This is a genomic window from Micromonospora sp. HM5-17 (assembly GCF_003762835.1).
Lineage (GTDB): Bacteria > Actinomycetota > Actinomycetes > Mycobacteriales > Micromonosporaceae > Plantactinospora.
Map to the genome: position 1 here is coordinate 457,877 of NZ_RJWA01000003.1, position 229,707 is coordinate 687,583.

General features: G+C 73.1%; 196 protein-coding genes, 2 tRNA genes, 1 other RNA gene and 6 pseudogenes (2 of these 205 only partly in view). 116 read left to right on the top strand and 89 right to left on the bottom strand.

What is annotated here, in order from left to right; genetic code table 11:
* Together EF879_RS11480 and nudC are read left to right on the top strand one after the other, a co-directional pair.
* Nucleotides 1-900, top strand: partial view of a pitrilysin family protein gene (locus EF879_RS11480; protein WP_123557678.1) — the 3' portion only. Its footprint begins 426 nt before the window's first position; only the last 900 of its 1,326 coding nucleotides appear in the window; its start codon lies beyond the left edge, outside the window; the stop codon is at nt 898-900.
* Complete coding sequence (gene nudC / locus EF879_RS11485; RefSeq protein WP_123557680.1) at nt 897-1,868, top strand: NAD(+) diphosphatase; 972 nt, start codon at nt 897-899, stop codon at nt 1,866-1,868. Before EF879_RS11480 ends, nudC begins: the two co-directional genes overlap by 4 nt.
* 410 nt (nt 1,869-2,278) lie before the next feature.
* Here the strand turns inward: nudC and EF879_RS11490 are convergent.
* Nucleotides 2,279-2,512 (bottom strand): annotated as a pseudogene (locus tag EF879_RS11490) (hypothetical protein); the annotation flags it as partial.
* 385 nt (nt 2,513-2,897) lie between these two features.
* Nucleotides 2,898-3,878 (bottom strand): helix-turn-helix transcriptional regulator, encoded by a 981-nt coding sequence (locus EF879_RS11495; RefSeq protein ID WP_123557682.1) that lies wholly within the window; start codon nt 3,876-3,878, stop codon nt 2,898-2,900.
* Between the two features lie 288 nt (nt 3,879-4,166).
* Between EF879_RS11495 and EF879_RS11500 the strand changes: the two genes are divergently transcribed.
* Entirely contained in the window at nt 4,167-5,399 is a 1,233-nt protein-coding gene (locus EF879_RS11500) for an MFS transporter (RefSeq protein ID WP_123557685.1), read from the top strand.
* 130 nt (nt 5,400-5,529) lie between these two features.
* Here the strand turns inward: EF879_RS11500 and EF879_RS11505 are convergent, their stop codons facing one another.
* Entirely contained in the window at nt 5,530-5,775 is a 246-nt protein-coding gene (locus tag EF879_RS11505; RefSeq protein WP_123557688.1) for a mycoredoxin, read from the bottom strand.
* A gap of 132 nt (nt 5,776-5,907) precedes the next feature.
* On the opposite strand from EF879_RS11505, the gene EF879_RS11510 reads away from it, so the two are divergent.
* The 3 genes from EF879_RS11510 (at nt 5,908) to EF879_RS11520 (ending at nt 9,055) form a co-directional block, all read left to right on the top strand.
* Entirely contained in the window at nt 5,908-8,175 is a 2,268-nt protein-coding gene (locus tag EF879_RS11510; RefSeq protein WP_123557690.1) for an ATP-dependent DNA helicase UvrD2, read from the top strand.
* 128 nt (nt 8,176-8,303) lie between these two features.
* Complete coding sequence (locus EF879_RS11515; RefSeq protein WP_123558376.1) at nt 8,304-8,558, top strand: hypothetical protein; 255 nt, start codon at nt 8,304-8,306, stop codon at nt 8,556-8,558.
* A gap of 131 nt (nt 8,559-8,689) precedes the next feature.
* A complete protein-coding gene (locus EF879_RS11520) occupies nt 8,690-9,055 on the top strand; it encodes a WhiB family transcriptional regulator (RefSeq protein WP_123557692.1) in 366 nt (121 codons plus the stop codon).
* A 406-nt stretch (nt 9,056-9,461) separates the two neighbouring features.
* On the opposite strand, the gene EF879_RS11530 is transcribed toward EF879_RS11520, so the two are convergent.
* The 3 genes from EF879_RS11530 to EF879_RS27595 all read right to left on the bottom strand — a co-directional run bounded on the left by EF879_RS11530 (nt 9,462) and on the right by EF879_RS27595 (nt 12,452).
* On the bottom strand, nt 9,462-10,853 hold the full coding sequence (locus EF879_RS11530; RefSeq protein ID WP_123557694.1) for an AarF/ABC1/UbiB kinase family protein: 1,392 nt from the start codon (nt 10,851-10,853) through the stop codon (nt 9,462-9,464).
* A gap of 135 nt (nt 10,854-10,988) precedes the next feature.
* Complete coding sequence (locus EF879_RS11535; RefSeq protein ID WP_123557696.1) at nt 10,989-12,059, bottom strand: PqqD family protein; 1,071 nt, start codon at nt 12,057-12,059, stop codon at nt 10,989-10,991.
* A gap of 225 nt (nt 12,060-12,284) precedes the next feature.
* Nucleotides 12,285-12,452: a DUF5679 domain-containing protein gene (locus EF879_RS27595; RefSeq protein WP_199736319.1), complete on the bottom strand. Its 168-nt coding sequence runs from the start codon at nt 12,450-12,452 to the stop codon at nt 12,285-12,287.
* Between the two features lie 509 nt (nt 12,453-12,961).
* On the opposite strand from EF879_RS27595, the gene EF879_RS11540 reads away from it, so the two are divergent.
* Nucleotides 12,962-13,492 (top strand): M48 family metallopeptidase, encoded by a 531-nt coding sequence (locus EF879_RS11540; protein WP_123557698.1) that lies wholly within the window; start codon nt 12,962-12,964, stop codon nt 13,490-13,492.
* A gap of 33 nt (nt 13,493-13,525) precedes the next feature.
* Nucleotides 13,526-14,125 carry a hypothetical protein gene (locus EF879_RS11545; protein WP_123557700.1) on the top strand — a complete coding sequence of 200 codons (600 nt, stop codon included), beginning with the start codon at nt 13,526-13,528 and terminating at the stop codon, nt 14,123-14,125.
* 78 nt (nt 14,126-14,203) lie between these two features.
* On the opposite strand, the gene EF879_RS11550 is transcribed toward EF879_RS11545, so the two are convergent.
* Nucleotides 14,204-15,427 (bottom strand): zinc-dependent metalloprotease, encoded by a 1,224-nt coding sequence (locus EF879_RS11550; RefSeq protein WP_199736382.1) that lies wholly within the window; start codon nt 15,425-15,427, stop codon nt 14,204-14,206.
* 243 nt (nt 15,428-15,670) lie between these two features.
* On the opposite strand from EF879_RS11550, the gene EF879_RS11555 reads away from it, so the two are divergent.
* The 4 genes from EF879_RS11555 (at nt 15,671) to EF879_RS11570 (ending at nt 20,501) form a co-directional block, all read left to right on the top strand.
* Nucleotides 15,671-16,687 (top strand): PDZ domain-containing protein, encoded by a 1,017-nt coding sequence (locus tag EF879_RS11555; RefSeq protein WP_123557703.1) that lies wholly within the window; start codon nt 15,671-15,673, stop codon nt 16,685-16,687.
* Nucleotides 16,688-16,903: 216 nt separating this feature from the next.
* Nucleotides 16,904-19,924 carry a UPF0182 family protein gene (locus EF879_RS11560; RefSeq protein WP_199736321.1) on the top strand — a complete coding sequence of 1,007 codons (3,021 nt, stop codon included), beginning with the start codon at nt 16,904-16,906 and terminating at the stop codon, nt 19,922-19,924.
* 105 nt (nt 19,925-20,029) lie between these two features.
* Nucleotides 20,030-20,106: transfer RNA gene (locus EF879_RS11565), tRNA-Met, on the top strand.
* Between the two features lie 149 nt (nt 20,107-20,255).
* Entirely contained in the window at nt 20,256-20,501 is a 246-nt protein-coding gene (locus tag EF879_RS11570; protein ID WP_123557707.1) for a hypothetical protein, read from the top strand.
* A 47-nt stretch (nt 20,502-20,548) separates the two neighbouring features.
* Here the strand turns inward: EF879_RS11570 and EF879_RS11575 are convergent, their stop codons facing one another.
* Complete coding sequence (locus EF879_RS11575) at nt 20,549-21,853, bottom strand: ABC transporter substrate-binding protein (protein WP_123557709.1); 1,305 nt, start codon at nt 21,851-21,853, stop codon at nt 20,549-20,551.
* A gap of 191 nt (nt 21,854-22,044) precedes the next feature.
* Between EF879_RS11575 and EF879_RS11580 the strand changes: the two genes are divergently transcribed.
* Complete coding sequence (locus EF879_RS11580; protein WP_123557711.1) at nt 22,045-22,875, top strand: phosphoribosylaminoimidazolesuccinocarboxamide synthase; 831 nt, start codon at nt 22,045-22,047, stop codon at nt 22,873-22,875.
* An 83-nt stretch (nt 22,876-22,958) separates the two neighbouring features.
* Here EF879_RS11580 and EF879_RS11585 read toward each other — a convergent pair whose 3' ends face one another.
* Nucleotides 22,959-23,840: a sigma-70 family RNA polymerase sigma factor gene (locus EF879_RS11585; RefSeq protein WP_123557713.1), complete on the bottom strand. Its 882-nt coding sequence runs from the start codon at nt 23,838-23,840 to the stop codon at nt 22,959-22,961.
* Nucleotides 23,841-23,981: 141 nt separating this feature from the next.
* Between EF879_RS11585 and EF879_RS11590 the strand changes: the two genes are divergently transcribed.
* Nucleotides 23,982-24,440 carry a carboxymuconolactone decarboxylase family protein gene (locus tag EF879_RS11590; RefSeq protein ID WP_123557715.1) on the top strand — a complete coding sequence of 153 codons (459 nt, stop codon included), beginning with the start codon at nt 23,982-23,984 and terminating at the stop codon, nt 24,438-24,440.
* Between the two features lie 202 nt (nt 24,441-24,642).
* Here the strand turns inward: EF879_RS11590 and EF879_RS11595 are convergent, their stop codons facing one another.
* A complete protein-coding gene (locus EF879_RS11595) occupies nt 24,643-25,098 on the bottom strand; it encodes a hypothetical protein (protein WP_123557717.1) in 456 nt (151 codons plus the stop codon).
* Nucleotides 25,099-25,248: 150 nt separating this feature from the next.
* On the opposite strand from EF879_RS11595, the gene EF879_RS11600 reads away from it, so the two are divergent.
* Nucleotides 25,249-26,061: a hypothetical protein gene (locus EF879_RS11600; protein ID WP_233604383.1), complete on the top strand. Its 813-nt coding sequence runs from the start codon at nt 25,249-25,251 to the stop codon at nt 26,059-26,061.
* A gap of 56 nt (nt 26,062-26,117) precedes the next feature.
* On the opposite strand, the gene glpK is transcribed toward EF879_RS11600, so the two are convergent.
* Both glpK and EF879_RS11610 read right to left on the bottom strand, forming a co-directional pair.
* A complete protein-coding gene (gene glpK, locus EF879_RS11605) occupies nt 26,118-27,611 on the bottom strand; it encodes a glycerol kinase GlpK (protein WP_123557719.1) in 1,494 nt (497 codons plus the stop codon).
* Nucleotides 27,612-27,659: 48 nt separating this feature from the next.
* Complete coding sequence (locus EF879_RS11610) at nt 27,660-28,154, bottom strand: ATP-binding protein (protein WP_370375479.1); 495 nt, start codon at nt 28,152-28,154, stop codon at nt 27,660-27,662.
* A gap of 152 nt (nt 28,155-28,306) precedes the next feature.
* Between EF879_RS11610 and macS the strand changes: the two genes are divergently transcribed.
* The gene (gene macS, locus EF879_RS11615; RefSeq protein ID WP_233604384.1) at nt 28,307-29,458 is read left to right on the top strand and encodes a MacS family sensor histidine kinase; all 1,152 of its coding nucleotides are present in this window, start codon (nt 28,307-28,309) and stop codon (nt 29,456-29,458) included.
* 78 nt (nt 29,459-29,536) lie between these two features.
* The gene (locus EF879_RS11620; protein WP_123558380.1) at nt 29,537-30,172 is read left to right on the top strand and encodes a response regulator transcription factor; all 636 of its coding nucleotides are present in this window, start codon (nt 29,537-29,539) and stop codon (nt 30,170-30,172) included.
* 158 nt (nt 30,173-30,330) lie between these two features.
* Here the strand turns inward: EF879_RS11620 and EF879_RS11625 are convergent, their stop codons facing one another.
* Nucleotides 30,331-30,912 (bottom strand): DUF5709 domain-containing protein, encoded by a 582-nt coding sequence (locus EF879_RS11625; RefSeq protein WP_123557724.1) that lies wholly within the window; start codon nt 30,910-30,912, stop codon nt 30,331-30,333.
* A gap of 501 nt (nt 30,913-31,413) precedes the next feature.
* Here EF879_RS11625 and EF879_RS11630 point away from each other — a divergent pair.
* Nucleotides 31,414-32,616, top strand: a complete 1,203-nt coding sequence (locus EF879_RS11630) for a glycosyltransferase (protein ID WP_123558382.1) — start codon at nt 31,414-31,416, stop codon at nt 32,614-32,616.
* Nucleotides 32,617-32,693: 77 nt separating this feature from the next.
* Here EF879_RS11630 and EF879_RS11635 read toward each other — a convergent pair whose 3' ends face one another.
* The 4 genes from EF879_RS11635 to aroA all read right to left on the bottom strand — a co-directional run bounded on the left by EF879_RS11635 (nt 32,694) and on the right by aroA (nt 36,957).
* Complete coding sequence (locus EF879_RS11635; protein WP_123558384.1) at nt 32,694-33,563, bottom strand: hypothetical protein; 870 nt, start codon at nt 33,561-33,563, stop codon at nt 32,694-32,696.
* 117 nt (nt 33,564-33,680) lie between these two features.
* Nucleotides 33,681-34,472 (bottom strand): histidinol-phosphatase, encoded by a 792-nt coding sequence (hisN, locus tag EF879_RS11640; protein ID WP_123557726.1) that lies wholly within the window; start codon nt 34,470-34,472, stop codon nt 33,681-33,683.
* A gap of 60 nt (nt 34,473-34,532) precedes the next feature.
* A complete protein-coding gene (gene rsgA, locus EF879_RS11645; protein WP_233604385.1) occupies nt 34,533-35,462 on the bottom strand; it encodes a ribosome small subunit-dependent GTPase A in 930 nt (309 codons plus the stop codon).
* Nucleotides 35,463-35,646: 184 nt separating this feature from the next.
* Entirely contained in the window at nt 35,647-36,957 is a 1,311-nt protein-coding gene (gene aroA, locus EF879_RS11650; RefSeq protein WP_123557730.1) for a 3-phosphoshikimate 1-carboxyvinyltransferase, read from the bottom strand.
* Between the two features lie 155 nt (nt 36,958-37,112).
* Here aroA and EF879_RS11655 point away from each other — a divergent pair, with 155 nt between their 5' ends.
* From EF879_RS11655 to rsrA, 5 genes are all read left to right on the top strand, one after another.
* On the top strand, nt 37,113-37,835 hold the full coding sequence (locus EF879_RS11655) for an SOS response-associated peptidase (protein WP_123557731.1): 723 nt from the start codon (nt 37,113-37,115) through the stop codon (nt 37,833-37,835).
* 200 nt (nt 37,836-38,035) lie between these two features.
* Nucleotides 38,036-38,440 carry a WhiB family transcriptional regulator gene (locus EF879_RS11660; protein WP_123557733.1) on the top strand — a complete coding sequence of 135 codons (405 nt, stop codon included), beginning with the start codon at nt 38,036-38,038 and terminating at the stop codon, nt 38,438-38,440.
* A 216-nt stretch (nt 38,441-38,656) separates the two neighbouring features.
* Nucleotides 38,657-39,271 (top strand): alpha/beta family hydrolase, encoded by a 615-nt coding sequence (locus EF879_RS11665; RefSeq protein ID WP_123557735.1) that lies wholly within the window; start codon nt 38,657-38,659, stop codon nt 39,269-39,271.
* Nucleotides 39,272-39,520: 249 nt separating this feature from the next.
* Nucleotides 39,521-40,384: a sigma-70 family RNA polymerase sigma factor gene (locus EF879_RS11670; RefSeq protein WP_370375480.1), complete on the top strand. Its 864-nt coding sequence runs from the start codon at nt 39,521-39,523 to the stop codon at nt 40,382-40,384.
* Between the two features lie 6 nt (nt 40,385-40,390).
* On the top strand, nt 40,391-40,675 hold the full coding sequence (rsrA, locus tag EF879_RS11675) for a mycothiol system anti-sigma-R factor (protein WP_123557737.1): 285 nt from the start codon (nt 40,391-40,393) through the stop codon (nt 40,673-40,675).
* Between the two features lie 134 nt (nt 40,676-40,809).
* Here the strand turns inward: rsrA and EF879_RS28800 are convergent, their stop codons facing one another.
* On the bottom strand, nt 40,810-40,884 hold the full coding sequence (locus EF879_RS28800) for a 50S ribosomal protein bL37 (RefSeq protein WP_370375492.1): 75 nt from the start codon (nt 40,882-40,884) through the stop codon (nt 40,810-40,812).
* Between the two features lie 250 nt (nt 40,885-41,134).
* On the opposite strand from EF879_RS28800, the gene EF879_RS11685 reads away from it, so the two are divergent.
* Complete coding sequence (locus EF879_RS11685; RefSeq protein WP_123557741.1) at nt 41,135-41,350, top strand: biotin/lipoyl-binding carrier protein; 216 nt, start codon at nt 41,135-41,137, stop codon at nt 41,348-41,350.
* Complete coding sequence (locus EF879_RS11690) at nt 41,347-41,874, top strand: GNAT family N-acetyltransferase (RefSeq protein ID WP_123557743.1); 528 nt, start codon at nt 41,347-41,349, stop codon at nt 41,872-41,874. The genes EF879_RS11685 and EF879_RS11690 overlap by 4 nt, the downstream gene beginning before the upstream one ends.
* An 86-nt stretch (nt 41,875-41,960) precedes the next feature.
* On the opposite strand, the gene EF879_RS11695 is transcribed toward EF879_RS11690, so the two are convergent.
* Nucleotides 41,961-42,554 (bottom strand): TetR/AcrR family transcriptional regulator, encoded by a 594-nt coding sequence (locus EF879_RS11695; protein ID WP_123557745.1) that lies wholly within the window; start codon nt 42,552-42,554, stop codon nt 41,961-41,963.
* Nucleotides 42,555-42,673: 119 nt separating this feature from the next.
* Here EF879_RS11695 and EF879_RS11700 point away from each other — a divergent pair, with 119 nt between their 5' ends.
* Nucleotides 42,674-44,263, top strand: coding sequence for an MDR family MFS transporter (locus EF879_RS11700; RefSeq protein WP_123557746.1), 1,590 nt, complete (start codon nt 42,674-42,676; stop codon nt 44,261-44,263).
* A gap of 47 nt (nt 44,264-44,310) precedes the next feature.
* Here the strand turns inward: EF879_RS11700 and EF879_RS11705 are convergent, their stop codons facing one another.
* Nucleotides 44,311-46,155, bottom strand: coding sequence for a tetratricopeptide repeat protein (locus EF879_RS11705; RefSeq protein WP_233604386.1), 1,845 nt, complete (start codon nt 46,153-46,155; stop codon nt 44,311-44,313).
* Between the two features lie 330 nt (nt 46,156-46,485).
* Between EF879_RS11705 and EF879_RS11710 the strand changes: the two genes are divergently transcribed.
* Nucleotides 46,486-47,520: an SIS domain-containing protein gene (locus tag EF879_RS11710; RefSeq protein ID WP_123557748.1), complete on the top strand. Its 1,035-nt coding sequence runs from the start codon at nt 46,486-46,488 to the stop codon at nt 47,518-47,520.
* 115 nt (nt 47,521-47,635) lie between these two features.
* Complete coding sequence (locus EF879_RS11715; RefSeq protein ID WP_123557750.1) at nt 47,636-49,318, top strand: PAS domain-containing sensor histidine kinase; 1,683 nt, start codon at nt 47,636-47,638, stop codon at nt 49,316-49,318.
* Here EF879_RS11715 and EF879_RS11720 read toward each other — a convergent pair.
* A complete protein-coding gene (locus EF879_RS11720; RefSeq protein ID WP_123557752.1) occupies nt 49,315-50,784 on the bottom strand; it encodes a glycosyltransferase family 39 protein in 1,470 nt (489 codons plus the stop codon). The two genes, EF879_RS11715 and EF879_RS11720, sit on opposite strands and share 4 nt — an antisense overlap.
* Before the next feature lie 400 nt (nt 50,785-51,184).
* On the opposite strand from EF879_RS11720, the gene EF879_RS11725 reads away from it, so the two are divergent.
* The 4 genes from EF879_RS11725 to EF879_RS11740 are packed head-to-tail and all read left to right on the top strand — an operon-like array spanning nt 51,185 to nt 54,648.
* Entirely contained in the window at nt 51,185-52,915 is a 1,731-nt protein-coding gene (locus EF879_RS11725; protein WP_123557753.1) for a nitrite/sulfite reductase, read from the top strand.
* Nucleotides 52,912-53,091: a hypothetical protein gene (locus tag EF879_RS11730; protein WP_123557755.1), complete on the top strand. Its 180-nt coding sequence runs from the start codon at nt 52,912-52,914 to the stop codon at nt 53,089-53,091. The genes EF879_RS11725 and EF879_RS11730 overlap by 4 nt, the downstream gene beginning before the upstream one ends.
* Before the next feature lie 58 nt (nt 53,092-53,149).
* On the top strand, nt 53,150-53,899 hold the full coding sequence (locus EF879_RS11735; protein ID WP_123557757.1) for a phosphoadenylyl-sulfate reductase: 750 nt from the start codon (nt 53,150-53,152) through the stop codon (nt 53,897-53,899).
* On the top strand, nt 53,881-54,648 hold the full coding sequence (locus EF879_RS11740; RefSeq protein WP_199736323.1) for a sirohydrochlorin chelatase: 768 nt from the start codon (nt 53,881-53,883) through the stop codon (nt 54,646-54,648). The genes EF879_RS11735 and EF879_RS11740 overlap by 19 nt, the downstream gene beginning before the upstream one ends.
* A gap of 351 nt (nt 54,649-54,999) precedes the next feature.
* Here EF879_RS11740 and EF879_RS11745 read toward each other — a convergent pair whose 3' ends face one another.
* Nucleotides 55,000-55,257, bottom strand: a complete 258-nt coding sequence (locus tag EF879_RS11745) for a WhiB family transcriptional regulator (protein WP_123557759.1) — start codon at nt 55,255-55,257, stop codon at nt 55,000-55,002.
* Nucleotides 55,258-55,678: 421 nt separating this feature from the next.
* The gene (locus EF879_RS11750) at nt 55,679-56,626 is read right to left on the bottom strand and encodes a diacylglycerol kinase family protein (protein ID WP_123557760.1); all 948 of its coding nucleotides are present in this window, start codon (nt 56,624-56,626) and stop codon (nt 55,679-55,681) included.
* Between the two features lie 41 nt (nt 56,627-56,667).
* Here EF879_RS11750 and EF879_RS11755 point away from each other — a divergent pair, with 41 nt between their 5' ends.
* On the top strand, nt 56,668-57,069 hold the full coding sequence (locus EF879_RS11755) for a hypothetical protein (RefSeq protein ID WP_123558392.1): 402 nt from the start codon (nt 56,668-56,670) through the stop codon (nt 57,067-57,069).
* 24 nt (nt 57,070-57,093) lie between these two features.
* Here EF879_RS11755 and EF879_RS11760 read toward each other — a convergent pair whose 3' ends face one another.
* Nucleotides 57,094-57,501, bottom strand: coding sequence for an anti-sigma regulatory factor (locus EF879_RS11760; protein WP_123557762.1), 408 nt, complete (start codon nt 57,499-57,501; stop codon nt 57,094-57,096).
* A gap of 180 nt (nt 57,502-57,681) precedes the next feature.
* Nucleotides 57,682-58,089, bottom strand: a complete 408-nt coding sequence (gene sodN, locus EF879_RS11765; RefSeq protein WP_123558394.1) for a superoxide dismutase, Ni — start codon at nt 58,087-58,089, stop codon at nt 57,682-57,684.
* Nucleotides 58,090-58,171: 82 nt separating this feature from the next.
* Between sodN and EF879_RS11770 the strand changes: the two genes are divergently transcribed.
* The 4 genes from EF879_RS11770 to EF879_RS11785 all read left to right on the top strand — a co-directional run bounded on the left by EF879_RS11770 (nt 58,172) and on the right by EF879_RS11785 (nt 62,651).
* A complete protein-coding gene (locus EF879_RS11770; RefSeq protein WP_255420913.1) occupies nt 58,172-58,543 on the top strand; it encodes a S24/S26 family peptidase in 372 nt (123 codons plus the stop codon).
* 139 nt (nt 58,544-58,682) lie between these two features.
* Entirely contained in the window at nt 58,683-59,882 is a 1,200-nt protein-coding gene (locus EF879_RS11775; RefSeq protein WP_123557764.1) for an NADP-dependent malic enzyme, read from the top strand.
* A 69-nt stretch (nt 59,883-59,951) separates the two neighbouring features.
* On the top strand, nt 59,952-60,914 hold the full coding sequence (locus EF879_RS11780; RefSeq protein ID WP_199736384.1) for a zinc-binding dehydrogenase: 963 nt from the start codon (nt 59,952-59,954) through the stop codon (nt 60,912-60,914).
* A 465-nt stretch (nt 60,915-61,379) separates the two neighbouring features.
* On the top strand, nt 61,380-62,651 hold the full coding sequence (locus tag EF879_RS11785; protein ID WP_123557768.1) for a hypothetical protein: 1,272 nt from the start codon (nt 61,380-61,382) through the stop codon (nt 62,649-62,651).
* Nucleotides 62,652-62,820: 169 nt separating this feature from the next.
* Here the strand turns inward: EF879_RS11785 and EF879_RS11790 are convergent, their stop codons facing one another.
* Both EF879_RS11790 and EF879_RS11795 read right to left on the bottom strand, forming a co-directional pair.
* The gene (locus tag EF879_RS11790; RefSeq protein ID WP_123557770.1) at nt 62,821-63,837 is read right to left on the bottom strand and encodes a chlorophyllase; all 1,017 of its coding nucleotides are present in this window, start codon (nt 63,835-63,837) and stop codon (nt 62,821-62,823) included.
* A gap of 114 nt (nt 63,838-63,951) precedes the next feature.
* Entirely contained in the window at nt 63,952-64,893 is a 942-nt protein-coding gene (locus EF879_RS11795) for an alpha/beta hydrolase (RefSeq protein WP_233604388.1), read from the bottom strand.
* Nucleotides 64,894-65,053: 160 nt separating this feature from the next.
* On the opposite strand from EF879_RS11795, the gene EF879_RS27600 reads away from it, so the two are divergent.
* Entirely contained in the window at nt 65,054-65,221 is a 168-nt protein-coding gene (locus EF879_RS27600; protein ID WP_199736325.1) for a hypothetical protein, read from the top strand.
* Nucleotides 65,222-65,336: 115 nt separating this feature from the next.
* Here the strand turns inward: EF879_RS27600 and EF879_RS11805 are convergent, their stop codons facing one another.
* From EF879_RS11805 to EF879_RS11820, 4 genes are all read right to left on the bottom strand, one after another.
* Complete coding sequence (locus EF879_RS11805; RefSeq protein ID WP_107257951.1) at nt 65,337-65,516, bottom strand: DUF6104 family protein; 180 nt, start codon at nt 65,514-65,516, stop codon at nt 65,337-65,339.
* Between the two features lie 90 nt (nt 65,517-65,606).
* A complete protein-coding gene (locus EF879_RS11810; protein WP_123557774.1) occupies nt 65,607-69,362 on the bottom strand; it encodes a multifunctional oxoglutarate decarboxylase/oxoglutarate dehydrogenase thiamine pyrophosphate-binding subunit/dihydrolipoyllysine-residue succinyltransferase subunit in 3,756 nt (1,251 codons plus the stop codon).
* Nucleotides 69,363-69,688: 326 nt separating this feature from the next.
* Nucleotides 69,689-70,516: an ABC transporter permease subunit gene (locus EF879_RS11815; RefSeq protein WP_123557776.1), complete on the bottom strand. Its 828-nt coding sequence runs from the start codon at nt 70,514-70,516 to the stop codon at nt 69,689-69,691.
* Nucleotides 70,513-71,451 (bottom strand): ABC transporter ATP-binding protein, encoded by a 939-nt coding sequence (locus EF879_RS11820; protein WP_123557778.1) that lies wholly within the window; start codon nt 71,449-71,451, stop codon nt 70,513-70,515. Before EF879_RS11820 ends, EF879_RS11815 begins: the two co-directional genes overlap by 4 nt.
* Nucleotides 71,452-71,886: 435 nt before the next feature.
* Here EF879_RS11820 and EF879_RS11830 point away from each other — a divergent pair, with 435 nt between their 5' ends.
* The 8 genes and pseudogenes from EF879_RS11830 (at nt 71,887) to EF879_RS11865 (ending at nt 81,377) form a co-directional block, all read left to right on the top strand.
* Entirely contained in the window at nt 71,887-72,693 is an 807-nt protein-coding gene (locus tag EF879_RS11830) for a DUF4097 family beta strand repeat-containing protein (protein ID WP_123557782.1), read from the top strand.
* A gap of 7 nt (nt 72,694-72,700) precedes the next feature.
* Nucleotides 72,701-73,348: a PadR family transcriptional regulator gene (locus tag EF879_RS11835; RefSeq protein WP_123557784.1), complete on the top strand. Its 648-nt coding sequence runs from the start codon at nt 72,701-72,703 to the stop codon at nt 73,346-73,348.
* Between the two features lie 144 nt (nt 73,349-73,492).
* On the top strand, nt 73,493-74,197 hold the full coding sequence (locus EF879_RS11840; RefSeq protein WP_123557786.1) for a response regulator transcription factor: 705 nt from the start codon (nt 73,493-73,495) through the stop codon (nt 74,195-74,197).
* Nucleotides 74,194-75,771: pseudogene (locus tag EF879_RS11845) on the top strand (ATP-binding protein); the annotation flags it as partial. The gene EF879_RS11840 and the pseudogene EF879_RS11845, both read left to right, overlap by 4 nt.
* 194 nt (nt 75,772-75,965) lie before the next feature.
* Nucleotides 75,966-77,756 carry a S1C family serine protease gene (locus tag EF879_RS11850; protein ID WP_123557788.1) on the top strand — a complete coding sequence of 597 codons (1,791 nt, stop codon included), beginning with the start codon at nt 75,966-75,968 and terminating at the stop codon, nt 77,754-77,756.
* A gap of 320 nt (nt 77,757-78,076) precedes the next feature.
* Entirely contained in the window at nt 78,077-78,739 is a 663-nt protein-coding gene (locus EF879_RS11855) for a BON domain-containing protein (protein ID WP_233604389.1), read from the top strand.
* A 55-nt stretch (nt 78,740-78,794) separates the two neighbouring features.
* Nucleotides 78,795-79,910 (top strand): glycosyltransferase family 4 protein, encoded by a 1,116-nt coding sequence (locus EF879_RS11860; protein ID WP_370375481.1) that lies wholly within the window; start codon nt 78,795-78,797, stop codon nt 79,908-79,910.
* 135 nt (nt 79,911-80,045) lie between these two features.
* On the top strand, nt 80,046-81,377 hold the full coding sequence (locus EF879_RS11865) for an ABC transporter ATP-binding protein (protein ID WP_123558402.1): 1,332 nt from the start codon (nt 80,046-80,048) through the stop codon (nt 81,375-81,377).
* 111 nt (nt 81,378-81,488) lie between these two features.
* Here EF879_RS11865 and EF879_RS11870 read toward each other — a convergent pair whose 3' ends face one another.
* A complete protein-coding gene (locus EF879_RS11870) occupies nt 81,489-82,067 on the bottom strand; it encodes an NADAR family protein (RefSeq protein ID WP_123558404.1) in 579 nt (192 codons plus the stop codon).
* Between the two features lie 232 nt (nt 82,068-82,299).
* Nucleotides 82,300-83,925, bottom strand: coding sequence for a serine/threonine protein kinase (locus EF879_RS11875; protein WP_123557794.1), 1,626 nt, complete (start codon nt 83,923-83,925; stop codon nt 82,300-82,302).
* A gap of 377 nt (nt 83,926-84,302) precedes the next feature.
* Here EF879_RS11875 and EF879_RS11880 point away from each other — a divergent pair, with 377 nt between their 5' ends.
* From EF879_RS11880 to EF879_RS11905, 6 genes and pseudogenes are all read left to right on the top strand, one after another.
* The gene (locus EF879_RS11880; RefSeq protein ID WP_123558406.1) at nt 84,303-85,139 is read left to right on the top strand and encodes a patatin-like phospholipase family protein; all 837 of its coding nucleotides are present in this window, start codon (nt 84,303-84,305) and stop codon (nt 85,137-85,139) included.
* On the top strand, nt 85,139-86,197 hold the full coding sequence (locus EF879_RS11885) for a 1-acyl-sn-glycerol-3-phosphate acyltransferase (protein ID WP_123557796.1): 1,059 nt from the start codon (nt 85,139-85,141) through the stop codon (nt 86,195-86,197). The genes EF879_RS11880 and EF879_RS11885 overlap by 1 nt, the downstream gene beginning before the upstream one ends.
* Before the next feature lie 112 nt (nt 86,198-86,309).
* A complete protein-coding gene (locus tag EF879_RS11890) occupies nt 86,310-89,945 on the top strand; it encodes an SCO7613 C-terminal domain-containing membrane protein (protein WP_123557798.1) in 3,636 nt (1,211 codons plus the stop codon).
* A gap of 139 nt (nt 89,946-90,084) precedes the next feature.
* Nucleotides 90,085-91,109: pseudogene (locus tag EF879_RS11895) on the top strand (fatty acid desaturase).
* A 50-nt stretch (nt 91,110-91,159) separates the two neighbouring features.
* Nucleotides 91,160-91,453 (top strand): 4a-hydroxytetrahydrobiopterin dehydratase, encoded by a 294-nt coding sequence (locus EF879_RS11900; protein WP_123557800.1) that lies wholly within the window; start codon nt 91,160-91,162, stop codon nt 91,451-91,453.
* Nucleotides 91,450-92,598 carry an FHA domain-containing protein gene (locus EF879_RS11905; protein WP_123557802.1) on the top strand — a complete coding sequence of 383 codons (1,149 nt, stop codon included), beginning with the start codon at nt 91,450-91,452 and terminating at the stop codon, nt 92,596-92,598. The genes EF879_RS11900 and EF879_RS11905 overlap by 4 nt, the downstream gene beginning before the upstream one ends.
* A 215-nt stretch (nt 92,599-92,813) precedes the next feature.
* Here EF879_RS11905 and rocD read toward each other — a convergent pair whose 3' ends face one another.
* The gene (gene rocD, locus EF879_RS11910) at nt 92,814-94,025 is read right to left on the bottom strand and encodes an ornithine--oxo-acid transaminase (protein WP_123558407.1); all 1,212 of its coding nucleotides are present in this window, start codon (nt 94,023-94,025) and stop codon (nt 92,814-92,816) included.
* 62 nt (nt 94,026-94,087) lie between these two features.
* On the bottom strand, nt 94,088-95,011 hold the full coding sequence (ddaH, locus tag EF879_RS11915) for a dimethylargininase (protein WP_370375482.1): 924 nt from the start codon (nt 95,009-95,011) through the stop codon (nt 94,088-94,090).
* A gap of 451 nt (nt 95,012-95,462) precedes the next feature.
* On the opposite strand from ddaH, the gene EF879_RS11920 reads away from it, so the two are divergent.
* Nucleotides 95,463-96,125, top strand: coding sequence for a hypothetical protein (locus tag EF879_RS11920; RefSeq protein ID WP_123557804.1), 663 nt, complete (start codon nt 95,463-95,465; stop codon nt 96,123-96,125).
* 79 nt (nt 96,126-96,204) lie between these two features.
* Here EF879_RS11920 and EF879_RS11925 read toward each other — a convergent pair whose 3' ends face one another.
* Nucleotides 96,205-96,792, bottom strand: coding sequence for a hypothetical protein (locus EF879_RS11925; RefSeq protein ID WP_148086411.1), 588 nt, complete (start codon nt 96,790-96,792; stop codon nt 96,205-96,207).
* A 401-nt stretch (nt 96,793-97,193) separates the two neighbouring features.
* Here EF879_RS11925 and EF879_RS11930 point away from each other — a divergent pair, with 401 nt between their 5' ends.
* The 4 genes from EF879_RS11930 (at nt 97,194) to EF879_RS11945 (ending at nt 102,228) form a co-directional block, all read left to right on the top strand.
* Nucleotides 97,194-98,879, top strand: a complete 1,686-nt coding sequence (locus EF879_RS11930; RefSeq protein WP_199736385.1) for an ABC transporter ATP-binding protein — start codon at nt 97,194-97,196, stop codon at nt 98,877-98,879.
* Nucleotides 98,876-100,633: an ABC transporter ATP-binding protein gene (locus tag EF879_RS11935; protein WP_233604391.1), complete on the top strand. Its 1,758-nt coding sequence runs from the start codon at nt 98,876-98,878 to the stop codon at nt 100,631-100,633. The genes EF879_RS11930 and EF879_RS11935 overlap by 4 nt, the downstream gene beginning before the upstream one ends.
* Nucleotides 100,634-100,739: 106 nt before the next feature.
* Nucleotides 100,740-101,339, top strand: a complete 600-nt coding sequence (locus tag EF879_RS11940; protein WP_123558411.1) for a GNAT family N-acetyltransferase — start codon at nt 100,740-100,742, stop codon at nt 101,337-101,339.
* A gap of 82 nt (nt 101,340-101,421) precedes the next feature.
* Nucleotides 101,422-102,228: an Fpg/Nei family DNA glycosylase gene (locus EF879_RS11945; protein ID WP_123557809.1), complete on the top strand. Its 807-nt coding sequence runs from the start codon at nt 101,422-101,424 to the stop codon at nt 102,226-102,228.
* Between the two features lie 22 nt (nt 102,229-102,250).
* Here the strand turns inward: EF879_RS11945 and EF879_RS11950 are convergent, their stop codons facing one another.
* The 10 genes from EF879_RS11950 to EF879_RS11995 form a co-directional block, all read right to left on the bottom strand.
* The gene (locus EF879_RS11950; protein WP_123557811.1) at nt 102,251-102,973 is read right to left on the bottom strand and encodes a hypothetical protein; all 723 of its coding nucleotides are present in this window, start codon (nt 102,971-102,973) and stop codon (nt 102,251-102,253) included.
* The gene (locus EF879_RS11955; protein WP_123557813.1) at nt 102,970-103,902 is read right to left on the bottom strand and encodes an ABC transporter ATP-binding protein; all 933 of its coding nucleotides are present in this window, start codon (nt 103,900-103,902) and stop codon (nt 102,970-102,972) included. Before EF879_RS11955 ends, EF879_RS11950 begins: the two co-directional genes overlap by 4 nt.
* Nucleotides 103,899-104,258, bottom strand: coding sequence for a GntR family transcriptional regulator (locus EF879_RS11960; protein WP_123557815.1), 360 nt, complete (start codon nt 104,256-104,258; stop codon nt 103,899-103,901). The genes EF879_RS11955 and EF879_RS11960 overlap by 4 nt, the downstream gene beginning before the upstream one ends.
* A gap of 324 nt (nt 104,259-104,582) precedes the next feature.
* A complete protein-coding gene (locus tag EF879_RS11965) occupies nt 104,583-105,596 on the bottom strand; it encodes a helix-turn-helix transcriptional regulator (RefSeq protein WP_123557817.1) in 1,014 nt (337 codons plus the stop codon).
* Nucleotides 105,597-105,664: 68 nt separating this feature from the next.
* On the bottom strand, nt 105,665-106,735 hold the full coding sequence (locus EF879_RS11970; RefSeq protein ID WP_123557818.1) for a hypothetical protein: 1,071 nt from the start codon (nt 106,733-106,735) through the stop codon (nt 105,665-105,667).
* A complete protein-coding gene (locus EF879_RS11975) occupies nt 106,732-106,992 on the bottom strand; it encodes a hypothetical protein (protein WP_148086412.1) in 261 nt (86 codons plus the stop codon). The genes EF879_RS11970 and EF879_RS11975 overlap by 4 nt, the downstream gene beginning before the upstream one ends.
* On the bottom strand, nt 106,985-107,692 hold the full coding sequence (locus EF879_RS11980; RefSeq protein WP_123557822.1) for a hypothetical protein: 708 nt from the start codon (nt 107,690-107,692) through the stop codon (nt 106,985-106,987). Before EF879_RS11980 ends, EF879_RS11975 begins: the two co-directional genes overlap by 8 nt.
* Nucleotides 107,689-109,140 (bottom strand): PrsW family intramembrane metalloprotease, encoded by a 1,452-nt coding sequence (locus EF879_RS11985; protein ID WP_123557824.1) that lies wholly within the window; start codon nt 109,138-109,140, stop codon nt 107,689-107,691. The genes EF879_RS11980 and EF879_RS11985 overlap by 4 nt, the downstream gene beginning before the upstream one ends.
* Nucleotides 109,137-109,382 carry a hypothetical protein gene (locus EF879_RS11990; RefSeq protein WP_148086413.1) on the bottom strand — a complete coding sequence of 82 codons (246 nt, stop codon included), beginning with the start codon at nt 109,380-109,382 and terminating at the stop codon, nt 109,137-109,139. Before EF879_RS11990 ends, EF879_RS11985 begins: the two co-directional genes overlap by 4 nt.
* A 274-nt stretch (nt 109,383-109,656) precedes the next feature.
* On the bottom strand, nt 109,657-111,027 hold the full coding sequence (locus EF879_RS11995) for an FAD-dependent oxidoreductase (RefSeq protein WP_123557828.1): 1,371 nt from the start codon (nt 111,025-111,027) through the stop codon (nt 109,657-109,659).
* Between the two features lie 507 nt (nt 111,028-111,534).
* Between EF879_RS11995 and EF879_RS12000 the strand changes: the two genes are divergently transcribed.
* The 11 genes and pseudogenes from EF879_RS12000 (at nt 111,535) to EF879_RS12055 (ending at nt 123,389) form a co-directional block, all read left to right on the top strand.
* Nucleotides 111,535-112,593 carry a LacI family DNA-binding transcriptional regulator gene (locus EF879_RS12000; protein ID WP_233604392.1) on the top strand — a complete coding sequence of 353 codons (1,059 nt, stop codon included), beginning with the start codon at nt 111,535-111,537 and terminating at the stop codon, nt 112,591-112,593.
* A gap of 65 nt (nt 112,594-112,658) precedes the next feature.
* A complete protein-coding gene (locus tag EF879_RS12005; RefSeq protein ID WP_123557832.1) occupies nt 112,659-114,254 on the top strand; it encodes an FAD-dependent oxidoreductase in 1,596 nt (531 codons plus the stop codon).
* Nucleotides 114,255-114,270: 16 nt separating this feature from the next.
* Nucleotides 114,271-115,557: a sugar ABC transporter substrate-binding protein gene (locus EF879_RS12010; RefSeq protein WP_233604393.1), complete on the top strand. Its 1,287-nt coding sequence runs from the start codon at nt 114,271-114,273 to the stop codon at nt 115,555-115,557.
* Between the two features lie 12 nt (nt 115,558-115,569).
* Complete coding sequence (locus tag EF879_RS12020) at nt 115,570-116,562, top strand: carbohydrate ABC transporter permease (RefSeq protein ID WP_123557834.1); 993 nt, start codon at nt 115,570-115,572, stop codon at nt 116,560-116,562.
* Nucleotides 116,552-117,394 carry a carbohydrate ABC transporter permease gene (locus tag EF879_RS12025; RefSeq protein ID WP_123557836.1) on the top strand — a complete coding sequence of 281 codons (843 nt, stop codon included), beginning with the start codon at nt 116,552-116,554 and terminating at the stop codon, nt 117,392-117,394. Before EF879_RS12020 ends, EF879_RS12025 begins: the two co-directional genes overlap by 11 nt.
* Nucleotides 117,395-117,457: 63 nt before the next feature.
* Complete coding sequence (locus tag EF879_RS12030; protein ID WP_199736327.1) at nt 117,458-118,846, top strand: hypothetical protein; 1,389 nt, start codon at nt 117,458-117,460, stop codon at nt 118,844-118,846.
* A complete protein-coding gene (locus tag EF879_RS12035; RefSeq protein ID WP_123557838.1) occupies nt 118,843-119,733 on the top strand; it encodes an ROK family protein in 891 nt (296 codons plus the stop codon). The genes EF879_RS12030 and EF879_RS12035 overlap by 4 nt, the downstream gene beginning before the upstream one ends.
* A complete protein-coding gene (locus EF879_RS12040) occupies nt 119,733-120,428 on the top strand; it encodes an N-acetylmannosamine-6-phosphate 2-epimerase (protein ID WP_123557840.1) in 696 nt (231 codons plus the stop codon). Before EF879_RS12035 ends, EF879_RS12040 begins: the two co-directional genes overlap by 1 nt.
* Before the next feature lie 39 nt (nt 120,429-120,467).
* Complete coding sequence (locus tag EF879_RS12045) at nt 120,468-120,806, top strand: DUF6412 domain-containing protein (protein ID WP_123557842.1); 339 nt, start codon at nt 120,468-120,470, stop codon at nt 120,804-120,806.
* Nucleotides 120,807-121,144: 338 nt separating this feature from the next.
* A complete protein-coding gene (locus tag EF879_RS12050; protein ID WP_123557844.1) occupies nt 121,145-121,903 on the top strand; it encodes a membrane protein insertase YidC in 759 nt (252 codons plus the stop codon).
* Between the two features lie 97 nt (nt 121,904-122,000).
* Nucleotides 122,001-123,389: pseudogene (locus EF879_RS12055) on the top strand (chitinase).
* Nucleotides 123,390-123,529: 140 nt separating this feature from the next.
* On the opposite strand, the gene EF879_RS12060 reads toward EF879_RS12055, so the two are convergent.
* Both EF879_RS12060 and EF879_RS12065 read right to left on the bottom strand, forming a co-directional pair.
* Nucleotides 123,530-123,940, bottom strand: coding sequence for a hypothetical protein (locus EF879_RS12060; RefSeq protein ID WP_123558417.1), 411 nt, complete (start codon nt 123,938-123,940; stop codon nt 123,530-123,532).
* Nucleotides 123,941-124,121: 181 nt separating this feature from the next.
* The gene (locus EF879_RS12065; protein WP_123557846.1) at nt 124,122-124,487 is read right to left on the bottom strand and encodes a hypothetical protein; all 366 of its coding nucleotides are present in this window, start codon (nt 124,485-124,487) and stop codon (nt 124,122-124,124) included.
* Between the two features lie 251 nt (nt 124,488-124,738).
* On the opposite strand from EF879_RS12065, the gene EF879_RS12070 reads away from it, so the two are divergent.
* Nucleotides 124,739-125,647, top strand: a complete 909-nt coding sequence (locus EF879_RS12070) for a hypothetical protein (protein WP_123557847.1) — start codon at nt 124,739-124,741, stop codon at nt 125,645-125,647.
* Nucleotides 125,648-125,825: 178 nt separating this feature from the next.
* A complete protein-coding gene (locus EF879_RS12075; RefSeq protein WP_123557849.1) occupies nt 125,826-126,731 on the top strand; it encodes a Gfo/Idh/MocA family protein in 906 nt (301 codons plus the stop codon).
* Between the two features lie 72 nt (nt 126,732-126,803).
* On the opposite strand, the gene EF879_RS12080 is transcribed toward EF879_RS12075, so the two are convergent.
* The 3 genes from EF879_RS12080 to EF879_RS12090 form a co-directional block, all read right to left on the bottom strand.
* Nucleotides 126,804-128,120 carry a low temperature requirement protein A gene (locus tag EF879_RS12080; RefSeq protein ID WP_123557851.1) on the bottom strand — a complete coding sequence of 439 codons (1,317 nt, stop codon included), beginning with the start codon at nt 128,118-128,120 and terminating at the stop codon, nt 126,804-126,806.
* A gap of 144 nt (nt 128,121-128,264) precedes the next feature.
* A complete protein-coding gene (locus EF879_RS12085) occupies nt 128,265-129,818 on the bottom strand; it encodes a hypothetical protein (protein ID WP_123557853.1) in 1,554 nt (517 codons plus the stop codon).
* The gene (locus EF879_RS12090) at nt 129,803-130,576 is read right to left on the bottom strand and encodes an ABC transporter ATP-binding protein (protein WP_123557855.1); all 774 of its coding nucleotides are present in this window, start codon (nt 130,574-130,576) and stop codon (nt 129,803-129,805) included. Before EF879_RS12090 ends, EF879_RS12085 begins: the two co-directional genes overlap by 16 nt.
* Nucleotides 130,577-130,706: 130 nt before the next feature.
* On the opposite strand from EF879_RS12090, the gene EF879_RS12095 reads away from it, so the two are divergent.
* Both EF879_RS12095 and EF879_RS12100 read left to right on the top strand, forming a co-directional pair.
* Entirely contained in the window at nt 130,707-132,641 is a 1,935-nt protein-coding gene (locus EF879_RS12095; protein WP_158624156.1) for a sensor histidine kinase, read from the top strand.
* Nucleotides 132,605-133,261 (top strand): response regulator transcription factor, encoded by a 657-nt coding sequence (locus EF879_RS12100; RefSeq protein WP_123557859.1) that lies wholly within the window; start codon nt 132,605-132,607, stop codon nt 133,259-133,261. The genes EF879_RS12095 and EF879_RS12100 overlap by 37 nt, the downstream gene beginning before the upstream one ends.
* Before the next feature lie 62 nt (nt 133,262-133,323).
* Here EF879_RS12100 and EF879_RS12105 read toward each other — a convergent pair whose 3' ends face one another.
* Nucleotides 133,324-133,515, bottom strand: a complete 192-nt coding sequence (locus EF879_RS12105) for a DUF2795 domain-containing protein (RefSeq protein ID WP_123557861.1) — start codon at nt 133,513-133,515, stop codon at nt 133,324-133,326.
* A gap of 137 nt (nt 133,516-133,652) precedes the next feature.
* Between EF879_RS12105 and EF879_RS12110 the strand changes: the two genes are divergently transcribed.
* The 4 genes from EF879_RS12110 to EF879_RS27605 all read left to right on the top strand — a co-directional run bounded on the left by EF879_RS12110 (nt 133,653) and on the right by EF879_RS27605 (nt 136,309).
* Nucleotides 133,653-134,909: an erythromycin esterase family protein gene (locus EF879_RS12110; RefSeq protein WP_123557863.1), complete on the top strand. Its 1,257-nt coding sequence runs from the start codon at nt 133,653-133,655 to the stop codon at nt 134,907-134,909.
* Between the two features lie 90 nt (nt 134,910-134,999).
* Nucleotides 135,000-135,284 carry a hypothetical protein gene (locus EF879_RS12115; protein ID WP_148086414.1) on the top strand — a complete coding sequence of 95 codons (285 nt, stop codon included), beginning with the start codon at nt 135,000-135,002 and terminating at the stop codon, nt 135,282-135,284.
* A gap of 203 nt (nt 135,285-135,487) precedes the next feature.
* Nucleotides 135,488-135,745, top strand: coding sequence for a hypothetical protein (locus EF879_RS26975; RefSeq protein WP_148086415.1), 258 nt, complete (start codon nt 135,488-135,490; stop codon nt 135,743-135,745).
* Between the two features lie 186 nt (nt 135,746-135,931).
* Nucleotides 135,932-136,309 carry an NUDIX domain-containing protein gene (locus EF879_RS27605; RefSeq protein WP_233604394.1) on the top strand — a complete coding sequence of 126 codons (378 nt, stop codon included), beginning with the start codon at nt 135,932-135,934 and terminating at the stop codon, nt 136,307-136,309.
* Between the two features lie 117 nt (nt 136,310-136,426).
* Here the strand turns inward: EF879_RS27605 and EF879_RS12130 are convergent, their stop codons facing one another.
* The 9 genes from EF879_RS12130 to EF879_RS12170 all read right to left on the bottom strand — a co-directional run bounded on the left by EF879_RS12130 (nt 136,427) and on the right by EF879_RS12170 (nt 147,130).
* Complete coding sequence (locus EF879_RS12130; protein ID WP_123557868.1) at nt 136,427-136,900, bottom strand: TspO/MBR family protein; 474 nt, start codon at nt 136,898-136,900, stop codon at nt 136,427-136,429.
* Between the two features lie 123 nt (nt 136,901-137,023).
* On the bottom strand, nt 137,024-138,229 hold the full coding sequence (locus EF879_RS12135) for a type III PLP-dependent enzyme (RefSeq protein WP_123557870.1): 1,206 nt from the start codon (nt 138,227-138,229) through the stop codon (nt 137,024-137,026).
* Entirely contained in the window at nt 138,226-139,380 is a 1,155-nt protein-coding gene (locus tag EF879_RS12140; RefSeq protein WP_370375493.1) for an IucA/IucC family siderophore biosynthesis protein, read from the bottom strand. The genes EF879_RS12135 and EF879_RS12140 overlap by 4 nt, the downstream gene beginning before the upstream one ends.
* A 410-nt stretch (nt 139,381-139,790) precedes the next feature.
* Entirely contained in the window at nt 139,791-141,599 is a 1,809-nt protein-coding gene (locus tag EF879_RS12145; RefSeq protein ID WP_233604395.1) for an IucA/IucC family siderophore biosynthesis protein, read from the bottom strand.
* The gene (locus EF879_RS12150) at nt 141,596-142,783 is read right to left on the bottom strand and encodes an acetyl-CoA carboxylase biotin carboxylase subunit family protein (protein ID WP_123557874.1); all 1,188 of its coding nucleotides are present in this window, start codon (nt 142,781-142,783) and stop codon (nt 141,596-141,598) included. Before EF879_RS12150 ends, EF879_RS12145 begins: the two co-directional genes overlap by 4 nt.
* A 223-nt stretch (nt 142,784-143,006) precedes the next feature.
* Nucleotides 143,007-143,999 (bottom strand): ABC transporter substrate-binding protein, encoded by a 993-nt coding sequence (locus EF879_RS12155; RefSeq protein WP_123557876.1) that lies wholly within the window; start codon nt 143,997-143,999, stop codon nt 143,007-143,009.
* Between the two features lie 58 nt (nt 144,000-144,057).
* A complete protein-coding gene (locus EF879_RS12160; RefSeq protein WP_123557878.1) occupies nt 144,058-144,876 on the bottom strand; it encodes an ABC transporter ATP-binding protein in 819 nt (272 codons plus the stop codon).
* A 62-nt stretch (nt 144,877-144,938) separates the two neighbouring features.
* Nucleotides 144,939-146,057 (bottom strand): iron chelate uptake ABC transporter family permease subunit, encoded by a 1,119-nt coding sequence (locus EF879_RS12165; RefSeq protein ID WP_123557880.1) that lies wholly within the window; start codon nt 146,055-146,057, stop codon nt 144,939-144,941.
* Entirely contained in the window at nt 146,054-147,130 is a 1,077-nt protein-coding gene (locus tag EF879_RS12170; protein ID WP_123557882.1) for an iron ABC transporter permease, read from the bottom strand. The genes EF879_RS12165 and EF879_RS12170 overlap by 4 nt, the downstream gene beginning before the upstream one ends.
* Nucleotides 147,131-147,405: 275 nt before the next feature.
* On the opposite strand from EF879_RS12170, the gene EF879_RS12175 reads away from it, so the two are divergent.
* Genes EF879_RS12175 through EF879_RS12185 form a run of 3 tightly spaced genes read left to right on the top strand, consistent with a single transcriptional unit; the run spans nt 147,406 to nt 149,278 of the window.
* Nucleotides 147,406-148,077 (top strand): hypothetical protein, encoded by a 672-nt coding sequence (locus EF879_RS12175; protein WP_123557884.1) that lies wholly within the window; start codon nt 147,406-147,408, stop codon nt 148,075-148,077.
* Entirely contained in the window at nt 148,074-148,574 is a 501-nt protein-coding gene (locus tag EF879_RS12180; RefSeq protein ID WP_123557886.1) for a phage holin family protein, read from the top strand. Before EF879_RS12175 ends, EF879_RS12180 begins: the two co-directional genes overlap by 4 nt.
* Entirely contained in the window at nt 148,571-149,278 is a 708-nt protein-coding gene (locus EF879_RS12185; RefSeq protein WP_123557889.1) for a DUF3618 domain-containing protein, read from the top strand. Before EF879_RS12180 ends, EF879_RS12185 begins: the two co-directional genes overlap by 4 nt.
* A 102-nt stretch (nt 149,279-149,380) precedes the next feature.
* Here EF879_RS12185 and EF879_RS12190 read toward each other — a convergent pair whose 3' ends face one another.
* From EF879_RS12190 to EF879_RS12215, 6 genes are all read right to left on the bottom strand, one after another.
* Nucleotides 149,381-150,133, bottom strand: a complete 753-nt coding sequence (locus EF879_RS12190; protein WP_123557891.1) for a cellulose binding domain-containing protein — start codon at nt 150,131-150,133, stop codon at nt 149,381-149,383.
* A gap of 67 nt (nt 150,134-150,200) precedes the next feature.
* Nucleotides 150,201-150,584 carry a DUF742 domain-containing protein gene (locus EF879_RS12195; protein WP_233604396.1) on the bottom strand — a complete coding sequence of 128 codons (384 nt, stop codon included), beginning with the start codon at nt 150,582-150,584 and terminating at the stop codon, nt 150,201-150,203.
* Nucleotides 150,585-150,590: 6 nt separating this feature from the next.
* Complete coding sequence (locus EF879_RS28080) at nt 150,591-151,013, bottom strand: roadblock/LC7 domain-containing protein (RefSeq protein ID WP_233604397.1); 423 nt, start codon at nt 151,011-151,013, stop codon at nt 150,591-150,593.
* Nucleotides 150,976-153,450, bottom strand: coding sequence for a nitrate- and nitrite sensing domain-containing protein (locus EF879_RS28085; protein ID WP_123557895.1), 2,475 nt, complete (start codon nt 153,448-153,450; stop codon nt 150,976-150,978). The genes EF879_RS28080 and EF879_RS28085 overlap by 38 nt, the downstream gene beginning before the upstream one ends.
* A complete protein-coding gene (locus EF879_RS12210; protein ID WP_123558423.1) occupies nt 153,447-156,086 on the bottom strand; it encodes a helix-turn-helix transcriptional regulator in 2,640 nt (879 codons plus the stop codon). Before EF879_RS12210 ends, EF879_RS28085 begins: the two co-directional genes overlap by 4 nt.
* 11 nt (nt 156,087-156,097) lie before the next feature.
* On the bottom strand, nt 156,098-157,405 hold the full coding sequence (locus EF879_RS12215) for an Hsp70 family protein (protein WP_123557897.1): 1,308 nt from the start codon (nt 157,403-157,405) through the stop codon (nt 156,098-156,100).
* 352 nt (nt 157,406-157,757) lie between these two features.
* On the opposite strand from EF879_RS12215, the gene EF879_RS27215 reads away from it, so the two are divergent.
* The 3 genes from EF879_RS27215 to EF879_RS12230 all read left to right on the top strand — a co-directional run bounded on the left by EF879_RS27215 (nt 157,758) and on the right by EF879_RS12230 (nt 162,613).
* A complete protein-coding gene (locus EF879_RS27215) occupies nt 157,758-158,693 on the top strand; it encodes an IniB N-terminal domain-containing protein (RefSeq protein WP_158624157.1) in 936 nt (311 codons plus the stop codon).
* Between the two features lie 114 nt (nt 158,694-158,807).
* Nucleotides 158,808-161,117, top strand: a complete 2,310-nt coding sequence (locus EF879_RS27220; RefSeq protein WP_233604430.1) for a GTP-binding protein — start codon at nt 158,808-158,810, stop codon at nt 161,115-161,117.
* Nucleotides 161,114-162,613, top strand: coding sequence for a GTPase domain-containing protein (locus EF879_RS12230; protein WP_199736331.1), 1,500 nt, complete (start codon nt 161,114-161,116; stop codon nt 162,611-162,613). The genes EF879_RS27220 and EF879_RS12230 overlap by 4 nt, the downstream gene beginning before the upstream one ends.
* A gap of 14 nt (nt 162,614-162,627) precedes the next feature.
* Here the strand turns inward: EF879_RS12230 and EF879_RS12235 are convergent, their stop codons facing one another.
* Entirely contained in the window at nt 162,628-163,326 is a 699-nt protein-coding gene (locus tag EF879_RS12235; RefSeq protein ID WP_123557899.1) for a GAP family protein, read from the bottom strand.
* 366 nt (nt 163,327-163,692) lie between these two features.
* On the bottom strand, nt 163,693-164,550 hold the full coding sequence (locus tag EF879_RS12240) for an SPFH domain-containing protein (RefSeq protein WP_123557901.1): 858 nt from the start codon (nt 164,548-164,550) through the stop codon (nt 163,693-163,695).
* 578 nt (nt 164,551-165,128) lie between these two features.
* Between EF879_RS12240 and EF879_RS12245 the strand changes: the two genes are divergently transcribed.
* The 10 genes from EF879_RS12245 to ahcY all read left to right on the top strand — a co-directional run bounded on the left by EF879_RS12245 (nt 165,129) and on the right by ahcY (nt 176,976).
* A complete protein-coding gene (locus EF879_RS12245; protein ID WP_123557903.1) occupies nt 165,129-165,794 on the top strand; it encodes a nucleoside/nucleotide kinase family protein in 666 nt (221 codons plus the stop codon).
* A 162-nt stretch (nt 165,795-165,956) separates the two neighbouring features.
* Nucleotides 165,957-167,420, top strand: coding sequence for an aldehyde dehydrogenase family protein (locus EF879_RS12250; protein WP_123557905.1), 1,464 nt, complete (start codon nt 165,957-165,959; stop codon nt 167,418-167,420).
* Between the two features lie 64 nt (nt 167,421-167,484).
* Nucleotides 167,485-168,156: an endonuclease V gene (locus tag EF879_RS12255; protein WP_123557907.1), complete on the top strand. Its 672-nt coding sequence runs from the start codon at nt 167,485-167,487 to the stop codon at nt 168,154-168,156.
* 122 nt (nt 168,157-168,278) lie between these two features.
* Nucleotides 168,279-169,712 carry a hypothetical protein gene (locus EF879_RS12260; protein ID WP_148086416.1) on the top strand — a complete coding sequence of 478 codons (1,434 nt, stop codon included), beginning with the start codon at nt 168,279-168,281 and terminating at the stop codon, nt 169,710-169,712.
* 252 nt (nt 169,713-169,964) lie between these two features.
* Nucleotides 169,965-171,350, top strand: a complete 1,386-nt coding sequence (locus EF879_RS12265) for a phosphomannomutase/phosphoglucomutase (RefSeq protein WP_123557911.1) — start codon at nt 169,965-169,967, stop codon at nt 171,348-171,350.
* A gap of 57 nt (nt 171,351-171,407) precedes the next feature.
* A complete protein-coding gene (locus EF879_RS12270; protein ID WP_123557913.1) occupies nt 171,408-171,629 on the top strand; it encodes a Trm112 family protein in 222 nt (73 codons plus the stop codon).
* Entirely contained in the window at nt 171,629-172,822 is a 1,194-nt protein-coding gene (locus EF879_RS12275) for an SIS domain-containing protein (protein ID WP_123557915.1), read from the top strand. Before EF879_RS12270 ends, EF879_RS12275 begins: the two co-directional genes overlap by 1 nt.
* A gap of 55 nt (nt 172,823-172,877) precedes the next feature.
* The gene (locus tag EF879_RS12280; protein WP_123557917.1) at nt 172,878-173,846 is read left to right on the top strand and encodes a cation diffusion facilitator family transporter; all 969 of its coding nucleotides are present in this window, start codon (nt 172,878-172,880) and stop codon (nt 173,844-173,846) included.
* 3 nt (nt 173,847-173,849) lie between these two features.
* On the top strand, nt 173,850-175,025 hold the full coding sequence (manA, locus tag EF879_RS12285) for a mannose-6-phosphate isomerase, class I (RefSeq protein WP_123557919.1): 1,176 nt from the start codon (nt 173,850-173,852) through the stop codon (nt 175,023-175,025).
* Between the two features lie 451 nt (nt 175,026-175,476).
* Nucleotides 175,477-176,976, top strand: a complete 1,500-nt coding sequence (ahcY, locus tag EF879_RS12290; RefSeq protein WP_123557921.1) for an adenosylhomocysteinase — start codon at nt 175,477-175,479, stop codon at nt 176,974-176,976.
* Nucleotides 176,977-177,080: 104 nt separating this feature from the next.
* Here ahcY and EF879_RS27615 read toward each other — a convergent pair whose 3' ends face one another.
* Entirely contained in the window at nt 177,081-177,224 is a 144-nt protein-coding gene (locus tag EF879_RS27615) for a hypothetical protein (protein WP_199736333.1), read from the bottom strand.
* Entirely contained in the window at nt 177,221-178,318 is a 1,098-nt protein-coding gene (locus EF879_RS12295) for an RDD family protein (protein WP_233604398.1), read from the bottom strand. The genes EF879_RS27615 and EF879_RS12295 overlap by 4 nt, the downstream gene beginning before the upstream one ends.
* A gap of 41 nt (nt 178,319-178,359) precedes the next feature.
* On the opposite strand from EF879_RS12295, the gene EF879_RS12300 reads away from it, so the two are divergent.
* On the top strand, nt 178,360-179,418 hold the full coding sequence (locus tag EF879_RS12300) for a stage II sporulation protein M (protein WP_123557924.1): 1,059 nt from the start codon (nt 178,360-178,362) through the stop codon (nt 179,416-179,418).
* Here the strand turns inward: EF879_RS12300 and EF879_RS12305 are convergent.
* The 5 genes from EF879_RS12305 to EF879_RS12325 form a co-directional block, all read right to left on the bottom strand.
* Nucleotides 179,385-180,695: a DUF58 domain-containing protein gene (locus EF879_RS12305; RefSeq protein WP_123557926.1), complete on the bottom strand. Its 1,311-nt coding sequence runs from the start codon at nt 180,693-180,695 to the stop codon at nt 179,385-179,387. The genes EF879_RS12300 and EF879_RS12305 overlap by 34 nt on opposite strands.
* Entirely contained in the window at nt 180,692-181,621 is a 930-nt protein-coding gene (locus EF879_RS12310) for a MoxR family ATPase (RefSeq protein WP_233604432.1), read from the bottom strand. The genes EF879_RS12305 and EF879_RS12310 overlap by 4 nt, the downstream gene beginning before the upstream one ends.
* A 203-nt stretch (nt 181,622-181,824) precedes the next feature.
* A complete protein-coding gene (locus EF879_RS12315) occupies nt 181,825-183,270 on the bottom strand; it encodes a DUF4350 domain-containing protein (RefSeq protein ID WP_199736335.1) in 1,446 nt (481 codons plus the stop codon).
* Complete coding sequence (locus EF879_RS12320; protein WP_199736337.1) at nt 183,267-184,043, bottom strand: DUF4129 domain-containing protein; 777 nt, start codon at nt 184,041-184,043, stop codon at nt 183,267-183,269. Before EF879_RS12320 ends, EF879_RS12315 begins: the two co-directional genes overlap by 4 nt.
* Nucleotides 184,040-184,885 (bottom strand): hypothetical protein, encoded by an 846-nt coding sequence (locus EF879_RS12325; RefSeq protein WP_123557927.1) that lies wholly within the window; start codon nt 184,883-184,885, stop codon nt 184,040-184,042. The genes EF879_RS12320 and EF879_RS12325 overlap by 4 nt, the downstream gene beginning before the upstream one ends.
* Before the next feature lie 426 nt (nt 184,886-185,311).
* On the opposite strand from EF879_RS12325, the gene mtrA reads away from it, so the two are divergent.
* From mtrA to EF879_RS28810, 6 genes and pseudogenes are all read left to right on the top strand, one after another.
* Nucleotides 185,312-186,001, top strand: a complete 690-nt coding sequence (gene mtrA / locus EF879_RS12330) for an MtrAB system response regulator MtrA (protein WP_123557929.1) — start codon at nt 185,312-185,314, stop codon at nt 185,999-186,001.
* A 12-nt stretch (nt 186,002-186,013) separates the two neighbouring features.
* Entirely contained in the window at nt 186,014-187,900 is a 1,887-nt protein-coding gene (mtrB, locus tag EF879_RS12335; protein WP_199736338.1) for an MtrAB system histidine kinase MtrB, read from the top strand.
* Nucleotides 187,897-189,705, top strand: a complete 1,809-nt coding sequence (locus EF879_RS12340) for an LpqB family beta-propeller domain-containing protein (protein WP_123557931.1) — start codon at nt 187,897-187,899, stop codon at nt 189,703-189,705. The genes mtrB and EF879_RS12340 overlap by 4 nt, the downstream gene beginning before the upstream one ends.
* A gap of 14 nt (nt 189,706-189,719) precedes the next feature.
* Entirely contained in the window at nt 189,720-190,469 is a 750-nt protein-coding gene (locus EF879_RS12345; RefSeq protein WP_123557933.1) for a ComF family protein, read from the top strand.
* Nucleotides 190,470-190,841: 372 nt separating this feature from the next.
* A pseudogene (gene hpf / locus EF879_RS28805) lies at nt 190,842-191,201 on the top strand (ribosome hibernation-promoting factor, HPF/YfiA family); the annotation flags it as partial.
* Between the two features lie 108 nt (nt 191,202-191,309).
* A pseudogene (locus tag EF879_RS28810) lies at nt 191,310-191,495 on the top strand (sigma 54 modulation/S30EA ribosomal C-terminal domain-containing protein); the annotation flags it as partial.
* An 83-nt stretch (nt 191,496-191,578) separates the two neighbouring features.
* Here EF879_RS28810 and EF879_RS12355 read toward each other — a convergent pair.
* Complete coding sequence (locus tag EF879_RS12355; RefSeq protein WP_233604399.1) at nt 191,579-192,805, bottom strand: GNAT family N-acetyltransferase; 1,227 nt, start codon at nt 192,803-192,805, stop codon at nt 191,579-191,581.
* Between the two features lie 172 nt (nt 192,806-192,977).
* Between EF879_RS12355 and secA the strand changes: the two genes are divergently transcribed.
* Nucleotides 192,978-195,863, top strand: coding sequence for a preprotein translocase subunit SecA (gene secA, locus EF879_RS12360; protein ID WP_123557937.1), 2,886 nt, complete (start codon nt 192,978-192,980; stop codon nt 195,861-195,863).
* 162 nt (nt 195,864-196,025) lie between these two features.
* On the opposite strand, the gene EF879_RS12365 is transcribed toward secA, so the two are convergent.
* Complete coding sequence (locus EF879_RS12365) at nt 196,026-196,739, bottom strand: Rv3235 family protein (RefSeq protein WP_148086417.1); 714 nt, start codon at nt 196,737-196,739, stop codon at nt 196,026-196,028.
* A 501-nt stretch (nt 196,740-197,240) separates the two neighbouring features.
* The gene (locus tag EF879_RS12370) at nt 197,241-197,468 is read right to left on the bottom strand and encodes a helix-turn-helix domain-containing protein (protein WP_123557941.1); all 228 of its coding nucleotides are present in this window, start codon (nt 197,466-197,468) and stop codon (nt 197,241-197,243) included.
* 287 nt (nt 197,469-197,755) lie between these two features.
* Here EF879_RS12370 and EF879_RS12375 point away from each other — a divergent pair, with 287 nt between their 5' ends.
* A complete protein-coding gene (locus EF879_RS12375; RefSeq protein WP_370375494.1) occupies nt 197,756-198,223 on the top strand; it encodes a hypothetical protein in 468 nt (155 codons plus the stop codon).
* Between the two features lie 11 nt (nt 198,224-198,234).
* Here EF879_RS12375 and EF879_RS12380 read toward each other — a convergent pair whose 3' ends face one another.
* Entirely contained in the window at nt 198,235-199,500 is a 1,266-nt protein-coding gene (locus EF879_RS12380) for a hypothetical protein (protein ID WP_199736340.1), read from the bottom strand.
* A 377-nt stretch (nt 199,501-199,877) separates the two neighbouring features.
* On the opposite strand from EF879_RS12380, the gene pruA reads away from it, so the two are divergent.
* The 9 genes from pruA to EF879_RS12425 all read left to right on the top strand — a co-directional run bounded on the left by pruA (nt 199,878) and on the right by EF879_RS12425 (nt 208,281).
* Nucleotides 199,878-201,506 (top strand): L-glutamate gamma-semialdehyde dehydrogenase, encoded by a 1,629-nt coding sequence (gene pruA / locus EF879_RS12385; RefSeq protein ID WP_123558430.1) that lies wholly within the window; start codon nt 199,878-199,880, stop codon nt 201,504-201,506.
* A gap of 552 nt (nt 201,507-202,058) precedes the next feature.
* Entirely contained in the window at nt 202,059-202,574 is a 516-nt protein-coding gene (locus tag EF879_RS12390; protein WP_123558432.1) for a PadR family transcriptional regulator, read from the top strand.
* 412 nt (nt 202,575-202,986) lie between these two features.
* A complete protein-coding gene (prfB, locus tag EF879_RS12395; RefSeq protein ID WP_123557946.1) occupies nt 202,987-204,108 on the top strand; it encodes a peptide chain release factor 2 in 1,122 nt (373 codons plus the stop codon).
* 166 nt (nt 204,109-204,274) lie between these two features.
* A complete protein-coding gene (ftsE, locus tag EF879_RS12400) occupies nt 204,275-204,955 on the top strand; it encodes a cell division ATP-binding protein FtsE (RefSeq protein WP_123557948.1) in 681 nt (226 codons plus the stop codon).
* A 78-nt stretch (nt 204,956-205,033) separates the two neighbouring features.
* Entirely contained in the window at nt 205,034-205,909 is an 876-nt protein-coding gene (ftsX, locus tag EF879_RS12405; protein ID WP_123557951.1) for a permease-like cell division protein FtsX, read from the top strand.
* A gap of 212 nt (nt 205,910-206,121) precedes the next feature.
* The gene (smpB, locus tag EF879_RS12410; RefSeq protein WP_123557953.1) at nt 206,122-206,598 is read left to right on the top strand and encodes an SsrA-binding protein SmpB; all 477 of its coding nucleotides are present in this window, start codon (nt 206,122-206,124) and stop codon (nt 206,596-206,598) included.
* A gap of 211 nt (nt 206,599-206,809) precedes the next feature.
* Nucleotides 206,810-207,185: a transfer-messenger RNA gene (gene ssrA, locus EF879_RS12415) on the top strand.
* A 334-nt stretch (nt 207,186-207,519) separates the two neighbouring features.
* Nucleotides 207,520-208,074, top strand: coding sequence for a YqgE/AlgH family protein (locus EF879_RS12420; RefSeq protein ID WP_123558434.1), 555 nt, complete (start codon nt 207,520-207,522; stop codon nt 208,072-208,074).
* A 134-nt stretch (nt 208,075-208,208) separates the two neighbouring features.
* Nucleotides 208,209-208,281, top strand: a tRNA-Ala gene (locus tag EF879_RS12425).
* A gap of 124 nt (nt 208,282-208,405) precedes the next feature.
* On the opposite strand, the gene EF879_RS28815 is transcribed toward EF879_RS12425, so the two are convergent.
* Nucleotides 208,406-208,648: a hypothetical protein gene (locus tag EF879_RS28815; protein WP_199736391.1), complete on the bottom strand. Its 243-nt coding sequence runs from the start codon at nt 208,646-208,648 to the stop codon at nt 208,406-208,408.
* Nucleotides 208,649-209,227: 579 nt separating this feature from the next.
* Between EF879_RS28815 and EF879_RS12435 the strand changes: the two genes are divergently transcribed.
* The gene (locus tag EF879_RS12435) at nt 209,228-209,893 is read left to right on the top strand and encodes a TetR/AcrR family transcriptional regulator (protein WP_123557955.1); all 666 of its coding nucleotides are present in this window, start codon (nt 209,228-209,230) and stop codon (nt 209,891-209,893) included.
* A 204-nt stretch (nt 209,894-210,097) separates the two neighbouring features.
* On the top strand, nt 210,098-210,325 hold the full coding sequence (locus EF879_RS12440) for a TM2 domain-containing protein (protein ID WP_123557957.1): 228 nt from the start codon (nt 210,098-210,100) through the stop codon (nt 210,323-210,325).
* Between the two features lie 87 nt (nt 210,326-210,412).
* Here the strand turns inward: EF879_RS12440 and EF879_RS12445 are convergent, their stop codons facing one another.
* Nucleotides 210,413-212,383, bottom strand: coding sequence for a penicillin-binding transpeptidase domain-containing protein (locus tag EF879_RS12445; RefSeq protein WP_123557959.1), 1,971 nt, complete (start codon nt 212,381-212,383; stop codon nt 210,413-210,415).
* 306 nt (nt 212,384-212,689) lie between these two features.
* Between EF879_RS12445 and EF879_RS12450 the strand changes: the two genes are divergently transcribed.
* Nucleotides 212,690-217,759, top strand: coding sequence for an NAD-glutamate dehydrogenase (locus tag EF879_RS12450; protein WP_123557961.1), 5,070 nt, complete (start codon nt 212,690-212,692; stop codon nt 217,757-217,759).
* Between the two features lie 38 nt (nt 217,760-217,797).
* On the opposite strand, the gene EF879_RS12455 is transcribed toward EF879_RS12450, so the two are convergent.
* The 4 genes from EF879_RS12455 to EF879_RS27625 all read right to left on the bottom strand — a co-directional run bounded on the left by EF879_RS12455 (nt 217,798) and on the right by EF879_RS27625 (nt 221,303).
* The gene (locus EF879_RS12455) at nt 217,798-218,553 is read right to left on the bottom strand and encodes a class F sortase (RefSeq protein WP_123557963.1); all 756 of its coding nucleotides are present in this window, start codon (nt 218,551-218,553) and stop codon (nt 217,798-217,800) included.
* Complete coding sequence (locus tag EF879_RS12460; RefSeq protein ID WP_148086418.1) at nt 218,537-219,247, bottom strand: hypothetical protein; 711 nt, start codon at nt 219,245-219,247, stop codon at nt 218,537-218,539. Before EF879_RS12460 ends, EF879_RS12455 begins: the two co-directional genes overlap by 17 nt.
* A 294-nt stretch (nt 219,248-219,541) precedes the next feature.
* A complete protein-coding gene (locus EF879_RS12465) occupies nt 219,542-220,255 on the bottom strand; it encodes a class F sortase (RefSeq protein WP_123557966.1) in 714 nt (237 codons plus the stop codon).
* The gene (locus tag EF879_RS27625; RefSeq protein WP_199736342.1) at nt 220,239-221,303 is read right to left on the bottom strand and encodes a hypothetical protein; all 1,065 of its coding nucleotides are present in this window, start codon (nt 221,301-221,303) and stop codon (nt 220,239-220,241) included. The genes EF879_RS12465 and EF879_RS27625 overlap by 17 nt, the downstream gene beginning before the upstream one ends.
* Nucleotides 221,304-221,933: 630 nt before the next feature.
* Between EF879_RS27625 and EF879_RS12475 the strand changes: the two genes are divergently transcribed.
* A complete protein-coding gene (locus tag EF879_RS12475) occupies nt 221,934-223,715 on the top strand; it encodes a glycoside hydrolase family 6 protein (protein WP_123557968.1) in 1,782 nt (593 codons plus the stop codon).
* Between the two features lie 147 nt (nt 223,716-223,862).
* Here the strand turns inward: EF879_RS12475 and EF879_RS12480 are convergent, their stop codons facing one another.
* From EF879_RS12480 to EF879_RS12490, 3 genes are all read right to left on the bottom strand, one after another.
* Entirely contained in the window at nt 223,863-224,231 is a 369-nt protein-coding gene (locus EF879_RS12480) for a hypothetical protein (protein ID WP_123557970.1), read from the bottom strand.
* A gap of 294 nt (nt 224,232-224,525) precedes the next feature.
* Nucleotides 224,526-224,897: a hypothetical protein gene (locus EF879_RS12485; protein WP_123557972.1), complete on the bottom strand. Its 372-nt coding sequence runs from the start codon at nt 224,895-224,897 to the stop codon at nt 224,526-224,528.
* 11 nt (nt 224,898-224,908) lie between these two features.
* Nucleotides 224,909-225,196, bottom strand: a complete 288-nt coding sequence (locus EF879_RS12490) for a hypothetical protein (RefSeq protein ID WP_123557974.1) — start codon at nt 225,194-225,196, stop codon at nt 224,909-224,911.
* 350 nt (nt 225,197-225,546) lie between these two features.
* Between EF879_RS12490 and EF879_RS12495 the strand changes: the two genes are divergently transcribed.
* Together EF879_RS12495 and EF879_RS12500 are read left to right on the top strand one after the other, a co-directional pair.
* The gene (locus EF879_RS12495; protein ID WP_123557976.1) at nt 225,547-226,866 is read left to right on the top strand and encodes an MFS transporter; all 1,320 of its coding nucleotides are present in this window, start codon (nt 225,547-225,549) and stop codon (nt 226,864-226,866) included.
* A gap of 184 nt (nt 226,867-227,050) precedes the next feature.
* Nucleotides 227,051-229,707: the 5' portion of a nitrate- and nitrite sensing domain-containing protein gene (locus EF879_RS12500; protein ID WP_123557978.1), read on the top strand. 97 nt of this gene lie beyond the right edge of the window; only the first 2,657 of its 2,754 coding nucleotides appear in the window; the start codon lies at nt 227,051-227,053; its stop codon lies beyond the right edge, outside the window.

The following is a 229,707-nucleotide window of genomic DNA, read 5'->3' on the forward strand; positions in this document are numbered from 1 at the left end:
GCGCAGAGCCAGCCGACCCACCTGGTCCGGAAGGCGCTGCTGAAACGGATGTACGGCCGGCATCCGTACGCCGTGCAGACGCCGGAGCCGGAGCAGGTCGAGGCGGTTCGGCCGGCGGCGCTGCGCGCCCTGCACGCCGACCGGGTACGTCCCACCGGGGCGATCCTGCTGCTCGTCGGTGACGTGCAGCCGGACCGGGCGTTGGACGCCGCGGAGCGGGCGCTGAGCGGCTGGACCGGGGATGGCACGCCGGGCGCGTTGCCGCCGACGCCGCCGCTGGAGCCGGGACCGTTGCTCCTGGTCGACCGGCCTGGTTCGGTGCAGTCCTCGCTGCGGCTGGCGTTGCCGGCGGTGCCGCGTACCCACCCGGACCACGCCGCGCTGCAACTGGCGAACCTCGTCTTCGGCGGCTACTTCTCGTCGCGCTGGGTGGAGAACATTCGGGAGGACAAGGGGTACACGTACGGGCCGCACTCGGCGATCGAGCACTCCGTCGCCGGGTCGGCGCTGATCGTCTCCGCCGAGGTCGCGACCGAGGTGACCGGTCCGGCGATGCTGGAGACGCTCTACGAGCTGGGCCGGCTCGCCTCGCTGCCGCCCAAGGAGGACGAGCTGGAGCAGGCCCGGCAGTACGCCCTCGGGACGTTGCAGCTCGGGGTCTCGACCCAGTCCGGGCTCGCCGCGGTGGCCATCGCGTACGCCGGTGTCGGGCTGCGGCTGGAGTTCCTGGCCGAACACGCGGCCCGGCTGGCGAAGGTGACCCGGGATGAGGTGGCGGCCGCCGCGGCGACGTACCTGGCGCCGGCGCGGGCGGTCAGCGTGGTGCTGGGGGATGCGGGTCGGGTCGAGGCGCCACTGGCGGTGCTGGGGCCGGTGCGGACGGAGGCCGCCGGATCGTGACGTCTCCCGCCGCGCCCAGGCCGGAGGGGGTGGTCCATCCGCCGCTCGCCCGCTCCACCCTCGACCGGGCGGCGCACCGGCGGACCGACGAGCGGTGGCTGGCCGAGGCCTGGCAGCGGGCCCGGGTGCTGGTGGTCGACGTGACGGCCGGGGGCCGGACGCTGGTGGGAACGTCGACCGACAAGCCGGAGCTGGTGCTCTTCGGCCCGGCGGACGTGCCGGGGGGCGAGCCGGGCGACCGGCTCTTTCTCGGGGTCGAGCCGGACGGCGTACCGGTCTTCGCGGTCGACGCGCCGCTGCCGGTGGTCGAGGGCACCCGGCCGGCGACCCTGCGCGAGGTCGGGCACCTGCTCAGTGATCGGGACACCGGCCTGTTCACCACCGCGGTCGCGCTGGCCAACTGGCACGCCCGGCACCCGTACTCGTCGCTCACCGGACTGCCCACCACGGCCGGTGACGCTGGCTGGACCCGGCGGGACGCGACCGGCCACCAGATCTGGCCGCGGACCGACCCGGCGATGATCGTGCTCGTGCACGACGGTGTGGCGGGGCCGGAGGGCCGCTGCCTGCTCGGCAACAACGCGGCATGGCGGCCGGCCGAGGGGGTGCGCCGGTTCTCCTGCCTCGCCGGGTACGTCGAGCCGGGCGAGTCGGCCGAGGACGCGGTGCTCCGGGAGGTGGCCGAGGAGGTCGGCCTCGTGCCGCACCACGTCGGGTACGTCGCGAGCCAGGCCTGGCCGTTCCCGAGCTCGCTGATGCTCGGCTTCTTCGCCCTTGCCGATCCGGAGCAGCCGTTGCGGCTGGACCCGGCCGAGATCGCCCACGCCGCCTGGTTCACCCGGCGGGACATCGCCAGGGTCCTGGCCGGGCAGCGGGTCGAGCTGGGTGACGGGCTGCGGCTGGGTCTGCCCCCGCCGTCGTCGATCGCCCTGTTCCTGATCCAGCGGTGGCTGACTCTGCCCCAGTGACGTCGTCTTCTGCCCCGGTGACCCTGCCGGCGTCCGGCGTCGGCCGACCCCGGGCGTCCGGTGTGGGCTGACCAGGGGCGGGATGACCGGTGCGGCGATGAGCACGATCTTGGCCCGCGACCGCCGTTGCCGCGACGATCACAGGCCAAGATCTTGGACCGTCGTGGCCGGGTGTGGCAGGTGCGTGGCGGGGGAGCCGCCCGACCGACGACGGTTGTCTAGGTGGTCAACCCCAGCCGTGAGCCGGGGGTCCCGGGTTGCGGGCCGAGGTGGGACGGTTGCGGAGCCGGGGCCTCCGGCGGCGAGAACGGATTGCCGGAGGGCGTACCGACAACGGGGGGATGGGTGGTCGAACCGTTCGTGGGGGCGGCCGGCTCGGCGGCGTCACGCTGGTCGGCGCGCCGGCGCTCGGGCTCGCCGATGGGGAGCACCTTCACCCGTTGCCGGCCGGCCCGTACGGCACCGACGCTGGCGAGTGCGCGGGCCAGGTGCAACGCGGCCTCCCGGTCGTCGGCCCGGACGACCTGACGGCGGGGCTCGGGAGCGTTCTGCTCGTCGCGGAGGCACTCTCCCTGGGCCCAGGCGGCGGCCAGCTCGTCGTCACCGATGGCACGGATGTCCGTGCGAACGATGAGAAACCGCATGAGTGTCTCCGTGAGACGGTTACGGATTTATGAGTCTCTGATTACTGAGAGAAGTTGCTTCGTGGAACTTCCACGCGTTCTCTTGGCCTATGTTCACCTATGACGGATGGACGGGCAAGTGAAACGCGCCGATTGGCCTGCACGCTCGTCCGATCGGGCGACAAGCCGGTCTCCTGTTCACGCCCGCGACGCCCGCCCGACGGCAAAGTCGCCGGCCAACGGACACGGTTGTCGACGGGCGCCACCGTCGGTCGTCGCCGTCACCGTCCCGTCACCGGCTGGCACCGTCGCACGGCCGCCGTCGACATCCCGGGCGCCCGGCGGGTCCACAGCGGACGAGGCCGCCGGCTCCCGTGTCGGGAACCGGCGGCCTCGTCCGGACGCGTTACTGCTCGGTGAGCCGACCCGTACGCCGGCTGCGCTGGGTGGGTGGCACCGCCGGGGCGCGTACGGCGGCGGGGCTGCGGGCGGGTCGGGAGGATCGCTGGGCGGCGGTGTCGGCGAGCCAGGCGAGTGTCTCGTCGGGACTGAGCGCGGCGCCCTGGAGCCATTCGAAGATTGTGTTGTAGGTGCTGATCTCGTACGGGTCGGTGAGGATCAGGTTCTTGCACTGCCCCTCGATCGCGAGGGTCTCCGGATCCTGGGGCTCGGCGAAGCGGTACAGCGAGAAGCCGGTGTGCGGCAGGTACCAGTCGGCGATGGTGGTCTCCGAGAGCAGCACCTGGAGCGTGACGTTCGGCATCTGGGCGAGCCGGCGCAGCTGCACCAGCTGACCGCGTACCACGTTGCGGGGGCCGGCGCGGCTGCCGAGCGCGGCCTCCTCGATCACCGCCGAGTAGCGTGGCGGCTCGGTGCCCCGCGTGAGGAGCGCCTGCTGCCGGGACATCCGGGCGGCGACCTCGGTCTCCGCATCCTCGGTGTCGTCGTGCTCGGGATCGGTCACCAACTTCCGGGACGAGAGGATCCGCGTCTTCGCGTACTCCTTGGTCTGCAACAGGCCGGGCACGACCACGGGGCTGTACTCGCGGATCTCGACACAGCCCGCCTCCAGCTCGGCGAAGACCTGCTGCCGCGGCGTCATCACCTGGTACGACCGCAGCCAGCCTCGGATGTCGCCGGCCTCGCCGACGATGGTGGCCAGCTCGTCGCGGAGCGGACCGGTGACCCGGTAGAGGTCCAGCAGGTCGAGGACGTCCTTCAGGTCCGGCCGGCTGCGGCCGTTCTCCAGCCGGGACAGTTTGGAGGCGGAGGCCCAGCCCACCGCCTCGATGACCTGGTCGCCGGTGAGCCTGGCCTGCTCGCGGAGGCGGCGTAGCTCCGTGCCGAGCCGGCGGCGTCGCAAGATCGGACTGGGTTGAGGAGGCACTGGATTCTCGCTATCGATCGCGTCGGGCCCGTGGCCGGGCTGGGTGTGGACGGTCCGTTGCGCGCCCCAGCGCTCCAGTATGCCGCGGGGTCAGCACTGTCCGCTGCTGAATGGCCACGGCGTGTCGCGATCCGGCCACGGGTATCGCCCTGAGGCGGTGGCCGGGGCGGTCCACCCTCGACAGGCGGCGGACCCCGGAAGCCACGGCGGCACCCGACCATAGGGATTCGGGCCCGCCCCCGGGGGCCCCACGGTCGACGACCTCGCCCATCCGAAGGGACCCCTCCGATGCGAACCGTGCTGCGCCGTCCCGACTTCCGGCTCCTCTTCGCCGGACTCGTGTTCAGTATGACCGCCGAGTCAATCATGGCGTTGGCGCTGGCGGTCTGGGTCAAGGACCTGACCGGCTCGGACGGCATGGCCGGTGCCACCGTCTTCGCGATGATCGCGCCGATGGTCTTCGCCCCCGTCGTCGGCTGGGTGGCGGACCGGTTCCGCCGCCGCCCGTTCTTCGTCGCGGCCAACATCGGCACCGCGCTCGTGCTCACCCCGCTGTTCCTGGTCCGGGAACGGGACGACGTCTGGATCATCTACGTCGTCGGTTCCCTCTACGGGCTCGCGTACGTCGCGCTCAACGCGGCGCTGAACGGGCTGCTCAAGCAGATCATGCCCGAGGCGCTGATGGCCGAGGCGAACGGTGCGCTGCAGACCGTCAAGCAGGGCCTGCGCCTGGTCGGTCCGCTGCTCGGTGCCGCGCTCTACAGCGGGGCGGGCGGCTGGACCCTGGCGCTCGTCGGGATGGTCGGGTTCCTCACCGCCGCGACCGCGGTCTCCGGGCTGCCGGTCGAGGAGGCGCGACCGCAGCCGGCGCGGCTGCGCTGGATCGCCGAGGTCGGCGCGGGGCTGCGGCACATGACGCACGAACCGGCGCTGCGCCGCGCCGTACTCGGCGTCGCACTGGCCGTCCTGGTGATGGGGTTCAGCGAGTCACTGATCTTCGCGTACGTGGATCAGGGGCTGGGTCGGGAACCGGCGTTCGTCGGCGTCCTGGTGACCGTCCAGGGCGTCGGCGGGCTGCTCGGCGGACTGCTCTCCCCGGTGGTGGTACGCCGGTTCGGCGAGGTGGCCGCGCTCGCCGTCGGGGTGACGGTCTTCGCCTCCGGCGCGCTGCTGCTGGTGTACCCGACGCTGTGGCTGGCCTTCGTGGCCCTGGTCCTGCTCGGGTTCAACCTGCCGATCGCGCTGGTCGGCATGGCGACGCTCATCCAGCGTCGTACCCCCGGGTTCCTCCTCGGCCGGGTCGGCGCGGCGTCCGCGGCGCTGATCAGCGGGCCGTCCGCGGTCTCCATCGGCACCGGGGCGCTCCTGGTCGGTCTGGTGGACTACCGGCTGCTCTTCGTGGTGATGACGGTGGTGATGATGGCCGCGGCCGGCTACCTGTGGACCGGGCGCCGACTCTCGCCGCCGGCCGTCGACCGGCCCCGGGCGCTCACCGTCGCCGCCCGGGTGCGCGGGGACTAGGAGGGCCGCACGTCGGGTCCCGGACCGGAGCGCCGTACGGCGGCGACCGGCGAGGCCGGGCGGGCGCCGGGTCGGGGTGGCCCCGTCCCGCGCGAGAAGCGACAAGATGGGGCCCACCCCTGCAAGCCTGCTATTTCTCCGCGAGCGTGGCCAGCTGCTTCTTGACCTCCACGATGGAGGGGTTGGTCAGCGTGGTGCCGTCCGGGAACCGGACCGTCGGCACGGTCTGGTTGCCACCGTTGACGCTCATCACGAACTCCGCGGCGGCCGGGTCCTGCTCGATGTCCACCACCTCGTAGCCGATGCCCTCCCGATCGAGCTGGGACTTCAACCGGCGGCAGTAGCCGCACCAGGACGTGGAATACATCGTCAACATCGGAACCTCCGCGGTGTCGGTGTCGTCGGCCGGTCCGGCCGGCCGGGTGCCGGCCGGAGATCGGATCGGACGGGATGTCGATCACACAGGCTAAAAGTGCAACGTCGGCGAGGGCTGCCATGATTCCTACCTGTGGCGGCTGACGCAGACGTGGAACGGATCCTGGCCGGGCTCGACCCCGAGCAGCGCAGCGCGGTGACCGCGCCGGCCGGGCCGGTCTGCATCCTGGCCGGGGCCGGCACCGGCAAGACCCGGGCGATCACCCACCGGATCGCGTACCGGGTGCGCAGCGGCCAGATCGCGGCCGGGCACGTCCTCGCGGTCACCTTCACGGCGCGGGCGGCGGCGGAGATGCGGGCCCGACTCGGCGGTCTCGGCGTTCCCGGGGTGCAGGCCCGGACCTTCCACGGCGCCGCCCTCCGACAGGTCCGCTACTTCGCCCCCCGGCTGCTGGGTGGGCGGGAGATGCCGGAGCTGCTGGACAGCAAGGTGCGGCTGGTCACCCTGGCCGCCGCCCGGGCCGGGCTGCGCACCGACCGGGCCGCCGCCCGCGACCTGGCCGGCGAGATCGAGTGGGCCAAGTCCTCGCTGGTCGAGCCCGGGGAGTACGTCGTCGCGGCCGCCAAGGCGGCCCGGGAGACCCCGTTCGAGCCCGCGAAGGTGGCCGAGGTCTTCGCCGCGTACGAGCAGGCCAAGCGGGCCAACGGGGTGATCGACTTCGAGGACATGCTCCGGGCCGCGGTCTGGGGCATCGAGGAACACCCGGACGTGGCCGAACAGATCCGCGCCCAGTACCGGCACTTCGTCGTCGACGAGTACCAGGACGTCAACCCGCTCCAGCAGCGGCTGCTGGAGGCCTGGCTCGGCGGCCGGGACGACCTGACCGTGGTCGGGGACGCCAGCCAGACCATCTACTCCTTCACCGGCGCCACCTCCGGGTACCTGATCGACTTCCCTCGCCGGCACCGGAACGCGGTGGTGGTCCGGCTGGTCCGGGACTACCGCTCGACGCCGCAGGTGGTCGGGCTCGCCAACGCGGTGATCCGGCAGGCCGCCGGCGCCGAGGCTCGGCTGCGGCTGGAGCTGGTCGGACAGCGCCCGCCCGGCCCCGAACCGGACCTGCGGATCTTCCCGGACGAGCCGGCGGAGGCGGCCGCGGTCGCGGTCCGGTGCCGCGAGCTGATCGCCGCCGGTACGCCGGCACGGGAGATCGCCGTCCTGTTCCGTACCAACGCCCAGTCGGAGGCGTACGAGAAGGCGCTGGCCGAGGCGGAGGTGCCGTACCAGGTCCAGGGCGCGGAGCGCTTCTTCGAACGAGACGAGATCCGGCAGGCGATGGTGGCGCTGCGGGCGGCTACCCGGAGCACGCCCGGGCAGGCACCGCTGGTGCCGGCCGTGATCGAGGCACTCGCCGCGGTCGGCTGGGCGCCGGACCGACCCCCGCCCGGCGGCGCGGCGCGGGAGCGCTGGGAGGCACTCGCCGCACTGGTCCAACTCGCCGAGGAGTACGCCGCCACGCCGGCCATCGTGCCGGTCGGCGAGGCGGCGGGCGGGGGGAGGGCGCCGGGTCGCCCGGTGGTCGCCAGCGAGGGGGTCGCCGTCGTGGAACGAGCGATCTCGCTCGCCGACTTCTGCGCGGAACTCGCCCGGCGTGCCGCCGCCCAGCACGTCCCGACGGTCGAGGGTGTGACGCTCGCCTCGCTGCACTCGGCGAAGGGGCTGGAGTGGGACGCGGTGTTCCTGGTCGGGCTCTCCGACGGGACGCTGCCGACCAGCTACGCCAGGACGGCCGAGCAGGTGGAGGAGGAGCGGCGGCTGCTCTACGTCGGCCTCACCCGGGCTCGGGAGTTCCTCTGGCTGTCGTACGCCCAGGCCCGGTCGCCCGGGGGCCGGACCCGACGCCCGTGCCGCTTCCTGCCCCAGTTCGACCGTTCCGGCGGCGGGCGGGCGGCCGGCCGGGGGACGGACGGCGCGACGGGCCGGAAGGCCGACCGGGCGCGCAACCGGGTCGTCTCCTGCCGGGTCTGTGGTGCGACCCTGCTCTCCGGCGCGGATCGCAAGCTGGGCCGGTGTGCGGACTGTCCCTCGGACCTGGACGAGGGGCTGTTCGACCGGCTCCGGGAGTGGCGCAGCCGGGTCGCCGGGGCGCAGAAGGTCCCCGCGTACGTGGTCTTCACCGACGCCACCCTGGTCGCGCTCGCCGAGCGCCGGCCGACCCGGTCGGAGGAACTGCTCGCCATCGCCGGCATCGGCCCCCGCAAGCTCAACCTTTACGGCGACGCGGTGCTCGCGCTGATCGACGGCTCCGAGGTCGACGACGTGCTGATGTCGGCGGAGCCCGGGAGCGGGGCGACGGCCGACGGAGTGGTTCCGGAAGAGACTTCTGTCATCCGGCCGTAAATTCGTTTGCCCTCGCCCCGGGATGAGGAATAGCCTCATGACACACCTCGCGAGCGGCCTCGTTCGGGCTGCTCACGAGGGGTCTGAGTCCGATGTTGGCGACGAGTGAGAGTCAGGAGGTGGCACCGATGGTGACGACATATCTCGTCGAACGACCGTCGGCGCTGTCTGCTGCCCTCGCTCCGATGTCGGAGGCCCGGTGCATCCTGGCCGCCGGCACCCCACGGCTTCCGCAGGCGCACCAGGTACTGGCCCAGGCCGAGCTGGGTCAGGCCCGCGTGTCCGCTGAGCAGGGGACCACCGGATTCACGGGCAATGGCATCCGCGTCGATGTCAAGCGCATGGATGTCAGCGGTGTTCCACCTCGAGGGAGACCGGTCTAAACAGACCAGCCGGCTCACCTCGAGGCCGCGGAACCCGCACACCGGGATCCGCGGCCTTAGTCATTTCCGCACATCGAAGAACGTCGGAACAGCGATCTACGAGATCGAATCGAGAGAGAGGTGACCGGGCGATGAGTCTGGCGTTGGCCCCCGTCGGCGGCAACGTCGAGCTGGAGGCGAACCTGCCCTGCCGGAAGTTCGACCCCGACCTGTGGTTCGCCGACTCGCCCGCCGAGCTGGAGCTGGCGAAGTCGCTCTGCGGGGACTGCCCGCTGCGCGTCGAGTGCCTGGCCGGTGCGGTGGAGCGGGCCGAGCCCTGGGGTGTCTGGGGCGGCGAGATCTTTGAGCGTGGCGCGGTGGTCCCGCGCAAGCGGCCCCGGGGCCGCCCGCGCAAGGAGGACGCTGCCCGCGACGCCGCGCTGCGGGTCGAGGCCCAGGCGCGGCTGGCGGCCAGCGGGCTCGCCGAGTCGCGTACCGCGGTCCGGTTGGCGGCCTGACATGAACCCGATCCGTACCTTCGCCGGCCTCGTACCGGCGCCGCAATCCGCTGAGCTGTCGGTGGTCGCGCAGTCGAACACCGTCCTGCCCGTTCTGAACGGAGTGACCAGGTTGTATCTCATCCACGAAGCGTTGTCCCGGGCCCGAATGCGGGAGCCTCAGGCCGGTCATACCACGAGCACTGAGGCATCCCGTTCCGCCCGTAGCGTCGCCATCCGGGCCCGCCGCCGGGCCGCTCGCGAACTGGGCGTCCTGTAGGCACGTCGGCCCGGGCCGACCCGAGTGAACCGCCGCCGGTGCCGGCGGCGATGGGAGGCCCGGTGCGGTGACGATCCACCGCACCGGGCCTTTTGGGCTGTGGGGTGACCGCGGCCGGGCTGGCCGTCGCGCGGGATACCCGGCAGGCTAGGGCACCGGCGCGAAACCGGGCAGCCAGCGCTCCACGATGCTGCGGTAGGGGGCCTTCGCCTCCAGTTGGCAGAGCACCCCGATCGACCCCAGGGTCACCCGGTGGATCAACAGGTACGACGGCGGCAGGTTGAGCTGCCGGCCCAGCTGGTAGGCCGGTGACCGGGGGTTGGCGATCCGGGCCGCCTCGACCCGCAACCAGGCCCTGGTGAACCGGAACTCCTCCACCGAGAGGGGTTGCAGGATCGGCATCAGGAAGTCGAGCACCGCCTGGGCGTCGATCTTGTTGTCCGCCGGAATGAAACCCTCCTCGCGGAGGCCGGCGACCACCGCCTCGGCGTCGCCGGCGAGCGCGAGCCGGACCAGCCGGCCGATCGGCTCCGGGTGCCCGCCGGGGAGCCGAGCCACCCCGCCAAAGTCGATCACCCCGAGCCGGCCGTCGGGGAGCAGCCGGAAGTTGCCGGGGTGCGGGTCCGCGTGCAGCAGGCCGACCCGCATCGGCGCGGAGAAGTGCAGGGTGGCCATCAGCCGGCCGGCCCGGTCCCGCTCGGCCTGGGTGCCGGAGTCGATGATCTGGGAGAGTGGCGTGCCCTCGACCCAGTCCGTCACCAGCACCTGCGGCGCCGCCGCCACCACGTCGGGGACGAAGATCTCCGGGTCGTCCGCGTACGCCGCGGCGAAGGCCCGCTGGGACTCCGCCTCCAACTCGTAGTCGAGCTCCTCGCTGATCCGGGCGCGGAGTTCGGCGAGCAGCGGCTTGATGTCCAGGCCGGGTTGGATGGCCCGGAACATCGCGCTGAGCCGGGACAGCTGCTTCAGGTCGGAGAGCAGGGCCGGTCCGGCGCCCGGGTACTGCACCTTGACCGCCACCGGGCGCCCGCCGACGGCGTCCGGGCGGGTGGCGGCGGACCGCGCCGTCGCCCGGGCACCCCGGCGTCGTCCGGCCGAGGGCTCGGTCCGCCAGATCGCCCGGTGCACCTGGCCGATGCTCGCCGCCGCCGCCGGCCTGTCGTCGAACTCGACGAAGTACGACCGCCAGTCGGGGCCGAGCTGTTCGGCGAGCACCTGGTGCACGGTCGCCACGGGCAGTGGCGGCGCCGCCTCCTGGAGCTTGGTCAGCGCCTGCCGGTACGGTGCGGCGATCTCGTCGGGCAGCGCGGCCTCGAAGACCGACAGGGCCTGACCGAACTTCATCGCGCCGCCCTTGAGCTGCCCGAGGACGCTGAACAGCTGCTCGGCGGTGCGCTGTTGGATCTCGGTCGAGATGACCTCGGAGGCGAGCCCGGTCACCCGCTTGCCCACGCCGAGCACGGTCCGGCCCGCGAAGCCGAGCGGCAGAGCGGCGAGCTTGGCGGTCCGAGAGACGGCGCGGCGTGGGATGTCGGTCACCAGATCATTGTTACCGACTCAACGGTGTTGCGGCCGGTGTCGGCGGGTGGCCCGGGCCACGTCATCCCCGAGGTCGTGCCCGGTTTGGCGGCTGTTCCGCCCGAGGCGGTCGGTCCGTCCCCCACCGGTGGCGGCCTATGGCGGGTCCGCGCGCCGCCGTCCCCGGCGACCGCACCCGCAGGCGGGGTGGGGTGGCCAGGTGCGGCGCCGGACCTGGCCCGGTCCGGTGACCTCCACGGCTCCGCCCAGCGTCTCCCCGGCGGCGCCGTCCAGGAAGGCGAGGGCCTCGGCCACGGCGTACCCGGTGGCCGCGATCAGGGTGGCGACCAGGCAGGGCTCCGGCGTGGTGCCGGCGGTCAGCTGGGCGGCGAGGTGGGGCCAGCCCGGGTCGCGGTCCTGCCGGTGCAGGTCGATGCAGTTCAGGCAGGGCGAGCCGTTCGCGGGCACCAGTGGGCCGATCACCGGGGTGCCGTCGCGCAGGTCCAGCAGCAGGTGCGGTTGTCGGCGCTGCGCGTACGCGGCGGCGAGCAGCCCGGCGGGACGGTCCACCCCCACCTGGACCACCAGGTCGACCCGGCCGCGTCGGACGGGCCGGACGTCGGTACCGGGTGCGCAGCGGACGATCGCGTCCGCCACGGCGGCGGCCCGGGGCCGCCGGATGTCGGCGGCGAGCAGCCCGCCACCGGCGGTGTCGGTGGGGACGACCTGGCCGGCCAGGTCGGGGTGGACGTGCCCCACCCCCGACTGGGCCAGGGCGATCGCGACCGGGGCGGCGAGCCGGCCTCGCCCGGTCACCACGACCCGGGCGGCGGCGCGCCGGCGGAGCACCTGGGCCGGGGTACCGGAGAGGTCCGGCACCCGCCGGGCGAGCGCCGCGGCCTCGGCGGCGAGCCGCTGCCGGGCCGGCTCGGGCAGGTCGGTGGGGAGAAGCGTGTGCGCGGCGACGACCAGGCCCGCCGCGCGAAGCGTGTCGATCAGGGCGCGGGCGTCGTCCCGGGTGACGTTGACGGTGACGGCGTGGTCCAGGATGGCCCGCTCGCTCCGGGTGCCGTCGAGCAGGTCAAGCAGCCGGGCGGCCGCGGGATTGGCCACCTCGAGCAGGACCGCATGGCGCGGGTCGAGGCCGAGTTGGAGGGTGTGACGGTCACGCCAGAGCCGGGCGAGGCCGGGTAGCAGGGTGGGACGAGGCAGGACGCTTCGGGTCATGGCGAGACAGGCTGTCACCGCTCAGGGCGACGGTGCCGGCGTTCGTCCACAGCCCGGTGGCGCTGTGCACTGCCCTATCCACAGGATTCGGCTCGTTTTCCACAACCGGAAGGTAACTCGTGTCGCCGCGCTGACACGACGGCTGGTGTCCGTACCGCGACAGTCCGCGGAAAGCGGGGAGGGGTGGCCTGGCCACCCCTCCCCGCAGTGCACATGATTGCCGGGTCAGACCTTGGCCTTGCCGAGGATCCGGTTGACGGTCGTGCCACAGACCGGACACTTCCCCTTGGCCATGTTCATCCCCGTCTTGGAAACCTCGACGTTGCCCTCGAAGTCACGCTTCTCCTTGCACTTCACGCAGTATCCGTTGTAGGTCTGGGCCTTATCGGCCACGGTGCCCTCCTCGTCTCCTCCGCCGGCTCTCTCGAGCCTGACGTGCGCCCGGCAGCGGGCCACGTAGGCGCCAGCGCTGGGGTTTCTCCGCGGTCACCGCTGTGACCGCCGGTCCGCGGACCCTACCCAGATCTGGGCAGTTCCATGTCAGCAATCTGTCGACACTGTGAGGAAGCCGACGACCAGAGTGTGCATGCCGGAATAGGTCGGATAAGTCAGTTTCGCAGGGACACGCCGGATGAACCCTGGCGAACGGGGGGCCCGAGGTGCCCACGCGGGAGCCAGGCATGATCGTCTACCGTTGTCAACGATGCCCCGCCGTCTCGATCGGGGACGGCCGGTGCGGCCCGAGGGGCTAACCGGCGATCATCGCAATGAATTTTTTCTGGACTGTTCGGGCCTAACCAGTATTTTTCTGGCAGCAATCTCGGTGTTGACTCTTGCGGTCCCCGGGTCGGTAAGCATTAGTTTTCCATCGTGAACGGAACCCGGGGCTGCGTGGTCCGCTAATGGCGGGGGCGCGCAAGCCGGTCGTCGAGGTGCGGCGCAGTCAGCGCCGGCGTCGGACGGTGTCCGCGTATCGGGACGGCGAGCGCGTCGTGGTCCTCATCCCTGACCAGTTCTCCCGGGCCGAGGAGAGCGAGTGGGTGGACCGGATGCTCGCCCGGCTCGCCGCCCGCGAGGAGCGGGCCGGACGGTCCGACGAGGAACTGCTGCTTCGGTCCCGACGCCTCGTCGACCGCTATCTGAGCGAGCATGGTGGAACCGCGGTGCCGGCGAGCGTCCGGTGGGTGACGAATCAGAATGGTCGTTGGGGTTCATGTACGCCCGCCGATCGCACGATTCGGATCTCCCACCGGATCCAGGAAATGCCGGACTGGGTGATCGATTACGTGTTGCTGCACGAGTTGGCCCACCTCGTGGTGCCCAGCCACGACGCGCGGTTCTGGGCCCTGGTGGGGCGGTACCCGAAGGCGGAACGTGCCCGGGGCTACCTGGAGGGGGTCGCGGCGGCCGCCGGGATAGCCCTGGCCGACTGAGCGGGCACCGGTCCGCGTACTAGGGTCGAGCGGGTGGCCCGCCGTGTGATCGTGGTGATGCTCGGACCTGTCCCGTGGGCGCCGCCGGGGACCAGCCCCGACCAGTGGCGCTCCGCCCTCGCCGAGGACGTGGTCGACCTGGTCGCCACCCTGCGCGAGGTGGACGCCGCCCTCGGCGCCACCGCCGTCGACCGGCCACTGGCGGAGGCGGTCGCCTGGCCCGGCATGCCGGTCTACGAGCTGCCGGCTCCCCGGGTCGGCGCGGCGTTCGCCGCCGCGGCCGCCGACGGGTACGACCAGGCGGCCGTCATCGCCGCCGACGTACCGGACCTGCCAGGGCTGCTCCTCGGCAAGCTGCTGCGTCCGCTGACCACCCGGGCCGTCGCGGTCGCTCCCGCGCTCGGCTCCGGTCCGGGGCTGCTCGGGGTGGCGGCCCGGCTGCCGGTGCCGGCCTGGCTGCCGGAGCTGGACCTCGACACCGCCACCACCGGCCAGCTCCGGAGCGCCGCACCGCGACCGGGCGAGGTCGCCGTCACCCCGGGTTGGCGCAGGATCCGGGCCGCCGCGGACGTCGCCACGCTGGATCCGGCGGTCGAGGGGTGGGACACCACACGGATGCTGCTCGGCGGCTGACCGGCCCGGCCCCATCCGTTCGGCTGACCGGACCGGCCCCACCTGCCCGCACCGTCGCCCGGCTCGAATCCGGGGCGGCTATCCGGTCTGTCCCGGGCCGGAGTCGTCCGGCTCGTCCGGCCGCTCCTGATCCGGCTCCGCCGCCCTCTCGGCGGTGCCGAAGTCGAGGTCCTCCAGGTCTCTGAGGTCGAGCTGGGACCGGGCGAAGGCCTGCGGGTCGGCGAAGTCCTCCTCGGCGGGGAGCAGGTCCGGGTGGCCCCAGAGCGCGTCCCGGCCGGCGATCCCCCGGTGCTCGGTCAGCGCCGCCCAGAGCGCCGCCGCCTCGCGAAGCCGGCGGGGACGCAGCTCCAGCCCGACCAGGGCCGCGAACGTCTGCTCGGCCGGGCCACCGGCGGCCCGCCTCCGCCGGAACGCCTCGCTGAGCCGGTTGGCGTTGGGCAGGCGGCCCGAGGCGGCGGCGTCGACGACGTGGCAGACCCACCCCTCGACCAGGGCCAGCGTGGTCTCCAGCCGGGCCAACGAGGCCTTCTGCGCCGGGGTGTCCTCCGGGGTGAAGATCCCCTCCAGCGCCAGCGCCTGGAGCGACTCCGGGTTCATCGGATCGAGCCGGCCCATCGCCTCCTCGATCGCCTCCCGGTTCACCGTGATGCCGGCCGCGTACACCTCCACGGCGCTGAGGACGTGGCCGCGCAGCCACGGCACGTGCTGGAAGAGTCGCTGGTGCGCCGCCTCACGCAGCGCGACGTAGAGCCGTACCTCGTCCTCGGGGAGTTCGAGGCCCTCGCCGTACCTCTTGATGTTGGCCGGGACGAGTGCGGCCGTGCCGGCCGGACCGAGCGGGAGACCGATGTCGCCGGCCGAGAGCACCTCGGCGGCGAGCGACCCGAGCGCCTGACCGAGCTGGCCGCCGAAGAGCGCCCCGCCGAGGGTGGTGAGCATCGACTGCATCGGCCCGAGCTGCGCCCGGGCCTCCGGCGGCACCAGGTCGCTCATCGCGCTCACCATCCGCCCCGCCACCGGGTCGCAGAGCTTCCGCCAGACGTCGAGGGTCTTGTAGATCCACTCGTTCCGGTTCCAGGCCAGCGAGACGCGGATGCCGGACGGATGTGCCGAGGCGGGATCGAGCCACAGGTCGGCCAGGCGCAGCGCCTCCTCGACCGCGTTGCGCTCGTACGGCGTCACGGCCGGGTCGCCGGCGGCGGCGAGCTGGCTGGCCGCGACCTGGCGGGCCAGGTCCCAGTTGACCGGGCCGCTGCCCGGGGCGGCGAACAGTTGGTGAAGCTGGGCCATGAACTGCTGCATCTGCCGCGGGTCGTTGGGGTCGGGCGGTTGACCACCCGGGAGGGCGAAGCCGAACGGGATATCAGGCACCCGTCCACGGTACGCGCGCGGCCCAGCCGGACGCCCGTCCAGGTGTTGCGCTGAGAGGGGAAATCCGGGTCGCACCAGGGTCGGGGAGCCTCCGGGGCGGCGGTGAGCCGCCACCGGGCGGAGACCGGGGTTCGGTCGCCGGCGAGTCCCCGGCGCATGGGTACGCTTCGCCCTATGAGACGTCGCGGTGTCACGGTTCTGCTCGGCGCGGTGATCACCGCCCTGCTCAGTCTCGGCGTGCTCGCCGCTCCCATCCCGTACGTCGTGCTCGGCCCGGGCCCGACCGTGGACACCCTGGGCCGGCAGGACGACAAGGAGGTGATCCAGGTGTCCGGCCGGGAGACCTCCACCTCGGCGGGGCAACTGCGACTGACCACGGTCGGGGTCCAGCCCGACGTCAAACTCCTCACCGCGATCGCCGGCTGGCTCTCCTCCGACGAGGCGGTGGTGCCGTACGAGCTGATCTACCCGCCGGGTGAGACGCAGCAGGAGGTGGAGCGGCGCAACGCCGAGGACTTCGCCGCCTCCCAGACCAGCGCGGAGACGGCGGCCCTGCGCGAACTCGGCTACCCGGTGCAGGTGGTGGTCAAGAACGTCGTCGCCGGCGGCGCCTCCGAGGGGATCCTGAAGGCCGGCGACATCATCACCTCGGTCGACGACAAGCCGGTACCGACCGCGGGGACCCTCACCAGGCTGGTGCAGGCCCAGCCGGCCGGTACGGCGCTCACCATCGGCTACACCCGCGACGGCGCGCCGGCGACCGCGACCATCGTGACCCGCGCCACGGACGGCGGGCCGCCCCGGATCGGCGTCGAGGTCGAACAGCGGCAGCCGCACCCGTTCGATCTGAAGATCGATCTCGGCAACATCGGCGGGCCGAGCGCCGGCCTGATGTTCGCGCTCGGAATCATCGACAAGCTCACCGCGGAGGACCTCACCGGCGGTCGGATCATCGCGGGCACCGGCACCATCAACGACGAGGGCGAGGTCGGCCCGATCGGCGGTATCCCGCAGAAGCTCGTCGGGGCGAAGCGCGCGGGGGCGACGTACTTCCTCGTGCCGGCCGACAACTGCGCGGAGGCCGTGCGCAACGCCCAGCCCGGACTCCCGATGGCCCGGGTCGCCACCCTCCAGGACGCGCTCGCCGCCCTGGCGACCATCCGCGCCGGGGGCGAGCCGCCGCACTGCTGACCCGGCTGCCGACCCCGCCACCGGATCCGTCTTTCCGGAGGATCCGGCTCCGTCCGCGGCGTCGGCCGCGGCTGCCCCGGGCGGCACGCGTCCGTCGTTCGGCGTGCCCGATTCGCCGCCTCGTTGACGGCGGACCGATCAGACCCAGGAATACCCCGTAGTCTAGGTGCCTGATCAGAGCCGGTCACTTCCGAACGTGCGGAGCCAACAGTGGTCATGCGTAGCAGCCCCCTACCAAGAATGAGCCGGCGCGGCCGCGCCACGGTGGGCGTCCTCCTCGGGGTGTTTCTGCTTCTCACCCTGCTCGGCTGGGGCGTCCAGGCCTGGACCGACTGGCTCTGGTTCCAGGAGGTCGACTACACGCAGGTCTTCACCGGCGTGCTGGTCACCCGGATCCTGCTCTTCGTCGTGGTCGGGCTGGCCATGGCGTTGCTGGTCGCCGGCAACATGTGGCTGGCCTACCGGCTGCGACCGCTGCTGCGGCCGAACTCGCCCGAGCAGGTGACCCTGGAGCGCTACCGTTCGATCCTGACGCCGCGGATCGGCATCTGGCTCGCCGCGATCGGGGTGATCGTCGGGTTCTTCGCCGGGCTCTCCGCGCAGACCCGCTGGGCCCAGTGGATGCTCTTCCGCAATTCGCAGAACTTCGGGGTGCGGGATCCCGAATTCCACATCGACGTCGGCTTCTACGTCTTCCAGTTCCCGTTCCTGCGCTACCTGCTCGGCGTCGGGTTCACCGCCGTGGTGCTGGCGGTGATCGGTTCGCTCGCGATGCACTACATCTTCGGCGGGGTACGGCTCCAGGGGGTCGGCGACCGGATGACCACCGCCGCCCGGGCCCACCTGACCACGCTGGTCGCGGTCTTCGTCCTGCTCAAGGCGGTCGCGTACGTCCTGGACCGCCGGGCCATGCTGCTGGAGTTCAACGAGGGGGTCGACCTCTACGGGGCTGGGTACGCCGCCATCAACGCCCTGCTGCCGGCGAAGGAGATCCTGGCGTACATCTCGATCGTGGTCGCGATCGCGATCATCGTCTTCTCCAACGCCGTGATGCGGAACCTGGTCTGGCCCGGCATCTCCCTCGCCCTGCTCGGTATCTCGGCGGTGGCGATCGGCGGCATCTACCCGTGGGCGGTGCAGACCTTCGAGGTGCGGCCGAGCGTGAAGGACAAGGAAGCGGTCTACATCCAGCGGAGCATCGACGCCACCCGGGCCGCCTTCGGCCTCGCGGACACCAAGGTCATCCCGTACAGCGCGTCCAACCTCAGGCCACCGGAGAGCCTGGCCACCGACACCAACGTGGTGCCGAACGTCCGGTTGCTCGACCCGCAGCTGGTCTCCGAGACGTACACGCTCGCGCAGCAGGTGCGCAGCTTCTACGACTTCGGGGAGAAGCTCGACATCGACCGCTACCAGATCGGCGGCAAGACCCAGGACGTCGTCGTCGGGATGCGCGAGATCAACTACCTGAAGCTGACCGACCAGCAGAGCAACTGGATCAACCGGCACACCATCTACACCCACGGCTACGGCATGGTCAGCGCCCCGGCCAACCGGGTGGTCTGCGGCGGCCAGCCGTACTTCGTCTCCGGCTTCCTCGGGGAGCAGCGCCAGGAGGGCTGCTCCTCGGCGACCGAGCAGATCGTGGTCGATCAGCCGCGGATCTACTACGGCGAGCAGATGGACGACGGCGACTACGCGATCGTCGGGCAGACCGACCCCAACCGCCACGTCGAGTTCGACCGGCCGACCAGCCAGGAGGGCGAGGGCGGCTACACCTACACCGGCTCGGGCGGGGTCGACATCGGCTCGTTCGGGCGCCGACTGCTCTACGCGATCAAGGAGCAGGAGCCGAACTTCCTCCTCTCCGAGGCGGTCAACGCCAACTCCAAGCTCCTCTACGTGCGGAACCCGCGGGACCGGGTGGAGAAGGTGGCGCCGTTCCTCACCCTGGACGGCGACCCGTACCCGGCGGTGGTCGGTGGCCGGATCGTCTGGATCCTGGACGGCTACACCACCGCGGCCACCTACCCGTACTCCCAGCAGATCAACCTCCAGGAGGAGACGGCCGACGAGCTGACCGGCCTCGGCACGTTCGAGCTGGCCCGCGAGAACATCAACTACATCCGGAACTCGGTCAAGGCCACGGTCGACGCGTACGACGGCACGGTCCGGCTCTACGAGGTGGACGACCAGGACCCGGTGCTGAAGGCGTGGAACAAGGCCTTCGGCGGTGACCTGGTGATCCCGAAGTCGGAGATTCCCGCCGAGCTGGCCGAACACTTCCGTTACCCGGCCGACCTGTTCAAGGTGCAGCGCAACCTGCTGGCGAAGTTCCACGTGACGAACCCGTCCGAGTTCTTCTCGGGGCAGGACTTCTGGGAGGTGCCGAACGCCCCGGACGCTCCGGACAGCGGGAAGAAGCAGCCGCCGTACTACCTGTACACCCAGTTCCCGGAGCAGGAGGGGCCGCGCTTCCAGCTCACCTCGGCGGTCACCCCCGTCGGGCGGCAGAACCTCGCCGCGTTGATCAGTGGGTCGTACGTCGACGGCCAGCCCCGGCTGGAGGTGCTGGAGCTGCCCGACCAGACGGCGATCTCGGGGCCGGTCCAGGTCCACCAGAACATGACCAACAACGCGACCATCCGACAGCAGCTCAACTGGCTCACCTCGAACCAGGCGCAGGTGCAGTACGGCAACCTGCTCTCGCTGCCGTTCGGCGACGGGATGCTCTACGTCGAGCCGGTGTACGTGAAGAGCAACCAGCAGAACGCGTATCCGCTGCTCCAGCGGGTGCTGATCTCGTACGGTGACGGCGGCCAGTACGTCGCCCTCGCGAACAGCCTGGAGGAGGGGGTCAAGGAACTCGTCCGGCAGGGCAAGGAGGCCGGCACCGGCACCGGTACCCAGCCTCCGCCGCAGACGGGGGACACCACCACCCCGCCGTCGTCGCCACCCCCGTCGGATGGGACTCCTCAGCTCACGCCGGAGTTGGCCGCCGCCGCGACGAAGATCCAGAACGCCATCGCCGAGGTGAAGGCGGCCCAGGCGTCGGGCGACTTCGCGCGGTATGGCCAGGCCCTGAAGGCCCTGGACGAGGCGATGAACGAGTTCCAGGAGGCGCAGAAGGCGGCTTCCGGGACGCCGACCCCGGGTGGCTCTCCGGCCCCGGCCGGCTCACCGGCCGCCAGCGGCGGTACGCCGAGCCCGTCGCCGTCTCCGGGTACCGGCGGCTGACCTGTGCGTTCTCCCTGATCGGCGGCCGCCACCGGCGGCCGCCGATCAGTTTCCGCCCCCGTTTTGCGGACGGCGGGCCGAGTGCGCTAATGTTAACGGCGCCGACGCGGGGTGGAGCAGCTCGGTAGCTCGCTGGGCTCATAACCCAGAGGTCGCAGGTTCAAATCCTGTCCCCGCTACCACGGAGAACGGCCCTCCAGAGATCATCTGGAGGGCCGTTTCGCGTGTCCGGGTTGCGCCGGTCGTGACCGGCGCCCCGGCCGCGCCGCGGACCTCGCCGTTCTCCGCCGCGTTGCCGACGTGATTTGCCCCGAGCGCCGAGGATGGGGGCATGGAGATTTTCAGGAGCTGGTGGGTCCGGTTGACCGGGTTGCTCGGCGCGACGGCCCTGGCGGTGTTCGTTCCCGCGGCGGCCTGGGCCGCGACCCCCGCAGGTGGGGTCGTGCTGGAGGCGGCCCGCCGGCGCTCCGGCGTCCGGTTCAGCCCCTTCACCTGCGCGTGCTGCCTGATCGTGCTCGCGGTGATCGTCGTCGTGCTCGTGTACGTCATGCGCAGCCGCCGGTCCGGGCGGCGCTGAGCCCGCCCGGAGTACCGTCGGACCGCTCGGCGTGAGCCCGTCGGGGGTCAGCTCGTCAGGGTGGCGTTCGCCTGGCTGATGAAGGCGGCGGCGGCCTCCCGGGGAGTGGCGCGTCCGAACTGAACGTTCTCCGCCGCCTGCAGGAGCAGGGTCTTGACCGTGGCGTGCCCCCGGGGCGGCGGCACCGGGGCCGGCCCGAACCGCTCGGCCATCCCGGCCTCGAAGGCGGCGGTGAGTTTCATGCTCTCGTCGGTCAGGGATTCCTGCACCACCTGGCGGACGTCGAGGTTGGCGCTCAGGCCCCGCTCGGTGCCGAGGATGGTTCCGGCCTGGACGTCGTTGACCAGGAAGTCGATGACGTGCACCACCCTGTCCGGGTGCCGGGTACCGCGGAAGCCGGCCCAGTAGATCGACGCCCGCGCCCACTGGGCTTCCGGTGCGCCGGGATAACTCACCACCCGGAGCTTGTCCTTCGTCAGCTTCTGCAACTCGGGCAGCTGATTCGACCAGGCGAACGAGGCCGCCGCCTCGCCGGTGGCAACCAGCTGTTGGGTGACGTCGCCGCTGTTCGCGCGGTGGATGACCCGGGCCGGCGGGGTGGCGCCGCCGCGCCGGGCGTCACGCCACATCTCGAACCACCGGGTGAGGTCGTCCTCGGTGAACCCGATCTGCCGGCCCTTGTACAGCTCCTTCTGCTGTGAGCGCAGCCAGAGCCACAGCGCCTTGTAGTCGCCGGACGGGTCCATCGTGCCCGCCACCTTGCCGCCGGTGCGCTCGGTCACCCGTTTCGCCCACGCCAGGTACTCCGGGTACGACATCCCGATCCACGGCTCCGGCAGATCGAGCCGGTCGAGCAGGCTCTTGTTGTAGATCAGCCCGGGCGTGTTCGCCGCTCCCGCCGCGGCGACGATCCGGCCGCCGACCTGGCTGGACTGGGCGAGACCGCTCGGAAGCTTGCGCAGGTCGAGCCTGCCGGCCCGGACGTAGTCGGTCAGGTCGAGCAGGATCTCCCGCTGGGCGTACTCGGTGAGGTAGTTGTCGTCGATCTGGAAGATGTCCGGGGCGTTCCCGGCGGCGGCCTCGGTGGAGAGCCGGTCGTAGTAGCCGGCGTTGCCCTGCCAGGTGAACTTGAAGGTCACGGTCGGATACCGCTGGCTGTAGAGCTCCAGGGCCTGCTTGGTCAGGGCTGCCCGCTGCTCCCCACCCCACCAGAAGACGGAGAGCTCGATCCGCTCCTGTGGTATCGCGGTGTCCCCTCGCGTGCAGCCGCTCAGCGTGATCGCGATGGCGAGCAGGGCGGCACCGAGACGCCACGGGGTCCGGCCGGTCTGGGTGGGACGGGGGAGAGGCACGGCAGCTCCTGACGACACCGGTCAGTGGGACGACAACCGGATCATTGACACCGGGGATCATTTACACAGCCCCTGTCGCCGGGTGTCAACGGTCATCCGGTCGGGATCGCTGGCGGCGTACCCGAGGGCGGGTGACCGGGGTGGGCCGGGGGCGGCCCGGCACCGGTGCCGCCGCGTGATGTACTGGCCGGGTGGAACTGCTGCATTCCGGCAAGGTCAGGGACGTGTACGCCGACGGCGACGACCTGATCCTGGTCGCCTCGGACCGGGTCTCGGTCTACGACGTGGTGCTGCCGACCCCGATCCCGGACAAGGGCAAGCTGCTCACCGCCCTCTCGCTCTGGTGGTTCGAACAGCTCGCCGACCTCGTGCCCCACCACGTCATCTCGGCCACCGACGTACCGCCCGAGTTCGCCGGGCGGGCGATCCGGGTACGTCGGCTGGAGATGGTTCCGGTCGAGTGCATCGTGCGGGGCTATCTGACCGGGTCCGGCCTGGCCGAGTACGAGAAGACCGGCGCGGTCTGTGGCATCCCGTTGCCCCCCGGGCTGGTGGAGTCCTCGAAACTTCCCGAACCGATCTTCACCCCGACGACGAAGGCGCCGACGGGGCAGCACGACACGGCGATGACCTTCGCCGACGTGGTGGCGAAGGTCGGCGCCGAGACCGCGGAGCGGCTGCGCGAGATCACCCTGGCCGTCTACCGGCGCGGCGCCGAGATCGCCGCCGACCGGGGGATCCTGGTCGCCGATACCAAGCTGGAGCTGGGCTGGGCGCCGGACGGCACCCTGGTCCTCGGCGACGAGGTCCTCACCTCAGACTCGTCCCGGTTCTGGTGGGCGGCGGACTACCAGCCCGGCCGCCCGCAGTACGCGTTGAGCAAGCAGTACGTCCGGGACTGGGCGGTCAGTACCGGCTGGGACCGGACCGGACCGGCTCCCGAGATGCCGCCCGAGGCTGTCGAGGCGACCCGGGAGCGGTACGTCGAGGTCTACGAGCGCCTCACCGGCCGCCGCTGGTAGCACCGGCCACCGCCGGTGGCGCCGGCCACCGCTCGTGTCCGGGCGGGGTGGCCGGCGCCACCAGGGCTCGCCTGCCGCGCCGGTCAGGCGCTCGCGACCTGTATCTCGAGTTCCCGGAGCTGGTCCGGGTCGGCGACCGCCTCGATCGCGATGATCCGGCCGTTGGCGATGCTGAAGCTGACGGCGAGCCAGATCTTCCCGGCGGGCGTCCGGACCACGGCACCGGCGGCGCCGTCGATGACGGCCGGTGCGGCGGTCTGGGCCCGACCGGAGAAGTACGCGGCGACCGCGCGCGATCCCCGTAGCGCGGAGGTGCCCTCGTGCCGGGCCAACACCGCGTCGGCGCGTAGGACGACATCCGGGTCGAGCAGGGTGAGCAGGGTGTCGAACTCGCCGCCGCGTGAGGCGGCGAGGAAGGCGTCGACGATTTCGCGCTGTCGCGCGACGTCGACGTCCGGCGTCGCCGCGGCGCCCTGGACCCGGCGGCGGGCTCGGCTGGCGAGCTGCCGGGTCGCGGCCGGGCTGCGTCCGACGATCGGCGCGATCTCGTCGAAGGAGATCGCGAACATGTCGTGGAGCACGAACGCGAGCCGCTCGGCCGGGGTCAGGGTGTCCAGGACGACGAGCAGCGCCAGGCCGACCGAGTCCGCGAGCAGCGCCTCCTGCTCGGGGTCAGCCCCGTCGCCGCTGGCGGCGGGCTCGCTCGGCCGGTCGTCGATCGGCTCCTCCCGACGGTGGTCCCGGGACCGCAGCATGTCCAGGCAGATGCGCCCGACGACCGTGGTGAGCCAGGCGTCGAGGTTGTCGAGCTCGCCGTGGTCCGTTCGGGTCAGCCGCAGCCAGGCTTCCTGTACGGCGTCGTCGGCCTCGGTCCGCGAGCCGAGCATCCGGTAGGCCACCGCCCGCAGCCGGGGGCGGCACCGCTCGAAGCGCTCGGCCAGCAGGTCGTCGCTGCTCACAGTCATGATCTCCGTCCATTGTGGGGGCAGTTTTGTGACTGTCGCCACATTCGTCACATTTGTTGGCCCGGGGCCGTCGACAACGTGACGAACCATGACGTGCCGATGTGACACCCACACCGGCCAAGGATCGCAAAGGAGACCACCATGCAGGCACGGATCGAGAACCCGGCCAAGCTCTTCCCCGACACCACCAAGGCGATCAACCTGATCCACAAGGCGACGCACTCCGCCGGGGTTCCCACCCGGACGCTGGAGCTGGTGCACCTCCGAGCCAGCCAGATCAACGGCTGCGGTGCGTGCGTGGACTTCGGTGCCCGCCAGGCGAAGCGCAACGGTGAGACCGACGAGCGACTCTTCGCGGTGGCGGCGTGGCGGGAGACGCCGTACTTCACCGACGCCGAGCGGGCGGCTCTCGCCCTCGCGGAGGCGGTCACCCGGATCGCCGACCGTCCGGAGGCGGTCTCCGACGAGATCTGGGCGGACGCGGCCAAGCACTACAACGAGAAGGAACTCGCGGCGCTGGTGCTCTGGATCGCCATGACCAACTTCTTCAACCGGGTCAACGTCACCATCCGGCAGCCGGTCGTGCAGAGCTGGGAGTGAGCCGGACCCCGTCCCGGGCGGACGGACCGGGAGGGCGGCGTCCGCGTCGCCGCTCCCGGCCCGTCCGGCGGCGGTCCCGTGGGCCGTCCGCCGCCCGGTACCCGGTCGCCGGGGACGGCGACACTCCGCGGGTGGGTAGGTTCCGGGGCGCGCCCGGCACGGTGTCGAGTGGTCCGTTGGTACCGTCCTGGGCCAGTGGCGCTCAGGCGGTGGGGGCGGGGGCGCGTCGGCGGCGAATCGCCCGGATCAGGATGAGGACCCACGCCACCGCCGCGACCAGGCCGCCCACCACGAGTCCGGTGATGATCAACCAGGTATATCCGCCGTCGGCGGCGAAGACACCGTTGCGGGCGCCGGTGTCCCGCGCCGCCACCTGCTGGCCCACCACCATGCCGTCGGGTTCGTCGTAGAGGATGACGTCGGTCCGCCGCTTCCCGCCGTCGGCGGCCACGAAATCGCCGTACCAGGTGCAGCTACGCCCACCGCAGTCCTCCCGGACGGCGGTGAAGGTGCCCTCGGTGCCCTTGCCGGCCTTCGCCTGCCACGCCGGGACCAGGTCGAACATGCCGAAGGAGAACCCGATGGCGGCGATGACGGGAAGTCCGACCCAGACGAAGAACGCCCTCCGCCAGCGAGAGATCTTTTCGAAGATGGTCACGGCGGGTCAGGCTAGTGGACCGGAGCGCCATCCAACCGGTACGCCATCGGCAACCCACGGACTCCGTCCCTCCGCCCGCGGTGAAGTCTGCACCTCCCGCCGGGTCAGCATCGGGTCGACCGACCGAAGCGGGTCAATATACTCGCCATCATGGCGACGTCACCCGCCGTTGTTCGAGCGCTTGACGAACAACTGAGGGGGCTCGGGTGGGTCAGCGACCTGATGGTGGACGGGTCATTGGCCACCGGCGACTACATACCCCGCATCAGCGACCTCGACCTGGTTGCGCTGGTCGACGGACCGGTTGACGCCGATCGGCAGGCCGCGCTCGTCGCCATCCATCGTCGCCTCGACAACGGGATCGGCGCGGGTTTCAAGCTCGGCTGCGTCTACGTCGACAGCACGACCATCACCCGCATCGAGCTGCGGCATCCGACGCGGACACACGGCCAACTCGTGCACCGCATCCTCTCCGGGATCACGCGGGCAGAGCTGGTACGACACGGATACCAGATCTTTGGGCGCTCGCCGCGCGACGTCTTCCCCGAAGTCTCGGCGGACGACATCCGCGCGGCGGCCCGCGCCGAACTGACCGGCTACTGGGCCTGGGCCGCTCGCCGCCCGTGGCTCTGGCTGGACCCCACCCTCGCTGACCTCGGCCTTACCTCCATGGCCCGGAGTCGCCACGCACTCGACAACGGCGAGCTCCTCACCAAGACGCAAGCCATCGGGCAGGCGCACGCCCCGGCCTGGCTGATCAACCACCTCGCCGCCAGACGGCGAGGTGAGCCCGTCACCTCGCCACGGCTACGCACCGCCCTGATCGCCTGGCGGGACGCCCGCCGTACGGTCGCCCGGGCGAAGCGCGGCCGGCGAGACTCCCCGACTCCGCAACCCCCCCACCGTGCGGTGAGGACCCAACCGGCCGACGACGCGGCCGGCTGGGTCCGGACACCCTCGTGACGACTCGTCCGCGCGATGGTGTCCCGCCCGTGGTCGTTCGGTCGACCGAGGGCTCGTTACTCGCCCTCCTCCACCCAGTCCAGGGTGCGCTGCACGGCCTTGCGCCAGTTGCGCAGCTCGCGGTCCCGGTGCGCCGGGTCCATCGCCGGCTCCCATGCGGCCTCCTGGCGCCACTGGGCGCGCAGCGTCTCCAGGTCCGGCCAGAAGCCGACCGCGAGACCGGCGGCGTACGCCGCGCCGAGGCAGGTGGTCTCGCTGACCGCGGGGCGCACCACCGGTACGTCGAGCACGTCGGCGAGGAACTGCATCAGCAGCGCGTTGGCGGTCATCCCGCCGTCGACCCGGAGCCGGCGGAGCGCCACGTCCGAGTCGGCGGTCATCGCGTCCACCACCTCCCGGGTCTGCCAGGCCGTCGCCTCCAGCACGGCCCGGGCCAGGTGCCCCTTCGTGACGTACCCGGTCAGGCCGGCGATCACCCCCCGGGCGTCGGCGCGCCAGTGCGGAGCGAAGAGTCCGGAGAACGCCGGCACGATGTAGCAGCCGCCGTTGTCCTCGACGGTCCGGGCCAGCTCCTCCACCTCCGGCGCGGAGGAGATCAGCCCCAGGTTGTCCCGCAGCCACTGCACCAACGAGCCGGTGACCGCGATCGCCCCCTCCAGGGCGTACGTCGCCGGCTGGTCCCCGATCCGGTAGCCGACGGTGGTGAGCAGGCCGTGTCGGGAGACGACCGGCGACTCACCGGTGTTGAGCAGCAGGAAGCTCCCGGTGCCGTACGTGCACTTCGCCTCGCCGGGGTGGAAGCAGGTCTGTCCGAAGAGCGCGGCCTGCTGGTCGCCGAGGGCACTCGCCACCGGCACCCCGGCCAGCACCCCGGTGGCGGTGCCGTAGACCTCGGCCGAGGAGCGGATCTCCGGCAACATCGCCCGAGGCACGCCGAGCGCGTCGAGGAGCTCCGGATCCCAGTCCAGGGTGCGCAGGTCCATCAGCAGCGTCCGACTGGCGTTCGTCACGTCGGTGACGTGCCGGCCGGTCAGCTTCCAGATCAGCCAGCTGTCCATCGTGCCGAACAGGACCTCCCCGCGCTCGGCCCGGGCCCGCAGGCCGTCGACGTTGTCCAGCAGCCAGCGCAGCTTCGGTCCGGCGAAGTACGTCGCCAGCGGCAGCCCGGTACGCTCCCGGACGCGCTGCTCACCGTACTCGGCGTCCAGGTGACGCAGCAGCGGCCCGGTTCGGGTGTCCTGCCAGACGATGGCGTGGTGCACCGGGGCGCCGGTGGCCCGGTCCCAGACCACCGTGGTCTCCCGCTGGTTGGTGATGCCGATCGCGGCCAGGCGGTCCGGCCCGATCGACACGGCGGCGAGTGCCTCCCGGACCACCTGTTCGACGTTGGTCCAGATCTCCTCGGCATCGTGCTCGACCCAGCCGGGGCGCGGGAAGATCTGCCGGTGCTCCCGCTGGGCGATGGTGACGACGGTGCCGGTGGCGTCGAAGACGATGCACCGGGACGAGGTGGTGCCCTGATCGATCGCGGCGACGTACTGATCGGTCATTCGCAGCACCGTACCCGGCGGCGTGGCGCGCGTCACCTGCCGTGCCCGTCACCCCGTGCCGGCGACGGACTCCCGAACGGTTCCGGCGTCGTCGCCCTCGCCCGGTGGCGGGCCGAGGCGCGCGCTGACCCGTACCGTGGTGCCGCCCGGTCCGCTCTCCACCACCATCTCGTCGGTGAGCTGCCGGGCCAGCCAGAGGCCCCAACCCCCGCACGCGTCCGGGTCTGGTCGCTGCCGCGTGTCGAGCCGGTCGGTGGCGATTCCGCCACCGGTGTCGGAGACCGCACAGTGCAGGAGCTGGTCGGCACACCACAGCCGCAGCCTGCCCTGCCCGCCGCCGTGCCGGACCGCGTTCGTGATCAGCTCGTTGACCGCGAGGACGTAGTCGTCGAGGCGCGCGCCGGTGAGCCCCGCCGCCGCCGCGCAGTCGGCGACGGCGTGCCGGAGCCTGGTGACCTCGCCGTGGGCGAAGGCCCGGGCGAGGAGCAGGACGGAGGCGTGGACGGCGGCGACGGATGGAAAAGAACCTGTGTCGTTCATCAACCTTCTCGCCGCGGCTCGTCACGTCCTTTCCGGGATCTTTCACATTACGTCAGGGCGTCCTGACCCGCACCGGTGCCGAGTTGCGGGGCCGGGACGCCGGGCCGGCCGTGCCGGGTTCCCGCGAGCCGGGAAGGCTGTGGGATCGTCGGAGCGTGCCGGACCCGGACGACCCGCGCGAGCGGCGTGCGCCGCTGGACAACCTGCAGGCGCCGCTGTGGCGCTCGATCGCCGTCTACCGGTTCGCCGCCCTCGCGTACGTCGCGGTGCTCGCCATCCGCAACCTGGGCGAGTACGCGCACCCGGTCGCCGGCGGGGTACTGCTGCTGTTCATGGCCGGCTGGACCGTCGTCACCGGGTGGGCGTACGCCGACCCGGCCCGGCGCCGGTGGCCGCTGCTGCTCACCGACCTCGCGGTCGCGCTGGCCGTACTCCTCGCCGCCCTGCGGGTCGTCGGTCGGCCGGCGCTGAACGCCGGCATCCCGCCGCCGAGCGTCGCCTGGCTGGCCGCCCCGGTGTTGGCCTGGGCGGTCTCCGGCGGTCGCCGGCGCGGGGTGGCGGCGGCCCTGGTTCTCGGCGCCACGGATGTGGCGGTGCGGGAACGGCTGACCCAGGCGTCGCTGACCGGCGCCGCGCTGATGCTGCTCGCCGGGATCGCGGTCGGGCACGTCGCCCGGCTCGCCGTGATCGCCGAGGAACGGCTCCAGCAGGCGGTCGAGCTGGAGGCCGCGACGCGGGAGCGGGAGCGCCTCGCCCGGGACATCCACGACTCCGTCCTTCAGGTCCTGGCCCTGGTCCGGCGGCGCGGCGCCCACCTGGACGGTGAGGCCGGCGAGCTGGCCCGGCTCGCCGGCGAACAGGAGGCGGCGTTGCGTGCGCTGATCACGACCGGCCCGCCGGTCGGCCTGGAGCGGCGGGAGGTCGACCTGCGGACCGTGCTCGGCCGCTACGCCTCCCCGACGGTCTCGCTCGCCACCCCGGCGACACCGGTACCGGTGCCGGCCGACGTGGCCCGGGAGGTGGCCGCCGCGGTTGGCGCCGCGCTCGACAACGTCGCCCGGCACGGCGGCGGTCGGGGCTGGGTGCTGGTCGAGGACGACGCCGCCGAGGTCACCGTCTCGGTTCGGGACGACGGGCCGGGCATTCCGGCGGGCCGGCTCGCCGAGGCGGCCCGGGAGGGGCGGCTCGGCGTCGCCCGGTCGATCCAGGGGCGGATCGCGGACCTGGGCGGTACGGTGCGGATCAGCTCGGCGCCGGGAGAGGGGACCGAGGTCGAGCTGCGGGTGCCGCGTGGGCGACCGGGCTGAGCCCGATCACCGGGGCCGCGTCGACCGTGGTGCGGGGATTACGCTCGGCCGGTGACCGACGAGCCGCCGATCCGGGTGATGGTCGTCGACGACCATCCGATGTGGAGGGAGGGAGTCGCGCGCGACCTGACCGAGGCCGGGCATCTCGTTGTGGCCACCACGGGGGAGGGGCGCCAGGCGATCCGGATCGCCCGGGCCACCCGGCCCGACGTCGTCGTCCTCGACCTCCAACTGCCCGACATCTCCGGGGTGGAGGTGATCCGTGGCCTGCTGGCCGAGGTGCCGGATGCCCGGGTCCTCATGCTCTCCGCCAGTGGGGAGCAGCAGAGCGTGCTGGACGCGGTGAAGGCGGGCGCGACCGGATACCTGGTCAAGTCGGCGTCGCCGGCGGAGTTCCTGGAGGCGGTCCGCCGCACCGCCGCGGGGGAGGCCGTCTTCACCCCCAACCTGGCCGGGCTGGTGCTCGGCGAGTACCGACGGCTCGCGGTGACGCCCCGACCGACGGACGACGGGAACCCGCCCCGGTTGACGGAGCGGGAGACCGAGGTGCTGCGGCTGGTCGCCAAGGGGATGTCCTACAAGCAGATCGCCGCCCGGCTCGGGATCTCGCACCGGACGGTGCAGAACCACGTCCAGAACACGCTGGGCAAGCTCCAGATGCACAACCGGGTGGAACTCACCCGGTACGCCATCGAACACGGCATCGACGGCTGACCGGGTCCCGGGTGGCGCGGCGCCGGTGGTCGGGGCCGCGCGCCGGACGCCGCGCGAAGGGGGATCGTCCGGCCGGCCCGGTGTCGGCGACCCACACCCGTGGAGGGTGGCCGGGACGGTGACCGGCGCCGGCCACCCGGCGACCGACCGTCCGGCGGTCACAGCGCGGTGGACGACGGCGGGGAGTCGGTCTCGTTGATCGCGAGTTCCTCGGCACTCGCCCCGCCGCCGGACGCACCCGCGTCGTAGGCGATCGAGTCGGTCTCGTCGTCGTCGCGCGCTCCCTGGTCCGGCTCGACCAGCCGGCCGACGGGCCCGCCGCCCGGATTGTCGCCGAGCCTGCCGTGGTCGTACACCGAGACCGGGGAGCGGGGGTCGGAGGCGGGGCCGTCATCGATCACGTCCGCGTCGAACTGTGCCTGGGCCGCGGCCTCCTCGCTGTCCGCCTCGGCCGCGATGGCGGGGTCGACCGGTCCGGCCAGGGGGTCGTCGATCGACGGTTCGGGCTGCTCCCGCGCGATCTTGTAGTCCAGGGACTCGCCGTCGAGCTGTTCCTCCGCCGTACTGCCGAACCGGTCCACGGCGAGCGGCCGGTCGGCCGGCAGCTGCGCCGGGTCGGGACCGTCGGCCTCGCGGCCGGTCAGTACGTCGTTACCGGCCGTCGAGTCGTCGTCGGCGGTGCCGGGAAGGCCCTCCGCCTCGGGGTCGGACACCGGAGTCGGAAACTCGTTGTCGCGCATGACAGATCACTACCCGGTGCGGCACGGGATAACCCGCCCGCGCCGCGAGCGGGCGGCTCGGCCCGGGTTTCCGGCCCGTGTCACCGGTCATGACCGTCCCGGCCCGCGGAGTCCGGTCCCGGCCCGGCAACCTGTCGTGTGCCGCGGAGTCGCCGTCCGACTCGCCCGCCGCCGTCCCGGTCCGGCGCCGCCTGTCCGGCCCGGCACCGGCTGGGCGGCCTGGTGCCGACTGGGGCAACCGGCCCCGGCTGTCTCGCCCGAGACGGCCGGTCTCGGGCGGTTCGGCCGTGCCCGGCCGGGTCTCGGGCGGTTCGGCGGTGCCCGGCCGGGCGGGACCGGTTCCCGCCTGGTCCGAGCGGGTCAGACCGGGGACGTCGGGCGGGCCTGCCGTCCGGCCCTCCACCGCCCGCCGGACTTGCCAAGTTTCCGCTCGGTCCGGCCCGGTTAATGGGAGCCTCTGATCGAACGGCCGTTGCCCGTAGCCCTTTGCTGGAGGTGACCATGCGCGTCGGCCTCGTCTGCGCACACGCCGGCCCGCCGCAGGAGGTCCGTAACCGGTACGCCGGCACACACCAGCATGTCGCCCGGGTCGCCGCCGAGCTGGCCGGCCGGGGGCACGAGGTACGGGTCTACGAGCGGCTCGACGACCCCGAGCTGCCGCCAACGAGCGACATCGCCGGTTACCGGGTGGAACGGGTTCCCGTGGGTCCGTTGCGGCGCACCTCGACCGGCGAACTGGTACCGCACGTGCCCGAACTCGGCCGGTGGCTGACCGAGCGGTGGGCGGCGGAGTGGACGCCGGACGTGGTGCACGGCCACTTCTGGATCGGCGGCCTCGCGGCGGCCAGTGCGGTCCGGGAGACGCTCATCCCGGTGGTGCAGACGTTCCACTCCCTCGGCGTCGAACAGCTGCGCCACCTCGGCGCCGCGTACGCCGGACCCGAGCAGCGGATACCGCTGGAACTCGCGCTGACCCGGGCGGTGGACCTGGCCGTGGCCCAGCACAGCGACGAGGTCGACGAGCTGACCCGGATGGGCCTGCAACGGGCCTCCGTGGTCGTGGTGCCGACCGGCGTCGACACCGAGCTCTTCACCCCGGAGGGCGAGACGGCGCCCCGGGACGAGCGGCCGCGGATCCTCGCGGCCGGCGGGTTGAACCCGGGGCACGGTCAGGAGGACCTGGTCCAGGCGATGCGGCTGGTCGGGGACGCCGAGCTGGTCATCGTCGGCGGCCCGCCCGGCGGCGACCTCGACAGCCACGCCGAGGCCCGCCGGCTGCGTGAGGTCGCCGCGCAGCTCGGGGTCGCCGACCAGATCCGGCTGATCGGCCCGGTGCCGCACGACGAGATGCCCGCCTGGTACCGGTCCGCCGACGTGGTGGCCTGCACCCCCCGGTACGCCTGCACGGGCCGGGTGCCGCTGGAGGCCATGGCCTGCGGGGTGCCGGTCGTCGGCTACGCCCTGGGCGGCATCGCGGACACCGTGGTCGACGAGGTGACGGGGCGGCTGGTGCAGCCGGGCGACGTACGCGGGCTGGGCATCACCCTGCGTCGGCTGCTCGCCGCCGACGCCGAGCGGTTCGCGTACGGGCACGCGGCCGTGGACCGGGCTCGGTGCAGCTACACCTGGGACCGTACGGTCGGCGCCCTGGAGCGGCTCTACGAGCGGGTGGTCCGCCGACGCCAGCCCGCGACGAGCCAGTAGCGGACCGGACGCCGGGACCAACCCGCGCCGCAGGTGTCGGGGCTCGGGCGGGCCGGGGTGCCCGGGGACGCGGACCGTCACGAGGGTGCGCGCTGCCGGCCGAGGGCGACGAACACGGCATCCGCCTTCCCGGCCCGGCCGGGGCGATGCTGGTGTTGCGGTTCGGCGTACCGGGTCAGGCCCAGCACCGCGACCAGCGTGATCAGGAAGCCGGCGGTGGCCAGCCACTCCCGGCCCGGCCAGATCCGGTCGCCGAGCAGCAGCAGTCCCACGATCGCGGCGGGGACCGCCCCGGCCGCGTCCATCGCGGCCACCGCGGCGGTGGTGGAGCCGCGCTGCATGGCGAGCCCGAGTAGCAGTTGGCCGACGACCGAGTGGGCCGCCAGCAGGTAGAGCAGCGGATGGGTGAGGAAGGCGTCGACCGTGTGCACCGAGGCGAGCGGTCGGGCGGCCACCGCGGCGGCCGAGAACGCCAGCCCGGCCAGGGAGCCGAGCGCCACCGAACCGGGTGCGCCGTGGAGCCGTACCGCGAGGACGCCGAGCCCGCCGATCACGCCGAGCGCGACGACCAGCCCTGCCACCGCGGCAGGGCCGAGCTGGCGTGACGGCGCCGGCCGGGCGGCCACCACCAGCGCGGTGATCCCGGTGAGGAGGAGGACGAGCAGCAGTACCTCGGCGGTGGGCAGGCGCCACTTGAGCACCAGCACCCCGAGCAGGGCGGTGACCCCGAGCCCGGCCGCCACGCTCGCCTGGACCAGGAAGAGTGGCAGGTCACGCCGGGCCAGGAAGGCCAGGACGAAGCCGAGGGCCTGGCAGCCCAGCCCGAGCAGGTACGTGCGGTGCCCGGCCAGGCGTACCAGCAGCGCCGGGTCGAATCGGTGGTGGGGGGTGGTGCGGGTCGCCGCCACCGACTGGAGAAGGTTGGCAAGGCCGTAGGCGGCGATCATGGCCGCGAGGAAGCACCAGCCGGTGGACACCTGGCGAGGATAGAGGGTGACTCCGCTCACCACCCGTCCGGCCGGGCGGCTCGGTCGGGGAGTTTTCGGTCCGGCCGGCGGTGCAGGTCAGCCGAGCCGGTCGAGGAGGTCCCGGTGCAGCTTGCCGTTGCTGGCCACCGCGCTGCGGCCCGCCGGCCCCGGACGTCCGGTCAGGTCGGTGAAGGTGCCGCCGGCCTCGGTGACGATCGGGATCAGGGCGGCGAGGTCCCACAGCGACAGCTCCGGCTCGACCATGGCGTCGACCGCGCCCTCGGCCACCAGCATGTAGCCGTAGAAATCGCCGTACGCCCGGTTCCGCCAGCTGGTCCGGATGATGTCGAGCATCGCGTCGAGCCGGCCGGACTCCTCCCAGCCGTTCAGCGACGAGTAGCAGAAGCTGGCGTCGGCGAGCCGCGCCACCCCGGAGACCCGGATCGGGGTCGCCGCCGCCTGGTGCCGGCCGGCGAAGGCGCCGTGTCCGGTCGCCGCCCACCAGCGCCGCCCGAGGGCGGGGGCGGAGACCAGCCCGACGACCGGCTGGTCGCCCTCCATCAGGGCGATCAGGGTGCCCCAGATCGGCACGCCGCGGACGAAGTTCTTCGTGCCGTCGATCGGGTCGATCACCCACTGTCGGCTGCCGGGGCCGGCTGCCGGGGCGGAGGCGCCGAACTCCTCGCCGAGTACGCCGTCCCGGGGACGGGTCCGGGCCAGGGTCGCCCGGATGGCCCGTTCCACGGCGGTGTCGGCGTCGGTGACCGGGGTCAGATCCGGTTTCGACTCGACGTGCAAATCGAGGGCTCGGAACCGGGCCATCGAGATGGAGTCGGCGGTGTCGGCGAGCATGTGCGCCAGAGCGAGGTCGTCCGCGTACCGGGCCATGCTGGGAAACCTACTCGATCCGGGCCGGCCGGTCGTCGCGCGGCGCCCCGGGCGGATCGCCTACTCGATCTCGCCGGCCCGCGAGGCGAGCAGTCGACGGTACGACGCCAGTCGTCGCGGGTCCGCGTTGCCGGCCACCACCCAGGCGTCCAGGGCACAGTCGGTCTCGTCCGGGGTGTGCTCACAGTTCGGCGGGCAGTCCACGGTCCCCTCCACCAGGTCCGGGAAGCCGTGCAGGAGGCTCGACGCCGAGACGTGGGCCAGGCCGAAACTGCGGACCCCGGGCGTGTCGATGATCCAACCGGGGTGGTCCCGGGTGCCGGGCACCGGTGGCAGGCGCAGCGCGACCGCGCTGGTCGAGGTGTGCCGGCCGCGGCCGATCGCACTGACCGCGCCGACCGCCCGCGCCGCCGCCGGGACCAGGCGGTTGACCAGGGTCGACTTTCCCACCCCGGAGTGGCCGACCAGCACCGAGATCCGTCCGCTGAGCAGCCGGCGCAGTTCGCCGAGGTCGGTGGTGGGCCCGACGAGGACGGAGGGCAGGTCCAGCTCGGCGTAGTAGTCGAGCACCCCGTCCGGCGACGCCAGGTCGGCCTTGGTCAGGCAGAGCAGCGGCTCGATGTCGGCGTCGTACGCGGCGACCAGGCAGCGGTCGATGAAGCCGGTCCGGGGCGGTGGGTCGGCGAGCGCGCTGACGATCACCAGTTGGTCGGCGTTGGCGACGACGACCCGTTCCAGCCGCCCCTCGGGGGTCGTCTCGTCGTCGTCGGCGGTCCGCCGCAGCACCGAACTCCGGTCGGCGATCCGGACGATCCGGGCGAGCGTCCCGGGCGCCCCGGAGGTGTCCCCGACCAGGGCCACCCGGTCGCCGACCACCACCGATCGGCGGCCCAACTCGCGGGCCCGCATCGCGGTCACCGTCGCCACGTCGTCAGTCGTCGGGTCGTCCGCGGTCACGCAGGTGTAGCGACCCCGGTCCACCGCGACCACGAAACCCTCGACCGCATCGGCGTGCCGTGGCCGGGTGCGGGTACGCGGACGCGACGAACGACCGGGTCTGACCCGTACGTCGTCCTCGTCGTACTCGCGTCGTCTGCCCGCCAGTGCGGTCCCCTGTCTCGTCTCGCGCCCTCGTCGGCCGGCGGCGGGACGGGACAGACCGGGAGGGTCCCGGCTACCGGTGCCCGCTGCCGCCGCTCACCATCGTTGACCATAGTGCCGGGAACTCGGGCATGGTCTTGGAGGTACACGCCACGTCGTCCACCGTGATCCCCGGTACCGCCAGCCCGATCACCGCGGCGGCGTGCGCCATCCGGTGGTCCGCGTACGTCCCGAAGGTGCCGCCGCGCAGCGGCCGCGGCCGGATCTCCAGCCCGTCGGGTGCCTCGGTGACCTCGGCTCCGACGGCGGTCAGCTCCCGGGCGAGCGCGGCCAGCCGGTCGGTCTCGTGGCCGCGGATGTGCGCCACCCCGAAGAGCCGGGACGGCGAGTCGGCGAGCGCGGCGAGGGCGGCCAGCACCGGGGTGAGTTCGCTGACCTCGGAGAGATCGGCGTCGAGCCCGTGCAGCACCCCCGTGCCACGGACCGTGAGGCCGTCCGGGCCGATCGTCACCTTGCCGCCCATCCGCTCCAGCAGCGATCGCAGCGTGTCGACCGGCTGTAGGCTGTCGCGCGGCCAGTCAGGCAGGGTGACGCTGCCGCCGGTGACCAGCGCGGCGGCGAAGAACGGCACCGCGCCGGAGAGATCCGGTTCGATCTCCCACTCCCGTCCGGCGAGGCGGCCCGGCTCCACGACCCACACGTCCGGGACACTGTCGTCGACCACGGCTCCGGCGGCCCGGAGCATCTGTACGGTCATCCGTAGGTGCGGCGCGGAGGGGACGGGTGGCCCCTCGTGGCGGACCACGACCCCACGCTCGAACCGTGCCGCGCTCAGCAGTAGCCCGGAGACGAACTGGCTGGAGGCCGAGGCGTCGATGGTGACCTCGCCGCCGGTCACCCGTCCGGTTCCCCGGACGGTGAGCGGCAGCCCGCCGCCGGCCGCCGCGTCGATCCGGACGCCGAGCGAGCGGAGCGCCTCGACCAGCGGGCCCAGGGGCCGGACCCGCGCCTGCGGGTCGCCGTCGAAGGTGACCGTCCCCTCGGCCAGCCCGGCGACCGGCGGTACGAACCGCATGACCGTCCCGGAAAGCCCGACGTCGACGTGGGCGGGGCCGCGGAGCGTGTCCGGTCGGACCAGCCACCGCTCGTTGTCCACAATGGAGACCTGCGCGCCCATCGCCCGCAACCCGCCGGCCATCAACTCGGTGTCGCGGGCCCGGAGCGGGTGGCGCAGCGTGCCGGGAGCGTCGGCGACCGCGCTGAGCACCAGGGCCCGAGCGGTCAACGACTTGCTTCCGGGCAGCCGCAGGGTCGCCTCGACCGGGTCGGATGCGGCCGGCGCGGCCCAGGGACGGCGCGGATGGGTTGCGGTCACGTTCGCCACCGCTCCAGTCTGCCCCGGGCCCCGCTCTTGCCGGCCGCCGGCTCGATGGGTCCCGCCTGCCGGGACGGTGGGCCGCCGGCTCGGCTGCTCCGCCTGCCCAAGGGGCGGGCCGCGGCGGGGCGGCCGAACCGCCGCCGAGGCGCTAGCGTGTGGTCATGTGTGGCAGGTACGCGACGACCCGGAGCGCGGCCGACCTCGGCGCGCTGTTCGAGGCGTACGACGACACCGGTGACCAGCTCCGTCCCGACTACAACGTCGCACCCACCGATCCGGTGCCGATCGTCCGGATCTCCGAGGCGACCGGCGGTTCCGTGCTCTCGGTCGCCCGGTGGGGACTGCTTCCGCCCTGGGCGAAGGACGCCCGGGTCGGCGCACGCATGATCAATGCCCGGGCCGAGACGGTCGCCACGACGCGGGCGTACGCCTCCTCGTTCGCCCGGCGTCGCTGCCTCGTCCCGGCCGATGGCTGGTACGAGTGGGTGCGTCGGGGCGGTTCCCGGCAGCCGTATTTCATGACCCCCCGGGACGGCTCGGTGCTCGCCTTCGCCGGGCTTTGGTCGGTCTGGAAGGGCGCCGATACCCCGCTATTGACCTGCAGCATCGTCACCACGGCCGCGCTCGGCGACCTCGCTGCGGTGCACGACCGGATGCCGCTGCTGCTGCCTTCCGACCGCTGGGCCGACTGGCTGGCCGGCGATGGCGAGCCGGACGCGCTCCTCGCCCCGCCACCCCCGGAATGGTTGGCGGGACTGGAGATTCGACCGGTCGGAAAGGCGGTCGGCGACGTACGGAACAACGGCCCCGACCTGGTCGCCGCCGTTCCCGCCCCGCCGCTGCGCGCGTTGCCGGAAGAGCCCGCGGTATCGACATTGTTCTGAGCGGCGAACCACGCATTCGCGTGCACCGATTTGACACCCTTCGAGGTGGAAAGTCGTACGGAGTTTCTTAAACCTTTGCGGCTAACCCTTGTCACCCATCGTGAGAGTGCGATAGAACACAGCGCCGGCAGTGGATGTCAGCTCGCATGGGGTGAGCGACGTCCACCGATCTTCGTCGGTCCCACGGGGGAGGTGGGTGAATGACACGGGCGCGCATGCCACGCCCGCACGAGGTTGCCGCGGCACGACGAGACCCGAGGCTGATTCGGGCCCTCAACGAGCGGCGCCTCGACGACGCCTGGCGGACCAGGGGGGTATGTCAAAGCGTAGACCCGGAGACGTTCTTTCCGGCGCCGAGCGAGCCGGCCGACTCTGCGGTGGCGCTGTGCCGCACCTGCGACGTGCAGGGGCCGTGCCTGGCGTGGGCTCTGGAGGTGGGTGACTGCCACGGCGTCTGGGGGGCCACCACGCCGCGTGAGCGCCGGGCGATGCTGGTCGCCTGGCGGGACCAGGTCGAGGCCGACCCGTCCGCGGCCGGCGACGCCGGTCCGCCGGTCCGAGACCGGCTGCTGACCCTCGCGCCGGTCGGCTCCGGCCGTCGCTGACGCCGGGGCCGGAGCGCCGCCGGGACCCCGCGCGGCCGGCCGTCGCCGGCCCGCACCGCCGGATTCGCGTACGGCCGCCGACGGCTCCGGCCGTCGGCGGCCGTCGGACGGGTCGTCGCGCCGCACGGGACCGGCCCGCGACCGCGAGCCCGCCGGCGCTGTTCCCGCGTCGAGGCACCGCACGCGACCTCCGGTGACCTGCCATACAGTGGCGCGGTGCGCCGCAGTGACGAGATCGACACCCCGCGGGGACCGGCCCGCGTCGCGTACGACCTGCCGTGCCCTCGTCCCGCGACGCTGCTGGTGCTCGGGCACGGGGCGGGCGGCGGGGTAGACGCGCCGGATCTGCTCGCGCTCCGGGACGCGGCGGTCGCCGCCGGGGTCGGAGTGGTCCGGGTGACCCAGCCGTACCGGGTGGCCGGGCGACGTGCGCCCGCCCCGGCCGGCCACCTCGACGAGGCCTGGACGGCGGTCGTGACGGCGGTGCTGCGCCGCTGGTCGCCCCGGCCGACCCTGCTCGTCGGCGGCCGGTCCAGTGGGGCCCGGGTCGCCTGCCGTACCGCCCGCGCCTGCGGCGCCGTCGGGATCGTCGCCCTGGCGTTTCCGCTGCACCCGCCGGGGAAGCCGGAGCGATCCCGGGCGGCGGAGCTGGTGACGGGGCTGTCGACCCTGGTGGTGAACGGCGACCGTGACCCGTTCGGCGTACCGGAGGCCGGCCCGGGGATCCGGGTCGAGGTCCGGCCCGGCGAGGGGCACGACCTACGGCGTGATCCCCGGGGCACGGCCGAGGTGGTGCTGCGGTGGCTGCGCGAGCGGGGCTGGGCGAGCTGACCCCGGCGCGTCGGCCGTTTCCCGGTCTCGGGGCGGTCGTTGCTCCACATGATGCCGGACACCGGGCGGGCTCGCCGAGCCCGTGACGGCGCCCGGTTTCATCCTCCCAGGCCCTTCCTGGTCCCAGCGGTGGCAAGTCCGGCCGGATGCGCCACGGCGGGGGCCAGGGACGGGCAGCTCCCGGAATGCGCCACCGGTCGGTTGTGTTGCTACCCGGCGGAAGCACCCGAGCGCGAGGGGGTTGAACCGGTGTCGACCGAGACGCGGAGCCTGGAGTACGGCCGCGAGACGCGGCGTCCCGACCGGAGACGGGCCGGGCCGGTCTTCCGGTCTCCTGGCGACAGAGCTCCGGCGTACCCCGGTGCCCCGCGAACCGAATCGCCCGGCCGTGGTTTCCGCGTATCCTCGGCGGGACAGCCGACTCGGGTCGCGGCGGCGGTACCGGCCGTGGCGCCGACCCGGTATCGAGGCGAGGGGGGCGCGCGGTTGACACGACCGGAGAAAACGGACGAGCGTACGGACGAGCGTCGAGCCCGGTTCGAGCGTGACGCGCTGCCCTTCGTCGACCAGTTGTACGCGGCGGGCCTACGGATGACCCGGAACCCGGCCGACGCCGAGGATCTGGTGCAGGAGACCTTCCTGAAGGCGTTCGCCGCGTTTCACCAGTTCGAAGAGGGCACGAACCTCAAGGCCTGGCTCTACCGCATCCTGACCAACACCTACATCAACTCCTACCGTCGTCGGCAGCGGCAGCCGGTGCAGGCCCCGACCGAGGAGATCACCGACTGGCAGCTCGCCGAGGCCGAGTCGCACACCTCCAGCGGCCTGCGCTCGGCCGAGACCGAGGCGCTGGACCGGCTGCCGGACAGCGACGTCAAGGAGGCGTTGCAGCAGCTTCCGGAGGAGTTCCGGCTCGCCGTCTACCTCACGGACGTCGAGGGGTTCTCCTACAAGGAGGTCGCCGACATCATGGGTACGCCGATTGGCACCGTGATGTCCCGGTTGCACCGCGGTCGCCGGAACCTGCGCAAGCTGCTTGAGCGTTACGCTGCCGAGCGGGGCTTCACGTCGGCCCCGTCGACCAGGTCCGCCACCGCCGGCCGGGAGGTGTGAGCGAGCATGAGTTGTGGGAAACCGCACGAGACCGACTGCCGTGAGGTGCTGGCCGAGGTCTACGTCTACCTCGACCTCGAATGTGACGACGAGCGGCGGGTCCGGATCCGGGAACACCTCGACGAGTGCTCTCCCTGCCTCCAGGAGTACGGCATCGAGCAGGAGGTCAAGGCGCTGGTGGCGCGGTGCTGTGGCAACGAGACCGCACCGGCCGAACTCCGGGAGCGGCTTCGGGCCCGGATCGCCGAGATGGTCTTCAGTTCCGAGACCCGGGAGTACCTTCCCGACTGAGCCCGGCGCTGGCCGGCCGGTGACGACCCGCCGGACCCGGCCGGGGCTCGCGACGGTGGCGACGCGCGGCGTGGGCCGCGTGCCGCCGGTGCGGGCCGTCGGCCGTCCGGGTCCGGCGTCCGGTCGTCGTCTCCTCAGGAGTTGGGGCGCTTGCCGTGGTTGGCGGCGCTCTTCTTGCGCGCCTTCTTCTTCCGCGCTCGCTTCGCCATCGTGACCTCCCGTCCACACAGCGGCGGTTGACAGTTGGATGTCGCGGTACGGGGATGACGTTCTCCCGCCCGCGCCGGGCAATCCTCCCATGGCCCACCGCCGGTGCCGCGACCGGCGGGCGGTGACCCGCGCCGGTGCCGCGCCCGGCGGGCCCGACCCGCCGCCGGGCGTCCCGGCCGGGCCCGTTTCCATGATTGGATAATCGTCGCAGGCAGGAGCGCCGGTCGCGGCGCTGACGAGGGAGGGCCGATGGCCGAGGAGATCCGCGCCGAAATGGTGGCGAACGTGTGGAAGGTCGTGGCCACCGTCGGAGACACGGTGTCGGAGGGCGACACCCTGGTGATCCTCGAGTCGATGAAGATGGAGATTCCGGTGGTCGCCGAGTCGGGCGGTGTGGTGCGACAGCTCGCCGTCAACGAGGGCGACGTGGTGCAGGACGGCGATCTGATCGCCGTCATCGAATGAGCGTGCTGATCCGGCGCGCCGAGCCGGCGGACTTCGACGCGATCGCCCGGCTTTCGGTGGCGGCCTACCGGGCGGACGGGCAGCTCGACGCCGCTGCGGACTACGCGGCCGTACTCGCCGACGTACCGGCCCGCGCGGAGGCGGGCGAGCTGCTGGTGGCGGTCGACGAGATCACCGGCGAGGTGCTCGGCTCGGTCCTGTTCGTGCTGCCCGGCACGCCGTACGCCGAGCTGTCCGGCCCGGGCGAGGCCGAGTTCCGGATGCTCGCGGTCGATCCCGCCGCGCAGGGGCGGGGGGTGGGCGGCGCACTGGTGCGCGCCTGCCTGACCCGGGCACGGGACCTCGGGTGCCGGCGGGTCGTGATCTGCACCCGCAGCGTCGCCGCCGCGGCTCACCGGCTCTACGCGCGGTTCGGGTTCGTGCGTACGCCGGAACGCGACTGGTCCCCGCGGCCCGGGGTCGACCTGCACGCGCTCCACCTCGATCTTGCGGGGGCCCGCTGCCCGGTGCCGGGCCCCGCCTGAGCCCGGGGTACGCCGCCGTCAGCCTCCGGGGTGGTGGCGTCGTCGGGCGCTGAGACCGTCAGCCGTCAGCCGTCAGCCGTCAGGTGTCAGCGGTCGGCGCCGGGTTCCGGGGTCGAGGTCGTTCCGATGCCGTCGAGCAGTTCGTAGGCGACCTCCAGCGCGAGCCGCTGGCGTTGCTCGGTGCTGAGGTCGGGTCGGCGCAGCGCGAAGAGGCTTCCGTGCACCGCGAAGAGGGCCAGCGTGGCCCGGAGCTGGTCGTTCGGGGATGGGTCGGGGCCGGCGAGGGCGTCCGCGATCCGCAGTAACCGTTCCCGGATCATCTGGCCGGAGGAGAGCTTCCGGGTGACGGTCGGGTTCTGCTCGAAGAAGCGCATCACGGCCTGACCCCCGCTGTCGAAGAACTCCTCGGCGTAGCGCTGGAGCGTCGCCCGGCGCCCGGCCGTGTCGGCCGGCTGCTGCATCGCCCAGTCGATCAGCTCGTCCAACCGCGCGAGGCGGTCCGAGACGAAGCTGTCGACAATGTCGTCCTTGCTCTTGAAGTGGTAGTAGAGCGCGGCCTTGGTCACGCCGAGCTGTTCGGCGATCTCACGCAGTGAGGTCTTCTCGTAACCCTGTTCTGTGAAGAGCCCGAGCGCCACCTGCTGGATTCGCGACCGCGTGTCCCCTGTGCTGCCGGTCACCCCTGACCTCCTTCCTGTTCACTTGACGGGCTCCCGGCCGGGAACTTACCGTACGGCAAGTAAGATAACTAGCCGGTCGGCAAGTAAGCAAGGGTCGTGACGTAGGGGGGAGCTTACCGATGACCGCTGCGGCGGAAACGCCGGTACGACCGAACAACATCAGACTGGTACTCGGCGGCCTGATGATCGCCATGATGCTGGCGATGCTGGACAACATGATCATCAGCACCGCGCTGCCGAGGATCGTCGGAGAGTTCGGCGGTCTCGACCACTTCACCTGGGTGGTCACCGCGTACGTGCTCGGCTCCACCGTCTCAACACCGATCTGGGGCAAACTGGGGGACCTCTACGGCCGTAAGACGGTCTTCCTCAGCTCCATCGTGCTCTTCCTGGTCGGCTCGGCGCTCTGCGGCATGGCCGGCGTGACGATCCTCGGCGGCCCCAAGGACGGCATGATCGAGCTGATCGCGTTCCGCGCCGTCCAGGGCCTGGGCGCGGGCGGTCTGATGGTCGGCGTGATGGCCATCGTCGGCGATCTGGTCCCGCCCCGGGAGCGGGGCCGCTACCAGGGCATGATCGCGGGCATCATGGCCATCGCCATGGTGGCCGGCCCGCTGGCCGGCGGCTTCATCACCGACCACCTCTCCTGGCGTTGGGCCTTCTACGTCAACGTGCCGCTCGGTGGCGTGGCGCTGCTCCTGCTGGCCACCCGGATGCACCTGCCGAAGTACCGCACGGAGCACCGGATCGACTGGCTCGGCGCCGCGTTGCTGTCGGTCGGCATCACCGCGATCGTCCTGGTCACGACGTGGGGCGGCAACGAGTACGACTGGCTCTCCGCACAGATCATCGGACTCGCCGCGCTCGCCGTGGTGACACTGGGCGTCTTCGTCCTCGTCGAGCGTCGGATGCCGGAGCCGATCCTGCCGCTGCGGCTCTTCGCCAACCGCAACTTCGCGGTGATCTCGGTGATCGGCTTCCTGCTCGGCTTCGCGATGTTCGGCTCGGTCAACTTCCTGCCGCTGTTCCAGCAGACCGTCCAGGGCGCTTCCGCGACCAACAGCGGACTGCTGCTCCTGCCGCTGATGTTCGGCATGCTGGTGGTCTCGATAGTGGTGGGCCGGACCATCACCAGGACGGGCCGGTACCGGGTCTTCCCGATCATCGGTGGCACCGTGATGACCGCCGGTATGGCGCTGCTGACCCTCCTCGACGTCGACACCAGCAAGCTGGAGTCGGCGCTCTACATGATCGTGCTCGGGGTCGGCATGGGCTTCCTGATGCAGACCTCGATGCTGATCGCCCAGAACAGCGTCGAGCAGCGGGACCTCGGCGCGGCGAGCGGTGCCGCGACCTTCTTCCGCTCCATCGGCGGGTCGTTCGGGATCTCGCTCTTCGGCGCGGTCTTCGCCAACCGGCTGGCCGACTCACCCGCCGGTGTCCTGCTCGCCGGCGCGGGCGAGGGGGCCGGGGTGGACCCGGCGGCACTGCGTCAGCTTCCGGCGGGGCAGCAGCACCAGGTACTCACCGGCCTGGCGGACGCGATCGGGACCGTCTTCTGGTGGGCGGTACCGTTCGCGCTGGCCGTCGCGGTGCTGGCCTGGTTCGTCAAGGAGGTTCCGCTGCGGGGACAGGGTGACGCGCCGGCCCCTGGCACGACTCCGGAGGAGTCGGCCGAGACCGCGTTGGCCAGCCCGCCCGCGCACTGAGCCGGCCCGCACCCCACGCCGCCGCGCGGCACACCGTAACCTGCCGGTCACCCGTGTCGGGTCAGGCGCCGCCACATCCGGCCCCACAGCTGACCGAACCGGCGCTGCCGCGGTACGGGCCGCCCCGCCGGCCGCTGTGCGAGTACCCGCCGGGCGGTGGCCACCGCGGCGGGTTCGGCCTGCGGGGTGGCCAGGACCAGCCAGGCCAGCGACCGCCTGATGGAGACCGGGCGTCCCTGGGCGACCTCGACCGCGTCGGCGAGTCGCTCGGCGGCGACCCGGGCGACCTCGGTACGCACCGACGGATCCACCCAGGCGGCGGTGACCAGGGCGAACAGCGCCGCCTCGGTGGTCCAGTCCTCGACGCCCCAGACCAGGTCGAGCAGCACCCGGCGGCGGGTCGACTCCGGCCACGGCTCGTCGGTGTGGTGGTGCAGCAGCCCGAGGCAGGTCCAGACCTGGACCGAGCGGGTCCACAGTGCCGGATCGTGTTCGGCCAGGGTCCGGCCGAGTTCCGTCGCCGGGGGCGGGGGCGGGTACGCCAGCAGCCCGAGCAGGTCGTCCAGGGTGACGGTGGCGAGGCCGACCGCGGCGTCGTACGCGGCCGGCGGATGGGGCCAGGCGGGGTGGGCGAGCCGCCGGATCCGCTCCACCGCCGAGTCGGACGGCGCCCCGACCGCCGGCACCGGCGTCGTGCCGTCGTACCGCCAGAGCCGGTGGGTCACCGGACGGCGCGGCTCGCGAGGATCCGGCGCGGGTATCCGCTCGACGGCCAGGGATAGGGCGGGCACCGCGGTGAGCAGGGCCCGCAACGCGCTCGGCGGCTCCAGACCGCTCAGCCACAGCCGACCCTCGCCCGCCGGTTCGTCGGCGCGGGCCAGCTGCCGCAGCGCCGCGACCACCGCCTCGGTGGCGGGCGGGACGCGGCCGAGCCACGGCTGGCCGTGGCAGCACTCGGCGAGGTCGTTGTGCTCGTGCGAGTCGTCCGGATGATCGCGGGCGAAGTCGGCGAGGGCGACCAGGTGCGCCAGGTCGCCGTCCCGGCGGTAGCGGAGCCGGTGTCCGGTGTGTACCGCGCAGTCGAACGTCGGGTCGCGGGCCAGCGCCCGGTCGACCCAGGTCAGGGCCTCGTCGAGCCGTCCGTGGTCGGCCAGGGTGCCGGCGATGTCCGCGTACACCGAGAGGTCGTCGGGGTCGTACGCCACGGCGCGGCGCAGCGCGGCGAGCGCCTCGTCGATCCGGCCCGCGCTGCGGTATGCGTAGCCCAGCCACACCTCGGAGAGCTTTGACGGCAGCTCACGGGCGCCCTGGCTGGCCCAGTCCACGGCCAGGGTGATCGCGCCGACCCGGCGGGCCAGGGCGGAGGCCGCGCCGAGCAGCAGTCCGTGCCGGGGGTGCGCGGCGACCGCGTGCCGGGCCAGCCGCAGGTACGGCCAGAGTGGCTCGCGGGCCTGCTCCGGCACCGGGTCGGGGACGCCGGCGCAGACCTGCATCAGGGCCCGGGCGATCTGGTCGGGGTCGAGCTGGGCGGCCAGCTCGGGCGCGCTCACCCAGGGAACACCGGCCCAGTCCTCCCCCGGGGCGTGTCCGGTCGCGGCGGCCAGCAGTTCCAGCCCGTCGCCGGGGCGTCCGGCAGCGGCGAGCAGGTGGGCCCGGGCCACCACCGTGCCGATGAAGGGGTGCTGGTCGAGCGGGAAGAGGTCGAGCACGCTCTCCGCCCGGGCGGCGAGGTGAGCGAGCGCCTCGTGCACCTCGGGCATGGTGGGGGCGTACGCGATGGCGCCGGCCAGGTGGTCGGCGGCGTGTTGCAGGTCGCCCTCGTCGAGCGCCAACCGGGCGAGCGCGAGCTCTCCCTCAGCCGACAGTCGGGGATCGTCCGTTCCCTCTGGCACCGACTCGACCCTCCGCCGCGCGTGGTTTTCTCCCTGGGTTGGGGAGCCTAGGGCATGCCGACCCTCACCAGTGATCTACTGCGCAGAGCTGATCGTTACGTTGCTCGAACGGCCGTATTCGTGCAACCCTGAGCATGAAACGCGCGGAAACCGTGCACCGGTACGGCGGCGACGCAGCGTGTCCGGAGGGCGGACGATCCGGAATCCCGGGACGGGTGTCTCGACGCCCTGCCCGGCGCGGCCGGGCGGCGGGCGTACCGCGGCGGATCGGGTGCGGATCTCTACGGATCCCGGCAGGAGGAGGTCATCGTGGCGCAACCAGGTGCCGGCATGACGGCGGACATCGCCGAGCAGCCGGAGGGCTACGCGCGGCTGCTGGAGCCCGCGTCCCTGGACGCGATCGCGCGGGTCGCGGCCGTGATCGCCGAGCGCCGGCCGAGGCACGTGGTCTTCACCGCCCGGGGGACCTCGGACCACGCGGCACTCTACGCCGCGTACCTCGGCGAGATCCGGCTCGGCCTCCCCACCGGACTGGCCTCGCCGAGCACGATCACCGTCTTCGGTGCCCGGCCGGACCTCTCCCAGGCGCTGGTCGTCGGGGTGAGCCAGAGCGGGGGATCGCCAGACCTGACGGAGGTGCTCCGGGTTGCCCGTGCCTCCGGCGCGCTGACCCTCGCGGTGACCAACGCCCCCGACTCGCCGCTGGCGAACGCGGCGGAGCTCGCCGTCGACGTCGCCGCCGGTCACGAGCGGGCGGTGGCCGCCACCAAGACGTACACGGCCGAACTGCTGGCGCTGCTCCTGCTCATCGAGGGGATCCGCGCCGGTGACGGCCGACTGCCGGCCGACGAGCGCCGCGCGCTGGAGACGTTGCCGGATCTCGCCGCCCAGCTCCTCGCCGACCCCGTGCCGGCACAGCTCGCCCCCCGCTACCGGTTCGCGGACCGGATGGTCACCACCGGACGGGGGTACGCGTACCCGACCGCCCGGGAGGCGGCGCTGAAGCTGATGGAGACCTCCTACCTGCCGGCGCTCGCCTTCTCCGGCGCCGACCTGCTGCACGGACCGCTCGCGATGACCGACCCGGACGTGCCGGTCCTCGCCGTCGTCGGGTCCGGTCCCGGGGGTACGGCGATGCGCGAGGTGGTCGCCAAGGTCGGCGAGCGGCGGGCGGATCTGGTGGTCGTCGGGCCGTCCGACGTTCCCGGCGCCGCCGCCCGGCTGCCGGTACCGGAGGTGGACGAGCGGTACGCGCCGCTGCTGGACATCCTGCCCCTCCAGCGTCTCGCCCTCGCGCTGGCGCTGGCCCGGGGCGAGGACCCGGACGCCCCGCGCGGCCTGCACAAGGTCACCGCGACGCTCTGAGCCGGGCTCCCGGTTCGGGTCTCGGCCGGACCGTGAGCGGGATCGCACGTTCCGCACCGGGCTCGGGCTCCACCGCCGATACCCGCCACGGCGGCCGGCGTGGCAGGCTTGCCCCGTGTCCACGCTGCGCGATCTCGCCGAGGAGCACACCGCCCTGCGTCCGGCCGACATCGACCATCTGCACCGGGTGGCCGGCGACTGGCAGCTCCTCTCCGACCTGTCCTTCGCCGATCTGCTGCTCTGGGTGCCGGTCAGCGGGGCGGACGCGTTCGTCTGCGTCGCCCAGGTCCGCCCCACCACGGCACCGACGGCGTACCAGGACGACCAGGTGGGCCGGATCGTCGGCGGGCCGGAGGTGGCCCACCTGGCGATCGCCTACAGCCAGGGACGGATCTGGCGGGAGGGCGACCCGGTCTGGTACGGCGACACCCCGGCCCGGCACGAGGCGATCCCGGTACGGCTCCGGTCCGGCGACGGCGAGTCCGGCGAGGTCATCGCGGTGGTGGGTCGGGACACCAACCTCTCCACCGCCCGGACCCCGAGCCAGCTGGAGCTGAACTACCTCACCACCGCCGACGACCTCGCCCAGATGCTCGCGGACGGTACCTTCCCACCCGCCCGCCATCCCGGCGAGACCACCACCGCCCCCCGGGTCGGGGACGGGCTGATCCGACTCGACGCCAACGGCAAGGTCACCTACGCGAGCCCGAACGCCCAGTCGGCGTACCGGCGTCTCGGTTTCTCCTCGCACCTGGTCGGTGAGGACCTGGCCGCGTTGAACGGTCGGCTCGCCGCCGATCCGCTGGAGGGGACGGAGGCGGCGAACCGCGTGCTCGCCGCGCTGCGCGGCGAGGCACCACCGCGCCGGGAGATCGAGGCGCGCGGTGCCACCGTGCTCACCCGGGCGCTGCCGCTGATGCCCGCCGGGGTGCCGATCGGCGCGCTGGTGCTGGTCCGGGACATGACCGAGGTACGTCGCCGGGACCGCGCCCTGATCACCAAGGACGCGACCATCCGGGAGATCCACCACCGGGTGAAGAACAACCTCCAGACCGTCGCCGCGCTGCTCCGGTTGCAGGCCCGCCGGGTGGCGATCCCGGCGGCCCGGGCCGCCCTGGAGGAGTCGGTACGTCGGGTCGCCTCGATCGCGCTGGTGCACGAGACCCTCTCCATGTCCAGCGACGAGGCGGTCGAGTTCGACGGGATCGTCGACCGGGTGGCGGCCGCGGCGGCCGAGGTGGCGGCGACCGAGGTTCGGGTCAAGATGAGCCGGCAGGGCAGCTTCGGGGTGCTTCCGGCGGAGATCGCCACCTCGTTGGTGATCGTGCTGAACGAACTCCTGCTCAACGCGGTCGAGCACGCCTTCCCGCCGCCCGCCGAGGCCGCCGCCCGGCCGGCCGAGGGTGGCGGTCCACCCGCGGAGGGCGGGTTGGCCGAGGGCGCCGTCCCGGCCGCCGGCGGCGGTCCGGTCGCCGCGGGTCCCGGGCCGGCCGAGAGCGGGACCGCCCGGCCGGAGGGCACCACCGGGACCGAACGTGTCGAGGGCGGGGCCGGGCCGGCAGCGAGCGGCCCTCCCGAGGTGGTGGTCTCGGCGCACCGGTCGCGCAAGCGGTTGCACGTCACCGTCGCGGACAACGGTCGCGGCCTGCCCGCGGACTTCGACGCCGACCAGCGCAGCCGACTCGGTCTGCAGATCGTCCGGGCCCTGGCCACCGGCGAGCTGCGCGGCACCATCGAACTGCGAAACCGGGAGGGCAGTGGCACCGAGGCACTGCTCGTGGTGCCGCTGGCGCGCTAGCCCGGGATCCGGGTGAACAGCGCCACGGTCAGCCCCGGGACCGGCCAACGTCGGTCCAGGCGGAACTGCGTACGCAGCGGATCGGCCTTCGGCGCGGCGACGCCGGCCAGGGGGTCGGCCCGTTCACCCCAGACCAGCAGCCAGACCCGGTCGACCGGAGCCAGACACCGGGCGGGTTCGGCGCACTCGCTGGCCCACAGGTCGGCCCGGCGTACCGCGTCCTCGCGCAGCAGGACGTCCGCCGGAGCGTCGTCGCGCAGGTGGTACGCGATCGCCAGATCCAGGAACGCCCAGCCGTCGCGCGGCGCGTAGACGATCCCGTCGCCGGGCCGCTGGTGCGTCGCGATGATCCGGACCGCCGCCGGGTAGTCCACCTCGGCGCTGCGCGGCGTCTCGTGGGTACGCCGTACCGCCAGCTGCTCCGGCACCCCGAGCAGACCGGTGGCCAGGACGATCGCCAGCGCGGCGGGGAGGCGCAGCGGCGCGAGGGCGGCGCCGGCGAGCAGGCAGCCGTACGGCAGCACGACGAGCAGGTACCGCGGCACCCAGAGCGGGGTGAGCACACCGCCGACGAAGAGCAGCACCACCGGCAGCAGCACCATGCTCCCCAGCGCCAGCCCCCACCGACCCGAGCTGGCCAGCCCGACGGCGGCGAGACCGAGCAGCGCGCCGCCGACCATGGTGGCCTGGACCACCGTGCCCGGCAGGGCGATGAGGTCGCCGATGCCGGGCGCGTCCACCCAGTCGAGCTGCCGCCCGTGCTGTCGCCGGCCGAAGGCGGCCAGCGGCGCCAGCAGCAGCGCGGCGCCACCGACCGCGACGGCCCAGCCGACGAGGCGGGGGCGACCGCCGCGCGACCGGGCACGTCGGTCGAGCAGGACCGCGACCGCGTGCCCGGCGACCACGCTGACCGCGACGAGGCTGGCCAGGCCCAGACCGACGACGGCCGCCCCGTAGCCGAGCCAGCGCAGCGGGCCCGGGCGGTCCAGCGCCCGGACCAGCAGCAGGGTGGCCAGCACCGCGAGCAGGCTCGCCAGCGCGTACGGCCGTGCCTCCTGCCCGTACCGGGAGGTGCTGGGCAGCACCGCGAAGAGCAGCCCGCCGAGCAGTCCCGTCCGGACGTCGACGAGCCGGGTGCCGAGGACGGTGGTGAGCGCGGCCGTCCCGGCCATGCCGAACGTGGACGGCAGGCGCAGCGCCGTCACCGAGTCGCCGGCCATCGCGATCCAGGCGTGGGTGAGCAGGTAGTAGGGTGCGCTCACCGCGTCGATGGTGCCGGCCAGCCGGAGCAGGTCGCCGACCGAACGGGAGGCCGCGCTCCAGGTCGCCAGCTCGTCGCGCCAGAGCGGGGCGCCGTCGAGCTGGACGGCGGTGATCAACAGCGTCGCCAGCGCCGGCCACAGCCAGACGGCCCGACGGAGCCGACCCGGCGTGCCACCGCCCACTACCGCCGCCTTACCACGCATACCCCCTGGATCGCCGGCTGCCGCCCTGGAAGCCGACGTTTTGCCCCATCAACCCTGATATCGGAGAGCGTAGCGTGAAGCTGGCCACAGCGGGTCCGCCAGGCGGGATCGAGGCTCGCCGACGGTGGTCCGGCGGATACGGCTATGGCAGCATGACGGGTATGACCGCCGCCGTGCGCCGTTTCGCGAGGCCGGGATTCACCTCTCGCCGCCACGTCGACTACGGCCGCGTCCGCAGCGCGATCTGTCCGGCCCACTGACGCCGCCCAGACCTGTCCCGTCCCGGGCGCGCGGAGCCGGCCCGCTGACACGTCATCGTCGACACCGTCGCCCGGCCTGACCGGCCGACCGCCGTCGCCCGCGCGCCCCTCCCGCCTCACCAGACAACGGAGGACCCGCGATGGCGGTCAGCAGTACGCCGGCTCGACCCGGCGCCACCAGCGACTCGGCGGGCGCTCCCGCGCGACCGGCCCGTCGCCCGCGTGGCGAGGGGCAGTGGGCGCTCGGGCACCGCGAGCCGCTCAACGCCAACGAGCGCACCAAGAAGGACGACAACCCCCTCAACGTCCGGGCCCGGATCGAGAACATCTACGCGCACCGGGGCTTCGCCTCGATCGATCCGGCCGACCTGCGCGGGCGGTTCCGCTGGTGGGGCCTCTACACCCAGCGCAGGCCCGGGATCGACGGCGGACGTACCGCCGTGCTGGAGCCGCACGAGCTGGAAGACGAGTACTTCATGCTCCGGGTCCGGATCGACGGGGGGCAGCTCAGTGTCGCCCAGCTCCGGGTGATCGCGGAGATCTCCCAGACGTACGCCCGCGACACCGCCGACCTCACCGACCGGCAGAACATCCAGCTGCACTGGGTCCGGATCGAGGACGTGCCGGAGATCTGGCGCCGGCTGGAGGCGGTCGGGTTGCAGACCACCGAGGCGTGTGGCGACTGCCCCCGGGTGGTGGTCGGCAGTCCGGTCGCCGGGGTGGCCGAGGCGGAGAAGGTGGATCCCACCCCGGCGATCGAGGAGATCCGCCGCCGTTACATCGGCGACCCGGCCTTCTCCAACCTGCCCCGAAAGTTCAAGACCTCGATCTCCTGGCTGGTCGACACGCCGTACGAGGTCAACGACATCGCCTTCCTCGGCGTCGACCACCCGGACCACGGGCCCGGCTTCGACCTCTGGGTCGGTGGCGGGCTGAGCACGAACCCGATGCTGGCGCAGCGGCTCGGCGTCTGGGTGCCGCTGGCGGAGGTGCCGGACGTCTGGGCCGGGGTGACCGGCATCTTCCGCGACTACGGCTACCGGCGGCTGCGGCACCGCGCCCGACTGAAGTTCCTGGTCGCCGACTGGGGCGTGGCGAGGTTCCGCGAGGTGCTGGAGAAGGAGTACCTCGGGCGCAGCCTGCTGGACGGTCCGGCGCCGGACCTGCCGGAGAAGCCGATCGACCACATGGGAGTGCACCGGCAGCGGGACGGCAACAACTACGTAGGGGCGGCCCCGGTCGTCGGTCGGGTCTCCGGCACCCAACTGGCCGAGCTGGCGGACGTGGTGGCGGAGCACGGCAGCGACCGGATCCGGCTCACGCCGTACCAGAAGCTGCTGGTGCTCGACGTACCGCCGGAGCGGACCGACTCGCTGGTCGCCGCGCTGCGCCGGATCGGTCTGGAGCCGTACCCGTCGGTCTGGCGGCGCGACACCCTGGCCTGCACCGGCATCGAGTACTGCAAGCTGGCCATCGTCGAGACCAAGACCCGGGGACAGGAGCTGGTGGCCCGGCTGGAGGAGCGCCTGGCCGGCGCGGACCTTGGCGAGGCGGGCCTCACCATCAACATCAACGGCTGCCCGAACGCCTGTGCCCGGACCCAGACCGCCGACATCGGACTCAAGGGCCAGCTCGTGGTCGGCCCGGACGGCCGCCAGGTCGAGGGCTTCCAGGTGCACCTCGGTGGCGGCCTCGCGATGGCGCAGGGGCAGCGCGCCGGGTTCGGCCGCAAACTGCGCGGCCTCAAGACCACCGCCGAGGACCTGCCCGACTACGTCGAGCGCCTCACCCGCCGCTACCTGGCCGGTCGGGCCGACGGCGAGAGCTTCGCCAACTGGGTCGTGCGAGTCGACGAGGAGGAACTGCGATGAGTGGGGAGACCCGAGCCGCACCGATGTACTGCCCGTACTGCGGCGAGGAGGACCTGCGGCCGCACGCGGAGTCGCACGGTGCCTGGGAGTGCCGCGCCTGCGCCCGCGTCTTCACCGTGACGTTCATCGGCCTGCTCGCCGCCGCGCTGGCCCCGGCCGCAGGAGGGTCCCGGTGATGGGTGAGCCGGTGAGCCCGGTGGGCGCGACCGGAGGGGGGTACCGGTGAGTCCGGTGATGGCCACCAACCTCAACCTGGTGTCGCTCGGCGCCCCGACCCCCGCCGAGCCCGGTCGGCGTACCCCGGCCGAGCTGCGGGCGCTCGCGGAGGAGGCCAACCGTGAGCTGGAGGGAGCGCCGGCCCAGGAGATCGCCCGCTGGGCGGCGCAGGAGTTCGGCGAGCGGTTCTGCGTGACCAGTTCCATGGCCGACGCGGTCGTCGCCCACCTGGTGTCCCGGGTGGCCCCCGGCGTTGACGTGATCTTCCTCGACACCGGGCTCCACTTCCCCGAGACGCTGAAGGTGCGGGACACGGTGGCCCGGACCCTGCCGGTGAACGTCCGCTCCATCCGACCGCGGCAGACGGTCGGCCAGCAGGACGGCGAGTACGGTCCCCGGCTCTTCTCCCGGGCGCCGGACCAGTGCTGCACGCTGCGAAAGGTGGAGCCGCTGGAGCGGGTGCTCGTCGACTACGACGCCTGGGCCACCGGGCTGCGCCGGGACGAGTCCCCGACCCGGGCCAACACGCCGGTGGTGGGCTTCGACGCCCGGCGCGGCAAGGTCAAGGTGAACCCCATCGCCGCCTGGACCCAGGCCGATGTGGACGCGTACATCGCCCGGTGGAATATCCCCGTCAACGAGCTGTTCCGCCAGGGCTACACCTCGATAGGCTGCTGGCCCTGCACCCGGCGGACCAAGGCCGGGGAGGACCCGCGGGCCGGCCGTTGGGCGATGTTCGAGAAGACCGAGTGCGGTCTGCACGTGTGACCGCCGGACCCGACCCGGTGGTGCTGGTGGCCCACGGGAGCCGGGATCCCCGGGCCGCGGTGACGACCGAGGCGCTCGCCCGGGCCGTCGCGGCGGCCCGGCCCGGGCTGCTGGTCCGGTCCAGCTACCTCGACCACGGGCCACCCCGGCCGGCGGCGGTGCTGGCCGAACTGGAGGCGGCGGGGCACGCCGGGGTGGTGCTGGTGCCCCTCCTGCTCACCGCCGCCTACCACGGCCGGGTCGACATCCCGGACGCCGTCGAGACCGCCCGCGCAGCGGGGCTGCGCGTGCCGGTACGGGTCACCGACGTCCTCGGGCCGACGGGGCAGGGGCCGCACCCGTACCTGGTGGCAGGGCTGCGTCGTCGACTGGCCGAGGCGGTCGGTACGGCGGCCGGGGGCGCCGCCGGTGAGTTCGACGCGGTGGTGCTGGCTGCCGCCGGAACGCGTGACGCCGCCGCCCGGCGAACCGTCGTCCAGGTGGCCGAGGCGCTCGGCGTCGCGCTGGGCGTGCCGGCCCGGGTCGGGTACGCCTCGGCGGCGCCGCCGACCGCCGGTGCGGCGGTGGCCGAACTACGCGCCGCGGGGGCCCGGCGGGTCGCGGTGGCGAGCTACTTCCTGGCACCGGGGCGGCTCTACGACACGGCGATGGACTCGGCGCGGCGGGCCGGGGCCGTCGCGCTGGCCGCTCCGCTGGGGGACGCTCCCGAGCTGGCCGAGCTGGTGCTGGCCCGGGCCGGCGCTCGATAGCCGGCCGAGGTGTCGGGCGTCGACGGATATCGCGCCGATCTCACCAATCGTTACCATTACTGTCGGTGACAGTCACTCTTGGTAATTGAGGCTACCGATTGCTGTGGATCATGCGCGGTATGTCGATTAATCGACGTCGACTCTTGGCGTAGTGTGCTCGGGGCGATCATTTGGGTAACGGGTGGGGCGGCGAGGAACGATGACCATGGTTGGTGTCGAAAAGGGTCGGCCGTCGAGCGCGGTCTTTGGCGGAATGAATTCTTCTCACCACTGCTCGTATTGGGGGAAGTAGAACGCCCCGGGGACGCCGTCCCCGGGGCGTTCGATGCTTCGGTGTGGTTGATCGGTCGATCAGGCAGAGTGAGCGCGCAGAACCCGCAGGCCGCCACGCCGCTTGACGGCGCGCCGTTCTTCCTCGCTCATTCCGCCCCAGACCCCGGCGTCCTGACCAGTCTCGAGCGCCCACTGCAGGCACTCGCTGGTCACGGAGCAACGCCGGCAGACGGCCTTGGCCTGCTCGACCTGCAGGAGCGCCGGGCCGGACGTCCCGATCGGGAAGAACAGCTCCGGGTCCTCGTCGCGGCAGGCAGCACGGTGGCGCCAGTCCATGGCGGCAACACTCCTCATTCTGGGTGGGCGGCAGTGCTAGGTGGATCTTTCTATATGCGTCCGCGGTGTCGATCACGATAGTGGTCACACCATCGTTTCGGCAGCGCGAGAGCAGGCTTTGGGTTTGTGGAACCTGCGGAGGACGGGCCACCGAGGGGGCGCGTCCACGCAATGTCCCGGTAACTCAAGTTCGCTTGTGAATACTTTCACGAACTCCCGCAATGTCAAGGGTAACGCCCGGAAAAACTCTGGGTAGGTGAGACAGGTCACGGCCCATTTGTCCGGATTCCCACCCTTGCCGGCACCCGGTGTGCCACAGCCGGAAGTCAATATAGTACAGTCCGCCCGACATCGCTGGCATTTCCGGCACCGTCCCTGCTTGGTCTCCCGTGCGAGCCCTGTCGGTCTCGGTACCCCAGCGTCAGCAGATTACTCTCAGTGCGGACGGGACGGACGTGAATCGGACCTTGTGTCGCTCGCCGAGGTAGTCGCCGTCCACCTGGAACGCCTGGGGACGCTCGGCAACCAGGACGAACTCGTCCAGGTCATGCAGCCGCAGCACGTGGCGGCCGTGCGGGTCCGCCGGGCGCGACAGCATCTGGGCCACCATCCGGGCCGTGCTGGGTACCCGCAACCGGCGGATCGCCAGGACGTCCAACCCGAGGTCGAACGAGGCCTCCGGGTTGGGGTTCACCTCCCGGTGGCCGAGGTAGGTCCAGGGCGCGGTGTTCTGGATGATCACCGTCGCCAGCTCTCGTTGCGGAATCTCGCCCGGACGTTCGAGGGTGATGGTGGGGTCGCGACGTTCGGCGCCGAAGGCGTACTGCTGGGCGATCGCGCGGAGGTACAGCCCGGGGGTGGGGACCCGACCCCGACGGCGGGCCCGCTCCACCCGGTGGATCACCGCGGCGTCCAGCCCCAGCCCCGCGCAGAAGGTGAAGTAGCGGTCGTCGGCCCGACCCAGACCGATGGTGCGTACCCGCTCCAGCCGCAGCGCCTCCAGGATGACGCTGGTCGCCTCCGGCCACTGACTGGGCAGGCCGAGCGCCCGGGCGAAGACGTTGGTCGAGCCACCGGGCACCGGGGCGAGGGCCGGCAGCCGCTCGGCGGGTGGTGGCGGCTCGCCGTCGCCCGCAGCGGCCGTCATCAGGCCGTTGACCACCTCGTTGATGGTGCCGTCACCGCCGAGCGTGACCACCAGGTCGACCCCCTCGCGGGCGGCCTGGCGAGCCAGGGTCACCGCGTGCCCGCGCCGCCGGGTGTACGCGACGGTGAGGTCGACCTCGCTGCGGAGGGCACGGACGAGCACGTCCCGGCCCCGGCCGGTGGTGGTGGTGGCCTTGGGGTTGACCACCAGGATGGCCCGCATGGGCGGCACTGTACCGCGCGGTGCCGAGTATCGTGGCGGCCGTGACAAGGGAATCCGGACCGCTTCCCGGTCCACTCCGCGGGGCGGTGTGGCTGCTGGGCGCCGAGGCGGTGGCGCTGGGTCTGCTGGCGCTCTTCCTGGTCTACGAGACCCTGACGGCGACCGCCATGGACCTGGTCAACGCGCTCTTCGTCACCGCGTTCGCGATGGCCGGGACGGCCGTGCTGTGGACGCTCGCGGTCGCGCTCGGCCGGCGACGCTCCGCCGCCCGGGCTCCGGCCATGGTGCTGCAACTCCTGCTGCTGCCAATTGGCTACTACATGCTCCAGGGCGGGCTGGGCTGGCTGGGCAGCCCCCTCATCGTCCTCGGACTGCTGGTCTGCGGGTTGTTGCTGAGCCCGGCGACGAACCGGGCACTCGGCTTCGGCGCCGAACGCAACTGACCCGTCCGACCGGTCGGAGTCAGGTCAGACGTCGGAGCGGCGGGTCAGCAGCCTGATCGTGGCCCGTCCGGCGGAGAGGTCGGCCGTGGCCGAGGTGGTCAGCGCGGTCAGCACCTTCCAGGCGAACGACGATTCCGCCGGCAGCCGCGCGTCCCGGACCGCCGGCGTGGAGACCTCGACGGTGAGCGCGTCCTCGGTGACCGCGAACCGGCAGTCGAGTTCGGCGCCGGGTGTCGTGACGGCCAGCAGCATCGTGCAGGCCTCGTCGACGGCGATCCGGAGATCCTCGATCTCGTCCAGCGCGAAGTGCAACCGCGCGGCCAGGCCGGCCGTGGCGGTGCGGAGGACGCCGAGATAGCCGCCGTCGGCGGGCACGGTGAGGAGGACGACGTCGTCGCCGCTCGTGGGCGGTGTGGTCAGTGGTGTCGCCAATGTCAGTTCCCCGGGTGGGACTCTACCGAACCCTGGTGCGCTCCGGTCGTGCGCGCCGGCCAGATCGCGGGGCCGTGGCCCGGTGCGACGACGGCCGGCACGTCCCGAGGACGTGCCGGCCGCACCGTCGTCCCGATGAGACCGCGCCAGCGCGTCCGCCGGAGCGGACGGCGACGAGGCTCAGGCCTGCTTGGTCTCCCAGAAGATCTTGGCGATCTCGTCGATCTTCTGAAGCAGCTCGTCGGCCTTGGCCGGGTCGGTGGTCGCCTTCGTGCCCGTCCCACCACCGGCCAGCTTGGTGGCCTCGTTGAAGAGCTGGTGCAGCTGCGGGTACTTCTCGAAGTGCTGGGGCTTGAAGTAGTCGGTCCAGAGCACCCACAGGTGGTGCTTGACCAGCTCGGCACGCTGCTCCTTGATGATCAGCGCCCGGGTGCGGAACTCGGGGTCCGTGTTCGCCTGGTACTTCTCGCAGATCGCCTTGATCGACTCTGCCTCGATCCGGGCCTGGGCCGGGTCATAGACGCCACAGGGCAGGTCGCAGTGTGCGCTGGCGACGATGCGTGGTGTGAAGAGACGCGGAAGCCGCATGGGATCCTCCATAGCAGGTCTGTGATGATCCAGGACGACACTACTCCTGCGATACGTCCCCGAAGGGGCGGAGGTGAAACTCGTGTCCGCCGGCCCGGCCGCCAACGGGAGCCACGTCCACGCGCCCATTTTCGCCGTCCTGGTGGTGGGTCCGTCAATGGTTCCGACGCTCCGGCACGGCGACGCGGTGCTGGTGCGGCGCGGCGGCCGCGTCCGCCCCGGCGACCTGGTGGTCGGGACGTTCCGCGCCCGTCCTGACCTGCTGGTGGTCAAACGGGCGGTCCGCACCGTCGAGGGCGGATGGTGGTTGCGCGGGGACAACCCGTTCGTCGCCGACGACTCCCGGGCGTACGGCGTCGCCGACGTGCTCGGCCGGGTGCTGCTCCGGTACTGGCCGCGGCCGCGGTGGTTCCGGCGTGGCCGAACTCACGTCGATCCGGTTACCGAGGGGTAAGACCCCTGTTCGCCCCTTGCCGGGCGCATCGGCACTATGCTCTGTATCTCATAACCGGGTGACCCCCGCTCCGCTGCCGGTGATCGCCGATCTCGCGTCCAACCGGCCGCCTTCCCCGCCTCACGATCCTGGAGTCACCATGTCTTCCTCCGCCGTGGATCCCGCCGATCCGGCCTTCGCCCTGCACCGTGGCGGCAAGCTGGCGGTCGCCTCGACCGTCCCGCTGGCCACCCGGGAGGACCTGTCCCTCGCGTACACCCCGGGCGTGGCCCGGATCTGCGAGGCGATCGCCGCCGACCCCGCCCTGGCGGACGAGTACACCTGGATCTCGCACACCGTCGCGGTGGTCACCGACGGCTCGGCCGTGCTCGGCCTCGGCAACATCGGGCCCCGGGCGGCGATGCCGGTGATGGAGGGGAAGGCGGTGCTGTTCAAGCAGTTTGGTGGCGTGGACGCGGTACCAATCTGTCTGGACACCCAGGACGTGGACGAGATCGTGGCCACGGTGACCGCGCTGGCCCCGTCGTTCGGTGGGATCAACCTGGAGGACATCAGCGCGCCCCGATGCTTCGAGATCGAGCGCCGTCTCGACGAGGCGCTGCCGATCCCGGTCTTCCACGACGACCAGCATGGGACGGCCGTCGTGGTGCTGGCCGCGCTGCGCAACGCCGCCACGCTGCTCAACCGCAAGCTCGGTGAGCTGCGGGTGGTGGTCAGCGGCGCCGGGGCGGCCGGGGTCGCGGTGACGAAGATGCTGGTGGCCGGGGGTGTGAACCCGGCCGAGGTGGTGGTCTGCGACTCCCGCGGCATCATCGGAGGCGACCGGACGGACCTGACCGCGATCAAGGCCGAGCTGGCCGAGCTGACCAACGCCGCCGGTCGGTCCGGGGGCATCGCCGAGGCACTGCGCGACGCCGATGTGCTGATCGGGGTCTCGGGTGGACAGATTCCCGAGGAGGCGTTGGCCGGGATGGCCCCGGGCGGCGCGATCTTCGCGCTCGCGAACCCCACCCCCGAGGTGCAGCCCGACGTCGCCGCCCGATACGCCGCCGTCGTCGCCACCGGGCGTAGCGACTATCCCAACCAGATCAACAACGTCCTCGCCTTCCCGGGTATCTTCCGGGGGGCGCTGGCCGCCCGGGCGGTACGGATCACCGAGGGGATGAAGGTGGCCGCCGCGGACGCGATTGCCGCCGTGGCGGCGGAGGGGTCGGGGAGGGCGCCGGGGCAGCTCCGCGCCGACGCGATCATGCCCTCGCCGCTCGACCCGCGGGTGGCGCCGGCCGTGGCCCAGGCGGTCGCCGAGGCGGCGCGCCGGGACGGCGTCGCCCGGGCCTGATCCGGCACCGCCGGGCGTCCGCGATCGGCGCCCGGTGGTCCCTGCCGCGGCGGAGCGGACGCGTGTAGCCTGCCGGTCATGCGTGCCGCGTACGCCTCCAGGTTCGACGCCGACGATCCGCTCGCCGCGCTGGCGGTGGGGGAGCGCCCCGAGCCGGCGCACCCGGGATCCGACTGGGTCACCGTGGAGGTACGGGCCAGCTCGCTCAACCACCACGACCTGTGGTCGCTGCGCGGCGTCGGGCTGTCCGCGGAGCGGCTGCCGATGATTCTGGGCTGTGACGCCGCCGGGGTCGATCCGGACGGCAACGAGGTCGTGGTCTTTCCGGTGGTCCCGGACCCGGCCGATCCACGCGGCCTGTCGCTCCTGTCCGAGCGTCACCCCGGCACGCTGGCCGAGCGGGTGGCGGTGCCCCGGGCCAACCTCGTGCCGAAGCCGGCCGGGATGTCCTTTGTCGAGGCGGCCTGCCTGCCGACGGCCTGGCTCACCGCGTACCGGATGCTGACCACCCGGGGGCGGGTGGCCGACGGCGAGTCGGTGCTGGTCCAGGGCGCCGGCGGCGGGGTGGCGACCGCCGCCGTGGTGCTCGCCGTGGCGCTCGGCAAGCGGGTGTACGTGACCAGCCGCGACCCGGGAAAGCGGGAGCGGGTCGCCGCGCTCGGCGCCACCGCCCTCCCGCCCGGTGCACGGCTGCCCGAGCGGGTCGACGTGGTCGTGGAGACCGTTGGGGCGGCGACCTTCGACCACTCGCTGAAGTCGGCGGCGCCGGGGGCCCGGATCGTGGTGTCGGGTGCCACGGCCGGGCACGAGCCGGTGGTGAACCTGCGCCGGGTCTTCGCCATGCAGTTGGAGATTCTCGGGTCGAGTATGGGCACCGCGGCCGAGTTGGCGGAGCTGCTCGACCTCTGCGTGAGTCGGGGAATCCGACCGGTGATCGACGAGGTCTACGGGTTCTCCCAGGTCGCCGAGGCGTTCGCCCGGCTGCACTCCGGACGGGTCTTCGGCAAGGTGGTGCTCGACCACAGCGCGTAGGTGGGCCGGCGGCGCCACGGGTGCGGCCGGCGGCGTGGCGTGTGCCCGTACGCGGGGTCCGGGCCGGGGCGCCGTCCCGGTGTGCGATCGTCTTGGCGGCCCTCCGCCGGAATCGGCGCGCCGGACACGCCGGTCGACGGCATTTGAAAATCCGGACGTTCCGTCGGGGTTGCGGGCGGGTGACCGGCGGGAAAAAAGCTGCCGAAAATGCGCTGGTAAGTCGGGGCAAAGGTGGACTTCAAGAAAACTAAAGGTGGCGTTTGACCCATTCTCCTCGCGGTCGGTGACCTTGTGCGGCCGGCAGGTACAGTCGTCCCGTTCCGCCCCACTGATCGTGGACGATGTGTACGAGAAGGAGTCGGGATCTTGAATAGTTTCTCACTGTCGGCCCAGAACGGTCGCCGATCGACGCGGTCCGTGCGAGGTGGACGGCGACGGACCTGGCGTACGCCCCGCTCCGCCTTGGTGGGCGCGGCAACGCTCGGCATCGTCCTCGCCGGGATCGGCGTCGCGGTCGCGAGCAGTGGTGACGGTTCCGTGACGATCACCGAGAACGGCATGGTTCTCGACGGTCGGAAGATCAATGGATACGTGCACATCAAAGCGGACGATGTCACGATCAGGAATACCACGATCCGGTATGGCGGCGCACATGCCGTACGGATCTTCGACGGCGCCACCGGAGCTTTGATCGAGAACACCAGGATTCAATGCACCGCGCCGGAGACCAATGGTCTGGTTTTTGGTAACTACACGGCCCGGAAGGTGCACATCACCGGTTGCAAGAACGGGTTCCTGCACTCCGCCGATGCTCCGGCGACCATTGTCGACTCGACCTGGAACGGCACGCCGGTGGCGGCCGGCGAACTCCCCTCCGAGGAGGGCGCGCCGGTCGAAGCGGCGCCGACGACCCCGGACGCGAGCCCGAGCGGCAGCCCGTCACCAGGCTCGACCCGGGGCGCGGCAGCGACCCGGACCACGGGCTCGACCCTCGCGATCCCGGCCTCCTTCCCCGGCCCCGACAACACCGGGGTGCCGGCCGGCACCAGGCTGAAGCCCTCCGGATCGCTCAAGCTGGACCGGGACGGCATGGTGGTCAGCGGCCTCGACATCGACGGGTGCGTCACGGTCACGGCGCGGAACGTCGTCATCCGCAAGTCCCGGATCACCTGCGACAGCAACTACTCGATCCGGACCGACGGGGCGGAGAACCTGCTGGTCGAGGATGTCGAGATCGACGGGATGGGTCAGAACTCGGCGGCGGTCTGCTGCGGCGACTACACGCTGCGTCGGGTCGACATCAGCAACGTCATCGACGGTCCACGGCTGGGGAGCAACGTGGTCGTCGAGGACTCCTGGATCCACCACCTCAAGCGGCAGCCCGGCTCGCACAACGACACCCTGCAGACCACCGGCGCGTCGAACATCGTGGTCCGGCACAACTCGCTGGAGGCGTACAACCCGGTGACCCGGGACCCGTTCAACGCGTGTCTGATGATCGGCTCGACCACCGCCCCGAAGGTGGAGAACCTCCTCTTCGAGGAGAACTACTGCAACGGCGGGAACTACTCGATCGGCGTGCGTCCCGACCTCAACGCCACGAACATCCGGCTGCGGGGGAACGTGTTCGGCCGGAACTACCGGTACGGCGTGATCGCCCGGCCGGACCAGCGCGGCATCACCTGGGATCGGACGACGAACATCTTCGCCGACACCCGCCGCCCCGTCGTGAGGTAGCCGCCGCGTCGGCACCCGGGTACGACGTTCCGCCCGGCCCGTCGTGGGCTGCCGCCACCCGTTCCGTGGGGCCACCGGTCACCCCGTCACGCGGCGGGCCGCCGGCCACCGGTCACCGGGCGGAGACGGTGGCGGGCCGTCCGCTCCGACCGGAAACGCGGGGACGGGCTCAGAGCTGATCGTCCAGGGTGGCCACCCCGCCCCGGGCGGCCTGCTCCGGCAGCCGACGCCTCGCCTGCGGATCGCCGTACAGGGTCCAGCGGAGGAACTCGACCGTCGTTCCGATGACGACCGACGAGGCCACCCCGTCGCCGCGGAGCAGGTCACGGCCGTGGTCACCCTGGGGGAACGTCAGCATCGCCTTGGGCCAGGGCACCCGGTCGTACGCCGCCTTCCCGGCGCGGTACGCCACCACCTCGTCGCGCTGGCCGTGGACGAAGAGCTGCGGCGCGGCCGGCCCGCTGAACGACGTACCGACCCCGAGGGCGGTGCCGGCCAGCACGATGCCGGCGTCGAGCCGTTCGTCGCGACCGGCGGTGAAGAGGCCGATCGTGGTCACCCCGCCGGCTGAGTGGCCGGCCGCGGCGATCCGGTCCGTGGCCAGGTGGCCCCGGAACGGATCACCCGTCCGCTGGTCCAGGGCCAGCACCTCGGTCAGCACGTACGACGCGTCCGCGGGCTGGTTGACCACGTCGAGAACCCTGATGCCCTCCGCGCCGCGGCTGGTGTGCGGGTACGTGGGCGCCACGACCACGAAGCCCGCCGCCGCCCACGGGACCAGCAGGGCCCGGTAGTCGGTCGGGCGTCCGGTCAGGCCGTGGCTGAACAGGACCACCGGAAAGCGGCCGTCGGCGACCGGTGACCCCGCCCTCGGCGTCCCGCCCGGGGCACCGGAAGCGGGATACCAGACGGTGACCGAAAGCGGTCGGTCGCCGCCGCGGTTGTACGCCAACTCTCGGACGCCGACCGCGAAGCGCCGGGTCGGTGCCGTACCCGTCGGGACGCCGGTCGCGCCGGCGGTGGTCGGTGGCGCCGCCGTGACCGTGCCGGTCGGCCCCGGCCCGCCGGCCGGCGTCACCTCGGCCGGCGCCCGGTCCGGGCCGGCCGAGCAGCCGGAGAGAGCCACGGCCACCGTCGCCACGAGGGCGGCGCCGGCCCGGGTCAGGTGGGCGGGGCGTCCGATCATGGAGTCGATTGTGCCCCTGGGCCGGTCCCGGGCACCGGGCTGGCGCCCGACCGCCGGGACCCACGCCGGATGGTGGCGGCGGAGGCGTGCCGGCGGGGACGTGCTGGCGAGGGCTCAGCCGAGCTGGTCGGTGAACTCGGCGATGCCCGATGACCGGGCGGTGGCCCGGAGCGCGGAGAGCGCGGCCGGGTCGGCGTAGAGGGTCCAGCGCAGGAACTCCGTGGTCACCGCCACGACCTGCTCGAAGCCCCGCCGGCCGGGGGTGAGGAACTCGCCGTGCCCCTGATTGGCCAGCCGCAGGAACGCCTTCGGCCAGGGCACCTGGCGGTAGGCGGCCCAGCCACGGGCCAGCGGCACGATCCGGTCCGCGTCGCCGTGCAGGAAGAGCTGCGGCGCCGCCGGCCCGCCGTACGTGGCGCCGGCCATCCCGCCTCCGGAGATCACGATTCCGGCGCGTAGCCACGCCGGGTGCCCGGGGGTGAAGAGGCCGGCCGTGGTGTAGCCGCCGGCGGAGTGTCCTGCCGCACCGACCCGGTCCAGCGCCAGGTGGCCGGCGAACCGGTCACCGACGCGCCGGTCGAGCCGGCGGAGGTGCTCGAGCACCCACCGGGCGTCCCCGGGCTGCCGGCGGACGTCGGCCCGGTCGAACCGGGGCGCGCGCCACTTCGTGTGCGGGTACGCCGGTGCCGCGACGACGAATCCGGCCGCCGCCCAGCGGCTGGTCAACGGGGTGTGCAGCTCGGGCAGGCTGTGCAGCCCGTGGCTGAAGAGCACGACCGGGAACCGCCCCGCCGCCATCTCGGCGTTCCGGACCGGCATCGGCGTCGCGGACGGCGGCGGTGTGGCAGACCGCGCCGGATACCAGACGGTGACCGGCAGCGGGCGCTCGTGCCCACGATCGAGCATGAGCGTCCGTATCCCGACCGCGTACGTCCGGTCCGGTGCCCCGCCCGGTGCTCGGGACGTGCCGGGCGCGGCGGCCGCCCCGCCGCAGGCGGTGAGCGCGATCGACAGGAGTAGGGCGGTCAGCGCCGCGGCCAAGGGGTGGACGCGCACACGACTGACGGTAGACGGCGACACCCCGGACGAGGTCAGCTTTCCGGCCTGCCCGTCCGGCCGGATGTCCGGAATGCGGGTCGCCGACCCTTACCCACCCGTTGACCTCCCCCCAGGTGCGGGACCCCCGCTCCCGGCGCGGTTCGCTATGGTGCTCCGCATGGCTGATCCACATCGTGACCCCAGCGGCAACACCGAGGCGTTCCGGGCCTTCGCCCAGTCTCCCGAGCCGGTCGGCGCGTCCCCGTCCCGGTTGCCGCTGATCGTCGGCATCGTGGTCGCGGTCGCCGTACTGGTCGTACTGGTCGGCTGGCTCGCCCTCGGGTGACGCGTCGGCGGCCGGCCGGACGCCACCGGGCCTGACCGGCGGGTGTCTCGACCCGTTCGGGCCGGTGTGCCGGCGGTGGCGGCGTCCACGCCGTGCCCGGGTCAGCGCGGGCAGGTCAGAGGTCGTCCTCGTCGTCGAGCCGAGCGAGCCAGGTGGCGAAGCGCTCCACCGGCGTCTCGAACTCGGGGTTGAGGTCGACGAAGTCGCGCAGTCGCGCACCGAGCCACTCCAGGGTGACCGTCTCGGTGCCCCGGCGCTCGACGAGTTCCTCGATTCCTCGGTCGGTGAAGTACACGACGTCCTCTTTCGGATTCGGTGACCGGCTCACCCCGGACCGGCGCGGGTCGGGACCGGACCGTGCCGGATCCCGACCCGCCCTCGTCGGTCAGGGGCGAGGCAGTGCTGCCTCGATCAGCGCAGCCTGCTCCACGTCGTGCATCTTCGCCGAGCCGACGGCCGGGGCCGCCGCCGCCGGGCGGGAGATGCGACGCAGCCGTACGCCCTCCAGGTGCTCCAGCAGGTTGAGCGCGATGAACGACCAGGCACCCTGGTTCGCCGGCTCCTCCTGCACCCAGGCGACGTCCTCGGCGTTCGGGTACTGGGCCAGGGCGGCGCGGACCTCCTCGACCGGCAGCGGGTAGAGCTGCTCCAGCCGGATGATCGCGGTGTCGGTGATACCGCGCTCGACCCGGGCCTGCACGAGGTCGTAGTAGACCTTGCCAGAGCAGAGCAGGACACGCTTCACGTCCTTGGGCGCCGGTGGCGTGACGCCGCGGGTGCCCTGGCCGTCGCCGAGTACCGGCTGGAAGGTGCCGGTGGTGAAGTCCTCGACCTCGGAGACGCAGAGCTTGTGCCGCAGCAGGGACTTCGGGGTGAAGACCACGAGCGGCTTACGCTTCGGCGACAGCGCCTGCCGGCGGAGGAGGTGGAAGTAGTTCGCCGGGGTGCTCGGGATGGTGACCCGCATGTTGTCCTCGGCGCAGAGCTGGAGGAAGCGCTCCGGACGGCCGGAGGTGTGGTCCGGGCCCTGCCCCTCGTGCCCGTGCGGCAGCAGTAGCGTCACCGCCGACTGCTGCCCCCACTTCACCTCACCCGAGGAGACGAACTCGTCCACCACGGTCTGCGCGCCGTTGGCGAAGTCGCCGAACTGTGCCTCCCAGAGCACCAGCGCCTCGGTGTTCTCCACCGAGTAGCCGTACTCGAAGCCCATCGCGGCGTACTCGCTGAGCAGGGAGTCGTGTACGAAGAACCGGGCGCGCTCGCTGGTGAGCGCGGCCAGCGGAGTGTACTCGGCGCCGGTGTGCGAGTCGACGATCACGGCGTGCCGCTGGACGAACGTGCCACGCCGCGAGTCCTGCCCGGCAAGCCGGACGGTCACCCCGTCCCGCAGCAGCGAGCCGAACGCGATGATCTCGCCGAAGCCCCAGTCGATGTTGCCGGACTCGGCCATCCGGGCCCGCCGCTCCAGCAGTTGCTGGACCCGCTTGTGCGGGGTGAAGCCCTCGGGGAGCGCGACGTGGGCGGCGCCGATCTCGCGGAGCACCTCCGCGGTGGTCGCGGTCTGGACCACCGGTTCGGGCTCGGGCTGGCGGTGGGGGCGGGTGGCCGGGCCGGCCGCCGAGGCGGCGTCGCGGGTGGCCTTGAAGACCCGCTCCAACTGGGCCTGGAAGTCGCGCAGCAGCTCCTCGGCGTCCTCCAGGGTGATGTCGCCCCGGCCGATCAGCTCCTCGGTGTAGAGCTTCCGGACCGAGCGCTTCGAGTCGATGATCTTGTACATCAGCGGGTTGGTCATCGACGGGTCGTCGCCCTCGTTGTGTCCGCGCCGCCGGTAGCAGACCATGTCGATCACGACGTCCTTGTTGAAGGTCTGCCGGTACTCGAAGGCGAGCCGGGCGACCCGGACCACCGCCTCGGGATCGTCGCCGTTGACGTGGAAGATCGGCGCCTGGATCATCCGGGCGACGTCGCTGCTGTACAGGCTGGACCGGGAGTACTCCGGCGCGGTGGTGAAGCCGACCTGGTTGTTGACGACCACGTGCACCGTGCCGCCGGTCCGGTAGCCGCGGAGCTGGGAGAGGTTGAGCGTCTCGGCGACCACGCCCTGGCCGGCGAACGCGGCGTCGCCGTGCACCGCCACCGGCAGCACGGTGTAGCCCTCGAGCTTGAGGTCGATCCGGTCCTGCTTGGCCCGGACGATCCCCTCCAGCACCGGGTCGACCGCCTCCAGGTGCGACGGGTTGGCGGTGACCGACACCTTGATCGAGTGCTCACCGTCCGGCGTGGTGAACTTGCCGGTCTGACCGAGGTGGTACTTCACGTCGCCGGAGCCCTGGGTCGAGCGCGGGTCCAGGTGCCCCTCGAACTCGGAGAAGATCTTCTCGTACGGCTTGCCGACGATGTTGGCCAGCACGTTCAGCCGGCCCCGGTGGGCCATCCCGATGACCACCTCGTCGAGGCCGTGCTCGGCGGAGGCCTCCAGGATCTCGCCGAGCAGCGGGATCAGCGACTCGCCACCCTCCAGCGAGAAGCGCCGCTGGCCGACGTACTTGGTCTGGAGGAAGGTCTCGAACGCCTCGGCGGCGTTGAGCCGGTTCAGGATGTGCTTCTGCTCGTCCCGGCTCGGCTTCTCGTACTTGCGCTCGACCCGCTCCTGGATCCAGCGCCGCTCCTCCGGGTCCTGGATGTGCATGTACTCGACGCCGACCCGCCGGCAGTACGAGTCCCGGAGCACGCCCAGCACCTCGCGCAGCTTCATCTTCTGCTTGCCGGCGAAGCCACCGACCGGGAAGGTGCGGTCGAGGTCCCACAGCGTGAGGCCGTGCTGGAGCACGTCGAGATCGGGGTGCTTGCGGATCTTGAACTCGAGTGGGTCGGTGTCGGCCATCAGGTGACCGCGCACCCGGTAGGCGTGGATGAGCTCCTGTACCCGGGCGTTCTTGTCGATCTGCCCCTCGGAGCTGATCGCCACGTCCCGGACCCACCGGACGGGCTCGTACGGGATCCGCAGCGAGGTGAAGATCTCGTCGTAGAAGCCGTCCTCACCGAGGAGTAGTTCGTGGATCGTCTTCAGGAACTCGCCGGACTGGGCGCCCTGGATGATCCGGTGGTCGTACGTGCTGGTCAGGGTGATGATCTTGCTGACCGCGAGCTCGGCGAGGGTTTCCTCGGACATGCCCTGGTACGGCGCCGGGTACTCCAGCGCGCCGACGCCGATGATCGTGCCCTGCCCGGTCATCAGCCGCGGCTGCGAGTGCACGGTGCCGATGCCGCCCGGGTTGGTCAGCGAGATCGTCGTCCCGGCGTAGTCCTCCATGGTCAGCTCGTTGCGCCGGGCCCGCCGGATGAGGTCCTCGTACGCGGGCCAGAACTGCCGGAAGTCCATCTGCTCGCACGCCTTGATCGACGGCACCACCAGGGTGCGCGAGCCGTCCGGCCGGACCAGGTCGATCGCGATGCCGAGGTTGACGTGCTCGGGCCGGACCAGCGCCGGCTTGCCGGCGACCTCGGTGTACGAGTTGTTCATCTCCGGGTGCTTGGCCAGCGCCTTGACCATCGCCCAGGCGATGAGGTGGGTGAAGCTGACCTTGCCGCCGCGGCCCCGGGCCAGGTGGTTGTTGATGACGATCCGGTTGTCGACCAGGAGCTTCGCCGGGATGGCGCGCACGCTCGTCGCGGTCGGCACCGTCAACGAGGCGTCCATGTTCTGCGCGATCCGGGCGGCGACCCCGCGCAGTGGGGCGGTCTCGCCGCCGGGCTGTGCCGCCGGGGCCTTCTCGGCCGGAGCGGCCTTCCCGGCGGTGGAGGCCGGGGTGGGCGCCGGCTTCGCGGGCGCGGCGGGCGCCGCCGGCGCCGGCTTCGTGGTGGGCGGGGCCGGCGCGACGGCGCCGTTGCCCGGGGTCACCGCGGTCGGCGTCGGCCGCTCGGCCGTGGCGACCCGACCATCCGGCGTGGCACCCGCCGCGCTACCGTTGTCGGCGCCGGGCTGGCCGCCGGTCGGCCGGTAGTCGGCAAAGAAGTCGTGCCAGGCCGAGTCGACGCTGTTGGGGTCGGCGAGGTACCGCTGGTACATCTCCTCGACGATCCACTCATTGGGGCCGAAGCCCGCCAATGGATTGTCCTGCGAAGTCTGCTGGGTCGACACGGCCGGTAATCGCCTCTTTCACGCGGGTTGTGTGTCACGCGGTTCCTGCCACCCGTCCGGGGGGCTGAGTCGAAAGACGGGTCCAAGGCTACGCCGTGCGCTAACCGTCAGCATTGTCGCATCGGACCCGTGTCGCGTTTCACAGCTTTCGCGAGTTCTTCGTCCCACTGGGGTCGAGCTGGAGTCGTCGACCGGTTCCGGAGGGTAGCCACGTCGGCGGTGCCGGTGGTCGGTCTCCGCCCCGGGCCAAGGTGAGGCCCCGACCGCCGGAACGCCGGCGGGGTCCGGGCGCCGCCGCCCGGACCCCGCGTCCCGCTCGTGAGCGCTCAGGAGATGTCGCGCCGCCGCATGATCAGGGTGCCGATGGTGCCGGCGACCACGGCGTACCCCACCATCACGACCGCGCCGGCCCAGCGGGGCGGGTTACCGGGCAGATCGGTTCCGGTGGTCATCAACTGGGAGGCGAGCGACGGGACGAGGAGCTGGAGGTTGTTGATCCAGTCACCGAACCTCTGGGCGAGCTGGGCCAGGAAGAGCCCCGCCCCGATGTAGCCGGCGAGGTAGAGGAGGATTCCGGTGACCGTGGCGCCGATCTGGCTGCGGATCAGGACGCCGAACCCCACCCCGAAGACCGCCCAGAGCAGGTACGCCAGCCCGTTCAGCGCGATGGCCTGCCACACCGCGCCCTGGTCGAGCTGGTTGCCGAGCCCGAGGTCGCTCAGGATCAGCGGGGTGACGGCCAGGTTGAGTGCGGCGGTGACGATCCAGAAGAGCAGGCCGAGCAGGGCCGCCGCGACCAGCTTGCCGAGCACCACCGCGGTCCGGTGCGGTGTGGTGAGGAACGTGGTGGTGGCGGTCTGGTGGAAGAACTCGTTGGTCACCACGATGATCCCGAGCAGCATGACGATCATGACGCCGAGGAACTGCCCGTTGGTGTAGAGGTTCGAGGCGATGTTGAGCGGATCCGCCGCAACCCGGAGTTCCTCGGACTGCGCCGCCTCCGGTGCGCCCACGCTGGCGGGGTCCACCAGGAACTGCGACGAGATGTAGTTGAAGAAGAGCGTGATGCCCCAGAGCGGCAGGGCGATCAGGGCGAAGATCCACCACGTGTGGGTGGTGCGGATCTTGAGCAGCTCGGACCGGACCAACCTCATCGGATAGCCGCCTTTCCGGCCGTGAGTTCCAGGAAGACGCCCTCCAGGTCGGGGCGTTCGGGAGTGAGTTCGTGGAGTTCGATCTTGGCGGTCAGGGCGGTACGGCCGACGGTCGGGGCGTCCACCCCGTCGATTACCAGCGCACCGTCCTCGGTCCGCTCCACCCGGGCGTTCTGCTCGGCCAGCGCGGCGACCAGCTCGTCGGGCTGCGGGGTCCGGACCCGGACCCGGACACTGCGCGTCATCGAGCCGACCACCGCCTCCACCGGACCCTGCCGGACCAGCCGACCGGCCGCGATGATCACGACGTCGTCGGCGAGCAGCTGCATCTCGGAGAGCAGGTGGCTGGAGACCAGCACCGTACGGCCCTGCGCGGCGAGGCCCTTCAGGAAGCTCCGCATCCAGCGGATGCCCTCCGGGTCGAGCCCGTTGGCCGGCTCGTCCAGGATCAGCACCTGCGGATCACCCAGCATCGCGGCCGCGATGCCGAGGCGCTGCCTCATCCCCAGTGAGTAGCCCTTGAACCTCCGCTTGGCCGCCGGGGTGAGGCCCACCAGTTCGAGCACCTCGTCGGCCCGCTGTCTCGGCAGACCGGCCGCCGCGCAGATCACCCGAAGGTGGTTGATCCCGGTCCGGCTCTTGTGCGCGCTCGACGCCTCGAGTACCGCACCGACGTGCCGCAGCGGGTCGGCCAGGTCCACGTACCGTCGTCCGCCGATCGTCGCGGTCCCCGACGTCGGGGTGACGAGGTTGAGCAGCATACGCAGGGTCGTCGTCTTGCCCGCGCCGTTCGGCCCCAGGAAGCCGGTGACCCGGCCGGGTTCGACGGTGAAGGACAGATTGTCGACCGCGCGGACGGTGCCGTACACCTTGGTGAGCCCGGACACCACTATCTGGCCGTTCCCGGCCGCGGGACTTGGTCGCCCGTCGGACATCTCTCTCCCCTCGTGAGGCGCTGCCCTCCCCGGGCGCGCCGCTACCCAGCGTCGACGATGCGGTCCGCAGGGTCAACGGAATGATGGCCTACCTGCGTCTCATCCCCGGGCACGAGCCGGTCATCCTCGGGTACGAGACGGCTCTCATCAGTGGGGAGAGTGGTCGGCGTACCGGGCCGGCCGGGCTGGGTGTGGGGGCCACCCAGGGTATCGGGGCGATCGTCCCCGGCAACCACGGTTCACGGGGCGTGACCCCGACCCGAGCCGCCACCGGCGGGGCCGTCGGGGCGCGGCGACTATCGCGATGTATCGCGTTATACTGACCGAGCCCCCGAGCGGTCGACGTGCACCCGGACGACGGCGCCCCACCATCCGGCCCGCACCGGGGCCGAGACCCGCCGCCTCCCCGAGGGCGCCGCCGGAACGGAGAACGCCATGACGAGTTGGACGGTGGCCGGTTCGGACCGGCTCACCATCACCGAGCCGGTCGACCGGGTCGTCGTGCGGCTCGACTACGCCCGGCTCAACGTGGTGGGGACCGAGGGGCCGGCGCGGATCGAGATCTCCCGGCCGGGTCGCCGACCGGTCCTCGTCGAGTACCGGTCCGGCACGCTCTCCGTCCGGCAGCGCGGCCGCTGGAGCTGGATGGAACTCGTCCGCCTCGTGCGCCGTCGGGTCGGACCCGAGGTGTCGATCGGCGTACCGCCGGGGACCGAGGTTGACCTGCAGTTGGTGACGGGAACGCTGCTCGCCTCCGGGCTGACCGGCTCGACCCGGGCCGAGATCACCTCCGGTCAGATCACCCTGATGGGACTGCGCGGGCGGACCAGCGTCAAGCTCGTCTCCGGGCCGGTGGAGGCGCTCGGCGTCGCCGGGGACCTGACCATGGAGACCGTCTCCGGCGAGCTGATCCTCGCCGAGGGCACCGCCGAGCGGATCCAGGCCCGAACGGTCTCGGGAGCGATCACCTGCGACCTCGACAATCCGGGCGAGAGCGAGATCGACCTGGCCACCATCTCCGGCAGCGTGACGGTCCGGGTACGCCGGGACAGCGACCTCGACGTACGACTGCACGCCACGTCGGGAACCATCACCAGCGACTTCCCGGAGCTGACGGTGGACGGGCTCCGGAGCTGGGTGGGGAAGCGGGCCCAGGGGATCCTCGGCACCGGGCGGGGACGGCTCGCCGTGACCGCCCAGTCCGGCAGCATCACGCTGCTCGCGCGCGCGACGGCCGAGTGAGCCCGCGATGCCACCCGTCTTCGGTCACGGCCAGCTTCGGCTCTACCTACTCAGGCTCCTCGAGGACGGGCCGAAGCACGGGTACGAGCTGATCCGGCTGCTGGAGGAGCGGTTCCGGGGCCTGTACGCCCCCAGCGCCGGGACCATCTATCCCCGGCTCCAGCGAATGGAGAGCGAGGGGCTGGTCACCCACCAGGCCACGGGTGGCCGCAAGATCTACCAGATCACCGACCTGGGCCGGCAGGAACTGCGGCTGCGCGCCGACGAGCTGGCCGCGCTGGAGTCGGAGATCCGCGCCTCGGTGGCCGACCTGACGAAGCTGGCCGGCGAGATCCGCAGCGGCGTCCGCGACTCGCTGCACGGCCTCAGACAGGAACTGCGGGCCGCGGCCCGGGAAACCCGGCGGCGCGGGCGGGAGATTCCGGTCGGGACGGCGGAGACGGGCCCGTACGGCCGCATTCCGGACCCGGGATGGACGGACGGCACGGCACCGGCGGGGCCGGAGCCGGCCGACGAGTTCGAGCGGCGACTGCTCGGCTTCGTCGCCGAGGTCCGGGCGCTGACCCGGGGGCGGCGGCTCACCGACGGCCAGCTCCGTACGTCGATCCGGCTGCTCGACGGCGCCCTGGACGGGTTGCGCCGCCTCCTGCGCTGAGGCGCGTCCTCGGCCCGGTCCCGAGCCGTCTCGCCACCCGCGTCGGCCGGAGTCGGCGTGTCATCGACTCCGGCCCGGGTGCCTCTCAGGGATTTTTCAGGATTCGTTCAGCCGGCCCGCAGCGCCGGTGCGGATGATGGGCACATGGCAGCGACAACGCAGAGCGAGGCCCGGCTCCTCGTGGTCGAGGACGATCCCAACATTCTCGAGCTGCTCTCCGCCAGTCTGCGGTTCGCCGGATTCGACGTGGCCACCGCGACCAGCGGCAGCGCGGCGGTGGCCGCGGCGAAGGAACGCAGGCCGGATCTGGTCGTGCTCGACGTCATGCTGCCCGATCTCGACGGCTTTGAGGTGATCCGGCTCCTCCGCGAGGGTGGCACCCGTACCCCGGTCGTCTTTCTCACCGCCCGGGACGCGACCGACGACAAGATCCGCGGGCTCACCCTGGGCGGGGACGACTACGTCACCAAGCCGTTCAGCCTGGAGGAACTGACCGCCCGGATCCGGGCCGTGCTGCGGCGTACCACCACCGGTGAGCAGACGCCGTCCCGGCTGACCTTCGCCGACCTCGAACTGGACGAGGAGACCCACGAGGTGTACCGGGCCGGCAAGCGGGTGCAGCTCTCCCCGACCGAGTTCAAGCTGCTCCGCTACCTGATGCTCAACGCCAACCGGGTGCTCTCGAAGGCCCAGATCCTGGACCACGTCTGGAACTACGACTTCCGGGGCGACGACAACATCGTGGAGTCCTACATCTCCTACCTGCGGCGCAAGATCGACACGACCCAGCCGCGGTTGATCCACACTCTGCGTGGGGTCGGGTACGTGCTCCGCAAGCCGGCGGCGTGACCGCCCACCTGCCCCTGTCGGGGCGGCTGCGGACCATCCCACTACGGGTCAAGCTGGTCGCCGCCGTCCTCGTCCTGGTCGCCGCCGCGCTGGTCGTGATCAGCGTGATGACGGCGTTCTTCCTGCGCAGCTACCTGGTTGACAAGATCGACGACGAGCTGGCCAAGTACGCCCACCAGCCCGAGACGTTCTTCCAGCAGCTCCAGCAGGATCAGCGGACCGGCAACAGCGGCCTGCCCACCGACTATCTCGTCATCTTCGTCATCGGGCCGGAGAAGCGGGCGACGCCCCCGCTCTACGACAAGACCCTCAGCCCGGCCAACCTGCCCGGCACCCTCAGCGACCTCAGCTGGTACGAGCGGCACGCCGACGGCGAGGCCTTCACGGTCAGCTCGGCCGACCACCAGTACCGCTGGCGGATGCTGGTCGTACAGCTCGGTGACGGCGTCTACCTCGCCGTGGGGCAGAACCTCACCGACGTCGACCTCGCGGTCAAGGAGCTGGTCTGGATCGACGTACTGGTCGGAGGCTCGGTGCTGATCACCCTGGCCGCGGCGGGGGCGGCGATCGTCCGTACCAGCCTGAAGCCGCTGGTGGAGATCGAGCGGACCGCGGCGGCGATCGCCGGCGGCGACCTCTCCCGCCGGGTGCCCGACCCGGAGCCGGGCGAGGCCGAGGCGAAGACCGAACTGGGACGTCTCTCCCGGGCACTGAACGCGATGCTGGCGCAGATCGAGATGGCCTTCACCGCGCGGGCCGCCTCGGAGGCGGCGGCCCGGACCGCCGAGGCGACCGCCCGGAGCGCGGAGACGGCGGCCCGGCGCGCGGCCGCGGCCGCCCAGGAGTCCGAGGCACGGGCCCGCCGCTCCGAGGAGCGGATGCGACAGTTCATCGCCGACGCCTCGCACGAGCTGCGGACCCCGCTCACCACCATCCGGGGCTTCGCCGAGCTCTACCGGCAGGGTGCGGTCCGTTCTCCAGATGAGACCGCCCGGCTGATCCGGCGGATCGAGGACGAGGCCGCCCGGATGGGGCTGCTCGTCGAGGATCTTCTGCTGCTGGCCCGGCTCGACCGGGAACGCCCGCTCACCCTGGCCCCGGTGGAGCTGCCGGTACTCGCCAGCGACGCGGTACAGGCGGCCCGGGCGGTCGCGCCGGAGCGATCGATCAGCCTGGAGCTCGAACCGGGGGCCGGCCCGCTGGTGGTGCTCGGCGACGACGCCCGGCTGCGGCAGGTACTCGGCAACCTGATGACGAACGCGCTCACCCACACGCCCCCGGAGGCATCGGTCACCCTGCGGCTCCGCCGAGACCAGAGCAACGCGATCATCGAGGTCGCCGACACCGGGCCGGGGCTCACCCCGGAGCAGGCGGAGCGGGTCTTCGAACGCTTCTACCGGGCGGACCCGGCGCGGACCCGTCGGGCCGGCGGTGGGATCAGCACCGGGCTCGGGCTGGCGATCGTCGCGGCTCTGGTGGCCGGGCACAACGGCACCGTGGAGGTCGACACGACCCCGGGCGGCGGGGCGACGTTCCGGGTCCGACTGCCGCTGGCACCGGAGGCCCCGGATGGCGCCGACGGGCCGGCGGGGCCCGCCGCTGCCGGAGGTCCCGACGCTCCGACCCGGGCCGAGGGGGATCAGGCCGGCCCGGACACCGGGGCCCCGGAGCGGGGCGCGCCCGCCCATTCGGATCGACGTTCGTGATTTTCAGCCAATATCCAGGCGAGTTCCAGGTTAGTCGCAGAGCCGGGGAGCAAGGTAAACGTATGAGCGAGTTCGAGACCGACCCGCAGCGGAGGCTGGCGAACGCCGACCGCGAACCGTCGCACCCCGCTGCCGAGCTGCCGCGTGACGACCGTGGGCAGACCGCCGAGCTGTCGTACGGCGACGGCGGCCAGACCGCCGAACTGCCGCGCCAGGAGGGTGGGCAGACCGCCGACCTGCCCAGCGACGACCGCGGGCGGTCCGCCGCCGGCGGCGGCACGGGCGCCGACCCCGCCGCCCCGTCGACCGCGGCCGCCCGGAGCGACGAGGTGCCGGCTCCGGTCGGCGCCGACGTGTCGAGCGCCGGCACTCCCGCGCCGGACGAGACGTACGCCCCCCAGTCGACGCACCCCACGCGCACCCCGGCGGCCCACCAGCCGTACGCCGCGCCGGGTTCCGGGCAGCCCCACGGCGCGGGCACCGGTCCGGCGCCGTACACCCCAGGGCCGTACGGCGCGCCGACCGCGGCACAGCCGCAGCCGTACGGCGTGCCGTCCACGGATCACTCGGCCAACCCCTGGCAGCCGCCTCAGCGGCACCAGCAGCACCAGCCGGGCTGGGCCGGTCCGCTCCCCACCTCGGGCCAGCCGAACGTGGGGTACGCCACGCCCGGTCACCCCTCCTCGGGCCAGCCGGGTTCGGGTCCCGGCGGGGCGCCCACGCAACAGCCGTACGGCGCTCCGGTGCCGCCCTGGGGCACTCCGGCCACGCCGGGCGGCGGAAACCCCACGCCCGGACGACTCGGCAAGATCGTCGCGGTCGGCGCCACGGCGCTGGCCCTGATGCTCGGCTCCGGCATCGCCGGTGGGGCCATCGTGCTGGCGCTGGACGACGACTCCCCGTCCGTGACGACCAAGACCTTCACCGCCGCGCCGGTGATCAACCCCGCCGACCTGCCGAAGATCGCCGCGCAGGTACAGCCGAGCGTCGTCTCGATCAGCACCTCCAGCGCCGAGGGCTCGGGGGTGGTGATGAGCGCCGACGGCTACATCATGACCAACAACCACGTGGTGGCGAGCGCGGACGGCGGCTCGGTCCGGGTGTTCTTCGCCGACGGCAAGACGGCCACCGCGCGGATCGTCGGCACCGACCCGAAGACCGACCTGGCCGTGGTACAGGTCGAGGGGGTCTCCGGGCTGACCCCGGCGACGTTCGGCGACAGCGACGCGATGCAGGTCGGCGACACCGTACTGGCGCTGGGCAGCCCACTCGGTCTCCAGGGCTCGGTGACCGCCGGCATCATCAGCGCCCGTGACCGGACCATCCAGACCGGTGGGGAGGATCAGGGCAGTCCCTTTGGACGGCCCCAGCAGGGCGTCACCTCGATCTCGGGCCTGCTCCAGACCGACGCGCCGATCAATCCCGGGAACTCCGGCGGCGCCCTGGTCAACACCAAGGGCGAGGTGATCGGCATCAACACCGCCATCGCCACGGCCGGTCAGGGCAGTGGCAACATCGGGGTGGGCTTCGCGATCCCGAGCAACAAGGCCACCAGCGTGGCCGGGGCGCTCCAGCGGGGTGAGAAGGTGAGTCACCCGTCGCTCGGCGTCTCGGTCAGCACGGCCGAGAACGGCGGGGCGCTGGTCGGCGGGGTCGTACCGGACGGCCCGGCCGCCAAGGCCGGCATCCAGCAGGGCGACGTGATCACCCAGTTCGGCGACAAGAAGATCAACGACTCCGACGACCTGGTCGCCGCGGTCCAGGCCGGCAAGGTGGGTGACCAGGTGCAGGTGACGTTCACCCGAAACGGAGCGCAGAAGACGGCAACCGTGACGCTGGCCGAGGCGTCCTAGGAGTAGGACGCACGCTTCCAGGCCGATCTTCCGGACGTCGGTCGACCCGGCGCGGCGCGGAAGTGCAGTGCCTCCTCCCTCAGCGGCGGGCGACGTGACCAAGGGGGTTGGTCAGGTCGCCCGCCGCTCCTCCTCTCCGTCGCCGGCGACACGACCCGCCGCTCGGGTCGGCGTACGGCTCCTTCACCTTCTCCGGGTGACCTCCGCTCACCCCGGCCGGAGCGAGCATCGAGAGTGCGTCGAGGCAGAGCGGCCGGGCTCGACGGAGGCCGGGACCGCGACCCACCGCGGGAGGGACGGCGATGAGTACGGGAGCGAGCATGGCCCGCAGCGATGCCGACATCCAGCGCGACGTGCTGGCCGAGCTCTCCTGGGACGCCCGGGTCCAGGCCAGCGAGATCGGTGTCTCGGTCGCCGGCGGCATCGCGACCCTCACGGGCTGGGTGGACAGCTACGCGAAGAAGTGGGCGGCGGAGCGCATTGCTCACCGGGTACGGGGAATCCGGGCGGTGGCGAACGATCTCACCGTACGCCTTCCCGGTGACGCCGCCCGTACCGACGCCGACATCGCCACCGCGGCGAGCCGGGCGCTGGAGTGGGACTCCTTCGTCCCGATGGAGCGGCTCGAGGTGACCGTGGCGAACGGCTGGCTGACGCTGCGGGGCGAGGTCGAGCAGGGCTTCCAGAAGCGCGCCGCGGAACGGGCCGTCCGCCGGCTGACCGGGGTGCGTGGGGTGACCAACCTGATCGCCGTACGGCCGCCCGCGCCGGTCTCCGCGGCCGATCTCGAACGCAACATCCGCGACGCCCTGCGCCGGCGGCGCGACATCGACGCCGAACTGATCGACGTCGACGTCGCGGGTGGGGCCGTCGTGCTCAGCGGCGAGGTGCGGTCCTGGCTGGAACGGGACGAGGCGGAGCGGATCGCGTGGGCCGCCCCGGGCGTCGGCGACGTCGAGGTGCGGCTCAGCCTGACGGGCTGACCCGGCCGGCGCGGCGTCCCCCCTCCGATCTGCCGGCCCTGCGGGAGGACCCTCTGTGACCACGAACCGATCCGAACGGCAACCATCGTCCCGTCCCCTACGGATCGCGATGGTCGTCCCACCCTGGTACGAGCTGCCGCCGCCCGGGTACGGCGGGCTGGAGCAGGTCTGCTCGGCGCTGGTCGACGCGCTGGTGGCGAAGGGCCACGAGGTGACCCTCTTCGGGGCGGGCACCGGGACCGGCACATCGGCACGGTTCGTCGGGACCGTACCGGAGGTGCAGTACCACCGGCTCGGCCAGGCGCTGCCCGAACTCGCCCACCTGGCCCGGGTCAACCGGCTGATCTCGCCCGAGTCGTTCGACATCGTCCACGACCACACCACGGTCGGCCCATTCGCCGCCGCCGATCGGCCGGTGCCGACCATCACCACCGTCCACAACCGCCCCACCGGCGACCTGCGGGAGGTGCTCAGCGACGTCGATCCCGGGGTGGGACTCGTGGCGATCTCGCACACCCAGCGCCGGCTGGCGCCCGAACTGCCCTGGACCGCGACCATCCACAACGGATTCTCGACCCGGAACATGGTGAGCAAGTCGGAGCCGGGAACGGGGCCGGTGCTGTGGCTGGCCCGGTTCAGCGCCGACAAGGGGCCGGACCTGGCGGTCGAGGCCTGCCGTGCCGCCGGGCTGCCGCTCGTGCTCGCCGGCAAGTGCGACGAGCGCGCCGAGCGGCAGTACCTCGAACAGGTCGTCGAGCCGATGCTCGGACCGGACGTCACGGTGCTGCGCAACCCGGACCGCGACGCGACCGTACGACTGATGCTTGCCGCCCGATGCCTGATCATGCCGATCCGGTGGGAGGAGCCGTTCGGCATGGTGATGGTGGAGGCGATGGCGACCGGTACGCCCGTGGTGGCGCTGAACCGGGGCGCGGTGCCGGAGCTGGTGCGGCCGGGGGAGACGGGCCTGATCTGCGACGACCCGGCCGACCTGGCCCCGGCCCTGCACGAGGTCACCCGGCTGGACCCCGCCGCCTGCGTGGCCCACGTCCGGCGGGAGTTCTCGGCCGAGCGGATGGCCGACGAGTACGAGCGGGTCTACCGGTCGTGGTTGGAGCCGGCTCCCAAATCCTCGCGCCGGGCCGAGGCGCCCTCGGTCGGCGCCTGGTGACGCCCGGAGGCCCGGAGCCGGGACGGCGCCCGACGGCGCCTCCGCCGTCGGGCGCACCCGACGCGGCCGTTCGGCGCGGCGGGACTGGCGCCCGGCGGCGTCGACGCCGGACGATGGCGTCAGGAGGTGGTCGTCGTGGTCAGCATCGCCACCGACCAGTTGACGAAGATCTATCGCGACGGCACCGTCGCGGTCGACCGGGTGAGCCTGGAGATCGCCTCCGGCGAATTCGTCGTCCTGCTCGGCCCGACCGGCTGCGGCAAGTCGACGATCCTCCGCCTGATCGCCGGCCTGGAGGAGCCGACGAGCGGTCGGATCCTGCTCGACGGCGCCCCGGCGCCACCCGGTCCCGGACGGCACCACCGACTGTCGATGGTCTTCCAGGACTACGCCCTCTATCCGCACCTGACCGTGGCCGAGAACATCGCCTTCCCGCTGCACATCGGTGCGGAGCCACCGGCCGACCCGGACCGCCGGGTCGCCGAGGTCGCCGCCCAGCTCGGCATCACCGGACTGCTGCAACGCCGGCCCGGTCAGCTCTCCGGCGGCCAACGGCAGCGGGTGGCGATGGCCCGGGCCATCGCGAGCGAGGCCCGGGCGTTCCTCCTCGACGAGCCTCTGTCCAATGTCGACGCTGGTGTCCGGGCCGAGCTGCGGGCCGAGGTGGCCTCGCTTGCCCGTCGGATGGGGGTCACCACCGTGTACGTGACCCACGACCAGGTCGAGGCGATGACGATGGCGGACCGGGTCGCGGTGCTGCGCCGCGGCGTCCTCCAGCAGATCGGTCCGCCGGACGAGGTCTACCGGGATCCACGGACGCTCTTCGTCGCGGCGTTTCTCGGCACGCCCCGGGCCAACCTGCTCCAGGCCGCCGTTCACGCCACCGACGACACGGTGGTGCTCGACCTCGGGTCGCAGCTCATCGAGCTGCCGCCCAATGATCCCCGGCTCTCGGGCCTGCGGGCCCGGCACACCGCACGGGTGACCCTGGCGCTGCGCGCCGACGCCCTGACCCCGGTGCCACCCGAAGCGGCGAGCGAGCGGCCGGTGGTCCGCGGCGTGGTCCGGCTCGTCGAGCACCTCGGCCACGAGGCGCTGGTGCGCGTGGCCACCGACACCGTGCCGACCGCCAGCAGCCAGGCTCGTCTGGAGCATCCCGAGCCCGACCACCACCTCTCCGAGGTGCTCGCCGTCGAACTGCCCGCCGGGCACCCGGTGCGGGACCGGCTGGCCCGGATGATTCCGCGCCAGCGGACGGCCCGACAGCCGGCGACGGCCCGGACGCGGTACGGCTTCTACCCGGTGTACGACCCGGAACTCAACGCCGACCCGCCGACCTCCGGTGAGCTGGTGGTCCGGGTCCCGGCGCCGGTCGTGCCCCGTCCCGGCGAGCCGCTCACCCTCGCGGTCGATCTCGACCAGCTGCTGCTCTTCGACGCGGCGGGTGACCGGATCCGTCCGGACTGAGCCGGCGGACCCCGACACCGGGCGTGCTGGTGCGGCGGTGCCTGACGCGACCCTGGTCCGGCCGGTGCGGCGACGGTGCCGTGGGTCCGGAGCCGCCCGCGTGCCCGGGGGTCAGGCGGGTGCGGCCGCCATGAGCTGGCGTCGGACCCGCATCAGGGCGAAGCCGAGCAGGTTCAGCCCGCGCCACCGCGTCGGGTCCGCAGCCCTGGGATCCGTGGCGGCGAGCCCGATTCCCCAGATCCGGTCGATCGGGCTGGCCTCGACGAGCACCCGGTCGCGGGTGCCGAGCAGGTAGTCCCGCAACTCGGGGTGCTGGCCGAACTTCGCCATGTTGCCGGCGACCACCAGGTCGAAGCGGTGCGCGTCCCAGACCTCCTGGTCGAAGCCACGGACCCGCCGTCCGAGCGCCTGCGCCGCGCCCGGGCTCGGTGCAACCAGCACCTGCGCGGCGATCGTGTCGTCGCCGAAGAGTCGGGCCTTGCCGGCCATCATGTAGTGCTCGGCCGTGGCGTACCGCACGCCGTCCACGACGAACGGTGCCGGCCACCACTGGCTGAAACAACCGGCACCCAGGGAGCCGTCGGGCTGGCGGTGGTGGCGCCAGAAGAAGGCGTACCGGAACCGGGTGCCCCCGGCCGCGCGCCGGCGGAGGTCGTCGACATCCTCCGGCAGGGGCGTGGCCGCGGACATGGACCGGAGCATGGCACGGCGTTCCAGGCTCGCGCCACGCGATCACCGGAGGGCCGGCGCCGCGCACGGCGGCCGCAGACCACCGACGCTGCCCGGCCGAACCCGGCCAGGTCGGCGCACGGCCATCACCCCGGCGTGCGCCCCGACCGGGAGACGCTGCCGCCTCTCCCGGTCGGGGCACCGGCAGCCCTCCAGACCGAGGTGCCGGGCGTCCTCCCAGCGGGCCCGGTCGCTAGACCGCGCCGGCCAACTCCACCAGGGCGGCATCGAGGAGCTGCGCGTACTCCGGGGTGATCGATCCCTCGCTGACCCGGGTCGCGACCTTGTCCCCGAGCTGGGTCACCCGCCCGGCGAGGTCCGCGGACTCGGCGTTCCAACCGGTCCGCAGGTTACGGAGGTGGTTGCGCAGATCCACCCCGGCGTGGTCGCGGATCCCGCTGTCCGCGAGACCGTCGGCGATGATCTGGTCGAGGTTCGCCATCGCCTCGGAGACCGACGGCGTGGCGGGGGCGGGACGGTGCGGCGGTGTCGCGGTGGTCGGCGCGGGCGCGGTCGAGGCCGTCGACGGGCGCGGCGCGTCGGACGGGGCGCGGGACGGCATTGGACCGGCCCCGGCGCTGGCCCCGCTGGTGGGGGTCGGCCGTGGCCACCCGCCCGGCGTGGCGGCGGCGATCACGACGGCGATGAGGGCGAACAGCGTCGCCGCGGTCGCGATGAGGACCCGTCCGGGGTGCTGCGGCACCGGACCCCGGACGGAGCGCGGAGGCCGGTTTGCCGGCCCGGGATCGGGTGCCCCGACCGCCGACTCGGCCGGCGAGGCTCCGACCGGATCGGACTGCCGCGGCTCGGGAACCGGACCGGACGGTGGCGGCGTGGCGGCGGGCGGCTGCACCGGCGTCACCGACTCCATCGACTCCGTCGGCATCGTCCCGGGCGCGACGGCGGGTGCGACGGCGGTCCCGGCGGCGGGCGGAGCGTCCGGCGGCCGGAGCACCCCGCCGGGGGGCGGGACGCGTTGGGGACCGACGCTGAGCAGCTGCGCCCGCAGGGTCTCACCGACCTGCGCGGCGGTCGGCCGTGCCGCCGGGTCGCGGGCCAGACACCGCAGGCAGACGTCGGCCACCGCGGCCGGCAGATCCGGTACGTCGGCCAGCGTCGGCTCGGCACCGGACTCCAGTGCCCGGGTCAGCTCGTCCCAGGTGTCGGCCGGGAACGGCACCCGGCCGGTCAGGGTCTCGTACAGCAACACCCCGAGCGAGTACGTGTCGGTCGCCGGCTGCGCCGGCAACCCGTCCAGACGCTCCGGGGCGACGTACGCGGGGGTCCCGAACGTCTCGCCGTCCTCGTCCTCGTCCGGGGCGCCGACGTGGGTGGCGATGCCGAAGTCCAGCACCTTCGCGCCGGTCGCGGTCATCATGATGTTCGCCGGGGTGATGTCCCGATGCACGATGCCCAGGCGGTGTGCCGCGGCCAGCGCCTCCGCCACCTGCGCGCAGACCTCCACCGCCGCCGGCCAGGGCAGCGGCCCGGCGGTGAGCCGCGCCTTCAACTCCTCGCCGGTCAGCAGCTCCATCACCACGAAGGCGATGATCTCGCCGTCCGGGCCGAGGGTCTCGCCATAGTCGTGTACGGAGGTGACGTGCGGGTGGACGAGCTGCGCGGCCGCCCGGGCCTCCTCCCGGACCATCTCCCGGAACTTCGGGTCGGCGGCGAGTGACGCGGCGAGCACCTTCACCGCGACCACCCGGTCGAGCACCTCGTCGCGCGCCCGCCAGATCACCGACATTCCGCCGGCACCAATCGTGTCAATCAGACGATATCTCCGGGCGAGCAGGCCGCCCGCCTGCAACGCTGCCATCGTTCGTCGCACCTGCCTGGAAGAGTCGGGGTTGCCTCCGGCCGTGTGGGTCGTATCAGGCTGCGGGACGGACAGATCCCTGTCAATGACCAGTGTGCCGCGCTGATACGTCCGCTTTAACGGTGACGTCCCTTTTCCTCCAGCGTCCCAGGGGCGGCCGGTCCCCGCCGCGCCGCCGGGGTCGGGTGTCGTCGGACGGCGCCCCCGCTGCGCCGAGTGGTCGCGGTCGACACGCCGCCCACGGCGCCCCGGGACGGGTGATCCTCGGCCGGATCCTGCCGGGGTCGGCCGTACGGGGGCGGGCCACCAGGCCCGTCCCGCCGGCCCGTGGCGCCCACCGGCGTGGCCGGGTGGGCGGCCCGTGCCAGGATGAACGCATGGTCAGCGGTCCGGTCGCGTTCGTGCTCGGCGGTGGCGGGGTACTCGGCGCCGTCGAGGTCGGGATGCTGCGGGCGCTGTTCCGGGCCGGCATCCGCCCCGATTTCGTCCTCGGTACGTCCATCGGCGCGGTCAACGGCGCGCTCGTCGCCGCCGACCCGACCGAGGCGGTCACCAACCGGCTGGTCCGGCTCTGGGCGTCACCGGAGGCGAGTGAGGTCTACGGCGACTCCATCGCCCGGCAACTGCGGCGCTTCGCCGCCCGTACCCACCTGCACTCGCCGCGCCCGCTGCGTCGGCTCCTCGAGACGGAACTCGGCGAGACGACCACCTTCGCCGACCTGGCGATCCCGTTCCGGTGCTGCGCGGCGAGCATCGAACGCGCCGCCGAGCACTGGTTCAGCAGTGGCCCCCTGGTTCCGGCGGTGCTCGCCTCCGCCTCGGTCCCCGGCCTGCTGCCACCAGCCGAGATCGACGGGGAGCACTTCATCGACGGGGGCATCGTCAACTCGATCCCGATCGGCGAGGCGGTGCAGGCGGGCGCCAAGCGGATCTTCGTACTCCAGGTGGGGCGGATCGAGCGGCCGCTGAGTCCGCCGCGCCGGCCGTGGGAGATCGCCCAGGTGGCGTTCGAGATCGCCCGGCGGCACCGGTTCGCCCGGGAGATGTCGGCGCTGCCCGACGACGTGGACGTTCACGTGCTACCGACCGGCGGGCTCGGGCCGCGGGACGACACCCCGTGGGCGTACCGGGACATGGCGGCGGTGGGCCGGCGGATCAGCCGTGCCTACACCGCCTCCCGGCGCTACCTCGCCGAGTACGTGGACCTCGACTGATGCCGCTGCCGCCCCGGTGGGTCCGGCGACTCGTGATCGCTCCCGGTACGGTGCTGCTCGCCGTCCTGGTGGTGACCACGCTGCCGGTGTGGCTGCTCATCGCGGCGGTGGCCTCGCCGCTGGTGTCCGGCTACCTCCGCCCGCTGCGCCTGCTCTGGTTCGCCATCGTCTACCTGGTCTGGGATGCCGCCGCGCTGGTCGCGCTCTTCGGGCTCTGGATCGCCTCGGGCTTCGGCGGGTACAAGCGCTCCCCGGCGTTCCAGCGCGCCCACCACCTGCTGGCCGGGTGGTTTCTCACCGCTCTGTTCTGGCAGGCCAGGTGGACCCTTCGGCTGCGTATCGACGTGGTCGGCGCCGACCCGGACACCGCACTGCCCGGGCGTCCCGAACTGGTCCTCTGCCGGCACGCCGGACCGGGTGACTCCTTCATCCTGATTCACGCGCTGGTCAACTGGTTCAAGCGGGAGCCGCGCATCGTGGTGAAGGACACCCTGCAGTGGGACCCGGCCATCGACGTCCTGCTCAACCGGCTGCCGAACCGGTTCGTCGCGGGGGGACGCCGGGCGCGGCGGGTCGGCCCCGGCGGGCGCGGCGGTGCGTCCCGGGAGACCCTCGCCGAGCAGATCGGGCACCTTGCCCGCGACCTCGACGCCGACGACGCCTTCGTGATCTTTCCCGAGGGAGGCAACTTCACCCCGCGTCGCCGGCTGCGCGCCATCGACCTGCTCCGCTCCCGGGGCCTGGACGCGATGGCGGAGCGGGCCGAGGCGATGCGGCACGTCCTCGCCCCGCACCCGGGCGGCGTGCTGGCCGCCCTGGACGCCGCCCCGGAGGCCGGGGTGCTCTTCGTCGCGCACACCGGGCTGGACCGGATGCTCACCGTCGCCGACGTGTGGCGGGAACTGCCGATGGACAAGCGGATCGTGATGCGGTTCTGGTCCGTACCGCCGGAGGAGGTGCCGGCGGGCCGTGAGGAGCGGATCGAGTGGCTCTACGACTGGTGGGCGCGGATCGACGCCTGGATCGACGCGCATCGCCGTGGCGAGGACTCGCGGTAGCGCGCGGCGGGACTCGGCGCCGCCCCGGGACCAGGGCGGGCGCCCGGGCGGTCGGGCCCGGGTAGGTACGCGCACTCTGTGCGCCGCCGGCCGGCTGCCGCAGCATGGCGGCATGGTTCATGCGGTGCGGGCGTACCCCTGCCCGGTATGCGGCGCGGGCGCCGATCTGGCGACCGGATGTCCCGGCTGCGGTCGTGGCCCGGATCCGGTCGCGGCGGAGGTCGTCCGGCTCAACGCCGAACTCGGCGCGCTCTCGGTCGAACTGGTCCGGGCGCGGGAGGCGTACCGGTCGGTCGAGGCCGCGCTCTGGCGCACCCGGCAGCGGCGCGACCTGCTGGCCGGCCAGGTCCGCGTCGCCGCCGCTGCCGCGCGGGCCGCCCGGGCCGCGTGGCCCGCCCAGCCCGTCGTCGCGTCCGGTCCGGTCGCCGCGTCCGGGCCAGCCGCGACACCGGTACGCCCGGAGGCCTCCACCCGGGTCGTGCAGAACATCCTGTTCGCCCTGGGCGGCCTGCTGGTCGGAGCGGCTGCCATCGGCTTCACCGTGGTCGCCTGGCCGGCGATGGGGATCGTCAACCAGGCGGCGGTGCTCGCCGGGCTGACCGCGTTGGTGCTGGCGGTACCCGTCGTGGCCCGCGGGCGCGGCCTCCCCGCGACCGCCGAGACCTTCGCGGCGCTCGGTCTGCTCCTGGTGCTGCTCGACGGGTACGCCGTCTGGGCCGTCAACCTGTTCGACGTGGCCGGCTGGCCCCGGGTCCGGTACGCGGTGCTGGTCCTGGGCGTCGGCGCGCTGGTGGCCGCCGGCTACCGGCGGCTCACCGGGCTCGCCGCGCCGTGGTTCGCCGGGCTGCTCCTGCTCCAGCCGATGCCGCCGCTGCTGGCGTACGACGCCGGTGCCGGCGCCACCGGCTGGACGCTGGCGCTCGCCGCCCTGGCGGTGGTCGATCTCGGCCTCACCCGGGGGCGGGACGACGGACCGCTCGGCCTGGTGCGTCGGGTCGTCGCGTGGCTCGCTTACGGGGGTGCGGTGCTGCTCGCCGGGTTCTGCGCGCTGCTGGCGCTGGCGTCCATCGACGGTCCGGGCGCCGGCGTCCCGCTGCTGGTGTCGCCGGTGCTGCTGGTCGCCGGAGCAGTGCTGACCCGGCACCAGGGGTTCGGGGCGGTCGCCGCCGGGCTCACCGTGGTGGCGCTCGGGATCGCCCTGCTCCGGGCGGTCGTCGACCTCGGCGGGCCGGCGCTGGTCGGCGCGGCCCTCGTCGGCGCGGTGCTCGCCGGAGCGGTGGCCGCCACCACGCGGCTCCTTCCGGCCGGGGTGCGGCCCGGCCCGTATGCCGGCGGAGTGGTGCTGGTCGGCTCGGTGGCCACCCTGGCCGGGCTGATGGCGCTGGCCACGGGGCTCGCCACCGCGCTGCGCTCCCAGCCGCCGTGGCGGGCCGACCTGACCGCCGAGATCGGCCCGTTCGACTGGCAGGCGCCGGTCGCGCTGCCGGTGGCGGTTGGCGGCCTCCTACCGCTGCTGCCGTCGCGCGGTCGCCGGCCGGTGGCGCTGACCGGTGCGGTGCTGACGGTCCTGGCGCTTCCGACCGCGGTGGCACTGCCCTGGTGGCTTCCGGCGGTGCTCAGCCTCGGCATGGCGGCGGCGCTGGCCCTGGCTGCCGTCGGGAGGCCCCGATCCGGTCGGGCGGTCGGCGCGCTGGCCGGCGCCGGGGCCGCGCTCGCCGGGCACGCCCTGCTGGTGGGGCTGGCCCGCCCGGCCGCTGCCGCCGGGGTCCTGGCCGCGACGGTGCTGCTCGGGGTGACGGTCGCCGCGACGGCGGCCCGGCCCGGCACGCCGCCGCTTCCGGCGGCGGGCGACCGGGGACCGGCGGGCCCTGTCCCCGCCCCGCTGACCGGAGCGGTCCGGCGGGTGGGCGGCGCCGCGCTCGCGGTCGCGGTGCTGGCGACGCCGGCCGCGGTGGTCGTCGGTCTGGTCGCCGTGGGCGTACCGCCCTGGTGGCAGACGCGGGCCGCGCTCGCCGTCACCGTGTCGCTGACCGCCGCCGTGCTGCTCCGGCCCCGGTGGATGCCTGCCGAATACCGTCCGTACGCGGGCAGTGCGCTCTCGGTGGTCATGCTGGCGGTCGGTCTCGCTCCGGCGCTGCCCGGGATCGACGAACCGTCCGGCGTGTACGCCGCCGGGGTGCTGCTGGCGACGGTCGCCCTCCTCGCCGCGGCCCGGGGGCGGCGACCGCTGGACGCCCGATCGGCGGCGTCGCCGGCCGGGGAGGGCGGCGCTCCGTTCCCGGTCATTCCGCTGGTCCCCGCGACGGTGCTGCTGGCCCGGGTCGCGGTGGCGGTCGCCCCGGCCGTCGGCGCGGTGCTCGTCGCGCCGTACGCCTGGCTGCCCCGGATCTGGTCGGGGACGCCGGCTGGGGTCGGCCTGCATCCGGGCGAGTGGCGGCCCGACGTGCCGGCCGCGGTGACCCTGCTGCTGGTCGCCGCGACAGCGGCGGTGCTCCACCGGGCCCGGCACGGCACCTGGCGGAGGGCGGCCGTGCCCGTCGCGTCGTGCCTGGCGGTCGCGGTGCCGGCCGGGCTCGCCGCCGTCGGCGCCCCCTGGCCGACCGTGCCGGCGACCGTGTTCGCCGGCGGCCTGACGGCCCTGCTCGGCGCGGCGGTCTCGGCCCGGGTCGGCCGGGCCGCGCGGGTCGGCGTACCGCTCGGACTGCCGCTCACCGGGGCGGGCCTCGCCGGTCTCGTCCCGACCCGGCCCGGCACGATCGTCGGGCTGGCGGTCCTGACCGCGACCGGGCTGGCCGTCGGGGTGGCCGGCCGGCGCGTGACGGCCCGGATCCCGGGTTGGCTGGCCGCGGTGACGGCGGCCGTTCTGCTCGCGGTGGCCGGTCCGCGCGCCGCCGACCAGCCGCTCCGGTATGCCGCGCTGCTGGTACTCGCGGTGGCCGCCGTGACGGTGGCCGGCGGGGTGCTGCTGCGGAGGGTGGGTACGGCGTCCGGGGCGGCCCGGCCGGTCGGGGAAGCCGGGTCGCCCGGCGATTCGGCGGCGCGCACCGTCGAGTCGGCCGGCTGCGCCGTGCCGGGTGCCGCGCGGCGGGTCGAGGGGGCCGCCGTCGAGGTCACCGGGCACGGCGCCGCCCTGGTCGCGGTGGCGCTGACCGCCGGGGCGGTCCGATACACCGCGACGGTCTGCCTCCTCTGGGGCGTGGCGCTGGGTCTGCGGGCGCTGCGGCCGGCGGAGCCGGAACCGCGTCGCTGGGCGTACGTCGCCGGGGCAGGCGTCGCCGAACTGTTCGGGGTCTGGCTGCTGCTCGCCGCGGCCCGGGTGGCCCCGGTCGAGGCGTACACCCTGCCGGCGGCGGTGGTGGGGCTGCTGGTCGGCGGGCTGGCGTTGCGGGCCTGGCCGACGTTGAGCAGCTGGCTCGGATACGGCCCCGGTCTCGGTGCGGCGCTGCTGCCGAGTCTGGTCTCGGTGCTGGTCGCCGACGGGCAGCCGCTGCGTCGGCTGCTGCTCGGGGCCGGCGCGTTGGTCACCGTGTTGGTCGGCGCCCGGTGGCGGCGGCAGGCGCCGGTGGTGCTCGGCGGGCTGGTGCTGGCCGTGCTCGCGGTGCGGGAGGTGGTCGCCGTCTGGGATCGGCTGCCGCGCTGGATCTTCCTGGCGGCCGGTGGCTGCGCGCTCATCGGCCTGGCGGTGACCTACGAGCGGCGGCGCCGGGACCTGCGTCGACTCCGAGCCGCGGTGGGCCGGATGAGCTGACCGGACGCCCGAGAGGGGTGCTACCACCCCCCCCGATCCGGGGGTCTGCGGGATTACTCAGCGCAACCAATCGCCCAAGACTGTGGGCCATACCCGCCCGACCGGGCGGGATGCCGCACGGAGGGGGTTTGGGGAAGACATGGCGACCACCGCGCCGGCCGCGCGCCGAGGTAGTGACTACGCACAGTTGTCCCGCCGGATCAGCGCGGCCGGGCTGCTGCGCCGCCGCACCGCCTGGTACGTCACCCGGATCGGGGTGACCGTCGGCTGCCTCGTCGCCGGCTGGGTCGTCTTCGCGCTGGTTGGGGACTCCTGGTGGCAACTTCCGGTGGCGGCCTTCCTCGCCGTCGCCACCACCCAGGTCGCCTTTCTCGGGCACGACGCCGGACACCGGCAGATGTTCCGGCACCGGCGGGCCAGCGAGGTGGCCGGTCTGATCGCCGGCAACCTGGCGACCGGGCTCAGTTTCGGCTGGTGGATGGATAAGCACAACCGGCACCACGCGAACCCGAACCACACGGAGCACGACCCGGACGTCGGCGTGGGAGCACTGGTCTGGACGCAGGAGCAGGCACGCGAGACCCGGGGCTTTCGGCGCTGGCTGGCCCGGCACCAGGCGTACCTGTTCTTTCCGATGCTGCTGTTGGAAGGGGTGAACCTGCACGTGGCGAGCGTCCGGGCCCTCTTCGGTACGCCGATGCGCCACCGGCGTACCGAGGCGCTGCTGCTGGCCGTGCACTTCGCCGGCTATCTCGGGGCGCTCTTCACCGTGCTCTCCCCGCTCCGGGCCCTCGCCTTCCTCGCCGTGCACCAGGGACTCTGGGGGTCTACCTGGGCTGCTCGTTCGCGCCGAACCACAAGGGCATGCCGGTGCTGACCGCCGACGACGAGTTGGACTTCCTCCGCAGGCAGGTGCTGACCTCGCGCAACGTGCGGGGCGGCGCGGTCGTCGACGTGCTGCTCGGCGGGCTCAACTACCAGATCGAACACCACCTCTTCCCGAGCATGCCGCGCGCCAACCTTCGGCGGGCCCAGCCGATCGTGGCCGCGTTCTGCGCGGAGCGGGGCATCCCGTACGAGCAGACCGGGCTGTTCGACTCGTACCGGCAGGCGCTGCGGCACCTGCACGACGTCGGCGCCCCACTCCGCGCCGGGGCGCGCTAGGTACGCCCGGACGGTCTCCGCGTCGTCAGCCACGGCGGTAAGGTCTGCCCATGGCAGAGGTGCTGGACGCGGAGACGGTGCGGGCCGAGCTGGAGGGGCTGGACGGCTGGTCCGGTGACCCGGCTGGCATCGGCCGTACGGTCGAGTTGCCCGGATTCCGGGAGGCGATCGACGTCGTGGACCGGGTCGCGGTGGTCGCCGAGAAACTCGACCACCATCCCGACATCGACATCCGGTGGCGGACGGTGACCTTCCGGTGCGTCACTCACGCGGTGGGCGGAGTCACCCGACGCGACATCGAGTTGGCGCGGCGGATTGACGAGACGGTCCGGGGAGCGGCGTGAGATTCGAGATAAGCAAGGTCCTCGACGCGATCGAGGGCCGGGTCAGCACCGATCCCTCGCTGGTCCGGGCGGTGCTCGACCTCGCCGAGGTGGTTCGCTACACGGACCTGGACGGTGGCCGGCCGGCCAGCACCCTGCGGCTGGGCATGATCATGGACGCGCTGAGCCGTCATCTCGAGGAGGACAACGTCCCGGTGTACGCGGTGGTGCACCGCGCCCTGCTCAGCGAGGCCGATCTGACCTCGAACGAACGTATGGTGCTCCGGCGCTGGGCCGACGACGGTCTCGTCGAGGTGATGAACAACCCCGGCGACCGGGTGCTGGAGGTGGCCGACCTGCTGGGTCTGCCGGTGTTGAGCCGGAACCGCTACGACGGTCTGGCGGGCCGCTACCCCTGGGTCACCGGTCAGCCGGGTCGGCTCCTCGCTCCGCTGCCCGGCGCGGGTGGACCGGTCCTGGTGCCCCGGGTGAAGGGTGCTCCGCCGGCTCCGGGCGGCCCGTCCCCGACCGGTCGGAAGCTGCTGGCACGGACGTGGCGCTGCCGGGAGCCCGGGTGCGTGCTCTTCGGCGGCGAGGGGGGCGGCGCCTTCGCCGATCTGGCCCGGATCGACCGGAAGCCGAGTGGCCAGCCGCCACCGACGCTGCGGACCGGGATGCCGACCTGTCCCCGGCACGAGCACCGACTCATCGACGCCGGCCCGCGACCCGCCACCGAGGTGCTCTCGGTGCGGATCGGCGGCATGGTGCGGCGCCGGTTCGTGGTGACCTCCGAACGCCCGGTGGTGGTGGGGCGGGCGCCCGAGGACTCCGGGGGGATCCGGCTCGGCCAGTGGCTCAACGACGAGGCGCGGCGCTGGATCAGCCGCAGCCACGTCCGCTTCGAGCTGCGCGGCGCCGACCTGATCGTGCAGGACGTGAGCACCAACGGCTCCGGCGTACGCCCCGGTGGCTCGATGGATGAGGCCGAGCGGATCGCGTTGGCCCGCCAGCAGTCCCGGGTGATGCGTCCCGGCGACATCGTGGAGCTGTACCCGGGCGTGCAGGTGGCGCGGGCCAACACCTGGACCTCCGGCGGGATGGTCAACCCGACCTCGGTGATGGCCGAGGCGCCGACCATGGCGATTCGGCTGGGCGACCGGGGCTGACCGGCCCGGAGTCCCGGGTACATCCGGCGCTGGTTCCCGCTCCGCGCGCGGTACGCGAGGCCTACGTGTCCGGGGTGTCCGCGCCCGGGCGGAACGGCCGTGTCTCGAGCGGAGGCGGGGCGCGCCCGGCCGGGCGCGCCCCGCCCGAAGCGTCGGCGCGGCACCCTCCACCCGCGCCGGGGTGTGGCGAGGGCCGTGGCGACGACGGGCTCCGGTCAGGCCAGTACGGCGGCGAGCTGTGCGACGACGTGGTCCACCTCGTCGGCCGTGACGACCAGCGGCGGGGCCAGGCGGATCGTGGAGCCGTGGGTGTCCTTGGCCAGGACGCCGCGTTCGGCGAGCCGCTCGCACGCCTGTCGTCCGGTCATCAGCGCCGGATCGATGTCGACGCCGGCCCAGAGCCCCCGGCCCCGGACCGCGACCAGCCCCTCGCCGACCATCGCGCGCAGGCCGGCGTGCAGCCGGGCGCCCAGTTCGGCCGAGCGGCGCTGGAACTCACCGGTGGCGAGCAGCCGGACCACCGCGGTGCCGACCGCGCAGGCCAGCGGGTTGCCGCCGAAGGTGGAACCGTGCTCGCCGGGGCGCAGGACGCCGAGTACCTCCCGGTCGGCGACGACCGCCGAGACCGGGACGATGCCGCCGCCGAGCGCCTTGCCGAGGACGTACATGTCGGGGACGACGTTCTCGTGGTCGCAGGCGAAGGTGTCGCCGGTCCGGCCGAGCCCGGACTGGATCTCGTCGGCGACGAAGAGCACGTTGCGCTCGGTGCAGAGCCGGCGGACCCCGGGGAGGTAGCCGGGTGGCGGGACGATGACGCCCTGCTCGCCCTGGATCGGTTCGAGCAGGACCGCGACCGTGGTCTCGTCGATCGCCTCGGCGAGCGCGGCCAGGTCGCCGTACGGGACGATCCGGAACCCGGGGGTGTACGGGCCGAAGTCGTTGCGGGCCTCGGGGTCGGTGGAGAAGCTGACGATCGTGGTGGTACGCCCGTGGAAGTTCCCCTTGGCGACCACGATGGTGGCCTGTCCCGCCGCCACGCCCTTGACCCGGTAGCCCCACTTCCGGGACACCTTGATCGCGGTTTCGACCGCCTCGGCCCCGGTGTTCATCGGCAGAACCAGGTCCTTGCCGCAGAGCTGGGCCAGTTCCCGGCAGAAGTCGGCGAACTGGTCGTGGATGAAGGCCCGGCTGGTCAGGGTGAGCCGGTCGAGCTGGGCGTGTGCGGCGGCGATCAGCGCCGGGTGGCGGTGGCCGAAGTTCAGCGCCGAGTAGCCGGCCAGGCAGTCCAGGTACCGGCGGCCGTCGATGTCGGTGACCCAGGCGCCCTCCGCGGAGGAGATCACCACCGGCAGCGGGTGGTAGTTGTGCGCCGTCCAGCGTTCGGCGTCGCGTACCGCCTCGGGGGTGCGCAGCCCGTCGTCCACCAGCCCTCCTTCGTTCACGACCGCGGGGTTCACGCGCTGCGCGTGCTCACTCTTCGCACTCACGGTCACTTGATCGCCTCTCGCTCTCGCAGCACCAGGGTGCAGCACTTCGGTCCGCCACCGGCCTTGCGTAGCTCGGACAAATCAACACCAATTGTGTCGTACCCCCGGTCGCGCAGCGCGGCCGACAGCCCGGTGGCCTGGGCCGGGAGCACGACGTGCCGCCCGTCGCTCACCGCGTTGAGGCCGAGGACCGCCGCGTCGGCCGGGGTGGCCAGCACGGCGTCCGGGAAGAGCCGGCGCAGCACCGCCCGGCTGCCCGGGGAGAACGCCTCCGGCAGGTACGCCACGGTCCGGTCGTCCAGCACGCAGAGCGCGGTGTCGAGGTGGTAGAAGCGCGGATCGACCAGCTGCAGCGTGACCACCGGTCGGCCGAAGACCTCCTGGACGTGCGCGTGCGCGGCGTGGCTGGTCCGGAAGCCGGTGCCGGCCAGCAGCAGGTCACCGACGAGCAGGAGATCGCCCTCGCCCTCGTTGACGTGCTTGGCCTCGTGCACCTCGAATCCGGCCCGGTCGAGCCACGCGGCGTACGCCGGGGCCTCGTCCGCGCGTTCCGGGTCGCGGAACTGCGCCGCGAGCGCCCGGCCGTCGATCACCGTCGCGCCGTTCGCCGCGAAGACCATGTCCGGTAGCCCGGGCAGCGGCTCGATCTCGTCGACGATGTGCCCGAGGTCCAGGTACGTCTGCCGTAGCGTCTCCCACTGCCGGAGAGCGAGCGCGGTGTCCACCGGCGCGGTCGGGTCCATCCAGGGGTTGATCGCGTACGTGACGGCGAAGTACGTCGGCCGGCACATCAGGTACCGGCGCCGGGTCTGCTGGCGGGGCTGTGCCGGGTCGGACGGCGTGGGCCCGCCGCGCAGCCGGTCCAGGCTGCGACCGGGGTCGGCGGAATCGCCGCGCTCCGGCCTCGGGATGGCGTCCAACGTCATGGTCCTGCTCCAGGGGATTCGGGCGCGCCCGGCCTCCGTACGGCTCACGGGCTGGCGCCGAGACCCACGGTATGCGCGCCGGCCGGCAGGACCTACTGGTGAAGATTGCATCCTTCGGCTGATCGTTGCGTGTCTGACCGGGCCGACCAGCGAATCGTTGCGGACACGCGCGGGACAGACACCTGTCGGTGTGTGGTGAGGCGGCGGGCCTGGCTGCGCCACCTCGGGCGGTCCGGCGCGGTGTCGCACCGCCCACCGCGGGGCGCAGGGCCGCCTCCCGCGGAGGGGTGTCGCGCCGCCCACCGCGGGGCGCCTGGGGCGTAGACCGGCCGGCCGAATCCGGCCACCATTGATCCATGACGATCTCGGCAACCACCCGGCCGGCTCGTGTGGTGAGCGTCGTGGGCCGGCCCGATGACCTGGTCCGTTGCGATCGACCGGGGGCGTCCTGATGCTCCTGGCTGTCGTCGCCGGCCTCGGTGCCGCGTTCTTGGCCCGTGCCGCCGTACGACTGGCGCGGCGGTGGCGGGCTGTTCGTCGCCGCCCGGTGCTGACCTGTGCCGAGTTCGCCGCCGCCACACCCGGCACCGCCGTGGTGGTCGTCGGCCGTACCGCTGTCGGGCCCGTGGTGTCCGCGGCGCGCAGCCGCACGCCGTGCGTCGGCTACCAGTCGGTGTTCATCCGAAACCGGACGGTCAGCGACAACTACAGCGAGAGTACGATCACCCTCGGCCCCGAGCAGGGTGATCTGATGCTGCACGGCGACGACGGCGCGACGGTGGTACTCGCGCACGAGGTGCGGACCCGCCGGCTGCTTCTGAGCAGGAACCCGATGCTGGTGGCCGCGGCCGAGATCGAGGATCCGAACAGCAGCCGGCACGAGCAGCGGATCGAGCGGGAGTTCGTCGCCTCGGCGGACCGGCCCGTGGTCGCGACCGGGGTGGTCGCGACCGTCGCCTGGGACCCCGGTCGGCTCATCCTGGACCGGCGCAACGGGGTGGACGGATCCGCCGAGGGCACGGTCGATGATCTGTCCCAGACCTTCACCTGGGAGATCATCCTGCTGGTGATCGGTACGGCCGCGCTGGCCGGACTCGCCGTCCTGCTCGTCTGACCGACCCGACGATCGCTGAGCACGGTCGGGCGGGCCCGCCACCGGGTTCCCGGGGTCGGTGGCGGGCCCGCGGGGCCGCTCAGCGGACGCGGTCGTCGTCGAGCTGGGTGAAGGTGACCGTGGCCGGGGTGTATCCGGGCACGGAGAGCGTGAAGACGGCGACGTCGTCCACGTCGTCGTCGTCCGGGGCGCTCAGCACGCCGTACCCCTGGGGGATGCTCCAGTTCGTCGGCGTGAAGACCAGCAGCATCGGCGGGCCGGCCCAGACGCCGGTGCCCTGGACTCCCATGTGCAGGGTGACCGACTGGGCCGGCGGGTGGCTCAGCCAGACCCGGAACGCGGCGCTTCCGCCCTCCGGCACAACGATCGTGGTCGGCTCGGCGAGCACCGCGGGCGGCTGGCCGGGGTGGGGGCACGCCCCGTCGGTGACCCGCCCGTCCGTCGGTGATGGATTGGCCCCGGGGTGGCTACGGCGGGAGCCGGTGTCACCGGCGTCCGTGGTCGGCACGGTGGCGGAGTGGCCGGTGCTCCGGGGCGAGGTGGGGGAGTCGACGTCGCAGGCCGAGGCCGCCCGGGCGGGGCCGGCGGGTACGGTCACGGCCGCCGCGGCGGCCAACCCGACGACACCGAGCACAGTGGACAGTCGCGACAGGGGGTTGCGTCTCATCGGGGTCCTTTCGGGCAGGAGAACGTCTGCGGGTGAGGCCGCCAAGGCCCGGCGGCGGCGCGACCCGCGTGACCTGACCACCGGCAATGTATCGACATATTCCCATGCATTTGGTTCGTCGGGAAGGTGGTCGGCCGCCACAAGGGCGCGGCTCGGTCGGAGCGGCCGGCGCCGGACCGCCCTCCCGGGTCACCACCGCGAGGGGGCGCCCGAGGTGTCCTCCACGCCGGTGGGCCGGTCGGACGTGGGGCGATCTGGCCAAAAATGGGCCGTACGCCGGGAGTTCCGTCGGTAGCCTGGGGCGCGTGCCGCCGCAGATCCCGCATCCCGACCCAGGAACGCCGGACACGCGGGGGCCACTGCGGTACATCTGGTGGCTGGCCCGATCCCAACCCTGGCGGGTGCTGCGTGGCAGCCTGCTGGGCACGGCCTGGATGGCCGGGCTGGCACTGCGGCCGTACCTGATCGCGAAGGCGGTCGACGACGGGCTCCGCGCCCGCGACCAGCGTGCGCTGCTGTTCTGGGGGCTCGCGATCGTCGTCGCCGGCGTCGTCCAGGCGTGGCTCGGCGTCCTGCGGCACCGCACCACGAACTTCATCCGGGAGGACGCCACCGCCCGCTCCGCCGCCGTCCTGCTGCGGCACCTCTCCCGGGTCGGCGCGGTGCTGTCCCGCAAGCTCGCCGCCGGGGAGGTCGCCACCGTCGGCGGCGCCGACATCGGCAACACCTCGTACGTCCTGACGATCACCGGCCCCGGGGTCGGCGCGGTGGTGGCGTACGCGCTCGTCGCGGTCGTCCTCTGGACGATCTCCCCGCTGCTGGCGCTCTGCATCCTGCTCGGCGTGCCGCTGATCGTCGCGGTGATGGGACCGATGCTGCGTCGGCTGGACCGGGTCGAGACGGTCTACCGACACCGGCTGGGTCTGCTCACGGCCCGGGCCGGGGACATCGTGGCCGGGCTGCGGGTGCTCGCCGGGGTCGGCGGACGGGGCCTCTTCGCCCGCCGCTACGCCGACCGGTCCCGGGAACTGCTCGCCGAGGGATACCGGGTCGGCGCGGTCAGCAGTTGGATCCGGGCGCTGACCCACGCACTCCCGGGTCTCTTCCTCGCCGTCGTGGTCTGGCTCGCCGCGCGGATGGCCGCCGACGGCGACATCACCGTCGGGCAGTTGGTCGCGGTCTACGGCTACGTCGCGGTCCTGGCCGTGCCGGTCTGGTTCCTCCTCGACGGGAGCTACCAGCTGATCCGGGGCCGGGTCGCCGCCCGCCGCATCGTCGCGCTGCTGAACCTGGCTCCGGACGACGTCGGCGATTCCGACCATGCGGCGGTTCCGGCCCCGCCCCACCCGGCCGAGCTGCGCGACCCGGTGACCGGGCTCACCGTCCCTCCTGGACGGATGTTCGGCGTGGCCGCCACCGACCCGGCCGAGGCGACCGCCCTGGCCGACCGGCTCGGCCGGTACGTCGTCAGCGAGGCCACCTGGGGTGGGCAGCGGCTGACCGGGATGCCCCTGGCCGAGGTGCGGTCCCGGATCCTCGTCGCCGACCACGACGCGTACCTCTTCGCCGGCACGCTGCGGGACGTCCTGCGGATCCGGGACGACCTCAACGACGGCGCGCTGCGCGCCGCGGTACGGACCGCCTCGGCCGACGACGTGGTCGAGGCGCTTCCCGACGGCTTCGACACCGAACTCGACAACCGGGCCCGGCGACTCTCCGGCGGCCAGCGGCAGCGGGTACGGCTCGCCCGGGCGCTGCTCGCCGAACCGGAGGTGCTGATCCTGCTCGACCCCACGTCGGCCGTTGACGCGCACACCGAGGCACGGATCGCCGAACGGCTGCGCGCGGCGCGGGCCGGCCGGACCACGCTGCTGCTCAGCACCTCACCCCTGCTGCTCGGGTACGCCGACACGGTGGCGTACCTGGCCGGCGGCCGGGTCGTCGCCACCGGCACCCACGCCGAGCTGCTGGAGCGGGAGCCCGGCTACCGCGCGCTGGTCGCCCGGGACGGCGGGGCCCCCGCGCCCGACGCCGGCGACGTCGCCACGACCCGCGGCCCGGGCGAGGTCGAGGAGGTGCTGCGGTGACCCCGGGCCCGGTGGCCGCCTCGGCTTCCCGGCTGCCGGTGGCGGGGAACGCCGTCGTGCGCCGGGCCGCCCGGGATCTCCTCCGCCGGGACCGTCGGGCCGTCGTCCTCGCGGTGGTCCTGCACGCCGCCGCCGCGGTCGCCGGGCTCGGCGCGCCGTGGCTGCTCGGGATGATCGTCGACGAGGTGACCGCCGGGGCCGGGGCCGGCCGGCTCGACCGGCTGGCGCTGGGAATCGTCGGCTGCGTGGTGGCGCAGGGCCTGCTCAGCAGGTATGCCCAGTACGTCGGCCACCGGTTCGGCGAGCGGGCCGTCGCCCGGCTGCGCGAGGAGTTCGTTCGCCGTACCCTGGCGCTGCCCGTTTCCGTGGTCGAGCGCGCCGGCACCGGCGACCTCGCCACCCGCAGCTCCGTCGACGTGAACCTGGTCGGCACGACCGTCCGGGACGCGGTGCCGGTCGTGGTCATCTCCACGGCGAAGCTCATGCTGCTGTTCGGGGCGGTCTGCCTGCTGCACCCGATTCTCGGCCTGGTCGCGCTGGCCGGACTGCCGTCGATCTTCGTGGTGGCCCGCTGGTACCTGCGGCGGGCCCGGGACGCGTACCTGTTCGAGGGGGCGGCGGCCGCGGAGCTGACCGAGACGCTGACCAGCACCGCCGAAGGTGCCCGTACCATCGAGGCGCTTCACCTGGCCGACCAGCGGATCGCGCACGGCACCGGGCGGATCGCTCGGCTCTGGGCCGCCCGGCGGGCCACCCTCCGGCTGCGGTCGGTCGTGTTTGCGGTGGCGGGGGCGAGCTACGCGCTCCCGGTCGCCGCCGTGCTCCTCGTCGGTGGCCCGCTCCTCGACCGGGACGTGGTCAGCCTCGGTGAGGTGGTTGCCGCCGCGCTCTACCTGCAGCAGGCGATCGACCCGTTGGACGCGCTGCTGATGTGGACGGAGCAGACGCAGCGCGGGATGGCCTCGTTCGCCCGGGTGCTCGGGGTCGGTCTGGTGCCGCCGGAGCCGCGCGGCGGCGCGGGCGTGCCGTCCGGGCGCGGGGTGACGCTCCGGGGTGTCCGGTTCGGGTACGGCGACGGCCCGGACGTGCTGCACGGCATCGACCTGGAGATCCGCCCCGGGGAACGGCTCGCCGTCGTCGGCCCCTCCGGTGCCGGCAAGTCCACACTGGCCCGGCTGATCGCCGGCATCGACCGGCCCCGCTCCGGCGTGGTGCTGCTCGGCGGCCGCCCGGTCACCGACCTCGACCCGGCACAGCGGCGCCGCGAGGTCGTCCTGGTCACCCAGGAGCACCACGTCTTCATGGGTACGCTCCGCGACAACCTGGCCTTCGCCGCGCCCGAGGCCACCGACGAGCAGATGCGCGCGGCGCTGGTCGCGGTCGGCGCCGACTGGTACGCCGACCTTCCCCACGGGCTCGATACCGAACTCGGGGACGGGGCCCGGGAACTCAACCCCGCCGACGCGCAGCAGCTCGCGCTGGCCCGGATCGTCCTCGCCGACCCGCACACGCTGATCCTCGACGAGGCGACCGCCGCCCTCGATCCGACCACGGCGCGGCGTACCGAGCGGGCGCTCGGCGCGGTGCTCGCCGGCCGTACCGTGATCGCGATCGCGCACCGGCTCAACACCGCGCACGACGCGGACCGGGTGGCGGTCCTCGACGACGGCCGGATCACCGAGCTCGGCAGCCACGCCGAGCTGCTCGCCGCCGGGGGCGCGTACGCCGCTCTCTGGCGCTCCTGGCACGGCTGACCCGGCCGGGCCGCGGGCGCTGGTCCGGGAGGCGGGCCGCCGTGTCGTGCCGGCGGATCAGCCCTGGGTAAGGTCTGCGGGATGGGAGATGGGTAAGGTGTGCGGGATGGAGATCCGCCCCTACCGACCCGGCGACCGGGATGCCGTCCACGACATCTGCATCCGGACCGCTGACGCGGGACAGGACGCCTCCGGGTCGTACGCCGACCCGGACATCCTGCCCACCATCTTCGCCCACCCGTACACCGAACTGGAGCCGGAGCTGGCGTTCGTCCTCGACCACGACGGCCGGGCGGTCGGGTACGTTCTCGGCACCGCCGACACCGCCACGTTCGTGCGACGGTTCCGCACCGAGTGGCTGCCCCGGGTCGGCGACCGCTACCCGGCGCCGGTGGGAGAGCCGGGCACCCCGGACGAGGTCATGGCGCACCTGCTGCACACCCCGGAGCGGATGATCCTGCCGGAACTCGCGGACTACCCGGCCCACCTGCACATCGACCTGCTGCCGCCCTACCAGCGGGCGGGCTGGGGTCGGAAGCTGATCGACACCCTGGTCGCGGCGCTGCGCCGGGCCGGCGTCTCCGGCCTGCACCTGGGGATGCTCACCGAGAACCGGGCCGCCCGCGCCTTCTACGACCGGCTCGGCTTCCACGTCATCGACGTCGCCGACCCCGGTCCGCTCACCTACCTGGGGCTGCGCCTCTGACCCGCGGCATCCGGACGGACGGAGGCGCGTGGCCGTGGCACCGAGACGCGGGGCACTGCCACGCGCCGCCTATTCTTGACGGATGCCCGAGGGCCACACCGTCCACCGCCTGGCGGCGCGGCACGCCGCGCTCTTCGCCGGGGACAAGGTGCTGGCCACGAGCCCGCAGGGCCGGTTCGCCGAGGGTGCCGCGCTGCTCTCCGGCGCCGCCCTCGACCGGACCGAGGCGTACGGGAAACACCTGCTGCACCACTACGACGGTGGCCAGATCCTGCACGTGCACCTGGGGTTGTACGGCCGGTTCACCGACGGCGACGGGGAGCCGCCGGAGCCGGTCGGGCAGGTACGGCTGCGCCTCACCAGTGACCTGCACTGGCTCGACCTGCGGGGGCCGACCGCCTGCGAACTGCTCACCCCGCCCGAGGTGGCGGCGCTGCGGGCGCGGCTCGGTGCCGACCCGCTGCGGTCCGACGCCGACCCGGAGGCGGCGTACGCCCGGATCCGTCGCAGCCCGACCCCGCTCTTCGCGCTGCTGCTTGACCAGTCGGTGGTGGCCGGGACCGGGTTGATCTTCGTGACCGAGGTGCTGTTCCGGGCCGGGCTGCGACCGACCGCTCCGGGGCGCACCCTGACGCCGGAGGGGTGGCAGCGGATCTGGGCCGACCTGTGCGCGCTGATGGCCGCCGCCGTCGTGTCCGGCCGGATCGACACCGTACGCCCGGAGCACATGCCGGAGGCGATGGGGCGGCCTCCCCGCGTGGACCGGCACGGCGGCGAGGTGTACGTCTACCGCCGCGCCGGCCAGCCCTGCCATCTCTGCGGCACCCCCATCCGCCGGGCCGGCCTGGCCGGCCGGAACCTCTTCTGGTGCCCGACCTGCCAGCCGTGACCGGGCCGCCGGACGGCCACCGTCAGGGGGTCGCCCGGCGGATCGTGAGATACCCGGCTCCGGCCATCGCCACGCCGATCACCAGCGGCCAGCCGGCGACCAGGCTCAGGCTCGGCTGGTCGACGATCCAGCGGCCGATCTCGTCCCACCAGCGCTGCCAGGTGATCAGCACGATGGGAAGGCCCACCGCGAGTATCTTCACGATGGCCAGGACGTAGACCCCCGGCAGGTGCCAGCGCTGGTAGACGAGGGCGATGAACGAGCCCCAGAAGCCGAGGACGACGAACGGGACCGTGTAGACCAGGATCTGGAGCAGCGGGTTGTCTTGGTCGAGGAAGCCGAGGCCGAAGAACGTCAGGTTCAACCCCCAGCCGCCGGTCACGTCCTCGACGAGCTTGCAAAGGGTGAGCAGCACCCCGAAGAGCAGCGCCTGCCCCACCTGGAGGAGGGCGAAGGCGGTGTAGAAGGTCCGCCGGATCAGACTCAGCGACAGGGTGAAGGGGAAGACCTGGTTGATCGAGGAGATGGCGCCGACGAAGGTGATGATGTAGATCGACGCCAGGGCGCCCGTCTGCGGACTGGGTTCGTTGTCGTGGATCGCGCCGAAGAGCGCGAGGTTGAGCAGGAAGACCAGGACCAGTGTGCCCCACGCCGCGCCCAGGGTGCTCGGCCAGCCGACGAGCTGGACCAGGACGGCCCTGCCGACCCGGCTCGGGCCGCTGGCGTGGCTGACTCTCTCGCTCATCGGATGGGTTCCTTTCCGGGGTCGGTGGCGCGGTCGGGCCGGGGTCGTGAGCCGCCGTCGGCCCGCGCGGTGGTGAGTCGGATGACGATGTCCTGGAGGGAGACCGGTTCGAGGTCGAGACCCAGCTGCTGCGCCCGGTCGCGTTCGGCCGGCCCGAACCTGCCGCGCAGCGTCGCCCGGGCGTACCGGCCCAGGGTCTCCCGGTGCAGTTCCTCGCTGCCCGCGGCGAACTCGTTCACCGCGGCCGCCGGTCCGGCGGCGGTGACGACCTGGCCGCGCAGCTCCTCGGCCGTGGTGTCGAGCAGGATCCGCCCCTGGTCGAGCAGGAGCACGTTCTCCAGCAGGTCGCCGACCTCGTCGATCAGGTGTGTGGAGAGCACGATGGTGCGCGGGTGCTCGGCGTAGTCGGTGAGCAGGTGGTCGTAGAAGAGGTGCCGGGCGACCGCGTCGAGCCCGAGGTACGGCTCGTCGAAGAGGGTCAGGGGGGCCCGGGCGGCGAGCCCGATGACGATCCCCAGCATCGAGTGCATACCTCGGGAGAGCTTGCGGATCTTGCGGTTCAGCGGGAGTCGGAAGTCCGCCAGCAGAGTCTGGGCGAACTCCTCGTCCCACCGGGGGAAGAGCAGCCGGGCCGCCTCTAGGGCGTGCCGTACCTTGAAGTGCTGCGGGTACGTCAGGCTCTCCTTGATGAAGCAGACCCGGGAGAGGACCGGCTCGTTCTCGTACGGCCGCTCACCGAAGACCGTCAGCTCGCCGGAGCTGGCGAAGTTCTGGCCGGTCATGATCTGCATCAGCGTGGTCTTGCCGGCGCCGTTGCGGCCGAGCAGGCCGTGGATCCGGTTCTCGTGGAGCGTGAAGCTGACCTGATCCAGGGCGGCGACGTCCCCGTATCGCTTGGAGACTCCCTGGGCCTCTACCACGGTGCTCATCGCTCCTGCTCCCATTGGTCGATCATTCGCTTGAGCTCGTCGGCGCCGATGCCGAGCTTGCTCGCCTCCGCGAGCAGCGGATGCAGGTACTGCTGGGCGAACTGCTCGCGGCGTCGGTCCCGCAGCCGCGCCCGCGCTCCGGTGGCGACGAACATTCCGATACCTCGCTTCTTGTAGAGAATTCCGTCGTCGACGAGCTGATTGATGCCCTTGCCGGCAGTCGCCGGGTTGATCCGGTGAAAGGCGGCCAGTTCGTTCGTGGAGGGCACCTGGCTCTCCTCGGCGAGCGTGCCGTCGATGATCGAGTTCTCGATCATCTCCGCGATCTGGAGAAAGATCGGCCGCCCGTTGTCCATCACCCGGACCCGCCCGGCGGAGTGTTGGCGGGGACGGCGCCATCCCGCTTGGTTGGTTCATTACTCATGTAATTAACCATGCAAGCGATGAAGCTGGCTGTCAAGTGCGAAGCAGGGGTGGGGGGTGGCCCCGGCGGTGCGCGCTGGGGCGAGCGGCCGGCCGCCCGTCGTGCCGGGGCGGTGGTGTGGTCGGGGAGGCCGTGATGCGACCGATCGCGCGGTGGGGGTGGTTGCGCAACCGCCGGCGCGGTGGGTCTGCCTCTTGATCAGTCGCGCGTGCGGTGGGTCCTGCCGGTCACCGCTGGAGCGGTGTGGTCCTGCCGGTCACCGCTGGTGCGGTGGGGCGTCCTCGGCGGCCGCGCGGAGCAGGCTCCGGCCGGCCGGAGTCAGGACGTGCAGGGTACGGCCGGCCGTCCGATGGCTGCCCAGCAACCCGCTGTCGCGCAGTACCGCCACGTGATGACTCGCGGTGGCGGGGGAGACCCCGACGAGCCGGGCCAACTCGCCGGTGGTCGAACCGGCGGCGACGGCGTTCAGGACCGCCGCCCGGGTCGGTCCCAGCAGCCGGGCCAGGGGTGTCTGGTCGGCCCCGGGTCCGCTCGCCCGAGTGCCGGTCCCCGGCACGCCGTGGTCGACCGGATAGACGAGAACCGGCGCGAGTTGGGGATCGGCCAGCGCCACCGGGCTGCCCCAGCAGAAGTACGAGGGAATCAACCGCAGCCCGCGTCCGCCCAGGTCGATGTCGAGATCGCCGGCGTAGTCCGCCTCCAGCACCGGCGGCTTCCACCGCAGGCGGGGCCGGAAACTGTGCAGCAGGCCGTCGATGCCGCCCTCCAGGAGCGCCCGGGTCCGCAGCACCCGATCCGCCTCGATCCGACCCTGGATGAGTTCCTCGACCGGCTTGATCGCCGTGGCGTGGTAGGCCCGCAGCACCCCCGCCAGGGCGACCCGCTCGCCGCGTTCGCCGACACGGTGCAGCCAGGCCGGGATGCCGTGCACCCGGTCCAGCTTGGCGAGCTCCCGCCGGACCCGCTCGTGCGGTGTGGCGAGGATCGCCTCGATTCCGGCGTCGAGCCCGAGTTCGCTCTCGGCCGGGGTGAGGAAGTCGGGAAAGTAGGCGGCACGGGGCAACAGCGGCAACAACAGGGAGCGGACCGCGCGGGCGTGTCCGGAGTCATTGAGCCGGGCCACCGTCGACCGGTGCCAGTCCCGGTACGTCCGCCATCCGTGCCGGGACTGGAAGCGGTGCAAACTGAGGGCGATCTCCCAGAACGGGTCGGGCTGGGTGGCAATCCTGGTCCGGGCCAGGTCCGAACTGTCGAACCGTATCCGCAACACGTAGCCGCCTCGAGAACGAGCGCCCAGAGCGATCCCTCGTCGACCCGGGTCCCCATGCTAGTCCGAGATCACGTCGCCGGCGGAACGAAGCGGTAGAACCCGGACCCGTCGGAGGCGCTCGTCCAGATGGCACGATCCGGGCCGACGAGCAGCAGCAACCCGGGTGTCGAGGACAGACCGTCCAGTCGGTAGTAGCGGGCCACCCGGTTGACCGGGTCGAACGAACCCACCATCACCCGGGTCGCGCTGCCAAACCACAGGCGACCGTCCGGACCCGTCGTCACCGTGCCCACCTGGCCGACTCCGTCCAGGGCGTACACGCTGCTGGTACCGTCCGGGGCGACCTGGACGAGGGCCGGGGGCTGGCGGCGGGCGTACCAGAGATTGCCCAGCGCGTCGATGGTGGCCGCACTCGGGCCGATCGCCACCCCCGGCGCCGGGAAGGTCCGGTGCTCGCCCGGAGCCAGCCGACCCACCTGGCCGCTGTCCGGCGCGGTGTACCAGACGGCCCCGCCCGGAGCGGCGAACAGCGCCGATCGGGTGTCCAGGTGCGGAGCGTCGATCGTGTCCACCCTGCCGGCGCCGCTGATCCGGCCGATGACCTGGGAGCCGGCGAAGTAGACGGCGCCGTCGGTGCCCGCGGCGAGCGCGTGCGGGAGCAGCGTCTCCCGGGGGAGGTTCAGCCGGAAGAAGGTCTCGGCGCCGCCGGGGCTGAGCCGACCGACGTAGCCGCCGTAGATCGTGAACCACATCGCGCCGTCGGGACCGGCGGCCACCGCCGACACCCAGCGCGACGCCGACGCCGGCGGGTCGAAGGCAACCCGCCGCTGCCTGCCGGTCGCGGCCAGCTCGACCAGGGCGTTTCCGTTCAGGTTGACGTACCAGAGACTGCCGTTCGGTGCGACGGCGGCGTCCCGGGGCAGGATCCCGTCGGTCTCCGGATCCAGACCACTGTGGACCCACGTGACCGGCAGCGGTTCGGTCGGCGGGGGCCGCCGTTCCGGTTCCGACGCGCCACCGCACCCGGCGACCAGCGCCAGGACCACGGCGGTCGCCAGTGCCGCCGGCCGGCGCGGCGTCGCGCGCCCGGTGATCCGTTGCCCGGCGTGGCCGGTGGTCGTCGTCGAGACAGCCGTCATGGCAGCAGCACGGTGGAGCCGGCCGGAACGTCACCCACGCGCACGTCGAGTCCGAGCCCGGTCAGACCCGGCGGCAGGTGCAACTCGATCGTGCGGACGGCGGCGGTCAGCTCCCGCCCCTCCGGAGTCCGCACCACGACCTCGTCGCCGACCCTGACGGTCTCGCCGGCCAGCCGGCCGACCAGGATCTGCAGGTGTCGGCTGGGCAACCGGTGCACGCTGTCCACCGTCATCTCGGCCCGATATCCACTAACCACCTGTCGCCCTCTCCCTCTCCTCCTCCGCCGCCCTCTGCCACCTCTCCACGAACCCGTCCTCGGCGGCGTACGCCTCCTCCTCCAGCGCTACGACGTTCGAGTTGACCCGGTTGTCCCGCCACTGCTGGACATGGATGCTCTCATGGCCGAGGGTCCGAACCAGGGTTTCCGCGTCGACGAAGGCCGCCGGACCCAGTTGGATCCCGAGATCGTCGGTACGAGCACAGGCTCCCATGAAATCGAAATAACGCAGGGTGTCCGTATCCTCGACGATTTCGACGTCCACGTCCTGGAGGTCGATGCCGGCCAGCTCGGCGTGGTGCAATACCGTCTCCATCGTCCTCGGCAGACCGATGCCCTGCCTGAGCACCTCCTGGTTGGTGATCGCGGTTCGCCGCGAGTGCAGCCCGACGGTGGCCGGCGGGGCCGGGAGGAGCGCGGCGAGAACCGCCCGGAACTCGGACCGCGACATCGCGCCGCTCAGGTAGCCGGCCACCGTGAGGGTGACGACGCCGATCGCCACTGCCGCCGTGACGGTGAGGGCGGCTGCGGTCGCCGTCCCGGACGAACACCCCGCGGGCTGCGGGATCATTCCCTGCTGATACACGAGCTCACAGGCGTGGGCGGTGCCGGGGAAGGCGAGCAGGAGCAGCGCCACGCCGACCAGCGTGCCGACGAGGCGGCCGAGCCGGCCGCTCATCGGCGCACCACCGTGGAGCGGTCCGACCACGCCTGCTTGAGCCGCAGTACCCGGTTCCGGAGCACGTCGACGTCCACCGTCGCGTCGGGATCGCCGTGGGCCACCCGGAGCCGACCCAGCGCCAGCTCGAGCTGTGCCGCCTGCACGCGTCGGACCTGCCGGTACGCGGCGAAGCCGAGCTCGCGCACGGTCCTGACCCGCATCCAGAGCCGGGTGGCGGGGTCCAGCAGGACCGGCACCTCCACCGGGGTGACCGCCGGAAGACCGGTGCGGCTCTCCCGGTCCAGCTCGACCGCCAACCCCTGGGCCGCGGCCCGGCGCGCGATCCACAGCGTCGCCAGGTAGAGCGCCACGAACGGGCCCTGCAGGGCCACGAGCACGGCGGGGGTCACCACCAGGACGTCGAGCGGGCCGCCGGGGGTGAACCACTCGCGACGGACGGTGCTGTACCACGCGAAGATGGTGTTGTTCGCGAAGTGGCCACCGGCGGAGGCGAACAGCCCGGCACCGACGATGATCCACCGCCGGGCACGATTGGGGGTGCCCCGGGCCAGCCCGATCCCGGCACCCACGACGGCGGTGAACGCGGTGTGCGCGGCCATCAGCCCGACGAACTGCCGCATCCAGTACTGGAACTCGCCCGTCGCACCGCTCGCGGAGACGTACTCGACGCTCTCGGTGAGATTGAATCCGAGGCCGACGGCCGCGCCGAGCACGACGCCGGAGACCACGCCGTGGACGTGCCGGCGGGCGAGCACGAATGCCAGCCACACCCCGGCGGCCTTGCCCAGCTCTTCCACGATCGCGCCGTGCAGGAACGCCCCGGTGGTGACGGTGCCCGCCGGCACCAGGTCCGCCGGGTCGCCGAGGTAGGCGACCCCGTAGTTCATGAACCAGAGGTTGAGCGCACCGGCGAAGCCGGTCGCGACCAGCGCCCCCCAGCCCGCGGCGGCGAGCAGCAGCCAGCCGGGCATCCGCCGGTGGCGCGGCATCCGGTGTACGGCCCAGAGCGCGAACGCGGTGGTCGGCACGCAGCGCAGCAGCGCCGGAACGTGCTCGGCCATCAGCACGACCGGGTGCACCGAGAACGGCAGCAGGAGGACGACCGCGACCAGCAGCCGGTACCGCGACGGCCGGAGGGCCGGCGTGTCCGGAGCCATCCTGCGGGCGAGCCGGGCGACCAGCCACACGGTGGGTGCCGCGACCCAGCTCGCGACCACACACCAGAAGACCACCCGGGGCAGGTCTGGCCACAGTGGTGAGAAGAGCCCGATCGCCGGCTCCGTCTCGTCGGGCCTCGGCCGGAGCACGTCGACGGCGAGTTCGGCGCCGTAGGCCAGCGACATCGCGCCGGCGACGGCCAGCAGTGCGGTCGCCGCCCGGTCACCGTCCAGCTGGCGCCGTGGCGGCCCGCCGGCCGGGCCGGTCTCGGTTGCCGGGTGGGTCATCGTCCGGTGACCGGAGAGAGCGACAGCTCGGAGTCCGGCAGGATGGGCAGGGTCGGCAGGGTCGACGGGGCTGGTGGCGACGGCGCCACCGACCGGGACGGCGGTGGGACGGGGACACCGCTCAGCGCGGGCGTCGGGACCGGGATGCCGGGTAGTCCCGGCGGCCTCGAGCCGGCCACCGTACAGCCCACCAGCAGCCCGGTCCCGGTCATGACGACGCCGAGCACGCTCGTCGCGAGCACGTACCCACGCTGGCCGCAACGATCCGGGAACCGCCGGACCGGCGGTGCCGGCGGCCGGTCGGGCGGTTCCGGTGGATCCAGGTACGCGGCTCGGATCTGCAGCACGGGCGGTCCCTCCGGGCGCCGAAGCTACCGGCGCCGGCGGCGCCCGCCCATCGCGTTCGACCTGGTTCGAAAGTCCCTGGTCAGGGCCGGTGACCCGGATCCACCCGTACCCGGTGACCCGGATCCGCCGGTATCCGGCGACCGGCTAGGCCGAGGACGCGGCCGCGGTTCAGCGCAGCGCCTCGGCGGCCCGGCGGGCGGCGACCAGCACCGGGTCCCAGACCGGGGCATACGGCGGCGCGTACCCCAGGTCGAGGTTGGCCATGTCGTCCACGGTCATCTCGTTCCAGATCGCCACCGCCAGGACGTCGATGCGCTTCGCTGCCTCGGAGTGGCCGACGATCTGGGCGCCGAGCAGCCGGCCGCTCTGCCGCTCGGCGAGCAGCTTGACCGTCATCGGCTTCGCGCCCGGGAAGTAGCCGGCCCGGCTCGTCGACTCGACCCGGGCCGTGACGAACTCGAACCCGGCCGCGGCGGCATCCCGCTCGCGCAGCCCGGTCCGCCCCACCTCCAGCCCACAGACCCGGGTTACCGCGGTCCCGACCACCCCGGCGAACGTGGCGTAGCCGCCGCCGATGTTGATCCCGGCGACCCGGCCCTGCTTGTTCGCGTGGGTGCCGAGCGGGACGTTGACGGGCTGGCCGGAGACCCGGTGCACCGACTCGACGCAGTCGCCCGCCGCCCACACCCCGGGGATCCCCGGAACCCGCATCCGCAGGTCGACCCGAATCGCACCGGTCGGACCGAGTGGCAACCCCGCCTCGGCGGCGAGCGCGGTGTTCGGGCGTACCCCGAGACCCAGGACCACGACGTCGGCCGGCAGCGTCCCGGCCTCGGTCTCCACCCCGACCACCCGGCCGTCCCGGCTCCGCAGGCCGACGACGCGGACCCCGCTGCGCACGTCCAGGCCCAGCTCGCAGAGGGTCTGGCGGACCAGGGCACCCATGTCCGGGTCGACGGTGGACATCGGCTCCGGGCTCCGTTCGACCAGGGTGACCGACAGGCCGCGCTGCATCATCGCCTCGGCCATCTCCACGCCGATGTAGCCGCCGCCGACCACCACCGCCCGGTGTGGGCGCGGGTCGCGCTCGAGCCAGCTCAGCAGGGCGGCGCCGTCGTCGAGGGTCTGCAACCCGAACACCCCGAGGGCGTCGGTCCGGGCCCAGTCCGGGGTGATCGGCACGGATCCGGCCGCGTACACGAGCTGGTCGAAGCGCTCCCGGACCGTGCGCCCGCCCCCGCCCAGGTCGCGGACCACAACCTCGCGGCGCTCCAGGTCGATCGCCACCACCTCGTGCCGCGTCCGGACGTCGATCCGGTACGTGTCCCGGAAGGTGGCCGGGTCCCGGCTCACCAGCTTGCCGACCTCGTCGACCTGCCCACCGACCCAGTACGGGATGCCGCAGGCCGAGAACGACGTGCAGGTGCCGCGCTCGAAGGCGACGATCTCCAGATCGTCCGGGCCGCGTCGGCGACGGGCCTGGGAGGCGGCGGACATCCCGGCCGCGTCACCGCCGATCACGACCAGCCGTTCAGCCATGGCCGCCGGTGTCCCGGGTCCGGCGCGTCCAGTCGGCGAGGAGCAGCGTCCCAACCTCGGTAACCGGCCACGCCGGCACGGACAGCCCACCGCGCATCATCACCATCACCGTCTCGTCGCCTCCGCCCGCCGTACCGAGGCGTTCGCCGGTGGGCGGTGTGCCCGTTCTCCCAGTCCCGGCTACCCCGGCGATCGCGCCTGTCTCTTACCCCCGACGATGCCGACCGGAAACGCCGTTTCGTCACCCGTCGTGATCCTGGCTCGTGGCCCTGTTCGTCACGTTCCGTGATCGCCGTCCCGGCAGGAGTGGACGCCCTCGGTGGTGCTCCCAGGGACGGAAACCGCGCCACAGACCGGTTGCTAATGCGCATTAGGTCACGCACGTATCACCGGCCGATGACGGAACGCCTCTTGACACGGTCGTCCGGCGAGGCGCAAGATCCCAGAACATCACACGCGTTAATACGTATTAGTTGGTCCGGAGAGAGGTAACCCAACGTGGCCTCCGTGTCGAAGCGGGTCACCCAGCGCGACATCGCGCGTCTGGCCGGGGTGAGCCAGGCAACCGTGTCGCTGGTGCTCAACAACCGCGCGGACACCGACGTGCGGATCGCCCCGGAGACACGCGAGCGGGTGCTGCGGGCGATCGAGGAGACCGGCTACGTCGCCGATCCGATCGCCCGCCGGCTGGTCTCCCGGTTCAACCGCATCATCGGCGTCTTCACCTACGAACCCGCCTTCCCCAGCGGCACCCGGGACTTCTTCCACCCGTTCCTGGTCGGCATCGAGGAGTACGCCGAGCGCGTCGGGTGCGACCTGCTGCTCTTCACCAGCGCGCCGGTGGTCGACGGGCGACGCCGCATCTTCCACCGGGACAACCGGCTGCGCCTGGCCGACGGGTGCCTGCTTCTCGGCCGCGAGATCGACGCCGCCGAGCTGGCCCGGCTCAACCGCGAGGGCTACCCGTACGTCGCGGTCGGGCGGCGGGACGACGCCGACGGTCCGGTCCGGTACGTCGGCGCCGACTACGCCACCGCGGTGCGCCAGCTCGGCGAACGGGCGCAACAGCTCGGGCACCGACGGCTGGCCTACCTCGGGACCGGCCTGGTCGCCGAGTCGTCGGCTGACCGGCGCCGGGGCTTCGCCGCCCAGGCGGGGAGCGCGGAACACGCCGTCGAACTCGTCGGCACCGGCCGCAGCGCCGACGAGGTGCTGGACGACGTCCTCGGTGCCGGGGCCACCGTGGCCTTCGTCGAGGACTTCGCCACCGCGGTCCAGCTCCGAACCGCCGCGCTGCGACGCGGCCTCGCCGTCCCCGGCGACCTCTCGGTGCTGACCCTCGGCGACCCGACCACCCCGGTCCCCACCGACATCACCTTCACCGGCTTCCACATCCCCCGCGAGGAGATGGGACGGCAGGCGGTCGAGCTGCTGACGGCGGTGCTGGAGGGGACCGCACCGGCCGTGTCGCAGCGACTGCTCGCCTGCGAACCGGTCGAGGGGACCACCCTCGGTCCGCCCGTGCCCCGGCCACCCGCCGGGCCCGGAGCGGGCCCGGGGCGGTGAGCCGTGGGGCGGAGCGCGGTGGGACAGCGAACAGAGCAGCGAGTGGAAGGAAGCAAGTGACACAGATGCGTGCGGACGTCCTCGTCGTCGGCGGCGGCCTCGGCGGGGTCGCGGCCGCGCTGGCGGCGGCCCGGGCCGGCCGGTCGGTCGTGCTGACCGAGGAGTACGACTGGCTCGGGGGGCAGCTCACCAGCCAGGCCGTCCCACCGGACGAGCACTCCTGGGTCGAGCGGTTCGGGGTGACCGCCAGCTACCGGGCGCTGCGCAACGGGATCCGCGACTACTACCGGCGGTACTACCCGCTGACCGAGCGATCCCGGGCCTGGACCGACCTGAACCCGGGCGCCGGCTGGGTCAGCCGGCTCTGCCACGAGCCCCGGGTCGCGGTCGCGGTCCTCGACCAGATGCTCGCGCCGTACCGGGGGTCGGGGCGGTTGACCGTGCTCCAGCCGTACCGGCCGGTGGCGGCCGAGACCGACGGCGACCGGGTCGTCGGGGTGGTGGTGGAGCACCGCGACGGTGGCGGCCGAATCGAGATCACCGCGCCGTACGTGCTGGACGCCACCGAGACCGGCGAGCTGCTGCCGCTGACCGGCACCGAGTACGTCACCGGCTTCGAGTCGCGCGCCGAGACCGGCGAGCCGAGCGCCCCGGACGTCGCCCAGCCGATGAACATGCAGGCGATCTCGGTCTGCTTCGCCATCGACCACGTCGACGGCGACCACACCATCGACCGGCCCGCCGAGTACGACTTCTGGCGCACCTACCAGCCGGCGTTCTGGGGCGACCGGCTGCTCTCCTGGCGCTCTCCGAACCCGCGCACCCTGGAGATCGTCGAGCGCAGCTTCACCCCGAACCCGGACGACGACCCGCTCACCGTCGACGCCGACCAGCGGGTGAACCCCGGTGACGGCAACCTCTGGACGTTCCGCCGGATCGCGGCCCGGCGCAACTTCGTCGACGGCGCGTACCCCAGCGACATCACGCTGGTGAACTGGCCGATGATCGACTACTTCGAAGGCCCGGTCATCGACGTCCCGGACGCGGCCGAGCACCTGGCTCGGGCCCGGGGCCTGTCGAAGTCCGTCCTGTACTGGCTCCAGACCGAGGCACCCCGCCCCGACGGCGGCACCGGCTTCCCGGGCCTGCGACTGCGCGGCGACATCACCGGCAGCGCCGACGGGCTCGCCCAGGCGCCGTACATCCGCGAGTCACGGCGGATCCGGGCCGAGTACACGGTGGTCGAGCAGGACCTCTCGCTCGCGGTCCGCGGCGACAGGGGCGCGGTGCGGTACCCCGACGCGGTCGGGGTCGGGATGTACCGGATCGACCTGCACCCCTCCACCGGGGGCGACAACTACATCGACGTCGGCTCCTGCCCGTTCGAGATCCCGCTCGGGGCGCTGATCCCGCGCCGGATGGAGAACCTGCTCCCGGCCGGCAAGAACATCGGCACCACGCACATCACGAACGGCAGCTACCGCCTGCACCCGGTCGAGTGGAACGTCGGCGAGGTCGCCGGGCTGCTCGCCGACTTCTGCCTGGCCCGTGGCACCTCGCCGCGCGCCGTACGCAACAGCCCCGGCCTGCTGGCCGACTTCCAGCGCCGCATCACCGCCGCCGGCGTCGAGATCCGCTGGCCGGAGATCGCGGGTTACTGATGGTGAGGAGAGAGAAGTGAGAATAGGACGGAGCCTACGGCTGACCGCCGTGGCGCTCGTCGGCACGGTCGCACTCGCCGCCTGTGGCGGCGGTGGCGACGACGCCGGCGACGGCGGCCCGGCCAGCCTGCGGATGACGATCTGGACCGCGAACGAACAGCACCTCGCGCTGTTCAACCAGATCGCCGAGGAGTACCGGAAGAGCCACCCGAACGTCACCGAGATCAGGTTCGACCCGCTGCCGTTCGACACGTACACCACCAGCCTGACCACCCAGATCGCCGGTGGCAACGCGCCGGACCTGGCCTGGATCTTCGAGAGTTCGGCCCCGGACTTCGTCTCCTCCGGCGCGCTGCTGCCGCTGGACGAGACGTTGCGCGGCACCGACGGCTACCAGTTCGACGACCTGGCGCCCGGGCCGCTGAAGCTCTGGCAGCGGGACGGCAAGCTCTACGCCTACCCCTTCTCCACCTCGCCGTTCGGGGTCTTCGTCAACACCGACCTGCTGAAGCGGGCAAAGCAGAAGACGCCGGCCGAGCTGATCGCCGCCGGGCGGTGGGACTGGTCGACCGTGCTCGCCGCGGCCGCCGCCGTGCAGCGGGAGACCGGCAAGGCCGGTCTGGTGATCCGGGACTTCGACTACAAGGGATGGGACAACCTGTCGACGTTCTGGACCGGCTGGGGTGCCCGGGCGTGGAGCGAGGACGGCAAGACCTGCGGCTTCACCGCGCCGGAGATGGTCGAGGCGATGACCACCCTGCACCGGGCGATCTTCGTCGACAAGGCTCTGCCCGGCCCGGGCACCACCGCCGACTTCTTCGCCGGGGACGCCGCCATGACGATCACCCAGATCTCCCGCGCGTCGCTGCTCAAGGAGGACGGTTTCGGCTGGGACCTCGTCCCGCTGCCGGCCGGGCCGAAGGGGAGGTACGCCGTCATCGGCCAGGGCGGCCTCGGGGTTCTCAAGCAGGGCAAGCACCCGAAGGCGGCGCTCGACTTCCTGGCGTACCTGACCAATCCGGAGAACTCGGCGAAGCTGGCCCAGTTCTTCCCGCCGCCGCGTCAGTCGCAGCTCACCGCCGAGACGCTGGCCAAGACGAACCCGAAGCTCACGCAGGAGCAGTTGCAGCAGGTCGTCATCGACGGCATCACCACCGGCGTGGTCAAGCCGAACCACACCGGCCAGGCCGAACTCAGCCAGCAGGTGCGGGCCGCACTCGACCCGCTCTGGAAGCCGGACGCGGACGTCAAGGCGGTGCTCGACGGCGTCTGCGCCACGATCCAGCCACTGCTCGCGAAGTAGGGACGCCGCACCATGTCCCAGACGGAGGAAGCGGCGGGCCGGGGCGCCAACCGGCCCGCCGGCGGGGCCGGCGGGCCGGCGCCTGTCCCGGTTGACGGCTCGGGCGGCTCCGCGCGACGGCCGTTCTGGACCAGCCGCCGTCGTGACCAGCTGACCGGGTACGTCTTCATCGCCCCGCAGCTGTTCGGCAGCGCCGTCTTCGTGCTGCTGCCGCTGGCCCTGGTGGTCTGGTACAGCCTGCACGAGTGGAACGTGCTCGCCGGCACCTTCGACTACGTCGGCGCGGAGAACTACCGGGCGCTGGCCGAGGACCCGACGCTGCCGTCGGTACTCCGGGCCACCGCGCTCTTCTCGGTCGGGCTGGTGCTGTGCAACCTCAGCCTGGCCCTGCTGCTGGCCGTCCTGCTCAACCAGCGCCTGCGTGGCACCGTCGTCTTCCGCACCCTGTTCTTCTCCCCGGTGGTGGTCTCGCTGGTCGCCTGGACCATCGTCTGGGGCTTCCTGCTGCAGGACAACGGGGGCATCAACGGCCTGCTCGACACGATCGGGGTGGACGGGCCGAACTGGCTGCGCGGTGAGGCGACGGCGATGGTCTCGGTCGTGGTCGTGCAGGTGTTCAAGAACGTCGGCCTCAACATGGTGCTCTTCCTCGCCGCCCTGCAGGGGGTCCCGGCCGAGCTGTACGAGGCCGCCGAGGTCGACGGGGCGAGCCGGGCGCGCCAGTTCTGGCGGATCACCGTACCGCTGATCAGTCCGACGATCCTGCTCACCTCGATCATCACCGTGGTCGGGTCGTTGCAGGTCTTCGCGCAGATCGCGGTGCTGACCCAGGGCGGGCCGGGCACCTCCACCACGGTGCTCGTCTACTACCTCTACCAGCAGGCGTTCCAGTTCCACCACTTCGGGTACGGCGCCACCCTGTCGGTCCTGCTCTTCGTCATCGTGCTCGCGCTGACCGTCCTCCAGTGGCAGATGCGCAGGAGGTGGGTGTTCCATGAGTCGTAGGCTGTCCCGGCGGGCGAGGCTGACGCTGTACGGCGTCCTGCTGGTGCTCTGCGTGCCGTTCGTCTTCCCGACCTGGTGGATGGTCACCTCGTCGCTGAAGCCGGTCTCGGACATCTTCGCGTTCCCGCCGAAGCTCGTGCCGACCAGCGTGAGCCTCGACGCGTACCAGCGGGTCTTCGAGGTGCAGCCGTTCGAGCGGCAGTACCTGAACAGCCTCTACATCGCGTTGGTGGTCACCGCCGGCACCCTGGCGGTCTCGGCGCTCGCCGGGTACGCCTTCGCCCGGATCCGCTTCCGGGGCCAGAACCTGCTCTTCCTGGTCGTCCTCGTCGGCCTGCTGATCCCGAGTGAGGTGACGATCGTCCCGCTGTTCCAGATGTTCCTGAAGCTGGATCTGGTCGACACCCACTGGCCGCTGATCCTGGTGCCGATCCTCGGCGCGCCGAGCGTGCTGGCGACGTTCATCATGCGGCAGTTCTTCATCAGCCTGCCGAACGAGCTGGAGGAGGCGGCGCGGGTGGACGGGCTGGGGCGGTTCGCCACCTTCTACCGGATCGCCCTGCCGCTGGCCCGGCCGGCCCTGGGCGCGGTCGCCATCTTCACCTTCCTGCACAGCTGGAACCTGTACCTCGAACCGATCGTCTACCTCTCCACGCCGGAGAAGTTCACCCTGCCGCAGGCGCTGACCCAGTTCGTCGACGCGTACGGCGGTCCGATGTGGAACGTGCAGCTCGCCGCCGCGTCGCTGACCGCGATCCCGGTGCTGCTGGTCTTCGTCATCGCCCAGAAGCAGTTCGTCGAAGGGCTCGCCCACACCGGCCTGAAGGGCTAGCGGGCGTCCGCCCCCGTCCCCTCATCCCCCGAGGAAACCCCCACCGGAAGAAGGAGCACGCTCATGAGAGTCTCCTGCGTGACGCCGTTACGTACCGCGGGCGCGGCGATCGGCGCCGCGGCGCTCGTCGCCGCGCTGGCCGGGCCGTCCCCGGTCCGGGCGGCCGCACCGGCCGGAACCGCCGCGCTGGTCGCGGCCACCGGGTTCGACTTCCCCGCGTTCACCTACCGGGACAACGCGTTCGACAAAAGCACCCTCGCCTACAACCCGACGAACGAGTTCATCTTCCCCAGCGTCATCCGGGCCGCCGACTACTTCGCGAACCCGCTCGGCACCTACTACCTCTACTACGCCCCGCACGAGCGGCCGGGCGGGATCGCCCTGGCGTACGCCGACTCGATCGACGGCCCGTGGACCGAGTACCCGCTCAACCCGCTGATCTCCAACACCTGGCTGCCGCACTATCCCACGGTCAGCCACGTCTCCTCACCGCACGCCGTCTGGATCGAGGAGGAGCGGAAGCTCTTCCTCTACTTCCACGGCGAGAACTCGATCACCCGGTACGCCACCTCCACCGACGGCATCCACTTCGAGTACGGCGGCACCGCGGTCAGCCGGGACGCCAGCACCGGTGGCGAGACGTCGTACGCCCGGGTCTTCGAACAGGCGGTGCCGCGGCTCGGCACCCGCTACCTGATGCTCTTCATGGACAACCCGACCGCGGCGCCGCCCGGGCCGACCGGACCGGTGTCGCGGCGGATCCGCTGGGCCGTCTCGAACGACGCCCGGAACTGGGTCATCCAGCCCCAGCCGATCGTGACCCCGCAGGGCGTCGAGGGTCCGAACGCCTCCGGCCCGTTCTTCCTCCGCTGGCAGGGACGCAACCTGGTGATCTTCCACGCCGCCGACGGGAACATGCACGCCGTCGATGTCGGGGAGGACTTCGACCAGGAGATCCACCTCGGGATCGTGCACGACTCGATGTCCACCGCTCCCGACCTGGGACGTTCGGCGGCGCCGACGTTCTATGTGGACGGCCGGACGATGCACATGTACTACGAGGCCGGTGGACGGCTCGCCGCCACCATCGGACACGCCGTGGCAACCCTCGACGAGCCGGTGCCGACCCGGGAACTCGACTGCACGGTCGACCGGCCGGTGCTCTGGCCGCCGAACCACCGGATGGTCGAGGTGAACGTCCGTGTCGACCTGGTCGACGGCGTCCTCGGGCCGTACGCGTTCACGCTGGCCGAGGTGACCGGCGGCGACCCTGAGGACGTCGCCGGGTTCACCGTCGGCACGCCGTCGCTGCGCGGCAGCCTGCGGGCGGAACGCGCCGGCAACGGCGGGGACCGGGTCTACACCCTCCGGTACGCCGGGCACGACGAGATCGGCCGCCCCGTCGGCTGCACCGTCACCGTCACCGTCCCGCACGACCGGGGCGGCGCGTGACCGCGACGTACCTCGGGATCGACATCGGGGGCACCAAGACCCTCGCCGTGCTGGTGACCCCGGACGGCGATGTGGTGGGGCGTACCCAGGCCCCGACCCCTGCCCGGAAGGGCCCGGCGGCGGTGCTGGACACCGCCGCCGGGCTCGTCGACCGCCTCCTGCCCGCCGGCGCCGGCCCGATCGGGGTCGGCGCGGCCGGCACCGTCGATCCGGCCGACGGCACCGTCCGGTACGCCACCGACCACCTGCCCGGCTGGGCGGGCACCCGGATCGGCGCCGAACTCGGCGCCCGGCTCGGCCGCCCGGTACGGGTCGACAACGACGTCCGGGTCGCCGCGCTCGGCGAGTCCTGGCGGGGTGCCGGGCGGGACCGGCGACATCTGCTCCTGGTCGCGGTCGGCACGGGCCTCGGGGCCGGGATCGTCGCCGACGGGCGGATCGTCCCCGGCGCCCGGGGCGCGGCCGGCGCGGTGGCCCACCTGCCCACCCCGGGTGCCGAGCGGCTCCGTTGCTCCTGCGGCCGGTACGGTCACCTGGAGGCGCTGGCCTCCGGCACCGGGCTCGCCGCCGCCTACGCCCTCGCCACCGGCGAGCGGATCAGCGGGCGGGAGGTGGCCCGGCGCGCCGAGCAGGGCGACGTCGCCGCCGAGACGGTGGTGGAGCGGGCCGGTCGGGCTCTCGGTCGGGCTCTCGCCGGGCTCGTCGCCCTGGTCGACCCACAGGTCGTGGTCCTGGCCGGTGGGGCGGCCGGGGCGCTGCTGCCCGCCACCCGGCTGGCGTACGCGACCGCACTGCTCCCGGCGTGGTCCGACGTACCGCTGCTGCCCGCCGCGCTCGGCGACGACGCGGTCGCCGTCGGGGCGGCCCGACTCGCGATGGAGGTCTGATGAGTCTCCTCGACGTGTTCCGGGGCGGGCTGGTGATCTCCTGCCAGCCGCTGCCGGACGAGCCCGACGATCCGATGCGGGACCCGTACGTCCAGGCCCGGGTCGCGGCGGCGGCGGTGCGCGGGGGAGCGGTCGGGATCCGGGCGAACGGCACCGCCGACATCGCCGCCATCCGGCAGACGGTGCAGGTACCGGTGATCGGGCTGGTCAAGGCGGGGACCGCGGGCGTCGTCATCACCCCGACCGCCGCACACGCGCTCGCGGCGGCCGAGGCCGGGGCGCAGGTGGTGGCGGTCGACGCGACCGACCGGCCGCGCCCGGACGGGCGTACGTTCGCCGACACGGTCCGGGCGGTGCACGGCGAGACGGCGGCCCTGGTGCTCGCCGACGTCTCGACGGTCGCGGAGGGAATCGCCGCGGTCGAGGCCGGAGCGGACGCGGTCGCGACCACACTCTCCGGGTACACGCCCACCAGCCCGGCCGGCGACGGGCCGGACCTGGACCTGCTGGCCCGGCTCGCGGTCGAGGTGCCGGTGCCGGTGTTCGCCGAGGGACGCTACCGGAACGCCGACCAGGTCGCGGCGGCCTTCGCGGCCGGCGCGCACGCCGTGGTGGTGGGGAACGCGGTCACCTCGCCGCTCTGGCTCACCCGGCGCCTCGTCGCGGACGTCCGCGCCGCCACCGCGCCGCGGTGAGGCGTGCTCGTGCCGGCTAGTCTGGGTCCCATGTCGGGGATGTCGAGGGTGGGTACCGGCCGGGCGTTCGGGCTCGGCGGGGTGGCCCTCCTGCTCGGCTGGGCGGCGCTGCCGCTCATCCAGCTCGGCACCCGGCTTTCGGCCGGCCAGGCCGGCGAGTCGCTGGCCGGTGCCGCCGTGGCCGCCGCCGCGGTCCTGCTCCTCGCCGCGCTCGTCGGCCGGTTGCCGCTCGGTCGGGGGAGCACCGCCGCCCGGGTACGCCTCGGCGCCGCGCTGCGGCAGCGGGCCCGCCGGTGCCGGACACCACGACAGCTCGACCCGGACGCCGCCGGCCGACCCCGACCCCGGGCACCCTCGCCCCACCCCTCGGCCGGGTAGCGACGGGCTCGTCGCCGCCCCGCCGGTTCCGTTCCCTGCTCCCGTCCCTCCCCGGGCCACGGCGCACGTGACACCGCGACTCCGGTCGCCGGCGGCGTCGCCCCGGGTCGCGACCGTCCTCGCCAACCGCTGACGCACGCCACGTCAGCGGCGCCCCGCCATCGCGGTGTCCGCGCCGGTCACCGCGTCGCCGTCGGTCGTGTCCTCCTCGGTCGTCGCGCCACCGCCGGTCGCGGTGCCCACGCCGGTCGCCCGTGTGCCGCAGGTCGCGGGCGGGAGCCTCCCGGACGGCTCGGTGCCGTCCACCGTCACCGGAATCGCACCCGAGGGGTCTCCACATGTCTGCCTTCGCACCACTCGCCGGCGCCGTCGGCGTCGCCGCCCACCTGGTCACCCTGCTCGCCACACTGGTTCAACCGGCCGTCGGCACCGCGGCCACCGCCGCCGCCGTCGTCCTCTTCACCGTCCTGGTCCGGCTGCTGATCTCGCCGTTGAGCTGGGCGCAGATCCGGGGCCAGCAACGCAGCGCCGCGCTCGCGCCGCGGATCCGCGAACTTCGGCGGCGGTACGCCGACCAGCCCGACCGGTTCCGCATCGAACTGGTCGAGCTGTACCGCTCGGCCGGCGTATCACCGGTCGCCGGATGTCTGCCCGCGCTGGCCCAGTGGCCGTTCTTCCTCGTCATGTACCAGCTCTTCGCCGTGCCCGGCGGAGCCGGCGACCAGAGCGGACTGCTCGCCGCGGAGCTGTTCGGCGTACCCCTCGGCCACCGCGTCGGGGACGGACTCCCCGGGACGGCGGGGCCCCTCTTCGGCGTACTGCTGATCCTGCTGGTGCTGCTGGCCTGGTGGTCGTCGCGGCGGATGCGGAAGGCGGTGGCCATGCCGGGCGCGGCACCGGCGGAGGGCGAGGCGGTGCCGGGGGCGGGCCTGCTGACCCGGGTGATGCCGCTGCTGCCGTACGGGACGGTGGTGGTGGCCCTGGTGGTGCCGTTGGCAGCCGTGCTCTACCTGGTGACCACGACGGCCTGGACCGGCGCGGAGCAGGCGGTGCTACGTCGCGTCGCCGGTCGTGACCGCGCGACCTCCCCGAGGTAGCGGCTGCCGAGCCAGGTCTGGACATAAACAGTTAACAGTCCTAATAATTGGCGAACAGTCGATGGCTGTGGATGTCGGACCGTCGGTGGAGAATGCCATGAGACGCCGCAGAAGCCTTGTCCTGTCCGTCGTCGCCGGCCTGCTGGCCGCGGTCGGCGCGGTCTGGGCCACCAACCCCGCATACGCCGCCGGGCCGACGGCCACCCTCGTCAAGACCTCCGACTGGGGCTCCGGCTGGGAGGGGAGGTACACCATCACCAACGGCGGCTCGACCACGATCAACGGCTGGTCGCTGACGTTCGAGCTGCCCGCCGGCACCACCGTGGGGACGTACTGGGACGCACTGCTGACCTCCTCCGGCCAGCGGTACACCTTCACCAACCGGTCCTGAAACGGCACCATCGCGCCCGGCGCGTCGGTTTCGTTCGGCTTCATCGCCGTCGGCTCCGGCACGCCGACCACCTGCACCCTGAACGGCGCCGCCTGCGGCGGGGCCCCGTCAACCACCCCGCCCACCACGACCAGGCCCCCGACCACCCCGCCGACCACGCCCCCCACCACGCCTCCAACCAGCAACCCACCCACCGGCCTCCCCCGGCACTTCCTCACCGGGTACTGGCACAACTTCGACAACGCCGCGGTGGAACTGCGGCTGCGTGACGTACCCGCGGAGTACGACGTGATCGCGGTCGCCTTCGCCGAGGCGACCAGCACCCCCGGCGCGGTCACCTTCGGCATCGACCCCGGACTGTCGGCCTCGCTCGGCGGCTACACCAATGCCGACTTCAGCGCCGACGTCCGGACGGTCCAGTCCCGGGGCAAGAAGGTCATCCTCTCGGTCGGCGGCGAGACCGGCCGGGTCGTGGTCAACGACGCCGCCTCGGCCACCGCGTTCAGCAACAGCGTGTACGCCCTCATCCAGCAGTACGGCTTCGACGGTGTCGACATCGACCTGGAGAACGGGCTCAACCCGACGTACATGGCGCAGGCGTTGCGCGCGCTGCGGAGCCGGGTCGGCCCGAGCCTGATCATCACCATGGCGCCGCAGACCATCGACATGCAGTCACCGTCGGTCTCCTACTTCAAGCTCGCCCTCGACATCCGGGACATCCTCACCGTCGTCCACACCCAGTACTACAACTCCGGCTCGATGCTCGGCTGCGACCAGTCCTTCGCGTACAGCCAGGGGACCATCAACTTCCTGACCGCGCTGGCCTGCCTCCAACTCGAGGCCGGGCTCCGGCCCGACCAGGTGGCGCTCGGCCTCCCGGCCGGACCCGGGGCCGCCGGGGGCGGCGTGGTCCCCCCGACGATGGTCAACCAGGCGCTCGACTGCCTGGCCCGGGGCACGAACTGCGGCAGCTTCCGGCCGCCGCGCACCTACCCGGGGATCCGGGGCGCGATGACCTGGTCGATCAACTGGGACGTGGCGAACGGCAACGGATTCGCCCGGACCGTCCGGCCGCACCTCGACACGCTGCCGTGAGGCGCTGACCCGGCCACCCGGGCCGCCGGCCTCCGCCACGACGCCCGGCGGGCCGGCGGCCGGTGTTGGCGTCTGCGGAGCCGCCGCACCACGCCCGGGTACGACGGGTCTCCACCCGGTCGCCCCGGCCCGGCACCCGCTCAGGCGGTATCGCCCGGGGTGGGGGATGCGGCGTCGGAACGGGTCCGACGCAGCCAGAGCAGGCCGACAACCGGCAGCACCAGCGGGACGTACCCGTAACCGCCGCCGAAATCCGACCAGACGGTGTCGTCCGGGAAGAGCGCCGGATCGAGCAGGCTGAGCGCTCCCACGGCGAGCACCCCGGCGAACTCCACCGAGCAGCAGATAACGGCCGTCCGGCGTCCGACGGCATCGCCGCGGGCCAGCCCGACGGTGGCGACGATGTAGATCACCGCGGCGAGCGCGCTGAGCAGGTACGCCACCGGCGCCTCGGAGAACCTGGTGGCGATCTGCACCGTCGCCCGCGAGGTGGCGGCGATCGCGAAGAGGATGTAGACCGCGACCAGGGCCCGCCCGGGACCACTGTTGATCCGCCGCTGCCCCGGCCGCGCGGCCGTCCGATCCTCGCCCGGGCCGGTGGACCGGTCCCCACCCGGATCGGCCGTGCGCGCCCCGCCACGGCCGATCGGCGGCAGCCCGCCGGCGCCGCTGGGCCGTGCTTCACCCGCGTCATGCGCCCGGTCTTGCGAGCCGGTCGGCGGGGGCGCGGGCTCAGACACCGGGCACCTGCCAGGTCTGCTGGAGGCGGACCACGACCACGGGGATGACCAGGCAGACCACGGTGACGATCACCGAACCCCAGCGGGTCGGCTCCATCCGGGCCAGCACCCCCGCCAGCGGCGGCAGGCAGACCAGCGTGACCAGGTAGCCGGCGAAGGTGCCGGCCTCGGCGGGCTGCTCGCCGCCGACCCAGGCGACCAGCGCGGTGACGGCGAGCGCGAGCAGCGCCAGTTCCACCACGGCCAGGCCGGCGAGGTGCGAGCGGTCCGGCGGCCGGTTGCGGATCGTGGTCACCAGGCTCCAGACCGCGAGGACGAGCGACAGTGTGATCGACAGCGTGACGAGGAGGTCGTTCATCGGCCGGCCCGCCAGGTCGGCCAGGGCGTCGGCATGCCGGTCCGCGACTCGTTCACCGGCGCAGTCTACTAACCGGCGTAGTAGGACGTCGACCGGGCCATGGGCGGCCACCCGCGCCGGCCCGGGTCGTCCCTGGCGAGCGGCGGCGGCCCGCCCCGGCTCCGGGCCGGGTCACGCGCGCCTGGGCTGGACAATCAACCTCTTCTATGATTGGCCGCACCTGCACCGACGCGTACTCCGGGAGACGCGGCGTGGTCGTGACGGAGGTCTGGGCACTGCTGATGGTCGGTGCCCTGGTGCTGTTGGCCCTCGTCGGGCTCGCGGTACTGGCCGACCGCCCCCGTACCCCGCGACCGGACCCGGTCCGGCTGCGCGCCGCCGCCGCGGAGCTGACCGCACACGCGGTACGGATCCGGACCGAGGCCGGCCGGGCGGCCGCGGTGGCGAGCGACGCCCGGGCCGCGCTGCTGGCCGCCGAGCACACCCGGGACGAGGCATGGGCGGCGCAGGAGGAGGCCGAGCGGCACTACGACCAGGTACGCCGGGCGGTCGCGGCCGCCCGGGCGGCGGCCCGGCGGGCGAACGCCCCGGTGACGGTTCCCGTCGACGGCCCCGGCCCGGCAACCGTCCACGGACCAGCCCCGGCGGCCCGCGAGGCAGGGGCTCCGGCAAGCCTCGCCGCGCAGCCCGGCCGCCACCACGGAACCGTTCCGGGGTACGCCGCCGCGCCGCCGGTGGTGGCCGCCGCTTCCGTCGGCGGTGCCGAACGCGACCGGGTGGTGTCCCGGGCCGCGCTGTCGGCGTACCGGCGGGGCGACATCTCCCTGGCGCAGCTCCGCGAGGTGTTCCGGCGTATCGGGGACTGGGATCCGCTGCGCGAGGAGCGGGAACGGCAGCTCGACCAGGCGCGGATCCGGCTCATGGCGGCCCGTCGCGAGTACGACCGGGCGGCGGTGGCGGCCCGCCGGGCCGCGCGGGCGGCCTGGGTCGCCGAGGTCGCGGTTCGGGCGCTGCTGGAGGAGGCGGAGCAGTCCGCCGTCGAGGCCGACGAGGCGATTCAGATGGCGCAGCGGTACAGCCGGCGCCGCGACCGGCGCCCCCGGGCACCCCGCCGGGGGCGGGGCCGCCGGACCGGTGGCCGGGAGCGTCCCCACCGGTGACGGGCGACTCCGGGGCCGCGGCCCGCCCACGCCGACGATCCGCGGCTCGCCCGGCTCGCGGCGCTCGCCCGGAGGCCGTTTTGGGCGTCCTCACCCCGCCGGACACCGGCACGCCGAGCCGGATCGATGTGCTACGAAGGAGCCTCTGTCCCGCAGCGCCAGGAGAGAGGGCCAGCTCGTGCTCACGTTCGGACTCTTCGGTACCGGTCACTGGGCCGCCGAGGTACACGCCCCGGCCCTCGCCGCGCACCCCCGGGTACGGCTCGCCGGCGTCTGGGGTCGCGACCCGGCCAAGGCCCGAGCCCTGGCCGAGCGGTACGACGTACCGGCCTTCGACGACGTCGACGCGCTGATCGAGGCGGTGGACGCGGTCTCCGTCGCGCTGCCCCCGGACGTACAGGCCGACATCGCGGTGCGGGCCGCGACCGCCGACCGGCACCTGCTGCTGGACAAGCCCCTCGCCCTGAGCCTGCCGGACGCCGACCGGGTCGTCGCCGCGGCGGACCGGAGCGGGGTCGCCTCGATCGTCTTCTTCACCCGCCGGTTCCAGCCCGAGGTCGCCGGCTTCCTCGCCGCCGCGGCGGCCACTGGCGGCTGGCACGGCGCCCGGGGCGTCATATACGCGTCGATCTTCCAGCCCGGCAGCCCGTACGCCGGATCGGTCTGGCGGCGGACCCACGGCGCACTCTGGGACGTGGGCCCGCACGCACTGTCGCTGCTGCTGCCGGTGCTCGGCCGGGTCACCCGGGTCGCCGCGATGGACGGCCCCCGGGACAGCGTCCACCTGATGCTGGCGCACGCCGAGGGGGCGACCAGCACCCTCTCCCTGACCCTGGACGCCCCGCCTTCCGCGGTGACCTCCGAGTTCGCCTTCTACGGCGACAACGGCATCGACGTCGTGCCGGAGGGAACGGGGACGCGGGTCGAGACGCTCGGCCTCGCCATCGACCAACTCCTGGCCGAGATCGACGCCGGCACCCGGGACCACCGGTGCGACGTGCGGTTCGGCCGAGAGGTGGTGGCGGTGCTGGCCGCCGCCCAGACGGCCCGGGAGCAGGGGCGTACCGTCACGGTCTCCCCCTGATCGGTCACTCGCCGAGAGCCCGCCGGCACCGGATGTCGGGCGCCGTCCGGCACGTCGACCCCGAAGCGCCCGCTACACCTCGTCCGGGTGGTCCCCGCGGATCTGCGCCTCCGCGTGCTCCAGCGCCCGCTGCTCGGCGAGGTGGCCCTGGCGAATCTTCTGACGCTGCTGTCGGGTGCGCAGGGACTGCCCCGCCGTGCCGAGCACGACGGCCCCGGTGAGCAGGGCGAGCGTGGCCAGCGCCGGGAGCTGGCCGGCGATCGCGACCAGCCCGGTCAGCACGATGACGACGACCACCGAGTACGGGTCGAGCCGCCGTATCGTGCGGACCTGGAAGGCGAACAGGGCGACCAGGTAGATCACGACCCCGCCGTAGAGCACGTACGGGTCGATCCCGTGGGCCGCCACCCGGGTGTTCGCCGCCGCCGGGTCGGCGATGGCGGCCAGGAGCCGCTTGATGCCCAGGGCGAGCAGGATGATCCCGAAGACCATCAGCAGGTGCAGGTAGGTGTACGCGTCGCGGGCGAGCGCGGCGCGGGTCGCTCCCCGCGCGCGACGCAGGACGCGTTCGGCGGCGATGGCGCGGACGTCGAAGTACGCCCACCAGAGTGCGGCGAGCAGCGTGATGCCGAGGGCGACCGCACCGAGGACCGGCCAGGTGATCGGCAGTTCGGCCTGCAGACCCGGCCCGATGCCGAGGGCGATCACCGACTCGCCGAGGGCGACCAGGATGATCTGGGCGTGGCGGTCCGCCCAGTGGCTGGCCGAGACGACGGTCGATCCCCGGACCGGCAGGATCAGCGCGGCGCCGTACACGACGACGACGGCGAGCACCCAGAGCCCGTACCGGATCGTCGTCCCGAGGGGCCCCTCACCCCCGAACAGCGCGGCCAGGAAGAGGAGGGCCGTGGCGGCCAGCGGCGCCGTCGCGAGCTTCCCCACGTTCGCCCACCGGTGCGGGGCGCCCTGGGTCGCGTACCGGAAGGCGGCGAGCTGGAGAACCTGGACCACCAGGTAGCCGGCGGCGAAGACCAGGTCGCCGGGCGGCCCGGGCGGCCCGGGGGGCCGCTCCATGAACGCCTCCGGGATGGAAACCGCGGCCACGAAGACCGCCGCCGTGGTCGCGAACGCGAACAGCGACAACGGGCCCTGGTCGATCCGGACGGTGTTGCCGAGGAGGCTGAAGCTGCTCCAGGCGGACCAGAGCAGGGCCAGCAGCACGAAACTGGCCAGCAGGGCCTGCCCGCCGAAGTACGTGGCCGAGGTGGTGGTGACCTTGAGGAAGGCGAAGACGTAGACCAGGTCGAAGAAGAGTTCGAGCTGCGTGACCCGGGCCCCGGGCGCGGCCGGTTCGGGCTGCGTCTGGCGGCGCTGCTGGTCAGCCTTCACCTCGCATAGTCTGGCAGTATTTAAGCCGACTTGGGTCGATTAGGGTTCCCAGCTGCTCCAGGCCAGGCGGCCGGTCGTCGAGCCGCCTCCGCCCCAGCCTCTCCCAGCCGGACCAGGGTCAGGCCTGGCCAGGGCGGGTCAGGATCAGGCCTGGCCCAGCCGGGCCAGCAGTTCGGGACCGCGCCGGGCCAGCCGCCGGTGGGCGAGGCGGCCCAGCCCCCAGGCCAGCAGGACCCCGCTGGCCACGCCGACCGGGGTCGCCGACCAGAGCAGGGTCGGGCTGCCGGCCCGGACGCCGTACCACAGCAGGGCGGTGGTCGGGGCCGAGACCACGGCGAGCAGCCCGAGGGTCAGCCAGATGAGCCCGCCGATCGGTCCGCCATCCGAGCCGGGGTTGCCGCCCCGGCGGTGCGGGTCGGCCATCCGCACCGGCACCAGCACCGAGACCAGCACGATCAGCCCGGCTCCGCCGCCGAGGACGACCGGCAGCAGCGCCGTCACCCAGGGCAGGGTCCACCAGTGCACCGCACCGACCAGGCCGGCGAGGGTGAACAGCACGGCGACCGGCGCGGCATGGAGCAGCCAGGCGACCTGCCGACCCCGCACGTCGGCCCGCTCCGCCCCGGGAACCATCAGGGTCAGCCACAGTCCCGTCCCGTCCGAGCTGTAGAGGTGCGCCGAACAGGAAACCAGCATGGTCGCGGCGACCAGCCCGGCGAGCGGCAGCAGGTCGCTGAGGCCGACCAGCAGCGGCATCGACACGAAGACCAGCCCGTACGTCAGGGCGAAGCCGAGGTAGTGGATCCGGACCAGGTCACGCCACCAGGTACGCAGCTCCTTACGGACGACCGCGCCGAACGCGGACCCGCCGGTCCGCGCCGGCCGGCTGAGCGGGAGACGCCGGCGCAGGTGGGTCACCGGCGCGGTGGCGGGCCGGTCCAGCAGCCCGGCCCAGCCGAGCACGGCGACGACGATCAATCCGGCCAGCCCGGCCAGTGCCCCCACCGCCGGCAGCCCGGCACCCCGACCGGCCGCCTCCACCGCCACCAGCGGCCAGCCCGACGGCAGGATCCGCAGCACCCGGGCGACGCTGGCCGGCACCCCGGCGCCGAGCGGGTTCGTCCCGCCGCCCAGCGCCAGGAACACCACCCAGCACTGGGCCATGGCGGCGGTCAGCACCGCCCAGGGCAGGGCGGCCAGGACCGCGCGGATCCGCCCCCCGAGCACGACCCCGAGCGCCGTCACCACCACCCGGGCCAGCACCACCAGCAGGACCGTCAGCAGGATCGCCCCCGGCACGCCGACCAGCGCCGCGGCCGGACCGAGCCGGGCGCCGTAGGCGACCAGGGCGGCCAGCCCGACCAGGGTGGTCAGCGGTCCGACCCCGACCAGCGCCGCGCCGAGCAGTCCGAGCACCAGCCGACCGCGCCGGACCGGGAGGAGGGCGAGGTGCTCCCCGCGGATCCCCGGGTCACCGCCGCCGACCACCGGCCCGACCAGCCAGCCGACCAGCGTGCCGGCGAGGGCGAGGGCGAGCAGGTCGCCGCTGTGGGCGACGTCGTACCGGACGGCGTGCCAGAACATGCCGGCCGCCCCGGTGAGGCCACAGAGCGCACCGAAGCCGAGGGCGAAGCCCTGGGTGCCGGAGAACGACCGGCGCAGCAGGGTCCCCCGCAGCCCGATCAGGACGCCAACCACGACAGCTCCGTTCCGCTCGGCCCGGGCGCGCCGACCAGCTCGACGAAGGTGTCCTCCAGGCTCCGGGTACCGCGGACCGTGTCCAGCGGGCCGACGGCGGCGACCCGGCCCCGGTGCAGCACCCCGACGTGATCGCAGACCTGCTCGACCAGCGTCATCACGTGACTGGAGAGGATCACCGAGCCACCGGCCGCCACGAACCGACGCAGGATCGCGCGGATGGTGGCGGCGGACACCGGGTCGACCGCCTCGAACGGCTCGTCCAGGACCAGCAGCCGGGGCGCGTGCAGCAGCGCGGCGGCCAGCCCGATCTTCTTGCGCATCCCGGCCGAGTAGCCGAGGACCAGGGTCCGGTCGGCGCGCTCCAGGTCGAGGACCCGCAGCAGCTCGTCCACCCGGTCGGCCAGGAGGTCCGCGGGCATGCCGCGCAGCCGGCCGAGGTAGCCGAGCAACTCGCGACCGGTCAGCCGCTCCGGGAAGGCCAGGCCGTCGGGGAGAACCCCGACCTGCCGCTTCGCCTCGACCGGGTCGCGCCAGACGTCCACCCCGAAGATCTCTGCCCGGCCGGCGTCCGGCCGGAGCAGTCCAACCGCCATCGCCAGGCTGGTGGTCTTGCCGGCGCCGTTCGGGCCCACCAGGCCGAAGAAGGAACCCGCCGGCACCGTCAGGTCGACGTGATCCACCGCGACGGTGTCGCCGAAGCTCTTGGTCAGGCCGGCGAGGCGCAGTGCCGCCGGCTGGTCGTCGTTCGTGGTCATGCCGCGACGCTATGGAGCGGTACGGGGTGACCGGTATGTGTCCGGCTGCCGGATCAGGGTGTAGCTAACCCCACCCCTCTCGGCAGCTAGCCCCATGTTGCCCGGCGACGCCACGGGCCAGACTTGCCGCATGGCACTCGACCCGATACGCCGATGCGGGCTGGCCCTGCTCCGGGGGCTGGCGCTTGCCGGGCTGGGTGTCGCCACCGCCGTCTCGTTCGTCGTCCACCTGGCGTTCCTGGTCGTCGGGTTCGGCCTGGGCCTGCTCGTCCTGCCCCCACTGGCGATCCGGGCCGGCCGGCCGGTGACCAACCTCGCCCGGCGTCTCGCCGGGACGTGGTCGGGCGTACCGGTCGAGGTGCCGTACCAGCCCCGCCCGGCCCCGCCGGCGCCGGACGCCGAGGGCCACTACCCGCGGGACAACCGGCTCTACCGGCGGCCCTGGGTGCCGGCGGCGCTCAACTGGTTCGACTGGCTGCTCGGCGACCCGGCGACGTACCGGGACCTCGCCTGGTTGGCGCTCAACCCGGTGGTCGGGACGCTCCTCGGCGGGGCACCGGCCGCGCTGGTCGGCGTCGGACTGTGGTACGCGGCCAGCCGGGCCGGCACCGACTGGTGGGCGCTGCCGGCCGGGCTCGCGGCGGTGGCCGCCGGCCTCGCCCTGGCCCCGGGGCTGGTGCTGCTGCACGGCCGCTGGACCCGGCTGCTGCTGCGTCCACCCCGACCCGAGCCCGGACGGCTCCGCGTCTGGTACGCCCGGCTGCTGGTGACCCTGCTCCGACTGCTCTGCCTCCTCGGCCTGAGCCTGCTCGCCCTGCCCCTGGCCGCGCTCGGCGCCCTCGGTCTGCTCCTCGGGTACGGCCTCGGGATCGTGGCCGTGCTCCCGCCACTGATCGAGAACGTGCGCCACCTCGCCGAGCTCCGCCGACGGCTGGCCGGGCGGTGGTCCGGGGTGGAGGTGCCCAGCCCGTACCTGCCCCGACCGGAGCTGCCGCCCCGGCGCCCGGACGGTCGGTACCGGGTGGGTGCCCACCTGTACCGGACCGAGCGGTGGGCCGGCTACCACCTGCGGCTGCGGTGGTTGACCCGGGACGGGGCGACCTGGCGGGACCTCGTGTGGCTGCTCCTCGACCCGGTCGTCGGCGGGCTGATGCTGGCGGTACCGCTGGCCGCACTCGGGTACGGGCTGTTCGGGCTGGCCGTACCCCGGTTCTGGATGCTGCTCGGGGTCACGCCGGAGGGCGACGCCGCCGCCTGGTACGCCGCCGTCGCCGGCTCCGGGGCGGCGGCGATCCCGGTCGGGCTGGCGCTGGCGGCGTTCGGCGTGTTCGCCGCCCCCCGGGTGCTGCGCGGGAACGGCCGGTGGGTACGGCTGCTGCTCGCCCCGACCGCGCGGGCCCGGCTCGCGCTACGGGTCCGGCGGCTCACCGAGACCCGGGCCGACGCCACCGCGGCGCAGGCCGCGGAGCTGCGCCGGATCGAGCGCGACCTGCACGACGGGGCACAGGCCCGGCTGATCGCGATGGGGATCAACCTCGGCCACGTCGAGTACCTGCTGGACCGGGATCCGGCGGCGGCCCGGGCGCTGCTGGCCGAAACCCGGGAGGCGTCGGCGAAGGCCCTCGCCGAGCTGCGCGACCTGGTCCGGGGCATTCACCCGCCGGTGCTGGCGGAGCGGGGACTCGCCGACGCGATCCGGGCGCTCGCGCTGGACCTTCCGGTCCGGACCGAGGTCGGCATCGAACTGCCCGGCCGGGCCGAGCCGCCGATCGAGTCGGCGGTCTACTTCGCGGTCAGCGAGTTGCTGACGAACGTGGTCAAGCACGCCCAGGCGGAGCGCGCCGCCGTCGAGCTGCGGTACGTCGACGGCCGGCTGCGGGTCGTGGTCCGTGACGACGGGCGGGGTGGGGTGGACCCGGCGCGGGGCAGCGGGGTACGCGGTATCGAACGGCGGCTCGGTACATTCGACGGGGTCGTCGAGGTGAGCAGTCCGCCGGGCGGCCCGACCGTCGTGACCCTGGAGGTGCCGTGCGCGTTGTCCTCGCCGAGGACCTCTACCTCCTGAGGGACGGTCTGGCCCGGATGCTGACCGCCCACGGTTTCGAGGTGGTGGCGGCGGTGGAGACCGGCCCCGAACTGCTGGAGGCGCTGCTCGGGCTCCGCCCCGACGTGGCCGTGGTGGACGTACGACTGCCGCCGACCCGGACCGACGAGGGGCTCCAGGCGGCGCTCGTGGCCCGTCGGGAGATCCCCGGGCTGCCGGTGCTGGTCCTCTCCCAGCATGTCGAGCAGCTCTACGCCCGGGAACTGCTCGCCGACGGCAACGGCGGGGTGGGGTACCTGCTCAAGGACCGGGTCTTCAACGCGGAGCAGTTCGTCGACGCGGTACGGCGGGTGGCCGGCGGCGGGATGGCGATGGACCCGGACGTGATCGCCAAGCTTCTCGTGCGGAGTGAGCGGGAGGAGCCGATCAGCCGGTTGACCCCCCGGGAGCGGGAGGTGCTGGCGCTGATGGCCGAGGGGCGCTCCAACCTCGCCATCGGGCAGCGGCTCTTCCTCAGCGAGAGCGCCGTCAGCAAGCACACCGCGAGCATCTTCGCCAAGCTCGACCTCGCCCCATCGGACGACGACAACCGCCGGGTGCTGGCGGTGCTGGCGTACCTCAACAGCGCAACCACCCGCTGAGGTGTAAGGAAGGGCCCCTTTATAACGCTTTTTGTATAAGAAGGGCCCCCTCCTAACACCTGTCAGGAGAGCGCGATGATCGCGTTGCCGACCTCGGCGGGAGACTGGAACTGGTCGGCTGGCAGGGAACGCAGCATCTGGAGGGTGTCGGTGTCGAGGCCGGTCTCCTGACCCCAGCGGACAAGATCCTCCTTCGATACCGGGTAGTCGAGCCTGGCGAGATACTCCTGTAGCTCCATCGCGTCCAGCGTCATGCCTCGTCGGTACCCCGTTTCTCCGACCCGATGTGTGTGAGGAAGGGGCCCTTCCTATCGCTTTCTGTTGTAGCGGGGGCCCTTCCTAACACGCGGGGCGCCGGGTTTGTCCGGGGCGGCGCCGGGTAGCCCTGGGCATGCTGGTTCATCGGCTCGGCGCGCCGAGCGACTTCGATCCGCTGCTGGAGCGGATCGGATCGGCTCGAGTGGTGATGCTGGGCGAGGCCAGCCACGGGACGTACGACTACTACCGGATCCGGGAACAGATCACCCGGCGCCTCGTCGCCGAGTGTGGCTTCTCGTTCGTGGCGGTGGAGGGGGACTGGCCGGACTGCGACCTGGTGCACCGGTCGGTGACCGCCGCGCCGGGCGGCGACGCCGACCCGCAGACCGCCCTGGAACGCTTCGACCGGTGGCCGACCTGGATGTGGGCGAACGCCGAGGTCGCCCGCTTCTGCCGTTGGCTGCGCGCGTGGAACCTGAACCGGCCGGAGCCGGAGCGGGTCGGATTCCACGGGCTCGACGTCTACAGCCTCTGGGAGTCGATGCAGGCCATCCTCGACTACCTGGGCGAGGAGGACCCGGCGTCGCTGGAGGCGGCCCAGGAGGCGTACCGCTGCTTCGAGCCGTACGGCAGCCGGATCGAGGAGTACGGCGTGGCCAGCCGCTTCGTCTCGGCCCGGTGTGAGGACGAGGTCGTACGCCTGCTGGCGCGGATGCGCGAGCGGGCCGCGCGGGACGGCGCCGACGCCTTCTCCGCATGGCAGAACGCGGAGGTCGTCGCCGGGGCGGAGAAGTACTACCGGGCGATGGTCGGCGGTGGACCGCGGTCGTGGAACGTCCGGGACACCCACATGGCCGACACCCTGGACCGGCTGCTGGAGCGGTACGGCGCGGAGGCGAGGGCGGTCATCTGGGCGCACAACACCCACGTCGGCGATGCCCGGGCCACCGACATGGCGCCCGACGGCATGGTCAACATCGGCCAGCTCGCCCGGGAGCGGTACGGGGCCGGGAACGTGGTGCTGGTCGGCTTCGGCAGCTACGAGGGGACCGTCGTCGCCGCGGACCGCTGGGGCGCGCCGTACGAGGTGATGGCGGTGCCACCGGCCCGGGCCGGCTCGCTGGAGGAGCGGCTGCACACCCTGCTGCCCGACCGGGCCCTGCTGATCCTCTCCCACGGTGACAAGCCGGACTGGCTCGTCGAGGAGGCGGACCACCGGGCGATCGGGGTGGTGTACGACCCGTCGTTCGAGGCGTGGGGCAACTACGTCCCGACCCGGCTCGGCGACCGGTACGACGCCTTCGTCTGGTGCGACCACACCACCGCGCTGCATCCGCTGCCCGCGTCGGTCGCCCCCGGTGAGCTGGAGACCTACCCCTCCGGGGTGTAGCCCTGGCACGGCGGGTCGGCGAGCCGCCCGGCGAGGACCAGCCGCTCGTACGCCCACCGCGTTGCCCTGCGCGGCGAGATGGCGGGGTGGATGGCGCTGGACAGCGGCTCCAAGGAGGCCGCCCAGCGGCACATGACACGGGCCGGGAGACTCGCGGCGGCCAGCGGTGACACCCAGCTGACCGCCCAGAGTTACGCGAGCCTGAGCCACGTGGCGCGGCTGCGGGGCAACGGCGCGGAGGCTCTGGCCCACGCCGAGACCGGCTACGACACCTCCGGAGCGGCCCACCACATGGGCCACTTGCGGCTCGGTTGCTCATCATGCGTGCGTGTGGCCTGGCGGCATCGGGAGATCCGGCCGGGGCCGTCGCGGTGACAGCGGAAGCGGAGCGGGAGTTCACCAACGGCGGTGGAGATGGGTTACCGTGGCCGAGCCCTTTCGACGCGGCATCGTTCGCGTCCGAGGCGGCCTGGTGTTTCCTACGCATTGGCGACCATCCGACGGCGGTCACCTGGCTGGATCAGGCACTCGTGTACCGAGACGCGAGCCGGATACGGAGTCGTGCCCTCGCACAGCTCATGCTCGCTGTGGCGTTGCTCGGCCAGGGGCGGGTCGACCAGGCGTGCGCCCTGGTGGACGAGGCGCTGGAAGCCACCACGAACCTCGGTTCGGCCCTGCTCCTGGAGCATCTACACCATGTCAACGTCCTCCTCGGACCCCATCTCCACCGGGTTACCGGAGTTTCGGACACAGCTGCCCGGCTCTCCGAGGCGATCCGGGACCGGACATGGATCGCCACCGCAGCCGTGGTCCACGAGGTGTCGGCAACATCCTGACCGCCAGGCCGAGTGACGACATTCCCCTTTACGAACGCGACCGCGCCGCTTGGCACAGGTACCTCGCCGAGGGCAACGCCAGGCAGGCACGAAAGCGTGTCGGTGCTGACGTCCTCATCCGGGACGAGCGGGGAAGAGTCTTGCTGGTCGACCCGAGCTACAAGCCCGACTGGGATCTCCCCCGGCATGGCCGAGGCCAACGAGGCGCCACACCGTGCCGCCGAGCGGGAGCTATGGGAGGAACTGGGACTCCACGTACGGCTGCGGACCATGCTCGTCGTGAACTGGGTCGCCGCGCACGGCCCGTGGGACGACAGCCTCATGTTCATCTTCGATGGAGGAGTCCTCGGTCGCGAGCAGATCCCCAGGCTGCGAATTCTCGACGAGGAGATCAGCGACTTCCGGTTCTGGACACCCGAGCAGGCGGCCGACCTGCTTCGGCCGTACGTGTGGGCGAGCCTCGAGCAGGCACTTGCCGCAGTCACGGACGGGAGGCCGCGTTGCCTCCAGACGGCGCGAGACCAGACGGCGTCACCACCGACCGGCCCGGACATCCGACACTGACCACGATCGGCAGCGGTTGGCCCTCGCCGCCGCCGAGAGGACCGCGGCTGGTCCGAGTCGGTGATGTCGGAGCCGGGTCCTGGCGGGCCGGGCAGGCTCGCCGGTGACGGGGCGGGGTCAGCGGCCCGGGTTGCGGGCCGCGATCGCGGCGTTCAGCGCGGTGGCGAAACCGGTCCAGGCCAGGTACGGCAGCAGCGCCACCCCGGCCAGCCGGTCGGCCCGCCAGGCCCGGCGGGCGAGGTCGACGTTGGCCGCGTTCAGCGCGACGATCCCGGCCAGGGCCAGCAGCGGGCGCCGGACCCGGAAGAACAGCGCCGACCAGCCGGCGTTCAGGACGAGGTCGACCCCGTACGCGTACCGGAGGCGGCGGCGCCGGTCGGCCTCGGCGCTGGCGTCCAGCGCCCGGGCGCCGGCGAGGGCGACCAGCGCGTAGAGCGGGGTCCACACGACCGGGAACGCCGCCCGGGGCGGCTGCCACCGGGGCTTGTCCAGCGACCGGTACCAGGCGGAGTCGGGGTTGGTGGCGACCGCGCCCGCGGCGGCGGTGACCGCGGTGGCCAGGCCCGTCTTGAGCAGGGTTGAACGGTTCACCCGGGTGCGATACCCCGTCCTGGGCCGACCATCCCTGGCCGGCCGTCCCCGGCCGCGTCCGGCAGGGCCGCCGCCCGATTCGCCGGCCGGTGACGACCAGGCCGAGCCGGCGCGCGTCCGTGGTCACCCGCGTACGCCGCCCACCGGATCGTCGGAGCCGCTAACCGGGTTGTCGTACCGGAACTCGGGTGGGTCGTGCAGCAGGAAGTCGCGGTGGCTGATGTTCCAGGCGTACGCCCCGGCCATGCCGAACGCGATCCGGTCGCCGACCGCGATCCGGCGTGTCGCGGTGCCGGCGAGCGGGCGGTCGGCCGGTACCCGGGCCAGGACGTCCTTCGGGGTGCAGAGCTGCCCGACGATGGTCACCGGCCCCGGGCCGGTCGCCGGCCGGGGGTAGGGCCGGTCCCACCGCGCGCGCGGCAGCACGGTGAACGGCTGGGAGTGCTGCTTCGCCGCCGGGGTACGCAGGTGGTGCGTGCCGCCGGCCACCACCACGAACCACTCGTCACCGGACGCCTTCACGTCCAGCACCTCGGTGACGTACCAGCCACAGTAGACGGTCAGGGCGCGGCCCGGCTCGATGCGCAGCACCCGCCCCGGGTACTCGACGCACAGCTCGCCCAGGGCGGCGCCGTACGCCGGCCAGTCGAACCGGGCGGCCGGGTCGGCGTAGTCGACCGCCATCCCGCCGCCGACGTTCACCTCGGCGGCGTCGAGCGCCTCGACCGCCCACGCCACGACCGCCCGTGCCACCCGGGCCGCCTCCGGCGCGGCCAGGCCGCTGCCCAGGTGGGCGTGCACCCCCCGGATCCGGACTCCGGGCAGGTTGAGGGCGGCACACTCCCGGGCCTGTTCCGGCGACATCCCGAACGGGCTCGGCCGGCCGCCCATCACCAGGCTCGCGGCCCCGAGCACCGGCGCGGAGTCGGCCGGCACGGGCAGGTTGACCCGGAGCAGGACGTCGGCGACCCGCTGCCGGGCGGTGGCGAGCAGGGCGAGCCGGCGCAGCTCGGTCGGGGACTCGACGTGGAACCGGCGTACCCCGGCGGCGAGACCGGCGGCGAGCTCGGCGTCCGTCTTGCCCGGTCCGCCGAACGCGGCCGGGGTGGTGCCCGGCAGAACCTTGGCCAGGTGCCGTAGCTCCCCGCCGCTGGCCACCTCGAAGCCGGAGACGTACGGCGCCAGGGTCCGCAGGATCTCCGGGTCGGGGTTCGCCTTCATCGCGTACAGCAGCTCGACACCGGCCGGCAGCGCGGCCCGGACCGCCGCGGCGTGCCGCGCCAGGTCGGCCAGGTCGTAGTGGTACCTCGGCCGGGGCCCGTCGCTCACCGGCGTCCTCCGATCGGGTTGGGAAACGGCAGGTACTCGGCGTGCCGGTCGGCGGCGCGCCGCCAGCGCAACAGCAGGTTCGCCTTGGCCGGCAACGGCGCCCCGGCGAGCAGGGCGCGCAGCGGCGGCGGGTCGCCGAGCCGGGCCGACGTCTCGGCCACCACCTCGCGCAGCACCGCCCAGAGCGTCGACTCGACCCCCGAACGGGCGTCGGCGAGCGCCCCGGCCAGCTCGACCAGGTGGTTGACGAAGAGGCAGTAGGCGATCCGCTGGAATGCCCGCTCGGGCCCGTACCCGACCTCCGCCGGCAGCCCGGCCAGCCAGTCGGCCCGACGGCGCCGGTCGAGCTTGACCCCTTCCAGGTCGCGCAACAGCATCCGGACGGGCCGCCGGTCGGCGTCGAGCACCACGACCACGTTCTGCAGGTGGGTCTCGTGTACCACCCCGTACCGCCACCAGAGGTCGAGCACCGCCGGCACCAGCAGCCGGACGTAGGCGGTCCACCAGCCGACCGGGTCGGGGACCGCCAGCGGCCCGGCGGCCAGGGCGGCGGCGAGCAACGGCGTCTCGCCGGGGGCGAGGTGTGGGCGGAGTCCGCCGCGCAGGATCACCCCGTACGTCTCGTCCGGCCCCGGCTCACCGACGGTCCGGTACGCCGGCTCCGGCAGCAGCGCCACCCCGGGCGGCAGCGGCAGCGTGCCGAGGAGCCGGGTCAGCGCCACCGCGCCGGTCAGCTCGTACCGGGCGTTCTTCCGCAGGCAGTTGGTGATCCGGACGTGCAGGCTGGTCTTGACGAAGAGGTCGGCGGCGGGGGCGTACAGGGTGCGGACGCTCGCCGTCGGGCGGAGCGGTACGCCGCCGACGCCGAGGTCGCGCAGCCGGGGATCGAGCGGTCCGGTCAGCGTGAACTGCCACGGGTGCACCGGCAGCGCCACGTGCCCGGCGGGCGGGGCGGGTGGTTCGAGCCGGGCGACCAGCTCGTCGACGGGTCCGGCCTCGGCGACCAGTGACCGCGGTACGCCGATCCAGCGCAGCCGCAGGCTGGTCCGCAGCTCCGGGGCGTACGCGTTCCAGTCCGCGACGTCGCCGCTGCGCCACTTCGGCGCCGGGTGCCGGGGGTGCCCGTACACCAGGGACTGCTCCGACGCCACGTACGCGTCGATCGCGGCGTCCCCGGTCGGTGCCGGGTCCGCGGGCGGACGGAGCGCCAGGATCCGCTCCAGCGCGTCCCGGCTGGCGGTGACCTGCCCGACGAACTCCTCGTTGGCGGCCCCGGTACGCATGGTCAGCTCGGTGGCGACCAGCCGGGCCAGGTCGACCGTGTCGACCGGCGTCCAGGTCCCGCCGGAGCGCCGCTGCACCGGCCCGGTGTACCGGTGGGCGCCGACCGTCGAGACCCGGGCCACCGCGCAGCGCAGCAGGACGTCGCTGTGGGCGAGCCGTACCAGCGCGTACCCGTCGGCGAGCTCGACCCGGTGCTCCGGGCCGGCGACCTCCCGGGCGACGCAGCCGAGCAGGGTGTGCGCGCTGGCGAGGTCGGCGGCGGAGGAGACGGCGGCGGTCATCGGCCCGGCCGGAGGTAGTTGGGCCCGGTACGCAGGTAGTACTTGTTGACGTCGGCGCAGCCGGTACGCGACTTCGGCAGCAGCGTCCCGGCGGTGACCATCGCCTTGATCGGCAGGTGGTCGGCGTCCAGGATCCGCGCGGTGAGCATCCGGGCGGCGGCATCGACGTCCCAGCCCGCGACCCCGGGGGATCCGCCGGCCCAGCGGTCCCGGGTGGCGACCAGCCGGGGGCGCAGCGCCGCGCCCGGCGACGGCAGCGGCATTCCCCGTGCCGCGAGGTCGCGTAGTGGCGCCGCCGCGGCGAGGTGCAGGGTGATCGTGGTGAAGACGTCGGCCAGCTCCCCCGGGTCGGTGACCCACATCCGCCCGTCGCGCAGCGTCGGCCCGGGGCGCTGGACCAGCCGGGCCCCGTCGTTGTCCTGGTAGAGCAGCCGGAGCCGCGCGCCGTCCCGGTCGGTCGGGTCGAGCACCAGGTGCAGGTTCTGCTGGTGCGCCTCCAGCGCGATGCCGTGCCGCAGCCAGAGGTAGCCGTGCCAGTCGAGCAGCAGGTCCAGGTAGGACGCCAGCAACGGCCACGGGTCCCGGCCGCCGACGCGCTGGGCGACCGTACCGGCCGTCGGGTCGGTGGCGGCCAGGGCGGCGACCGGCACCACCCGACAGCCGGCCAGCTCGGCCGGGAAGCGGCGGAGCAGGAAGGCCCGAGCGTCGTCGACGTGTCCGTGGACGCTCTCGTCGGCGTGCAGGATCCGGCCGGCGAACGCCGGTTCCGCGGCGGCGATACCGGTCAGCAGGCGGTGCATCGTGGCCCCGTCATCCAGCGTGCCGGGGGCGATCGTCCGGACGTTGCGGGCGCCGAGGGTGGCGGTGGCCAACGGCAGCTTCAGGCGGACCTCCGGGGCATGCGCCAGCGCCACCGTCCGCATCGACAACGTCGGCCGGACGGCGATCTCGGGCACGTCGGCGGCCACCGGCATGCCCCGGCGGGCGGCGGTGACCGGGTGCACCGGCAGCAGTACGCGGTCGGGGGTCGGGGCCGCGGGCCACCAGGACGGCAGCGGCCCGGTCAGCGCGAGCGCGGTACGGGGCACCGGTGACCAGCGCAGCGCGAAGGTCGGGGCGTGCTCCGGGGCGTACCGGAGCAGTTCCGCCTCGGTGAGGCCGTGTCGGCAGCGGCTGGTCGGATAGACCGGATGATCGAGCCGCGCGGCGAGGACGTCGTCGCGCAGCGCTCCCGCCATCCCGTCCGGGTGCGCCGGGCGGCCGGCGACGATCTCGGCGTGGACCCGGGACGCGGTCCGGGCGGCGAGCCGCCGGGCGATCAGGTCGTCCCGGCACTCGGCCCGGAACTCCGCCCACCCGGCCTCGGCCTCCGGGTCGCCGACCGGGGTCAGCAGGTCGAGGAGCCCGTCGAGGGTGCGGACCCGCCGACCCGGGCGGTCGCCCGCCCCGGCACGGTCCTGCCGGTCGGCCGTCCCGGCGCTGTCCGGCTCGGGGTCGACGGGCCGGTCGTCCGATGCGCCGGTCCCGGGTGCGGCATCGCCGGGGCGCCGGTGGTCCGGCTCGGCGCCGTCGGGCTGGGGGCCGGCGGACCGGTCGAGCACCACGACCTCGGGTCGGGAGCTCCGGACGGCGTGCTGGAAGCCGTCCGGCTCGACCGGGATCCGCAGCGTCGCGGTCGGGGTGTGGGTCAGCCACCAGCCCGGCTCGGTCAGGCGTCCGTTGCGGGACAGTCCGAGGTGGTCCTCCCGGAGCAGTGCGTCGAGCACCCGCCGGAAGACGACCCGTTCCGCGTCGTCCACGGTCATCCGCGGATCTCCCAGCGGTGGGCGGCCCGGAGGTCGCGGAGGGCGCGGGCGACGGCCGTGGCATCCGGGCCGATGGCGTGCAGCGCCGCCAGGTAGTCGCGGTTGGTGCCGGTCAGTGGGGCGGTCACCCCGAGCGGTCGGAGCGGTCGGATGCCGAGCCGGGTGCCGTCCGGGGCGACCGCGTCGAGTCGGTCCGGGGCGGCCACCAGCGTGCCGGGGCGGTCGGCGCAGACGTACTCGACCCGGGCGTGCCGGTCCACCGACCCGGGGTCGGGCAGCGCCGGCAGCGGCGCGCCGGCGTGCACCTGGATGACGTACTCGAAGAGCGGGACGTCGAGGAGCTCGGCGAGGACGAGGTCCATCCGGTCGCCGATCAGCCGGTAGTTGACCTCGATGATCCGGGCCCGGCCGTCGGCGACGACGAACTCGGTGTGGCAGGCGCCGAAGCCGACACCGAGCGCGGCGAGCTGGGCCAGCACCTGGTCGCGTACCGGTCGGGGCAGGTCCGGGGCCCAGTCGAGGCTCGCCTCGACGAATGTCGGCGGCGAGCCGAGGCCGGTCCGCCAGCCGCCGACGACGGCCAGTTCGCGACCGTCGCCGAGGGTCTCCAGGGTATGCAGCTCGCCCGGCAGGTACTCCTCGACCAGCAGGGGCAGGCCGGGCCGGCGGTCCCGGATCTCGCCGATCCGGCGGCGCAGCTCGGCCGGGCTCTCCACCAGGTAGACGTCCTCGCTCGCCACGCCCTCCCGTGGCTTGACCACCGCCGGGAACGGCACGCCGGCGGCCCGGTCGGGGTCGTCGTCCGGGCCGAGCGCGACCGCCGCCACCGTGTCCAGGCCGGCGTCGGCGAGGGTACGCCGGGTGAGGCGCTTGTCCTTGCTCCGCAGGGCGGCCCGCCAGTCCTTGCCGGGCAGGCCGAGATACTCCGCGACCAGGGCGGTGGGGGTCTGCAGATGGTCGCTGTTGGAGAGCACCGCCATCGGTGGTTCGCCCGACTGCACCACGTCCAGGACTGCCCGGACGTCCCGGACGTCGGCGCCGACGACCGTGACCCCGGGGCGCTCGGGCCAGGCGGCGGGCTGGTCGGTCAGCACCGTCACCGGTAGCCCGAGCCGGGCGGCGGCCGGCAGGAAGCCGTCGAGTACCGCGTCGGTCGGGTTGAGCGCGGTCAGGTAGAGCCGCACGGACAACCTCCTCCGCCGGCCGGAGCACCGGCCGGTCGTCACCGGTCACCGAGGTCAGATCGATGTGGGCGGGCGAGCACGCCGGGCGTACCCGGGGTCGCACCCGACGACGCCGACCGGCGGTCGTGCGGGGCCGACGGGACACCGCCCGGATCGCCGGGCGCGGCAGGGCGTCGCGGCGCGCGGGGTGGTCGCTCCTGCACCGGGTCGCGACCCGTGGTCGCTACTTCGCCGGGTCGACCTGGAAGGTGCTGGCGAGGTCGTCGAGGACGAAGTGGGCGCCCTGCACCGAGACGGAGGTCATCCAGAGCTCGTCCTTGACCTCGTGCAGGCGGCCGGCCTGGACGGCGGAGAGCCGCTTCCACAGCGGGTTGGCCTCGAACCGCTGCTTGTACTCCTCGCCACCGGAGTACGTGGTGACGAAGATGTGGTCGGCGTCGGCCAGCTCGATCTGCTCCTCGCTGATCTCGGTGGCGAACTCGTCCTTGTCCTGGGAGGGCGGCCGTCGGAGCCCGGCGTCGGCCAGGATGATGCCGATGAACGAGGCGCGCGCCATCAGCCGGGTGGGGCCGTCCACGAACCGGACCACCGAGATGGTCGGGTTGTTGGCCTTCGCGTTGATCTCGTCACCGATCTGCTTGGCCCGGGCCTCGTACCGGGCGAGTTCCTGCGCGGCCCGGGTCTCCTCGCCGAGGGCCTTGCCGAGCAGGGTGATGTTGTCCTTCCAGATCGGGCCGGTGGTCTTGACGAAGACGGTCGGGGCGATCGCGGAGAGCTTGTCGTACAGCGCGTCGTGCCGGATGGTCGCCGAGACGATCAGGTCGGGGCGGAGTGAGGCGATCAGCTCCAGGTTCGGGTTGTCGAGCGGGCCGATGTCCTTGGTGTCCTTGACCGCGTCGCCCAGGTAGTCCGGGAACGTCTTCAGGTTTCGGTAGCTGGCGATGCCGCCCACCAGCGGCCGGCCGAGCAGCACGACCGCCTCCACCAGGCTGTTGTCCAGCGCCACGATCCGCTGTGGCTTGGCCTTGATCTCGGTGCTGCCCTTGTCGTGGACGATGGTGCGCGGCCAGCCGGCCGCTGTCCCGACCTCGCCGCCGCGGGAGTCCCCGGCCGGGTTCGACGTGCCGCAGGCGGAGGCCCCGACGACCAGGGCCAGCCCGGTGAGGCCGGCCGCGAGCCGGAGGGCCAGGCCGCGGCCGCGGGCGAATCGAGACATGTGGGTTCCTCGCTTCTGGGTAAGGTAAGGCTGTCCTACTTCGCAGGTTAGGGTAGCCTTACTTCCCCGCCGAGGGAAACCCGGCCCCACCGCGGCGCGGCCGTCCCTCGGGCACGACGATCGGCGTCCCGGCCACCGGGCAGGTGATGATCCGGCACTCCAGGCCGAACACCTCGCGTACCAGCTCCGGGGTCACCACCTCGGTCGGCGGTCCCGCCGCGATCACGGTGCCGGCCCGCATCGCCACCAGGTGGTCGGCGTACCGGCACGCCTGGTTCAGGTCGTGCAGCACCATCACCACCGTCGTCCCGTTCCGCTCGTTCAGCTCGGCGACCAGTTCCAGGACGTCGACCTGAAAGGCCAGGTCCAGATAGGTCGTCGGCTCGTCGAGCAGCAGGACCGGGGTCTCCTGCGCCAGCGCCAGGGCGATCCAGACCCGCTGCCGCTGACCGCCGGAGAGCTCGTCGAGATTCCGGTCGGCCAGTTCGGCGGTGCCGGTGGCGGCCAGGGCCCGCTCCACGATCTCCTCGTCGGCCCGGGACCACTGCCGCCACCAGCGCTGGTGCGGCGTACGGCCCCGCGCCACCAGGTCGCGCACCGTGATGCCGTCCGGGGCGATCGGAGACTGTGGCAGCAGCGCGAGCCGCCGGGCCAGTTCCCGGTGCGAGAAGCCGGTGATCGGCGCGTCACCGAGGTAGACCGCGCCGGCCGTCGGCGTGAGCAGCCGGGCCAACGCCCGCAACGCCGTCGACTTCCCGCACGCGTTCGGCCCCACCAGGACGCTGACCTTTCCCGCGGGCAGCGCGATGTCGAACCCCTCGGCCACCACCCGGTCGCCGTAGGACAGCCGGAGCCCCTCCCCGAGCAGCGCGGTCATCCCATCCTCCCACCGTACGTCGGGGTCGTCGCGCCGCCCGGCGCACCGACCCCGGTCGACACTCAGCCCGCCCGGCCAACCCGGTTCGCGCGGACCAACAGCCACATCAGGTACGGCGCCCCGACCACCCCGGTCACCACCCCGACCGGCAGTTCGATCGGCGCGAGCAGCAGCCGGGCCGCCAGGTCGGCGAGGAGCAGCAGAGCCGCTCCGACCGCCCCGCTGGTCAGCAGCGGCAGGTTCGCGGTGCCGGTGAGCCGGCGGGCGACCTGCGGCGCGGCCAACGCGACGAACCCGATCGGACCGGCCGCCGCGGTGGCCACCGCCGCCAGGACGACCGAGGCGAGCAGCAACAGCATCCGGGCCCGGTCCACCGGCAGCCCGAGCGCCCGGGCCGTGTCGTCGCCGTACTGGAGCAACTGGTACGGCCGGATCAGCGCCAACACCAGCGGGACGCAGCAGAGCAGGGCCAGCCCCATCCACCAGGCGTGCTCGAATCCGCGCCCGTTCAGGCTGCCGGTCAGCCAGACCATCGCCCGGGACGCCTCGTTGATGTCGGCACGGGCCAGCAGCCAACTGGTCAGCGCGGTGAGCGCCCCCTGCACGCCGATCCCGACCAGCACGAATCGGAAGCCGGTGATCGTACCGTCGCGGAACGCCATCCCGTAGCAGACCGCCGCCGCGACGAGCGCGCCGGCCAGGGCACCGAACGGCACCGTCGGGTACGAGCCCGCCCCCGCCGCGGTCGCCCCGCCGATCAGCATCGCGGCCACGCCGCCGGTGCTCGCCCCCGCCGAGATGCCGATCAGGTCGGGGCTGGCGAGCGGATTGCGGGTCACCGCCTGCATCAACGCCCCGGCGAGCCCGAACGCGACACCGACCAGCAGGGCGGTGAGGGCCCGGGGCAGCCGCAGTTCGCGGACGATCAGCGTGGCGTCCGCCCCACCGGTCCCGGTGAGGGCCCGGACGACGTCGTCGACGGGGATCGCGAACTGGCCGATCGAGACCGAGGCGACCAGCGCGGCGGTGGCGAGGCCGAGGACGGCCGCGAAGACGCCGAGCGCCCGGGGTCGGACCAGCCCGCCGAACGGCGGAAGTTCCCACCCGTACCGGCGAACCCGGCGTGCCGGGGCCGGGGTGGCGAGCCGGTCCGGCGCCGGACGTACCGTGTGGACGCTCATCGGGGCCGCTCCCGGAACCGGCCGCGCTTGACCAGCGTGATGAGGAAGGGCGCCCCGATCATCGCGGTCACCACGCCGGCCTGCACCTCGCCGGGATGGTCGAGCAGCCGGCCGAGGGTGTCGGCGCCGAGCAGCAGGGCCGCGCCGGCCAGGCCGGAGCCGGGGAGCAGCCAGCGCAGGTCCGGACCGGTGAAGGACCGCACCAGGTGCGGGACGACCAGCCCGACGAAGGTCACCGGCCCGGCGGCGGCCACCGCCGCGCCGGTCAGCACGATGACCGCGACGGCACCGAGGAGCCGGGTGGTGCCGACCCGTACCCCGAGGGAACCGGCGAGGTCGTCGCCGAGGGCGAGGGCGTTCAGCCGCGGGGTGAGGACAGCGGTGAGGAGCAGCCCGGCCAGCACGAACGGGCTGAGCTGGCCGGCGAGCGCGCCATCGCGGCCGGCGAGCGAGCCGACCGCCCAGAACCGGTACTGGTCGAGGGTGCGGATGTCGAGGAGCACCAGCGCCTGGGTGAGGCTCATCAGCAGGGCCGTCACCGCGGCGCCGGCGAGGGCGAGGCTGACCGGTGACGCCCCGCCGCTGCGGGCCGAGGCCCGGGCCGCGCCGCCGACCAGGTAGACGAGGACGCCGGCCAGCGTGGCGCCGAGGAAGGCGAACCAGACGTACTGGTAGGGCGAGGTCAGGCCGAGCACCCCGATACCGGCGGCGACCGAGACCGCGGCGCCGGCCGAGACGCCGAGCAGCCCGGGATCGCCGAGCGGATTGCGGGTCAGTTCCTGGGCCAGGGTGCCGGCCACCCCGAGGGCGACCCCGACCAGCAGGCCGAGCAGGGTACGCGGGAAGCGCAGCTCGGCCACGAGCAGCGCGTCTCCGTCGCGGTCGCCGGTCAGCGCCCGCAGCGCCTCGCCCGGCGGTACGTGCTTGGCGCCGATCAGCACGCTGGCCAGGCAGGCGAGGGCGACCGCGGCCAGCAGCGCCAGGACAACCGCGGTACGCCTGGCGGTCGGACGCGGGGTCGAGCCGGCCGGAGCCCGGCCCGGCGGCGCGGTCTGCGAGGTGGTTAGGGGCACCTAAGTAAGATAAGCCCCACCTAACCAGCCCCTTCGGCCGCGGTGACCTGCGCCGACGACCGTGCTCTCTGCCGCCCGCCGTTCGTCGGGATCGTCGGCTTTCCGCCCGCTGGTGCCCGGCTCACCGACTTCCCGGTCGGGGCCGTACCGGTTTCCCGGCGGCGGGACCGGTCGAGGCCTCGCGGTCGGGTGTCGGCGGCATAACCGGTACTGCGTCGGGTAGCCAGCGCCGTCGGTGGTTTCACCGAACGACGCGGAGAGCTGAGGGGCTTGTGATGACGCAGAGTGCAAGCACCGGCGCGACCGGCGACGGGCACGGGTCGAAAACCCAGGTTGCCCGGCAGGGTGCCGCCGAGACCGGCCAGCGGATCTCCCAGGCGGGCAGCGGGTTGGCCCACAGCGCGGCCGACCGGGGTCGGGGCATCGCCAGGGAGGCCGGTCAGCAGGCGCAGAACCTGATGGGCCAGGCCGCGGCCCAACTGAGGGAACAGGCCGGCGCGCAACAACAGCGCGCGGCCGACGGACTGCGGAGCCTGGGCGACCAGTTGCGGGCGATGTCCGACCGCACCGACCAACCGGGCCTCGCCACGGATCTGGTACGCCAGGCGGCCGACCGGGTACAGCAGGCGGCGCAGTGGCTGGACCAGCGGGAACCCGGCATGGTGCTGGAGGAGGTACGCGAGTACGCCCGACGCCGGCCCGGCATCTTCCTGGCCGGGGCGGCGCTGGCCGGCGTCATCGCCGGTCGGCTCACGCGCAGCGGGGGCGGCATGCCGGGCGGTGCGGGAGCCGAGGGTCACCCCGACGGCATGCGGCAGGCGGCGCCCTCCGGCACACCGCCGACCGGTCAACTGTCCGATGCCGCCCAGCGTCGGCTGGGCGAGATGGAACAGGTGCGGCCCAGCGAGCCGGTGGGGGACGGTCGCGTGGGCGAGGTGCGGCGATGAGTGCGTCGGACGGTCGGGGCCCCGGTCGGGAGTGGGAGTCGGCGTCGACCTCGACCCGGGAGCGGGAGTCGATCCGGACGCCGTTTCGGGAGCGCGACCTGTCGCAGGCCTCGATCGGTGAACTGATCACCTCGATCACCCGTGACACCTCGACCCTGGTCCGTCAGGAGATCCAGCTGGCCAAGGCGGAGCTGCGCCAGGAGATGCGGACGGCGGCCAGGGTCGCCGGCATGTTCGGCGGGGCCGCCCTGGGTGGGCTGATGGTGCTGCTGTTCCTGTCGTACGCCGCGTGGTGGGGTCTGGAGAACGTGCTCGACGAGGGTCTGTCCGCTCTGGTCGTCGCGGTGGCCTGGGCGCTGATCGCCGCCCTGCTGGTCTCGGTGGCCCGCCGCCAGGCGAAGAGGCTGCGTCCCCTGCCACAGACGACCGAGTCCGTACGGCGGACACCGGCCGCCGTCCGGGGCCGGGTACATCGGGAATCGGGGGGAGAACGATGAGTACCGAGCCGAGTCGGATCCGGGCTGAGATCGAGCGCACCCAGGACGACCTGGGCGACAACGTGAACGCCCTGACCGAGCGGGTGCACCCGCGCAGCGTCGCGCGGCGGCAGGGCGGCCGGATCCGGGACATCTGGCAGCGGATCCGGGAGCGGGTGATGGGGAGCGCGCAGCAGGCCCGTCACACCGTGATGGGCACCGCCCAGCACGCCCGGGAGGGCGCGATGGGGGGCACACAGCAGGCTCGGGAGGGGCTCCAGCACGCCGGGGGTGGCATACGGCACGCCCGGGAGGCCTCCCAGGCGCGACTCTCCGCGGCCTCCTCCATGGCGGGCGAGCGGATCCACGCGGTGGGCCAGGGCGCCCGCCAGCAGACGGAGGGGCACCCCCTCGCCGCCGGCCTGGTGGCGTTCGGGCTCGGCGTCCTCGTCTCGGCCCTGGTGCCGCCCAGCCCGCCGGAACGCCGGGCGGTGGGGCAGCTACGGAACCGGATGTCCGAGCACGCCGACCAGATCAAACAGCAGGCGTCCGGGGTCGCGCAGCAGACCCGGGAGAACCTGCGCGAACCGGTACAGCAGGCCGCCCAGTCGATCCGGTCGCGGGCGGGCCAGGAGGCGTCCGGGATTCGCGACGAGGCCCGCACCTCCGCCCAGGATCTGCGCGGGCAGGTGCAGGAGCGGGCGAGCGAGCTGCGCCACCGCTGAGGAGGCGGGGGCTACCGCGCCGAGGACCCGCACCGAGGGACCCTGCCGGTCGCGTCACCGACGGGTACGGGTCCCTCCGGTGTCTCGGCGAGCCTCGCCGGATCAGTGGTCCGCGGCTTCCGGCGCGCGCCGGCAGGGCGCCCCGTTGATGGTGCACGCCGTGGGGGCGGCGTCCAGCAGCGCACCGTCGACGCGGAATCGCACCTGCACCGCGCCACCGGCCGGCACCCGGCGGGTCTTCGCGCTCGGCACGAAGGTCCAGGTGGCCCCGTCCCGGCTGGTCTCCGCCCCCTCCACCTGGGCGACCGCCTGGGTCCGCCGGGGCAGCGTGATCACCAGGGTCCAGTCGCTGACCGGACCCCTGCCCGGGTTGCTGATCGTCACCGCGACGGTGTAGTTGAGCAGCGTCACGTTCTCGGTGGCGTAGCTGGCGACCAGGGCGGCCGGCGAGGCCGGCGGCGGTGCCGTCGGCTCTCGGGTGTCGCGTGGCGGGTCCGTGGTCCGCTTCGGCGTGGGCGGCAGCGGCGACGTGGCGGGGGGCGTCGCCGCGGCGCCGGCCGGCTCCGGTCCACCGTCGGGGATGGCCTCGGCGGGCGGGCTCGGTGGGGCCGCCACCCCCAGCGGAGCGAGCTGGTCCGGGGCCCGCAGCAGCGCGACGACGAGGAGGCCGGTGCCGACCAGAACGCCCAGCGCGGTGCCGACGACCACGACGGCGAGGAGGCGCTCGCCGAGTCGGCCCGGCACCACCCGGGCCAGCCGCCGGATCGATCCGCGGACGGCCGCCACCGCGGCCAGTAGCAGGTCGAGCAGGGCGACCGGCAGGGTACGCGGCGGACGTTGTCGAACTTTCTGCACTTACCTTCCCTTCACTGCGCGGGTGACGCCGTCGGACGGGGGCGCCGTCGTCCCCCGGGCACGTGGCTCAGAGCGCCCGCAGACCGGCGAGTACGGCCTCCAGCAACTCGTCGGAGGGCGCGTCCATGATCGGCGGGGCGTGGCTCTCGATCAGCCCCAGCTCCAGCAGGTCGCCGAGGAGCACCCGGACGGTCCCCACCGGCAGGTCCAGTTCGGCCGAGATCTCCGCGACCGAGAGCGGCCGTACACACCGGGCGAGGATCGCGGCCTGCTCGGGGCCGAGGTCCGGCGGCGGTGTCGCCGACCGTCGTGCCAGCACGAGGGAGATCAGGTCGAAGTCGCCCCGGACCGGCTGGGTACGGCCCCGCGTCACCGCGTACGGCCGCACCACCGGCCCGGCGTCCTGGTCGTACCACACGTCCTCCCTGCGGCCGTCCAGACCGGTGTGCACGCCGGATCACCCCCCGGCCGGGCCGTCGTCGGCCGGTACGGGGAAGGTCGGCAGGTGCAGGTTCGCCCGGCAGGCCGCCAGCGCCACCTCGTACGCCATGGCGTCGACCTCGGCGTCGCCGGCGAACCGTACGGCGAGGATCGCCCCGCCCCGGGTCGCGGTGACGAAGAGGAACGCCCCGTGCATCTGCACGATCACCTGACGTACGCCGCCCGGGCCGGAGTACCGGGCGGCGGCCAGGGCCAGCGCCTGCAGCCCGGCGATGATGCTGGAGAGCTGCTCGGCCTCCTCGCGGTCCACCCCATGCGAGACGGCGAGCAGCAGCCCGTCGGGGGAGAGCGCCACGGCGTGCTGGGCGGCCGAGACACGGTTCACGAACTCGTCGAGTATCTCAACCAGGTTGTCCGTCGTGACCACTGCGTGCGTCACCTGTCGTCCTCTCCGTGCTGCTGGGGTGATCGCCGGGCATCGGCAGAGTAACCGGCAGCTCCATCGTCGTCGACCAATCGGGTTCGGCGGGGTGGGCCGGAGCACCGTTCTGGTGCGGGCCGGCGACCCGGTTCGGTGCGGCCGCCGCCAGACCCTGATGGGGCTGGCGTACCCGGACCGGAAGTGCGGTCGGTTCGCCTGCGGGCGCCGGGGCGTCCGGACGGCCGACAGCGGTATCGACCGGGATGGTTGTCGGGCCATTGTCCTCCGGTCTGTCCAGTGCGCCACCCCCAACGTCGGGCGTGTCGGGCGATGCGACCGGATCGGCGCCGACGGGCCGGATCAGTAGGGTCGCCGGCACCAGCACGGTGGCGGTCGTCCCGCCGCGCGGTCCGGCGGCGAGTTCGACCGTGACACCGTGCCGCCGGGCAAGCCGGCCGATCAGGTAGAGGCCGGCCCGGCCGTGCAGCGGAGCGTCGGTGGGTGTGCCCTGGATCAGCGCGTTGATCGTCTGGAGTTCGGCGGGTCCCCGCCCGACGCCGTCGTCGCTGACCAGGATCGCCTGGGCGTCGCCCCGAACCTCCCCGCTGACCCGTACGGTGGTGGTCGGCGGCGACGCGGCCAGCGCCGTCTCGACCACCTCCGCGAGCAGGTGGACCAGGTCGGGCAGGGCGCGTCCGGCGACCTCCCCCGACCAGGTCGGCGCCACCAGTACCCGGGCGTAGTCCGACACCTCGGCCACCGCGCCCCGCACCACGTCCACCAGGGGCACGGGCTTGCGCCAGCGCCGGCCCGGGGTGCCGCCCGAGAAGCTGATCAACTGCTCCACGTTGCGGCGGATCCGGGTGGCGAGGTGGTCGAGTTGGAACAGCTCGGCCAGGGCGGCGGTGTCGGTCTCCCGCCGCTCCAGCGTGTCGAGCAGGCCGATCTGCCGGTGCAGCAGGCTCTGGTTCTCCCGGGTCAGCCGGACGAAGACCTCGCGGGCCCGCTGGTGCGCCGCCAGCCGTGCCGCCACCTGTGCGGCCCGTTCCGTCGCCCGTTCGGTCTGGGCCTGCCGCCGCGCGGTCTGGGCCTCCAGGCGCTCCCGCTGCGCCGCGAGTTCCCGGCGCTGGGTCGACATCTGGCCGGCCTGGGCGGCCAGCTTCGCCGCCCGTTCCGCCTGCACCGCCACCCGCGCCGCCAGCTCGTCCCGGGCCGCCCGCAGCTCCGCGTGCTCGGCCCGCAGCCGGTGCAGGTCGCCGACGAGCCGTCGCGCGGAGCGGAAGGCCAGCGCGACCGTGCCGATCACCGCGACGAGGCCGAGGCCACCGACCAGGCCGAACCGGAGGACGACGCCGGCGGCGCCGGGCGCGGCGTGATCGACACTGCGGGTGACCCCGGTCCGCACCAGGTCGTGGAGTTCGGCGAGCGCCGGCTCGACAGCGGCCCGCCAGTCGTCGGCGCCGATCGGCGGGACGGTGTCCGGTGTGGACGCGGTCCGCCCGGCGACGAGCAGCTGCTCCTCCACGACGCGGAGCCGGGCGAAGACCGGGCCGGCCGCCAGCTGGTCGTAGGCGGCCCGCTCGGACGGGGGCAGCCCGGCCACCGCCTCGGCGCGGGCGAACCGCTGAACGGCGACCAGCTCGGCGAACGCGGCGTGGTCGGCCTCGGTCATCCGCTGGGCGGCGAGTGCCCCGGCGACCAGCGCGTCCTCCCGGGCGAGGAGCTCGATCGCCCGCGCCAGGGCCACGAACGCGTCGCTCTGTTCGGTCAGCTCGGCGTGCCGACTGGTCCACTGTGCCCCGTACACCGCGAAGCCGGCGTCGATGACCTCGGCGTACGCCGTCGCGACGGCGTCCCGGTCAGCCCGGCCCCGGTCGACGTCGGCGCGGAGCGGCGGCAGGGTCTCCGCGCGCCGGACCAGTTCGGCCGCCCGATCCCGGGCCGATCCGGCGGTCAGCAGCCGAAGGCCGTCGTCCTGGACGAATCGGCGCAGCGCCGTGATCGCGGCGTCGGTGCGGGACCGCTGCGCCGCCAGGGCGGCGCGGTGCCGTCCCGGCTCGACGAGCGCGACCAGGCTGAGCCGGCGCTCGGCCTGGAGATCGGCCAGGAGCGTCTCGGTCGGTCGTCCGAGCCGTTCGGTGAGCGTCCGCAGGGCGAGCAGGTCCAGGACGTCCCGGGCGGCCAGGAAGGAGGCGTACCCCCAGAGCAGGGTGAGGACGACGAGGACGGCCGCGGTGAACCGCCGGAGCCGCTCGGGCGTGACCGGCGACGCCGCCCGGTCCGGGTCGTCCGACCTGGTGGAGGGTGGTCCCGGTGGCCGGCCGGCCCCGTCCGGGCCGGTGGCCGAGGACTCGGCTACGCCGTCCGTGCCGGCGCGCGCTCCGTCCGGCTTCCGCGTCAGGCGCCGTCCCACCCGGCCGAGCTGGTCGAGCCGGCGCCGCACCGCCGCCCTCACCGGGCCGCCCGCGCGCGCGTCCAGGACGCCCCGTTCGGCTGACCGGCGGGACGTTCCTCGGTGATGGCCCGTAGCCGGGCCAGCAGCTCGCCGCGGCTTGCGCAGTTGAGCCGCTGCCGCATCCGGGCCACGTGGTGTTCGACCGTCTTCGCCGAGATGAAGAGCCGGTCTCCGATCTGCTTGTACGTCAGGCCACCCAGCACCAACTCGGCGACCTCCCGTTCCCGTTCACTGAGTTGTCCTTCGGTCTGGGCCGCGGCCGGGTCCCCGACCGACGGTGCTCCGGCGGCATTCGCCCGGCCGGCCCCGCCGATGGGCCTGCCCTGCAGCATCCGGGCGCAGTCCAGCAGCGCCGTCATGGCCCGACGGTCGGAGGTGCGGATCGCCGCCTGCCCGGCGAGCCGGGCGGCGTCCCAGCACAGCCCGATGCCGTGCAGGCCGCGGGCCGCCTCCTCCACCCGGTCCGGATCGACCTCGCCGCGCAGCACCTCGACCCAGCGCTGTCCGGCGGCGGCCAGCACCCCGGCGTACGGGCTGTGGTCCGCGGCGGCGGTCAGGGCCGTGACGTGCGCGTCCGCCACCGCCGGGCGGTCGGCCAGGATCGCCGCGTGCAGGGAATTCCAGTGCAGCGGGGTCGTCCACAGCGGAGGGTCGCCGAGCCGGGCCAGCAGGGCGCGGGCCTCGTCGAGGTGGGGCGTCAGCCGGTCCAGCTCGCCCAGCCGGGCGGCGGCGATGGCGAACTCGCCCAGCGGCAGCAGCGTGAACAGGTCCACCGGGTGTCGGACCACGGCCTCGCGGGCCCGGAGCCAGCCCCGTTGCAGTCCGGGCAGGTCGCTGGTGCGCCGGGCTATGCCGAGGTCGAGTGCGGCCGCGAAGACCAGGTCACGGGACTCCAGCGGGGTGCTGCCGGCGGTCACCGCGGCCAGCCGGGACGCGGCCTCGGCGACCCGGCCGCGCACCATCAGCAGCCAGGTCTGGAGCAGCCGGTGCCGGCGGGCGGTGAGTGCCGCCCCCAGGTGGGCGGCGACCGCGCGGTCGAGGACGCGTTCGCCGATGTCCAGCTCGCCACAGTGCAGCGCGACCAGCGCGGCGAGCGCCGCCGGGCTCTCCGGGAGCAGGACCGCGCGTCCGGCCGGCTCCAGCAGCGTCGCGGCCTGCACCAGGGTGGAGAGTGCGGCGGTCGGCGGGCCGGACAGCGTCTCCCGCAGCCCGCGGGCCATCAGCAGCGCGGCGCTGGCCAGCAGCGTGGGCGGGCCGTCGGCCGGCGGGTCGGCGAGCAACTGGTCGAGCTGCGCCACCTCGCCGGTCCCGACCGCGCCGAGGGCGGCGAAGGCCAGCGACGACGGCGTACCCGCCCAGCGGTAGAGCTCGACGGCCCGGTCGGGATGGCCCCGGTGCACCAGGGCGGTCGCGGCGATCGCCGCCCCCTCGGCCCGGTACGGCGACTCCGCGCTGGCGACGAGACGGTCGGCGAGGCGCAGCGCGGAGTCCAGGTCGGCGGCGAGGGCTGCCGCCGTCGCCCGGCGAGCCGCGGTCGGCCGCCCCGCCGCCTCGGCGGCGGCGAAGAGGCGGGCCGCGAGTGCCGGGTCCTCGGCCAACGCCTCGTCGCCGGCGGCCTCGGCGACCTCACCCGGGCAACTACCGCCGAGACCGCTGTCGATCATCGACCGGACCAGCGGCAGGACCCGGCCGCCGCGCTGTAGCTGCAGCTCGGCAAGGCGCCGCCAGACCGCGGCGCGCTGGCTGGCCGGGCTGAGCGTGGTGATGGCGCGCCGGACGAGCGGGGCGAGCCGGTCGTCCGGGCCGAGCAGTCCGCTGGCCCGGGCCGCCGCCAGTGGCCGGTCCACCTCCTCGGGGCCGCGGGACAGCAGCACGCCGAGCAGGTCGGTGGGGACACCGGCCCCGGCCGCCAGGGCGAGCAGCAGCCGGCGGACCTCGAGGTCCAGGCTCTCCAGTTCCGGAACGAACTGGAGCAGCACCGACCGGGGGATCTCCAGCAGCGGCCCGGCGGCGCGGTCCGCCCCTGGCGCCGGGCCGCCGCTGGCCCGGGTGCCGGCCGGCCCGGCCTCGCGCTGGGCACCGTCGGCGGCCACCGGCAACGCCCGGGCCAGCCATTCGACGAACCGGGGTACGCCGCCGGTCTGCTCGTGCACCAGCCGGGTGACGGCCGGCGCGACCGGCGTTCCGCGAACGCGGCCGAGGTACGTGGCGGTCCGCTGCTCGGTGAACGGCCCGAGCAGCACCGGCGGTCCGCCCCGGTGCAGGAGGTCGGCCAGGTCCGCGAGGCCGGCCGGCCGGGGCCAGGGGCGGAACGCGACGACGAGTCGGGCCCGACCCGCCTCGGCGAGCCGGCACAGCTCGCCGAGCGAGGCGGTGTCGAGCAGGTGCGCGTCGTCGACCAGCACCGCACAGCCCGGGTCGGCGGGGTCGGCGGCGTCCCGCCAGTGGTCGAGTACGGCGATCCCGGCCTGCTGGAAGCTGTGGCGCAGCCGGCCGAGCACGGCGGTCTTGCCGTGGCCCCCGGCGGCCTGGACTGCCGTGCTGAGCGGGGCTCGGGGGTCGGCGTCGACCCGGGCCAGGAACGCCTCGGTCTGTTCGTCGAGGACGAGTGGGGAAACGGTGTCGGTCCGGAGCATCGGCGGCACGCTCACCCGCGACCGGCGGCTCGGCGGGACAGGACACGCATCGGCAGCTCCAGCGGGGTGATCCGGATTGGTGGACGGGGTGGCAAAAGGTCCCGGGCGTCGTCGTACCGGCCGACGCCGTCGGAATCGGGTGCGGACCGGGCGCGCCCCCGCCGGGCCGCCGGGTCGGGACGACCGAACCCGGGCCGGGGTGGGCGCATCACCGGCGGGCGGGGTGGCGGCCGGTTGCCCCGCTGTCGGTCGAGGATCTGGCTGCCGGCGACCGCGGCGCCGAGCGCGACCGTGAGCTGCGGGTCGGCCCCGGTCTCGATCGGCACCGGAAACCGGGCGGCGAGCAGGTCCCGGAGCAGTGGGATCCGGGCCGAGCCGCCGGCCAGCAGGACGCCGTCGAGGTCCTCCGGACGCAGGCCGCGGGCGCGGACCGTCCGGGCCAGTTCGTCGACGGTCCAGGCGACGGCGGGGCGGATCAGCCCCTCGAACTCGGCCCGGGTGACGCTGCGGCGCAGCTCGCGGTGGGGCAGCCGGACGCGGATCTCGACGCTGCGGGCGCCGCTCAGCTCCACCTTGGCCCGGCGGCACTCGCGGCGTAGCTCGGCCAGGGCCGACCGTACCGCCGGGTCGGCGAGTGCGGAGAGGTCCCGGGCCCACCCGGTCCGGAGGTGTTCGACCAGGAGGTCGTCGAAGTCGGCTCCGCCGAGCGGCTCGGGTTCGGGGTGGACGCCGCGTAGCGTGTAGCCGAGTGGTTGCGCGCGGTCGACCACCGCCGGCTCGAACGTGTCGCCGCCAAGGGTGTGTACGGCGAGGGTCCGGCCGCCGCGACCCGCGGCGGCGTGTGCCGCGGCGACGGCGACCGGGCCGGGGAGGAGGCTGACCTCGGTGAGCCCCACCTCCCACAGCGCCTCCTGGAGCAGATGCCGGCGGTACGACCCCCAGCCCGCCGGGTGGCTCAGCACGATCCAGTCCGGACGTTCGCCCTCCCGGGCGACGACGCGCTCGACCACCCACATCGCCAGCGTCGCGGTGAGCGCCTGGGCCGGGCACAGCTCGCCGCCCACCAGCAGCGGCACGTCGTCACCGACCCGGCGGAAGAAGCCGCGGGCGACCCAGCCGGGATCGACGCGTTCGTCCTGGTCGTCCGGATCGGCCACGGTGAGGGCGCGGTTCGGCGACATCAGCAGCACGGACGGCACCGGGTGGGCGGTGGGGGAGAGCGGAACGGCCTCGGGGTGCTCCCAGGTCGAGCCCCGGGGGCGGATGACAGCGGCGGCGGTGCTGGTGCTGCCGATGTCGACACCGAGGACGTAGGGCATCCGATCAGTCCTTCACCACGTGTGGTCACCACGAGGCAGCGCATTGTCTGCGCAGGTCGTGCCGGGTGCGGGCGCGCGGGGTGGGCATTGCCCGGTGGGCTGTTAGGGGAGTCATCTTTTCGTACCAGAGATCTATCCGCCATCGGGACCCTAACTACTGCGGAGCAAATCCCCTAAGCCCCTAATCAGAATTTCAGATTCGGCCCTAGCGCGGGCGGTGCGGGAATCGGGCGCCTTCCCCGATGTCTGGCCCGGATGCCGCTGGCTAGGGTCGAGCACCAGATCCGAACAGCGCCTCCGGGTCGGCCTCGGCCGGCATCCGGGCCGCGGCTCGTCCGAGGAGACCGGCACGATGGGTTCGCCCCAGACACTGCACGACTTCGTGCTCAACCTGCTCACCAACCCGGATGCGCGTTCGGCCTTCGAGCTCGACCCCGAGGGCGCCCTACGGGAGGCGGGCCTCACCGACATCACCGTGGCGGACGTGCGGGACGTGATTCCGCTGGTGGTCGACTACGCGCCGGTCCAAGGGCTCGGCTCACTCGTGCCCGCCGGCGACGACCTCGGGCTGGCGGAGTTCCAACCCGACCCGGCGGCCGTCATCAACCAGTTGCAGACCGTCACACAGCAGCTCGCCGTCGGTCCACACCCGACCGGGCCCGACCTCAACACCGCCGCGCTGGGCGCCATCACCGCCGTCGCGCCGGCGAGCCTCGGGGTGGCGGGTTCCGGGCTGACGGGGCTGGGGATCGGCGGCGAGACCCCCGACCCGTCGACCTCGCTGGACGCCGCCACCCCGGCCGAGGTCGACCGCGACGAGACCTCCGACACCGCCGTCGGGGCGCCGGCGGTGTCGGAGCCGGCGGACGGCCTCGAAATCTCCGCCGCTCCGGCCGACGCCTCGGGCGACCCGCTGGGTGTGGTCGACTTCGCCGGTGACACCCTGACGGGGACCCTCGACCAGGTGACCGGGCTGGTCGACGCGCTGGGCGGACCGAAAGGTCTTGGCGGTGTCGGTGAGTCCCTGGGGGTGGGCGACACGGTCGCCGGGCTCACCGACACCGTCGACGGCGTCACGGACGTCCTCGACGTCAGCCCGCTCCACGCCTCGGATGCCTCTGCCCCCGACGACCTGGGTGCCACCTCGGCTGTGCGTGGTCTCACCGCTGACGTCGGGGACGTGGTGCGCGGGACCACCTCTGGCCTTCTCGGAGACACCGGCCCGACCGGAGCAGAAAACGCCTCCACCTCCGGCGGCCTCCTGGGCATCACGGATGAACTTCTCTGAGCGCGGGAAGCCCGTGTAGCCCGCCGAAGGCCGGACTGTGGTCCCACGGTCCGGCCTTCGGTCTACTCCGCTCCTCTTGATAATTCCGGCGTAATCGGCACACTTGGTGCGGTGATGGCGCCCAACTGGCTTGACGTCCTCGACGACATCGTCCGGGTCTCGGGCAGACACGGACGCGACGACCTCATCCAGTGGCTCCAACGCCGGCGCGCCCAGCTGCTGGATCCGAGGCTGCGGGTGCTGATCGTCGGTGAGCCCAAACAGGGCAAGAGTCTCCTGGTCAACGCGTTGCTCAACGCGACGGTCTGCCCGGTCGGGGAGGGGATCGACACCACGATCCCGACCGTGGTCGGGCACGCCGAGACCCCCACCGCCGCGCTCGTCTGGACCCCGTTGCCGATTCGGGCGCGCCCCAACGAGCCGGCTGCTGGGCGGCGGCCCGAGCGGTCCGGGTCGGAGCGGGTGGGGCGCGCCGCGCCCACCTCGCCCGGCCCGCAGCGTCGGCCGCCCGGCGGTTCCGGCGCGGAGACCTGGCCTCCGGACGGTCGCGGCCCGAAGCCGTGGGCGCCGACCTCGGGCACGCCACCGTGGCCGGCGACGGATGCCGACCCACCACCATGGTCGGCGGCGGGCTCCCCCGCGGAGAGCTGGTCGGTCTCGGGCGCCGGACCGTGGCCGCCGACGTCGCCGGGCGGGTCGTCATGGGCGCCGAACGAGCCCGGCGGGTCGGCACCGGGGAGGATGCCGGCCGGCCCCGGGGCAGGGCAGCGTGGCCGGGGGGCCGCCGCGGGCGGCGTGCCCGGCACGGAGACGGTGGGGCCGGCCCGACGGATCGCCGTACCGCTGGAGCGGATCGCGGCCCGGATCAGCGGTCGTACCAGCGTGCTCGTCGACGAAGGGGCGTCGGCCGGCGGCGACGCGGTCGGTGACGACCTCGCCGATGCCCCGTCCGGAGCCGGGGTCGAACACGCCGAGATCGGGATACCCCGGGCACTGCTCGCCTCCGGCCTGGTGCTGGTCGACACACCGGGGCTGGACGCCACGAACCCGCGCCGCACGATCAGTCCGGCCGCGTCCCCCGGACAGGCCGATCTGGTGCTGCTGGTGTCGGACGTGACCCGGGAACTCTCCGTCGCCGAACTGAACCTGCTGCTGCACATCGCGCAGTCACACGCCAACGTGGCGGTGGTGCAGAGCAAGATCGACCTGGTGCCGGACTGGCGCAGTGTGGTCGAGCGCAACCGCCGTCACCTGGCCGACGCCGGGGTCTCCGCCGCACTCATCCCGGTCTCGGCGACGCTGCGGCTGCTGGCGGCCCGGACCAACGACAGAGAGCTCAACGCCGAGTCCCGGTTTCCGGAGCTGATCAGCCGGCTGCGTCGCGACCAGGCGGGCAAGGCCGACGGGCTGGCCCGGGCGGCGGTGGCGCTCAGCGCACGCACCGTCCTCGAACAACTTGCCGCGCCGCTCCGGGCCGAACTCGCCGTCACGACCGCCGCCAGCACATCCGGGCCGGTCTCGAAGCTGCACGCCGCCCAGCGGGAGGTGGACGAGCTGCGGCGCTGCTCGGTGCGCTGGCAGAACACCCTGAACGACGAGATGGCGGACCTCATCTCCGACATCGAGTACGACCTGCGGGACCGGACCCGGCAGATCCTGCGCAAGGTCGACGAGGCGTTCGACACCGCCGACCCGCTGACCGGCTGGGACACCTTCCAGGAGTGGCTGACCGAGAACCTGACCGAGGCGGCGGAGGCGAACTACGCGTGGCTGGCCGAGCGCTGCGGCTGGATCGCCCAGCGGGTCGCCAGCAACTTCGAGCGGTACGGCTTCGACGCGGTGCCGAGCTGGTCGGTGCGCGTGCCGGAGAACCTGGGGGACCGGATCCAGGTGATGGAACAGCCCACGGTCGAGCGGTTCACCCCGACCCAGAAGCTGGTCACCGGGCTGCGCGGCTCGTACGGCGGTCTCCTGATGTTCGGCCTCGCGACCACGCTGGCCGGACTGCCGCTGATCAACCCCATCTCGCTCGGCGCCGGTGCGCTCTTCGGCGGCAAGAGCGTCCGGGACGAGAGCAAGGCGTTGCTCAAGCGACGCCAGGCGGCGGTCAAGACGGCCACGCAACGGCACGTGGACGACTTCTTCCTGCGGCTCAGCAAGGACACCAAGGACACCGCCCGGCAGGTGCAGCGAATGCTTCGTGACCACTTCACCGGGCTCACCGAGGAGCTCCAGGAGGGGATCATTCGGTCGTTCCGCAGCGCGAAGCAGGCGGCGGAGGTCGACGCGGCGCAACGCGACCAGCGCCAGCGGAGGATCGCGGAGGAGATGAAGCGCCTGGCCGACCTCTACGAGCGGGCCCAGGCACTGGTCGGGGTCACCGCCGTCACGCCCGGCCGCACCGGGCTCGAGGCGGGGGTGTGAGCCGGGCGGTCTCCGGGATCGCCGAGGCGTCCTGGGAACTGCTGACCGAGGCGGTGGAGCTGTACCGGACCGACCAGCGCGCGGTGCGCCGGCTGCACCGCCAGCTCGAGCGGTACGCCGAGCCGCTGCGAATCGCCGTCGCCGGCCCGTGGCGGTCGGGCAAGTCCACCCTGCTCAACGCCATCATGGGCGAGGAGGTCGCGCCGGTCGAGGTCGCCGACGGCCGTCAGGTCTTCACCTGGTACGAGGACGGCGCCCAGCCGCGGGTCACCGCGTACGCGGCCAGCGGCTCGCCGCGGGAGCTGGCGGTGACCCGGACCGCGCGCGGCATGCGGGTCGATCTGGGCGGCTGGCGGTGGGACCAGGTTGACGACATCGTGGTGCAGTGGCCCACCCGCGCACTGCGGCACGCCGTCCTCATCGACACTCCGGCGATCTCGCCCGAACTCGACCCGGTGGGCGGTCCGGACCGGACGCCGCCGGAGCTGCCCGACGCCGGGGCGTCCGTGCTCGGCCGGGTGGTCCGGGAGGCGGATGCCGTGCTCTACCTGAGCCGGGACGGCCGCGGCGACGACCTGGGGTCCCTCCGGGCGGCGGAGCCGGACTCGGTGGCCGGTGCGGCCCCCGTCAACGTGCTGATGGTGCTCTCCCGGGTCGACGAACTCGCCGGCGGCCGGATCGATGCGCTGTTGACGGCCCGACAGCTCGCCCGCCGGTACCGGCGGGACCCGGCGATCAGCGCCCGCTGCCTGAGCGTCGTCGCGCTCGGTGGCCTGGTCGCGCTGGCGGGTCGGGTGCTGACCGAACCAGAGTACGCCGCGCTGGCCGTGCTGGCCCGGCTGCCGAAGGCGGAGAACGACCGGCTGCTCCTCTCCACGGATCGGTTCACCGCCCCCGACGCCCCGGTCGCGGTCGACGTCGCGACCCGGCGCGCGCTCCTCGACCGGCTGGGCATCTTCGGGGTACGCCTGTCGATCACGTTGATCCGTACCGGCTGCGACACCCGGGCCCGGCTCGCCACCGAGCTGGTCCGGCGCAGCGGCCTGGCTGAGCTCCGCGAGTCGATCACCCGGTACTTCGTGGACCGCACCCCGCTGCTCAAGGCCCGGTCGGCGTTGGCGGCGCTGGAGTCGCTGCTGCGGACGGAGCCGCGCCCGGGGACGAAGGAACTTCTCGCCCGGCTGGAGCACGTGCTCGCCACGGCGCACGAGTTCCGGGAGCTGCGGCTGCTGGCCGCGCTGCTCGGCGGCCGGATCCGGTTCGAACCCGAACTGCTGGCGGAGGCGAACCGGCTGCTCGGCGGCGACGGCACCAGTCTGGCGGCCCGACTCGGCATCGAACACGACGCCACCGCGGACGAGCTGTGGGAACGGGGTTGCGTCGCGGTGCGGCGGTGGCAGGAGTTGGCCGAGGACCCGGCGTACGGGGCCGAGCAGCGGCGGGCCGCCCGGGTCGTGGTACGCAGTTGCGAGGGGATGCTGGCCGAGCTGACCTGAGCCGGCGGTGCCGGTCAGAAGTCGAGGAACCCGAGCCGGATCGCGGCGTCCCGGGCGATCAGGAAACCGGCGATCCCGATGATCCAGCCGGTGGTGCTGCCACCCTTCTCGACGATCCAGGTGTTGAGCCGGCCCAGCAGCCGTTCCGTCGGGCCCGGGACGGCGGCCCGGGTCGCGAGCAGGACCCCGGCCGGCAGGACCATGACCAGGCAGTAGCCGGCCAGCAGCACCGGCACCGTCCAGTCCGCGAGGTCCGCGGTGGCCATCAGCCCGATCGCCCCGAGGTACGGCAGCATGGTCGCGACCTCGGCCAGCGCCGCCAGCAGGGCGAGCCCGACCAGCCAGCCGGCCGAGGCGGTGCCGCCGGTGACCCGGTCCCGCCACCGGGCCGCCGGGCCGGGCCCCCGCCGCCGCCTGCCGTCGAAGCGGAAGCTCAGCACGAGCAGGCCGACGCCGACCGCGAGCTGGACGTAGTCGAGGATGACGGAGCTGCCCGCCCGGTCGAGCGCGGTCATGAGTCGCCCACCGCCGTAGACCAGCAGCAGGCCGACGCCGAAGTAGAAGAGCGCGATGGTGCCGAGGTAACCCAGGACACGTCCGACGCTGATCCGCTTGGGCGACAGGAGCAGCCAGACCGGGATGAAGAGGGTGCCGATGCTGGTGCTGTCCAGCAGCGCGAGGCCGGCGAGCGAGAGCAGGAGGGCGGCGTTCACGACCGGGGCGTCCGACGCCGGGCCGCGACATCACGGGCGGGACTGACCATGCGGCCAGTCTCACCGGCCACGGGGCGGGCCACCTCGGCGTCGGGGAGGAAAGCCGGGTACATCGTTGGACGCACCCGACCGGCCGGGGGCGACCTGGCGGCCGGGACAGGGCGGAGCGGCCACCCGTACCGGGTGGCCGCTCCGCCTCGCCGGCCGGGTCGCCGGCGGGTTCGGGCCACGGAACCGTTCTCGCGCGTGACCGCGCGGCGCTCACGCACCGCGTCCGACCGGGTCGACCGCCGGATCGCACGGGGAGGCGGAGAATAATCCCCTCATCCGCGTCACGGCGTCGGTCGCCCGCCCGGCGCGGGTTGCTCACTTGCCGCCGGTCACGATGCCCGGGTTGATGCAGAGTCCCGGGTTGGTGCCGTTCTTCTCGGCGATCTCGAGGCAGCGGGCGACCTTGTCGACCTTGGCGTTCTTCTCGGTCACCGCCTTTTGCTTCTCGGCGTTGACCAGATCCTGGTCGAGGTTGCGACCCTGCGCCAGCTTGTCCTGGAACACCTTGATGTTGGCTTCGGTTTTTTCGTCGTGATTGACCCGGATGATGGTGACCGAGAGGATCTCGATGTCGGAACCGAGGCGTTCCTGGGCCGAGGCCTTCACCTTCTCGGCGTACGGCCTCAGGTCGACGTTGAGGTTTCCGGTCTTCGCGTCGATGTTCGCCAGCGGGTTGTAGCTGGCGAAGGCGTCGTTCACCGCGCCGTCGAGTTGGACTCCGACCCGCTGGCCCCGGAAGGCCTCGAAGTCGCCCTTGTAGTCCATGAACTGCTGGGGTGCGTTCTCCGGCCGTACCTGCCACTCGATCAGCAGCTCCACACCGGCGTTGGCCAGCGTGCCGGTGCGGACCGGAACGGCGTTCTCGGCGCCGATGTGGTCGTACTTCTGCCGGCTGGCGTCCCACTCGCCGACCTTCTGCCACGGCGCGACCCACTTCAGTCCGCTGCCGGTGGTCTCGCCGGTCGGCTTGTTGAAGGAGGTGACGATGCCCACGTTCCGTACCGGGACGGCGTTCGCCGACGCGCCGACGGTGAAGGCGGAGCCGAGTACCAGCGCGCCGACGACGACGGCCAGGACGGGCCTTCTCCGGCCGCGCGGCGCGAACGGTGCGTAAAGCAGGGCGAGTACGGCACCCGCGAAGATGACGAGTGCGCAGACGAACATCACTGGCATTGCGCATCTCCTCCGTTGTCCCCGAGCAACTTCGGGTGATCTTGGCAGTGGCCCGTAGTGTAACGATGGCCGGCAAAGCGCCCATTGTTCGGCCTCCGGCGGTTGACGATCCCCACGCCCGTTGGCGACACAATGTCGCCGCCGAATACCGACCCGGTCACAACTCGGGAACCCGGGTGCTGGCGTGGTAGGGCTCCCAATAGCTGCCAGCGTTTCCCCGCCACGACGTGTCCAATTCGGACCGTCGGCACCGATCGAGGTACGGGTTGCCGACGACGTTCGTACGCCTTCGGGAGGATGGATATGAAGTCATGGCAGCCAGACGACGAGTACCCTGGCCCAGGGCTACGGCTGGGCCGCGGCGCGGGCGACCACGCCGGCGGGGTACGCCGGGGACGTCGCCCGGGCGCTGGAGCGGGCCGGCCGTACGACGACCCATCCGGGGCACCGCCACGCGACGGGCCGGGACCGACGGGTGACGACGGAACGGGGCACGTGGCCATGGAAACCTCAGAGCGGGCCGGTACCGGCAGCGGCGTCCCGTGCGGACGTGCCGGCCACGAATCGGGGGTCGGCCGGTGAGCGCCGCGACCGACCACGCGCGGGCGGCCCAGCCCTCCGTCCCCCGCTCGGACTTCGCCACTCTGCTGGAGCGGGCACGCCGACTCGCCGACGGTGGGCGGCGGCGCCTCTTGGGCATCACGGGGGCGCCCGGGGCGGGCAAGTCGACCCTTGCCGAGCAGCTCGTCTCGGCCCTCGCACCCCGGGCCGTGCTGGTGCCGATGGACGGCTTCCACCTGGCCGAGGCGGAGCTGAAGCGTCTCGGAATCCACGACCGCAAGGGTGCGATCGACACCTTCGACGTGGCCGGGTACGTCACACTGCTGCGCCGGCTGCGCGCCGCCACCGAACCGGTCGTCTACGCCCCGACGTTCCGTCGGGACCTGGAGGAGGCGATCGCGGGCGCGATCCGGGTCGAGCGGGATGTTCCCCTGGTCATCACCGAGGGCAACTACCTGCTGGTCGCCGACGGCGAGTGGGCCGAGGTGCGGGGCCTGCTCGACGACGTCTGGTACCTCGCCCCGGAGGAGGAGGTCCGGCTCGATCGGCTCGTGCGGCGGCACATCGACTTCGGGCGCGACTCCGAAACCGCCGCCGCCCGCGCCCACGGCACCGACCAGCGCAATGCCGACCTCGTCCAGACGACCCGGATCCGCGCCGACCTTGTCGTTCGGGGTCACTGACCGGGCGACCGAACCCGTCGCCCCGGGCGGGCATCGGCCGGGTCCGCGGCGGGCGGAGCCCCGTCCGCTGAACGCGGGAGTGACCGGCCGGCGGGCCGGGACGGCCGGACCGGAGGGCGTGGGGGACGTGCATCGGGCCCGCCGTCGTCTAGGCTGCCGAGCGTGCAGCCCGTGCCGTTCCACGTCGCCGGCCGGCCCGCCACGGGCGCCGAGCCGCTGTCGGTCCACCACCCCTACGACGGCCGGGAGATCGGCCGTACCAGCTACGCCAGCCCGGACCAGGTCGAGGCTGCGGTCGCCGCGGCGGCGGCGGTCGCCGACCGGGCCGCGGCCCTGCCGGCGTACGTCCGCGCCGAGGCGCTGGCGCACGTCTCGCGGCGGCTCGCCGAGCGGGCCGAGGAGGTCGCCCGGCTGATCACCGCCGAGAGCGGCAAGCCGATCCGCTGGGCCCGGGTCGAGGTGACCCGGGCGATCTCGGTCTTCCGCTGGGCGGCCGAGGAGGCCCGCCGCTTCTCCGGGGACCTTCAGCGGCTGGACACCGACCCGGCCGGCCAGGGCCGGATCGCCGTCGTCCGCCGGGTGCCGCGGGGCCCGATCCTCGGCATCACCCCGTTCAACTTCCCGCTGAACCTGGTCGCCCACAAGGTCGCCCCGGCGCTGGCGGTCGGCGCCCCGATCGTGGTCAAGCCCGCGCCGAAGACGCCGCTGAGCGCGCTACTCCTCGGTGAGCTGCTGGCCGAGGTGACCGAGCCCGACGGCCCCGGCTCCGGGCTGCCGGCCGGGATGTTCTCGGTGCTGCCGGTGCCGAACGACCGCGCCGGCGAGCTGGTCGCCGACCCCCGGCTGCCGGTGGTCTCGTTCACCGGGTCCGGCCCGGTCGGCGCGGCGATCCGGCGGGCCGCCCCCGACAAGCACGTCACCCTGGAGCTCGGCGGCAACGCCGCGGCGGTGATCTGTGCGGACTGGGCCTCGGACGCCGATCTCTCCTGGGCGGCCGAGCGGATCGCCACCTTCGGCAACTACCAGGCCGGGCAGAGCTGCATCGCGGTGCAGCGGGTCCTGGTGCACGAGTGGCTCTACGACGGATTCCTGCCCCGGCTGGTCGCCGCCGTCGCGGCACTTCGGACCGGAGACCCGGCCGACGAGGCCACCGACGTCGGGCCGCTGATCGACGAGGACGCGGCCCGGCGGGTCGAGAGCTGGGTCGACGAGGCGGTCGCCGCCGGTGCGGCCGTCGAGGTGGGTGGCCGCCGCGCCGGGACGAGCTTCGCCCCGACCGTGCTCACCGGGGTACCGCCGGACAGCCGCGTCCAGACCGAGGAGGTCTTCGGCCCGGTGCTCGTCGTGGCCCCGGTGCCGGACGAGGCCGCCGCCTTCGCCGCGGTCAACGACTCGGCGTACGGGTTGCAGGCCGGAGTCTTCACCCACAACCTGCAGACCGCGTTCGCCGCGCACCGGGCGCTGCGGGTCGGCGGGGTCATCGTCGGCGACGTGCCGTCGTACCGCGCCGACCAGATGCCGTACGGCGGGGTGAAGGGCAGCGGCGTCGGCCGGGAGGGCGTACGCAGCGCGATGGAGGACTACACCGAGCCCCGGGTGATGGTGCTGACCGGGCTCGACCTGTAGCGGCGGCTGGCTTGCCTCCGCCGCGCCGCGGCAGCATGCTGCACCGGCGCAGGTGACACCCACGATGGCCGCACCGCCACGCACGGTCGCCGAGGCCGAGGCGATCCAGGACCGGCTGCGGCCGATGGTCGACCTCGTCGGCCCGGGGCCGACCGCGCCCCGGACGGTGGCCGGCCTGGACGTCGCGTACGCCGAGGACGGTGACCGGCTCGCGGCCGCGGTGACCGTCCTGGACGCCGCCACCCTCGACGTCGTCGACGAGGTGGTGCTCCCCGGCCGGGCCGCCTTCGCGTACGTGCCCGGCCTCTTCGCCTTCCGCGAGCTGCCGACGCTGCTCACGGCGCTGGGCCGGCTGAGTGTCGAACCGGAGCTGCTGGTCTGCGACGGACACGGGCTCGCCCACCCCCGGCGGTTCGGACTGGCCTGTCACCTCGGGGTGCTGACCGGCCTCCCGGCGATCGGGGTCGGCAAGACGCCGCTGGTCGGCCGCGCGGAGACCCCGGGCTGGCGGCGCGGTTCCTGGACGCCGCTGGTCGACGGCACCGAGCAGGTCGGCCGGGTGCTGCGTACCCAGGACGGGGTCAAGCCGGTCTTCGTCTCCGTCGGGCACCGGATGAGCCTGGAGAACGCCGCCGCGCAGGTGCTCAACCTGGCACGACGCTATCGGCTGCCCGAGACCACCCGCCGGGCCGACCGGCTGTGCCGAGCCGAACTTCGCCGCCTCGCCGGGCGCTAGGTGCGCGCGCCGTTCGGTCGAGGGTGGCCGATTCGCCGGCGCTGTCGTCGGCGTGACCGCGGGCGGTACCGGCCCCACCGGTAGCCTGTGCCCGGACCCGAACTGCGACAAGCGAGGTGATCATGTCCGTGCGGCGTGGCGTGACCTGGTTCGGAATCCTCTGCGCGCTGGCCGGCGTGGCCCCGCTGGTGACGGCCGCGCCGGCCGCGGCCGTCGGCGAGACGGTCCGGGTCGACGCCCCCAGCGGGTTCACCGCGGGCGGCTCCCCGGGCGCGGTGACGGTGAAGGCCTCCATGCGGCGCGGCGACTGCGTGAGCGTGCGTACCCGGGTCGGCCTGCAACTGCCGGGCCTCACGCCGAGCCTGGTCCGAATGCAGGTGGCCGCGGACGGCGCCTGGCGCCCGGTCCCGGTGGCCACGGGCGGGGACGGGTTCGTGGTGTCCGCCCGCACCGCGCCACGCAAGCCGGAACTCTGCGCGGGGAAGAGCGTTGCGAGCCGGTACCGGGTGTTCCTGCTGGCGGGCGCGCCGCCGGGCCGGGTGACGGTGCTGGGTGAGGCGTACACGGCCGGGGGTCGGTTGCTCGGCCAGGACATCGAGACGGCCCGGATGACGGGCCAGACCGGGACGATCCCCCTGCCCACCCGGTCGGCGACGCCAACGCCGACACCGACGCCAACGCCGGAGGAGACCGAGGCCGTCGAGGCCACCGAGGAAACGGGGGAGCCGACCGCGGACGTGGCCGCTGCGCTGCCGACCGGGGCGGCGGCCGCCGGCGACTCCGGCGGCGGGTTCGGGATCGGCACCATGGTGATGCTGGTCGGCCTCGTGATGGTCGGGATCGGGATCGCCCTGCTCGTGGTGCTGATCCGGCGCGGTCGGACCGAGCCCGCCGAGCCCGCGCCCAGGGTGACGGCCGGCGTGGTTCCGCCGGTGGACGCCCTGCCGACCGCGCCCATCCAGCGCGGGAAGAGCCTGTACGGTCGTACGGCCTCGGGCGGCACCGGGGGTGGCGCGGCGCGGGTCGTCGGGCCGGTGGGTCCCGCAACGGCGGGACGCCCCGGCCGCCCCGGTGCCGGCGGCACCAGGGGTCCCCAGTCGCCCGTTCCGGCGTCCCCGACCGGCGACCGTACGCAGGTCCTCCCGACGGCCGGATTCACCCGGCCGCGACCGGCCGGGTCCGTTCCGTCCGCGCCGGCCGGCGCGGCGCCGTCCTCGATGTCGTCCGGCTTCGGGCCGGTCTCTCCGGCGTCGGCGGACGCGGAGCCGACCCGGTGGATCCCGGCGGGCCGGGGACCGGCAGGGGCGGATCCGGAGCCGACCCGGGCGATTCCGGCCGGCCAGGATGCGACGCAGCGGATCCCGGCCGGTCAGGATGGGACGCCGCCGATCGCCCGCGGCCAGGATGCGACGCAGCGGATCCCGGCCGGTCAGGATGCGACACCGCCGATTGCCCGCGGCCAGGACCCGAACCGGCGGATCGCACCGGGCGCCGAGCCGGCGGCCGGGATCGAGGCGACGTTCGTCCTGCCGCCCACCCCGCCCCGCGAGCCGTAGCCGGGACGGCGGGCGGCCGGGCGGGTCGGTGCCGGCGGCCAGGGTGTGTGTGGGGGGGGGCTTGCGGGCCGAGTGATCGCCCTGCGGCCCGTCCGCCGCGGTTCCGGGCGTCCGCCGGTGTCGGTCGGCGGCCCGGGGCGGGCGGCGGGGCCGGGTGCCCCGACGGCAGGGCTCGGCATGGGGCGGGGCGCGCGTCCCGGCTCCGATACGCTCAGGCCGTTGACCGAATGTCCGGCTGGGGGGGGCGAGATTTTGTCTGATTTGTCCGCTATTGTCAAGGCGTACGACGTCCGCGGCACGGTTCCGGACCAGTGGGACGAGCGGGCGGCCGAGGCGTTGGGGGCGGCCTTTGCCCAGCTGCTCCGGAGCTCGGGAGAGCAGCGCGAGGCGGTCGTGATCGCCCACGACATGCGGGACTCGTCACCCGGGCTCGCCGCCGCGTTCGCCGACGGGGTCCGGGCCGAGGGCCTGGCCGTGTTACACCTGGGCCTGGGCAGCACCGACCTGCTCTACTACGCCTCCGGCAGCCTCGACCTGCCCGGGGCGATGTTCACCGCCAGCCACAACCCGGCCGCGTACAACGGCATCAAGATGTGCCGCGCGGGAGCCAGGCCGATCGGTCAGGACAGCGGCCTCGCCGAACTGCGCGACCGCGCCCAGGCGCTGCTGGACAAGGGCGAGTCCCGCCCCGCGGACCAGGGGCTCGCGCCGCTCGAGCGGCGGGAGCTGCTCGGCGACTACGCCGCCCACCTGCGTACCCTCGTCGACCTGACCGGGATCCGGCCGCTCAAGGTGGTCATCGACGCGGGCAACGGTATGGGCGGCCACACCGTGCCGGCCGTGCTCGGCGACGCCGTCCTCCCGGCGCTGCCGCTGGAGATCGTCCCGCTCTACTTCGACCTCGACGGCTCGTTCCCGAACCACGAGGCGAACCCGCTCGACCCGGCGAACCTGGTCGACCTCCAGGCGGCCGTACGGCAGCACGGTGCGGACCTCGGGCTGGCCTTCGACGGCGACGCGGACCGCTGCTTCGTGGTCGACGAGCGGGGCGAGCCGGTCTCGCCGTCCGCGATCACCGCCCTCGTCGCGGTCCGGGAACTGGCCAAGCACCCGGGCGCGACCATCATCCACAACCTGATTACCTCCAGCGCGGTGCCGGAGATCATCCGCGAGCACGGCGGCGAGCCGGTCCGCAGCCGGGTCGGCCACTCCTTCATCAAGGCCGACATGGCCCGGACCAACGCCGTCTTCGGGGGCGAGCACTCCGCGCACTACTACTTCCGGGACTTCTGGTTCGCCGACACCGGCATGCTGGCCGCCATGCACCTGCTGGCCGCCCTCGGTGGGCAGGACGAGCCCCTCTCCGTGCTGGTCCAGGCCTACCAGCGGTACGTCGCCTCGGGCGAGATCAACTCGACCGTCACCGACCAGCGGGCGAAGCTCGCCGAGGTGCGGCAGGCGTACCCGGACGCGGAGACCGACGAACTGGACGGGTTGACCCTCCGCTTCCCCGACGGAGCCTGGGTCAACCTGCGGCCGTCCAACACCGAGCCGCTGCTGCGGCTCAACGTCGAGGCGCCGACCGCGCAGCGGATGACGGCGCTCCGCGACGAGGTGCTCGCACTGGTACGCCGATAAGATCCCTCGGGTTGGTCGGCACGCCCGGCCGCCCACCCTCGTGGAAGGAGCCGCAGAGTGGCCCTCGACCCGCAGTTGCTGGAGATACTGGCCTGTCCGGACACGCACCACGCCCCGCTGGACTACGACGCGGAGGCACAGACCCTGACCTGCACCGAGTGCGGCCGGATCTTCGAGGTACGTGACGACGTACCCGTGCTGCTTTTGGACGAGGCACGGGGCGGCCCCGTCGACCTGCTCGCCGACGAGACCGGTGGCCCCGCGGAGCCGCGGTCATGATGATGGACGGCACGGCCGGCCTGCGGGGACGTCCGGTGGCCGATGAGGCACTTCTCGACGACCTGGCGGCGCTGACCGACAACGACCCGGGCGGCATGCTCCGGCACACCGCCTCGGCGGGCGCCCAGGTCCGGGAGTCCGCGGCGCTGGCCGCGGAGGCCAACCTCGGGGTCCTCGCCGACGAGGGACGCCCCCGGGCCGTGGTGATCGCGGGCATCGGCACCGCCGCCCGGACCGGGGAGATCCTCGCCACCGTCGCGGGGCCCCGCTGCCCGGTCCCGGTCATCCAGCACCGCAGCGCCGGGGTGCCCGGCTGGGTCGGCGCGGCCGACGTGGTCATCGCGGTCAGCGCCTCCGGGCGCGGTCCGGAGGCGCTCGGCGCCGCCGAGGCCGCGGCCCGGCGTGGTGCTCGGCTGGTCGCCGTCGGCGCCCCGGACTCGCGGCTCCAGTCGGTCGCGGAGCGGGCCCGGGCCCCGTTCGTCCCGGTGCCCCGTCGGGCGCCGGCCCGGGCCAGCCTCTGGGCGTTGACCGTCCCGGTGCTGCTCGCCGGCCGGGCGCTCGGCCTGGTGAAGGTGAACGAGGCGGACCTCGCCGAGACCGCCGCCCGGCTGGACGTCGACGCGGAGCGCTGCCGACCCTCCGCCGAGTCGTTCGTGAACCCGGCCAAGTCGCTCGCGCTCGGGCTCGCCAACTCCATTCCGATCGTCTGGGGCTCGTCGCCGCTGGCGACGGTGGCGGCCCGGCGGTTCGGCGACACCCTGTCAACGAACGCCCGGTACCCGGTGGTGGCCGGTGCGCTCGGCGAGGCGGGCCGCGGCCGGGTCGGGCTTCTCGACGGGGTCTTCGGCGGGCTGGCCGAGTCGAGCCGGGACATCTTCGCCGACCCGGAGGAGGGGACGGAGCGGACCCGGCTGCGGGTGGTGCTGCTCCGCGACGGTGGCCTGAACGCCGACGACGACGCCGACGAGCCGCTGGTGGTGGAGGAGCGGCGTGCCGACGCGGTGCAGACCCTCGCCGAGCGGCGCGGGGTGCGCTGCGACGTAATCACCGCCGAGGGCGGCTCCGCGCTGGAACGGCTGGCCTCGCTGACCGCCGTACCCGACTTCGCCTCGATCTACCTTGCCCTGGCCCATGGCCTGGACCCGATGGCGGTCCCGGCCGTCACCGAGATGAAGGAGCTCTCCAACCCGTGACCGAGCAGACCGCCCGACCCGGCACGACCGTGCCCCACGCCCCCGAGGTGCCGCGGTGAGCGCCGGCGGCGGCACCAAGGCGATCGTCGCGGCCCTGCTGGCCAACCTCGGCATCGCGCTCACCAAGTTCATCGCGTTCGTGCTCAGCGGCTCGTCGTCGATGCTCGCCGAGTCGATCCACTCGGTGGCCGACTCCGGTAACCAGATGCTGCTGTTGCTGGGCGGGCACCGGGCGCGGCGCAGGGCCACCCCGCAGCACCCCTTCGGGTACGGCCGGGAGCGCTACATCTACGCCTTCATCGTCTCGATCGTGCTGTTCAGTGTCGGTGGCCTGTTCGCGCTCTACGAGGCGTACCACAAGTGGCACGAGCAGCGGGAGCACCCGGGTGGCATCGAGGACTGGCCATGGCTGCCGGTCGCCGTGCTGATCATCGCGGTCATCCTGGAGTCGTCCTCGTTCCGGACCGCGATCAAGGAGTCCAACGCGATCCGGGGCGGGGCGTCCTGGAAAGACTTCGTCCGCCACGCCAAGGCACCGGAGCTGCCGGTGGTGCTGCTGGAGGACCTGGCCGCGCTGCTCGGCCTGATCTTCGCGTTGGTCGGGGTCTCGATGACCCTGGTCACCGACAACGGCTACTGGGACGCGGCCGGGACGGCGGCGATCGGTCTGTTGCTGGTGACGATCGCGATCATCCTCGCCCTCGAGACCAAGAGCCTGCTGATCGGCGAGGCGGCCAGCCCGGAGGACGTCCGGAAGATCGAGCAGGCGGTCGCCGACGGTCCCGAGGTCGAGCGGATCATTCACATGAAGACCCTGCACCTCGGTCCGGAGGAGCTGCTGGTGGCGGCCAAGGTCGCGGTGCGGCCGTACGAGACGGCGGCGGACCTCGCCGAGGGGATCAACTCGGTCGAGGCCCGGATTCGCAACGCCGTGCCGATCGCCCGAGTGATCTACTTGGAGCCGGACATCTACCGGAACGCGGAGCAGCCGGCCGACGGGGTTCCGCAGCTCAAGGAGGCGTGAGGGGTGGAACCGCTCTACGGGCGGATCCGCGACTACGCGTGGGGGTCGCGGACCGTCCTCGCCCGGTTGCAGGGGCGCCCGGTGCCGAGCGAGGGCCCCGAGGCGGAGCTGTGGCTGGGCGCCCACCCCGGTGACCCGAGCACGGTGGTGCGTGGCGGCGCCCCGGTCAGCCTGGTCGAGGCGCTCGCCGCCGACCCGGAGCGCTGGCTCGGCGCGGACGTGGTCGACCGGTTCGGGCCGCGGCTGCCGTACCTGCTGAAGGTGCTCGCCCCGGAGGCGCCGCTCTCGTTGCAGGCCCACCCGGACGCCGAGCAGGCCCGGGCCGGGTACGCGGCCGAGACGACCGACCCGGAGCTGACGCACCGCAACTACGTCGACCCGTACCACAAGCCGGAGATGCTGGTCGCGGTCTCGCCGTTCCGGGCGCTCTGCGGGTTCCGGGACCCGGCCCGCTCGGCGGAGCTCCTCGACGCGTTCGGGGTGCCGGCACTCGCCCCGGTCGTGGCCGCGCTGCGTGGTGGGCTGGACGGGCTGCGCGACGCCGTGCGGATGCTGCTCGGCTGGCCGGAGACGGAGCGGGCGGAGCTGGTCGGCGCCGTCGCGGCGGCCGACGTCCCCGCGCGGTACGCCGGCGCCGCCGACCTGGCCCGTGACCTGGCCGGGCGTTACCCGGCCGACCCGGGTGTCCTGGTCGCGCTGCTGCTCAACCACGTCAGCCTGGATCCGGGTGAGGCGATCTGGATGCCGGCCGGCAACCTGCACGCCTACCTGTACGGCGCCGGGGTGGAGATCCTCGCGGCCAGCGACAACGTGCTGCGCGGTGGGTTGACCCCGAAGCACGTGGACGTGCCGGAACTGCTCCGGGTGCTCCGCTTCGAGGTGCTCGCCGACCCGGTGGTGAAGCCGGTGCCGGTCGTACCCGGGGTGGTGACCTGGCCGGTTCCCGTGGAGGACTTCGCGCTGCACGGCGTACGCCTCGACGACGCGGTCGGGTCGGCGACCATCGAGGTCCGGGGTCCCCGGATCGCGCTCTGCCTGACCGGGCAGATGACCGTCGCCGACGGGGCCGGATCGACGCTGCTCGGGCAGGGGCAGGCGGCGATCGGGCCGGCGGGCGGCGGACCGGTGACGCTCAGCGGTAGCGGCGAGGCGTACCTGGCGTCGGTGGGGTTGGCCTGACGCCGTACCGGGCCGCACGGGCTCCACGACGCGCGTGGCGGTCGTTGCCGGCCGACGCCGGCCGTCGGACGGTCCCCCGTAATGTCGGGCGGCTGCGGTGGTGGTCGTCGCGTGCCCACCCCGGCCTCCGGCCGGCCCCGGGGCGGTAAACGCGAGTCACCGCGAACCGGAAAATTGCGGATCGACTTGACATCATGGTGGCTCAGTGTGAGCCTATGAGTACGCAGCGTTATCGCGACGCAGGTCCCGAGACACGCGCGGGGGAACCAAACCGGGGGGATGCGCGGGGCGGCCGGACGCTGGGCGGAAACGCCCGGAACCGACCGCCCCGCGCGCTGTCCGACTGTGGCGGCCCCCTACTGTCCGGATCGCGACCCCACCGTGCACTGCTGCAGCTGACGCGGCGCGTAACGTGGAGGGTCGGCTAGCTGACCGTACGACAGGAGCGTTCATGACCAGCACCCTCCCGGCACCCGCAGGTGGTCCGTCCGCCGGACCCCGTCCCGCGACCGTCGCCGAGGGCGACTTCAAGGTGGCGGACCTGTCTCTCGCCGCGTTCGGACGCAAGGAGATCCAACTCGCCGAGCACGAGATGCCCGGTCTCATGGCGATCCGTCGCGAGTACGCGGCGGAGCAGCCGTTGCGGGGCGCCCGGATCAGTGGCTCCCTGCACATGACGATCCAGACCGCCGTCCTCATCGAGACCCTGGTGGCGCTCGGCGCCCAGGTGCGCTGGGCCTCGTGCAACATCTTCTCCACCCAGGACCACGCCGCCGCCGCGGTGGTGGTGGGTCCGGAGGGGACCGTCGAGGAGCCCAAGGGCGTGCCGGTGTACGCCTGGAAGGGCGAGTCGCTGGAGGAGTACTGGTGGTGTACCGAGCAGGTGCTGCTCTGGCCCGACGGACACGGCCCCAACATGATCCTCGACGACGGTGGTGACGCGACGCTGCTGGTGCACCGCGGGGCGCAGTTCGAGGGTGCCGGCGCGGTCCCGCCGGTGGAGAGCGCGGACTCGGAGGAGTACGCCGTGGTCCTCCGGCTGCTGCACCGTTCGCTCCAGGAGGACAACCGGCGCTGGACCCGGATCGCCGCCGGCATCAAGGGTGTGACCGAGGAGACCACCACCGGGGTGCACCGGCTCTACGAGATGCAGCAGAAGGGCACCCTGCTCTTCCCCGCGATCAACGTCAACGACTCGGTGACCAAGAGCAAGTTCGACAACAAGTACGGCTGTCGGCACTCGCTCATCGACGGCATCAACCGGGCCACCGACGTGCTGATCGGGGGCAAGACGGCGGTGGTGCTCGGCTACGGGGACGTCGGCAAGGGCTGCGCCGAGTCGCTGCGCGGCCAGGGCGCCCGGGTCATCGTGACCGAGATCGACCCGATCTGCGCGCTCCAGGCCGCGATGGACGGCTACCAGGTCGCCACCCTGGACGACGTGGTGGAGACGGCCGACATCTTCATCACCGCGACCGGCTGCATCAACGTGATCCGGCACGACCACATGGCCCGGATGAAGCACCAGGCGATCGTCGGCAACATCGGCCACTTCGACAACGAGATCGACATGGCCGGGTTGGCGCGCCGCCCCGACGTCAAGCGGGTGAACATCAAGCCGCAGGTGGACCTCTGGCAGTTCGACGACGGCCACGCGATCATCGTGCTCTCGGAGGGGCGGCTGCTGAACCTGGGCAACGCCACCGGCCACCCGAGCTTCGTGATGTCGAACTCCTTCGCCAACCAGACGATTGCCCAGATCGAACTCTTCACCAAGACCGACCAGTACCCGGTCGGCGTCTACACCCTGCCGAAGCACCTGGACGAGAAGGTGGCCCGGCTGCACCTGGACGCGCTCGGCGCCAAGCTGACCACGCTCACCAAGGAGCAGGCGGAGTACCTGGGCGTGCCGGTCGAGGGTCCGTACAAGCCGGACCACTACCGCTACTGACCGGCGATCGGCGCGGGTTCGGGCCCGGTCCGGTGCGGCACCGCCGCTTCCGGGCCGGGCCGTCCGGTCTCCGGGGCCTGTCCGCCCCGCGGCGGTCCGGGCCGCTACCGACGCTGGGGGCGTACCCAGGTCCAGACGCAGTAGCCGAGCCAGCCGACGGCGACGACGGTGGCGAGCGGACGCAGCCGGAGCGCGTTCAGCACGAGGACCAGCGCCAGCACGAGCAGCCAGGGCAGGAAAGCCTTCATCGGTAGGGTTCACCGGACCATTCGGATTCGGCCGGCAGGCCGGACCTGGACCGGCGCGGCGGCGGAGCGGAGGAACCGGCCGCCGGGGCCGGCAGGGCCGGCAGGGTCGGGTCGGAGCTCGGCGTCGGGACGTGGCGACCGGTGGCCACCGCCGGGGCGGCCGGGCGGAGTGTCGGACCCGGCTCGGCGCCGGCCGGCTCGTCCGAGTACGCGGGCCCGGCGTCGGGCAGCAGCTCGGGCCAGAGCGTCGCCGCCGCCGACCGGGAGCGGGCGAGCCGGTGCCGGGTCCGCCGGTGCCGTTCGCTGAGCACCGCCTCCAGGTAGGCCCACTCGGGCAGGCCCGGTGGGGGTGGCGGGGAGGTCACCGCGGCCACCTCGGCCCAGAGCGCGGCGGCGAGCCGCTCCCGGGCCGGCCCGACCATCCACGGGCCACGGCTGAGCAACTGACGGACGTCCAGCGCGAGGCCGTCGTCCAGCCGGGTGAGGTCCAGGGTCCGGGCCCAACCCACCAGCGCCGGGGCGATCCGCGGTCGGTAGCCGGTGGCCGAGGGGCTCCGGTCGTGGATGACGAGGGTCCCCGCCGCCAGGTCGCCGAGCCGTCGCCCCCGGGCGTCGGTGAGCATGACCGTCGCCGTCGCCACCCAGGTGAGCAGCGGAAGCACCAGCCCGGGCCACTCGACCGCCACCCCGACCAGGGCCCGGGTCGCCGCCTGCCGGAAGCCCACCGGGCCGCCGTCGTCCCGAACCACCCGCAACCCCACGGCCAGCTTGCCCACCGAACGGCCGTGGTTGACGGTCTCGCAGAGCACCGGATAGCCGATGAGGACCAGCACCACGCCCACGGTCTGCGCCCCCCGGCCGACCGCCAGCTCCGGCTGAACCATCAGGCCGGCCTCGACGAGCGCCGCGATCGCCAGGATGGCGGAGGCTGCCAGGACGAGGGCGAGCAGGATCTGGACGACCACGTCGATGAGGAGCGCGAGCACCCGGGAGCCGAGCCGGGCGACCCGGACGTCCAGCACGACCGCCTCGCCGCTCACCAGGCCCGCGTCGGCGTCGAGCCGGGCCGTCGGCCGGGGTGGTTGCGCAGTCACCAGGACAGTGAACACTATGGTCCGACGCCTGAGGAGACGAGTTGGATCTCGACGCGTACGTCGCGGAGCACAGCGACGAGTGGCGACGGCTGGCGGTGCTGTCCCGACGGGGTCGGTTGACGGCCGCGGAGGCCGACGAGCTGATCGCGCTCTACCAGCGGGCCGCCACCCAGCTGTCGGTGGTCCGCACCCGGCTGCCCGAGCCGAGCCTGGTGGCCCAGCTGTCCCGGTTGGTGCTCACCGCACAGGGCCGGCTCACCGGCCGACCCGGCTTCTCCTGGGCCACGGTCGGCCGCTTCCTCTCGACCGACTTCCCGGCGGCGGTCTACCGCGCCTGGCCCTGGTGGTGCGGGGTCGCGGTCGGATTCTGCCTGGTGACGGGCTTCTTCTTGGCGTGGGTCGCCGCACACCCCGACTCCGCCGCCGCCCTCGTCGGGGACGAGGCCGCCGCGGAACTCCTCGCGTCCGAGTTCGTCGACTATTATCGCGAGTTCGCCGCACCGAGCTTCGCCTTCCAGCTCTGGACGCACAACGCCTGGATCGCGGCCCGGTGCCTCGCCTCCGGCATCCTCATCGTGCCGGTCCTCTACCTGCTCTGGCAGAACGCCCTGAACATCGGGGTCACCGGCGGGGCACTGGCCGCGTACGACCGGACCGAGCTCTTCTTCAGCATGATCACTCCACACGGTCTGGTGGAGCTGACCGGGATCTTCGTCGCCGCAGGAGTCGGGCTCCGGATCGGCTGGGCCTGGATCGCCCCGCCGGCGGAGCTGACCCGGGGCCAGTCCCTCGTCCGGGCGGCCCGGTCCGGCATGCTCGTCGCGCTGGGGTTGGTGGGTTTGTTCGCGGTCGCCGGGCTCATCGAGGCGTTCGTGACCCCGTCGGCGGTCCCCACCCCGGTGCGGATCGGTATCGGGGTCGTCGCCTGGCTCGGCTTCCTCGGGTACGTGCTGATCCTCGGCCGCCGTGCGGTGGCCGCCGGAATCGACCGGGAGCCGGAGCAGGCGGGGAGCGGACCCGAAGCCGGAGCAGGCGGGGTCGGGCCGGCGTCGGGAGGCGGGGCGGCTCAGAGCTGGCCGAGCGCCTTGAGCCGGAGGTAGGTGTCGCTGACCATCGGGGCGAGCTGGTCCGCCGGCGCGTCCACCACGGTCACGCCGTGCCGGTGCAGCGCGGCGCGGACCCGGTCCCGGTCCGTGAGGGCCCGCCACGCGGCGGCGGTCGCGTAGACCTCCCTGACCTGTTTCGGCGTCCGGGTGGTGAGGTCGGTCAGCACCGGGTCGTGGACGGCCGCCACCACCACCTGGTGCCGGGCGGCCAGCCGGGGGAGGACCGGTAGCAGCCCCTCGCCGAGGGCCGCCGCCTCCAGGGCGGTGAAGAGCACCACCAGGCACCGGTGGCGTTCCCGCCGGAGGATCTCCCCGGCGACCAGCGCGAAATTCGTCTCGACCAGGTTCGGGGTGAGCGGGGCGAGCGCGTTGACCATCCGGGCGAGCACGGTCGACTGGCTGCCGCCGGTCACCGCCACCCGTACGGTCTCGTCGACGGCGAGCAGGTCGACCCGGTCGCCGGCCCGCCCGGCGAGGGCCGCGAGCAGCAGCGCGGCCTCGATCGCGGCGTCGAGCCGGGGTACGTCGCCGACCCGTACCGCAGCGGTCCGGCCGGTGTCGAGCACGCAGACCACCCGACGGTCCCGCTCGGGGCGCCAGGTGCGGACCAGCACGTCGGCCCGGCGCGCGCTGGCCCGCCAGTCGACCGAGCGCACGTCGTCGCCGACGACGTACTCGCGTAGAGCGTCGAACTCGGTGCCCTGGCCGCGTCCCCGCGCCACCTCGGTGCCGTCGATCGCCCGGAGCCGGGCGAGCTTCTCCGGCAGGTGCCGGCGGGACGCGAAGCGGGGCAGCACCCGGAGCGTCCACGGCGGGGTCTCCGGCTCCCGGGAGCGCTGCCGGAACGCCAGTCCGAGTGGTCCGTACGACCGCAGGGTCAGCCGGACCGCCGGCCGGTCGCCCCGGCGGGTCGGGGTGAGCAGGGTCGGCAGGACCACCCGGGCACCGGGGTCGATCCGTACCCGCGGTGCGCCGGGAAAGCCGGGGCGGGCCCCGGCGGAGGGCACCCAGGCGTCCCGGACCAGCCCGCGCAGCGGGCGGGCGGCGGTGTTGTGCAGGTGCACGGCGACGGTCGCGGTGTCGCCGAGCCACACCACCCGGGCCCCCTGCCGGCTCGCGCGTACGGCGCCGGGCGGCACGGCGAGCGTCCAGTCGACGACGGTCAGCACCAGCACCGCACCGGTCATCAGCAGTACGCCCAGCCACGGCGCCGGCCAGAGCGGGAGGGTGAGCGCGCCCGCGCCGAGCAGGGCCGCCGCCCGCCAGGTCATCGGGGCGTCGGCACGGTGCCGAGCACCGCGTCCAGCACCGCCCCGGCGGTGATCCCCTCCAGCTCCGCCTCCGGCCGCAGCCGCAGCCGGTGCCGCAGGGTGGGGCGGGCGATCGCCTTGACGTCGTCCGGGGTGACGTGGTCGCGCCCGGCCAGCCAGGCCCAGGCCTTGGCGGCGCTGAGCAACGCGATCACGCCCCGAGGCGAGGCGCCGAGCTCCACCGCGGGGGCGTGCCGGGTCGCCCGGCAGAGGTCCACGATGTACCCGAGTACCGGCTCGGCGACGCCGACCCGGCTGACCGCCGCCCGGGCCGCGGCGAGGTGGGCCGGGCTCGCCACCGGGCGTACGCCGGCGGTCGCCAGCTCGCGCGGGTCGAAGCCGGCGTGGTGGGCGCGGAGCACCCCGAGCTCCTCGTCCCGGGTCGGCAACGGCATGGTCAGGTTGAGCAGGAAGCGGTCGAGCTGCGCCTCGGGCAGCGGGTACGTCCCCTCGAACTCGATCGGGTTCTGGGTGGCGGCGACGATGAACGGGTCCGGGAGCGGCCGGCGACTTCCTTCCACCGAGACCTGCCGCTCCTCCATCACCTCCAGCAGCGCCGCCTGGGTCTTCGGCGGCGTCCGGTTGATCTCGTCGGCCAGCAGGAGATTGGTGAAGACCGGACCCTCCCGGAACGTGAACGCCGCGGTGCGCGGGTCGAAGACGAGCGAACCGGTCACGTCCCCGGGCATCAGGTCCGGGGTGAACTGGAGCCGCTTGGCGTCGAGGTCGAGCGCGGCGGCGATGGTCCGGACCAGCAGCGTCTTGGCCACCCCCGGTACGCCCTCCAGCAGCACGTGCCCCCGGCAGAGTAGTGCGAGGACCATCCCGGTGACCACGCCGTCCTGCCCGACGACCGCCTTGGCGACCTCGGTCCGAAGCCGGCGCAGCGCCGCCCGGGCCTCCTCCGCCCCGGCATCGGCACGGGCCTGGCCGGCCTCGTCCCCGCTCTGGGGGTGCCCGATGCCGCCGGGGGCGTGGGAGTGCGCGGCGCCGGTGGGGGCGTGCTCGGTGTCGGTGGCCGGTTCCGGCTGTCCCGGGGTCCCGTCCGATGCGGGAGCGGTGTACAGCGGATCGGCGGTACCGGGTCGGGTCACCGGGTCTCTCCTTCGACGGGACGGTCGGGCCGGAACGGGACGGACGGGTGGTGGTCGGGCGGGGTGGCCTGGCGGGAGACAGGCTGGACGGGGCTGGCCGACGGCGCGAGCCGGTCGAGCGCCCGGGCCAGGTCGAGCAGTTCCTGGTTGGTGGTCGGGGCCGGGCCGTACAGCAGGTGGTGGACGTCCTCCGGCCGTTGGCCGGTGCGCGCCGCGACCGCCGCCACCACCTCGGCCGGCCTACTCCCCGCAACGCGGTCGGTGGCCCGCCGCAGGCGGTGCAGCGCGGCGGCGCGGAGCAGCTCCGCCGTCGGCCCGTACGCCCGGGCGCGGTGGTAGAGGCGGCCCCGACCGAGCGCCGTCTCGGCGGCGGGAACGGTCACCGGCAGCGGCTCGGCCACCGGTGGCCCCAGCCGGCGGCCCCGCCAGAGCGCCAGCAGGAGCAGAGCCACGGCGAGCTGCACCAGCATGGCCCAGAACCAGGCCGGGAGGGCGTCCCAGAGCGGGTTCCCGCGCTGCGGCCGCTCCGCCTGTGGTTCCCGCGTAGACGGTGGCGAAGCGTACTCGCCGCCTCCGGGTACCTCGACGTCGCCGTGGTCGTACGTCCCCTCGTCGTACGGGCCGCCGGACTCCGGGGGCGGTGTCGACTCCCGCTCGCCGTCGGGAGGGGACGGCGGTGGCGGCTCCGGGCCGTCGAGGTCGAGCCAGACGACCCGCCCGTGCACCGCCAGCAGATTGGTGACGAGCGCGGCGTTGTGCCACTCGTCGATCCGGTCGTTGCGGAACGGGTCACTGGCGCCGACCACGACGAGATCGTTGCCCCGCCATCGGGTTCGGGCCACGCCGCCGGCGTAGCACCGGTCGGCCCGGAAGGTCCGGCCGGGCGGGTCGGCGTAGCGCTGGAGCAGCACGGCGGCCGGCCCGACGCCGCCGAGTTCGGGCAGCGGGCAGGGCTGGCCGTCCGTCTCGGCGGGTACGGCCCGAGCCGCCCAGCGGCGGCCCGCGCCGGCCAGCGGCACCCGGGCGGCGGCGAGCACCTGTCGCGGTGGGTCCACCAGCACGACCCGGGCGTTCTCGGCCGGGTCCACGACCAGCGGCCAGTACGCCCGATGGACCAGCCCCGGTGCCGGTACGAAGAGGGTGAAGCCCTCCGACGTGGCCAGGCTCAGGGCCCGCCGGATGCTGGTCATCCGCTCGATGGTGACGCCCCGGTCCCGCAGCTCGGCGGCGAGCCGGCTGCCGCCGACGTCGTCGGTGCTGACCGGGGAGAGAAACCCGGGGCTTTCCGGGTCGGGCTGGTCGATCGCGTGCGTGATCCCGGTGACCGCCAACAGCAGCGCGGCGACGCCGAGCGGGATGGTGAGCCGGTGCCAGCGCCGGCGACGTCGTGCCTGGTCGGCGATTCGGCGGGGTCGTGCGGCGGCGGCCGTCGGGGTCGTCATCTCCGGTCCCCCTCGGTTCCGGTGGCGGGCGGCGGCCCGGCGAGGATCGGGTCCGGATCCGGTGGTCCCCCGGCGGGGACCGGGGCGGACTCCGTCGAGCTTCCGGTGGGGATCGGGTCGGGTACCGGTGGACTTCCGGTCGGGACCAGGCTCGGGTGGGCGGCCCGGCCGGCGGGCTGCGCATCGGGGTGGGCGGTGTGATCGGCGATGAGCCGGTCCAGGTCGGCGGCGAGGTCGCGCATGCGCGCGTCGTGCTCGGGCCGGGCGGGGCGCTGGCCGTACCAGAGGTCAGAGAAGATCTGGCCCGCGGCGCGGAGTGTCGGGCCGACCTCGGGCCGGTTCCGGGCCGCCGCCGAGGCGACCTCGGTGACGGTCATCCCCGGCTGGTGCGCCAGCACGTGGTGGTCCACCAGGCTCCGGATCATGCCGCGCAACCGTTCCCGGACCGCCTCGGCGTACCGGCCGTCCCCGGCCAACCGGTCGGCCCGCATGAGCCGTACGGCGGCCGGGACGTCGGACGGCTCCGGTGCCTCCGTCGTGGTCCCGGCGCCGGGCTCCGTCGTCGTCTCGGCCGGCGGGTAGGGCTGACTCTGTGGCCGTCGCCGTCGGGAGAGCCGCCAGCGGGGCGGCCGCCGGGGCACCCACGCCGGGAAGTAGTACCAGCCGAGCCCGACCAGCAGCGCGGCCAGCACCAGCAGCAGCGCGGCCAGCGGCAGCGGGACGACGTCGCCGAGGGCCGCGACGGTCTCGGCCCACCACCGACTGGGGCTCACCGTCCGGCCTCCGCCAGGGCGGCCCGGCGTCGGCCCCGTCGGCGAGACTGGGAGATGGCGATGTCCATCCCCTCGGTACGGATCCGGGTCTCCAGGTAGCTGACGCTGTCGAGGCAGGCGAGCCCGGCGTAGGCGACGCTGTTGATGCCAGCCCAGAGCGCGGCGCCGATCGGCACGATCCAGGCCGGCTCGAGCAGCCCGAGGGTGTTCAGACCGCTGACGACCCCGTTGGCCAGCCCGACCCGGAGGATCCACCAGACGACGTACCCGAGGAGCCGGATCCCGGCCGCCCGGCCGCCGACCCGCAGCGCGAGGGAGGCCGAGCGCCCCAGTGCCGCGAACGGGCCCACCCGGTCCAGGACCACCGCGGGCGCCAGCCCGCCGAGGAGCGCGACGGCGAACACCCACGTTGGCCCCCCGAGCGCCGCGACGAACATCAGTGCGCCGGCGAGCGCGGCGACCAGCACGGTCGGGCCGTACCGGGCACGGTGCGGTCGGAGCAGCCCGGACACCGGAGCCGCCGGGTCCCGCAGGAGCGCGTCGCCGGCGCGGGCGGCCAGGTTGCCCAGCAGCGCGATGATCACCATCTCGCAGGCCGCCCCCACCGCCAGCAGGAACCAGTAGCCGGCGAGCGTGTCGATGTCGGGCAGGTAGCCGGGCGGCTCGACGTGGGCCGCGCGACGCAGCGGATACAGCACCAGTTGCTCCGCCGCCGCGAGTACGAGGGCGACCGGGATCAGGGTCCGGGCCTGGCGGCGGAGGAGCAGGACCGCAGAGTCGAGCAGCTCACCGACGGTGAGCGGGCGCATGGGCAGTACGGCGGTCGGGCCAGCGTCGGGCAAGCGTACTCCTGCGGAGGGCGGGGACCGGCGGGGGAGGCACCGCGAGCCATGGTGACATGCCGGCACGTCCGGCGGTGAACCGTACGGATGGTGGCGGGTCACGGTTCGGGGACGGGTGGCGCCGGGGAACCTTCCGGCGGTCACCCGGGCGTCGCCCGGGACGGGCCGCCACCCCGGCCGGCCCGACGACCGCGCTCGCCCGGGGGCGCCGGCCTCGCCGGCCCGGGCGCCGGGGACGATCCGCGGCGGGCGGCGCCCAACCGTCGTGACCAGGACATATGGTGGCGATCCCGGCGTCGGGCATCTGGTGCCCCGGCCGGGCCCACGGTATGCTACTGCGCTTCGTGACCATGGTCTCGCGGCGCGACCCACCGGGGGACGGGTGCGGGGCCCAGGGTGTTGAGCAGAGGGTGGAAGATTAGTTCCATGAGAGCCCGGGTACTGGTCGTCGACGATGACCCCGCACTCGCCGAGATGCTCGGCATCGTGCTGCGGAGTGAGGGGTTCCTGCCGTCCTTCGTCGCCGACGGCGAACGGGCGCTGACGGCGTTCCGGGAGAACCGGCCCGATATCGTCCTGCTCGACCTCATGCTGCCGGGCATGAGTGGAATCGACGTGGCCCGGGCCATCCGGGCCGAGTCCGGGGTCCCGATCGTCATGCTCACCGCCAAGAGTGACACCGTCGACGTGGTGCTCGGGCTGGAGTCGGGCGCGGACGACTACGTGGTGAAGCCGTTCAAGCCCAAGGAACTGGTGGCCCGGATGCGGGCCCGGCTGCGTCGGGGCGAGGACGCCGCCCCCGAGTTGTTGACCATCGGCCCGCCCGGCAACCAGATCAGCATCGACGTGCCGGCGCACACCGTCACTCGGGACGGTCAGGAGGTCAAGCTGACCCCGCTCGAGTTCGACCTGCTGGTGGCCCTGGCCCGCAAGCCGCGCCAGGTCTTCACCCGCGAGGTCCTGCTCGAGCAGGTGTGGGGTTACCGGCACGCCGCCGACACCCGGCTGGTCAACGTGCACGTGCAGCGGCTGCGGGCCAAGATCGAGCCGGATCCTGAACGACCCGAGGTCATCCTGACCGTGCGGGGCGTCGGCTACAAGGCGGGTACCGGATAGCCTGGCTGCATCGTGGTCCGTACCCTGACCTCGCCCTTCGTACTGGCCGCCCGTGCGATACCTGCCGGGCGGCGCCTGTGGCGCGCGGCGGCGGCCCGGGCGGCGGTGGTGGCGGCCGGTCTGCGCCGGACGTGGCGCCGGTCCCTCCAGGTCCGGGTCGTGACCATCACCCTGGTCGCGTCGAGCCTGCTGGTCGGCGGCTTCGCCTACCTGGTCGTGCACAACATCACCGACATCGTGCTGGAGAATGCCCGGCGGGACGTCGAGGGGCGGCTCTCCGACGGCCAGGAGTACGCGGCGAAGCAGCTCAGCAACCACACCACGCCCTCGGAGCAGGGGCTCAAGGCCACCTTCGAGAACACGGTCAACTATCTGGCCGGCGGTGACCCGGCCCAGCTCGGGGGCGTCGTCGTGACGCTGCGGGCCAGCGCCCCCGGGGTCGTACCGGCGACCTCGCCGCAGGTCGACGTGAACGACATGCTGAGCGCCGAGCTGAGGCACCAGGTCGAGAGCGGGCACGTCGCCGACCAGATCCGCACCGGCGACCCGTTCGGCACCGGTACGCCCACGAAGTACCTGATCTACGGTTCGCCGGTCCCGACCCGGTTCGGGCAGGTCCAGCTCTACTACTTCGTCCCGCTGACCCGCTGGGACCAGATCGCCACCGGCGCGCGCTCCACCGTCCTGGCGACCGGGTTCGCGCTGGTCCTCCTGCTCGGGCTGCTCTCCGGCCTGGTCACCCGGATGGTGGTCAACCCGGTACGGGTCGCCGCCCGGACGGCGCAACGACTGTCTGCGGGACTGCTCGACCAGCGGATGGTGGTCAACGGCGAGGACGACCTGGCGATGCTCGCCGCGTCGTTCAACCAGATGGCGACGAACCTGCAGCGCCAGATCGTCCGGCTGGAGGAGATGTCCCGGCTCCAGCGGCGGTTCACCTCGGACGTCTCCCACGAGCTGCGGACCCCACTCACCACCGTCCGGATGGCGGCGGATCTCATCTATGCCGAGCGGGACAGCTTCGATCCGGCGGTCACCCGCACCGCCGAACTGCTCCACGCCGAACTCGACCGGTTCGAGGACCTGCTCACCGACCTGCTGGAGATCAGCCGGTTCGATGCCGGCTTCGCGATGCTCGACGCCGAGCCCACCGACCTGGTACCGGTGGTGCGTCGGGTGGTCGACCAGCTGGAGCCGCTGGCCCGGCAGTGTCGGGCGCCGTTGCGGGTGACCGTGCCGGACGCTCCGGTGATCGCCGAGGTCGACCCGCGCCGGGTCGAACGCATCCTGCGTAACCTGCTCGGCAACGCCGTGGAGCACGGCGTCGGCAAGCCGGTGGAGGTGGTCCTGGGCGCCGACGAGACCGCGGTGGCAATCACCGTCCGGGATCACGGGGTGGGTCTGAAGCCCGGCGAGGAGAAGCTGGTCTTCAACCGTTTCTGGCGCGCCGACCCGTCGCGGGCGCGACAGACCGGTGGGACCGGCCTGGGGCTGTCGATCAGCCTGGAGGACGCCCGGCTGCACGGCGGCTGGCTCGAGGCGTGGGGCGCGCCGGGCCATGGCGCCCAGTTCCGGCTCACCCTGCCGACCCGGGCCGGAGACCGGCTGACCTCGTCGCCGCTCCGACTGGTGCCGGCCGACGCGCCGGAGGCGGTCGGCGGGTCGGAGTCGACCGGCCGGTCCGAGTTGGTCGGTGGAACGCAGCCGAGCGGCGGGCCGGAGTCGGTTACCGGCCCGGATCCGGCCACCAGCGGGTCGGACGGCGCACCCGGGGCCGGCGCCGCCGAGCGGGCCGAGGCACCGGACCGGACCGCGCCCAGCGGCCCGGGGTGGACGCCGACCCGGCCGGCGGGGCCGAGGGCTCCGGTCGAGGCCGGACCGAGCGAGGTGACGCGATGACGCGACGGTTCCCCTCCGTACTGGTCGCCGCGACCGTCCTCGCGGCGGTGGCCGCCTGCGGGATTCCGAACGAGACCGAGGTCCGGGTCGACGGCCCGGGGCCCCAGGCGGAGACGGCGCGGGCCGACGGGACGGGCAAGCCGCCGCGGAGCCGGGTGGAGAGCAGCAGCGACCCGCTGGCCTTCGCCGAGGACTTCCTGGCCGCCGCCGCCGGCGAGCCGGACGGGGCCTACGAGCGGTTCAATGACTACATCGTGGAGGAGAAGCGACTCGTCCCGCAGCCGGGCAACGAGGTCAACATCATCCGGCTGGACGCGCCGCCGCTGGTGACCCGGAACAACGACGGCACCAGCTCGATCACCATTGAGCATGTGCAGCAGGTCGGGGTTCTGCGGGCGAACGGGTCGGTCGGGGAGCCGGTCGCCACGGAGACCTCGTACACGTTCACCGTGGGCCGGAGGCCGACCGACCCGGGTACGGGTGGTGGGCTCTGGGTCCTGGACCCGCCGCCGGTGCTGCTGATGACCGACGAAGCCCTGGGGACGTACTACCGCGAGCACACCATCTACTTCTGGAACGCCAACCGCGACGCGCTGGTGCCCGACCTGCGCTACCTGCCCCGGACCGTGCCGGTGCAGCGACAGGCCACCGAGGTGCTCAACTGGCTGATCGGGGGGCCGGCGGACTGGCTGGGGACGTGCGCCGTACGGCTGCCGGACGGCACGGGTCCGCTCGGCAACGTTCCCGCCCCCCAGGAGGGGGGACGCCTCGAGGTGAACCTCTCGGTCAAGGCCGGGGCGCTGGACACCGACGACGACCTCGACAAGCTCTTCCAGCAGATCGTCTGGTCGCTGTGGGCCAACCCGCTGCTCGACAACGAGCTGGAACTGAAGATCCAGAACCAGAGCCGCAGGGTCGCGGTCGCCGAGGACTGGCGGCGGAACCACCCCCTCTACGGCCTCGGCGACCCGCCGGCCCGGTTCGGGGTGCTCGGCGGCAAGGTCTATCCACTCCAGGGTTCGGGCGACGAGCAGCCGGTGCCGATCGCGCCGGAGGTGAACCGGGACGTCGTCTCGGCGGCCCTGAGCCGGGACGGCACGACGGTGGCGGCGGCCCTGGTGACGCGGGACGGGAAGGCACTGCGGCTGCGTACCGGTGCGGGCGTCGGCATGGTGCGCGACGTTCGGGACGGGAAGTCCTTCGCCGCCATGGGGCGGCCGGTGTGGCTGCGGACCGCGGGCGATGCCGGTCCGATCGGGCTGGTCGTCGCCGACGGCGAGCTCTACGAGTTCGGCGTTGACGACGCCGCGCTGACCCGGGTGCGGCTGCCCGGGGTGTCCGGTCCGGTGACCGCCGTGGGCGCGGCGCTGGAGGGGAACCGGATCGCCTTCATCTCCGGCGGCGGTCTGTACGTCGCGGCGGTGCGCAGCGTCGACGGTGCCCTCAGCGTCGGTCCGTCCCGTCGGCTGCCGACCTCGCTGCGCGACCTCTCCGCCGTCGACTGGTTCGGCGAGAACTCCCTCGTGGTGGCGGGGGTGAAGGGGAACGGCCGGGCGGCGATCCACAAGCTCAACGTGGACGGGACCCAGGAGTCGGAGGAGGTCACCGACATCGGCGCCCCGGTCACCCACCTGGCGGCGTACCCGGGCAACCCGGAGCTCCCCGCCCTCGCCCCGGCGCTGTACGAGGCCAACGAGGTGGCGTACGTGTCCGGGATGCCGATTGGCCGGGAGCATGTCGTCCCCGGGGCGGAGGGCCTCCCACCCGGGTCGGGGACCCCCACCGCGCCGTTCTACCTCTTCTGACGGTCGGCCACGACGTGTGGGCGGAGACCTGGGCCGACCTGGCGGACCTGGTGCTGCCCGCCGAGTGCGCCGGGTGCCGGGGTGCCCGGCTGCCGCTGCGGCAGGGGGTCTGTCCGGCCTGCGCGGCCGAACTCGCGGCGTTGCGGCCCACTCGGGTACGTCCGACACCCGCGCCGCCGGGGCTTCCCGACTGCGTGGCGCTCGGTGCCTACCACGGCGTGGTGCGCGAGGCGCTGCTGTCGTACAAGGAACGGGGCCGGCACGGGCTGGCTCGGCCGCTGGGCCGGCTGCTGGCCGAGGTGGTGGCGGAGGCCGTCGGCCCGAGAGGCCCGGTGCTGCTGGTGCCGGTGCCGGCGACCGCGCGGGCGGCGCGGGCCCGGTACGGCGACCACCTGCGCCGGCTGGCCCGGCACGCGGCCGTCCGGCTGCGGGCGGCCGGGTGGCCGGTCGCGGTCGCGTCCCCGCTGCGGGCGCTGCCCCGACCGGACTCCGCCACCCTGGACAGCGCCGGCCGGGCCGCGGCGGCGGCCGCGGCGTTCCGGACGCGGGAGTGGCGGGTGCCGGCGGCCCGCCGGGCCGCGGCCGGCCGCACCGTGGTGGTGGTCGACGACATCGTGACCACCGGCGCCACCCTCGCCGCGATCACCCGGTCGCTGGCCGGTGCCGGCATCCCGGTGTCCGCCGCGGCGGTGCTCGCCGCCACCGTCCGGCGGAGACCGGGCGGCACCGCGCCGGCGCCGGGACCGGGCGACGGACGCGGCTGACCGGCGCCCCCGTGCCGGGTCGAGCGCCCACGGCGCGTTCCGGACCCCGTCGGGTGTGGCGCGATGGTGCCACGCAGGGTGACCGACGCGTTGCCGGTGGCGTCGTCGGGTTGACGCTGCGCATCGTTGCATTCACCCAATCGCGGTCTGACGGAACCTTCTCGAATGTGGTCTTGCCGCGTGGGGTGACTATCGCGCCGACAGGAGTTAGCGTCTTGTTTACCGGGGGTACGAGGGGTGTTCCTTCCCCCAGGGGCACCTGGAAGGAGGCGCTACGGCAGCGATCCGGTCGGGCCGAATGGACTTCCAGGGGGCGGGCTGACCGGGATCGCGTTTCTGCACGACTCTCCGACAGTGCAGGGAGGTCAACGCATGGATCTCGTGGTCAAGGGCCGCAACGTCGAAGTACCGGAGCATTACCGGATTCACGTCGCCGAGAAGCTCGCAAAGATCGAGCGCTACGATCACAAGCTTGTTCGGGTCGACGTGGAGCTTTTTCACGAACGCAATCCGCGACAGTCTGATCACTGCCAGCGTATAGAAATCACCTGCTTTTCCCGTGGGCCCGTGGTGCGCGCGGAGGCGTGCGCAAAGGACTTCTATTGCGCGCTCGACGCCGCTATCGCCAAACTCGACACCCGGCTGCGTCGGGCCGCCGACCGCCGCCGTGTCCACCGTGGCCGGCACGCCCCGATCTCCGTCGCCGCCGCCACCGCCAACCTGCCGGTCGACGGGGTCGGCGACTCTTCCGTGGCCACCCTGACCCGAGCCGAGCCCGACCTCGACGAGCCCGACCTCGATGGGTACCAGGACGACGGGTACCAGGACGACGCCGACACGCGACCCGGGCACATCGCCCGCCGGAAGGTGCACCCGGCCGAGCCGATGACCGTCGACGACGCGCTGTTCCAGATGGAACTCGTCGGACACGACTTCTATCTGTTCCTGGACAAGGACTCGGGCCGCCCCAGCGTCGTCTACCGGCGCAAGGGCTACGACTACGGCATGATCACCCTCGCGGCCTGACCTGCGGCGGCTCCCCACCGGGTTGCGGCGGTGTCCCGTACCCCGTGGGGAGCACCCCGCCGCCGGCGGCGCGTCGACCGGGCTCAGCCGGCGTCGGTGGCGATGCCCAGATCGTCCGGGAGCAGGGCGGCGACCCAGGCGTCCGTACGGGTGCCCCGCAGGTCGAGGGCGTGCCTTGCCGTGCCCTCGAGGCGGAAGCCGGCCTTCTCGACGGCCCGTCGGGAGCGGGTGTTGCCCACGTGGGCCCGCCACTCGATCCGGGCGAGGCCGAGGGCGGTGAATCCCCAGGTGCAGACCGCGACCACCGCCGCCGGACAGTAGCCCCGGCCCCGGGCCCACGGCGCCACCACGAAGCCCAGGTCCGCCACGAGGGGATCGGTGGGTGACACCCGCAACTCCACGACCCCGGCGTACGCGTCGGCGTCGTCGACGATGGCGAACGCCGCCCCGCCGCCCCGGCGCCACACCGCCGGGGCGTGCTCCCGCACGAAGTACTCGGCGTCCGAGCGCTGGTACGGGTCCGGAACGCTCGTCCAGCGGAGCGTCTCCGGGTCCCGACAGGTCCGGACGATCGGATCGAGATCGCCCTCGTCGAGCGGGCGGAGCCGAAGTTCCGTCCCGGCCGCGCTCCGGGCGAAGAGCACGGGCTGGGGGGCGCCGAAGACGCTGGCCCGCCGTGCCTCCAGCGAGCGGGGTCCGGCCCGGTCCCGGGCCGCCCTCGCGTCGGCGAGGTCGGCGGGGAGCAGGGAACCGATCCAGCCGTCGGCGACGCCGCGCGGGTGCGGGTCGGCGAGCCGGAGCAGTCCCTCGATCCGGAAACCGGCGCGGAGCGCGACCAGGCGAGACGCGTGGTTGCCGACCTCGGCCTGCCAGACGACCCGCCGCAGGCCCCGCTCCCGGAACGCCCACCGGCAGACCGCCCGGGTGGCCCGGGTGGCGACGCCGCGGCCCCGGGCCCACGGTGCCGTCCAGTAGCCCACCTCGGCCGAACGCAGGACCGGGTCGATGCTGATCAGCCCGCAGGAGGCGAGCAGTTCGCCGGTCCTGGGGTCGCAGACCGCGAACGGGGCACCGGTGCCGGCCGCCCAGGCCCGGGGGGAGAGCTCGGTGACGAACCGGGTGGCGTCCTCCCTCCGGTACGGCGTCGGCACGGTCGTCCAGCGCTGGATGTCCGGATCCTGGCAGGCCCGGTAGACGTCCTCGGCGTCCTCGGGGCGCCAGGGGCGTAGCAGCAGCCCCTCCTCGACGATGCGTACGGCGTCGCCCTGGTCGGTCTGGTTCGTCCGCTTCACCGTCTCCCCGGTGCTCACCCTGGCATGCTCTCAGCCGGCTCGCGCTCGACGTCACCGAATGTGCCGTGCCGATGGAGCGCGGGAGGGGCGGAACGTCCGGTTCGGCGAACCTGGCCGCCGCCGCGACTGACGATGAGGCCGGTGATGCGCCTACGATGGTTCGGCAGACTGTCTAGGGGAGCGTTGATCCGTGTCGATTCTGGAAAAGGTCCTTCGCGCGGGCGAGGGGCGCATGCTGCGCCGACTCAAGGCGATCGCCGCTGCCGTCAATTCGATCGAGGACGACTACGTCAACCTCACCGACGCGGAGCTGCGCGGCATGACCGACCAGTTCAAGCAGCGGCTGGCGGACGGCGAGACCCTCGACGACCTGCTGCCCGAGGCGTTCGCCACGGTACGCGAGGCGGCGTCCCGGGTGCTCGGCCAGCGGCATTACGACGTGCAGATCATGGGTGGCGCGGCGCTGCACTTCGGCAACATCGCCGAGATGAAGACGGGGGAGGGCAAGACCCTGACCGCCGTGCTGCCGGCCTACCTGAACGCCCTCTCCGGCAAGGGCGTGCACGTGGTGACGGTGAACGACTACCTGGCCGAGCGGGATGCCGCCTGGATGGGTCGGGTGCACGAGTTTCTCGGCCTGACCGTCGGGGTGATCCTGCCGAACCGACCGGCCGCCGAGCATCGGGCCGCCTACCAGGCCGACATCACGTACGGCACCAACAACGAGTTCGGCTTCGACTACCTCCGGGACAACATGGCCTGGAGCAAGGACGACCTGGTGCAGCGGGGGCACAACTTCGCGATCGTGGACGAGGTGGACTCGATCCTGATCGACGAGGCCCGGACGCCGCTGATCATCTCCGGCCCGGCCGAGCACTCCGTCCGCTGGTACCGGGAGTTCGCCCGGTTGGTGGAGCGGCTCCAGCCCGGCAAGGACGGCGAGGGCGACTACGAGGTCGACTACGCCAAGCGGACCGTGGCGGTGACCGAGCGCGGCGTGGCCAAGGTCGAGGACCGGCTTGGCATCGACAACCTCTACGAGTCCGTGAACACCCCGCTGGTCGGTTACCTGAACAACGCGATCAAGGCCAAGGAACTCTACAAGCGCGACCGGGACTACATCGTCAGCGACGGCGAGGTCCTGATCGTCGACGAGTTCACCGGCCGGATCCTGCACGGTCGCCGCTACAACGAGGGCATGCACCAGGCCATCGAGGCCAAGGAGGGCGTGGAGATCAAGCAGGAGAACCAGACTCTTGCCACGATCACGCTCCAGAACTACTTCCGCCTCTACGACAAGCTGTCCGGTATGACCGGTACGGCCCAGACCGAGGCCAGCGAGTTCAGCAAGGTCTACAAGATCGGCGTCGTCACGATCCCGACCCACCGTCCGATGATCCGGATCGACCGGCCGGACGTGATCTACAAGACCGAGCGGGCCAAGTTCAACGCGGTGGTGGAGGACATCGCCGAGCGGCACGCCGTGGGCCAGCCGGTGCTGGTCGGCACGGTGTCGGTGGAGAACAGCGAGATCCTCTCCCAGCTGCTGCGCCGACGGGGCATCCCCCACGCCGTTCTCAACGCCAAGTTCCACGCCAAGGAGGCCGAGATCGTCGCCCAGGCCGGGCGAAAGGGCGCGGTGACGGTGGCGACCAACATGGCCGGCCGGGGCACCGACATCCTGCTCGGCGGCAACCCCGAGTTCCTGGCCGCGAACGAGCTGCGCCAGCGCGGCCTCGACCCGGTGGAACACCCGGAGGACTACGCAAAGGCGATGGAGGAGGTCCTCCCCAAGTGGAAGCAGGCGTGCGAGGCCGAGGCCGAGGAGGTCGCCGCGGTCGGCGGCCTGTACGTGCTCGGTACCGAGCGACACGAGTCGCGGCGGATCGACAACCAGCTTCGCGGTCGGTCCGGTCGGCAGGGTGACCCGGGCGAGTCCCGCTTCTACCTCTCGCTGCAGGACGAGCTGATGAAGCGGTTCCGGGCCGGGGCGGTCGAGGCCGTGATGGAGCGCTTCAACATCCCGGAGGACGTGCCCATCGAGTCGAAGATGGTCACCCGGCAGATCAAGAGCGCCCAGGCGCAGATCGAGAGCCAGCACGCCGAGATCCGCAAGAACGTCCTCAAGTACGACGAGGTCATGAACAAGCAGCGCCAGGTGATCTACGCCGAGCGCAGGCGGGTGCTGGACGGGGAGGACCTGAGCGACCAGATCCGGCACATGATCGAGGACGTGGTGACGGCGTACGTGACGGGGGCGACCTCGGAGGGTTACGCCGAGGACTCGGACCTCGACCAGCTCTGGTCCAGCCTCAAGCAGCTCTACCCGGTCGGGGTCACCATCGAGGACCTGGTCGAGGAGTCCGGCGGCGAGCGCAACAACCTGGACGCCGACTTCCTGCTTGCCCGGATCAAGGAGGACGCTCTCGCGGCGTACCGGCGGCGCGAGGAGGAGCTGGGCAGCGAGGCGATGCGCCAACTGGAGCGGATGGTGCTGCTCCAGGTCATCGACCGGAAGTGGCGCGAGCACCTGTACGAGATGGACTACCTGCAGGAGGGCATCAGCCTGCGGGCGTACGCCCAGCGCGACCCGGTGGTCGAGTACCAGCGCGAGGGCTACGACATGTTCGCCACGATGATGGACGGCATCAAGGAGGAGACCGTCGGCTTCCTCTTCAACCTGGAGGTACAGGTCCAGGAGGCGGCCCCCGCCCCGGCCGCCGAGGAGGCCACCGCCCCGGCCGCCGAGGAGGCCACCGTCGCGGCGCCGGCCGCGGCCGAGCCACCGGTGGAGATCCGTGCCAAGGGGCTCGGCCAAGCCCCGCGTACCCAGAGCCTCCAGTACTCCGCGCCCACCATCGACGGTGCGGCCGGGGCCACCGGCGGAGTCGCGGTGGAGCGGCCGCAGCAGGTCGCTCCGGCGCTCGGGGTCGGTGGCCCACCCGCCCCGTCCGCGTCGCGGCGTCCCGCTCCGGGCCAGGTCACCGGCGGCGACGCCCCCTCGCGGAACGCGCCCTGCCCCTGCGGTTCGGGGCGTAAGTACAAGCGCTGCCACGGGGCGCCTGGCGCCGCCTGACAGCACACCCGGCCGCGCTCGACGCGGTCGGCCTCCGGCACCACCCGCGGCCCGGCCCGCCCCTGCGGCGGCCGGGCCGCGGCGTCTCCGCCCGCCGTCGGCGCAGGTCCGGCCGGTCGCCTCCCGGTTGCGCCCCGGTCCGCCGGATGTGGGGCGGTGCCCTCAGATGATGACCTCGACCGACACCCCCACCCACCTGCCCCGGCGGCGCTCGATGCGGAACGCCATCGCCCAGGTCCGATCGGCCACGTTGATGACGGCGGCGGCCTCGATGATCCCCGGTCGCGGCTCGCAGACCCGGAGCCGCTGGAGGCGGGCGATGGGTGCGGGCTGGCCCGGGCAGCGGACGGAGATCCGGGCGGCGGCCGCGACCAGCTTGTGCATCACGCCGCGGGCCACTGCGGGATCGCACTGCGCCCGGATGTGCCCGGCTGGGCGGCGGCCGTTCACGATCTCCAGACAGCCGCAGAGGAAAAACCGGGCCACGCGCCCGGCCTCGGGGCTCGGCCCGATGACCCCGAGCACCGCCGCCGGCGACGTCTCGTCGGCCGGCGCGGAAGGACACGGGCCGGGGCGGGAGGGCAGGACCGTGCGGTCGGGCCGGACCCGGTGGCCCGTCTCCGGGGCCGCTGCGCCGGCACGGGTGGTGGCGACGACCGACGCGCCGGCCGGGCCGCCGACCGGCGTCATGCCGCGTCGGGCCGGCCGGACGGCAGCCTCGTCGGCCCGGACACGCAACCCGTCCAGCTCCGTGCTGGTCGGGCCGCCGATCCAGATTTCGGAGGCGTACTCGTCGTCGAAGGGCGGGTCGAGAGGCGGAACGGGGCGTAGCCGCACCGGAGGGCGGACTGGTGGCCGGGTGCGTCCGACGGGCATCCGAGATCCTTCGCAATCGTGCGTTTGCTTCCGTTTGCCTCCGACAGCTTTCTAACCGATTCAGTGCTCCCCGTCAATGCCGTACGGCGTCGGGCGTCCGACCGTCGCCAGCTCGTCACCCGTCGCGGTGCGGGGCCACCGCGTCTCGGACCGCGACGGATCAACCCCGGGCGCGCCGACCGTGACGCCTCCCCCGCCGGTGACCGCAGCGGTGGCGCCGCCGCGTACACCGCGGCCGGGACCAGGCGTGCACACCGCGGCCGGGACCAGGGACGTCGACGCTGCGGCTGACGCATCGCCGGCGGCCGGATCGTGCCCTGCACGTGGGAGGACGTTGGCGCGGGCGGACCCGGATCGGGTGCGCGAAGCCGAGTGGGTCGACCCCGGCCGGTCGGACGCGAGACCCGCCGGACGACCGGGCGAGCGCCGCGTCCGGCCGACGACCGAACCCTAGCCGGCGGGTCCGACAGGAACGTCGGGCCGGAACGGGGATGTGGAAACCTAGTCGGGAACCCGGTCGACCAGGGGGTTGCTGGCCACCCACTCGGCCGTCTCGGCGTACTTGCGCTGGATGTACTCCTCCAGGCGGGCGCGCTCGACCCGCCACTGGCCCCGTCCACCGATCTTGATCGCCGGCAGCTCACCACTGCGGACCATGTGGTAGACCTGCGAGTCCGAGACGTTCAGCTCGGCGGCGACGTCGGACAAGAGCAGGAACCTCGGTTCCACGGAGAACTCCCGAGTGTCGGCTGTTGCCTTAGTTTGCCATCGATCGCGGTGTGGTCGCCTCGGCCGATGGGTCCGCTCCTGGCGGCGGGCCCGGCGCGCGACCGGCCCGAGCCGGGATCCGCTGCCGGCCGACTCCCGTCCGGTGTACTACCGTCGCGGGGAGCAGGGAATCCGCGCCGACCACGGTCGGCGCGGTCGCGACGGCGACTGTCGCGGACAGGCATCGAGCGGGAGAGATCGCTGTGGCAGAACAGCTCGTCCGGGTGTACGTGCCGGCCACCGTGCCGATGCTCGCCGACCTGCGCCGTGCGGGGCGGATCGTCGCGCCCCGGGCGCACGCCGTCACCCCCGAGTTGCGGGAGTGGTACGCCGAGGGTGACGAGGAGGAGCTGGAGTACGTCGCCTTCACCCGGGCCGCTCAGGATGCGCTGCGGCTGCTCCGCGCCGATCCGACGGCCCCCCGCCGCCGGGTGGTGGTCTCCGCCGACCTGCCCGCCCCGGAGGTGCACCGCCTCGACCCGGAACTCGGCTCCAGCACGGTACGGCTGACCGGGGCGGTCGCCGTCGCCGCCGTCGCGGCGATCCACGTCGACAGCGCCGACGCGGTCGACGACGTGACCGCGGCGGTGGACGTGGTCGAGCAGGCCCTGGCTGGTGACCCGGACGCCCAGTTCACGGTCGACGGGGTCGAGGACCACGAGCTGGAGTGGTACGACGTCTCGGAGCTCGACGCGCTGGCTGGCCCGGCCGCGTGAGCCCGTACTCCTCAGCGGCCGGCCCCGGCGACCGGCTCGGGTGAGTCGGCGGGGGAGTCCTCCGCCGCGGAGCCGGCCGCGTCGTCCGCTGTCGGTGCGCCGCCCCTGTCGTCCGTCGCCGACTCGTCGTGCTCGGCTTCCGCGTCGCGGTCACCGGTGGGTTCCGGCCCGTCCGTCGCCGCCGGCTCGGTGGGGCTCTCCGCGCTCTCCCGCTCGGAGCCGGCGCCACCGTCCGGTGTCGCGTCCCGGCGGCCGGCGGTGGGCGCCTCGTCGGCGTCCACCGGACCGGACGGGTCCGCCACCGCCGGCGCTCCGGCCGGGCCGAGCGTCCGGCCGAAGAGGATGAGCGCGGTGAACGCGCCGAGGAAGAAGACGGTCAGGCCGGCGGTGAACCGTTGGTCGCCGAGGATGGCCTGCCCGCCACGGTCGATTTCACTGACCGCGCCGGCCATCCGCAGCACCTCCGCCCCGGCCGTCCGGGTGAGGAGTTCGGCGGTGAGCAGCAGCAGACCCGGTCCCGCCCCCGCCAGGAGGTACGCCGGCCAGCGCAGCGGCCTGCTGCCGGAGACCCGCCCGGCGACGCGTCGTCCGGCGATCCGCAGGTAGCCGAAGGCCAGGGGCCCGGCGACCAGGCCGCTCGCCAGGGACGACGTACGGCGGAACCACTGGAGGGCCGAGTAGGACCGGGACGGATCGTCGCCCGCGCCGTACAGGGACAACAGCGGGTCCTGGAAGTAGCTCAACGCGAAGGTGACCGCGAAGACGCCCAGCCCGGCGGTGACGATCGCGGCCACCACCAGGGGGCTGCGGAGGCCACCGGCGATCCCGCCGAGGGTGGCCGCGGCGGCGGTGGCACCGGCGAGGACCATGATCGCCCGACCCTCGCCGTAGCTGAGGGTCACCGCCAACGCGGCGAGCAGGCCGGTCAGCAGGCCGGCGGCCACGGCCACCGCGAAGCGGGGGGTGGCCCGGTGGACGCCGAACCGGCTCATCAGGTTGGCCAGGGTGAGACTGACGGCCGCCCCGCCGACCAGGCTCGCCGAGATCACCCCCGGCAGCGAGTACGCCGTGGAGGTGATCGCGATCGACGCGAGCCCGGAGGAGGAGATCGTGACCTTGGCGGACCAGAGCATCGCGGCGAGCCAGCCGAGGGCGAGCAGAGCGAGCACCGCCGCTCCGGGCGCGAATGCGGGGGCGCCGGGCGGGGTCGCGGTCGGCGCCGACCCGACCTCCCGGTCGGCGGCCGAGGTCGCGGTGGTACCGGACTCCTTCGTCATCGTCTCCCCTTCACCAGATGACCGGCCGCGTCGACGGGGCGGCGAGGGTGGCTGTGTGCGGACCCCGACCGCCAGGTCCTCAGGGTACGCGGGCCGGTCGGGGCATCCGTCCACCGGCGGTACGGTCCGGCGTGCGTCGACGCGGGCCGATGCCGCCCGGCGGCGCGGTGGGCGGTCGGGTGACCACCGGCCAGGCAGTGATCACCCGACGTGGTCCGGCGGGCGGGGACGGCGGGCTGGCCGTGGGAGGATGGGGCCGGGTCCCGCCTCCGAATCCTCCGGCACTCCCGGGGAGCCGGGTCAGGGTGTCCGGCCGACCGGCCGGCACCGGCGGGTCCGATTTCGCCGACGAAGCCGAGATCGCCCAGGAGCAGACCATGGACGCCGTTCTCTCCGTACCCGAGCCCCGCAACGAGCCGGTCCGCGACTACGCGCCCGGTAGCGCCGAGCGGGACAGCCTGCAACGCCGGCTCGGCGAGCTGGCCGCCGAGCGGCTCGACCTGCCGATGACGATCGGCGGTGTGCAGCGGATGGGCGCGGGTGCCGCGATCGACGTCGTACAGCCGCACCGGCACCAGCATGTGCTGGGGGTCACCCACAACGCAACCAACGCGGATGCGCTGGCGGCGGTGACGGCCGCCAAGCAGGCTGCCCCGATGTGGCGTAGTTTGTCCTTCGCCGAGCGGGCCGCCATCTTCCTCCGCGCCGCCGACCTGCTCTCCGGGCCGTGGCGGGACACCCTCAACGCGGCCACCATGCTCGGCCAGTCGAAGACCGTCATCCAGGCCGAGATCGACTCCGCGTGCGAGCTGATCGACTTCCTACGGTTCAACGTCGCCTTCGCCCAGAAGCTCCTCGCCGAGCAGCCACGCTCCGCGGCCGGGGTGTGGAACCGGTTCGACCACCGGCCGCTGGAGGGCTTCGTCTACGCGATCACGCCGTTCAACTTCACCGCGATCGCCGGCAACCTGCCGTCGGCGCCGGCGCTGCTTGGCAACACCGTGGTCTGGAAGCCGGCGCCGACCCAGCAGTTCGCCGCGCACTTCACCATGCGGCTCTTCGAGGCGGCCGGGCTCCCGCCCGGCGTGATTAACATGGTCACCGGGGACGGGATCGCGGTCTCCGAGGTGGTGCTCGCCGACCCCGACCTGGCCGGGATCCACTTCACCGGCTCGACGAAGGTCTTCCAGAAGCTCTGGCGTCAGGTCGGCGAGAACATCGCGAACTACCGCGGCTACCCGCGGCTGGTCGGCGAGACCGGCGGCAAGGACTTCGTGATCGCGCACGCCAGCGCCGACGTCGACGCGCTGCACGCGGCGCTGATCCGCGGGGCGTACGAGTACCAGGGGCAGAAGTGCTCCGCCGCGTCCCGGGCGTACGTGCCCCGGTCCATCTGGTACGGCGGCCTCCGTGACCGGCTCGCCGCGACCGCCGACGGGCTGACGTACGGCGACGTCACGGACTTCGCCAACTTCGGCGGGGCGGTGATCGACGCGAAGGCCTTCGCCCGGCACGTCGCGGCGCTCGACATGATCTCGAACGACCCCGCCTGCCGGATCATCGCCGGCGGCACCGCCGACGACTCGGTGGGCTACTTCGTCCGGCCGACGCTCTTCGAGTGCGACGACCCGGGACACGACTCGTTCACCACCGAGTACTTCGGGCCGATCCTCGGGGTGCACGTCTTCGACGACGCCCGGTACGACGACGTGGTCCGGCAGGCGGAGTCGATCGCGCCGTACGCCCTCACCGGGTCGATCTTCGCCACCGACCGGTACGTGATCGAACGGACCATTGAGGTGCTCCGGTACGCCGCGGGCAACCTCTACATCAACGACAAGCCCACCGGGGCGGTCGTGGGCCAGCAGCCGTTCGGCGGGGCACGGGCGAGCGGCACCAACGACAAGGCGGGCTCCTGGCACAACCTGATCCGGTGGATGTCGCCGCGGACCATCAAGGAGACCTTCGTGCCGCCGACCGACCACCGCTACCCGCACATGGGCTGACCCGCTCCCTCGGCCCGCCCGTCGCGCGCCCGGCCCGGCGGGCCCGGCGTGGTCCGTACCGGCCCGCCGGGCCCGCCGGCCGTCCCTGCTCCGGGGCCGCCTGGGGCGCCCGGCGGCCGTCGGTGCGGGCGGCAGGGCGACGACCGGCAGGCGGGGGTCGGTCCGGCCGGGGCCGGGGACGGGCGGGCCGACGGCGGGCGCGGCCGGGCGATGGCGGGAGCGCCCGCCGGGACCGTGGTCGACGTCTCGGGCCGCCGTTGCCCGGGCGGCCCCGGAGCTGGTTCCGGCAAATGCCCGCATAAGCGGCGAGAATGGACTAACCTCCCCAATTGGCACAGGCCGCGCCATCCGCCCCTTGCGGTTCGGGTCCGCGGTCGCCGGCAGCCACCTCGGCCCTCGCTCCGGCCGGCCCTCCCGGCCGCGCCGCCGCGCGCTCATCTATCGATCGTCCTCATCCGACTGTCTGCCACCGACAGTGCACAATGGAGACCTTGACCAGCGGATAGTGGCAAATCCTGGACGCGGCGGCGGCAAAGTGGCAGCGTGGAGGCCATGGCGGATGTTGGTATCAACCCTACTGCGGCAGCCCTGCTCGGGCTGCTCCACGAAGGACCGATGACGGGCGGTCAGTTGATGGCCGCCGCCGAGCGGCGGCTGGCGCCGTACTGGTCGATGACGCGCAGCCAGGTCTACCGCGAGTTGCCGGTATTGGCCGAGCAGGGTCTGGTCCGGCTCGGCAAGCCCGGCCCCCGGTCCAGCCAGCCGTACGCGATCACCGCGGCTGGGAAACGGACATTTTCCCGCTGGCTCACCGAGGTGCCGGGGAAGGACACGATCCGCAACCCGACGGCGCTCCGGGTCGCCTTCGGCCCGCAGCACACGGCCAGCCAGTTGCGCGCCCTCTATACCAGCGCGAACGAGTATCACACCGCGGCGCTCGCCTCGGCCCGGGAGCAGGCCCGGGACGCGAGGAAGGCCGGGGACACGTTCGGCGCGGCCGCGCTGGAGTTCGCGGTCGCGTACCACAAGGCAGCGCTCTCCTGGCTGAAGAACGCACCTGTCGCCTGATCCACGGCGACGGGCGTGGGGAGCCCCGGACCCGGCAGCGTGGGACGTCGCTCGCCGGTGGGGCGGTCACCCCGGTGCCGCCGCCGTCGGCCGGTCGTGGCCGGCCCGGCCCTCCGCGTTTCCGGTCCGCTCGTCGGTGGCCGTGCGCACGATGGTCCCGACTCGTCGCGTGATCGTCCGCGATCGGCTCGCGTGTTCGGCCGTGACGGCCGGCGTGATCGTCCCGGACCCGCCGTACGGTCGTCCCTGACGCGGCGCATGATCGGCCGTGATCCGCCGGCATGATCATCGCATGGGCGGCGGATGATCGTCCACGCCTGGCCGGTGCCCCGGCGGACGCCCGCCGGACGCGCGGGCGCGCTCCGTCGGCGTGGTGACCCGACCCGCTGGGCGACCAGTACTCTTGACTGTCGTGACCGCTGCCGAATTCGCCGACCAACTGAAGGACCTTGACGCCACCCTGCGCAACATCGAGGCCGTCCTCGATGTCGACAAGCTGCGTCAGAGCAAGGCAGAGCTCGAGGAGGCGGCCTCCGCGCCGGATCTCTGGGACGACCAGGCCCGAGCCCAGGAGGTGACCTCCAAGCTCTCGTACGTCAACGGGGAGATCGCCAAGCTGGAGAGCCTGCGCGGTCGGCTCGACGACGCCCGCGTGCTGCTCGAACTCGCCGAGGCGGAGGCGGACGCCGGGGCGCTCAGCGAGGTCGAGGCGGAGATCGGCGGCCTGACGAAGGCGATCCAGGAGTTGGAGATCCGGACCCTGCTCTCCGGTGAGTACGACTCCCGGGAGGCGCTGGTCGCGATCCGGGCCGGGGCCGGTGGCGTGGACGCCGCCGACTTCGCCGAGATGCTGCTGCGGATGTACCTGCGCTGGGCGGAGCGGCACGGCTACCCGACCGAGGTGTACGAGACCTCCTACGCCGAGGAGGCGGGGCTGAAGTCCGCCACGTTCGCGGTCAAGGTCCCGTACGCCTACGGCACGCTCAGCGTCGAGGCGGGCACCCACCGGCTGGTCCGGATCAGCCCCTTCGACAACCAGGGCCGCCGGCAGACCAGCTTCGCCGGGGTGGAGGTGCTGCCGGTCGTCGAGCAGACCGACCACATCGACATCCCGGAGAACGAGATCCGGGTCGACGTCTACCGGTCATCGGGTCCCGGCGGGCAGAGCGTGAACACCACCGACTCGGCGGTGCGGATCACGCACCTGCCCACCGGGATCGTGGTGACCTGCCAGAACGAGAAGTCGCAGCTCCAGAACAAGGCCTCCGCGCTGCGGGTGCTCCAGGCCCGGCTGTTGGAGCGTAAGCGCCAGGAGGAACAGGCCAAACTGGAGGGACTCAAGGTGGACGCCGCGGGTTCCTGGGGCGACCAGATGCGGTCGTACGTCCTGCACCCGTATCAGATGGTGAAGGATCTGCGTACCGAGCACGAGACGGGCAACCCGGCCGCGGTCTTCGACGGCGACCTGGACGCGTTTATCGAGGCGGGAATCCGGTGGCGCAAGCAGCGGCAGCTCGCCGGCGAGACGGTGTGAACACGTTTCGCGTCGGCATCGACGCGATCCGTTGACCACTGCTGACGGTTCCCGTGTGCGACGTGTAAACGGGGATCAACACAGTGCAAAATCGGCACAAAATGTCGGGCGGACAGGCCGGGATCCGGGCTTGGCCTTTTCGTTATGACGCGTAGACTCACCACCCGTGATTCAGCTTGAGCACGTGACGAAGACGTACCCCAAGGCGTCCCGGCCATCGCTCGACGACGTGTCGGTCTCGATCGAGAAGGGCGAGTTCGTCTTCTTCATCGGTCCCTCCGGTTCCGGCAAGTCGACGATCATCAAGCTGCTGTTGCACGAGATCACCCCCAACAAGGGGCGGGTCTACGTGAACAACAAGGACGTCACCTCGATGCGGTCGTGGAAGATTCCCACCTTCCGCCGCACGATTGGGTGCGTCTTCCAGGACTTCCGGTTGCTGCCCAACCGCACCGCGTACGAGAACGTCGCGTTCGCCCTCGAGGTCATCGGCAAGACCAAGGCGGTCGCCCGCCGGGTCGTACCCGAGGTGCTGGAGCTGGTCGGGCTCGGCGGAAAGGAGCACCGCTACCCGCACGAGCTCTCCGGCGGCGAGCAGCAGCGGGTGGCGGTGGCGCGGGCCTTCGTCAACCGGCCGCTGATCCTGCTGGCTGACGAGCCGACCGGGAACCTCGACCCGGACACGTCCATCGAGATCATGCGCCTGCTCGACCGAATCAACCGCACCGGCACCACGGTCGTGATGGTCACCCACGACTCCAACATCGTGAACCAGATGCGTCGGCGCGTCATTGAGATCGAGAGCGGTCGGATCGTGCGTGACCAGGCCCGGGGTGTCTACGGCTGAGCGGACCGGGTCGGGAAACCCCGACGGCGCTGATTCGACGACGAACGACCCCCAGCGGAGATCCGGAAGGAACCCCCGATGCGCTTGAAATACGTCCTGTCCGAGGTAATGGTCGGGCTGTGGCGCAACGTGACCATGACCATCGCGATGATCATCACGATGGCGGTCTCCCTCACGATGCTTGGCGCGAGCGGCCTGATGTACCTCCAGGTCGACGCGATGAAGGACGCGTACTACAAGGACATTGAGGTATCGATATTCCTTGACGCCTCCGTGACCGATCAGCAGCGCGCCGAGCTGCAGACGGAGCTGGAGAGCGATCCGCTGGTCCGAAAGGTCAAGCACGAGACCAAGGAAGAGGCGTACGAGCGGTTCAAGGAGCTCTTCGCTGACTCGCCCGACCTGGTCAACGCGGTCCAGGCGGACAAGCTGCCCGAATCGTTCCGGATCAACCTCGTCGACCCCGAGCAGTACCAGCAGATCTTCGACAAGTACAAGGACCGGGAGGGGATCGACGACATCATCGACCAGCGTCGGCTCCTCGAGCAGATCTTCAACATCCTCGGCGCGATCCAGAACATGGCGCTGGTCTCGGCCTCGGTGATGGCGATCGCGGCCCTGCTGCTGGTCGCGAACACGATCCAGGTGGCCGCCTACAGCAAGCGCCGCGAGGTCGCGGTCATGAAGCTGGTCGGCGCCTCGAACTGGTTCATCCAGGCGCCGTTCGTCCTCGAGGCCGTGGTCGCCGGCCTGCTCGGCGCGATCATCGGCTTCGGCGCGCTCGTCCTCGGCAAGATCTTCCTGCTCGACGGCTCGCTACGGGACCTGACCGACCTGTTGACCCCGATCAGGTGGGGCACGGTGTTGCTGATGTTGCCGTTCATGGCGACCGTCGGCGGTCTGGTCAGCGCGATCACCGCCTGGGTGACGCTCCGCTTCTACCTGCGGGTCTAGCTGCCGGCGGCGGTACCCCGCGGGGGCGGGTTGGCCGGCCCGCCCGCCGTGTCGGGTCCGCCCGTCCCTTCGCGGCGGCCCGGCCGACAGGTCGGATCCCGACGGCGCATCGGTGGTGTGCAGGGCCCCGGCTGGCGCGACGAGCGCGAGCCAGGGGCCCTGCGTGGTGAGGTAGCATTGCGCGGTTGTCCAGCAGCTGAGGAGGTGTGGCCATGCCACGGGAGAAGGGACGCAAGGTCGTCGCCTCCAATCGCAGGGCGCGGCACGACTATGCCATCCTCGACACCTACGAGGCGGGGATGGCGCTGACCGGCACCGAGGTCAAGTCGTTGCGTGCCGGTCGGGCGTCCCTGGTCGACGCCTTCGCCCAGGAGCGGGACGGCGAGATCTACCTGCACGGCATGCACATCCCCGAGTACGCCCAGGGGACCTGGACCAATCACGAGCCTCGGCGTACCCGCAAGCTGCTGCTCAAGCGCCACGAGATCAACCGGTTGATCGGCAAGCTGCGGGAGAGCGGCCTCACCCTGGTGCCGCTCTCCGTCTACTTCTCCGACGGCTGGGCCAAGGTCGAGATCGGGCTGGCCAAGGGTAAGAAGACGTACGACAAGCGGCAGGATCTGGCCAGGAGGGACGCCGAGCGGGAGATGATGCGGGCCACCGGCCGGCGCGGTAAGGGAGTGGGGTAACCGATCCCCCGGGGCCTTCGTCCGGTCCGGCCCGTCCTGGGGTGTTACCAACCTCTCGTCCGGCTTCCGGCACGCCGGCGGGTATCCGGAATGAAGGTCGCGGCGCGAGGCGTTAGTCTTAGGAGCGACTGTCGGGCGGAGGTCCGCCGGCGGTAACCGGCCTGCTGGCCGGTCCGGACGGACCCCACCGGTTCGTGCGGTGGGACAACTGGGGGGTGACTGGTTTCGACTTCGTACGTTGCGGCAGGGGAAGCGAGCCGAGGAAGCCGACGTCGTCTCGTGAATCGTTCGTCGGAAAACAACAAGCGCCAAGCAGAATCGCGCTGACTTCGCTCTCGCCGCCTGAGGCGGGTAGCGGGTCTGTCGGCCTGGGAGTGCCTTCGGCCCAGTTTGCCGGCATCAGCTAGGAGGCTGGCCAATCGAACCCGGTCGCGGGGTTTGTGCGGCGAGATCAATCAGCGACTGGGCCCGTCACACCGACTCGCTCGCGTGATCGGAGGGGCCGAGTAGAGGCACAGCGAGCTGCGCTCGGAGAAGCCCTGGCAAGGCGACGAAGGACCCGGGTTCGATTCCCGGCACCTCCACAGGTAGGCGCCCCCGGTCGACAGACCGGGGGCGCAGTCGTAGGCGCGGGGCGGATGCGCGCCCGCCAGACGCGCCGCCGCATCGGCCACACGCTCCGCGGACTGACCGCACAGACCTTAACCGCGGCCAGTGGCGCAGGCTATGGTGCGAGGCATGGCGTTTACTGCGCGCAGAATCACTGTCGACGCGGCGGATTCGGCCCCACCGTCCCGGCTTCCGGCGGTGCGGTCCGAGGACCCCGGGCCGCGATCCGGGATGCGGGCCATGCCGTCCGGACGGGCCGGGTAGCGGGTGGCTGGCGTGTTCGGTGAGGGGCAGGCGATCGGGGGACGGTCGATGGAGTCGATGACCGGGCAGTTGCTGGTCGCGACCCCGGCGTTGAAGGATCCGAACTTCGACCGGACGGTGGTGCTGCTGGTCGCCCACGAGCCCGGCGGAGCGCTGGGCGTCGTGCTCAACCGCGCCACCGAGGTACCGGTCTCCGAGGTGCTGGGCGCCTGGGGTGGGCTGGCCCGGGATCCCGCCGTGCTCTTCGAGGGTGGTCCGGTGCAGCCGGAGTCGGCGATCTGCCTGGCCCGGATGCGGACCCCGAACCAGCGGGTGAAGGGTATCCACCAGGTGACCGGCTCGGTCGGGACGGTGGACCTGTCGGTGGATCCGGAGCGGCTCCGGGACGCGGTCACCGGGATCCGGGTCTTTGCCGGGTACTCCGGCTGGTCGCCCGGACAGTTGGAGGAGGAGGTGGCCCGGGGATCATGGTTCGTGCTCGACGCGCTGCCCGGTGACGCCTTCATGGAGCGGCCGGATGATCTCTGGGCAATGGTGCTGCGCCGCCAGGGCGGCATCATGGCCGCCGTCGCCCACTTCCCGCCGGACCCGCTGCTGAACTGAGTGGCGCCGGCGCGGGGCACGGCCGGGTCCCCGGGCGAGGGGGGTACCCAGATGACCGGGGCGCGGGAGGTGTGTACTATTGCCCGGGTGCCCGAGAGATCGGGCAGGTGATGCGGAGACGGATCACCTGATAAGGGGCCGTGGCGCAGCTGGTAGCGCACCACACTGGCAGTGTGGGGGTCAGGGGTTCGAGTCCCCTCGGCTCCACCCTCGGCTGATGCCCTGGTCAATCCCAGACGGATTGGCCAGGGCATCAGCGTTTGATGACGGCTCTGACGGCGTGCCGGATGCGTGTCAGGTCACGCCGTGATCTTCCCTGGTGCCTCCTCGATCACGGCTCTGCCCAGTCGTCGTCGCCGGGGAGCAGGATCATGCGGTGGGCGTCGAGGGCGTCGGCCATCGCGGCGAACGTCTCGCCGTCCCATGCCGGCAGCGGTTGACCGGACGGGTCGGGATCGGCGCCGTGGTCGAGGAAGAACTGTTCGGCGCCGGCGGGGGTGTAGAAGACCAGGAGCGTGGCCGGCTCCGTGCCGATGTTCTTGAACGCGTGGCGGGTGCCGCGCGGGATGTAGATGAAGTCGCCCGCGCCCGTCGAAGGTGCCGCCGCCGTTGACGAACCGGAACGATCCGGAGGCGACGTAGAAGGCCTCGTCCTCGCCGCCGTGCGCGTGCGGGACGTTGCCGAACCCGGGCGCCACCTGGCACTCCATCAGGCTCAGCCGACCGGCGGTCTGGTCTCCCGTCACCTTGACCCGGAAGGTCTCCCGGCCGCCATTGATCAGCCTGACCGTTCCTTCGGTGTTGCGGACCACGAAGCCGTTGGCGGCGGTCCAGATGGGATCGTTCCGGTCCGGTACCGGCAGGCGCAGGTCGATGCTCATTGCCTCTCCTTGGGTCATCGTCTGCTTCGGACCGATCCGTCGCAGACGCGCTGGTAGGTGCCTGTGCGTGGGTCAGCGCCGGTCGGGCACGGAGACCCCGGGCGCCGGGCCCGCCGGGTCGCCGCCGTCGGCGACGCGCCGGCACCGGTCCGGCAACCCCGCACCCGTATCGATGTCGTCCGCTTGGGTGCACCATACGTCCGTCATTGAACGTCGTTCAATGAGGCGGGTATCACTGAACAGCGTTCAATCGGCTGTGGGACGATGACCGGATGACCGCGCCGCTCACCCGACGACAGGCCGCCACCGAACAGACCCGCCAACGCCTCCTCGCCGCCGCCACCGAGCTGTTCTCCCGTCGCCCGTACGCGGACGTCACCGTCGGCGACATCGCCCGCGCCGCCGGTGTGTCCCAGGGTCTGCTGGCACACCACTTCGTCAACAAGCACGGCGCGTACGTGGCGACGCTGCGTGAAGCCCGACGCCGCCTCGGGACCCTCGCGGCGACCGACCCGGAACTGTCGCCGGGCGAGCGCCTGCGCGCCCACTGGAGAGACCACTTCAGCTACCTGGCGGCCCACCCCGAGCTGGCCCTGAACCTGATCCTCACGCACGCGGGCACCCCCGAGGCCACCGCGGAGTTCGAGGCCGCCCGCCGCGAGGGCCTATGCGACACCTGCCTGCTGCTCGGGCTCGACCCGGACCAGCCCGCCGTCGCGATGCTCATGCGCGCGTTCGGCGACAGCATGGATCGGCTCACCGCCGAATGGCTACGCGCCGGACAGCCGTTCACCATCCCGGTGCTCATCGAGACCGGCATCCAGCTGCTCGCCGGAACCCTGCGCGGACTACCCGTGATCGATCCCGCCGTCCGGGTCGACCGGGCGCTCCGCCTGCTGCGGACGGGTGGCCGAGGGACCGCCGGACGTACGGCCTGACCCCGGAGGGCGGCCCGGCGACGACGCCGACGGTAGGGGCGTCGGTGGGCCACCCGGGTGGGCCGGTCCGGCCGGTCACGGGACAGCGCGAACGCCCTGGCTGAGGTAGTGTGCGCGTTCGTCGTTCCCGCCGGACCGGTGTCCGCGGGGACGTGCCGCGCCGTACCCCGGCGCGTTTCCCTGTCTGTCCTGAAAGGAACAACGATGTCCACAACCGGCCCGGCCCCCGGGCAGCGGTCCTGGCTCGTCGCCGTGCTGCTCTGCTTCTTCCTCGGCGGCCTCGGAATCCACCGGTTCTACGTCGGCAAGATCGGCACCGGCATCCTCATGCTCATCACCTTCGGCGGCTTCGGCCTCTGGGCGCTGATCGACTTCATCATGATCCTGATCGGCAAGTTCACCGACAAGCAGGGCAACGAGCTGGCCCGCTGATCGGTCGACGTTCCGCCCCGGCCCCGGCGGTCGGGGCGGTGCATCCTCGGCACGGACGCGGTGGAGCGCGACGGTCTCGATCGCCGCTCAGCGGGCGGCGAGGCCGCGTAGGAACCTCTCGGCGATCGGTACGGCGGTTGCCGTACTCGATCCTCCCTGCTCCACGAAGACCGCGAACGCGACGTCCCCCTGCCAGCCCACGAACCAGGCGTGGGTGTGCGCCGGATCGTTGTCGTACTCCGCGGTGCCGGTCTTGCCGGAGACCGGGCCACCCGGTACGTCCCGCAGCGCGGTGCCGGTCCCCGCGGTGACCACCTCCCGCATCATCGTGCGCAGCGGCTCGACCGAGCCGGGCTTCAGCTGCGGGCCCGGCGGCGCCGGGTCGCCCGGGGACGGCTCCAACACCAGCTTCGGCTGCTGCCACTGGCCCCGGGCCACCGCCGCGGTGGCCGCCGCCATCGCGAGCGGGCTGACCACCGTGGTGCCCTGGCCGAAGGCCGCGGCGGCCCGCTCGGTGGCCGAACCGCCGGTGGAGACCGTGCCGGTGAAGACGTCGACGCCGAGCCGCCAGTCTCCCTCCAGCCCCAGGCTGCGGCCGGCGTTGGCGAGCCCGTCCGGGCCCAGCCGCGGCGCCAGCTTGGCGAAGGCGGTGTTGCAGGACGCGGCGAAGTCGGTCCGGAACGGCACGGTCCCGAGCGCGAAGTTGTCGGAGTTCTTGAAGGAGCGGCCGTCGACGGTGAACCTCCGAGGGCAGTCGACGGGGGTGTCCAGGGTGACCGCCCCGGCGTCGAGCAGCCCGAGCGCGCTGACCATCTTGAAGGTCGAGCCGGGTGGCACCCGGGCGGTGAAGGCGAGGTTCTCGGCGGTTCCGCTGTTCGCCGCGGCGAGCACCGCGCCGTCACTGATCCGGAGCGCGACCAGGGCACTGCGCCGCGACGTACCGCGTAGTGCGGCGTCCGCCGCGTTCTGGGTCGGCACGTCGAGGGTGGTCTTCACCGGCGTCCCCGGCCTGGGCTCCTGCCGGAACACCTCGGTGCCGGTCGGGCTGACCGAGCCGTCCGGTCGCCGGCTCATGATGATCACACTGGTCCCCGCGGTGCCCCGGAGCTGCTTCTCGTACCGGCCCTGGAGCCCGCCGTGCCCGACCATGTCGCCGAGTTCGTAGACGCCGGGCTCGGCGGCCATGTCGTCGGCCTGGACCGGGTCGACGGAGCCGAGCAGGGCCCGGGCGAACTCCCGGGTCGGGGCGAGTTCCCGCTGCTCCTCGCGGAACTTCGTCCCGGGTAGGTCGTAGATGCGCGGCTTGATCTGCAGGTACGCCTCCCGGCGGAGGCTGACCACGTCGACGAAGGCGTTCGGCTTCGCCTCCTTCAGCCGGTCGGGCAGATCGGAGAGGTCGATCGGCGGCTCGATCCGGGGACGGATCGCCCGGAATGCCGCGTCGAGCTTCCGGACCAGGTCCGGTACGTCGGTCACCTGGTCGGGCTGCACCCCGACCACCACCACCGGGCGCGGCCGGACGATCGGCTCCCCGGCGGCGTCGGTGATGGCGCCCCGGGGTGCCGTCAGCCAGCGCAGCGCCAACTGGTCACCGCTGGTGAGCTGGGGTTGGACGATCTTCGGCTCCCAGATGATCTGCCAGTCGTCCTGGTCGCCTCGGGTGAGCCGAAGCTCCGACGGATACGTCCAGTGCGTGTCACCCGGCAGGGTCCAGTCCACCCGTACGGTGGCGGTCGCGCTGTCTTCTGTGATCTTCGCCGCACCCTCTCGGCTGAGCGCGGGCGGCGTCTTGGCGAGATCGCCGGAGAGTTGTTTGATCTCCTCGGTCACCTCGGTGGCCGGGATCCGCTGCCCGGCCGGGTTCCGGAAGCCGACCTGGTGGAGATCGCCACCGCGCCAGCCGGCGAGGAAGGCATCGACGACCCGCTCGGGCCCGTCGTCGTCCGAGCAGGCTCCAAGCGACCCGGTGGCGAGCAGCAGGCCGGCCAACGCCGCGGCCGGCAGGCGGCGGGAGACCCGTCGCTGAGGACGCGGACGGAGTGGGGGCAGGATGCGCATGCCGTGGTCACCTACCGAAGGTTCGCACCGTCGAGGCTCCCTCGGCGGCAGCCTGACCGTAGTACACCCAGATTCCCCGCAGCTGCCCTGGCGTCGGGCTTGTGACGTCGGTCGGACTGCCGTGGGTGATGGCGGGGGCAGTGTGGGTAATCCGGGGCGGACGTGCCCGTTACCCACCGCGGGTTACGGGACACCGTCCGGATCCGGCCCTCCGGCCGGCGGTCCGCTGACGAGCGTGTGGATCGGCAGGGCCTAGTCTGGGCGGAGAGTGACCCACGGCGTGGTGGGTCGAGGGGAGTGGCACCGATGAACCGGCGTCCGGCGATCAAACCGGAACCCGCTCTTCGGCCGGCGTCCGCCGGCCGGGACGACAGCTACGACTCGGCAATCGACGACGACGGACCGGGGGCGCGACTCGCCTCCGGCGTCACCGGCGTGCCGGGGGCCAGCGTCGACACCCTGTACGACCTCGGATTACCCCCGGAGGCGCTGGCCGACGACGTCGAGGAGCAGGATCTTGACGAGCCGGTGCCGAATGCCGAGCGAATGGTCGCCCAGGCCGTGGCGCTGGCCGGCGACGACCACGACGCGGCGACCCTGGTCGACCGGTTCTGGCGGTTCGCTCCGGACGAGGAGCTGATCGGCATCACCCCCGAGGAGATGCTGGCCGCCGCCCAGGCGCACCGGGAGTTGGCCGAGCAACGGGTGCCGGGAGAGCTGAAGCTGCGGATCCACGAGCCGGCACCCGAGCAGCAGCACACCGTGATCGAGATCATCACGGATGATATGCCCTTTTTGGTGGACTCTGTCACGGCGTTGCTGACCGGCCACCATCTCGACATCCACATGTTGGTCCACCCGCTGGTCGTGGTGCGACGGGAGCCGCTCGGTCGGCTGATCGAGGTCGCCGCCGACGTGGAGCCGGATGACGCGATCGACGGCGACATCGTCGAGAGCTGGATGCGGATCGAGATCGACCCGGTCCGCAACCCCGAGGACCGGGACCGGCTGCGCGCCGAGTTGCAGCGGGTCCTGACCGACGTCCGCGAGGCGGTCGAGGACTGGCCGAAGATGCGCCAGCGGGCCCTGGCGATCGCCGACGAGCTGGCCGCCGCCCGAACCGGAGAGAACCGCCCTCCGGTGCCGGAAAAGGACATCACAGACTCGGTGGAGCTCCTGCGCTGGTTGGCGCACGACCACTTCACCTTCCTCGGCTACCGGGAGTACCGGCTGGTCGACACCGACCAGGGTCCCGCGCTCCAGGCGGTCCTCGGCAGCGGGCTCGGCATCCTGCGCCAGGACTCCCCCCGGCCGCGGGCGCTCTCCTCGATGACCCCCGAGGCAGCCGCGAAGGTGCGGGAGAAACGGCTTCTCATCATCACCAAGGCCAACTCCCGGGCCACCGTGCACCGCTCGGCGTACCTGGACTACATCGCGTTCAAGGTCTTCGACTCCAGCGGCGAGGTGGTGGGGGAGCGGCGGTTCCTCGGCCTGCTCGCCACCGCCGCGTACCGGACCAGCGTGCGCGAGCTGCCGGTGGTGCGGCGGAAGGTCGCCGAGGTGCTGGAGCGCTCCGGGCTCAGCCCGCGTAGCCACTCCGGCAAGGACCTGTTGCAGATCCTGGAGACGTACCCGCGGGACGAGCTGTTCCAGATCAAGACCGACGACCTCTACCAGGCGGTCATCGGCGTACTCCGGATGGCCGGCCGCCGCCAGCTCCGGGTCTTCCTGCGCCGGGACGCCTACGGGCGCTTCATCTCCTGTCTGATCTACCTCCCCCGGGACCGGTTCACCACCCAGAACCGGCTGCGGATGCAGGAGATCCTGCTCCGCGAGCTGAACGGGATCGGCGTCGACTACACCACCCGGGTGACCGAGTCCATGCTCGCCCGGGTGCACTTCATCGTGCGGACCGACCCGACCAACCCGCCCGGCGAGGTCGACGCGGACCTGCTCGCCGAGCAGCTGGCCGACGCGACCCGGCTATGGGACGACGACTACCGGCTGCTGCTGGAGCGCAAGCTCGGCGACGAGCAGGCCAAGCGCCTCTTCACCCGGTACGCGGACGCGTTCCCCGAGGGCTACAAGGACAGCCACACGCCGTACGAGGCGATGAAGGACCTCGCCAAGCTGGAGCTGCTCGAGGAGCCGGGCCAGCTCGAGATGCACATGTTCCGCAAGTTCATCCCGCCCCGACCGCCGGCGGCGGGCGCGGAACAGAAGACCGAGGCGCCGGCCGCCGCCGAGGAGGTCCGGTTCAAGGTCTACCGGTACGGCGAGCCGATGATGCTCTCCGCGGTCCTGCCGGTGCTGCACTCGCTGGGCGTACGGGTGATCGACGAGCATCCGTACGAGGTGGAGCGGATCGACGGTCGGATCTACCTCTACGACTTCGGCCTGGAGCTGCCGGACGGCGCCCGGGACCTCGCCGAGGTGCGTCCGCACGTCGAGAACGCGTTCTCCGCCACCTGGCGGGGCGAGGCCGAGGTCGACGGCTTCAACGAGCTGGTGCTGCGCGGCGGCCTGACCTGGCGGCAGGTCGTCGTGCTGCGGGCGTACGCGAAGTACCTGCGTCAGGCCGGCACGGTCTTCTCCCAGGAGTACATGGAGGCCACCTTCATCGCGTACCCGGAACTCGCCGCGGCGCTGGTGGACCTCTTCGAGACGCGGTTCTCCCCGACGCTCGGGCTCAGCGCGGAGGAGCGGGCGCTACGCGGCAAGGAGCTGGTCGCCACGATCGGGCAGCGGCTCAACGAGGTGAACAGCCTGGACCAGGACCGGATCCTGCGGTCGTACCTGACGTTGATCCAGGCCACCCTCCGGACCAGCTTCTACCAGCGGCGCACCGACGGACGGCCGAAGCCGTACGTGGCGTTCAAGCTGGACCCGCAGGCGGTGCCCGACCTGCCGGCGCCCCGGCCGAAGTACGAGATCTTCGTGTACTCGCCCCGGTTCGAGGGGGTCCACCTGCGGTTCGGCCCGGTGGCCCGCGGTGGCATCCGCTGGTCCGACCGGCGGGAGGACTTCCGGACCGAGGTGCTCGGCCTGGTCAAGGCGCAGATGGTGAAGAACGCCGTGATCGTGCCGGTCGGCGCCAAGGGCGGCTTCGTGCTGAAGCAGAAGCCCGGGGACCGGGACGAGGCGGTCGCCTGCTACCAGGAGTTCATCTCCGCCCTGCTGGACGTGACCGACAACCTGGTGGGTGGGCAGGTCGTGCCGCCGGAGGACGTGGTCCGGCACGACGGCGACGACCCGTACCTGGTGGTGGCGGCGGACAAGGGGACGGCGACGTTCTCCGACATCGCCAACGAGATCTCCGTCTCCCGGGGCTTCTGGCTCGCCGACGCGTTCGCCTCCGGCGGTTCCGCGGGCTACGACCACAAGAAGATGGGGATCACCGCCCGGGGCGCCTGGGAGTCGGTGAAGCGCCACTTCCGTGACATGGGGATCGACACCCAGACCCAGGACTTCACCGTGGTCGGGGTCGGCGACATGTCCGGCGACGTCTTCGGCAACGGGATGCTGCTCTCCGAGCACATCAAGCTGGTGGCCGCCTTCGACCACCGGCACATCTTCCTCGACCCGAACCCGGACCCGGCGACCTCGTACGCCGAACGGCGGCGGCTCTTCGGCATCCCGCGGTCGTCCTGGGCGGACTACAACCCGGACCTGATCTCCGAGGGAGGCGGGGTCTACCCGCGTACGGCGAAGTCGATCCCGATCACCCCGCAGGTCCGGGCGGCGCTGGGCATCGAGGAGGAGGTGGAGTCCCTCTCCCCGCCGGAGCTGATGCGGGCGATCCTGACCGCCCCGGTGGACCTGTTCTGGAACGGCGGCATCGGCACCTACGTCAAGGCCTCCTCGGAGTCGCACGCCGAGGTGGGGGACAAGTCCAACGACGCGATCCGGGTGGACGGCCGGGACCTGCGCTGCAAGGTCGTCGGCGAGGGCGGCAACCTGGGCTTCACCCAGGTCGGCCGGATCGAGTACGCCATGGCGGGCGGCCGGATCTTCACCGACTTCATCGACAACGCCGCCGGGGTCGACACCTCGGACCACGAGGTGAACATCAAGATCCTGCTCGGCGCGGCCGTGGCCGACGGCGAGCTGAGCCGGCCGGACCGGGACGCGCTTTTGGCCGAGATGACCGACGAGGTCGCCGAGCTGGTACTCCGGGACAACTACGACCAGGCCCGGGCGATCGGCAACGCACTGGCCCAGGCGCCGTCGCTGCTGCCGGTGCACCGGCGGATGATCTCCGACTTCGAGCGCGCCGGCCACCTGAACCGGGAACTGGAGGCGCTGCCGCCGGACGAGGAACTGGCGGCCCGGACCGACTCCGGGCTGACCGCGCCGGAGTTCGCGGTGCTGCTCGCGTACGTCAAGATCGTGCTGGAGCGGGAGATCCTGGCCGACGGGATCGCCGACGAGGAGTGGACCTCGGACGTGCTGGCCGGCTACTTCCCGACCCCGCTGCGCGAGCGGTACGCCCACCGGATGGCCGAGCACCGGCTGCGCCGGGACATCGTCACCACGGTGCTGGTCAACGAGGCGGTCAACCGGGGCGGCATCACGTTCGTCTACCGGGTGGTCGAGGAGACCGGCGCGACCCCGGCCGACGTGATCCGGGCGTACGTGGTGGTCCGGGACGTGTTCCGGCTGAATGACGTCTGGGCGGCGGTCGAGGCGCTGGACAACAAGGTCCCGACCGAGGTGCAGACCGGGGTCTACCTGGACACCCGCCGGCTGCTCGACCGGGCGGTCCGGTGGCTGGTCACCAACCGGCGCTCGCCGATCGACGTCCCGGCGGAGATCGCCCGGCTTCGCGACGGGGTGGCGCGGCTGCTGCCGGAGCTCGGCCGACTCTTCGTCGGCAGCGAACGCGCCGCGCTGGAGGCACACGTCGAATCGTTGGTGCAGCGGGGACTGCCGCGGGACCTGGCCGAGCAGGCGACCCGGTTGATGTACGGTTTCGGGCTGCTCGACGTGGTGGAGACGGCTGCCGCGACGGGCCGGGACGTCGGTGAGGTGGCCGCCGTCTACTACGTCCTCTCGGACCGCTTCCGGGTCGACTCGCTGCTGTCGAAGATCTCCCTGCTGCCCAGGGAGGACCGCTGGCAGACGCTGGCCCGGATGGCCCTGCGCTACGACCTGTACGCCGCCCTCGCGGCGCTCACCGCGGAGGTGCTCGGCGCGACACCGGCCGACCTACCGGCCGAGGAGCGGGTGCAGGAGTGGGAACGGTCGAACGCCATCTCGATCAGCCGTACCCGCAAGGCGATGGGGGAGTTCGATGAGTCCCGGGCGGATCTGGCGGCGCTCTCCGTGCTGCTACGGCAGATCCGCACCCTGGTGCGTACCTCGGCGGCCGGCTGACCCGCCGAACCGGTGGTCCGCGGCCCGGATCCCGTCGGTCACGGGATCCGGGCCGCGGACACCACGATGTTGTTGGGATAGCTGCGCTTCTTCCGGTCGAAGACGCCCCCGCAGGTGATCACCTGCAACCGAGGGGTGTCGGCGTTTCCGTAGACCTGTTCCGCCGGGAACTTTGACTTCGGGTACGACCTGACGGAGTCGACCCGGAACCGCACCACCGTGCCGTCGGCCCGGCTCACCTCGATCCGGTCCCCGCGTTTGAGCGCGCCGAGCCGGAAGAATACGGCGGGTCCGATCGCCGCCGAGTCGACGTGCCCGACCACGACGGCGTTGCCGACCTCTCCGGGGCTGACGCCGGCCTTGTACCAGCCGGCCAGCCGCGCCTGTTTGAACGAGGGCACCTGCACCGTGCCGTCCGGGTTCACCCCGACAGAGATGATCTTGGCGTCGACCTTGATCTTCGGGATCGTGATCCTGACCGGCTCGGACCGGGACAGCGGCGGGAGCGCGGGCTGGCTCGGCCGACCGGTGCCGCGGGCGGTGGGTTGCGGTCCGGGTGCCGCCGTGGCGGAGTCCGGCGTTGGCTCCGGGTCGGGTTCCGCGGCGTCCGCCGTGCCCTCGGCGACGACGTCGTCCGGCTGGGGCGGCTGCGCCGGTGCCGGGTTGAGCCCGGCGGTGAGCAGCGCCGTCCCGCCGATGGCGAGGAGCGTCACCAGGACGACGCCGGCGGCACGCCACGGTCGCCCGTGCCGGCCGCCGGCGCTCCCGGCGTGCGCGTCAGGCGACCGAACCATCGGTCCGACGCCGCCGCATCAGCAGGAAGCCACCGACCGCGGCCGCTCCCAGCATGCCGGCACCGGCCACGGCCTGGCTGCCGTTGCGGGTGACACCGCCGTCACCGGCGGGGACATGGCCGTACGGGAGCACCACGAGATTGCCGAAGCCGCAGCTGCCGGTGAGCGTGTACGTCCCGGGACGGGTGTGCCGCGGCACCTTCGTCGAGACCCAGTACTCGACGCCGGTGAGGTAGTTTCCGACACCGCCCTCGCCACCGGGCTGGGCCGGCTGGGCGCCGTCGCTCGGCAGCGGTGGCTGGTCGCCGTCCCCTGGTAACGGCGGCTGGCCGGGCGTGGCGGGCTGACCCGGTGTGGTGGGCTGACCCGGTGTGGTGGGCTGACCCGGTGTGGTGGGCTGACCTGGCGTCGGCTGGCCGTCGGCCGGCGGGGTCGGTTGCTCCTTGACGGGCTTGAGGTGGAGCGTGCCCGTGACCTTGGACGAGACCCAGGGATCCTCGACCGGGAAGACACACCTCAGGATGATCTTGACGCTGCTTCCCGCCCGCACACCCTTCGGCTCCGTGTAGACGAGGCCCAGGTTGCCCGGCTCGGGTGTGGGCGCTGCCACGGCGGTTCCGGGTGCGCAGATCAGCAGGGACGCGGCGCCGAGGGCAGCGCCCGCAATCACCTTTTCCAGCAACTTCCTACTCATGACTGGTAGTCACTCCTTCCCCGTTGGGTTCGCCCGACAGCAGTCGAGCCAGGAATGACGCTAGCTAGGTTTGTGAGGCTATGTCGCGATAACGGGCGTTTCCGCCGGTAGTTGGGATTGAGGTGGTAGAAGGGCTCGTTGCGCTGCTCGTGCCGGTACGCCGGCCCGTTCCCTGCCTGACACCCGCTGGGCGCTGTGCCCGGTTCCGGCCCGCTCGCGGTGGGGCTGGCGGAACGCCGATGGGGGCAGCACGTGCTGCCCCCATCGGCGTTCGTCGCGGCACCGCCGGCTCGGTCAGCCGGTGAGCGTGGCGAAGGCGACGATGTTGTCCGGATAGGAGCCCGTCTGTTCGTCGAAGTCCCCTCCGCAGGTCACCAGGCGCAGCCCGGGCACCGGGGACGGACCGTAGACGAGGTCGGTGGGGAAGTCCTCCTTCGGGTACGACCTCACGCTGTCCACGAGGAAGACGGCGGTCCGACCGTCCTGCCGGGTCACCTCGATCCGGTCCCCCGCCCGCAGGGAACCGAGGCGGTAGAAGACCGCCGGGCCCAGTTCCTTCGAGTCGACGTGGCCCACGATCACCGAGTTGCCGGTCTCGCCCGGGGAGGGACCCGGCTCGTACCACCCGGCGAGCTGTGCCTTGTCCAGCGGGGGCACCTCCACCATGCCGTCCGGGTCCACCCCCACCGGGATGACCGCCGCCGCCACCCCGATCGCCGGGATCGTCACCCGGACCGGTGCGGACCGGCCGTACGCCTCCGCGCCGGTCGCCGGCCCGGAGCCCGACGGCGGAGGGGTTGGGAGGTCGGAGCCGGTCGGCGCGGTCGTCGCCGACCCGGCGACCTGCTCCCGTGGCGTTGCGAGGTCGGGAGCGTTGAGCGCGGCGCCGATCATGCCGGCACCGACCAGGGCGAGCAGGGCGACGAGACCGACGCCCGCGGTGCGCCACCATGTCCTGCGGCGGCGGCCGGCGCTGTTCGCCGCCGCGGCGTCAGCCGAGCGGCTCATCGGTCCGACGCCGACGCATCAGTACCAGGCCGCCGAGCGCGGCCACTCCGAGTGCGGCCAGCCCGCCGGCCGCGAGGGTGTCCGCGGTGCCGGATGCCCGGCTGGCGGTGCCGGAGGCGGGGCTGGCCCCGGGTCCGCCGTCGCCGCCGTCCACCCAGCCCTTCGGGGCGACGACCAGCTCGCCCTCGCCGCAGGAGCCCGTCAGCGGGTACGTGCCCGGCTCGGCGTTCCACGGGATGGTGACGGTGGTCGCGTACTCGAACCCGGAGTCCGGGTACCCGGCGGAGGGCTCGTGTCGATCACCGCTCCCGCGGTCCGTCCACCCGGCGTGCTCCTCGGACCTCTCGCCATGCTTCCCGGCGTCGTGGTCCTCCCGACCCCGGTGATCCCCGGCGCCGTGGTCCTCCCAGCCGGTCCGGCCACCGCCGTCCGCGGGTACGCCGCCGCCGGTTCCGCTCGGGTTCTCCGGCTCCACCGGGGCCGGAATCCCCACGGGCGGGGCCGGCACCCGCTCGACATCGCCGGGCTCCCGGTCCGCCTGTCCCGCCGGGTCCGGCGTGTTCTCCTCCTCCAACCGACCGTCCTTCGGGGGCTCCGGCTGCGTCGTGCGTTCCAGGAACTCCTGGTGGTCGCGGTCCCGCCGGGTCTCTCCGCTGTCCTCGGCGTCCCGGGGCTCGGCGTGGTCCGCCCGGCTCTCCGGGCCGCCGTCGGCCCTCGTGCCGTGCTCCCGGTCCGTGTCGCCATCCGGCCTCGCCGCGCGGTCCTCGCCGGGCCGGTGTTCCGTCGGGGTCAGGTCGACCTTTCCGGTGACCCTCGACCACACCCACGCGTGCTTCTGCGCCTGCGGGCAGCGCTCGACGAGTCTGACCTCGTGGCCCGGTTTCGCCAGGTGCGGGTCCGTGTAGACCCGGCCCGGACCCTTTCCGTGGTGGCGGCCCTCGGGGCGGGGAGCGGCGTCGGCGAGGGCGGCCGAGGGGACGCAGAAGAGCAGCGACGCGCCGCCGAGGGCCGCCCCAGCGATCGCCTTGCCGAGGAACTTCGTGGACATGACGTTCGTCATCCTTCCCTCTTCGCTTCGGCCCGCCGGGAGACGAGCCACGTCCCGAGGTTAACGACTTTGTGAGCTTTCATCGGATTTTCCGGTCATCCCGCCAAATATGCAGTTCCGGCGGTGACACGTGCTATCTGGGGTGCTCCGACGTCTGCGCGTACTCTCGGCCGCCTGGGGCGGACCGTGGCGTTCCCCGGCCGCCGCCGTTCGCGCCACCTGTCGTACTCCGACCGGAGCTCGGCGCCATTCACCCGTCGGGGTCGCGCGCGCCTCGCGGCGATCGGGTCCCCTACCCGCGGTCGAAGGGCGGTATGGCCGGGTCGGCCGGGGTGACGGATCGGTATCTGTCAGTGTCTGGGTGTTGTGATGGAAGCGCTCCCATGCAAGAATTCATCCACTTGTGCTGGGGGAGCCACACCGCGCGACGGACGCCGAGGGCAGCCGGTTCTCCGGACGGCGTCACCACGGCCGCCTCGCCGGCGGCCGGCACCACCACCATCACGCCCGTCCGGGTCGGGCGAAACCACAGTCCCCCGTGGCGACTGCGGACGTACCCACCGACACGCGTCCGTCCGGTCGCCGCGCCGGTTCCTCGTCGGACCGGCTGGCCCTAGGAGATCAGTGGCAATGAAGTTACGGAACAGTCTGTCCGTCCAACAGAAGGCCGTGGCGGTGGCCGGTGCGAGTGCCCTGGTGGCCGCCGGTCTGGTCGCCATTCCGGCGTCCGGGGCCCTCGCCGCCCCCGGCTGTAGCGTGACCTACAGCACCAACCAGTGGCAGGGCGGGTTCACCGCCAACATCACCATCCGCAACGTCGGTGACCCGATCAGCAACTGGACCCTCCAGTTCACCTTCCCGGACAGCAACCAGCGGGTCAGCCAGGGCTGGTCGGCCAACTGGACCCAGTCCGGTAGCCAGGTGACCGCGACGAACATGCCGTGGAACGGCAGCCTCGCCACCGGCGCCTCGACCAGCATCGGCTTCAACGGCACGTGGAGCGGCAGCAACCCGGCGCCGACCTCGTTCACCGTCAACGGAGTCGCCTGCAACGGGTCCACCCCGCCGACGACGCCACCGACGACCCCGCCCACAACGCCGCCGACGACGCCGCCGACGACGCCGCCGACGACCCCGCCGACGACGCCGCCGACCGGATCACCCGGCGAGCGGGTGGACAACCCGTACGCCGGTGCCCAGGGCTACGTCAACCCGGAGTGGAAGGCCAAGGCGGAGAGCGTTCCCGGCGGTAACCGGGTCTCCAACACCCCGACCGCCGTCTGGATCGACCGGATCGCCGCGATCGAGGGGACCCCGGACAGTACCTCGAACGGCCCGATGGGCGTTCGGGACCACCTGGACGAGGCGCTGGCGCAGGGTGCGGACTACATCCAGTTCGTCATCTACAACCTGCCCGGCCGGGACTGCTCGGCGCTGGCCTCGAACGGTGAACTCAAGCCGGACGAGCTGCCGCGGTACAAGTCCGAGTACATCGACCCGATCGCGGCCATCCAGGCGGACCCGAAGTACGCCAGCCTGCGGATCATCAACATCATCGAGATCGACTCGCTGCCGAACCTGGTCACCAACACCGGCAGCCGGCCGACCGCGACCCCGGAGTGCGACACCATGAAGGCGAACGGTGGCTACGTTCGCGGTGTCGGCTACGCCCTGGCCAAGCTCGGCGCGATCCCGAACGTCTACAACTACCTCGACGCCGGCCACCACGGCTGGATCGGCTGGGACGACAACTTCCGGCCTTCCGCGCAGCTCTTCGCCGAGGCCGCCCGCGCCGAGGGCAGCACCCTGGCGAACGTGCACGGGTTCATCGCCAACACCGCCAACTACTCGGCCACCTTGGAGCCCTACCTCGACGTGACCGAGCAGAACCGGCAGTCGAAGTGGATCGACTGGAACCGGTACGTGGACGAGCAGCGGTTCGCCCAGGCGCTCCGCACCGAGCTGATCGCGCAGGGCTTCTCCAGCAGCATCGGCATGCTGATCGACACGTCCCGTAACGGTTGGGGCGGCTCGGCCCGGCCCACCGGCCCGGTTACCTCCGGCACGATCGACCAGCAGGTCGACGGCTCCCGCATCGACCGCCGGATCCACCCTGGCAACTGGTGCAACCAGAGCGGCGCCGGTCTCGGCGAGCGGCCGCGGGCCAACCCGGCTCCCGGCATCGACGCCTATGTCTGGATCAAGCCCCCGGGCGAGTCGGACGGCTCCAGCGAGGAAATCCCCAACAACGAGGGCAAGGGCTTCGACCGGATGTGCGACCCGACGTACACCGGCAACCCGCGTAACAACAACAACATGACCGGTGCGCTGCCCAACGCCCCGATCTCGGGCGCCTGGTTCCCCGCGCAGTTCCAGGAGCTGATGCAGAACGCCTACCCGCCGCTGAGCTGATGCAGAACGGCTACCCGTCGCTGTGATCGACGGCGACGACTGAGGCGCGGTACGCACGCACCAACCGGGCGGTCCCCGGCCCCGGCCCCGACACGGGTCGGAGCCGGGGACCGCCGCCGTCGAGTCCGGGTACGCCGCGCGTACCGGTCAGGGAACCGTCTTCTCCACCGCTGCCGGCCCCTCCCGGTCCAGGTCCTGGCGGGCCCGCTCCACATTGCCGGGCGTCGGGTCGCGGCCCTGGGCAACCGCGAGGTCCTCCGGGTCCCACGGCTGTTCGGCACCGGTTCTGGCCCGCTCCGGCGCGCCGCCGGCGCCCCCGCCGTGCGGGTCGCCGAGCAGGTCGTCGGTCGGGGGAAAGTCGGCCGGGACCTCCTCGACGTCGACGAAGTCCGGGTTTTCCGCCCCCGGGCCGCCGTCGGTGGCGAACTGGGGCACCGCCGTCTCGTCGTCGATCGCGGCGGCGACCTCCGGGGTCTCCTCCAGCGGACGGTACGGCCTCGGATCGCGGTCGGTCATGCTGCTGCCCTCCTGTCCGGTGCCCGGCCCGGCTGGCCCGGACGCCCGGACGGGATCACCCGTGACCCGTCCCGCGTTCCGTTGCCAGCTACGTCTCCGGAATCGACTACCCCGTGCCGGCGGTCTCATACCGGCCCGGGCTGTGCGCCCGCGGCTGGTTCCCGCGGGCGTCAGCGAGCCGGCCGACGCGCGGTACGGGCACGGACCACCGGCCGAGCGGCCGGTCCGAACGCGCGACGGCCGCACCGGAGGGTCGTCGGCCACACGCACCTGCCCGACCACCGGTCGGGGAGGTCAGTCCCCGTCGTCGATGCCGTCGGTGCGGTCCTCGGCCACGCCGTCGCCGGGCCGGGCGGTCTCGTCCGCGCGCGGGTCGCGGCGGTCCCCGGCGAGCGCGGACGCCGCGACGGCGCCGCCGACGGTGGGCGCGCCGAAGGTGGTGGGTAGCGGCGCTGGTTCGCGGAACTCCGGCCGGTCCGCCCCGTCGACCCGGTGTGATCCGCCGTCCGCGTCCGGCGACCCCTGCCGATCCGACCCGTCCTGCACCGCGCGGTCCGCCGGTCGGCCCGGGGTCCGGTCTGCCACGTCCCGGTCGTACGAGCCCCGCTCGTCCAGCGCGTCCCCGGGGTGACCGTCGTCCTGAATGTGCTGGTGCTGCTGGTGCATGGGTCCGCTCCTCACCGACTCGTCACGTCCGGGTCCTCGATCTCCTCCCAGGCGGTCGCGTACCGCCGTCGCGCCTCGGCGGAGGGCCGGGTCAGGGTGAGCACCTCGTGCCGGCGTTCGTGTTCCCGCAGGTCGCGCTCGGCCGCGGCACGGCTGCGCTGCTCCTCGACCAGTCGCGCGTACTCCGGGCCGAACCGGGTCCGCTGGGCCTGGCGCCGGGAGGCGACCCAGATGACCGGTACCGCCGCCACGACGACCAGGACGACGAGGACGATGAGGACGGCTTCTGTGGGCGACATGGCTCCTCCTTCGTCACCCGGTATTCCCGCTCGCCCCCGAATCGCAATCCCGATCCGCCGTTCTTTCGCCGTGGATGCCGGGACACCTTCCGCCCGTGGTTGGCGGGACAGGGCGACACCGGACGGCGTGGCCGTCACCCCGTCAGTGGCCATGCAGGGGGCCGGTGATCTTGGCGGGACGCGCTCCGTGGCTGCGGCCCCACCCGCCGGTCGGGACCGCCTAGACTCGCCGACATGACGCGCCGACGACATTAGGTCTCGACCAGAGGCCCGCGCGGCGACCGAGGCCGCGCCCCGCCAGGACGACGCTCCGCGACCACCACGTCCGGAACGTCCCCCGGGAGGGCCTCATGCTCCACTCCACCGCATCCGCGCCCGACGTCCAGGCGCGGCGCCTGGCGGCCACCTACTACCTCTACGCCTTTCTGGACGAGTTCGTCCTGCTCTACCCGGTGTACGCGTTGCTCCTCACCGACACCGGTCTCTCCATCCCGCAGGTCTCGTCGCTCTTCCTCGCCTGGTCCCTGACCGGTGTGCTGCTGGAGGTCCCCTCCGGCGTACTCGCCGACGCGGTCTCCCGCCGTCTCCTGCTCGGGGTGGCGCCGCTGCTCGGCGCCGTCGGCTATGGACTCTGGGTGCTGGCCCCGTCGTACGGAGTCTTCGCGCTCGGGTTCGTGCTCTGGGGCGCCCGCGGCGCCCTCCAGTCCGGTGCCGCCGAGGCACTGGTGTACGAGGAACTCGACCGGCTCGGCCTGGCCGGGCGGTACGGCCGGCTCATCGGCCGGGCCGAGAGCATCGGCCTGGCCGCCGCCCTGCTCGCCACCGCCGCGGCGGCTCCGGTCTTCGCCGCCGGCGGCTACCCGGCGGTGGGGGCGGCGAGTGTGCTCGCCAGCCTCTGCTGTGCGGTCGCCGGGTTCGCGCTCCCCGAACACCGGCGCCCGGCGTCCGGTGCCGACAAACCGGCCCGGGCCGAGTCGGATCCCGCACACCCACGTCCGACGCCCGGAGCGGGAGAACCCGACCCGGCGGAGCCGGACCCCGAACCGGCCACCTGGTGGGCGATCCTGCGAACCGGGCTCGCCGAGGCCCGCAGAGATCGGGTGGTCCGCCAGGCCCTGCTGCTCCTACCGGTGATGCTCGGGATCTGGGGCGGGCTGGAGGAGTACACGTCGCTGCTGGCCGGGGAGGTCGTGCCGGCGGCGGGCGTGCCGCTGCTGGTGCTCCTCGTCTCGGCCGGGGTCATGCTCGGTGGCCTGCTCACCCCGTACGGCCAGCGCCTGTCGGCCCGGTGGCTCGCCGCCACCGTCGCCCTGTCCGCCGCCCTGCTGGCCCTCGGTGCGCTGCGTGCCCGGCCGGAGGGCTTCGTCCTGATCGCCGCCGCGTTCTGCGGTCTGCAGATGGCGAGCATCGTCGTCTCCGTACGGCTCCAGCAGCGCATCACCGGGCCGAGCCGGGCCACCGTCACCTCCCTGGCGGGGCTCGGCACCGAACTGGTCACCATCTCCCTCTACGGCGGGTACGCCCTCGCCTCGACGGTCGCCACGCACAAGGTGATCTTCGCTCTGTGCGCCGTGCCGTACCTGGCGACGGCGGTCGCGCTGGCCCTGCGTGCCCCGGCGGTGGCGGCGCCCCCGGCCCCCGTCCCCGCCCGGGCCAAAGGTGCACGGTGACCGGGTCGGCCACGGGCACGGATGGCCGAGCATGGCCAGACGTGCCCACGTCCGGTAGTGCGCGGCGCCATGATTACGTATCCTGCCCAAGGCACGCGCGCCCGCGACCCTCGACTCTGGCCGGAGCCGCGGGCCGCCGGTCCGGGTGCCGGTCCCTGACGCCATCCCATCCGGCGAGGTCTGATTGGAAACCCAGAACTGGCCGATCCGGTCGAAGATTGTCGCGCTGGTCGTCGTGCCGATCGTCGCCCTCATGGCACTCTGGATCTTCGCGACGACGCTCACCGTGGGACCGGCGTCCAGTCTGCTCGCGACCCGCACCCTCCTCGAGGAGATCGGCCGCCCCGGCGAGACGCTCGTCGCGGAGCTGCAGAAGGAGCGGCGGCTCTCGGTGATGTGGCTGGCCGATCCCGCCGTCGCGCCGGCCCTCACCGACCAGCGCGCCCGTACGGACCACGCGCTCGCCGAGCTGCGGCGCCGGGTCTCCGACGAGGATGTGCGCGACGTCACGAGCGAGACCCTCGACGCCCGACTCGACCAACTGCTCGGCGCCGCCGAGGCGCTGCCGTCCGGCCGTGGCTTCATCGACCAGCGCAGCGTCGACGCGATCGGGGCGCTCGGGCTCTACAGCGGCATCATCGACGCGGCGTTCCGGACCTTCTCCGCCCTGCAGGCGCTCCCCGACGAGAACCTGTCCCGCGAGGTCGGCGCGCTCACCGACCTCGGCCGGGCTCGCGAGGTGCTCGCCCAGGCCGACGCCCTGCTCGCCGGGGTCTTCCGCGCCGGACGCTTCGGGCCCGGGGAACACACCCTGCTCGTCCAGATCATCGGCACCCAGCGCTTCCTCTCCGCTGCCGCCGTCGCCGAGCTGCCGGACGCCGAGCGGACGAGGTACCAGCAGCTCACCGAGGCCGAGCCGTTCCGCCAGCTCCGCGCGATGGAGGACGACCTGATCGGGCGGGGGCGCAGCGGCGCCGCCGCGCCGGTCGACTCCCAGTCCTGGCAGCTCAACCACGAACTCGTGCAACAGCAGCTGCGGGAGTTCGAGCTGTCCGGCGCCGAGGACCTGGCCGAACGCAGCCGCCCCGTGGCGGCCATCATCCTGATCCGGTTGGGCCTGGCCGGCCTGCTCGGCTTCGTCGCCGTCCTGGTCTCCGGGATCATCGCGTTGCGGATCGGTCGGTCGCTGGTCAGGCGCCTCACCAGTCTGCGCGCGGCCGCGCTCGCCATGGCGAACGAGCGACTTCCCAACGTGGTCGCCCGGCTACGCCGGGGTGAGGAGGTCGACGTCGCCGCCGAGGCCCCGTCGCTACACTTCGGACAGGACGAGATCGGCCAGCTTGGGCAGGCGTTCAGTGAGGTGCAGCGCACCGCCATCCGGTCGGCGGTGGACGAGGCGGCGTTCCGGAAGAGCCTGCGGGACGTCTTCCTCAACATCGCGCGGCGTAACCAGACCCTGCTGCACCGGCAGCTCGCGCTGCTGGACACGATGGAGCGCCGGGTCACCGAACCGACCGAGTTGGCCGACCTGTTCCGGCTCGACCACATGGCGACGCGGATGCGGCGGCACGCGGAGGACCTGGTGGTTCTCGCCGGGGCGGCGCCGGGGCGGGGCTGGCGCAACCCGGTCGCGATGATCGACGTGATCCGGGGCGCGATCTCCGAGGTCGAGGACTACGCCCGCGTCGACCTGGGCACGGTGCCGCCGGCGGCCCTCGTCGGTCCGGCGGTCGGCGACGTCATCCACCTGCTCGCCGAGCTGATCGAGAACGCGACGTCGTTCTCGCCACCGCACACCCGAGTCCGGGTCACCGGCCAGCTCGCCGCCAAGGGCTACGCGATCGAGATCGAGGACCGGGGCCTCGGGATGGACGCCGAGGCCATCGAGCAGGCCAACCGGCGGCTGGCCGAACCGCCGGACTTCGACCCGGCCGACAGCGCCCGGCTCGGGCTCTACGTGGTCGCCCGGCTCGGCGCACGGCACAACGTCCAGGTACGGCTCCGGCCGTCGCCGCACGGCGGGATCATCGCGGTGGCGCTGGTGCCGAGCGACCTGGTGGTGCCGGAGAGCGCGGTCCCGGCTGCCCGCGACGGGAAGTCGGCGTCCCGGAAGCCGGCCGGCGCGGCCCTGGCGGGGCGGGGTCCGAAGCGGACCGTGCCGACCGTCGGCGCGGGACGGGACGCCGGCGCGGAGCCGGGCGCGAGTGGCGCGGCGGATGCCGGCGCGGAGCCGGACCGTCGGGCGGGGACGCCGGCGGACGACTCCCGTAGCGTGTCGGCGCTCGGGCCGCGCCGCCGGGCGGGCGAGGCGCTCAACGCACTGATCGCGGCGACGACCGGCCGCCGTGCCGGGACGCCGGACCCGGACGGCGGTGCGCCGGAGACCGACCCCGTGCCGGAGCCGGATCGTGGTGCGGCGCGGACCGACGGTGGTGCCCCGGAGACCGACCCCGGCACGCCCGCGCCCCCACCCGCGGCGGGGACCGGTGGCGACGACACCGTCGTGTTGCCGGCCGTCCGGCTCGCGGATTCGGCCGATCCCGAGCGGCCAGCCGACCGGCCGGCGGCACCGGTGCGGGTGTCCGAGGGGCCGATCCGCCCGGTGGTGGCGCCGGCGGGCCCGGACGGGCTGCCCCGCCGGATCCGGCAGACCAATCTCGCGCCACAGCTGCGGACGCCCGGCCCGGGGGCCGGCCCGTCCGCCGCCGGTCGGGCCGGCAGCGGCGCCGGCCAGGGCCGTGGACCCGGCGGGTACGACCCGTCGGACGAGCCGTCGCCCCGCTCACCCGAGCAGGTCCGAGCGGTGATGGCGGCGTTGCAGGCGGGTACGGCGCGTGGCCG

Coding starts and splice junctions, on each gene's coding strand:
- EF879_RS11500 (WP_123557685.1), top strand. CDS start 4,167: ATGCGAACCGTGCTGCGCCGTCCCGACTTCCGGCTCCTCTTCGCCGGA.
- EF879_RS11505 (WP_123557688.1), bottom strand. CDS start 5,775: ATGTTGACGATGTATTCCACGTCCTGGTGCGGCTACTGCCGCCGGTTG.
- EF879_RS11515 (WP_123558376.1), top strand. CDS start 8,304: ATGGTGACGACATATCTCGTCGAACGACCGTCGGCGCTGTCTGCTGCC.
- EF879_RS11520 (WP_123557692.1), top strand. CDS start 8,690: ATGAGTCTGGCGTTGGCCCCCGTCGGCGGCAACGTCGAGCTGGAGGCG.
- EF879_RS11535 (WP_123557696.1), bottom strand. CDS start 12,059: ATGACCCGAAGCGTCCTGCCTCGTCCCACCCTGCTACCCGGCCTCGCC.
- EF879_RS11540 (WP_123557698.1), top strand. CDS start 12,962: ATGGCGGGGGCGCGCAAGCCGGTCGTCGAGGTGCGGCGCAGTCAGCGC.
- EF879_RS11550 (WP_199736382.1), bottom strand. CDS start 15,427: ATGCAGCAGTTCATGGCCCAGCTTCACCAACTGTTCGCCGCCCCGGGC.
- EF879_RS11555 (WP_123557703.1), top strand. CDS start 15,671: ATGAGACGTCGCGGTGTCACGGTTCTGCTCGGCGCGGTGATCACCGCC.
- EF879_RS11560 (WP_199736321.1), top strand. CDS start 16,904: ATGCGTAGCAGCCCCCTACCAAGAATGAGCCGGCGCGGCCGCGCCACG.
- EF879_RS11570 (WP_123557707.1), top strand. CDS start 20,256: ATGGAGATTTTCAGGAGCTGGTGGGTCCGGTTGACCGGGTTGCTCGGC.
- EF879_RS11585 (WP_123557713.1), bottom strand. CDS start 23,840: ATGACTGTGAGCAGCGACGACCTGCTGGCCGAGCGCTTCGAGCGGTGC.
- EF879_RS11590 (WP_123557715.1), top strand. CDS start 23,982: ATGCAGGCACGGATCGAGAACCCGGCCAAGCTCTTCCCCGACACCACC.
- EF879_RS11600 (WP_233604383.1), top strand. CDS start 25,249: ATGGCGACGTCACCCGCCGTTGTTCGAGCGCTTGACGAACAACTGAGG.
- glpK (WP_123557719.1), bottom strand. CDS start 27,611: ATGACCGATCAGTACGTCGCCGCGATCGATCAGGGCACCACCTCGTCC.
- EF879_RS11620 (WP_123558380.1), top strand. CDS start 29,537: ATGGTCGTCGACGACCATCCGATGTGGAGGGAGGGAGTCGCGCGCGAC.
- EF879_RS11625 (WP_123557724.1), bottom strand. CDS start 30,912: ATGCGCGACAACGAGTTTCCGACTCCGGTGTCCGACCCCGAGGCGGAG.
- EF879_RS11630 (WP_123558382.1), top strand. CDS start 31,414: ATGCGCGTCGGCCTCGTCTGCGCACACGCCGGCCCGCCGCAGGAGGTC.
- EF879_RS11635 (WP_123558384.1), bottom strand. CDS start 33,563: ATGATCGCCGCCTACGGCCTTGCCAACCTTCTCCAGTCGGTGGCGGCG.
- hisN (WP_123557726.1), bottom strand. CDS start 34,472: ATGGCCCGGTACGCGGACGACCTCGCTCTGGCGCACATGCTCGCCGAC.
- EF879_RS11655 (WP_123557731.1), top strand. CDS start 37,113: ATGTGTGGCAGGTACGCGACGACCCGGAGCGCGGCCGACCTCGGCGCG.
- EF879_RS11660 (WP_123557733.1), top strand. CDS start 38,036: ATGACACGGGCGCGCATGCCACGCCCGCACGAGGTTGCCGCGGCACGA.
- rsrA (WP_123557737.1), top strand. CDS start 40,391: ATGAGTTGTGGGAAACCGCACGAGACCGACTGCCGTGAGGTGCTGGCC.
- EF879_RS11685 (WP_123557741.1), top strand. CDS start 41,135: ATGGCCGAGGAGATCCGCGCCGAAATGGTGGCGAACGTGTGGAAGGTC.
- EF879_RS11690 (WP_123557743.1), top strand. CDS start 41,347: ATGAGCGTGCTGATCCGGCGCGCCGAGCCGGCGGACTTCGACGCGATC.
- EF879_RS11700 (WP_123557746.1), top strand. CDS start 42,674: ATGACCGCTGCGGCGGAAACGCCGGTACGACCGAACAACATCAGACTG.
- EF879_RS11710 (WP_123557748.1), top strand. CDS start 46,486: ATGACGGCGGACATCGCCGAGCAGCCGGAGGGCTACGCGCGGCTGCTG.
- EF879_RS11720 (WP_123557752.1), bottom strand. CDS start 50,784: ATGCGTGGTAAGGCGGCGGTAGTGGGCGGTGGCACGCCGGGTCGGCTC.
- EF879_RS11725 (WP_123557753.1), top strand. CDS start 51,185: ATGGCGGTCAGCAGTACGCCGGCTCGACCCGGCGCCACCAGCGACTCG.
- EF879_RS11730 (WP_123557755.1), top strand. CDS start 52,912: ATGAGTGGGGAGACCCGAGCCGCACCGATGTACTGCCCGTACTGCGGC.
- EF879_RS11735 (WP_123557757.1), top strand. CDS start 53,150: ATGGCCACCAACCTCAACCTGGTGTCGCTCGGCGCCCCGACCCCCGCC.
- EF879_RS11745 (WP_123557759.1), bottom strand. CDS start 55,257: ATGGACTGGCGCCACCGTGCTGCCTGCCGCGACGAGGACCCGGAGCTG.
- EF879_RS11750 (WP_123557760.1), bottom strand. CDS start 56,626: ATGCGGGCCATCCTGGTGGTCAACCCCAAGGCCACCACCACCACCGGC.
- sodN (WP_123558394.1), bottom strand. CDS start 58,089: ATGCGGCTTCCGCGTCTCTTCACACCACGCATCGTCGCCAGCGCACAC.
- EF879_RS11775 (WP_123557764.1), top strand. CDS start 58,683: ATGTCTTCCTCCGCCGTGGATCCCGCCGATCCGGCCTTCGCCCTGCAC.
- EF879_RS11790 (WP_123557770.1), bottom strand. CDS start 63,837: ATGATCGGACGCCCCGCCCACCTGACCCGGGCCGGCGCCGCCCTCGTG.
- EF879_RS27600 (WP_199736325.1), top strand. CDS start 65,054: ATGGCTGATCCACATCGTGACCCCAGCGGCAACACCGAGGCGTTCCGG.
- EF879_RS11815 (WP_123557776.1), bottom strand. CDS start 70,516: ATGAGGTTGGTCCGGTCCGAGCTGCTCAAGATCCGCACCACCCACACG.
- EF879_RS11820 (WP_123557778.1), bottom strand. CDS start 71,451: ATGTCCGACGGGCGACCAAGTCCCGCGGCCGGGAACGGCCAGATAGTG.
- EF879_RS11830 (WP_123557782.1), top strand. CDS start 71,887: ATGACGAGTTGGACGGTGGCCGGTTCGGACCGGCTCACCATCACCGAG.
- EF879_RS11835 (WP_123557784.1), top strand. CDS start 72,701: ATGCCACCCGTCTTCGGTCACGGCCAGCTTCGGCTCTACCTACTCAGG.
- EF879_RS11840 (WP_123557786.1), top strand. CDS start 73,493: ATGGCAGCGACAACGCAGAGCGAGGCCCGGCTCCTCGTGGTCGAGGAC.
- EF879_RS11850 (WP_123557788.1), top strand. CDS start 75,966: ATGAGCGAGTTCGAGACCGACCCGCAGCGGAGGCTGGCGAACGCCGAC.
- EF879_RS11855 (WP_233604389.1), top strand. CDS start 78,077: ATGGCCCGCAGCGATGCCGACATCCAGCGCGACGTGCTGGCCGAGCTC.
- EF879_RS11870 (WP_123558404.1), bottom strand. CDS start 82,067: ATGTCCGCGGCCACGCCCCTGCCGGAGGATGTCGACGACCTCCGCCGG.
- EF879_RS11875 (WP_123557794.1), bottom strand. CDS start 83,925: ATGGCAGCGTTGCAGGCGGGCGGCCTGCTCGCCCGGAGATATCGTCTG.
- EF879_RS11880 (WP_123558406.1), top strand. CDS start 84,303: ATGGTCAGCGGTCCGGTCGCGTTCGTGCTCGGCGGTGGCGGGGTACTC.
- EF879_RS11885 (WP_123557796.1), top strand. CDS start 85,139: ATGCCGCTGCCGCCCCGGTGGGTCCGGCGACTCGTGATCGCTCCCGGT.
- EF879_RS11890 (WP_123557798.1), top strand. CDS start 86,310: ATGGTTCATGCGGTGCGGGCGTACCCCTGCCCGGTATGCGGCGCGGGC.
- EF879_RS11900 (WP_123557800.1), top strand. CDS start 91,160: ATGGCAGAGGTGCTGGACGCGGAGACGGTGCGGGCCGAGCTGGAGGGG.
- ddaH (WP_370375482.1), bottom strand. CDS start 95,011: ATGACGTTGGACGCCATCCCGAGGCCGGAGCGCGGCGATTCCGCCGAC.
- EF879_RS11920 (WP_123557804.1), top strand. CDS start 95,463: ATGCTCCTGGCTGTCGTCGCCGGCCTCGGTGCCGCGTTCTTGGCCCGT.
- EF879_RS11925 (WP_148086411.1), bottom strand. CDS start 96,792: ATGAGACGCAACCCCCTGTCGCGACTGTCCACTGTGCTCGGTGTCGTC.
- EF879_RS11940 (WP_123558411.1), top strand. CDS start 100,740: ATGGAGATCCGCCCCTACCGACCCGGCGACCGGGATGCCGTCCACGAC.
- EF879_RS11945 (WP_123557809.1), top strand. CDS start 101,422: ATGCCCGAGGGCCACACCGTCCACCGCCTGGCGGCGCGGCACGCCGCG.
- EF879_RS11950 (WP_123557811.1), bottom strand. CDS start 102,973: ATGAGCGAGAGAGTCAGCCACGCCAGCGGCCCGAGCCGGGTCGGCAGG.
- EF879_RS11955 (WP_123557813.1), bottom strand. CDS start 103,902: ATGAGCACCGTGGTAGAGGCCCAGGGAGTCTCCAAGCGATACGGGGAC.
- EF879_RS11960 (WP_123557815.1), bottom strand. CDS start 104,258: ATGGACAACGGGCGGCCGATCTTTCTCCAGATCGCGGAGATGATCGAG.
- EF879_RS11970 (WP_123557818.1), bottom strand. CDS start 106,735: ATGACGGCTGTCTCGACGACGACCACCGGCCACGCCGGGCAACGGATC.
- EF879_RS11980 (WP_123557822.1), bottom strand. CDS start 107,692: ATGAGCGGCCGGCTCGGCCGCCTCGTCGGCACGCTGGTCGGCGTGGCG.
- EF879_RS11985 (WP_123557824.1), bottom strand. CDS start 109,140: ATGACCCACCCGGCAACCGAGACCGGCCCGGCCGGCGGGCCGCCACGG.
- EF879_RS11995 (WP_123557828.1), bottom strand. CDS start 111,027: ATGGCTGAACGGCTGGTCGTGATCGGCGGTGACGCGGCCGGGATGTCC.
- EF879_RS12005 (WP_123557832.1), top strand. CDS start 112,659: ATGCGTGCGGACGTCCTCGTCGTCGGCGGCGGCCTCGGCGGGGTCGCG.
- EF879_RS12020 (WP_123557834.1), top strand. CDS start 115,570: ATGTCCCAGACGGAGGAAGCGGCGGGCCGGGGCGCCAACCGGCCCGCC.
- EF879_RS12025 (WP_123557836.1), top strand. CDS start 116,552: ATGAGTCGTAGGCTGTCCCGGCGGGCGAGGCTGACGCTGTACGGCGTC.
- EF879_RS12030 (WP_199736327.1), top strand. CDS start 117,458: ATGAGAGTCTCCTGCGTGACGCCGTTACGTACCGCGGGCGCGGCGATC.
- EF879_RS12040 (WP_123557840.1), top strand. CDS start 119,733: ATGAGTCTCCTCGACGTGTTCCGGGGCGGGCTGGTGATCTCCTGCCAG.
- EF879_RS12045 (WP_123557842.1), top strand. CDS start 120,468: ATGTCGAGGGTGGGTACCGGCCGGGCGTTCGGGCTCGGCGGGGTGGCC.
- EF879_RS12050 (WP_123557844.1), top strand. CDS start 121,145: ATGTCTGCCTTCGCACCACTCGCCGGCGCCGTCGGCGTCGCCGCCCAC.
- EF879_RS12065 (WP_123557846.1), bottom strand. CDS start 124,487: ATGAACGACCTCCTCGTCACGCTGTCGATCACACTGTCGCTCGTCCTC.
- EF879_RS12090 (WP_123557855.1), bottom strand. CDS start 130,576: ATGACCACGAACGACGACCAGCCGGCGGCACTGCGCCTCGCCGGCCTG.
- EF879_RS12095 (WP_158624156.1), top strand. CDS start 130,707: ATGGCACTCGACCCGATACGCCGATGCGGGCTGGCCCTGCTCCGGGGG.
- EF879_RS12105 (WP_123557861.1), bottom strand. CDS start 133,515: ATGACGCTGGACGCGATGGAGCTACAGGAGTATCTCGCCAGGCTCGAC.
- EF879_RS12110 (WP_123557863.1), top strand. CDS start 133,653: ATGCTGGTTCATCGGCTCGGCGCGCCGAGCGACTTCGATCCGCTGCTG.
- EF879_RS12115 (WP_148086414.1), top strand. CDS start 135,000: ATGGCGCTGGACAGCGGCTCCAAGGAGGCCGCCCAGCGGCACATGACA.
- EF879_RS26975 (WP_148086415.1), top strand. CDS start 135,488: ATGCTCGCTGTGGCGTTGCTCGGCCAGGGGCGGGTCGACCAGGCGTGC.
- EF879_RS27605 (WP_233604394.1), top strand. CDS start 135,932: ATGGCCGAGGCCAACGAGGCGCCACACCGTGCCGCCGAGCGGGAGCTA.
- EF879_RS12145 (WP_233604395.1), bottom strand. CDS start 141,599: ATGACCGTGGACGACGCGGAACGGGTCGTCTTCCGGCGGGTGCTCGAC.
- EF879_RS12155 (WP_123557876.1), bottom strand. CDS start 143,999: ATGTCTCGATTCGCCCGCGGCCGCGGCCTGGCCCTCCGGCTCGCGGCC.
- EF879_RS12160 (WP_123557878.1), bottom strand. CDS start 144,876: ATGACCGCGCTGCTCGGGGAGGGGCTCCGGCTGTCCTACGGCGACCGG.
- EF879_RS12165 (WP_123557880.1), bottom strand. CDS start 146,057: ATGAGCGTCCACACGGTACGTCCGGCGCCGGACCGGCTCGCCACCCCG.
- EF879_RS12175 (WP_123557884.1), top strand. CDS start 147,406: ATGACGCAGAGTGCAAGCACCGGCGCGACCGGCGACGGGCACGGGTCG.
- EF879_RS12180 (WP_123557886.1), top strand. CDS start 148,074: ATGAGTGCGTCGGACGGTCGGGGCCCCGGTCGGGAGTGGGAGTCGGCG.
- EF879_RS12185 (WP_123557889.1), top strand. CDS start 148,571: ATGAGTACCGAGCCGAGTCGGATCCGGGCTGAGATCGAGCGCACCCAG.
- EF879_RS12210 (WP_123558423.1), bottom strand. CDS start 156,086: ATGCTCCGGACCGACACCGTTTCCCCACTCGTCCTCGACGAACAGACC.
- EF879_RS12215 (WP_123557897.1), bottom strand. CDS start 157,405: ATGCCCTACGTCCTCGGTGTCGACATCGGCAGCACCAGCACCGCCGCC.
- EF879_RS27215 (WP_158624157.1), top strand. CDS start 157,758: ATGGGTTCGCCCCAGACACTGCACGACTTCGTGCTCAACCTGCTCACC.
- EF879_RS27220 (WP_233604430.1), top strand. CDS start 158,808: ATGGCGCCCAACTGGCTTGACGTCCTCGACGACATCGTCCGGGTCTCG.
- EF879_RS12240 (WP_123557901.1), bottom strand. CDS start 164,550: ATGCCAGTGATGTTCGTCTGCGCACTCGTCATCTTCGCGGGTGCCGTA.
- EF879_RS12255 (WP_123557907.1), top strand. CDS start 167,485: ATGGCCGCACCGCCACGCACGGTCGCCGAGGCCGAGGCGATCCAGGAC.
- EF879_RS12260 (WP_148086416.1), top strand. CDS start 168,279: ATGTCCGTGCGGCGTGGCGTGACCTGGTTCGGAATCCTCTGCGCGCTG.
- EF879_RS12275 (WP_123557915.1), top strand. CDS start 171,629: ATGATGGACGGCACGGCCGGCCTGCGGGGACGTCCGGTGGCCGATGAG.
- ahcY (WP_123557921.1), top strand. CDS start 175,477: ATGACCAGCACCCTCCCGGCACCCGCAGGTGGTCCGTCCGCCGGACCC.
- EF879_RS27615 (WP_199736333.1), bottom strand. CDS start 177,224: ATGAAGGCTTTCCTGCCCTGGCTGCTCGTGCTGGCGCTGGTCCTCGTG.
- EF879_RS12305 (WP_123557926.1), bottom strand. CDS start 180,695: ATGACCTGGCGGGCGGCGGCCCTGCTCGGCGCGGGCGCGCTCACCCTC.
- EF879_RS12315 (WP_199736335.1), bottom strand. CDS start 183,270: ATGACGACCCCGACGGCCGCCGCCGCACGACCCCGCCGAATCGCCGAC.
- mtrA (WP_123557929.1), top strand. CDS start 185,312: ATGAGAGCCCGGGTACTGGTCGTCGACGATGACCCCGCACTCGCCGAG.
- EF879_RS12340 (WP_123557931.1), top strand. CDS start 187,897: ATGACGCGACGGTTCCCCTCCGTACTGGTCGCCGCGACCGTCCTCGCG.
- EF879_RS12365 (WP_148086417.1), bottom strand. CDS start 196,739: ATGCCCGTCGGACGCACCCGGCCACCAGTCCGCCCTCCGGTGCGGCTA.
- EF879_RS12375 (WP_370375494.1), top strand. CDS start 197,756: ATGCTCGCCGACCTGCGCCGTGCGGGGCGGATCGTCGCGCCCCGGGCG.
- EF879_RS12380 (WP_199736340.1), bottom strand. CDS start 199,500: ATGACGAAGGAGTCCGGTACCACCGCGACCTCGGCCGCCGACCGGGAG.
- pruA (WP_123558430.1), top strand. CDS start 199,878: ATGGACGCCGTTCTCTCCGTACCCGAGCCCCGCAACGAGCCGGTCCGC.
- EF879_RS12390 (WP_123558432.1), top strand. CDS start 202,059: ATGGCGGATGTTGGTATCAACCCTACTGCGGCAGCCCTGCTCGGGCTG.
- ftsX (WP_123557951.1), top strand. CDS start 205,034: ATGCGCTTGAAATACGTCCTGTCCGAGGTAATGGTCGGGCTGTGGCGC.
- smpB (WP_123557953.1), top strand. CDS start 206,122: ATGCCACGGGAGAAGGGACGCAAGGTCGTCGCCTCCAATCGCAGGGCG.
- EF879_RS12420 (WP_123558434.1), top strand. CDS start 207,520: ATGGAGTCGATGACCGGGCAGTTGCTGGTCGCGACCCCGGCGTTGAAG.
- EF879_RS12435 (WP_123557955.1), top strand. CDS start 209,228: ATGACCGCGCCGCTCACCCGACGACAGGCCGCCACCGAACAGACCCGC.
- EF879_RS12440 (WP_123557957.1), top strand. CDS start 210,098: ATGTCCACAACCGGCCCGGCCCCCGGGCAGCGGTCCTGGCTCGTCGCC.
- EF879_RS12445 (WP_123557959.1), bottom strand. CDS start 212,383: ATGCGCATCCTGCCCCCACTCCGTCCGCGTCCTCAGCGACGGGTCTCC.
- EF879_RS12450 (WP_123557961.1), top strand. CDS start 212,690: ATGAACCGGCGTCCGGCGATCAAACCGGAACCCGCTCTTCGGCCGGCG.
- EF879_RS12455 (WP_123557963.1), bottom strand. CDS start 218,553: ATGGTTCGGTCGCCTGACGCGCACGCCGGGAGCGCCGGCGGCCGGCAC.
- EF879_RS12460 (WP_148086418.1), bottom strand. CDS start 219,247: ATGAGTAGGAAGTTGCTGGAAAAGGTGATTGCGGGCGCTGCCCTCGGC.
- EF879_RS12465 (WP_123557966.1), bottom strand. CDS start 220,255: ATGAGCCGCTCGGCTGACGCCGCGGCGGCGAACAGCGCCGGCCGCCGC.
- EF879_RS27625 (WP_199736342.1), bottom strand. CDS start 221,303: ATGTCCACGAAGTTCCTCGGCAAGGCGATCGCTGGGGCGGCCCTCGGC.
- EF879_RS12475 (WP_123557968.1), top strand. CDS start 221,934: ATGAAGTTACGGAACAGTCTGTCCGTCCAACAGAAGGCCGTGGCGGTG.
- EF879_RS12480 (WP_123557970.1), bottom strand. CDS start 224,231: ATGACCGACCGCGATCCGAGGCCGTACCGTCCGCTGGAGGAGACCCCG.
- EF879_RS12485 (WP_123557972.1), bottom strand. CDS start 224,897: ATGCACCAGCAGCACCAGCACATTCAGGACGACGGTCACCCCGGGGAC.
- EF879_RS12490 (WP_123557974.1), bottom strand. CDS start 225,196: ATGTCGCCCACAGAAGCCGTCCTCATCGTCCTCGTCGTCCTGGTCGTC.
- EF879_RS12495 (WP_123557976.1), top strand. CDS start 225,547: ATGCTCCACTCCACCGCATCCGCGCCCGACGTCCAGGCGCGGCGCCTG.